The following is a 225,813-nucleotide window of genomic DNA, read 5'->3' on the forward strand; positions in this document are numbered from 1 at the left end:
TCTTCGACGTCCCCGGCCTCGGCCGCACCACCCTCCAGGCCGCCCTCGCCCAGGACCTGCCCGTCCTCCAGGCCGGCACGCTCGCCCTGGTGCTGCTCGCCGCCGCCGCCACCGGCGCCGCCCGGCTCGCCGCGCGCCTGCTGACCGGCCCCGCCCTGCGCGACGGGGCGCTGCCCACGCTGCACCGGCCCGCGCCGCCCGCCCGGAGCGCGACGCCGCTGGTCCCGGCGGCCCTCCTGATCACGGTGGTCGCGCTCGGCCTGCCCCGCGACCCGCTCGCCGTGCACACCGGCGAACGGCTGCGCGCGCCCTCCGCCACCCACCCCTTCGGCACCGACGCCCTCGGCCGCGACCTGCTCGCCCGGGTCGGCCACGGCGCCCTCGACACCCTGCTGCTGGCGCTCTCCATCAGCGCCGCCGCCCTCGTCGCCGGCGTCCTCCTCGGCCTCCTGCCCCGCCTGTCCGGGCCGCTGGCCGACACCGTCAACGCCGTCCCGCCCGTGCTGCTCGCCCTCCTCGTCACCGCCGTCGCCGGCAGCGGCGCCGCCACCCCCGCGCTCGCCGTGGCCGCCGTCGCCTGGGCCCCGCTCGCCGCGCACACCTCCTCCCTGCTGGCCCAGGAGCGCGCCACCCTGCACGTCCTGGCCGCCCGCGGCATGGGCGCGAGCCGCCCGCACCTGATGCGCCGCGAGATCCTGCCCGCGATCCTGCCGCCCGTCACCCGCCACGCCCTGCTGCGCCTGCCCGGCGTCGCCCTCTCCCTCGCCTCCCTCGGCTTCCTCGGCCTCGGCGCCCAGCCGCCGTCCCCCGAGTGGGGCCTGCTGCTCGCCGAGAACCAGCCCTACGCCGAACGCGCCCCCTGGGCCGTCCTCGCCCCCGCCGCCGTCCTCGCCCTCCTCGGCGCGCTCGCCGTCACCGCGGCCGGAGGGGTGCGCCGGCCGCGCCGGCGGCCGGCCGGGCCCGCCGCCCTCCCCGTCCCGGACCGGACGGGGACCGCCGGGGAACTGGCGGGAGCGCGGTGACCGCGGCCTCCACCGGCCTGCCCCCGGCGTCCGGGCGCGGCCGTCTCTCCCCGCTGCTGCGGCTGCTCGTCCTCACCCAGCTCGCCTTCAACGTCGGCTTCTTCGCCGTGCTGCCCTTCCTGTCCGAGCACCTCGGCCGGACGGTCGGCATGGCGGGCTGGCTGGTCGGGTTCGTGCTCGGGCTGCGCACCTTCAGCCAGCAGGGGCTGTTCGTGGTGGGCGGGGCCCTGGCCGACCGGTACGGCATCCGGCCCGTGGTGCTCGCCGGGTGCGTGCTGCGGATCGCCGGGTTCGTCTGGCTCGGATACGCCGAGCGGACCTGGGCGGTCGTCGGATCCGTCCTGCTCATCGGGTTCGCCGCCGCGCTGTTCTCGCCCGCCGTCGAGTCCGAGGTGGCCCGGCAGGCGGTCGTCTGGGAGGAGGCCGGCGGCGGCTCCCGCACCCGGGTGCTGGCGCTGTTCACGGTGGCCGGGCAGGCCGGGGCGTTCGTCGGGCCGCTGCTGGGGGCGCTGCTGCTGGCCGTGGACTTCCGCACGGTGTGCCTGGCCGGCGCCGGGATCTTCGTGCTCGTCCTCGCCGGGCACGCCCGGCTGCTGCCGCAGCACATCCCCGGGCGGACCCGCACGAAGGTCGGGGGCGGGGCGCGGCTGGTGCTGCGCAACCGCCGCTTCCTGGCGCTGTGCTGCGCGTACGGCGCCTATCTGCTCGCCTACAACCAGCTCTATCTCGCCCTGCCCGCCGAGGTGGAGCGCGCCACCGGCTCCCAGGCGCCGCTGGCGTGGCTGTTCGCGCTCTCCTCCCTGCTGGTGGTGACCGCGCAGCTGCCCGTCACCCGCTGGGCGGGCGAACGGCTGACGCTGCGCCGTTCCATGGCGGCCGGACTGGTGCTGATCGCGGCCGGTTTCGCGGTCGTGGCGGCGGCGCGGCCCGCCGGGTGGACGGGCACGGCGGGGCTGCTGCCCGCCGCCGCGTTCGTCGTCCTGCTCACCGCCGGGCAGATGCTCGTCGCGCCCGTCGCCCGCGCCTGGGTGCCCGACCTCGCCGAGGAGGGCCGGCTCGGGCTGTACACGGGGGCGCTGTCGTCGGTCTCCGGGATCGTCGTGCTGCTCGGCAGCGCGGCGGCCGGCACGCTGCTCGACAGCGGTCTGCCGGCCGCCGTGCCCTGGCTCGTCCTGGCCGCCGTACCGCTCGGGGCGGTGGTGCTGCTGCCGCGGCGGGGCTGAGGCGGGATGCTCCTGCGGATGTCAGTCCCGGACGGCCTCGTGCACCAGCCGTTTGAGGTCCCGGTAGACCGTGTGCGACGACCTCGGCCGCACCTGCGTCATGAACTGCACGGTCAGATCACGGCCGGGGTCGACCCAGAAGGTGGTCGTCGCGACCCCGCTCCAGCCGTACGTGCCGAGCCCGGACGGGGCCTGCGTGCGGGCGGGATCGATCACCACGGACACGCCGAGGCCGAAGCCGACGCCGTCGTTGCCGGGCTGGTCGTGGGCGGGGCGGCTGCCGAAGGCGCGCAGATCGGCGCCGCCGGGCAGGTGGTTGCGGGTCATCAGGTCCACCGTCCCGGCGGCGAGCAGCCGGACGCCGTCGAGTTCGCCGCGCCGCCGCAGCATCTCCATGAACCGGTGCCAGTCGTACGCGGAGGCCACCATGCCGCCGCTGCCGGACAGCAACCGCGGCCGGCCCCGCAGCGGCAGGCCCGGCACCGGCTCGATGCCGCCGCCGTCGGTCTCGCCGTACAGCTCGGCGAGCCGTCCGGCCTGCTCGTCCGTGACCTGGAAACCGGCGTCCGGCATACCGAGCGGGCGGAAGATCCGCTCGGCGCAGAACACGTCGAGCGGCTGCCCCGACACCACCTCCACCAGCCGTCCCAGGACGTTGCTGGCCACCGAGTAGTTCCACTGCGTGCCCGGCTCGAACTGCAGCGGCAGGCTCGCGTACAGGTCGACCGTCTCGGCCAGGTCCGCGCCGGGACGCACCGACGACTCCAGCCCGGCCGCGCGGTAGAGGGCGTCGACGGGATGGGTGTGGTAGAAGCCGAAGGTCAGACCGGCCGTGTGGGTCATCAGGTGCCGTACGAGGACCGGACCGGAGGCCGGGCGGGTGGTGACGTCGGCGCCGGAGCCGCCGGCGTACACCCGGGGCCCGGCGAAGGAGGGGATGTACCGGTCGACCGGATCGTCCAGGGACAACCGCCCCTCCTCCACCAGCATCAGCGCGGCGACCGACGTCACCGGTTTGGTCATCGAGTAGATCCGCCACAGGGTGCCGGCCTCGACGGGCAGGGCGGCGGCCACGTCCCGGTGCCCGTGGACGGTGAGGTGGGCGACGCGCCCGCCGCGGGCGACGGCCACGAGGAACCCGGGCAGGCGCCCCTCGCCGACCTGGCGGGCGAAGTGCCCGTCGAGACGTTCCAGCGCTTTCCGGTCCAGCCCCACCTCGTCCGGTTCGGCCTCTTGCCGCAGCAGTGCCATCGCTCTCCTCACGTCACGTTCGTCGAGGTGCGGTCCGGCATACCCGCCACGGACGCCCTCAGACCTCATCGTGGCCGGGAGAGCACCGGGGAACACGCGCACGGCCGCGATCTTCACGAGGACCGGCCATCCCGGTGAACGGCCCGCCCCGCGGGAATGGGCGACCTCGTCCGGCCCGTTGACGCAGGCATGACTCAGGACGCCACGCAGGACGCACTGCTGCGGCTGCTCTCCGGGAGCCACGGCGGGGTGCTCGTCACGCTCAAGCGCGACGGCCGCCCCCAGCTGTCGAACGTCACCCACGCCTACTACCCCGACGAGCGGGTCGTCCGCGTCTCGGTCACCGACGACCGCGCCAAGACCCGCAACCTGCGCCGGGACCCCCGCGCCTCGTACCACGTGACCACCCCCGACCGGTGGTCCTACGCGGTCGCCGAGGGCACGGCCGACCTCTCGCCGGTCGCCGCGGACCCGCGGGACGCCACGGTCGAGGAGCTGATCCGCCTCTACCGCGACGTCCAGGGCGAGCACCCCGACTGGGACGACTACCGGGCCGCGATGGTCCGCGACCGCCGCCTCGTCCTGCGGCTGCGGGTGGAGCGGGTCTACGGGGTCGCCCGGGGGTAGGGCCCTTCCGGCGGCTCCCCGCAGAGGAGGGAGCGGCGTCCGGAGGTCCGCCGGAGGACCGGGCGCGGGACGGACGGCCGGTCGTACGTCCGGGCCCGGCGGCCGGCTCGGCGTGCGGGGCCCGGACGCTGCGTGCGGTCAGGCCGTCACCCTCTCCGGCCGGGCCGTCTTCGGCCGGTCCCGCTCGCCGAGCCGTTCGGTCGGCACCTCGTGGGTCTCCCGGGCCGAGAGGGCCGCGATCACCGGCGGCACGCACAGGGCCGCCGTGAACAGGGCCACCGCGAACCAGTCGTCGCCACCCGGACCGGCGATCCGCGCGGCCAGGCTGACCGCGAACCCGGCCACGGCGAAGCCGATCTGCGTACCGATCGCCACCCCGGACAGCCGGACCCGCGTGCTGAACATCTCCCCGTAGAAGGCGGGCCACACACCATTGGCGGCGCTGTAGACGACGCCGAAGGCCACGATGCCCAGGAGCAGCGTCAGCGGGTAGGAGCCCGTCGAGATCGCCCACAGGTACAGGAACATGGTCACCGCGCTGCCGACGGCGCCCACCAGGAAGACCGGGCGGCGGCCGATGCGGTCGGACAGCATCGCCCACAGCGGGATCGCGGCGAGCGCGGCCAGGTTGGCGAGGGCGCCCACCCACAGCATGGACGAGCGGGACATGCCGACGGAATCGCCGGTGGCGTACGCCAGCGCCCAGACGGTGAAGATGGTGCTGACCGAGGCGACGAACGAGCCCGCGATCACCCGCAGGACGTCCGCCCAGTGCTCGCGCACCAGGATGACCAGCGGCAGTTTCACCACGCCGTCGCCGGCGGCCTGCCGGGCGAAGGCCGGTGTCTCGTCCAGCTTGCGGCGGATGACGTAGCCGACGACGGCGACCGCGACGCTCAGCCAGAACGGGACCCGCCAGCCCCAGGAGAGCAGGTGTTCCTCGGGGAGCGCGGCGATCGGGAGGAAGACCAGGGTGGCCAGGAGCTGGCCGCCCTGGGTGCCGCTGAGGGTGAAGCTGGTGAAGAAGCCGCGCCGGTGCGGTGGCGCGTGTTCCAGCGTCATGGAGTTGGCGCTGGCCTGCTCGCCCGCGGCCGAGATGCCCTGCAGGACCCGGCACAGCACCAGCAGGACCGGGGCGAGGGTGCCGACCTGTCCGCGGGTGGGCAGACAGCCGATGAGGAAGGTCGACAGGCCCATCAGGATCAGGGTGAACACCATGATCTTCTTGCGGCCGAGGCGGTCGCCGACGTGGCCGAGGACGAACGCGCCGAGCGGGCGGGCGGCGTACGCGACGCCGAACGTGGCCAGCGACAGCAGGGTCGCGGTGGCCGGGTCCGACTCGTCGAAGAAGACCTCCGGGAAGATCAGCGCGGCGGCGCTGCCGTAGATGAAGAAGTCGTAGTACTCCAGGGCGCTGCCGATCCAGGCGGCGGTGGCGGCCTTCCTCGGCTGGCCGGGTGGGGCGGTGCTGCGGGGTGCGGCGGGGACGGACACGGCGGCTCCTTCGGGGGAGGCTCCGGCGTAGGCGGAGTGAGCGCAGGGGAGAGGTGCCGATCGGCTAATTAACCCACTGGATAGTTAGTCGCGGTTGGGTAGGGATGTTGCGCCGACGTGTCACGGGTGTCAAGAGGTGGTGACGCGCGGGGGCCGCCGCGTTCAGTCCGCCGCGCGCTCCGCCGTCAGGTAGGCGATCACCATGTCGCCGAGCATGGTGCGGTAGTGCTCGCGCCGGTCGGGATCGACCAGGTCGCGGCCGAACAGCGCCCCGAAGGTGTGCCGGTTGGAGACCCGGAAGAAGCAGAAGGAACTGATCATCGCGTGCAGGTCGACCGCGTCGACGTCGGCCGTGAACAGCCCCGACTCCCGGCCCGCCGCCAGGATCCGGCGGATCACGTCCAGCGCCGGCGAGCCGATCCTGCCGAGTTTCTCGGAGGCGGCGATGTGCTCGGCGCCGTGGATGTTCTCGATGCCGACCAGTCGGATGAAGTCCGGGTGCTGCTCGTGGTGGTCGAAGGTCAGCTCCGCCAGCCGCCGGATGGCGGCCACCGGGTCCAGGTGCTCGACGTCGAGCCGCTGTTCGGCCTCGCGGATCACGCTGTACGCCCGCTCCAGCACGGCCGTGAACAGCTGCTCCTTGCCGCCGAAGTAGTAGTAGATCATCCGCTTCGTGGTGCGGGTGCGGGCGGCGATCTCGTCGACGCGGGCCCCGTCGTAGCCGGCCCGGGCGAACTCCTGCGTGGCGACGTCGAGGATCTCGGCCTGGGTGCGGGCGGCGTCACGGATGCGTCCGTGGGATCGTGCCGGTTCGTCGACGCTGGTCATCGGGTTCCTTCGGCCGCGGCGGGTGCTGCCGGTCGATTGTAGAAGGTCGGGTCTTCCCCCGGGCGGCGCCTTGCTGCTATGACTAACGTACTGGTTCGTACATTAAGGGGGTTCCCGGTGGCCCAGGACGCCAAGGACTCGTATCTCGTCGGGCTGATCGGCTCCGGCATCGGCCCGTCGCTCAGCCCGGCCCTGCACGAGCGGGAGGCCGACCGCCAGGGCCTGCGCTACCTCTACCGGCTCATCGACATCGACACGCTCGGCGTCCCGCCCGAGGCGGTGGGCGACCTGGTGCGCGCCGCCCGCGACCTCGGCTTCGACGGGCTCAACATCACCCACCCCTGCAAGCAGCTCGTCCTCGCCCACCTGGACGAGATCGCCCCGCGGGCCGAGGCGCTGGGCGCGGTCAACACCGTCGTCTTCGACGGCGGCCGGGCCGTCGGCCACAACACCGACGCCACCGGTTTCGCCGCCTCCTTCGCCCGCGGGCTGCCCGACGTACCGCTGGAGCGGGTGGTGCAGCTCGGCGCCGGCGGCGCGGGCGCGGCCGTCGCCCACGCCACGCTCACGCTCGGCGCGGAACGGGTCACCGTCGTCGACGCGCTGCCCGGCCGGGCCGCCGCCCTCGCCACCTCGCTCGAGCGGCACTTCGGGCCGGGCCGTGCGGCCTGCGCCGCCCCCGACCGGCTCGCGGAGCTGATCGCGCGGGCCGACGGCATCGTCCACGCCACCCCCACCGGCATGGCCGCCCACCCCGGCCTGCCGCTGCCCGCCGAGCTCCTCCACCCGGGACTGTGGGTCGCCGAGGTCGTCTACCGGCCGCTGGAGACGGAACTGGTGCGCACCGCCCGCGCGCTGGGCTGCGCCGTGCTCGACGGCGGCGGCATGGCCGCCTACCAGGCCGCGGACGCGTTCCGGCTGTTCACCGGGCGGGAGCCCGACAGCGCGCGGATGCTCGCCGACCTCACGGAGCTGGCCGGGGCCGGCACCGCGCCGCGAGGGGCCGTCACCGGGCCGCGGCAGGCCGCCGCCACGGCACCGGAGTAGACCGCCCCGGCCCGCACCACAACCGCCCCGGCCCGAAGCAGAGAGGTACCCGGATGCGTACGTCCATCGCCACCGTCTCCCTGAGCGGATCCCTCACCGAGAAGCTGAACGCCGCGGCCCGGGCCGGGTTCGACGGCGTGGAGATCTTCGAGAACGACCTGCTGGCCAGCCCCCTCGCCCCGGAGGAGATCCGCGCCCGCTGCGCCGACCTCGGCCTGACCATCGACCTGTACCAGCCGATGCGGGACGTCGAGGCCGCCCCGGCCGAGGAGTTCGCCCGCACCCTGCGCCGGGCCCGGCACAAGTTCGCGCTGATGCGCCGGCTCGGCGCGGACACCGTGCTGGTCTGCTCCAGCGTCTCCCCGCTCGCCGTGGACGACGACGCGCTCGCGGCCGAGCAACTCGCCCGGCTCGCCGACCTCGCCCAGGAGTCCGGCATCCGCGTCGCCTACGAGGCGCTCGCCTGGGGACGGCACGTCAATACCTACGACCACGCCTGGCGCATCGTCGAGGCCGCCGGCCACCCGGCGCTCGGCACCTGCCTGGACAGCTTCCACATCCTCTCCCGCAGCGGTGACCCCGAGGACCTCGAAGGCATCGGGGACATCCCCGGCGAGAAGATCTTCTTCCTCCAGCTCGCCGACGCGCCCCGCCTGGCCATGGACGTCCTGCAGTGGAGCCGCCACCACCGCTGCTTCCCCGGACAGGGCGGCTTCGACGTGGCCGGGCTGGTCCGGCGCGTCCTGCGCACCGGCTACAGCGGCCCGCTCTCCCTGGAGGTCTTCAACGACGTCTTCCGGCAGTCCGAGGCCGGCCCCACCGCCGTCGACGCCCAGCGCTCGCTGCGGATGCTCCAGGAACAGGTCGGCACCGCGGCGCCGCCCCCGGCCGTCGTCCCCACCGGCGTCGCCTTCGCCGAGCTGGTCACCCCCGACGCCCAGCCGGTCACCGCCCTGCTCGGCGCCCTCGGCTTCACCCGGGCCGCACGGCACCGCGGCAAACCCGTCGACCTGTGGCAGCGCGGCGAGGCCCGCGTCCTGGTCAACACCGGGCCCGCCGAGCGCCGCGGGGGCACCCGGCTCGCCGCCGTCGGCCTGGAGACCCCCGACCCCGCCGGTTCCGCCCGCCGCGCCGAGGCCCTGCTCGCCCCCGTACTGCCGCGCCGCCGCGCCCCCGAGGACGCCCCGCTGGAGGCGGTCGCGGCGCCCGACGGCACGGAGCTGTTCTTCTGCGCCGAGCGGGGCGACGCCCGCCACCCCGACTGGCGCGCGGACTTCGCGGACACCGCCCCCGCCGCGGCCGACGGCTGCCGCATCGACCACCTCGCCCTCACCCAGCCCTGGCACCACTTCGACGAGGCGGTCCTCTTCCACCACGGCGTCCTGGGGCTGAGCCCGCAGCAGAGCGTGGACGTCCCCGACCCCTACGGCCTGCTGCGCAGCCGCGCCGTCACCGACGACGCCGGCGCCGTCCGCATCGTGCTGACGGTCGGCGCCGCCCCCACCGACGACACCGCGCACGCCCAGCACATCGCGCTCGCCACCGACGACGTGGTCGCCGCGGCCCGCCGCTTCCGCGAGGCCGGCGGGACCCTGCTGCCCATCCCGGCCAACTACTACGACGACCTCGCCGCCCGGTACGAGTTCGCCGAGGGGGAGCTGGAGACCTACCGGGACCTCGGCATCCTCTACGACCGGGACGCGCACGGCGTCTTCCGCCACTGCTACACGCAGACCGTGGGCCGGGTGTTCTTCGAACTCCTCCAGCGCGACGGCGGCTACCGCGGCTACGGCGCCCCCAACGCCTCCGTCCGCCTCGCCGCCCAGCACGCCGCCCGGGTCCTCACGGGCGGTTGACGGTGCGGGTGACGCCCGCGACGACCGTCGTGGCGAGGATCCAGCCGGTGACGATCAGCAGATAGGCCAGCCACTGGTGGGCTCCCCGCGGCGCGAACGCCGTCTCCTGGCCGAAGGAGATGACCGGCAGCAGCAGGTCGAGGGTGTAGAACACCGGGTTGAACCCGGGTGCCTCGGACGGCTTCAGCGGCGCCGGGTGCTCCAGGCCGAAGGCGGCCGAACCGAGCGCGAGCAGCGACAGCAGCCACACCAGGGCCCGCAGCGGACGGAAGCCGTAGCCGACGGTCACGTCCTGCAGGTGCCCCCACGCGCGCCCGTACCAGGGCAGGGTGGTGCGGTGCCGGCGCTGCTTGGCGAGCTGCACGCGCCGGGCTGCCTCGTCGTCGCCGACCCGGCGGTAGGCGGCGGTGAGCTGCTCGTAGGCGTAGGGGACGTAGCCGTCGCCGTCGCGTTCCAGCATGGGCAGGCGGCGTTCGGCGGGGTGGTGCGGGACGAGCGCCGTGTAGGAGAGGTCGTTCAGGTACACCTCGTCGGGCACCATCTCCGGGTCCAGGCTCAGGCTGTCGATCCGGGCGCGCCGCAGCCGGAGCGCGCCCTCGACCCGCTCGCCGTCGAACAGCCACAGCTCCCCGATCACCGAGCTGGTGGCCCGCAGCGCGACACCGCCGGGCCGGGACAGGGACGCGTGCGCGAGGTCGAGGATGCCGGGTATGCGGGCGCCGCGCAGGTCGAGCAGGCCCCGGGCACGCAGGCACCTGGCGGTCACGCTCGTCCCGACGCCCAGGTTCTGCGCGTCCAGGGCCGTGCTCTCGCCCGCGTCCAGGACGGCGTCCCGGAGGTTGACCTGCCCCGCCACGGAGGTCCCGGTGAGCCGGACCGCACCGTGCGCGCGCAGCCCCGGCGCCCACAGGTCGGCGCCGAGGACCGCCTGGTTGAGCTGGAGGACCGGCCCCTCGGTGTCCGGGGACGCGCGGACCTCCGCGCCCTCCAGGTACAGGCTCCCCGCGATCTCCGCCCCGGACAGCCGCACCGTCCCGCGGAACCGGGCCCGGGTCATCCGCAGCACGCCGTCCACGCGCACCGCGTGGGCGACGAGCCCCGGCAGGGCGGACTCGCTGAGGTTCAGTTCCCGCAACCGGCAGCCGTAGAGGCGGGGCACCTCCTCGAAGTGGCAGTTCTTCAGCCGCACCGGCTGGTCGACCGTGGCGTACTGGAGGTGGAGGCCGCCGGTGATCCGGGCGCCGGAGAGGTCCAGGGAGGGGATCTCGCCGTTCTCCCGGGGCGCGGTGAGGAGGAGTGCGCGCAGCACGGCCGCCCGTACGGTGCGCTCCGGCCCCCAGCCGCCGCCCTCGCCGGCGTCCTCCTCGGGCGAGGTGCGGAAGTCCACGAACTCCCCGCGCGGAAAGGCCCGCCACACCCGTGCCTCGGCCGGGGTCAGATCGGTGCTCTCCATCAGGCGGGACTCTGACGTGCCGGCCGGGGGCTGTCAACCCGCCCCCGGCCGGCGCCCGTTCAGGGCCGGGTGTTCCACTCCGCGATCACCGGGCGACCGTGTTCCGTCGACAGCCGGCTCAGTGTCCCCGTCGCCAGCTGGAACAGCCGTCCCTCGGCGGGCGGCAGGCCCAGCCGGCGGGCGGTGAGCACCCGCAGGAGGTGGGAGTGGGCCACCAGGGCCACGTCGCCCTCGGCGAGGGCGGGCTCCACGCGGGCCAGCACGCGGTCGGCCCGCGCCCCGACCTGCTCGGGTGACTCGCCGTGCCCTTCGGCACCGGGCGGTACACCGTCCGTCCACAGGTCCCACCCGGGCCGGGTGCGGTGGATGTCCGCGGTGGTGATGCCCTCGTAGGCGCCGTAGTCCCACTCGTGCAGGTCCGCCTCGGGCACGGCCCCGGCCAGACCCGCCAGTTCGGCGGTGCGCCGGGCGCGGCCGAGCGGGCTGGTGAGCACCAGCGCGAACGGCCGGCCCGACAGGAGCGGGGCCAGGGATTTGGCCTGTTCCTCGCCGTGGGGGGTGAGGGGCAGGTCGGTGAGGCCGGTGTGCCGGCCCGACCGGCTCCACTCCGTCTCACCGTGCCGGACCAGCAGCAGATCCCCCATCGGGCGCCTACTTCTTGGCCGACTCGACGGCGTGGCCGCCGAACTGGTTGCGCAGGGCGGCGATCATCTTCATCTGCGGCGAGTCCTCCTGGCGGGAGGCGAACCGCGCGAACAGCGACGCGGTGATCGCCGGCAGCGGCACCGCGTTGTCGATGGCGGCCTCCACCGTCCAGCGTCCCTCGCCGGAGTCCTGCGCGTAGCCGCGCAGCCCCTCCAGGTGCTCGTCGTCGTCCAGGGCGTTGACGGCCAGGTCCAGCAGCCAGGAGCGGATGACCGTGCCCTCCTGCCAGGAGCGGAAGACCTCGCGGACGTTCTCCACGGAGTCGACCTTCTCCAGCAGCTCCCAGCCCTCGGCGTAGGCCTGCATCATCGCGTACTCGATGCCGTTGTGGACCATCTTCGCGAAGTGGCCCGCGCCGACCCGGCCCGCGTGCACCGAGCCGAAGTCGCCCTCGGGCTTGAGCGCGTCGAAGATCGGCTGCACCTTGGCGACGTTCTCGGCGTCACCGCCGTACATCAGCGCGTAGCCGTTCTCCAGGCCCCACACGCCGCCGGAGACGCCGCAGTCGACGAAGCCGATGCCCTTGGCGGCCAGCTCGGCGGCGTGCTTCTCGTCGTCGGTCCAGCGGGAGTTGCCGCCGTCCACGACGACGTCGCCGGGCTCCAGCAGCTCGGCGAGCCGGTCGATGGTGGTCTGGGTGGGCTCGCCGGCCGGGACCATCACCCAGACCACGCGCGGGCCCTTGAGGCTGCCCACCAGCTCTTCCAGGCTGTGGACATCCGCGACGTCCGGGTTGCGGTCGTATCCGATGACGGTGTGGCCCGCGCGGCGGATCCGCTCGCGCATGTTGCCGCCCATCTTGCCGAGACCGATGAGACCGAGCTGCATGGTTACTTCACTTCCTTGAGATCGCGGTAGGCCGCGACGAGGGCGGCGGTGGACGGGTCGAGGCCGGGTACGTCGGTGCCTTCGGTGAGGGCGGGTTCGACCCGCTTGGCGAGGACCTTGCCGAGTTCGACGCCCCACTGGTCGAAGGAGTCGATGTTCCAGATCGCGCCCTGGACGAACACCTTGTGCTCGTAGAGGGCGACGAGCTGGCCCAGGACCGAGGGGGTCAGTTCCGCGGCCAGGATCGTCGTGGTCGGATGGTCGCCCTTGAACGTGCGGTGCGCCACCTGCTCCTCGGGCACGCCCTCCGCACGCACCTCCTGGGCGCTCTTGCCGAAGGCGAGCGCCTGGGTCTGGGCGAAGAAGTTGGCCATCAGCAGGTCGTGCTGGGCGGCGAGCTCCCGGCTCAGCCCGGCCACCGGCCGGGCGAAGCCGATGAAGTCGGCCGGGATCAGCTTGGTGCCCTGGTGGATGAGCTGGTAGTAGGCGTGCTGCCCGTTGGTGCCGGGCGTGCCCCACACCACCGGGCCGGTCTGCCACTGCACGGGGCGGCCGTCGCGGTCGACCGACTTGCCGTTGGACTCCATGTCCAGCTGCTGCAGGTAGGCGGTGAACTTGGACAGGTAGTGCGAGTACGGCAGCACCGCGTGCGACTGGGCGCCGAAGAAGTTGCCGTACCAGATCCCCAGCAGGCCCAGGATCAGCGGGGCGTTGGCCTCGGCCGGGGCGGTGCGGAAGTGCTCGTCGACGATGCGGAAGCCGTCGAGCATCTCGCGGAAGCGGTCCGGGCCGATGGCGATCATCAGCGACAGGCCGATCGCCGAGTCGTAGGAGTACCGGCCGCCGACCCAGTCCCAGAACTCGAACATGTTGGCCGTGTCGATGCCGAACCCGGCGACCTTCTGCGCGTTCGTCGACAGCGCCACGAAGTGCTTGGCCACCGCCTTGTCGTCACCGTCCAGCCCGGCCAGCAGCCAGGCGCGCGCCGAGGTGGCGTTGGTGATCGTCTCGATGGTGGTGAAGGTCTTGGAGGCGATGACGAACAGCGTCTCCGCCGGGTCCAGGTCCCGCAGCGCCTCGTGCAGGTCGGCCCCGTCCACGTTGGACACGAAGCGGACCGTCAAGGAGCGGTCGGTGTAGGCGCGCAGCGCCTCGTAGGCCATCGCCGGGCCCAGGTCGGAGCCGCCGATGCCGATGTTGACGACGTTGCGGATGCGCTTGCCGGTGTGACCGGTCCACTCGCCCGAGCGGACCCGCTCGGCGAAGTCGGCCATCTTGTCCAGCACGGCGTGGACGGCGGGGACGACGTTCTCGCCGTCGACCTCGATCACCGCCTCCCGCGGCGCGCGCAGCGCGGTGTGCAGCACCGCCCGCCGCTCGGTCGTGTTGATCTTCTCGCCGCGGAACATCGCGTCCCGCAGCCCGAACACGCCCGTGGCGGCGGCCAGCTCCTGGAGCAGGGCGAGGGTCTCGTCGGTGACCAGGTGCTTGGAGTAGTCGATCCGCAGGTCACCGACGCGCACCACGTACCGCTCCGCGCGGGAGGGATCCGCGGCGAACAGCTCCCGCAGGTTCGGGTGGAGCATCGCCTCGGCCCTGTGGTCCTCCAGGGCGGTCCACTCCGGTCGCCGGGTGAGCTTGGGGGCATCAGACATGTGCGGGGATCTCCTTGGCGGCCTCGCCGTTCAGGGCGATGGCGTACATCTCGTCCGCGTCGAGGCGCCTGAGCTCCTCGGCGATGAGTTCGGAGGTGGGGCGGACCTTCAGGGCGAGGGTGCGCGGGGGCTGGCCCGGCAGGGACAGGGTGGCCAGCGGGCCCTCGGGCCGGTCGATGGCGATCTCGCCGCTCGCGGTGCCCAGGCGCACGCCCGTGACGACCGGGCCGGCGGTGTCCACCCGGTCGACCGGCACTCGCAGCCGGGCCTCCAGCCAGCGGGCCAGCAGCTCCGCGCTGGGGTTCTCCGGCTCGCTCTCCACGACCGCGGAGGTGACCTCCAGCCGGGCCTGGTCCAGGGCGGCGGCCAGCATCGAGCGCCACGGGGTCAGCCGGGTCCAGGCCAGGTCGGTGTCACCGGGCGCGTACGAGCGGACGCGGTCCTCCAGCGCCTGGAGCGGGCGCTCGACGGCGTACATGTCGGTGATCCGGCGCTGGGCCAGCGCGCCCAGCGGGTCCTTGGCGGGGTTCTCCGGCGCGTCCACCGGCCACCACACCACCACCGGGGCGTCCGGCAGCAGCAGCGGCAGCACCACCGAGTCGGCGTGGTCGGACACCTCGCCGTACATGCGCAGCACCACCGTCTCGCCGGTGCCCGCCTCGGAGCCCACCCGCACCTCGGCGTCCAGGTGGGAGCGGGTGCGGTCGCGGGAGGTGCGGGCGTGCCGCTTGATGACGACCAGGGTGCGCGAGGGGTGCTCGTGCGAGGCCTCCTGGGCCGCCTTCATCGAGTCGTAGGCGTTCTCCTCGTCCGTGACGATCACCATCGTCAGGACCATGCCCACGGCCGGGGTGCCGATGGCGCGGCGACCCTGCACCAGCGCCTTGTTGATCTTGCTTGCCGTGGTGTCGGTCAGGTCGATCCTCATGGCCTGCGCCAGCTCCGTCCGTCTCGTGCGAGCATCTCGTCGGCTTCCTCGGGTCCCCAGCTGCCCGAGGCGTACTGCGCGGGCCTGCCGTGCGTGGCCCAGTACTCCTCGACCGGGTCGAGGATCCTCCAGGACTCTTCCACCTCCTGGTGACGGGGGAACAGGTTGGCGTCGCCGAGGAGGACGTCCAGGATGAGCCGCTCGTACGCCTCCGGGCTGGACTCGGTGAACGACTCGCCGTAGGCGAAGTCCATCGACACGTCCCGGATCTCCATGGAGGTGCCCGGCACCTTCGAGCCGAACCGGACCGTCATGCCCTCGTCGGGCTGGACCCGGATGACGATGGCGTTGGAGCCCAGCTCCTCGGTCGCCGTCGTGTCGAAGGGGGAGTGCGGGGCGCGCTGGAAGACCACCGCGATCTCCGTCACCCGCCGGCCCAGCCGCTTGCCGGTGCGCAGGTAGAAGGGGACCCCCGCCCAGCGGCGGTTGTCGATGCCCAGCTTGATCGCGGCGTAGGTGTCGGTGGTGGAGGCCGGGTCGATGCCGTCCTCCTCCAGGTAGCCGCGCACCGGGGCACCGCCCTGCCAGCCGCGCGCGTACTGCCCGCGCACGGTGTGCTTGCCGAGGTCCTCGGGCAGCCGCACCGCCCGCAGCACCTTCAGCTTCTCGGTGAGCAGCGACTCGGCGTCGAAGGAGGCGGGCTCCTCCATCGCGGTCAGCGCCAGGAGCTGGAGCAGGTGGTTCTGGATGACGTCGCGGGCGGCGCCGATGCCGTCGTAGTAGCCGGCCCGGCCGCCGATGCCGATGTCCTCGGCCATCGTGATCTGCACGTGGTCGACGTACGAGCGGTTCCAGACCGGCTCGTACATCTGGTTGGCGAAGCGCAGCGCCAGGATGTTCTGGACGGTCTCCTTGCCCAGGTAGTGGTCGATGCGGAAGACCTGGTCGGGCTCGAACACCTCGTGCACGATCGCGTTCAGCTCGCGGGCACTGGTGAGGTCGTGCCCGAACGGCTTCTCGATCACCGCGCGCCGCCAGGCGCCCTCCGGCGCGTCGGCCAGCCCGTGCTTCTTCAGCTGCTGGACGACCTTGGGGAAGAACTTCGGCGGCACGGAGAGGTAGAAGGCGTAGTTGCCGCTGGTGCCGCGGGAGGCGTCCAGCTCCTGCACGGCGTCCTTGAGCTGCTTGAACGCGGTGTCGTCGTCGAAGTCGCCGGGGATGAACCGCATGCCCTCGGAGAGCTGCTGCCACACCTCCTCGCGGAACGGCGTGCGCGCGTGCTCCTTGACGGCCTCGTGGACGACCTGGGCGAAGTCCTGGTCCTCCCAGTCCCGGCGGGCGAAGCCCACCAGGGAGAAGCCCGGCGGCAGCAGACCCCGGTTGGCGAGGTCGTACACGGCCGGCATCAGCTTCTTGCGGGACAGGTCGCCGGTGACCCCGAAGATGACCAGCCCGGACGGGCCCGCGATGCGGGGCAGCCGGCGGTCGCGGGGGTCGCGCAGCGGGTTGTCCCACACGTCGGCCGGGACGGGGACGACGGGCTGTTCCTCCGCCGCCGGGGCGGCCTCGGGCGCCGTCCTGCCCGCTTCCTGGGCCGCGTCGCCCTGCCCGGTGCCGCCGGTGGTCTTCCTGCCCCGCTTGGCGGGCTTGGCCTTCCCGGCTTCGGCCGTCCCGGTCACCGCGGCCTCACCGGCCGCCGCTTGTGCAAGCTCCTCGCTCATTCCCCGTCCACTCCCTTGCTGTTCAGGGACTTCGCCACGGCGTCGAGCAGGTCCTGCCAGGCCACCTCGAACTTGGCGACGCCCTCGTCCTCCAGCTGCCGCACCACCTCGTCGTACGAGATGCCGAGCCGCTCGACCGCGTCGAGGTCGGCGCGGGCCCGGGCGTAGCCGCCGGTGACCGTGTCGCCCCGGACGTCACCGTGGTCGGCGGTGGCGTTCAAGGTGGCCTCCGGCATCGTGTTCACGGTGCCGGGGGCGACCAGCTCCTCCACGTACAGAGTGTCCCGGTAGGCGGGGTCCTTCACACCGGTGGAGGCCCACAGGGGGCGCTGCTTGTTGGCGCCCACGCCGGCCAGGGCGGTGAAACGGCCGCCCGTGAAGACCTCCTCGTAGGCCTCGTAGGCCAGCCGCGCGTTGGCCAGGGCCGCCTTCCCCTTCAGGGCGAGGGCCTCGTCGGTGCCCAGCAGCGTCAGCCGCTTGTCGATCTCGCTGTCGACGCGGGAGACGAAGAAGGAGGCCACGGAGTGGACGGCGGACAGGTCGTGCCCGGCCGCCCGCGCCTTCTCCAGGCCGGCGAGGTAGGCGTCCATGACCTCGCGGTAGCGCTTCAGGGAGAAGATCAGCGTCACGTTCACGCTGATGCCGGCACCGATGACCTCGGTGATGGCCGGCAGGCCCGCCTCGGTCGCCGGAATCTTGATCATCACGTTGGGGCGGTCGACCAGCCAGGCCAGCTGCTTGGCCTCGGCGACCGTGCCCCTGGTGTCGTGCGCCAGGCGCGGGTCGACCTCGATGGAGACCCGGCCGTCCCGGCCGCCGCTCGCCTCGAACACCGGCTTGAGCACGTCGGCGGCGGCGCGGACGTCGGCGGTGGTCATCATGCGCACCGCCTCGTCGACGGTGACGCCGCGCACCGCCAGGTCGGCGAGCTGCTCCTCGTAGCCCTCACCGGAGCCGATCGCGGCCTGGAAGATGGAGGGGTTGGTGGTGACGCCGACGACGTTCCTCGTCCCGATCAGTTCGGCCAGGTTGCCGGACTCGATCCGCTTGCGGGACAGGTCGTCCAGCCAGATGGACACGCCCTCGTCGGACAGGCGCTTGAGTGCTCCCGCGGACGCGGATGCTTCGGACACAGTGATCATCTTCTTTCTGGCGGTCGGATCAGTCGCGGGCGGCGGCGAGGGATTCGCGCGCCGCGGCGGCGACGTTCTCGGCGGTGAAGCCGTATTCGGTGAACAGGGTCTTGGCGTCGGCGGAGGCGCCGAAGTGTTCCAGGGAGACGATGCGCCCGGCGTCGCCCACGAAGCGGTGCCACGTCAGGCCGATGCCGGCCTCGACGGCGACCCGCGCCCGCACGGACGGCGGCAGGACGCTCTCGCGGTACTCGCGCGGCTGCTCCTCGAACCACTCCACGGACGGCATCGACACCACCCGGGTGGCGAACCCCTCCGCCTCCAGCCGCTCGCGCGCGGCCACGGCGAGCTGCACCTCGGAGCCGGTGGCGATCAGGACGACGTCCGGGGCGCCGGTGGAGGCGTCCGCCAGGACGTACCCGCCCCTGGCCGCGTCCGGGTTCGGCTCGTAGGTCGGCACGCCCTGCCGGGTCAGCGCCAGGCCGTGCGGGGCCGGGCGGGTGGAGTGCCGGCGGAGGATCTCCGCCCAGGCGACGGCGGTCTCGTTGGCGTCGGCCGGGCGGACGACGTTCAGGCCCGGGATGGCGCGCAGCGAGGCCAGGTGTTCGACCGGCTGGTGGGTCGGGCCGTCCTCGCCCAGGCCGATGGAGTCGTGCGTCCACACGTACGTCACCGGCAGCTGCATCAGGGCCGACATGCGCACGGCGTTGCGCATGTAGTCGGAAAAGACCAGGAAGGTGCCGCCGTAGACGCGGGTGTTGCCGTGCAGGGCGATGCCGTTCATCTCCGCGGCCATGGAGAACTCGCGGATGCCGAAGTGGACGGTGCGGCCGTAGGGGTCGGCCTCCGGCAGCGGGTTGCCCTCCGGGAGGAAGGAGGACGTCTTGTCGATGGTGGTGTTGTTCGAGCCGGCCAGGTCGGCGGAGCCGCCCCACAGTTCGGGCAGGACCGGGCCGAGCGCCTGGAGCACCTTGCCGGACGCGGCGCGGGTGGCGACGGACTTGCCGGGCTCGAACACCGGCAGGGCGTCCTCCCAGCCCTCCGGGAGCCGGCCGGCGACCACCCGGTCGAACAGTTCGGCACGCTCCGGCCGGGCGCTGCGCCACGCGGCGATCCGCTTGTCCCAGGCGGCGTGCGCCTCGGCGCCCCGGTCCAGGGCCTTGCGGGTGTGGGCGAGCACCTCGTCGGCGACCTCGAAGGTCTTCTCCGGGTCGAAGCCGAGGACGCGCTTGGTGGCCGCGACCTCGTCCTCGCCCAGCGCCGAGCCGTGCGCGGCCTCGGTGTTCTGCGCGTTCGGGGCGGGCCAGGCGATGATCGTGCGCATCGCGATGATCGAGGGGCGCTCGGTCTCGGCCTGCGCCGCCTTCAGTGCCGCGTACAGCGCGTGGACGTCGATGTCGCCGTTCTCGGCGGGCTCGATGCGCTGGGTGTGCCAGCCGTAGGCCTCGTACCGCTTCAGCACGTCCTCCGAGAACGCGGTGGCGGTGTCGCCCTCGATGGAGATGTGGTTGTCGTCGTAGAGGAAGACGAGGTTGCCGAGCTTCTGGTGGCCGGCCAGGGAGGACGCCTCGGCGGAGACGCCCTCCTGGAGGTCGCCGTCGGAGACGATCGCCCAGACGGTGTGGTCGAAGGGGGACTCGCCCGCGGGCGCGTCCGGGTCGAACAGGCCGCGCTCGTAGCGGGCGGCCATCGCCATGCCGACGGCGTTGGCGACGCCCTGGCCCAGCGGGCCGGTGGTGGTCTCCACGCCCGCGGTGTGCCCGTACTCGGGGTGACCCGGCGTCTTCGAACCGTGGGTGCGGAACGCCTTCAGGTCGTCCAGCTCCAGCTCGTAGCCGGCCAGGTAGAGCTGGGTGTACAGCGTCAGCGAGGTGTGGCCGGGCGACAGGACGAAGCGGTCACGGCCCGTCCACTCCGGATCGGCGGGGTCGTGCCGCATCACCTTCTGAAAGATCGTGTAGGCGGCCGGGGCCAGGCTCATCGCCGTGCCCGGGTGGCCGTTGCCGACCTTCTGCACGGCGTCGGCCGCGAGAATGCGGGCCGTGTCGACGGCACGCCGGTCGAGTTCGGTCCATTCGAAGCTGTCCGGTGTCTGCGTGCTCATCTTCAAGAAGTCCTCGATCGCAGCGGGATACCTGGTCTGACGTGTTCAAACTTAAAAGTCAGACTTTTTGAGGGGAAGGTCGTGGTGTGTCAGCCTGTGGTGAAAGTGGGACACCCCCGGGCGCCGCGGCGCCCGTCGAAGCGGCATGAGAAGGACATGACGGACGAAAACATCGCAGGTGGCGAGGGTGACGACGACGGGACAGGCGACGGGATCAGAACCTTCCCCTTCCCGGTCGACCGGAGCGTCCTCGGCGTCGGCATGCAGATCGGCCCGATGGGCACCGGCCGCACCTGGCACTCCGAGGCGCCGCTGCACCGGGTGCACCGCATCGACTTCCACGTCGTCATGCTCTTCACCGGCGGCCCGGTCCGGCACATGATCGACTTCGCCGAGTACGAGGCCGCCACCGGCGATGTGCTGTGGATCCGTCCGGGCCAGGTTCACCGCTTCTCACCGGACAGGGAGTACCGCGGAACCGTCCTGACCATGCAGCCGGGCTTCCTGCCCCGCGCCACGGTGGAGGCGGCCGGCCTCTACCGCTACGACCAGCCGCCCCTGCTCCACCCCGGTCCGGCGCAGCGCGCGGCCCTCACCGCCGCCCTCGAACAGCTCCGCCGCGAGTACGAGGACACCACCACGCTGCCGCTCAGCCTGCACACGGCGGTGCTGCGGCACTCCCTGTCCGCGTTCCTGCTGCGCCTGGCCCATCTGGCGGCCAGTTCCGCCGAGGCGGTGCGGCGCCGGCAGGCCGACACCACCTTCACCCTCTTCCGGGACGCGGTCGAGAAGGGCTTCGCCACCAACCACAGCGTCAGCGCCTACGCCGACGCGCTCGGCTACTCCCGCCGCACCCTCGTCCGCGCGGTCCGCGCCGCCACCGGCGAGACGCCCAAGGGATTCATCGACAAGCGCGTGATCCTGGAGGCCAAGCGGCTGCTGGCCCACACCGACATGCCGATCGGCCGCATCGGCGCGGCGGTCGGCTTCCCCGACGCGGCGAACTTCTCCAAGTTCTTCCACCAGCACACCGACCAGTCCCCGGCGGCGTTCCGCGCGGAGCTGCGGGACTGAACCGGCGCACGCGAAGGGGCCCCGCGCGCGTGGGGCCCCCTCGTCCCGGGTGCGGCGGTCAGCGCCCGAACTGGAACCAGTTCACATTCACGAAGTCCGCGGGCTGGCCGCTGGTGAACGTCAGATACACGTCGTGCGTGCCGGTCACCGGGGCGATGTTCGCCGGGATCGTCCGCCACGACTGCCAGCCCCCGGTGTTGCCCACCGCGAAGCTCCCGATCGGCGCGCTGGTCCGGCTGTCGAGCCGCACCTCCACCAGCCCGCTCACCCCGGGGGCCGCGCCGCCGGCCACCCGCGCGGAGAACTGCCGGGCCGGGGTCGAGCCGAAGTTCACGCCCTTGTACTGCGCCCAGTCGCCGTTCGCCAGCGCGCCGAGGTTCTGCCCGCCGCCCGTGTCGGAGGTGCTCTCCGTGATGACCCCGGACTGGGCGTCGTAGGACTCGGCCTGGATGGCGGTGTAGGCGTCCCGGTCGGCGGGGGGCGTGGTACCGCTCCCGCCGGCCGACAGCACCTGGACGTAGTCGACGACCATCGCGTGGCCGGGCTGGGTGCCGGCGTCCGGGCCGCCGCCGAAGGCGTTGGGGAAGCCGCCTCCCATCGCCACGTTCAGGATCAGGTAGTAGCCGTGGTTCGTGGCGTTGGCCCAGGTCGTGGCGTCGACCTGGTCGGCGCGCACGGTGTGGAAGCGGGTGCCGTCGACGTAGAAGCGGATCTCCTCCACTCCGGTGGAGCGGTCCCACTCCAGCCGGTAGGTGTGGAAGCCCGCCTGGCAGGTGGTGCCGGGACACGCGGTGGAGCCGCCGATGCCGCTGGTCTCGTTGCAGGGGCCGCCCGGCGAGGTGCCGCAGTGCATGGTGGCCCAGACCGTGTTCAGGCCGTTGGTGTTCTCCATGATGTCCAGCTCGCCGACGGCGGGCCAGTTCCAGTAGTTGCCCCGGTAGGGGGCGCCGAGCATCCAGAACGCCGGCCAGTAGCCCTTGGCGGCGGCCCCGGTGACGTTCGGGACCTGGATGCGGGCCTCGACGCGCAGCTTGCCGCCGGTCGGGGGCTGGAAGTCGGTGCGGTTGGTCTCGATGCGGCCCGAGGTCCAGTTGCCGGCGGCGTCCCGGCGCGGGGTGATGCGCAGGTTGCCGCTGCCGTCGAGGGAGACGTTGTCCCGGCTGGACGTCATCGTCTCGATCTCGCCGGTGCCCCAGTTGGCCGGGCCGCCCGGGTAGGAGGTGCCGGTCGCGTACCGCCACTTGGCGGTGTCGACGCCCGAGCCGGCGGGGCCGTCGAAGTCGTCGGCGAAGACCTGGGTCCAGCCGGACGGGGGCGGGGGAGCGGAGGCGGTCGCGGACGGGGCGGCGACGGCGGTGGCCGCCGCGGCGAGACCGAGGGTGCCGACGACGGCGACGAGCGCCCGCCGCAGGGGCCGCCGTCTGCCGCGGGGGGTGCCGGAGGGTTCTCTCATAGGGGGTGCCTCTCGGTGCGAGTGGGGCGCGCGCATGCCCCCGGACACCGTCCGCAGGGCACTGGGAGCGCTCTCAGGGTGCGGCCAATGTGCTCTCCGGCTCCTGCGTCGTCAAGAGGTGAAACCAGGAAAGTCCGTCGGCGGCAAGGGAGTTCACACCGTGAAGGCCCCTGGCGGCCCCTACAGGGCGCTGCCCGCCTTCCACTCCTTCCAGGAGAGGTTCCAGCCGTTGAGCCCGTTGGCCGGGTCCACCGTCTTCTCGCCCGAGTTCTCCACGATCACCACGTCGCCCAGGAGCGACCCGGTGTAGAACTCGTGACCGGCCGCGGCGTCGTCGTCCCCGCCCTTGGCGTCGCGCAGGCCGATGCAGCCGTGCGTGGTGTTGGCCTTGCCGAAAACCGAGGCGGAGGACCAGTAGTTGCCGTGGATGAAGGTGCCGGACGTGGTCAGGCGCTGGGCGTGCGGCACGTCCGGGATGTCGTACTCGTGGCCGAGCCCGACCGTCGAGGACTCCATGCGGGTCTCCTTCAGTCGCTCGCTGATCACCATGATCCCGGACCAGGTGGTGTGCTCGGCGTCGCCGCCGGTGACCGGGTAGGCGGCGATCTTCCTGCCGTCGCGGACGACGGTCATCCGGTCCCTCTTCAGGTCGACGGTGCTGATCTGCGCGCGGCCGATGCCGAAGACGACGCTGTGGGAGCGGCCGCCGTAGAGGTCGTCGCCGGCCCGGACGCCGGCCAGGTCCAGGGAGACCACGACCGTCGTGCCGGGGGCCCAGTAGGTCCTCGGGCGGAAGTCGAGCCGCTTGTCGCCGAACCAGTGGCCGACCACCTCGACGCCGGGGTCGCAGGTGACCGCGATCGCCCGCTCGACGGCCGCCTTGCGGGTCACGGCGTGCGAGAAGGCGACCGACACCGGCATCCCGACGCCGTAGGTGCCGCCGTCCTCGGGGGTGACGGTCGCCACGAGGGTCTTCGGCCCGGTGCCCTCGGCGGCCCGCGCCGTGCCGGTGCCCAGCCCCGCCAGGGCGACGGCGGCCGGTACGGCGCCGAGCGCCCCCAGCACCCCGCGCCGGGACCACCGCCCCGGCTGGGCGTGCTGCTGGTCGGTTGTGCGGGGGGTGCTCACAGCGCGGGCCTTTCCGGTGCGGGACGGAGAACGTGCAGTCTGCACCATATATCTGGGTGCATCCTGTGAAGTAGGGTTCGTCCCACGGGACGACTGTGAGAAATACGGCAGAAGCGGACTCGGTGCCTCACCGGAGCGCCGGCCCGGGCAGTCTCCGTGCGGCCTCCTCCCGTCCGCCGAACCGGCCGTCCGCCCGGTGCGGCGCCTTCGGGGCCCACCAGGCGTGGCGGCCCGGCGGCGCCGTGCCCGCCGGGGACCCGCGCCGCCGCCGGAGCCTTCGGCCTCACCGCCGTACGGTCCCGCCCGCCCCCTCGGGCCGCCACCCCAGTGCCCGGGACATCCCGCGGGCCGCGAGCCGTACCGCCGGGGCCAGGACCGGCACCCGCGCCGCGTCGTGCGGGACGACGACCGACACCGCGGCGGTCACCGCCCCGTCCGGGCCGCGCACCGCGGCGGCGACCGACAGCGCGTCCTCGGTGACCTGGCGGTCGCTCACCGCCACGCCGGTGCGCCGCACCTCCGCCAGCACCCGGCGCAACCGCGCCGGATCGGTGATCGTGTACGGCGTGAACGCGGCCAGCGGCCCGGCGCAGTACGCCTCCTGGGACCCGGGCTCCGCGTGCGCCAGCAGCGCGAGCCCGACCCCGGTGGCGTGCAGCGGCCAGCGCGCCCCGACGCGGATGTGGACACCGACCGCCGACCGCCCCGACAGCCACTCGGTGTAGACGACCTCGTCGCCGTCCCGCACCGCGAGCTGCACGTTCTCGTGGGTGGCCTCGTACAGGTCCTCCAGGTACGGCAGTGCGGCCTGCCGCAGCGCAAGGCCGCGCGGGGCGAGCGCGGCGACCTCCCACAGCCGCAGCCCGACGTGGTAGAGCCCGGCGTCGTCCCGCTCCAGGGCGCCCCACGCCGTCAGGGCGCCCACCAGCCGGTGGGCGGTGGTCAGGCTGAGCCCGGCCCGCCGGCTGATGTCCGTCAGGCACAGCGCCGGATGCGCGTGGTCGAACGCGGCGAGCACGGACAGCAGCCGGTCGGTCGCGGTGGGGGCGGTCATGGCGGGCGTCCTTCGGCGGGCGTCTTCCGGGCGGGCGGGGTCGTGCGGGTGCGGCGCGGAGGGCGTGGCGCCGGTATTCAGCCCAGTCCCGCCTCCGCGATCCGCAGCAGCAGCGCGTGCAGCGTCTCGCGTTCGGCCGGATCGAGCGGCTCCACCAGGTCGTTGGTCACGCGCAGTCCCGCCTCGTCGGTGTCGCGCAGGAAGGCGCGGCCCTCGCCGGTCAGGACGACGATCCGGCTGCGGCGGTCGTCGGGGGAGGGGCGCCGCTCGGCGAAGCCGAGCTTCTCCAGGTCGTCGACGAGTCCGACGATCGCGCTGGGGTCGTAGCCGAGCCGGGCGCTCAGCTCCCGTTGCGGCGCGCCCTCGGCCGTGGCGAGGAAGCGCAGCAGCGCGTAGTGGCGCAGGCGCAGGCCCGATTCCTGGAGGAAGGCGTTGAAGAGCTGTCCCGAGCGCAGGCCCAGGCGGTACAGGAGGTAGCCCGTGTCCGCGTGCAGTCCGCGCATCCACGGTTCCTGCGCGTCGATGGGGGCGGGGTTCGCGGTGTGCTGCTGGCGGGCGATGACGGGCTCCCTGGGCGAGGCCCCCGGTGGGGCGGCTGCTGCGTACCGGGGCAGTCTCCCGCATCCGTCGATCGGCAACAACTATTGACGACAACAATCATTGCTCTTAGCTTCGATCTCGGCTTCGTTCCCGTGGCCACCTCCGTCTCCTCACGGGAAGGGACACCTTTCGTGCCCAGCATCGATCTCACCGGGAAGAGCGCCGTCGTCACCGGCAGCGGCCGGGGCCTCGGCCTCGCCTACGCCCGCGCGCTCGCCGCCCACGGCGCGTCCGTCGTCGTCAACGACGTCGACGAGGCCGCGGCCGAGGCGGCCGTGAAGTCCATCACCGAGGCGGGTGGCAACGCCGTCGCCGAGGTCGTCGCGGTCGGTACGAGCGAGGCGGCGGACCGGCTGGTCGGCCGCGCGGTCGCCGAGTTCGGCCGCCTGGACGTCCTGGTCACCAACGCGGGCATCCTGCGCGACAGGGTCCTGTGGAAGATGACCGACGACGACTTCGACGCCGTCGTCACCACCCACCTCAGGGGCACCTTCACCTGCGCCCGCGCCGCCGCCGTCCGCATGCGCGAGCAGGGCGGGGGCGGCACCCTGGTCCTGGTCGGCTCCCCGGCCGGGCAGCGCGGCAACTTCGGGCAGACCAACTACGCCGCCGCCAAGGCCGGCATCGCCGCCATGGCCCGCACCTGGTCCATGGAGCTGGCCCGCGCCGGCATCACCGTCAACGCCGTCGTCCCCGTCGCGGCGACCGCGATGACCGGGAGCGTCCCCGCCTTCGCCCCGTACGTCGAGGCGCTGCGGCACGGCGAGCCGCTCCCGGACGCCCTGCGCAAGGGCGAGGGCTTCGGCACCCCCGAGGACTGCGCGGCCCTCGTCCCCTTCCTCGCCTCCGACGCCGCCCGGGACGTCACCGGCCAGTGCATCGGCATCGGCGGCGACAAGGTGGCCCTGTGGTCCCACCCGGAGGAGATCAAGGCCGCCTACGCCGACGGCGGCTGGACCGCGGAGGCCCTCGCCGACGTCTGGCCCGCCACGCTGGGCGCCGCACCGCAGACCGTCGGCATCCCGGCGCCGAAGCTCCCGGAGGCGTGATGGACCCCGAACGGCTCGTCGCCATCGACGTGCACACCCACGCGGAGGTCTCCTCCCGGGGCCACTCCTCCCTGGACGAGGACCTGCACGCCGCCTCCTCCGCCTACTTCAAGGTCGAGGGCGAACGGAAGCCGACGATCGAGGAGACCGCCGCGTACTACCGCGAGCGGAGGATGGCCGCCGTCATCTTCACCGTGGACGCCGAGTCCGCCACCGGCACCGCGCCCGTCCCCAACGAGGAGGTCGCCGAGGCCGCCGCCGCCAACGCCGACGTGCTCATCCCGTTCGCCTCCGTCGACCCCTTCCGGGGCAGGGCGGGCGTGAAGCGGGCCCGCCGCCTGGTGGAGGAGTACGGGGTGAAGGGCTTCAAGTTCCACCCCAGCATCCAGGGCTTCTTCCCCAACGACCGCTCCGTGGCGTACGGCCTGTACGAGGTCATCGAGGAGACCGGCGCCATCGCCCTGTTCCACACCGGGCAGACCGGGATCGGCGCCGGGGTGCCCGGCGGGGGCGGCATCCGCCTGAAGTACTCCAACCCGCTGCACGTGGACGACGTGGCCGCCGACTTCCCCCACCTGAAGATCATCCTCGCCCACCCGTCCTTCCCCTGGCAGGACGAGGCCCTCGCCGTGGCCACGCACAAGCCGGGCGTGCACATCGACCTGTCCGGCTGGTCCCCCAAGTACTTCCCGCCGCAGCTGGTGCAGTACGCCAACACGCTGCTGAAGGACAAGGTCCTCTTCGGCTCCGACTTCCCCGTCCTCACCCCCGACCGCTGGCTGGCCGACTTCGCGAAGCTGCCGGTCAAGGACGAGGTCCGGCCGAAGATCCTCAAGGAGAACGCCGCCCGCCTGCTCGGGCTGACGAAACCGTAAGGGGCGCCCCATGCGCAACGAGGGACTGGGGTCGTGGCCCGCACGCCGGGCCCGCAAGACCCCGCACCGCACCGCCCTGATCCACGGCGACACCACCCTCACCTACGCCGCACTGCACACGCGCACCACCCGCCTCGCCCACGCCCTGCGCGACCGCGGCATCCGCCGCGGCGACCGCGTCGCCTACCTAGGCCCCAACCACCCCTCCTACCTGGAGACCCTGTTCGCTGCGGGCATGCTCGGCGCGGTCTTCGTCCCGCTCAACACCCGCCTCGCCGGCCCCGAGATCGCCTACCAGCTCGCCGACTCCGGCGCCAAGGCGCTGGTGTACGGCCCCGCGCACGCCGGACTCGTCGCCGGGCTGCCGGGCGGCACGGACGTGCGCACACGCGTCGAAGTCGGCGCCGAGTACGAGGAGGCGATCGCCGGGGCCGCCGCCGACCCCGTCGACGAACCGGTCGCCGCCGACGACGTCTGCGTCATCATGTACACCTCCGGGACGACCGGCCGCCCCAAGGGCGCGATGCTCACCCACGCCAACCTGACCTGGAACGCCGTCAACGTCCTCGTCGACACCGACCTGATCGCCGACGAACGCGCCCTGGTGTCCGCCCCGCTGTTCCACACGGCCGGACTGAACATGCTCACCCTGCCGGTGCTGCTGAAGGGCGGTGCCTGCGTGCTGGTGGAGGCGTTCGACCCGGCCGGCACCCTCGACCTGATCGAACGGCACCGGATCACCTTCATGTTCGGGGTGCCGACCATGTTCGATCAGGTGGCCCGCCAGCCCCGCTTCCCGGACGCGGACCTGTCCTCCCTGCGCATCCTCACCTGCGGCGGCTCACCGGTACCGACCCCGCTGATCGCCGCCTACCAGGAACGCGGCCTGACCTTCCTCCAGGGGTACGGCATGACCGAGGCCGCGCCCGGCACCCTCTTCCTCGACGCCGAACACGCCCTCGCCAAGGCCGGGTCGGCGGGTGTGCCGCACTTCTTCAGCGACGTACGGGTGGTGCGGCCGGACCTGACACCGGTCGGCGTCGGCGAGACGGGCGAGGTCGTGGTGCGCGGCCCGCACGTCATGCCCGGTTACTGGGGACTGCCCGAGGAGACCGCGGCCTCCTTCACGGACGGCTGGTTCCGCAGCGGGGACGCCGCCCGGGTCGACGAGGACGGGTACGTCCACATCGTCGACCGCATCAAGGACATGATCATCTCGGGCGGGGAGAACGTCTACCCCGCCGAGATCGAGGACCTCCTCCTCGCCCACCCCGACATCGCCGAGTGCGCGGTCATCGGCGTGCCCGACACCACGTGGGGCGAGGTGCCGCGCGCGGTCGTCGTCCCGCGCCGGGGAGCCCGGCCGGACCCCGGCCGGATCCTCGCCTCGCTCGCCGGGCGCCTCGCCAAGTACAAGATCCCCAAATCGGTGGTGATCGCGGACGAACTGCCGCGCACCGCCTCCGGAAAGCTCCTCAAGGCGCAGGTGCGCCGACGCTACGGCGGCCAACTCTCACCCTAAAGAAGAGGTTTAAACATGAGCATCACCGTCCACGGCCTCGACGCACTGAAGAAGCTGGCCGGCGGCGACCTGGGCACCAGCGAATGGATCGAGGTCACCCAGGAACGCATCGACACCTTCGCCGACGCCACGGGCGACCACCAGTGGATCCACGTCGACCCCGAACGGGCCGCCGCCGGTCCCTTCGGCGCCCCCATCGCCCACGGCTACCTCACCCTCTCCCTCTTCATCCCCCTGTTCACCGAGCTGCTGGACGTCCAGGGCGTCACCACCAAGGTCAACTACGGCCTGGACAAGGTGCGTTTCCCCGCACCCGTGAAGGCGGGCTCCCGGATCCGGCTGGCCGGACGGCTCACGCGGGCCGAGGACGTGCCCGGCGGGGTGCAGATCACCGTCGACGGCACCATCGAGATCGAGGGCGGCGCCAAACCGGCGGCCGTGCTGCGGAGCCTGTCACGGTTCTACGCCTGAACCCTGACAGGATCGTCCTGCCCGCCGTTTCCGCGGGCGGGACGATCCGGTGGTGACCAGCGCGCCGGCGGTCCGGGCGGCGAAGCCCGGCCGCGGCGGGAAAGGTGCAGGCGTGAGGCTGACGATTCTGGGCGGCGGCGGATTCCGGGTGCCGCTCGTGTACGGGGCGCTCCTGGCGGACCGCGGCGAGGGCCGGGTGACGCACGTCGTGCTGCACGACCTGGACGCGGCCCGGCTGGCGGCGGTGACCCGGGTGCTGGCCGAACAGGCCGCCGGGGTGCCGGACGCGCCGGCGGTGACCGCCACCACCGACCTCGACGAGGCGCTGCGCGGCGCCGACTTCGTCTTCTCCGCGATCCGCGTCGGCGGCCTCCGGGGCCGTGCGCACGACGAGCGGGTGGCCCTCGCCGAGGGCGTGCTGGGCCAGGAGACGGTGGGCGCGGGCGGCATCGCCTACGGCCTGCGGACCGTACCGGTGGCGGTGGACATCGCCCGGCGGGTGGCCCGCCTCGCACCCGACGCCTGGGTCATCAACTTCACCAACCCGGCCGGACTGGTCACCGAGGCCATGTCCCGCCACCTCGGCGACCGCGTCATCGGCATCTGCGATTCGCCGGTCGGTCTCGGCCGCCGCATCGCCCGCGTGCTCGGGGTGGACCCGGACGAGGCGTGGATCGACTACGTGGGACTCAACCACCTCGGCTGGGTGCGCGGCCTGCGCGTCGCCGGCCGCGACGAACTGCCGCGCCTGCTCGCCGACCCCGCCCTGCTCGGCTCCTTCGAGGAGGGCCGGCTGTTCGGCGCCGAGTGGCTCCGGGAACTGGGCGCGATCCCCAACGAATACCTGCACTACTACTACTTCAACCGGGAGGCCGTGGACGCCTGCCGGCGGGCCGGGCGGACCCGCGGCGCCTTCCTGCGCGACCAGCAGGCCGACTTCTACGAGAGGGTGCGCGACCCGGCCGTCTCCGCCCTGGAGCTGTGGCAGCGCGTCCGCGCCGAACGCGAGGCCACCTACATGTCCGAGAACCGCGAGACGGCGGGCGCGGGCGAGCGCGAGGCCGAGGACCTCTCCGGCGGCTACGAGAACGTGGCGCTGGCACTGATGCGGGCCATCGCCCGCAACGAACGCGCCACCCTCATCCTCAACGTCCGCAACCGCGGCACCCTGCCCGTCCTCGACGCGGATGCGGTCGTCGAGGTCCCGTGCCTGGTCGGCGCGGACGGCGCGCACCCGGTGGCCGCCGGCCCGCTGCCGGACCACGCCACCGGGCTGGTCTGCGCGGTCAAGGCGGTCGAGCGCGAGGTGCTGGCCGCCGCCGAGACCGGCTCCCGGGCGACGGCCGTCAAGGCCTTCGCGCTGCACCCGCTCGTCGACTCCGTGGCGGTCGCCCGGCGCCTCGTCGACGGCTACACCGCCGTGCACCCCGGCCTGGCGTACCTGACGTGACGGCCGCGGACGGGCCGCCGGACACGCCGGGCAGGCCCGCCGCGGGCTCAGGCGGGAGCGCCCGCGGCATCCGCGGCGGGCGCGGCGGCCGGCCCGGCCACCGGTGTCGCCGGCACCGCGGGCGTGGCCGGGGCGGAGTCCGTCCGCTGCCGCGGCAGCGACACCGGCAGCAGCGGACGCGGCCCGGACACCACCGTGTAGTCCTGGCCCAGGAACGGCGGCACGATCTCACCCGGGTCCTCGCCCAGCGCCAGCTGCACCGCGGCCCACGGCGCGTTGACGCCGCACAGCGACAGCTGGTGCAGCCCGCCGGCCGGGCGCGTGTTGACGTCCATCAGGACGGGCCGGTCGCCGAACATCCGGAACTGGATGTTGGACAGGTGGTGCAGGCCGAAGCCCTCCGCGAGCCGCCGCGCCGGCTCCAGCCACCGCTCGTGCAGCGTGAAGCCCCGGCGCCGCCCGTTCTTGGTGCGGCCCACCGCCAGGCGGACCCGGTTGTCACGGCCGGTGAGGCAGTCCACCGACACCTCCGGCTGCTCCAGCCGGGGCATCACCAGCCAGTCGACCGGTTCCCGGGCCGCCCGCACCGCCTCGACGGCCAGGTCCAGCGGCACGTACGGGCCGGGGAACCCGGTGAGGTGCGTCATCGAGAAGGGGGAGCGGGTGATCACGCGGAACCCCACACCGCCCGCGCCGGACGCCGGTTTGAAGCACGCCTTGTATCCGGCCGCCTCCAACTCCTCGACAGCGGCGAGGAGTTCCTCGGCGTCACGCACCCGCCACCACGGCGGCACGGGGATGCCGATCGCCCGGGCCGCCTCGTACGCGACCACCTTGTCCTGGAACACGGCCACCGCCTCCGGCGGCGGCGCGAGCAGCGCGGTGCCGGCCGCCTCGAACTCGGCGCGGTGGGCGACGATCGCCGCCTGGTGCAGCCGGGGCACGAACACGTCGATGCGGCGCCGCGCGCACTGCGCCAGGGCGTACTCGACGTACGCGGCCGGGGACAGGCCCTCCGGTTCCAGCTCGGCGGTGTCGGCGGCGGCCAGGACGGGGGAGTCGGGGTCGCCGTGCGTGGCGTGGATCTCGACGGCCCGGTCGCTGGGATTTCTCCGCAGCTGATCCATGAAGAACACGTTCTCCGCGTACGTGCGGTTGAGCCAGACGCGTACGCGAGAGACCATGCAGGCCGCCTTTCACGGTATGCGGGCAGGGCGGAGCAGGCCGTGCCCGGCCGGGGTGAATGGAAGGGGACACCGAACCGCCCTGCGGAGAGGGATGTTCGAGGCGGTGGTGTCGGGGCGATCATACGGTGTCGGAAGTCGCCACGCGCAACGCGCGGGGCACGGGCGGCATCCGGCGGACGCCCCGGCGCCGCCGGGGCGGACACCCTTGTCCGCGGGTCCCCGGATGTGATCTCGTGGTCCTGAACGCGCGAGCGGAAAAAAGGGGGACGGCGGTGACGTCGACGGCCGATGGCGCCGGACACCTGTGGGCCATCAGCGACCTGCACATCGGCTACCCGGAGAACCGGGCACTGGTCGAGGAGATGCGTCCCGTCTCGGACGAGGACTGGCTGCTGGTGGCCGGAGACGTGGCGGAGACCGTCGCCGACGTCCGCTGGGCCCTGCACACCCTCGCGCGGCGTTTCCACCGGGTCGTGTGGGTCCCCGGCAACCACGAACTGTGGACCCATCCGAGCGATCCCGTCACCCTGCGCGGCGCCGCCCGCTACCGCCACCTCGTCGACATGTGCCGCGAACTCGGCGTGACGACACCGGAGGACCCCTACCCGGTGTGGGACGGCCCCGGCGGCCCCGCCGTCGTCGCCCCCCTGTTCCTGCTGTACGACTACTCGTTCCTGCCGGCCGGCTGCGCCACCAAGGAAGAGGGCCTGGCCTACGCGCACGGCACCGGGGTCGTGTGCACCGACGAGTACCTGCTGCACCCCGATCCCCACCCGAGCCGCGAGGCCTGGTGCCGGGAACGGGTCGCCGTGACCGAACGCCGCCTCGCCGGGCTCCCCGGCGACCTGCCGGCGATCCTCGTCAACCACTACCCGCTGGACCGGCACCCCACCGACGTCCTGCGGTACCCCGAGTTCGCGATGTGGTGCGGAACCCGGCTGACCGCGGACTGGCACCGCAGGTTCCGCGTCGACACCATGGTCTACGGCCACCTCCACATCCCGCGGACCACCTGGCACGAGGGCGTCCGCTTCGAGGAGGTGTCGGTGGGTTACCCCCGCGAGTGGCGCACGCGGCGACAGCCGCCGGGACGGCTACGCCGCATCCGGCCGAGGGAGGACGAAACCCGGTGATCGAGGAACTGCTGCCCGACACGGTGGTGGCCGTGGAGATCCACGGCCACGACGACCCCGACCCCGCCTCGCTGTTCCCGCAGGAGGCGGAGGTGGTGGCCCGGGCCGTGGACAAACGCCGCCGGGAGTTCACCGCCGTACGGGTCTGCGCCCGCCGGGCCATGGACAAGCTCGGCGTGCCACCGCAGCCCGTCCTGCCCGGCGAACGCGGGGCGCCGCGCTGGCCGTCGGGCCTGACCGGCAGCATGACCCACTGCGAGGGCTACTGCGCCGCCGCCCTGGTCCGCACCGCGGACCTGGCCTCCCTCGGCATCGACGCCGAGCCCGACGAACCGCTGCCGGAGGGCGTCCTGGACGCCGTGTCGCTGCCCGCGGAGGCACGGCGGCTGCGGCGCCTGGCCGCGGACGGCCCCGGTGTCCACTGGGACCGGCTGCTGTTCAGCGCGAAGGAGTCCGTCTACAAGGCGTGGTTCCCGCTCACCGGGCGGTGGCTGGACTTCTCGGAGGCCGACATCGAGATCGAGGCCGATCCCCGCGACGGGCGGTGCGGGACCTTCCGCGCCGCGCTCCTCGTCCCCGGGCCGCGGGTGGGCGGCCGGCACCTGACGCACTTCGAGGGACGCTGGGCCGCCCGGCAGGGGCTGGTGGCCACGGCGGTGACGGTGCCGCAAGCCTGAGGACGAGGGCGCGCGGGCCGGATGCCCCGCCCCCGTCCCGCCCCCTCTCCGGTACGGCGGTGGCGGGCGCCGACCCCGCACCAGCCGGCGAACGCCTCCTCGTCGCCCCGCCGGGCCCGGGCGCGCGCGGCGTCCGGCAGGCCGGCCATGGGCGCCTCACCCGGGCCCGTCGTGCGCGGCGCTACTGCCCCAGGTATCCCAGCGACGTCTCGATCCGCCCGGCCAGCCGGTCCCGCTGCACCGGCCCGCGCAGCGACGAACCCGCCAGCCAGGCACGGCACTTGCTGGCCAGCAGCAGTCCGAAGCGCTCGGCCTCCTTCTCGTCGGCGAGCTCGAACCGGGAGCGTGCGGCCACCGCGCGCACGGTCGCCCGGAGATCGGCGTCGTCGCGCAGCAGCCGGGCGGCGACGGTGCTGCCCTCGACGTGGTGACCGCAGTGCCCGGCCTTCATGTGCCACAGCTCGTGGCCGAGGATCACCAACTGGTGGTCGGGGGTGGTGCGTTCCTCGATCACGACGAGGTCCTGGTCGGTCATGTCGAGCCACAGCCCGCTGGCGGTCCCGACCGGGAAGGCGGCCGTACGGAAGTGGACGGGACGGCCGCGGCGCCTGCTCATCGCGTCGCAGAGCGCGGCGTACAGTTCGTCGGGCCGTGCGGGGGCGGGCAGCGTCAGCTCCCCGACCAGCTCGCCGCACAGACGGCGCATCTCCCTGCCGGTGCCCACGTTCCTCCCCAGGGTCACGACTCGGGTCGCTTGACGTTCTCCAGGAGCATGTCCAGCCACTCGGCGACCTTGTCGCGGTGCTGGTCGGTGGGCAGCTGCGCGGCCCGCCACGCGATGCCGCGGACGCCGTGGTCCTGCAGCAGCCGCTGCAGCGGGTCGTCGGCCGCCGAGGCCGCCGCCCGCTCCCGGTCGGCGAGCTTCTGCAGGAGGTCCTGCTCGGTGTGCTGCAGAGCGCTCGCCAGTGCTTCGGGGTCCTCCGCCGTGAGGAAGCCGGCGTGCACGTGGAAGAAGCGCTGGAGGGCGTCGCAGTGCTCCATGGTGGGCCGCCGGTCGCCGTTGATGAGGGCACCCGCCTGCTGCCGCGACATCCCGGCGCCGTCGGCGATCTCCTGCTGCGTGTACCTGCGCCCGTTCGGCTTCAGCCGGGTGCGGCGCAGCAGGTCCAGGCGTTGCAGGAACCGGGCCTGCACATCGGGTTCCCCCGCCGGCCGGCCGCTCAGCAGGGCCTTCACCACCGGCTCGGGCACCCCCGAGGCGACGGACAGGCGGCCGACGTCGAAGACCTCGGCGTGCGGGATGCCGAGCCGGTCGGCGAGCGCGGCGACGCGGGCGACGACGGCCGGCAGCGCGGCCGTCGGCGTACCGCCCGGACCCCCGAAGCCACCGGTCACCGAAGCATCTCCCACGTCTCTCACAGGATTCCCACAAGCGCTTCTCATAAGCGGATGCCGTGAACTTCCCGGAGAGTAGCCCGTGGGCCGAACCCGCATCCAGGTCTCGCCACAACTGTGGCCAATTCCAGCCGTCGACCGGCGTGCAATGCCACGATAGTTGACACGCCTTGTGCCAGGACAGCAGGATCGGGGCGCCGTGAGAAGGGCCGCGCAGGCAAGAGGGGTGACCTCCCGATGGCATTTCAGGCAGGAGGGCGGCGGCCGGCACCGCGGCCCGTTACCGACACCTCCGGAACCCGGGCGTATCTGCGGGACTACGCCGCGCTCCTGGAGGCCGTCCCCTTTCCCTCCTTCGTCGTCGACCACCGCTGGGACGTGGCCCTGGCCAACGACGCCTTCCGGGCGCTCTTCGGCGCCGTCGCCCCCCACCCCACGGCCATGCCGGGCGACAACTTCCTCAGATTCGTCCTGTTCCACCCGGAGGCCCCCGCGGTCCTCGGCGAGCACGAGCCGCGCTGGTGCCTGCCGATGATGGCGCACTTCGCGTCCGCCCTCGAACGGCACGGCCACGACCCCGCGCTCCAGGCCGTCCGCCGCGACATCGCCCAGGACCCGATCATGGAGGCCGCCTACCGGCAGGGCCTGCCCCACTGGATCCGCGCGGTCGGGGAGGCCGCCGTCGAGCACGACGGCGCCGTACGGCCGGTGCTGCACCCCGATCCGCGCTGGGGCGCGACCGACTGCCGGGTCGTCGTCGAAACGCCGCGGTCCCTGGCGGAACTCGGGTACACGCGCATCACGTTCGTCCTGCGCGAGGCGCGCCGCGCACCCGCCCGCGAGCGCCGGACGCGGCGTGGCGCCCCCCATCTGAGGGTGGTCCCCACGACCGGGTGAGAGCGGCCGGGCGCGGACCGCGCTCCGCCCGCGCCGCACCGGCGCCGCCGACGTGCCCGAGCGCCGGCCCGCGGATCACAGGTCCAGCACGAGCCGCTTCCCCCGGCACCGGGAGACGCAGATGAGCATGGTCTCCCCGGACGCCCGCTCGGCCTCCGTGAGGACCGAGTCCCGGTGGTCCGGAGTGCCCTCCAGGACGTCGGTCTCACAGGTGCCGCAGGTGCCCTCGGCGCAGGAGTACAGCACCTCCACCCCGGCGGCGCGGACCGCGTCGAGGACGGACACGCCCGGCGGGACGGTGACGGTCCCGCCGCTTCGCGCCAGTTCGACCTCGAACTCCGTGTCCCCTGCCGCCTCCCGCGCCTTCGGCCGGAAGCGCTCCAGGCGCAGCACGCCCGGCGGGCACCGCTCCTCGACCGCGTCCAGCAGCGGACCGGGCCCGCAGCAGTAGACGAGCGCGCCGTCCGGGAGACCGTCCAGCACGGGGGCCAGGTCCAGCAGCCCCGTCTCGTCCTGCGGCGCGAGGACCACCCGGTCCCCGTACCGGGCCAGTTCCCGCGTGAACGCCATGGAGGCGCGGGTCCGGCCCCCGTACAGCAGCGTCCACTCGGCGCCCGCCGCCTCGGCCGCGGCCAGCATCGGCAGGATCGGGGTGATGCCGATGCCGCCCGCGACGAAGCGGTAGTGCGGGGCGGGCTCCAGGGGGAAGTGGTTGCGCGGGCCGCGCACCCGCACCGCGGCGCCCGGCCCCAGCCGGTCGTGCACGTACGCCGAACCGCCCCGCCCCTCCGGCTCGCGCAGCACGGCGATCCGCCAGGCGTGCCGGTCGGCGGGGTCGCCGCACAGCGAGTACTGCCGCTCCAGGCCGGGACCGAGGACCACGTCGATGTGGGCGCCCGGTTCCCAGGCGGGCAGTTCCCCGCCCCGTGGACGGCGCAGGGTGAGCGCGAGCACGCCGTCGGCGGCCGGCTCGCTCCGCTCGACGACGAGTTCGGAGTCGTACGGGGTCATGAACCGCTTCCTCGGGGCCGATCTGCTTCGGGCTGCTGTCCTTCGGGCCGGTGTCCCCGTGGATGCGCGAGCATCCACTCCCACATCGCGACCGGGTCCTCGGCGGTGTGCCCGGCGCCGCAGTGGCACGTGCCGTGCAGGACGTCGGTGCCGGGGACCCAGTCGATGCGGTAGACCTCTCCGGTGGCGGGGGAGGTCACCGCGCGTCCTCCGCGCCCTTCCCGGTCCCGGCGCCCTCCTCGACCAGCCGGGCGAGGATGCGGCGGGCCGCCAGGCCGCCGGTGTCGATGTTGATGCTCAGCTCCTGGTAGCCGGTGCGCTCGGTGCCGAGCGTGCGCTGCAGCAGGTTGAGCGCGTCGACGTCCTGCATGACGACGGTGTGGTTGTTCCTCCGCAGGAACTCGGTGACCTCGGCGTCGTCGATCGCCCAGTCCCGGGAGACCGCCCAGAAGTCGTACACCTTGCCGTCGCAGGACGGGGTGATCGCGTACGTGATCTCGGTGTGGAAGCCGTCCGGATCGCTGCCGTCCGCCCCGGGCAGCACCCCGACCGGGGCGACCCTGCTGTGCAGCAGGTACAGGCAGGGGGCGTGGTACTCGATGTCCTGCCGGCGTGAGATCCGGCCCTCGATGCCGGTCGACCTCGCGTAGAACGGCGGGCACTCGGCGTCGTCCATGTGCCGGCTCACCCGTACGATCCCGGCGCCCTCGTCGACCTCCGTGCTGATCGGCGTCTCGGCGACCTCGGGCGTGCCGATGTACCCGCCGTGCAGGTACGTCTCGTGGGACAGGTCCAGGAGGTTGTCGACGAGGAGGCCGTAGTCGCAGTCGATGGGTTCCATGCCGCGCACGGTGACCCAGCCGGGCGCGTCCAGGTGCCGGGCGCGCGGGACGGACCGCGGGTCGGCGAGCGAGGGGTCGCCGATCCACACCCACACCAGGGAGTCCTGCTCGACGACCGGGTAGGAGGCGACGCGCGCGGTGCGCGGGACGCGCTTCTGTCCCGGCACGTACACGCAGGTGCCGGTCGTGTCGTAGGTGAACCCGTGGTAACCGCAGACGACGCGGTCCCCGTCGAGCCGGGTCGGCGCCTCGGACAGCGGGTACCGGCGGTGCACGCACCGGTCGTGCAGGACGACCGGTGCGCCCTCCCCGGTGCGGTAGAGGACGAGCGGCTCCCCGAGGATCGTCCGGCCGAGCAGCTCGCGGCCCACCTCGTGGGTGTAGGCGGCGACGTACCACTGGTTCCTGGCGAAAGCGGTCGTGTGCGGCATGGCGTTCCCGTCCCTGAGAAGCGGGGCTCCGTCGCCCCGCGTGCCGTGGTTGCCCATAGATTCGTGACGCCCGCCACACCCCGGCAAGGCCGCTTCCGTCAGGCGGAAGGCCGCCGGTGACCGGTCCTCAGCGGGCGAGTTCCCGGTGCGCCGTCTCCGGCAGCCTCAGGTACACCACCGACGACAGCAGGCACAGCACCGCCACGTACCAGGGGAACAGCCCGGAGTGGCCCAGGTCCTTGAACAGCGTTCCCACGTACGGGGCCGTGCCGCCGAAGAGGGCCACCGTCAGGGAGTAGGGGAAGCCGATGCCGGCCGCGCGCACCCGGGGCGGGAACACCTCGGCGTTGACGGCGGCGCTGATGGAGGTGAAGCCGGTCAGCAGCACCATGCCCGCGCAACTCACCAGCAGCAGCACCGCGAAGGAGTCGCGCAGGAGGTGCAGCAGCGGCACGCACAGCAGGGCGAAGCCCACGCCGAAGAAGAGCAGCAGCGGGCGGCGGCCGAAGCGGTCGGAGAGCAGGCCGCCCAGCGGCTGGAGCAGGGCGAAGAAGGCGAGCGAGAGGGTGCCGGCCAGCAGCGCGTCCGACTTCTCGACGCCCGCGTTGAGTTCGGCGTACGTCGGCAGGTACGACGTCCAGGTGTAGTAGGCGAGGGTACCGCCGGCCGTGATCCCGGCGATCAGCAGCGACTCGCGCGGATGACGGCGCAGCGCCTCGAACAGGCCCGGGCGCGGCCCCTGCCGCTGCTCGGCGCTGCGGGTCTCCTGCGCGCCCCGCCGGATCCAGAAGCCGACCAGGCTGAGCACCGCGCCGAGGACGAACGGGACCCGCCACCCCCAGCCGTTCATCGACCGCTCGGAGACCGTGCCCACCAGCAGCGCGGCGATCCCGGAGGCGGCCAGCTGCCCGGCGGTCGTCGACACGTACTGGAAGCTGGAGAACAGCCCGCGGCGACCCGGTCCCGCCGACTCCACCAGGAAGGTCGTCGAGGCGGCGAACTCACCGCCCACGGAGAGCCCTTGGAGGAGCCGGGCGAGGACCAGGACCACGGGGGCCAGGATTCCGGCCGCCGCGTAGGTCGGGGTCAGGCCCACCAGCAGGCTGCTGCCGCCCATCAGCAGGATGGTCACCGTCAGCGCGGCCCGCCGCCCGTGCCGGTCGGCGATCGCGCCCATCAGCAGCCCGCCCACCGGCCGCATGAAGAAGCCCACCGCGAACACCGCGAACGTCGACAGCAGCGGTACGAGCGAGTTGTCCGCGCCCTTGGGGAAGACCTGGGCGGCGATGTAGGTGGCGAGGAAGGTGTAGGCGTACCAGTCGTACCACTCCACGGCGTTGCCGACGGAGGCGGCGAGGAGCTGGCGCACGGGCCGTCGGGTCGGAGCGGGATGACCGGGCGTGGTGTACATGCGTGTCATGATCGCGACCATCCCCGCCGGGCGGCCCCCGAACACCTCGCGTACCGACGACTTTCACGCCCCCGCCACCGCTGCCTTCCCTGCCGTTCGGCGTCCCTGAAACACTCCTTCCGCGCGCATTCCGTCACCACCCGGCCGGCAGAACCACGTCACAGGGGAGAGGGTCCTCGTCCATGCCCGAAGTCAACCGGCGCCGATTCCTCCAGCTCGCGGGCGCCACCGCGGCGTTCGGCGCGCTCTCCGCCAGCATCCAGCGGGCCGCCGCGCTCCCGGCCAACCACCGCACCGGGTCGATCGAGGACGTCGAGCACATCGTCGTCCTGATGCAGGAGAACCGTTCCTTCGACCACTACTTCGGCAAGCTGAGAGGCGTCCGCGGCTTCGGCGACCCGCGCCCGGTGACCCTGCCGAGCGGCAAGTCCGTGTGGCACCAGACGAAGGACGGCGAGGAGGTCCTGCCCTTCCACCCGGACGCCGACGACCTCGGCATGCAGTTCCTGGAGGGCCTGCCGCACGGCTGGACCGACGGCCAGGCCGCCTACGACGGCGGCCGCTACGACAAGTGGCTGCCCGCCAAGGGCACCACCACCATGGCCTACCTCACCCGCGAGGACATCCCCTTCCACTACGCCCTCGCCGACGCCTTCACCGTCTGCGACGCCTACCACTGCTCGTTCATCGGCTCCACCGACCCCAACCGCTACTACATGTGGACGGGCCACACCGGCAACGACGGCACGGGCGGCGGCCCGGTCCTCGGCAACGAGGAGCTGGGCTACGGCTGGACGACCTACCCCGAGCGCCTGGAGCGGGCGGGCGTCTCCTGGAAGGTCTACCAGGACGTCGGCGACGGCCTGGACGCGGCCGGCTCCTGGGGCTGGATCGACGACGCCTACCGCGGCAACTACGGCGACAACTCGCTGCTGTACTTCGACAGCTACCGCGACGCCCGGCCCGGCGACCCGCTGTACGACAAGGCCCGCACGGGCACGGACGCCAAGGCGGGCGAGGGCTACTTCGACCGGCTCCGGGCGGACGTGAAGGCGGACCGGCTGCCGCAGATATCGTGGATCGCCGCCCCCGAGGCGTTCTCCGAGCACTCCAACTGGCCGTCCAACTACGGAGCCTGGTACATCGCCCAGGTCCTGGACGCGCTCACCTCCAACCCGGACGTGTGGGCGAGGACGGCCCTGTTCATCACCTACGACGAGAACGACGGCTTCTTCGACCACGTGGTGCCGCCGCTGCCGCCGGAGTCCGCCGCGCGGGGAAGGTCCACCGTCGACGTCTCCCTCGACCTCTACCCGGGCGACGCCAAGCGCCCGGCCGGCCCCTACGGGCTCGGCCCGCGCGTACCGATGCTGGTCGTCTCGCCGTGGAGCAAGGGCGGCTACGTCTGCTCCGAGACCTTCGACCACACCTCGATCATCCGGTTCATGGAACGCCGCTTCGGCGTGCGCGAGCCGCAGATCTCGCCGTGGCGGCGGGCCGTCTGCGGCGACCTGACCTCCGCCTTCGACTTCTCCCGCAAGGACAGCCGCCCGGCGGACCTGCCGGACACCGACGGCTACGAGCCGCCGGACCGCGAGCGCCACCCCGACTACCGGCCCACCCCGCCGGCCGACCCCGGCATGCCGAAGCAGGAGCGGGGCCTGCGCCCGGCCCGCCCGCTGAAGTATGCCCCCTACGTGGACGGCGCGGCGGACCCGGCGACCGGGAAGTACACGCTCACCTTCGCCTCCGGCGCCCGGGCCGGTGCCGCCTTCCTCGTCACCTCCGGCAACCGCGCCGACGGCCCCTGGACGTACACCACCGAGGCCGGCAAGACGATCTCCGACACCTGGAACCCGGCCTACTCGAAGGGCGTCCACGACCTGACCGTGCACGGCCCCAACGGCTTCCTGCGCGCCTTCAGGGGAACCGGGAAGGCCACCGGACCGGAGGTCACCGCCCGGCACACCGGCGACGACGTGGAACTGACCTTCACCCACGCCGGCACCGGCACGGTCCGGCTGAGACTGACCGACGCCTACGGCGGCCGCGCCACGACCGTCACCGTGCGCCCCGGCGCCACCCTGAAGCGCCGGATCGACCTCGCGGCGAGCCGGCGCTGGTACGACCTGACCGTCACGTCGGAGGCGGACCCGGCCTTCCTGCGCCGCTTCGCCGGGCACGTGGAGAACGGGCGGCCGGGGGTGAGCGACCCGGCCATCGTCACCGAGTAGCGGTCACAGGGGCGTGAGGTGCCCCGGCTCCCGCCGCGGGGGCCGGGGCGCCGGCGCCGGTTCGGCCGATGGGACGGGGCCGGGCTCCGGGGCGGGCACGGCGGCCACCGGCCGGCCGTCCCGGTGCGGGGCGCCGGTCCGCCGCCCGGCGCCGGCCCGGTCCCGGTCCGGGCCGGCGGCGGTGGCCCGGGTGAGGAGGAGCACGCCCCGGGCGGCCAGCGCCGCTCCGGCCAGAGCCAGCAGCACGCCGACGGGGCCGCCCCGGAGCCGTTCGCCGAGCAGGGAGAGGCCGATCACCGCGGCGGCGACGGGATTGGCCAGGGTCACCACCGCCAGCGGTGCCCCCAGACCGCCCCGGTACGCCGTCTGCGACAGCAGCAGCCCCCCGGTCGCGAAGGCCGCGACGAGCAGCGCCACGCCGCTCACCTGCACGCTGAGCAGCGGGCCCGAACGGTCGGTGGCGGCGACCGTCACCGTCTGGGCGAGCGCCGACGCGACCCCGGAGGCCGCTCCGGACGCGGTCGCGTGCCGCAGTCCCGGCCGGGACCCCGGCCACGACAGCACGCCGACCAGCGCGGCGGTCGCGCCCGCCACCACCAGCGCCTCGGAGACGCCGAGCACATCACCGGGCGCGGGGCCGGACGCGGTGACCAGCAACGCGCCCAGCCCCAGCAGGGTCAGGCCGGTGCCACGCCACTCCACCGCGCTCACCTTCCGCCCCGCGAGCCGCGCCCCCATGGGCACCGCGGCCACCAGGGTGAGCGCGCCGAGCGGCTGGACCACGGTCAGCGGGCCGTACCTCAGCGCCACGACGTGCAGCAGCGCGGCCGACGCGTTCAGCGCCACCGACCACCACCACGCGCCGTCGGCCAGCAACCGCAGCGTGCCCGCCCCCGCCGACCGGGACGCCAGCCGCTCCTGCGCGACGGCCGCGGCGGCGTAGGCGACGGCGGAGACGAGGGAGAGGACGACGGCGAGCAGCGCGGCGCTCATCGGGAAGCCCCGAGCAGCTTGCGCCCGGCCGTACCCGCCCGCCCGGTGGAGGGCGAGGCCGGCAGGGGCGCGCGGGTGGCGGCCGGCAGGGGGTCCCCGGCGGTGGCCGGTGCGGACTCCTGGACGGCGGCCGGCGCGGGTTCGGGGGCGGTGACCGGCGCCTTCCGCCCTCGTCCCGCCGCGGCCGGCCGCGGCGTGCGCCGGGGGCGCTCCGTGACGGCCGCCTTCCGGTGAGGCGGACGGATCACCGCGAGCGCGAGGCCGAGCAGGGCCGCCGCCACGATCGCGTCGAGCCAGTAGTGGTTCGCCGTCCCCACGATCACCAGCAGGGTGAGCAGCGGATGCAGCAGCCACAGCGGGCGCAGCCGCGACCGGGTGGCGGCCATCAGCCCGATCGCCAGCATCAGCGCCCAGCCGAAGTGCAGCGACGGCATGGCCGCGAACTGGTTCGACAGGTGGTCGCTTCGCGGCGGGCCGTAGACCGAGGGCCCGTAGACCCGTGCGGTGTCGATCAGGCCAGTCGCGGCCAGCATCCGCGGCGGGGCGAGCGGGAACGTCAGATGCAGCACCAGCGCGGCGGCGGTCACCGCGGCCAGCACCCGGCGGACCCGGACGTAGTGCGCCGGCCGCCGCAGGTAGAGCCAGACCAGGAAGGCCGCGGTGGCCGGGAAGTGGACGGTGGCGTAGTAGGTGTTCGCCACGTGCACGAGGGCGTCGCCGTGCAGCAGCAGGGACTGCACCGTGCCCTCGCCGGGCAGGCGCAGGGCGCGTTCCAGGTCCCACACGCGACGGGCGTTGCGGAACGCCTCGCCGGTGCGGCCGGCCGCCAGTTGCCGGCCGCACTTGTAGACAAGGAACAGTCCTGCGACGAGCAGGAGCTCGCGGACGAGCGGTGGCCGCGCTGACGCGTCGGGCTCCGCTTCTGCAGGCTCGGTGCGGGCGTTCATCCCCCGGCCCTTTCGCTGACGGTGGTGCGTGCGGTGGTGCGGTGGTGCGGCGGAGCCGGTGACTCGCCGGGTCTGCCGGGCTCATGGGTGGTGAGCCGGCCGGTACGGGAGGGTGACGGTTCTCATCGATACGTTTCCGTACCGATACGCCAGTGTACCGATACGTCCGAGTACCGGTACACTGGCGTATCGATGGCCGTGCGGCACACTGGACGACAAGGTGGAGCACGGGCCCTTGGCCACCGGATCCGAGCGAGGAGTGCAGCCGATGACGTCGCAGGCCGCGGACCGACCGGACACGGTCGTCGCCTCGCGCCGCTCCAAGATCACGCCCGAGCGTGAGCAGGAGTTCTTCGACGCGGTCCTCGAACAGATCCGGGAGTGCGGGTACGACGCCGTCACCATGGAGGGCGTCGCCGCCAGCACCCGGTGCAGCAAGTCCACGCTCTACCGGCAGTGGAAGACCAAGCCGCAGTTCGTGGCGGCGGCCCTGCGCTCCCACCGCCGGGTGCGCTTCGCCGGCATCGACACCGGCTCGCTCGCCGAGGACCTGCGCCAGGCGGCCCGGGCCGCGGGCGAGTGGTCGGGCAAGGACACCCGGCTGCTCCAGGCCCTCGGGCACGCCGTCATGCAGGACCCGGAACTCCAGCAGGCCCTGCGGGAGGCGCTCGTCGAGCCCGAGATCGCCGCGCTCCGGGAGATCCTGGACCGCGGGGTGGCGCGGGGCGAGGTCCCGGCCGGCCATCCGGCGCTGGAGTACGTGCCCGCGCAGATGTTCGGCGTCCTGCGGGTACGGCCCGTCGTGGAGGGCGAGTACGCCGACGCGGACTACCTCGTCCGTTTCGTGGAGGCCGCCGTGCTGCCGGCACTCGGCCTCACCTGAGGACCCGGGCCGCCGTCCATGGGATGACTGGACGGTGACCTGGCCGCGCCGACCCGTGGGGACGGGGGCGGCGCGCACCCCGGCCGGGTGGGACGCCTCTTGAGCGGAGGGGCGCCCCGCCCGGCCGTTCCGTCACCGGGCCGGGCGGGGGAGGAGGCGGTCAGACGTCCTGCCCGCTGCCGCCGCCGGACGCCTTCTCGATGCCCTTGGTGATCTCGTCGATCACGCCCTGCCCCTCGCCGACGTCGACGCCGAAGCGGACGACGACGATCTGCTCGGGGTTCTTCGGCGCGGGGAAGGCGAGCGACTCGACAAAGCCGTCGGAACCCTTGCTCGTGACCGCCTTCCAGCGCACCAGGTAACCCTTCTGCCCGGCCACGGTCACCGCCTCGGAGGCCAGCACCTCGTGCGAGGTGATCGAGCCGTAGCCCTTGCCGTAGGACTCCTCCGCGTTCGCCGCGATGTCCGCCTTGGCGACCTCCTCGGCGGTGCCGCCCTTGGTGCCCAGCAGCATCGCGGGCGCCGAGTACGCGCCGCCCTTGGTGCAGGACTGGGAGGTGTCGCCGGGACACGGGTAGGAGTCGTCCGAGGTCACCTGCGCGCCGACCTGCATCTCCTGGCCGTACCAGCCGTCCGGGACCGGCAGGCTGATCCCGCTGAGCGCGTCGGTCACCGTCCCGCTGTCGACCCTCGGCGGATCGGACGGGTCCGGGGACGGCGACGCACCGCCGTCCCCGTCCCCGAAGGGGCCGCCCGGGCGGTCCCGGTCCTGCTGCCGGGATCCCGCGCTGGTGTCGCTGCGGCCGTCCCCGTCGGCGAGGGCGTACACGCCGACGCCGACGCTCGCGAGGACGGCCGCGGCCAGACCCGCGGCGATGCCGGTGCGCAGCCCCCGCCGCCGGCCGGCCGGCGGCTGCGCCGGATACGCCGGGTAGCCGGGGAACGCGGGCTGTCCGGGGAACGGAGGTTGTCCGGGGAACGGAGGCAGTCCGGGGGGAGCCGCCGCTTCCGGGTGCGCCGGGGGCGGCGCCCCGTCGGCCGGCGGCCGGGTCGGCTGTCCGGTGTGCGCCGACGGCTCGGGCCGCGCCGCGGTCGCCGCAGGGGCTCCGGGCTGCGCCTCGTCGGCCGGCGGCCGGGCCGATTGCCCGCCGTTTCCCGGCTGCCCGGGCCCGGCCGCGGCCGGGGGCGCCGGCTGCCCGGGCCGCGTTCCCGTTCCGTCCGCCGCCGCCGGCGGCGGGCTGCCGGCGGCGGGCGCCGCGGGGCGGATCCGGTCCGTCCACACCTTGCCGTCCCACCAGCGCTCGGTCGCGGGACCGTCACTTGTCTGCCCGGGGTCGGGGTACCACCCGGGAGGAGTCACCTGCGTCATGGGCCCACCGTATGAGGCGTCGGTGAAAGCGCGATGAGAGGGCCGGTCCCGAGGTGGTCCGGCCGGGCGCGTCCACCGGACGCCCGGGCTACCCCAGCACCAGCCGCACCGGCCGCTCCCGTGCCGGCGGCGGCAGCCGGAGCCCGTCCCGGCCCGGGGTCACCGACCCCAGCACGCTCGGGTGCCGTGCCCCGGTGCTCGCCGGCTCGGTGCCCGGCAGGCCGTGTGCCGTCAAGAACCCCAGGACCGCGAAGGCGTACGCCTCCTTCGCCTGCGCCGGCAGCCCCAGTTCGTCGGAGGTGCGCAGCACCGTCCCCGGCAGCGACCGCCCGAGCAGGTCCATCAGTACGGGATTGCGGGTGCCGCCGCCCGAGGCGATCACCTCCGTGGCGCCGACCGCCCGCACGGCGTCGGCGATCGTGCGGGCGGTGAGCAGGGTCAGCGTGGCGACGACGTCCTCGGCGGGCAGCGCCTGCGATCCGGCCAGCGCCTCCCGCAGACGACCGGCGTGGAACAGCTCCTTGCCCGTCGTCTTGGGCGGGGGCAGCGCGTAGTACGGCTCCGCGAGCAGCCGCTCCAGCAGCGGCCCGTGCACCCGGCCCCGGGCGGCCAGCGCCCCGTCCACGTCGTACGCCGCCCGCCCGCCGGCGTACTCCCGCACGGCCGCGTCGATCAGCGCGCAGCCCGGCCCGGTGTCGAAGGCGGTCCCGTCCGGCGCGGTGAGGTTGGCGATCCCGCCGATGTTCAGCGCGACAGGCGTGCCCGGCCGGCCGCGCAGCCACAACAGGTCGACCAGGCTGACCAAGGGGGCGCCCTGCCCGCCGGCGGCGACGTCGCGCGGCCGGAAGTCAGCGACCACGGGCAGCCCGGTCGCCTCGGCAATCCAGGCCGGCTGCCCGAGCTGGAGGGTGCCGTGCACCCGTCCCCGCTCCACCCAGTGGTAGACGGTCTGCCCGTGCGAGGCGACCAGCTCGGCCCGGCCGGAGCACAGTTCGCGGTCGGCGCGGACGGCCGCCGCGGCGAACGCCCGCCCGATCCGGGTGTCGAGCCGGCACACGTCGGCGAGCGTCACACCGGCCGGCGGCAGCGCGGCGGCCAGCGCCTCGCGCACCTCGTCGTCGTAGCGCTCGCTCACCGTCCCGAGCGGCTCCAGCACCAGGCAGTCCCCGGCCAGGCGCAGATCGGCCGCCGCCGCGTCGATGGCGTCGTACGACGTACCGGACATCAGCCCGATCACCCTCATCGATCCCGTCACCCCTTCACCCTCGTCGCTCCCGTCGCCCCTTCACCCTCGTCGCCCTCGTCGCCCCTTCACCCTCGTCGCCCTCGTCGCCCTCGTCGGGTTCACTTCTCCCTCTTGCCGGCGGCCCGCGCCCGGCGCCCCGCCCGCCCCGGTGCGGCGGCCAGGGCGAGCGCGCTCACCGCGCAGGCCGCCGCCGCGTAGTACGCGGGAACGTCCACGTTCCCGGTGCGCTCCACCGTCTCGGTGATGACGAGCCCCGCGCACCCGGAGAACACCGCGTTGGACAGCGCGTAGGAGAGCCCCAGCCCGGTGTAGCGCACCCGCGTCGGGAACATCTCCGACAGCAGCGCGGGCCCGGGCCCGGCCATCAGCCCCACCACGGCCCCGGCGGCGAACACCGCCGCCCCCTTCGCGGCGTTCGAGGCACCCGGATCCTGGAGGACGTCCAGCAGCGGAAGGGCCGACACCACCACGAGCAGCGCCCCCGTCAGCATCACCGGCCGCCGGCCGGCCCGGTCGCTGAGCAGCCCCGCGGGGACGATCGTCACCGCGAACCCCAGGTTGGCCAGGACGGTGGCGAGCAGCGCCTGCCGGAAGCTCGCGTCCAGGCTGCTCTGCAAGTACGACGGCAGGACGACCAGGAAGGTGTACCCGGCCGCCGCCCATCCCATGATCCGCCCCGCGCCCAGCGCGATCGCCCCCGCCACCTCCCGCGCGGGCGGCGTCACCCGCTCCCGCTCCTCGCGGAAGGCCGGCGTCTCGTCCAGCCGCAGCCGCAGCCACAGCGCCCCCAGCCCCAGCGGCAGCGCCAGCAGGAACGGCAGCCGCCAGCCCCACTCGCCCAGCTGCCGCTCGGTCAGCACGGTCGCCGGCAAGGCCGCCGCACCCGCCCCGCCGAGCAGCCCGAGCGCCACCGTGAACGACTGCCACGACCCGTACAGCCCGCGCCTGCCCGGCGGGGCGAACTCCGTCATCACCGACACCGCGCCCCCGAACTCCCCGCCCGCCGACAGCCCTTGCAGGATGCGCAGGAAGGTCAGCAGCCACGGCGCGAGGGCACCGGCCTGCGCGTACGTCGGCAGCGCGCCGATCAGCGCCGTCGCGGCCGTCATCAGCGAGATCACCAGGACCAGCACCGGCCGGCGCCCCACCCGGTCGCCCAGCCGGCCGAACAGCGCCGCGCCGACGGGACGGAAGAAGAACGCCAGCGCGAACGAGGCGTACGTCTTCACCAGGGCCTCGGCCCCGCCGCCGCCCTCGGGGGTGAAGAACCGCTCCGCGATGACGGTCGCGAAGTAGCCGTAGACGCCGAACTCGTACCACTCGATGAGATTGCCCACCGAGCCCGCGACCAGTGCCCGCCGGCCCCGCGCCCCGCCCCGGTCGAGCCGGTCCCGCGGGCCCGGCCGGACCCGCCCCGCCTTCCGGTCGCCCTTCTCCGCCAACTTCCGTCCCTCTCCCCGGTTTTGACCGGCCGTGAAATGCGGCGCGGCCGGTGAGGGGCCCCGCGCGGCGCCCGCCTTTATCCGATGTCACCCGTCCCGGCAACTCCTGCCCGGACCGCTCTCCACTCAGTCCGCGGGGCGGTTACGCTCAAGGCCTGTACGTCGTTCGGGCGACTTGGGGAGGTAGCGGGATGACGGAGGTACGGCCCACGGCCGCCACCTCGGCTTCCCTGTGGGAGCGCGACCACGAGATCGCCGTCCTCACGCAGGCGGTCGACGTCCTGTGCGCGGACCGCTCCTCGCCCGGCACCGTTCTGGTGCTGCGGGGCGAGGCGGGACTCGGCAAGACCGCCCTGCTGGCCGAGGTCCGGCGCATCGCCGAACGCGCCGGCTGCACGGTGTGGTCGGCCCGCGGCGGCGAGACCCTCCGGTCCGTCCCCTTCAACGTGGTCCGGCAACTGCTCCAGCCCGCCCTGGTGACGATGTCCCCGGAGGAGGCGCGGGAGTGCCTCGGCGACCGGTACGACATCGTCGGCCCGGCCCTCGGCATAGCGGCCCCCGGTGAGCGGCGGGCCGACCCGCAGGGCGTCTGCGACGGCCTCGCCAGCGCCGTGCGCCGGCTCGCCCGGCGGGAGTATCCGCTGGTGCTGCTCCTCGACGACGTCCACTGGGCCGACCAGGAGACCCTGCGCTGGCTCGCCGCGTTCGCCGAGCGGCTGGACGACCTGCCCGTCCTGGTCGTGATCGCCTGCCTGCCCGGCGAGGCCGGCGGCGGGAGCGCCCGTCTCCTGGAGGCGGTCGCCGCCGCGGCCCGCCCCCTGGCCACGCTCAGCGCCCTCAGCCCGGAGGCGACCGCCGGGCTCACCCGCGCCACGCTGGGCGCGCACGCCGACGCCCCCTTCTGCCGCGAGGTGTGGGCCGTCACCGGCGGCAACCCGTACGACACCGTCGAACTCCTCGCCAAGGTGCGGGACAGCGAACTGGAACCGGTCGAGGCCCAGGCCGGCGAATTACGCGCCCTGAACCGCGCCGCCCGCGGCGGCGGCCTCGTCTCCCGCCTGGAGGACCTCGGCATCGACGCCACCCGGTTCGCCTGGGCGGCGGCCATCCTCGGCACCGGCATCACCGTCGACATGGTCGCCCGGCTCGCCACCATGGACCGCGACGACGCCGTCCGCTGCGCCGAACTGCTCCGGGACGCCCGCATCCTCACCGAGCCCGAGCCCGCCACCGGACCGGCCGTCCTCGGCGAGCTGGAGTTCGTGCACCCGCTGATCGCCGGCGCCGTCTACCACTCCATCCCGGACGCGCTGCGCCGCGCCATGCACGGCATCGCCGCCCAGCTCGTCACCGACCTGGGCCTCGGCGCCGCGGCCGCCTCCCGCCATCTGATCCAGGTCCACCCCGAGGACGACCAGGAGATCGTCGAGCAGCTGCGCGAGGCGGCCCGCGAACACCTCGCCGTCGGCGCCCCCGACGCGGCCCGCCGCTGCCTGGAACGCGCCCTGGACGAACCGCCGTCGCCCGACATCCACGCGCGCGTGCTCTACGAGCTGGGCTGTGCCACGCTGCTCACCGCGCCCGCCACCACCATCGCCCACCTGCGCAGCGCCCTGGCCATGCCGGGCCTGGACGAGCCGGCACGCGTCGACGCCGTCTTCCGCCTCTCCCAGGCCCTGACCCACAACAACCAGCTCGACGAGGCCCTCCGCACGGTCGGGACGGAGGCCGCCCGGCTCCCCGAAGGGCCCGCCAGGCTGCGGTTGCGGGCCGTCCGGTACATGTGGGAGGGAATCCACGCCGGGGAGACGGCCTCACCGGACCGTTCCGCGCGCCTCGCCGCCCTCGCCGCCACCTGCACCGGCCGCGACAACGCCGAGCGGGCCCTGCTCATCCTGCGCGGCTTCGACGCGATGACCCACGGCGAGAACGCGGAGGAGGTCGTCGAGTTCTGCGACCGCGCCCTCGTCAACGGCCGCCTCGCCCCCGGCCTCGGCTGGACCGACACCGAGTGGGGCCTGGAGCTGCTGATGATGCTGGCCAGCTCCTACGCCTACACCGACCGCCTCGACCGCGCCGAAGCCCTCTTCACCGACGCCCTGCGCGCCTACCGGTCCGCCGGCTGGAGCGGCGGCCACCTCGCCCTCGCCCATGCCTACCTGGGACTCGGCCACCGCCGGCGAGGCCGCCTGCCGGAGGCGGAGGCCGACCTGCGCGAGTCGCTGCGACTGGCCGAACGGGTGGGCAGGGGCCTGCCCCTGTACTGGTCCGCCACCTGCAACCTGATCGACACGCTGCTCGCCCGCGGCCGTGTCGACGAGGCCTGGTCGATCGCCGAGCGGTACGGCTTCGCCCCGCCGTACCCCTCCACCATCGTGCTGCCCGACCCGCGCTCGGTGCGCGGCCGGCTGCTGCTGGCGGTGGGCCGCACCGAGGAGGGCATCGGCGAACTGGAGGCAGCGGAGAAGGCGGCGGTCACCCGCGGCCACCACAATCCGGTGGTGGCCCCGTGGGCGGTCGACCTGGCCCGGGCCGTCGCCGCCGAGGACCCCGCCCGCGCCGCCCGGCTGGCCTCCGACGCCCGCCGCCGGGCCGAGCGCTTCGGCACGGACACCGCCATCGGCGAGGCCCTGCGCTGCGCCGCCGCCCTGGAGACCGGGCAGCGCGCGGTCCGGCTCGCCGCCCAGGCGGTCGCCCACCTGGAGGCCTCGCCCTGCCAGTACGAGCACGCCGCGGCCCGCGTCGAGTACGGCATCGCCGCCCGCTCGACGGCCGACCTGGAACGGGGCCTGGCCCTGGCCCGGTCCTGCGGCGCGGACGGCCTGGTGGCACGGGCCGAGGAAGCCCTCACCGCGGTGGGCGCCCCGCTGTGACCCGTCGCCCGGGACGGCGGCACGCCCACGCGGCGCATCGTCCGGGGTGGAGCCGCACCCACGCGACGCCGCCCGGGGTGACGCCCGTCCACGCGGCTCGCCACCCGGACGCGGCTCGCCGCTCACGGCGGGGGCGCGCCCACCCGGTGCCCCGTCCGGAACGGTCGGCGGGTCATCCCGCGCCGCCTTGCTCCTCCTCCTCCGCCGCCAGCACACGCTGGGCCGTGGCGAACGCCGAGTTCGCCGCCGGGACACCGCAGTACACGGCGGTCTGGAGCAGCACCGCGCCGATCTCCTCGGGCGTCAGCCCGTTGCGCCGGGCCGCCCGCACGTGCATGGCCAGCTCCTCGTAGTGGCCGTGCGCCACCAGCGCCGTCAGCGTGATCATGCTGCGTTCGCGGCGGGAGAGCGTGTCGTCGGTCCAGATCTCGCCCCAGGCGTAGCGCGAGATGAAGTCCTGGAACCGGGCGGTGAACGGGGTCTGACGGGCCTGGGCCCGGTCCACGTGGGCGTCGCCCAGCACCGCGCGCCGCACCGCCATGCCCCGCTTCGCCTGCCCGGCACCCTCACCGAAGTGGCCGCGCAGCGCGGTCAGCACGGCCTCCGGCCGCTCCGCGGGCGCCAGGTGCGAGGCGCCGGGGATCTCCACCAGGGTGGCGCCCGGCACCGCGTCGGCGATCTCCCGCAGGTGCGCCGGGGGCGTGGCCGGGTCCTCGCGGCCGGCGATCAGCAGTGTCGGCACGGAGATCTCGCCGAGCCGGTCGCGCAGGTCGAACGCGGCCAGCGCGTCACAGCAGGCGGCGTACGCCTCCGGGTCGGCGTCCCGGTGGTCCCGGACCAGCTCCGGCACGGTGAAGCCGGGCGTGAACCAGCGGTCGTCCGCGCTCTCGGCGAGCCGGGCCAGCCCCTCGCGCCGCACCAGCGCGGCCCGCTCCCGCCACGGCTTCGCCCCGTTGAAGTGCGCCGACGAGCAGATGACCGCCAGCGACGACACCCGCTGGGGGTGGTGCAGGGCCAGGTGGAGCCCGACCGCGCCGCCCAGCGACACCCCGGCGTAGGCGAACCGCTCCACGCCGAGCGCGTCGGCGAGCGCGAGCACCAGAGCGGCGAGGTCGCCGACGGTGGCGCCGGCGGTGACGAGGTCCGCCGCGGATCCGCCGTGGCCCGGCAGGTCCCAGCGGATCACCCGGTGCCCGATGGACAGTTCGGGCGCCACGGGGTCCCACAGGGCGCAGGAGGTGCCGAGCGAGGGTCCGAGCAGCAGCGGGGGAGCGGAAGCGGGGCCTTCGACGCGGTGGTTGAGGAGGGTGTCGTTCAACGTCGCTCCAGAGCGCGGTCGGTGAGAACTGCGGCACAGCCGGTGTACCGGGACGGGTCGGTGAGCCCGTCGAGGTCGAGGCCGGCGTCCCTCAGCTCCGGTTCCTCGGCGAGCAGGTCGCCCAGGGCGCGGCCCTCGGCGAAGGCCCGCCGGGCGAGTTCGGTCAGCAGGGCTTTGGCGCGGGCCCGCCCCAGCACGGGGGCCAGTTCGGCGGAGAGCCGCTCGGACACGACCAGTCCGTGGGTGAGGTCGAGGTGGGCGCGCATGACGTCGGGCCGCACCCGCAGCCCCTCGGCCAGTTCGGCGGCGTCCCGGGCGGCGCCGCCGGTCAGCCGCAGCAGGTCCCGCAGGGGCTCCCACTCGGCGTGCCAGGCGCCGGCCGGCCGCTCGTCCTCGGCGGCCAGCGAGCCGTACAGCGTGGCGGCGAGCTGCGGTGCGCGCCGGGCCGCCGACGCGATCAGCGTGGACCGCACGGGGTTGGCCTTGTGCGGCATCGCCGACGAACCGCCGCCGCTGCCCTCGGCCACCTCGCCGACCTCGGTGCGGGACAGCACCAGCACATCCGTGGCGATCTTGCCGAGTGCCCCGGCGGTGAAGGCCAGGCACCCGGCGAGGTCGGCGACGGGCGTGCGCAGGGTGTGCCACGGCAAGGACGGGGCGGCGAGGCCCAGTTCGCGGGCGTACGCCGCCGGCAGCGCGGCCGGGTCCGGGGCACCGTACGCCCCGAAGGCCGCCAGCGTGCCCGCAGCCCCGCCGAGCTGGGCGGGCAGGCCGCCGCGCACGGCGGCGACCCGGTCGCGGGCGTCGAGCACGAGCGAGCGCCATCCGGCGGCCTTCAGCCCGAACGTCGTCGGTACGGCGTGCTGGGTGAGCGTCCGCCCCGGCATCGCGGTGTCGCGGTGCCCGGCCGCCAGCCGGCCCAGCGCCCGCTCGGTACGGCCCAGGTCGGCCAGGACGAGGTCCAAGGCGCGCGCGGCGACCAGCATCGCCGCCGTGTCCAGGATGTCCTGGCTGGTCGCGCCCCGGTGGACGTACGGTCCGTACTCCTCGCCGACCGCCTTCGTCAGGTCCGCGACGAGCGGGATCACCGGGTTGCCGCCGCCGCGGGCCCGCTCGGCGAGCGAGGCGACGTCGAAGCGGGCCGGGTCGGCCGCCTCGCCCACCGCCGCCGCCGCCTCGGCCGGGGCGAGGCCGAGCGCGGCCTGGGCGCGGGTGAGGGCCGCCTCCGCCTCCAGCAGCGCCCGCAGGTACGCGGTGTCGCCGGTGGCGTCGGCGGCCGGGGAGCCCGCCCACCCGGGGGCGAGCAGGCTTCCCTCCGATGCCTCTGCTGTCACTGGAACTCCAGGAAGACCGTCTCGCCCTCGCCCTGGAGGCGGACGTCGAAACGGTACGTGCCGTTGCCCTCGTCGGTGGCGATCAGCGTGCCGCGCCGCCCGTCCTCCACCCGCGACAGCAGCGGGTCGGCGGCGAGCGCCGCGTCGTCGCCGGGCAGGTAGATCCGGGTGAACAGGTGCACCAGCAGACCGCGCGCGAAGACGCACAGGCTCAGGTACGGGGCGTTCGCGCCGCGTGCCCCCGGGCGCAGCGTCCGCGCGTACCAGTGGCCGTCGGCGTCGGTCTGGATGCGCCCGAACCCGGTGAACTCCACGCCGTTGCGCCCCAGGAAGCCGCCCGTGGCCGGGTCCCGGCGCATCGAGCCGTCCGCCGTGGGCAGGTTGCCGTCCGGGTCCGGTCCCCACACCTCCAGCAGCGCGTCCGGCAGGGGCTTGCCCTCACCGTCGTACACGTACCCGTGCACGGTGATCGTCCCGGGGTGGCCGAGGGGCGCGATCTCCTCGCCGCCGCGGAAGGGCAGCGCGTACCCGTAGAACGGGCCGACCGTGTGCGACGGCGTGGGCAGCACGTTCTCGGGGCTGCTCGTGTCGATCTTCGTCATGGCGGGTCAGCGTCCTTCTTCCATCCAGGTGGCCCGTGGGCCGTCGAGCACGATGTCCCAGTGGTAGCCGAGGGAGAACTCCGGCACCGACAGGCTGTGGTCGTACGTGGCCACCAGCCGCTGCCGGGCGGCGTCGTCCGTCACCGACTGCAGGATCGGGTCGTACGGGAACAGCGGGTCGTTCGGGAAGTACATCTGCGTCACCAGCCGCTGGGTGAACGCCGAGCCGAAGACCGAGAAGTGGATGTGGGCCGGGCGCCAGGCGTTGACGTGGTTGCGCCACGGGTAGGGGCCGGGCTGGATGGTGGTGAACCGGTAGAAGCCGTCGTCGTCGGTGAGGGTGCGGCCCACGCCGGTGAAGTTCGGGTCCAGCGGGGCGTCGTGCTGCTCGCGCTGGTGGGCGTAGCGGCCCGCCGAGTTGGCCTGCCAGATCTCCACGAGCTGGCCGCGCACGGGCTTTCCGTCGCGGTCCAGCAACCGGCCGGAGACGGTGATGCGCTCGCCGATCGGCTCGCCGGGGTGCTGCCGGGTGAGGTCGTTGTCGATCTCGGTGATGTCCCGCTCCCCGAAGGCGGGGGAGGACAGCTCCACCAGCTCCGGGTCCTTGGTGACGTCGATGGCGACGGGCGGCTGCTTGGGGTGGCGCAGCACCGAGGAGCGGTAGGGGGCGTAGTCGCGGCGCGGGTGGTGCTCGACGGGGGCGCCGTCGGCGACCCGCTTCTCGTACGCGGCGTGCTCGGCCGCGATCTCCGCGTCGATGTCCTGCTGGGTGAGTGTCATGGGGATTCCTGTGCGCTTCCTGGCGTTCGGGGACCTGGTGCCGTGACGGGCGGCCTCCGCCCGTCACGGCACTAGCGTTCGAGGACGAGGGCGAGGCCCTGGCCGACGCCGATGCAGAGGGTGGCGACGCCGGTGCCGGATCCCTTGCGGGCGAGCTGGTGGGCGAGGGTGCCGGCCAGCCGGGCACCGGAGGCGCCCAGCGGGTGGCCGAGGGCGATGGCGCCGCCCTGGGGGTTGAGGATCGCGGGGTCGAACTCCGGCCACTCGGCGACGCAGCCGAGCACCTGGGCGGCGAAGGCCTCGTTCAGCTCCAGTACGTCCAGGTCGGCGAAGGTCCGGCCCGCCTTGGCCAGCGCCCGGTTGACCGCCTCGACGGGGGCGAGGCCGAAGTAGTGCGGGTCGGTCGCGGACACGCCGGTCGCCGAGACGCGGGCGAGCGGTTCGCGGCCGGTGGCCCTCAGGCCTTCCTCGTCGGCCAGGAGCAGGGCGGCGGCGCCGTCGTTGAGCGGGGAGGCGTTGCCCGCCGTCACCGTGCCCCCGTCCTTGCGGAAGGACGGCTTCAGCTTGGCCATCGCCTCCAGGGAGGCGTCCGCGCGGACGCTCTCGTCGGCGCTGAGGAGGAGGGGCTCGCCCTTGCGCCGCGGGACGGTCACCGGGGCGAGCTCGGCGTCGAACAGGCCCTCGGCCCGGGCGCGCGCGGCCTTGTGGTGGCTGGCGAGGGCGAATTCGTCCTGCTGCTCACGGGTGATCTTGTGCTTGTCCGCGATGAGCTCGGCGGACTCGCCCAGCGGGATGGTCCACTGCGGTTCCATCCTCGGGTTGACCATGCGCCAGCCCAGGGTGGTGGAGTACAGCTCGGTGTGCCCGGCCGGGAACGGCCTGTCGCTCTTGGGCAGCACGTAGGGGGCGCGGGTCATCGACTCCACCCCGCCCGCGACGGCGAGGGAGGCGTCCCCGACGGCGATGGCGCGGGCCGCCTGGATCACCGCCTCCAGGCCGGAGGCGCACAGCCGGTTGACGGTGACGCCCGGCACGGAGGTGGGAAGCCCCGCGAGGAGGGCGGCCATGCGGCCGACGTTGCGGTTCTCCTCGCCGGCGCCGTTGGCGTTGCCGAAGTACACGTCCTCGATCCGGGCCGGGTCCAGGCCGGGGGTGCGGGCGAGCAGTTCGCGGATCGCGTGCGCGGCCAGGTCGTCGGGGCGCACGCCCGCGAGGGCGCCGTTGTACTTGCCGATCGGGGTGCGGACCGCGTCGACGAGGTAGACGTCCTTCATGACCGGACCTCCTGGGGGATGCGGACTTCGGCGCCGGTCCTGGCGATGATCTCCTCGGCGGTCACGCCCGGGGCGGTCTCGGCGAGGACGAGTCCGCCGTCGGTGACGTCCAGGACGCCGAGGTCGGTGATGATCCGGTCCACGCACGCCTTGCCGGTGAGCGGCAGCGAGCACTCGGCGACGATCTTCGGTGAACCGTCCTTGGCGGTGTGGGTCATCACGACGATGACCGTGCGGGCGCCGTGGACGAGGTCCATCGCGCCGCCGATGCCGGTGACCATCTTCCCCGGCACGGCCCAGTTGGCCAGGTCGCCGCGGGCGGAGACCTGCATGGCGCCCAGCACCGCGACGTCGATGTGGCCGCCGCGGATCATCCCGAAGGAGAGCGCCGAGTCGAAGAAGGAGGCCCCGGGCAGGACCGTGACGGTCTCCTTGCCCGCGTTGATCAGGTCCGGGTCGACCTGCTCCTCGGTGGGGTAGGGGCCGGTGCCCAGGATGCCGTTCTCCGACTCCAGGGTGACCTCCACGCCTGCCGGGAGGTGGTTGGGGATCAGCGTCGGCAGGCCGATGCCGAGGTTGACGTACTGGCCGTCGCGCAGCTCCCGGGCCGCGCGTGCGGCCATCTCCTCGCGTGTCCAGGCCATCAGGAACTCACCGTCCGCTTCTCGATCAGCTTGTGCGCCGCCTGCTCCGGGGTCAGCGCCACCACCCGCTGCACGAAGATCCCCGGCAGGTGCACCGCGTCCGGGTCGATCCCGCCGGGTTCGATCAGCTCCTCCACCTCGGCGATCGTGACCTTGCCGGCCATCGCGGCCAGCGGGTTGAAGTTCCGGGCGGACTTGTTGAAGACGAGGTTGCCGTGCCGGTCGCCCTTCGCCGCCCGCACCAGCGCGAAGTCGGTGCGGATGCCCCGCTCCAGCACGTACTCGGTGCCGTCGAACTCCCGCACCTCCTTCGGCGGCGAGGCCAGCGCCACGCCGCCCTCGCCGTCGTAGCGCCAGGGCAGCCCGCCCTCGGCGACCTGCGTGCCCACCCCGGCCGGGGTGTAGAAGGCGGGGATGCCGGCGCCGCCGGCCCGCAGCCGCTCCGCCAGCGTGCCCTGCGGGATCAGCTCCACCTCCAGCTCCCCGGCCAGGTACTGCCGGGCGAACTCCTTGTTCGCGCCGATGTAGGAACCGGTCACCCGCGCGATCCGGCCCGCGGCCAGCAGCACCGCCAGCCCCGACTCCATCGCCCCGCAGTTGTTCGACACCACCGACAGGCCGCCCACCCCGCGCTCGTACAGCGCCTGGATCAGCACGTTCGGCACACCGCTCAGCCCGAAACCGCCCACCGCCAGCGACGCGCCGTCCGGTACATCGGCCACCGCCTCCCCGGCCGTGGCCACCACCTTGTCCATCCGAGAAGCCCCATCTCTCCGCCAGCGCCCCGAGGGAGGGAGAATCCCAGATAGTCAGGGCACTGAGTATTTCAGCGAGGTTGCCCACACGCTGCCATCGGAGAGCCGTACCGTCAAGAGCTGGATAAATGCGATCGCCATGCCCGGTTGTGCGCGCAGACAGCTTCCCTTCCAAGAGGTATCGTCAGTGCACCAACGAACGCGATCACGGGAGCGCACATGGCCGCGGTGGACCTCACCAGCCACCCCGGGCACCTGGCCCGGCGGCTCCAGCAGGCGCACTACCTGCTGTGGAACACGATGGTCTCCGAGGAGATCACCTCGCCGCAGTTCGCGGTCCTCAACGCGCTCGTCGCCGAACCCGGCCTCGACCAGCGCACGGTGGGGGAGCGGGTGGGGCTCGACCGCTCCACGATCGCCGAGGTGATCAGCCGGCTCGGCCGCCGCGGACTGCTCGACAAGGTCCGCGACCCGCAGGACGGCCGCCGCTTCCTGCTGCGCCTGACGGACGAGGGGCAGCGCACCCACCGCAAGCTGACCGTGCGCACGGCCCGGATGAACCAGGTCTTCCTCGCCCCGCTCTCCGCGAAGGAGCAGGAGCTCTTCTTCGACCTGATCCGCCGGGTCGCGGACGCGGCGGAGGGCCTGCGCAATCCGGGGGAGCCGGTGACGGCGCGGCGCTGACGCGGACGGCCCGGGCACCGGCCAGGGGTGCCGCCACCGGTCACGAGGCCCGCGCGAACACCACCCACACCTGGCCCCGGGCGAAGTTCACCGGCGTGCCGTCCGCCGTCGTGAACCGGGTGCCCTCCCCGGCCGACCCGCGCTTCCAGCGCACCTCGTGCGCCCTGCCGTCCCGCAGCACCCGGGCCCGCCCGGCGCCCACCGTCTCCACGTACGGCGTGGTGTTCCCGAGGAAGTCGCGGTAGGCGGAGTCGCGCTGTCTCACGTACTGCACGACCACGGTCCCGGGCGCCAGTCGCCCGCCGCCGGCCGTGACGGCGGGCGCTCCGTCCATCGCGACCAGCCAGCCCGCACGCCGCGCGGACCAGGTGAAGGTGAAGCGGGCCGCCGGGTAGCGCACCGTGTGCGAGGCCTCGGCCGTACCGCCGGCCGGCGCCGCGCCGTAGCGGAACCCGGTCGTCAGGGCGTTGGCGCCGGGTGCCGAGGGCATCAGTCCGCCGGGGCGCAGGTAGAGGTCGTGCGGGGCGGACCGCTCGGGACTGCGGAGGTAGGCGCCGGGGGCCTCCCCGGGGGGCTTCGCCAGCAGCGGCGCCCGGTCGATCAGCGGCAGCAGCTTGCTCTGCGCGCCCGAGAAGGCGAGCGTCGGCCGGTCGAACTGGCGCAGCAGCTCCAGGTCGGACTCGCGGGCGCTGCGCACCGGCCCGACGGCCTTCGGTAGCTGTGTCGCGTACACCGCCATCAGCCGGCTCAGCCCACCCTCGACCGGTTCCGCGTAGACGACGTCGGCGGCCTCCAGGCCCGTCTGCGGCCGGGCCGCGGGCGCGTTGTCGATCTTCACGGCGAGTACGGAGGCGGTCCCGCCCGGGGGCGTCGGCGACGTGCGGCGGGACCGGTCCTCGTCCGGACCGGGCCCCGCCGTGCAGCCGGCCGCCAGGGACAGCGCCATCGCCGCCGCCAGCGCCAGTACCGGACCCCGCCGGTTGCGCGCCGTTCGTCGCATCCCCACCACCCGCCCGCCGTCCTGTGCCATCGATTGTGCGCTTATCGGTGCGTTCCTGGCCATACCAGACTGTTCGTGATCACGCATACCGCTTCCGCTGATCGGCCCCATCGGACGGCCGGTGGTTCGGCCGGGTGGCCCCCGGGTACTCGGCGGCCACCCCAGGAGCGACGCGCACGGCGACGGAGGGAGCGCGAGGCGATGAAGGCAGTGACCTGGCAGGGCAAGCGGGACGTACGGGTCGAGGACGTGCCCGACCCGAAGATCCAGGAACCGACCGATGCGATCATCCGGGTCACATCCACCGGACTGTGCGGTTCCGACCTGCACCTGTACGAGGTGCTCACCCCGTTCATGACTCCGGGCGACATCCTCGGCCACGAGCCCATGGGCATCGTCGAGGAGGTCGGTGCCGAGGTGCCGAACCTCAAGCCGGGCGACCGGGTCGTCGTCCCGTTCCAGATCGCGTGCGGCCACTGCTTCATGTGCGGCACCGGGCTGCCGACCCAGTGCGAGACCACCCAGGTCACCGCCGAGAACATGGGCGCCCCCCTGTTCGGCTACACCCGCCTGTACGGCGCGGTGCCGGGCGGGCAGGCCGAGTACCTGCGCGTCCCGCAGGCGCAGTACGGCCCGATCAAGGTGCCGGACGGGCCGCCCGACGACCGGTTCGTGTACCTCTCCGACGTCCTGCCCACCGCCTGGCAGGCCGTCGCCTACGCCGATGTCCCGCGGGGCGGCAGCGTCGCCGTGCTCGGACTCGGCCCCATCGGCGACATGGCCTGCCGGGTCGCCCAGATCACGGGCGCCGGACGGGTGTTCGGCGTGGACCTGGTCACCGAACGACTGCGCCGGGCGCGCGAGCGGGGCGTGGAGACGTACGACCTCAGGGCCTTCGACAACGAGAAGGAACTGGTCGCCGCGATCCGCGACGAGACCGACGGGCGCGGCCCCGACGCCGTGATCGACGCCGTCGGCACCGAGGCCCACGGCAGCGCCGCCGCCAAACTGGCCCAGCAGGCGTCCGCGATGCTGCCCCGCTCCATCGGCGCCCCGCTCGCGGAACGCTTCAGCGTCGACCGGCTCGCCGCCCTCTACACCGCCATCGACCTCGTACGGCGCGGCGGCACCATCTCGCTGTCCGGCGTCTACGGCGGCATGGCCGACCCGATGCCGATGCTCACCCTGTTCGACAAGCAGATCCAGCTGCGCATGGGGCAGGCCAACGTCCGCCGCTGGAGCGACGACATCCTTCCCTACCTCACCGACGAGGACCCCCTGGGCGTGGACGACTTCGCCACCCACCGGGTGCCGCTCAGCGAGGCGCCGCACGCGTACCAGATGTTCCAGAAGAAGCGGAACGGCGCGGTCAAGGTGCTGCTGAAGCCTTGAGGCCCTGACGTGCGAAGCTCCGGCGCGGCCGGAGCCCCGGCCGCCGCTCCACCGGAAAACGGAGGACAGCCCCCGCGCCGGGACGGGGGCGGGCGCCCACCGGGACCTCCGCCCCGCGCCCCTGTCCACGCGCCTCACCGCACTCGGCGGCGCGCACGCGGGCAGGGGCGAACGCGCCCGCTCCCCGGCCGCCTGCCGGAGCCGGCCGCCGGGGACGAACCCGGCCACGGGCCCGCCGACCGCCCGTACCCGCCCGAGTGTCCGAGGACGCCGGGCGAATCCGGGCGGGTACGGCCGAGCCGGGCGGGGAGGCCGGGCGCGGCGGCCTACAGCTCCCTGATCCGGATGTCCCGGTACGACACCACGTCCGTCGTGCCGTGGACCTGCAGCCCGATGTAACCGGAGGCGAAGCGCCGCCCGTCCGTGCCCGGGTCGTCCGAGCGCGGCGGGGAGAACTCCTGGCCGCCGATGTTGTCGAACTCGTTGATCAGCACGCCGTTGCGGTAGACGGAGTAGTGCTGGCCGACCACGCGGATCTCGTAGTCGTTCCAGGTGCCCTTCTCCGTCACCCCGGCCCCGGCGAGCCCCACCCGGTCGAAGCCGTAGACGGAGCCCGTCTTGTACATGTCGCCACCGGGGCTGTCGAACACCTGCACTTCGTGCCCGTACTTGATGGCGGCCCACTCCGGCCGGGGCTCCTCCGGGTGGCCGTGGACCCACGGGAAGCGCACGAACACGCCGGAGTTGGCGTTGCCGGTGCCCGGGGCGTCGTCGCGCCACTGGAGCCGGAGCGAGAAGTCGCCGTACTTGCGTTCGGGGAACCACAGCATGCCCAGGCCGGGCTCGGTGGTGCCGGAGGTGAGCGACCCGTCCGGGTTCAGGGCGAACGAACCGCCGCCCACCTGCTCCCACCTGGCGAGGGACTCCGCGGTGCCGTCGAAGATCTTGCGGTAGCCCTCGGTCCGGCCCGGCTTGCCGATCCCGGACTGGCGGGCGGCCCGCTGGATGCGGTTGTACTCGCGCTGGTCGACCACCCCTTCCTTCAGTAGCGCGTCCAGGACGGTCTCGACGTGCTTGAGGAACAGCGCCTGGGACGTCCACTCCTTCTCGTCCTCGATCAGTTCGCCGATCCGGCACCGGTTGTTCGTCACCCGGTTCGGCACGCCCGAGTCGACCGTGCCGACGATCACCGTCAGCCGCTCGTCGTACTCCGGGCAGTTCGGCGCCGGCACCCCGCCGCCCGCCACCACCGTGAAGCTCACGGTCCGCGGCGCGGAGGTGTTGCCCGCCTTGTCGCTCGCCCGGTACACCACCGTGTGGGCGCCCGCCCGGTCGACGACCACGGGCGCGGTGTACGCCAGGTAGGGGCCGCCGTCGAGCGAGTACTCGATCCTCTCGACGCCGGACCCGCCCTCGTCCGTCGCGCTGACGGTCACCTTGGCAGTGCCGACGTACGCTCCGTCGGAGTTCCTGGTGCCCTCGACGGTCGCGCCCGTCACCGGCGGCGTCGTGTCCTGCGGGGGAGTGGCCACGACGGTGAAGGCGACGCTCTTCTCCGCCGCCGCGTTGCCCGCCTTGTCGGTGGCGCGGTAGCGCACGGTGTGGCTGCCCGCCTGGTGCACCATCACGGGCGTGGTGTACGGCTGCCAGGCGCCGTCGGCGCCGAGCGCGTACTCGACGGTGTTGACGCCGGACCCGGTGTCGGAGGCGGTGACGGTGACCGTCGCCATGCCGACGTACGCCCCGTCCGCGTTCCGTTCGCCGCTCACCGTCGCCGACGTCTCCGGTGCGGTGGTGTCGTCCGTCGGCGGCGCGACGACGGTGAAGGCGACGCTCTTCTCGGCCGCCGCGTTGCCCGCCTTGTCGAAGGCGCGGTAGCGGACCGTGTGGTCACCGACCTGGTCGACGACGACCGGCGTGGTGTACGGCTGCCAGGCGCCGTCGGCGCCGAGCGCGTACTCGATCCTCTCGACGCCGGACCCGCCCGTATCGGTGGCGGAGATCGCGACGCTCGCCGAACCGACGTACGCCCCCTCGGAGTTGCGCGTGCCGGTGACGACCGCGGACGTCTCGGGCGCGGTCGTGTCCTCGCCGCCGCCCCCGGTCACCTCCAGGACGCCCTTCATCTCCCCGTGGCCGGGGATCGTGCAGTGGTAGAGGTAGCGGCCGGGGGAGAGGGTGACCTGGGCGGTGTGGCGGCCGCCCTGGTCGTCGAAGGGGCTGGCCAGGATGTTGAGCTGGACGTCGCTGTTGTACTCGGGGTCGTTGGTCACGAACGTCAGCGTGTGGGGCATGCCGGTGGTGTTGCCGGTCGCCTCGCTGTTCTCGAAGACGATCGTCGCCGGTCCCGCCACCGCCGTCCGGGGCGCCGACGTGTACCGGGTGATGTCGTCGCCGGCGGTCCAGGTGAGGACCTGTTCGGCGGCGGCCGCGGCGGCTCCCGCGGTTCTCGGCTGCCCGGCCGCGGACGTCGTCTGCAGGCCGAGCATCATGAGCAGGCCCGCCAGCAGGGCGGCCCACATCCTCCGGTGCCGTGTCACTGCGTCCTCCTCGCCAGCCGGTCGGCGGACGGGGTCGGCCCGCCGCCCGTGTACGTGATCCGCCACAGGGCCGACTTGGAGTCCGAGGTGAAGAAGCCGCGCCCGTAGTCGAGGACGTACAGCGCGCCGTCCGGACCGAACTTCCAGTCCATGAGGTTCTTGATGCCGTCGTTGCCGACCGGCACGATCCTCTTCAGCGACTCCGCGTGCACCGGCACCCCGCCGTCACCCTGCGTCCCGGGGTCCATCACCACCGCGTTGCGCGGCTGGTCGGCGTCGTAGAAGTCGCCGACGAACCACTTGCCGTCCCAGTACGCCGGCCACTTGACCGCGCTGTCGCCGGCGGCGTCGAACCGGTAGACCGGGCCGTTCATCGCGGCCTGGCCGCCGCCCTTGAGCCACGGCAGCCGGTAGGTGGCCTCCCCCTTCTCGTACGACGGGACGCCGTTCGCGTCGCGCGGGAAGTCGGGTCCGCCGCCGTCCGGCGCGTACCAGATGTTGTTCCCGGTCACCGGCGGCAGCTCGACCAGGCCGTCGTTGTTCGGCGACTCGTTCCTCGGGTGGTCGCAGTCGTACCAGCCCAGCGGCTGTGACGGATCGGGCAGGTTGCGGTCCCGGTAGGGCTGCTTGTTGCCCATGCAGTACGGCCAGCCCCGGTTGCTCGCCGCGGTGATGACGGCGAACTGGTCGTACTTGGCCGGACCCCAGACCGGCGACGGGCTGCTCGCGTCCGGACCGACCCAGCCCGCGTAGAGGATGTCGGTCGACTTGTCGACGAAGATGCGCGCCGGGTTGCGCACGCCCATCACGTAGATCTCGCCGCGCGTCTTGCCGCCGCCCTCGTCGGTCTCCTTGCCGGTGAAGAGGTTGCCCTCGGGGATCGTGTACGTCCCGTCCGGCTCCGGGTGGATGCGCAGGATCTTGCCGTTGAGGTTGTTGGTGTTGCCGGCGGTGCGGCGGGCGTCCGCGAAGGACACGCCCTTGAAGTTCGGCTGCGGGTTGTTTCCCGAGTAACCGTCGCTGAAGCCGCTGGAGTTGTTGTCACCGGTGGCGATGTACAGGTTGCCCTTGGAGTCCCAGGCCATCCCGCCGCCGGCGTGGCAGCAGCTGTGGATCTGCACCGGCCACTTCAGCAGCACCTTCTCGCTGCCCAGGTCCAGTCTGCCCGTGGCCTCGTCGAAGGTGAAGCGGGAGACGCGCCGCTCGGCCATGTGCGTGTCGCGGTTGATCCGGGAGTGGGGTGTGTAGTGCAGGTACACCCACCCGTTCTCCTCGAACCGCGGGTCCAGTTCGATGCCGAGCAGCCCCTCCTCGACCTTGACCAGCTCGTCGCCGCCGCCCTTGTTGCCGAAGACCGTCAGCTCGCCCGCGAGCGAGACCTTCTTCGTCCTCGGGTCGTAGACGTGGATCTGGCCCTTGCCCTTGCCGACGTCGGGGTCGTTCCAGTCGGTGACGACGGGCCGGGAGGCGTCCGCGCCGCCCCGGCCGATGTAGAACACCCGGCCGTCGGGGGCGGTGACCAGGCCGTGCGGCTCGCCGATCTGGTCGTTCTGCCCGGGCTGGTTGGGCTGGGTGAGCCGCTCCGCCTTGTAGTTGCCGCTGATGGTGGCCTTGCAGTCGGCCTGCACCAGGCGGGTGGTCCACAGCAGCGCCCCGCGCAGGTGCTCGCGGAAGTCGGTCTCGTCGTACGACGACACCGTGCCGCCCATGCCCGTGTAGAAGGAACGCCCGCCGTCGTAGTCCCGGCACCAGCTGACCGGATGGTCCCAGCCGTTGGCGCTCGTACCGGGCCGGTACGTCGACTCGCGCACCCGTGCCACGGTGTGCACCTCGCCCGAGGGGTTCTTCACCCAGTTCAGCCACTTGTCCGGCCGTTTCCACTGCACCGGCAGGTCCTTGGTGGCGGGGTGCAGCCGGTCGCCGACCTCGACGGTGGCCCGCTGGACCTCCGCCGGGCTGGAGGCGGCCGGGCGGGCGCCGACGAGCCCGGTGAACCAGTCGGAGTACGGCTCGGCGCGCGCCGCGTCGTGGATGCCGACGAAACCGCCGCCGGCCTCCATGTACGCCTCCAGGCCGGCCTCCTGGTCCGGGTCGAGCACATCGCCGCCGCCGGTCGGGAACACGATCGCGTTGTACCGGCTGAGCCTGCGGTCGTCGGTGAAGACGGAGGCGTCGTCCGTGGCCTCCACCCGGAAGCGCTGCCCCGCCGGGCCGGACAGGCCGATCCGCTCGATCGCCTCGATGCCGGCGTTGACGAGCGGTGACTCGTCGCCGGGCGCGGCCGACCCGTGGAAGATCAGGACGCGGACGTTCGCGCCCCCCGGCGGCGAGGTGATCGACATCGTTGTCAGGGCCGGATCGGGAGCCGGTCGCGCACTGGCGGCGGGACCCGACAGCAGCCCGGCGGCCACCGCGCCGGCGGCCAGGGAGGCCGCCCAGACCCGTCTCCTCCCGCCTCCGGCGTTCCCGGTGCCACCGGTCCTCACGGGGCCTTCGGCGTGTGTGGTGCTTCGTGCGCTCAATCCTCGTAGGTGCAGGGGCTCGTGACGCGGTGTGAAGCGCATGCGGTCACCCACTCCTCCCTCGGTCGCGGCAGCGGCAACAGCAACAGCGCCAAGGAAGCTAGACCTCTTTGCATGGTTCGCCAATAGGTATGACCGTGGTGCCACAAACTTTGTCCTGAGTGTGGATAAACGGGTCTGCGCTCGCTACCGTCTCACAGGCTCATCACAGCTACGTCCCGGCACGTTCCGTACCAGCGTGGGGAGTTCGGCATGGACAGACGCGGCTTCAACCGGCGGGTGCTGCTGGGCGGCGCGGCCGTCGCCACATCGTTGTCGCTGGCCCCGGGGCCGGCCGGCCCCGCGGGCGCCGCGACCGGTGGCACGGTGCGGACCGCCCCGGCCGGGGGCGAGGTCAGGCACCTGAAGCTGTACGCCGAGAAGCTGCCCGACGGGCAGATGGGCTACGGCCTGGAGAAGGGCGGGGCGACGGTCCCCGGCCCGCTGATCGAGCTCAACGAGGGCGACACCGTCCACATCGAGCTGGAGAACACGATGGACGTGCCGGTGAGCCTGCACGTCCACGGCCTGGACTACGAGGTCTCCAGCGACGGGACGAGGCTGAACAAGAGCGACGTCGAGCCGGGCGGCACCCGCACCTACACCTGGCGCACCCACGCGCCCGGCCGCCGCAAGGACGGCACCTGGCGGGCGGGCAGCGCGGGCTACTGGCACTACCACGACCACGTGGTGGGCACCGAACACGGCACCGGCGGCATCCGCAAGGGCCTGTTCGGCGCGGTGATCGTCCGCCGCAAGGGCGACGTCCTGCCGGACCGCACGCACACCGTCGTCTTCAACGACATGCTCATCAACAACCGACCCGCGCACTCGGGCCCGGACTTCGAGGCCACCGTGGGCGACCGGGTCGAGTTCGTGGTGATCACGCACGGCGAGTACTACCACACCTTCCACCTGCACGGTCACCGCTGGGCCGACAACCGCACGGGCCTGCTCACCGGGCCGGAGGACCCCAGTCAGGTCATCGACAACAAGATCACCGGGCCGGCGGACTCCTTCGGCTTCCAGGTGATCGCGGGCGAGGGGGTGGGCGCCGGGGCGTGGATGTACCACTGCCATGTGCAGAGCCACTCGGACATGGGCATGGTGGGGCTGTTCCTGGTGAGGAAGACGGACGGGACGATCCCGGGGTACGACCCGCACGAGGGCCACGAGTGACAGCGGCCCCCGCAGGCCGAGCAGGCGGGCGGGCTGCGGCGCGCACCGGCGGATCACGGGCGGGCGGCCGCCCTCCGGGCCGGCGCGGGGCTGCCCGCGGCCCGGCAGTCCCGCGGGTGCCGGGCGGGCCCGGCACGTCGCCGCCGTCGGTCCGGACGGCATGCGGGGCGGTGCGTCACGCCCGCGTGAGGCGGTGCGGCCGTGCGCGGCCTATGCCCCCTGCGGCGCGGTTCTGATCACCGCGAACCGGGCGCCGTACGGGTCGGCGAGCCGGGCGACGCGTCCGACGCCCTCGACGTCCGTGGCCGGCGCGCGCACCGTACCGCCCAGCTCCTCGGCCCCGGTGACCGCGGCGTCCGCGTCGGGCACCTCGAAGTACGGCAACCAGCCCGGCTCCGCCCCGGCCGGACCGCCGGACGTCGGGACGAGCCCGCCGAACATGCCGTCCTCCGCCTGGCCGGCCGGGTTGACACAGGTGTACGTGCCGCCCGGGAAGGGGACGGCCGAGGTCTCCAGGCCGAGCACGGCCCGGTAGTACGCGGCGGCGGCGGGGACGTCCGGTGTGTACAGCTCGACCCAGCACAGCGATCCGGGCTCCCCGGCCAGGTCCAGGCCCGCCCGCCGGCCGGGCTGCCAGATGCCGAACGGCACGCCGGCCCGGTCGGCGAGGATCGCCATGCTCCCCTTCCCCATGACGTCCATCGGCCGCATGAGCACACCGCCGTGCGCCTGTTCGGAGGCCGTGGCGGTGGCCTCCGCGTCCGGGCTCCGGAAGTAGACCGTCCAGGACGGCGGACCCTGCTCCGGCGTGATCTCCATGCCGCCGGCCACCGTCCTGCCGTCCAGCTGGAAGAAGCCGTAGCCGCCGGCCTCCGGCTCGGCGAACCGGAAGCGCCAGCCGAAGAGGGCACCGTAGAAGGAGGCGGCACCGTCGATGTCGGGGGTGCCGACGTCGATCCAGTTCGGGGAGCCGTCGACGAAACGGGTGGTGAGCATCATCGCCCTCCTCGGAGGAGTCCCGTTGCCTGCTCCGCCGAGTCTTGCACCGCCCACTGGCGGCCGCCGCCGGGCGAGTCGCCGGCCCGCCCGCGGGGCCGGGGCCGGGCACGGCCCGGCGTGCCGCCGCGTGTCCTCGCGCGCCGCCGTGCCCCCCGGCGCCGCGCGGGGGACCATCGGGGGGGCCGAAGGCCCTGGAGCGCCCCGTTGACCCCGCGTTGATCGAACGTTTTTCACCGCCGGGCACGATCCTGTCCATGCATGTGGAAACGATCATGTCGCCGTCCGACTTCGACTGGCAGGAGGAGGCGCTGTGCGCGCAGACCGGGGGAGACTTCTTCTTCCCCGAGCCGGGCAGTTCCGTCCGGGAGGCGAAACGGATCTGCGCGCTGTGCCCGATCCGGCCGGCCTGTCTGGACTACGCACTGGCCAACGACGAGCGTTTCGGCGTCTGGGGCGGCCTTTCCGAGAGGGAACGGCTGATGCTGCGGCGGGCGGGAGGCTGACACCGCCTCCCGCCCGTGGCGGCCGGAGCACCGCCGGTGCGGCGCGGGCGCCGTCAGCCGCCCGCGCGGGCCGCCATCCGGGCCTTGCGCGCCGCCAGCTTCTCGTCGAACTTGGCGGCTTCCGCGTCCAGTCCGCCCAAGAAGAGCCCCAGCTCCTCCTGGGCCTTGAGGCCCTCCGGGCCGAGGCCGTCGATCTCCATGACCTTCAGGTGGCGCAGCACCGGCTGGAGCACGTCGTCGTGGTGGATGCGCAGGTTGTAGACCTCGCCGATCGCCATCTGCGCGGCGGCCCGCTCGAAACCGGGGATGCCGTGGCCGGGCATGCGGAAGTTGACGACCACGTCGCGCACCGCCTGCATCGTCAGGTCGGGCGCCAGCTCGAACGCCGCCTTGAGCAGGTTCCGGTAGAACACCATGTGCAGGTTCTCGTCGGTCGCGATGCGGGCCAGCATGCGGTCGCAGACCGGGTCGCCGGACTGGTGACCGGTGTTGCGGTGCGAGATGCGGGTGGCCAGCTCCTGGAAGGCGACGTAGGCGACCGAGTGCAGCATCGAGTGCCGGTTGTCCGACTCGAAGCCCTCGCTCATGTGGGCCATGCGGAACTGCTCCAGCTTGTCCGGGTCCACGGCGCGCGAGGTGAGCAGGTAGTCCCGCATTACGATGCCGTGCCGGCCCTCCTCAGCCGTCCAGCGGTGCACCCAGGTGCCCCAGGCGCCGTCGCGGCCGAACAGGGAGGCGATCTCGTGGTGGTAGCTGGGGAGGTTGTCCTCCGTCAGGAGGTTGACGACCAGGGCGATCCGGCCGACCTCGGTGACCTTGGACTGCTCCTTGTCCCAGGCCTCGCCGTCCTCGAAGAAGCCGGGGAAGTTACGGCCGTCGCTCCACGGGACGTACTCGTGCGGCATCCAGTCCTTGGCGACCTTCAGGTGCCGGTTCAGCTCCTTCTCGACCACTTCCTCCAGTGCGTACAACAGCCGGGCATCGGTCCAGACGGCGGGGCTGCCGAGGTGCGGGGAAGTGATCGTCACGGGTACTCCAGGGGGACGTGCGGCAAGACGGAAAGCGGCCGGCGAGCGGTGCCGGAATCTACGGAATCGTAGGCTACGAAAGCGTAGGCTACGAGTCCGTAGGTTACGAGTCCGTAGGTTAAAAGTGCTGTAAAGACGCCTGATCAGCCTGGTCGGCAGGGGGCCGCCCTCGTCGGGCGACTGCCCGCCCGCCTGCTCCCGGAGGGGCGGAAGGCCCCGGAACCCGCAGGTCCCGCGGCCGCGCCGGTGGCGTTCCCACCCGTCAGGAGTACAGCTCCCGCAGCCGAACCGAGAGGCACGTCACACAGCCCTCCAGTTTCTCGAACTCACCGATGTCGACCACGACCGGCCGGTGGCCGAGGTCGGCGAGCAGTTCCGCCGTGCGCGGCGCGCTCGCCGCCATGAGCAGCTTGTTCCCGCCCAGCGGCACCACATGCGCCCCGGACTCCTCCGGCACCGGCAGGAAACGGCCGAACAGCGACGGGGTGTCCATCTTCGGGATGTGCCCGATCACCGTCCCGTCGGGCAGCGCCGTCACCGCCGACTTCAGGTGCAGCACCTTGCTCACCGGCACGGCGACGACCCGCGCGCCCAGCGGCTCGAACGCGGCCCGTACCTGCTGCACCCCGGCCGCGTTGGTGCGCCCGCCGCGGCCGACGTAGATCGTGTCGCCGACCTTCAGCACGTCACCGCCGTCCAGCGTGCCGGGCTCCCAGATCCAGTTCACCGAGCAGCCGAGGCTCGCCACCGTCTCCTCGACGGCGATCGTCTCGGCGCGGCGGGACTGGGCGCCGGGCCGCGTGATCAGGGCGACGTTCTTGTACATGACCACGGTGTCCTCCACGAACACCGAGTCGGGGCAGTCGTCGGCCGGATCGACCTCGATGGTCTCCCAGCCGTGGGTGCGCAGCGCCTCGACGTACGCCTCCCACTGCTTCACCGCGCGGTCGAAATCGACCTCCGTACGTGTGACGTGCGTGACGAGGCCTTCGGCCAGGCGGGGGCTCGGGCGGCGGATGAGGGCCTTCTTGCTGGGCACGGGGGTCTCCGTATCGGATGGGTATTTCCGGTCGTGGCCGAAACCGGTCGGGGCATCGGCGCACATCATGCAGGCCCCATTGTCGGAGAGGACGGCGCGGGGCGATGCGCACGGGGTCCCGCCCACCGCCTCACCGCGAGACCTCCACGTCCTCCCCGGCCACCTCCCCGTTCCCCTACGCCGCCTCCCGCGCCACCGCACGGACGCGTCCGCCGACGCGCCACCGCCCTGCCTCGGCCAGGCGGCCGCGGTACACCGCGGCTCGACGTCCGCGATCCTGCGCCGCACCGGCTCCGGGTGGGCGCGATACGCCGCGACACGCACCGCCGTTTCGCCGGGGGCGTGCTCCACCGGCTCGGCTCCCCGGACGCCGCCCCCGCGGCCGGCACCGGCGTGGACGTCTCCGGCGGCCGGCTGACCGCCTGACGCGCGGGCGGCACCGGGCTCGTCTCACCGGACGCCCACGACCCGCCGCAGATGCTCGGCCGTGAACGATCCCCCGGCGGCCAGCAGGTCGCGCGGGGTCCCCTCGAACACGACCCGCCCGCCGTCCCGGCCGCCGTCCGGGCCGAGGTCGACGACCCAGTCGGCGTGGGCCACCACGTCCAGGTCGTGCTCGACGACCACGACCGTGTTGCCCGCGTCGACCAGCCGGTCCAGCAGCGCCAGCAGGCCGTCCACGTCCGACATGTGCAGCCCGGTCGTCGGCTCGTCCAGGACGTACACCGCGCCGGTGCGGTGCAGCCGGGTCGCCAGCTTGATCCGCTGCCGCTCGCCGCCGGAGAGCGTCGACAGGGGCTGGCCGAGGGTCAGATAGGTGAGACCGACGTCGCGCAGGGCGCGCAGCCGCCGCCGTACGCCGGAATCGTCGAAGAAGTCCAGGGCCTGCTCGGCGGTCATCTCCAGGACGTCCGCGACGGAACGGCCGCCGACCGTCAGCCGCAGCACGTCCTCCCGGAACCGCCTCCCCTCGCACGCGTGGCACGTCGTCGTCACCGGGTCCATGAAGGCGAGGTCCGTGTGGATCACCCCGCGGCCCTCGCAGGTGGCGCAGGCGCCCGCCGAGTTGAAGCTGAACAGGCCCGCGTCGGCGCCCGTCTCCCGGGCGAAGATCCGCCGTACGGTGTCCATCACCCCCAGGTAGGTCGCGGGCGTCGACCGCGCGGAGACGCCGATGGACGACTGGTCGACGACGACGGCCTCCGGATGCGCTTCGGCCAGCTCCGCGACCAGCGTGCTCTTCCCGGACCCGGCGACCCCGGTCACCGCGGTGAGCACTCCGGCCGGGAAGCGCACGGTGACGTCCCGCAGGTTGTGCCGGCCGGCGCCCTTGACCCACAGTTCGCCGCTCGCCGCGCGGGTGCGCTCCTTCAGCCGCGTACGGCGTCCCAGGCACCGCCCGGTCAGCGTCCCGGACCGGGCCAGCTCGCGCGGGCTCCCCTCGAACACCACGCGCCCGCCCTCGGCGCCCGCGCGGGGCCCCATGTCGACGACGTGGTCGGCGAGCGCGATGACGTCCGGGTCGTGCTCCACGACCAGCACGGTGTTGCCCTTGTCGCGCAGCCGCAGCAGCAGATCGCCGAGCCGGCCGACGTCGCGCGGGTGCAGTCCGACGCTCGGCTCGTCGAAGATGTACGTCATCCCGGTCAGGCTGGAGCCCAGGTGCCGCACGGTCTTCAGCCGCTGCCCCTCGCCGCCGGAGAGGGTGGCGGTCTCCCGGTCGAGGCTGAGGTAGCCGAGGCCGATCGCCTCGATGCGCTCCAGAGCGGCCACGGCGGCGTCCGCGATCGGCCGGGCCACCGGGTCGTCGATCTCCCGCAGGACCCCGATCAGGTCGCTCACCTGCATCCGCGTGCAGTCCGCGATGGACAGTCCGTTGATCCGGGTGGCGAGCGCGGCGGCGTTCAGCCGTGCCCCGCGGCACTGTGGGCAGGTGTCCTCCACCAGGAAGCGGGCGACCAGGTCGCGGGTCTTCTGGCTGAGCGCGGACAGGTCCCGCTTTAGGTACAGGCGTTCGAACCGGTCGGCCAGTCCCTCGTAGTCGTGGGCCCAGGAGCCGCCCGAGCCCTCGATGGTGACCGTCGTGCCGCGCCCGCGCAGCAGGAACTCCCGCTCGGCGTCGGTGAACTCGCCGACCGGCTTGTGCACGTCCAGGTCGGTGGTGTTGGTGTACGTCTGCCCCTGCCAGGTGCCCGCCGCGAACGGCGGGAAGAGGATCGCCCCGCCCGCCAGCGACTTCGCGGGGTCGAGGATGCGGTCCCAGGCGGGCTGCACGGTCCGCCCGAGGCCGTCGCAGCGCGGGCACATGCCCGACGGGTCGTTGAACGAGTACGCCGTCGCGGGACCGGCGCCGGGCGTGCCGTGCCGGGAGAACAGCACCCGCAGCACCGAGTGGACGTCGGTCATGGTGCCGACGGTGGACCGCGAGTGACCCCCGATCGGCTTCTGGTCGACGACGATCGCGGGCGACAGGTCACGCACCGCCTCCGCCTGCGGCCGCTCGTACTTGGGCAGCCGGTTGCGCACGAACCAGCTGAACGTCTCGTTCAGCTGGCGCTGCGACTCGACCGCGATCGTGTCGAACACCACCGACGACTTCCCCGATCCCGAAACGCCGGTGAACACGGTCAGCCGGCCCTTCGGGATGCGCAGGGTGACGTCCTTGAGGTTGTTCTCCCGGGCTCCGACGATGCTGATGAACTCGCTCATGCCCCAGAAGCTAGGCGGGATACCCGACAGCTTCCGGCGTGGTTTCCGTGAGTTCCCCGTCCAGCACCAGCCACCGCGTGATGCCGATGGACGCCAGGAACGGCAGGTCGTGGCTGGCCACGATCAGCGCCCCCTCGTACGACTCCAGGGCCGTCACGAGCTGGCGTACGCTCGCCATGTCCAGGTTGTTCGTCGGCTCGTCCAGCATCAGCAGCTGCGGCGCCGGCTCCGCCAGCATCAGCGCGGCCAGCGTCGCCCGGAAGCGTTCGCCGCCGGACAGGGTGTCCGCCTTCTGGTCGGCCCGCGCGCCCCGGAACAGGAAGCGCGCCAGCCGCGCCCGGATCCGGTTGTCGGTGGCGCCCGGCGCGAACCGGGCCACGTTCTCGGCGACGGTCAGCCCGCCGTCGAGGACGTCGAGGCGCTGCGGCAGGAACCGCAGCGGGACGTGCGCCGTCGCCTCGCCCGACACCGGTGCCAGCTCGCCCGCGACGGTCCGCAGCAGCGTCGTCTTGCCCGCGCCGTTGCGGCCGATCAGCGCGATCCGCTCCGGCCCCCGCACATCGAGACCGCCCGTCACGCGCGCGCCGTACGCCAGTTCCAGCTCGCGCAGGGTGAGCACGCCGCGGCCCGGCGGAACGGCGGTGTACGGCAGGTCGACGCGGATCTCGGCGTCGTCCCGGACGGCCTCCACCGCCTCGTCGAGCCGTTCCCGGGCCTCGGCGAGCTTCTCCTCGTGCATGATGCGGTGCTTGCCGGCCGACACCTGGGCCTGCCGCTTGCGCTCGCCCATGACGACCTTCGGCTCGCGTTTGCTGTCCCACATCTTCTGCCCGTACCGCTTGCGGCGGGCCAGCTTGACCTGGGCGTCGGCCAGCTCCCGTTTCTGCTTGCGCAGGTCGGACTCGGCGACCCGCACCATGCGTTCGGCCGCCTCCTGTTCGACGGCGAGTGCCTCCTCGTACGCCGAGTAGTTGCCGCCGTACCAGGAGATCTCCCCGGAGCGCAGATCGGCGATCTGGTCGACGCGTTCGAGGAGTTCACGGTCGTGACTGACCACGACCATCACGCCCGGCCAGGACTCGACGGCCGCGTACAGCCGCCGCCGCGCGTACAGGTCGAGGTTGTTCGTCGGCTCGTCCAGCAGCAGTACGTCCGGGCGGCGCAGCAGCAGCGCGGCCAGCCGCAGCAGCACCGACTCGCCGCCGGACACCTCGCCCGTGGTGCGGTCCAGGGCGATGTGGCCGAGGCCGAGTTCGCCGAGGGTGGCCAGGGCGCGCTCCTCGACGTCCCAGTCGTCGCCGACCGTCTCGAAGTGCTCCTCGGACGCGTCGCCGGCCTCGATGGCGTGCAGGGCGGCCCGCCGCTCGGCGATGCCCAGCACCCGGTCGACCCGCAGGGTGGTGTCCAGCGTGACGTTCTGCGGGAGGTAGCCGACCTCGCCCGCGATCCGCACGGTGCCGTCGGTCGGGGTCAGCACTCCGGCGATCAGCTTCAGCAGGGTGGATTTCCCGGATCCGTTGACGCCGACGAGCCCGGTGCGGCCGGGGCCGAAGGAGGCGTCGAGGCCGTCGAAGACGGCGGTGCCGTCGGGCCAGGTGAAGGAGAGGGACGTACAGCTGACGGACAAAGGCATACGGGCCTCCGCGGTTGCGTGATGCGGTCGGGGCGAACGCGTGGGAGACACCGGGAGGCGGCGACCGTCGCGGGGGAACCGCGGGGAGGGGGCGGCGAGGGCTCCGGGCGCCCCCGGGAATCCGGGGGGCCGGGCAGCCTTGGGCGGAGGAGGAGCCCTGCTCGTCGGGGACGGCTCGAACACCGAGGTCGCACGCGGCGCGCACACCTCACAGGGGTGTGGCGCGGTGTCTCAGGACCTCAGAGGAGCAACGTCCTTCTCCTATCGACGGCAACAGGACCGCTGAACACCGTAGGAAGGGCCGGAACGGCTGTCAACGCCTTTTCGCCGCCGTCCGCCCGCGCCGCGGGGTCAGCGGCCGCCCCGCATCAGCTCCGCCAGATCGTGGTCCAGGTCGAGCTGGAGGTGCTCCAGGCCCACGGGCACCAGCTCGTCCGTGGCGGCGAGGAAGCGGCGCAGCTCCCCGGAGCGGACGTGCACCACGGCGGTGCCCTCGGGGGCGTGGAACTCCAGGACCGTGCGGTCGTACCCGTACGGCCGCACCCGCACGTCACCGTCTCCCTCGGGCTGCTCCATCCCCGCGGCGAGGAGTTCGCGGGAGAAGGTCCAGCAGACGTCCACGCCCTCCAGGGTGGCCGGGGCCGGGAAGGTCATGCGGACGGCGAAGGGATCGCGCCGGTCGTAGTGCAGCGTGGCGGAAATGCTCGGCATCCGCGGCGCGACGGCGACGAGACGGGCCTCTACGGACTGCTCGATGACGGTGGACAACGCCTGCTCCCTCGTGACGGCTGGACGGACTGACGGGCGGATCGTGCCGGGTACGGGAAAAGACGACGGAATGAGCCGCTCCGTGCACACGTCGACCGAGTGACCTCTGTCACCGTCACCATGCACCGGAGTGACGCGGTTCTCTCCGCGCGCCGTACGCCCGGCGGCACGCCGGGTCATATGTCGCGTTCATCCGTGACGTGGGAACCCGTTCGCCGAGCGGGAGGGGGGCGAACGGACGTGCCGTGCGATCCGCGGGCGCCGGGGCCCGTACGCTCGACCGCACCATGACGACCGACCCCAGCATCACGACCGTGAGCGTTCCCGCGGACTGGCCCGTGACGGAGGAGCAGGCCCGCGCCGTCCAGGAGGAGCTGCGCGGGAGGGTGGTGCTCGACGAGCCGGGACCGCCGCCCGGGACCGGCCACGTCACCGGGGTGGACGTGGCCTACGACGACGAGCGGGACCTGGTCGCCGCCGCGGCCGTCGTCCTGGACGCCGCGACCCTCGCCGTCGTCGCCGAGGCCACCGCCGTCGGACGCGTCCCCTTCCCCTACGTCCCCGGCCTGCTCGCCTTCCGCGAGATCCCGGCCGTCCTCGCCGCCCTGGACGCCCTGCCCTGCCCTGCCGGACTCGTCGTCTGCGACGGCTACGGTCTCGCCCACCCGCGCCGCTTCGGCCTCGCCAGCCACCTCGGCGTGCTCACCGGACTGCCCACGATCGGCGTGGCCAAGAACCCGTTCACCTTCGCGTACGCCGAACCGGACGCACCGCGCGGCAGCACCTCCCCGCTGCTCGCGGGCACCGAGGAGGTCGGCCGCGCCCTGCGCACGCGGGACGCCGTCAAGCCGGTCTTCGTCTCCGTCGGCCACCGCGTCGGCCTGGGCAACGCCTGCGCGCACGCGCTCGCGCTGACCCCCGCCCACCGCCTGCCGGAGACCACGCGCCGGGCGGACGCCCTGTGCCGCGCGGCGCTGCGCGCGGCCTCCCGGCCGGCCTGACCGCCACGTCCGCCGGGCCGGGGGGCGCCCGGCCCGCTCGGGAGGTTCCCCGATCCGCCGGCCGCCCACCTCCCGCTGCGCCGAGCCGTGGACGGCAGGCCCGGCCGACGGCAGGCGGAAGGGAGCGGGGCAGTCCCGGATCCGGGGAGGACGGGCCGCCGGTCAGCGGACCGCGGCCAGCCGGAAGCCGATCCCCGCCGCCCGCAGCCGTCCGATCAGCGCGTCCCCCATCGCCACGGCCGGGGTGACCTGCCCCGCTGTCGCAGGCAGGTCGTCGAAGGCCAGGGACAGGGCGGCCTCGGCGAACATCTTCGCCGTCTCGTCGTACCCGGGGTCGCCGCCCGTGACCTCCGTGAACACGCGCCGCCCGCCGCCCTCGCCGACGAAGCGGACCGTGAACCGGCTCCGCGCCCGGCGCCGCGGCCCGGGCCCGTCGCCGGGCCGGACCAGGCCGGAGAGCCGGCGCCGCGCGGCCGGCAGCTGGGCCGCCGCCACCAGGGCGCCGAGGGCCGCGACCCCGGCCGCCGCGACCGGCAGGCGACGTACGGCCGCGTAGTGGCGGTAGCGGAAGTCGGGGCCGTAGCGGGCCAGCGCCCGCGCGGAACGCCGTACGACCTGCGGGTCGACGGTCGGCAGCGGCAGCGCCCACGCGCCGACCTCCCCGGCGAACCGCGGTGTCCCCGTCGGCGTCGTCACCCGGCGCCCCACCAGCCGCGGTTCGTGCCGCCGGCGGTCCCGCGCGGCGGCCCGCACCTGCCGCAGGCGCGCGAACTGCCCCAGCGCGGAGGCGAACGTGCCGCCCGAGAAGGAGGCGTGCGCGGTCACGAACCCGTCCACGGTCAGCGGCACGCCCTCGGGCAGTTGCCGGACCGTGAAGTACACGCCCAGATCGTGCGGGACCGAGTCGAAACCGCACGCGTGCACCAGCCGCGCGCCGGTCTCCCGCGCGCGTGCGTCATGGCGGACGTACACCAGGTCGAGGAATTCGGGCTCACCCGCGAGATCGAGGCAATCCGTGCCGCTGTCGGCGCAGGCGGCGACGAGCTCCTCCCCGTACGCCACATAGGGACCCACCGTCGTGGCCACCACGCGTGCGCGGCGGGCGAGTTCCCGCAACGAGGCCGGGTCCGAGGCGTCCGCCCGCAGGAGGCCTGGCTCCGCGCCGCCCGGCCACCGGGCGGACAGCCGCTCCCGCAGCCGCCGGAGCCCGTCCTCATTGCGTCCGGCGACCGCCCAGCGCAGCCCCTGGGGCGCGTGGGCGGCGAGGTACTCCGCGGTGAGTCCACCGACGAAGCCGGTCGCCCCGAAGAGCACGATGTCGTACGGGCGGTCCGTCCTGTCCATCCCGCTCATGACACTCCCTGGTCTCCCTGCCACCACCGGACCGCACCACGCGCCGTTGTCGGTGGCCGAGGCTAGCGTGGGGAGTGCCGGGTTTCGACGGCGGACCGGAGGATCACGGCTAAGCGCTTGCTTTCCCAGGCCCTTGTGCCGGTGGGAACACGTTCCTAGCATCGCTGGTGCTCCATCATGTGTGTCACAGAGCTGGGGGCTCGATGACAGAGGCGAAGACGCCGGGGGACGGCCCGCTCGCGGGCGTGCGCGTGGTCGAGCTGGCCGGCATCGGCCCCGGCCCCTTCGCCGCCATGCTCCTCGCCGACCTGGGCGCCGACGTGGTCCGTGTCGACCGCCCCGGCGGCCCCGGCCTGGTGATCGACCCCGCCCGCGACGTCACCCAGCGCAACAAACGCTCGGTGATCGTCGACCTGAAGTCCCCGGACGGCCCCGCCCGCGTCCTCGACCTGGCCGCCCGCGCCGACATCCTCGTCGAGAGCTTCCGGCCCGGCGTCGCCGAGCGCCTCGGCGTCGGCCCCGAGCCGTGCCACGCCCGCAACCCCCGCCTGGTCTACGGCCGCATGACCGGCTGGGGCCAGCAGGGCCCGCTCGCCCCCCGCGCGGGGCACGACATCGCGTACATCGCGCTCACCGGCGCCCTCGGCATGATCGGCGAGCCGGACCGGCCGCCCGCCGTCCCCGCCAACCTCCTCGGCGACTACGCGGGCGGTTCCCTCTACCTCGTCGTCGGCGTCCTCGCCGCCCTGCACCACGCGCGTGCGACCGGCACCGGACAGGTCGTCGACGCGGCCATCGTCGACGGCACCGCCCACCTCACCGCGATGATCCACGGCATGCTCGCCGCCGGCGGCTGGCAGGACCGGCGCGGCGTCAACCTCCTGGACGGCGGCTGCCCGTTCTACGGCACCTACGAGACGGCCGACGGCCGGCACATGGCGGTCGGCGCGCTGGAGCAGCGGTTCTACGACGAGTTCACGCACCTCCTCGGCATCCCGGACCAGGCACCGGCCCGCGACGACCCGGCCCGCTGGGGCGAACTGCGCGAGGCGATCGCCGCCCGCTTCAAGACCCGCACCCGGGACGAGTGGACGGCCGTCTTCGAAGACTCCGACGCGTGCGTGGCCCCCGTCCTGTCACTGCGCGAGGCCCCGCACCACCCCCACCTCGCCGCCCGCTCCACCTTCACCGGCCACGACGGCCTCACCCAGCCCGCCCCCGCCCCCCGCTTCTCCGCGACCCCCACCGCCGTCCGCACCGGGCCGGCCCTGCCGGACGCCGACACCGAGGCCGTCGCCCGCGACTGGGACGTGCCCCGGCTCCTGACCGCCCGGCTGCCGAACCCGTGAGCGCCGAGCCGCCCGACCCCCCTCAGCGAAAGGCCCCCCAGTGACCACCGAAGCGTACGTCTACGACGCGATCCGCACCCCGCGCGGGCGCGGCAAGGCCAGCGGCGCCCTGCACGGCACCAAGCCCGTCGACCTGGTCGTCGGCCTCATCCACGAGATCCGCGCCCGGTTCCCGGGCCTGGACCCGGCCGCCGTCGACGACGTCGTGCTCGGCGTCGTCGGCCCGGTCGGCGACCAGGGCTCCGACATCGCCCGCATCGCCGCGATCGCCGCCGGACTGCCGGACACGGTGGCCGGAGTACAGGAGAACCGCTTCTGCGCCTCGGGCCTGGAGGCCGTCAACCTGGCCGCCGCCAAGGTGCGTTCCGGCTGGGAGGACCTCGTCCTCGCGGGCGGGGTGGAGTCCATGTCCCGGGTGCCGATGGCCTCCGACGGCGGCGCCTGGTTCAACGACCCGATGACCAACCTCGCCACCAACTTCGTGCCGCAGGGCATCGGCGCCGACCTGATCGCCACCATCGAGGGCTTCTCCCGCCGCGACGTCGACGAGTACGCGGCGCTGTCCCAGGAACGGGCGGCCACCGCCTGGAAGGAGGGCCGCTTCGAGCGGTCCGTCGTGCCGGTGCGGGACCGCAACGGCCTGGTCGTCCTCGACCGCGACGAGCACATGCGCCCCGGCACCACCGCCGACTCCCTCGCGGGGCTCAAGCCGTCCTTCGCCGACATCGGCGAACTGGGCGGCTTCGACGCCGTCGCCCTCCAGAAGTACCACTGGGTCGAGAGGATCGACCACGTCCACCACGCGGGCAACTCCTCCGGCATCGTCGACGGCGCCGCCCTGGTCGCCATCGGTTCGAAGGAGACCGGCGACCGGTACGGGCTCACCCCCCGCGCGCGGATCGTCTCCGCCGCCGTCTCCGGCTCCGAGCCCACCATCATGCTCACCGGCCCCGCCCCCGCCACCCGCAAGGCGCTCGCCAAGGCCGGGCTGACCGTCGACGACATCGACCTGGTCGAGATCAACGAGGCGTTCGCGGCGGTCGTCCTGCGCTTCGTGCGGGACATGGGCCTGTCCCTGGACAAGGTCAACGTCAACGGCGGCGCGATCGCCCTCGGCCACCCCCTCGGTGCCACCGGCGCGATGATCCTCGGCACGCTCGTGGACGAACTGGAACGCCAGGACAAGCGGTACGGCCTGGCCACCCTGTGTGTCGGCGGCGGCATGGGCATCGCCACCGTCGTCGAACGCCTCTGACCCCCTCCCGACGGATCACCTGGAGCACACCCCCATGAGCACCGAGTCCACCACCATCCGCTGGGAGCAGGACGACACCGGCGTCGTCACCCTCGTCCTCGACGACCCGGACCAGTCCGCCAACACCATGAACCGGGCGTTCAGGGAGTCCCTCGCCGCGGTCGCCGACCGCCTGGAGGCCGAGAGGGACGCCGTCCGGGGCGTGATCGTCACCTCCGCCAAGAAGACCTTCTTCGCCGGCGGCGACCTGCGCGATCTGATCCGGGCCACCCCCGACACCGCGCAGGAGCTGTTCGACGGCGGCATGGCGGTCAAGCGGAACCTGCGCCGCATCGAGACCCTGGGCAAGCCGGTCGTCGCCGCCATCAACGGCGCCGCGCTCGGCGGCGGCTACGAGATCGCCCTGGCCTGCCACCACCGGGTCGCCCTCGACGCGCCCGGTTCGAGGATCGGCTGTCCCGAGGTCACCCTCGGCCTGCTCCCCGGAGGCGGCGGCGTCGTCCGCGCCGTCCGCCTGCTCGGCATCACCGACGCCCTGCTGAAGGTCCTCCTCCGGGGCACCCGGTACACCCCGCGCCGCGCCCGGGAGAACGGCCTGGTCGACGAGGTGGCCGACAGTCCCGAGGAGCTGCTGGCCAAGGCCCGCGCCTTCATCGACGCGCACCCCGAGTCCGCCCAGCCCTGGGACCGCCCCGGCTACCGCATCCCCGGCGGCACGCCGAGCGACCCGACGTTCGCGGCCGGCCTGCCCGCCTTCCCGGCCAACCTGCGCAAGCAGACGAACGGCGCCCCGTACCCGGCCCCGCGCAACATCCTCGCCGCCGCCGTCGAGGGCGCCCAGGTCGACTTCGAGACCGCACAGGTCATCGAGGCCCGCTACTTCGTCGAGCTGGCCACCGGGCAGATCTCGAAGAACATGATCCAGGCGTTCTTCTTCGACCTCCAGGCCGTCAACTCCGGCGCCGGCCGCCCGCGCGCCGTCGAGCCCCGCCAAGTCCGCAGGGCCGCCGTCCTGGGTGCCGGGATGATGGGCGCGGGCATCGCCTACGCGTGCGCCCGCGCGGGCATCGACGTCGTCCTGAAGGACGTCTCCCTGGAGGCCGCGGTCAAGGGCAAGGGCCACTCCGAGGAGCTGTGCGACAAGGCCGTCGCCAAGGGCCGCACCACCCGGGAGGAGGCCGACGCGCTGCTCGCCCGCATCACGCCCACCGCCGAGGTGCAGGACCTCGCGGGCTGTGACGCGGTCATCGAGGCCGTCTTCGAGGACACCGCCCTGAAGCACAAGGTGTTCCAGGAGGTCCAGAACGTCGTCGCCCCCGACGCCCTGCTGTGCTCCAACACCTCCACCCTGCCCATCACCACGCTCGCCGAGGGCGTGGAGCGCCAGGCCGACTTCATCGGGCTGCACTTCTTCTCGCCCGTCGACAGGATGCCGCTCGTCGAGATCGTCAAGGGCGAGCGGACGGGGGAGGAGGCACTGGCCCGCGCCTTCGACCTCGTGCGGCAGATCGACAAGACGCCGATCGTCGTCAACGACTCGCGCGGCTTCTTCACCTCCCGTGTCATCGGCCGCTTCCTCGACGAGGGCGTGGCGATGGTCGGCGAGGGCGTCGAGCCCGCGTCGGTGGAGCAGGCCGCCGCCCAGGCGGGCTACCCGGCCAAGGTGCTGTCCCTGATGGACGAGCTCACGCTCACCCTGCCCCGCAGGATCCGGGCCGAGACGAGGCGGGCCGTGGAGGAGGCGGGCGGCACCTGGACCCCGCACCCCGCCGAGGCCGTCGTCGACCGCATGGTGGACGAGTTCGGCCGCACCGGCCGCAGCGGCGGCGCCGGCTTCTACGACTACGGGGACGACGGCCGGCGCACCGGCCTGTGGCCGGGTCTGCGGGAGCACTTCACCGAGCCGGGGTACGAGATCCCGTTCCGGGACATGCAGGAGCGCATGCTGTTCTCCGAGGCCCTGGACACCGTCCGGCTGCTGGAGGAGGGCGTGCTGACCTCCGTCGCCGACGCCAACGTCGGCTCGGTCCTCGGCATCGGCTTCCCCGGCTGGACCGGGGGAGTGCTCCAGTACATCAACGGCTACGAAGGGGGCCTTCCCGGCTTCGTCGCCCGCGCGCGGGAGCTGGCCGAGCGCTACGGCGAGCGGTTCACGCCGCCCGCGCTGCTGGTGGAGAAGGCGGAGAAGGGGGAGGTCTTCACGGACGGCCGCTGAGGCCGCCGGGCCTCCCAGGACCCCGGGGCTTCCGGGCCCCTGTGGCTCCTGAGCCCCCGGAGACCCGGGACCCCGGAGCCCCTCCGCGCCGCCTCGACCCCGGTGTCACCGCCGAGCCGCTCCCGCAGCTCCTCCCGCGGTGCCCGCGGGGCCGCCGTCCCCACGGTGTCCGGTGCCCGGGAGGCGACGACCGCGCCGTGCGGGGCCGGGTCCCGGGCGGTCAGGCCCGGCGGCAGCCCCCGCAGACGGCGTCCGATCGCGGCGACCGTCATGCCCCGGCGCCGGAACTCCTCGATCAGCGCCAGCCCGGCCGGGTGCTCCCGCCCCACCGCACCGCCCGGCGCGCGGACCGGGCCCCGGAGGCGGCAGCGGGCCCTCGGTTCCGTGGACGCGGACCGTGCGCACCGTGGCACCGCCCGCGCGGCGAACTCGTCGATCGGGAGGGCCGGCGCCACGGTGCCGGTCGTCATGCGCAGCGATGCCGCTGTCTCACCCGTACCGCGAGACCTCGCACGTCACCTGTGTGACCGGGCCGTGAAGGCAGGGCGTCCGCAAAGGAGATGTGCGATGGATCATGTGAGAAGTAACGCTCTGTGATGTGAGTCACCGCATGTGACCGCGACGGTGTGGGAAAGTGCTGCCTCGGTCTGTGCCCCGTTCAAGGGTGGTACGGACCAGGACACGTACGGACGTCCCGGGCGTATCCCGCCCGGGCGCACCAGAGAGTGGTACCACCCGTGAGCAAGGACGCCGTTGACACGGCACAGGTTGCCGACCATCCCCAGGCAGCCCAGACGCCCGCGGACGCGGGCGACGCCGGTTACAGCAAGGACCTCAAGGCCCGCCACGTCAACATGATCGCCATCGGCGGCGCCATCGGCACCGGCCTCTTCCTGGGGGCCGGCGGCCGCCTGCACAACGCCGGCCCGGCGCTCGCGCTGGCCTACCTCGTCTGCGGCGTCTTCGCGTTCTTCGTCGTGCGAGCGCTCGGTGAACTGGTCCTGTACCGGCCCTCCTCCGGGTCCTTCGTGTCGTACGCGCGCGAGTTCCTCGGCGAGAAGGGCGCCTACGTCGCCGGCTGGATGTACTTCCTGAACTGGTCGACGACCGGTATCGCCGACATCACCGCGATCGCGCTGTACACGCATTACTGGAGCATGTTCACGAGCATCCCGCAGTGGGTGCTCGCCCTGATCGCGCTCGCCGTGGTCCTCGCCGTGAACCTGATCTCGGTGAAGATCTTCGGCGAGATGGAGTTCTGGTTCGCGATCATCAAGGTCGCCACCCTGGTCGGCTTCATGCTGATCGGTGTCTTCCTGCTGGCCACCCAGCACGAGGTGGGCGGCGAGAAGCCCGGCCTGCACATGATCACGGACCACGGCGGCGTCTTCCCGCACGGCCTGATGCCCGTCGTCCTCGTCATGCAGGGCGTGATCTTCGCCTACGCCGCGCTGGAGCTGGTCGGCGTCGCCGCCGGCGAGACCGCCGAGCCGGAGAAGGTCGTCCCGCGCGCGGTGAACTCGATCATGTGGCGGGTCGGCCTGTTCTACGTCGGCTCGGTCGTCCTGCTGGCCCTGCTGCTGCCCGGCTCGGTCTACTCGGCCGACGAGAGCCCGTTCGTCACCGTCCTGTCCAGGATCGGCGTCCCGGCCGCCGGCGACGTGATGAACCTGGTCGTCCTCACCGCCGCCATGTCCTCGCTGAACTCCGGCCTGTACTCCACCGGCCGCATCCTGCGCTCCATGGCGATGGCGGGTTCCGCGCCCAGGTTCACCCGCGTGATGAGCCGCAGCCAGGTCCCCTACGGCGGCATCCTGCTGACCTGCGGCATCTGCGTGCTCGGCGTCGGCCTGAACTACCTGATGCCGAGCAAGGCCTTCGAGATCGTGCTGAACGTCGCCTCCCTGGGCATCATCAGCACCTGGGTGATCATCATGATCTGCCACGTGATCTTCGTCCGCCGCGCCAAGGCCGGCCTGGTGGACCGCCCGCACTTCCGGCTGTGGGGCAGCCCGGTCACGGAGATCGCCACGATCGCGTTCCTGCTGGCCTGCCTCGGCATGATGTGGAACGACCCGGAGGTCGGCCGCAGGACCCTCCTGCTCATCCCGGTGATCGTGGTCATGCTGATCGCTGGCTGGTACGGAGTCCGCCGCCGCGTCGGCCGGAACGCCGGCGCGGACCTCGCCGAGCCGGGGAAGTAGCAGCCGAAGGAACGGCAGACCAGGACCGAGCCCGGGGCCCGGGCGACCGGCTTCGCCGCGTCGCCCGGGCCTCGTCGCACCCTCCGCTCAGTGCTCGTGCGCCCGCTGGTGCTCCCGCCCGTGCTCGTGCACGCCGTTCGTCGCGGTGATCTTCTTCCACGACCTCGGTTGCGCCGGCGCGTTCGGGGCGGTGGCGACGGAGGCCGCGCGCGCGGCGGGCGCGGCCGGCTTCGACGGCTGGAACAACCAGGTGTCGAAGAGCGCGGCCAGCGGCTTGCCGGACACCTCTTCGGCGTACCGGCGGAAGTCGGCGACCGTCGCGTTGCCGTGGGCGTACGCCGCCGGCCAGCCCTTGAGGATCGCGAAGAACGCCTCGTCGCCGATCTCGTTGCGCAGCGCCTGCAGGGCCAGGGCTCCCCGGTCGTAGACGGCGATATCGAACTGGTGTTCAGGGCCTGGGTCCCCGGGCTTCACCGTCCAGAACGGGTCGTCGGCCGGGTGCGAGGCGTAGACGTAGTCGGCGAGCTCCTGCGCCGTGCCCTCGCCCTCGTGCTCGGACCACAGCCACTGCGCGTAACGCGCGAAGCCCTCGTTGATCCAGATGTCCTTCCAGCCGGCCACGGACACCAGATCGCCGTACCACTGGTGGGCCAGCTCGTGCACCACGAGGGAGGTGTTGGAGCCGTTCGCGAACTGCCGGGGGCTGTAGAACGGCCGGGTCTGCGTCTCCAGCGCGTACCCGGTGTCCGTGTTGGGCACGTAGCCGCCCAGCGCGTTGTAGGGATACGGCCCGAAGTAGCCGCTCAGCCAGTCGGCGATCTCCCCGGTCCGCTCGATGCTGGCCCGGGCCGCGCCGGCGTGCGGGCCGAGGTCCTTGCTGTAGGCGTTGACGACCGGGATGCCGCCGTCGGTGGTGGAGGTGGTGAGGTCGAACCGGCCGAGGGCCAGCGTCGCGAGATAGGTGGCCTGCGGCTTGTCGGACCGCCAGTTCCACCGGGTCCAGCCCGACCGGGACGTGGTCGACTGGAGCGTGCCGTTGGAGATGGCCTGGGTGCCGTCCGGCACCTGCACCGACACGTCGTAGGTGGCCTTGTCGAGCGGGTGGTCGTTGGCGGGGAACCACCACCAGGCGGCCTCGGGCTCGTTGGCCGCGACGCCGCCGTCCGGGGTGCGGTGCCAGCTGGTGAAGCCGTAGGCCTGCTTCGTCGACGGCACGCCGCTGTAGCGCACCACCACGGTGACGGCCGTGCCCTTGCGCAGCGGGCTCTTCGGGGTGATCACGAGCTCGTGCTCGCCGCTGGACGCGAACGACGCCTTGGTGCCGTTCACCCGCACCTCGCTCACGTCGAGCAGGAAGTCCAGGTTGAACCGCGACAGGTCCTGGGTGGCCTCGGCCAGGATGGTCGCCGTGCCCTCCAGCCGGTCCGTGGCCGGCTGGTACTTCAGCCGCAGGTCGTAGTGGGAGACGTCGTATCCGCCGTTGCCGTAGGCCGGGTAGTAGGGATCGCCGATGCCCGGTGCGCCGGGGGAGAAGCTCGCGGCCGATGCCGGGATCGCCAGCAGCAGGGTGGACGCGGCCAGCGCTCCCGGCGCGATGATTCTGCGGTGCACGAATACTCCAAGTCGTAGGGGCAGGACATCTGTTCGGAGCCTATTGAGTCCTCGCCGCCTCCGGTGTGTCCATGGCCGCCGCTGTCACACGATCGCCATTCGGCCGTCGTGAACCGCCCGCCCCACCGGCCGGTGTCCACCCCGTCCACCGCCCGGAGGCCCTCTTCTGTCCGGCAGTTGACCGATGTACCGTCCGCGCATGCCGACACGCATGCGCCGCGCGAACCGCAGACCGCTCGCGACGGCGGCCACCGCCGCCCTCCTGGCCGCGCTCGTCACGCCCGCCGCGGCACAGCCCGCCGCCCCGCGCAGGAGCGAACCCGTCTACTCGTACGACGACGCCGTCCGCGAGGCCGTATGGGTGGACACCGGGCTCGACGGGGACGGCGACGGGAGGACCGACCGCGTCGCCGTCGACATCGTGCGCCCGCGCGAACCCGCCCGGCAGGGCCGCGAGGTCCCCGTCATCATGGACGCCAGCCCGTACTACTCCTGCTGCGGACGCGGCAACGAGAGCCAGAGGAAGACCTACGACGCGGACGGCGACATCGTGGGGATGCCGCTGTTCTACGACAACTACTTCGTGCCCCGCGGCTACGCCTTCGTCGGCGTCGATCTGGCCGGAACCAACCGCTCCGACGGCTGCGTCGACGTCGGCGGAGACTCCGACGTCCAGTCCGCCAAGGCCGTCGTGGACTGGCTCAACGGACGCGCCGAGGCCTACACCACCCGCACCGGCACCCGGCGCGCCCGGGCCGACTGGACCAACGGCCGCACCGGCATGATCGGCAAGAGCTGGGACGGCACCATCGCCAACGGCGTCGCCGCCACCGGTGTCGAGGGCCTGGAGACGATCGTCCCGATCGCCGCCATCTCCTCCTGGTACGACTACTACTTCGCCCAGGGCGCCCCGCTGTACGACTCCGGCCCCGACCGGCTGTCGGACCACGTCAACAGCCCCGGGGCCCGCGCCGCGTGCGACGCCGTGCAGCGCGAGCTCGTCGGCGGGGCCCCGCGCACCGGCGACTGGACGCCGCTGTGGACCGAGCGCGACTACATAAGGGCCGCGGGCAAGGTGAGGGCGAGCGTCTTCCTCGTCCACGGCACGCAGGACCTCAACGTCCGCATGCAGCACGTCGGTCCGTGGTGGGACGCGCTCGCGAGGAACGGCGTCGAGCGCAAGATATGGCTCTCCGGGACCGGGCACGTCGACCCCTTCGACTTCCGCCGCGCCGAGTGGGTCGACACCCTGCACCGCTGGTTCGACCACGAACTGCTCGGCTACGACAACGGCATCGACCGCGAACCCGTGGCCGACATCGAACGCGGGCCCGGCCAGTGGGTCACCTCGGCGGCCTGGCCGCCCCGCGCCACCCGCGCCACCACCCTGCGCCCCGGCCGGGGCACCCGGCCGGGCGTGGGCACCCTCGGCCTGCGCAAGGGCCGCGGCACCGAGACCTTCACCGACGACCGGCGGCTGGGCGAGACCGACTGGGCGGCCCGGATCGACACCCCGACACCGGACAAGGCCGGGTTCACCACCGTCCCGCTCACCCGCGACCTGCGCCTGTCCGGCTCCTCCACGGTCACCGTGACCGCGACGCCCACCACGCCGACGGCCCACCTGTCCGCCGTCCTCGTCGACCTCGGCCCCGCCACCATCCGCGACTACACCGACGCGGGCGAGGGCATCACCACGCTCGCCGACCGCACCTGCTGGGGCGCGAGCACACCGGGCGACAGCTCCTGCTACAAGGAGACGGCCGCCAAGACGGCCGACGTCGACTACACGATCGTCAGCCGCGGCTGGGCCGACCTCGGCCACGACACCGGCACCGGCGAGGGCGCCCCCCTCACCCCGGGCAAGCCGCACACCGTCACCCTGGACCTCGCCGCCACCGACCACGTCGTCCCGGCCGGGCACCGCCTCGCGCTGATCGTGGCGGGCACCGACCGGGGCCTGATCGACCCCCCGGCCGACACGCCGGCCCTCACCCTCGACCTCGCCCGCACCTCGGCCCGCGTACCGTTCACCGGCGGCCCCGCCGCCTTCGCCCGCGCCACCGCCGGCTCCGCCTCCCACGCCCCGGGGGCCACGCCCCTCGACGGTGTGAGCGCGCCGTCCACCGTCCACCACGTCCCGGAGGGAGGCCAGTGAACCGCTTCCGCGCCCTGACCCTCACCACCGCGGCCCTCGCCGCGTTCCTCGTCACCGCGCCGACCGAGGCCGCCGACGCCGTCTCGTCCGCCCCGCCGCGCACCGGCTTCGAACAGTCGAACGGCGCCCGCTGGACCACGCAGCCCGAGGAGCAGCGGCTCCTGGCCGCCGCCGACCGGGCGAGCCGGCGGGTCCTGGTCGACCGCATCGGCACCACGAAGCAGGGCCGCCCGCTCCAGCTCGTCACCCTCGGCCGGGCGGCCGCCCCGCACAAGGTGCTCCTGGTGTGCAGCCAGCACGGCGACGAACCCGCCGGCCGCGAGGCCTGCCTGTCCACCGTCCGCGACCTGGCGTACGCGACCGACCGGCGGACCCGGCGCTTCCTGGACCGCACGACCGTGCTCGTCGTCCCCACCGCCAATCCCGACGGCCGGGCCGCCGACACCCGCGGCAACAGCGACGGCGTCGACGTCAACCGCGACCACCTCGCCCTGAAAACCGCGGAGGCCCGCGCCCTGGCCGCCGTCGTCCGCGACCGGCGCCCCGACGTGATCTACGACCTGCACGAGTACGGCGCCACGCCCCCGTACTACGACAAGGACCTGTTCGACCTGTGGCCGCGCAACCTCAACACCCGGGACGCCGTCCACGACGAGGCGCGGACCCTCTCCCAGGCGTACGTCCGCCCCGCCGCCCGGAACGCCGGCCACTCGATCGGCACCTACGGCATCTGGACCGACCCGGCCACCGGCGACCCGATCCGGCAGACCGCCGGTGACGGCCAGGAACGCATCCTGCGCAACGCCTCCGGCGTCAAGCACGCCGTCGGCCTGCTCATCGAGAGCCGCGTCGACGCGCTCACCGAGGAGGAGAGGCGGGACGGGGCGCTGAACAATCGCCGCCGCGTGCAATCGCAACTCGCCTCTCTGCAAGGCCTGTTCGCCTACGCCGACGAGCGGCGCGGACACATCGGGGCGGCCACGGACACCGCCCGGCTCGCCGGCCTGAAGGACGCCGGACCGGTGTACCTCGGCGGCGCCGACAACGACCCGCCCGAGTCGTCGGACGTGCTCTCGGACCCGCCCTGCGCCTACCGGCTCGACGCCGCCCAGTACGCGGAGTTCGGCGACGAACTCGCCCTGCACGGCGTGCACGCGCGCCGCCACGGCGACGGCGCCCTCGTCCCCCTGCGCCAGTCGCTGCGCGCCCTCGTACCGCTGTTGCTCGACGAGCGGGCCGATCACCACCTGACGGCGGGCGAGCCCGTGACCCGCTGCTGAGGGAACGACACCGACGGCGCGGGGATAAAAATGTCTTCAGAAGGGAACAATTTCGGCCATATACCGGCCGAAAGGATGCTGCCCGTGACGCATGACGAGGGAAGCGACAAGCAACACCACGCGGGAGGCTCGCTGCCGGGTTCGGAAGCGGGCCTCCCCGGTCGGGAACGGCCCCGGACCGACCGGGTCGTCTTCGGGGTGACCGCCGCCCTCACGCTCGCCTTCGTGGTCTGGGGCGCTGCCGCCACCGACTCGCTCACGGACGTCTCCGGCAGCATGCTCGGCGGACTGATGCACAACGGCGGCTGGGCGTTCGTGCTGGCCGCCTCGGGCTTCGTCGTCTTCGCCCTCTGGCTCGCCGTCAGCCGCTACGGCCGGATCCACCTGGGCGCGGAAGGCGAGAAACCCGAGTTCCGCACCGTGTCGTGGGTCGCGATGATGTTCAGCGCGGGCATGGGCATCGGTCTGATGTTCTACGGCGTGAGCGAACCGCTCGCCCACTACACCACCGCCCCGCCGGGCACCGACCCGGCCGGCTCCGGCGACCGCGTGGAGACGGCCATGGCCACCACCCTCTTCCACTGGACGCTCCACCCGTGGGGCATCTACGCCGTGGTCGGCCTCGGCATCGCCTACAGCACCTTCCGCAGGCGCCGCCGCCAGACCATCAGCGCGGTCTTCACCCCGCTCATCGGCGAGAGGAACGCGAGCGGCGTCGGCGGCCGGATCATCGACATGCTCGCCATCGTCGCCACCGTCTTCGGCTCCGCGGCCTCCCTCGGGCTCGGCGCGCTCCAGATCGGCTCCGGAATGGAGGAGCTGGGCTGGATGGGCAAGGTGAGCACCGGGCTGCTCGTCGCCGTCATCGCGGTACTGACCGCGGCGTTCGTCGCCTCCGCCGTCTCCGGTGTCGAACGCGGCATCCAGTGGCTGTCGAACACCAACATGGTGCTGGCGCTGGCCCTCGCCCTGTTCGTGTTCGTGGCCGGCCCCACCGTCATCGTCCTCGACCTGCTCCCCACCTCGGTCTTCGCCTACCTCGGCGACCTGTCCCAGCTCGCCGGCCGCACCGAGGCCGGTGGCGCGGGCGTCGCCGACTGGCTGAGCAACTGGACGGTCTTCTACTGGGCCTGGTGGATCTCCTGGACGCCGTTCGTCGGCATGTTCATCGCCCGCATCAGCCGGGGCCGCACGATCCGGCAGTTCATCGGCGGCGTCATCCTCGTCCCCAGCACGGTCAGCCTGATCTGGTTCGCGGTCTTCGGCGGCTCGGCGATGAGGATGCGGGAAGAGGGGCGGCTGGGCGAGGAGACCACCCCCGAAGGGCAGCTCTTCGCCGTGCTCCGGGAGTTCCCCGTCACGACCGTCACCAGCCTGCTGGTGATGGTCCTCGTCGGCATCTTCTTCGTCTCGGGCGCCGACGCCGCCTCGATCGTGATGGGCACCCTCTCCCAGCGCGGCGCCCTCGAACCGAGCCGTCCGGTGGTGGTGTTCTGGGGCGTGGTCACCGGCGCGGTGGCCGCCATCATGCTCCTGGTCGGCAGCGGCCAGGGCGACGCGCTGACCGGCCTGCAGAACCTCACGATCCTCGCGGCGGCCCCGTTCGTCGTCGTGATGGTCCTCATGTGCGTCGCCCTCCTGCGCGACCTGCGCCGCGACCCCCTCATCGTGCGGGGCGAGATGGCCTCCGAGGCCGTGGAACTGGCGGTCGTCGAGGGCCACAAGCGCTACGACGGCGACTTCGAGATCCGCGTCGGCCCGGGCCCCGGCACGGACGTGGAGGGAGACCCGATCGGCAAACCCTGACCGTCCCCGCCCGTGCCGGGGCCCGGACCCGCGCGGGAGCGGACACCGTCCGTTCCCCCACGTTCCCGCCCTCCGCCGTCAACCGCGCCCACCGCCACGGCGGACGAGCCGCCGTGGCGACGAGCGGCGGCCGCGCCCGCGGTCCGGGCCCGCCGTCCCCCGGCGGTCACCGCACGCGGCCCGGGCGGCCGGTCCGCCGCCCGCGCACGGGCCCGTCCAGCCCGGTCCCGCCCGGCACCCCTTCGGTCACGCGTACGCCGGTCCCCTCCGGCCGCGCCGCCCCTTCCCCGTACGCGTCCGGCGGACCGGCGCCCACGCCCTGGGCGGGCGGCCGGTCCGATCCGATGCGGCCGCCGCGGCGCGCCCGCGACCACCGAGGCGGTGCGTCCGGCGGGCGCCCGCGTCCGCACCCGCACCGGCCGGCCCCGCCCGGCGGGGACGAGGGACACGGCCGACCACGGCGGCCCCCTCGCCCCGCCCGGTCCCCCCACCGGGACGTTGGCGGAATATGTCATGCCGTGCTCAGGTCCGTCCGGTTCCGGGAATACTCACCGCATGGCTGCCGAGTACGCGACCTTCGGCCTGGCACCGGCGATGCGCGCCGGCGGCGTCCTCGCCGACGGTGCCTACCAGGTCCACCGCGACTTCCTGGACTTCATCGTCGACGGGCGCCCGCTGCTGTTCCGGCTCGCCGACCTGGACGCCGTCTCCCCGCTCGCCTCCGACGTCCCGCCCGCCCTCTTCGCCGCCCAGGTCCGCGGTCTGCTCCTGGAGACCGAGGCGCCGCTGCCCGGCGGCCGGCACATCCTCTACGGCTGCCCCGAATGCGCGGACCTGGCCTGCGGGGTCGTCACCGCCGTCATCGAGCGGGAGGGCCGGAGCGGCGAGGGCGGCGAGGGCGGCGAAGTCTTCGTATGGCGGGACTTCGCCTGGCAGACCGACGTGAACGTCGACCTGGAGCGCGACGGCTATCACGGCATCGGCCCGTTCCGCTTCTCCGGAGCCGCCTACCGCGCCGCGCTCGCCTCCCTGCTCGACGGCACCGCCGTGGCCCCCCGCCGCCGGGTCCTGCTGATCGGTTCCCGCGTCGCCCTGCTCGCCAAGCTCGCCGCCGCGCTGCGCGCCATCGGCGTCGGCGCCGACATCACCCGCGACGCCGACGACGTCCCCGCCGGCGAACTGCGCGGCTACGACGCCGTCGCCTTCGGCCGCACCGTCCCCGAGGAGCGGCGCGCCGCCGTCCGCGCCGCCTTCGCCCGCGCCGGGGCCGAGGTGGCCTGCGTCGACGGACTCGCCCCGATCGTCCCGCTGCTCGTCGCCCAGATAGAGCACGCCCTGGACCGCGGCCCGGCGGAGCGGCGCCGCCTGACCGCGCTGGCCGTGGACGGCGGCGAGGCGGACGTCGAGGTGACCTCCCCGTGCCGGGTCAGCCTCACCGCGTACCGCCTCGACCGCCTGAACCGAACCCGCGCCCACGAGGTCTTCGACGACGTCCTCGAACCCGGCCGCCACCGCATCCCGCTGGACGCCAAGGCGGTGAAGGGCGAGTCGTACGTCGTGGCACGGGCCTCGGGAAGCGTGCTGACCGCCACCGCGGCCACCCGCTGAAACCGGGCCGGGGCGACGGGGCGGCGGCCGTTAGGATCGGCGGTCTGATGACTGCCACCCTCGTCGCCAAGAACCTCGCCGCCGGCCACGGCGACCGCTCCCTGTTCACCGGACTCGACCTCGTCGTCGCGCCCGGCGACGTGATCGGACTGGTCGGCGCCAACGGCGCGGGCAAGTCCACGCTGCTGCGGATCCTGGCCGGCCTGACCGCGCCCGAGCAGGGCGAGGTACGGCTGTCCCCGCCGACCGCGACCGTCGGCCACCTGCCGCAGGAGCCGGAACGGCGGCCGGGCGAGACCGTCCGGGCCTTCCTGGCCCGCCGCACCGGGGTCACCGGTGCCCAGCGGGCGATGGATGAGGCCACCCAGGCGCTGGTCGACGGCGCCCCCGGTGCCGACGACGCCTACGCCACCAGCCTGGAGCGCTGGCTCGCGCTCGGCGGCGCCGACCTCGACGAGCGCGCGGAGGAGGTCGCGGACGCGCTCGGCCTGGCGGTCGGCCTGGAACAGCCGATGACCTCCCTGTCCGGCGGCCAGGCGGCCCGCGCGGGCCTCGCCTCCCTCCTGCTCTCCCGCTACGACCTCTTCCTCCTCGACGAGCCCACCAACGACCTCGACCTGGACGGCCTGGAACGCCTGGAACGCTTCGTGACCGGCCTGCGCGCCGGGACGGTCGTCGTCAGCCACGACCGCGAATTCCTCGCCCGCACCGTCACCAAGGTCCTCGAACTCGACCTGGCGCAACGGCGGACCAACCTCTACGGCGGTGGCTACGAGGGCTACCTGGAGGAGCGGGAGACGGCCCGGCGGCACGCCCGCGAGGACTACGAGGAGTACGCGGACAGGAAGGCGGCGCTGGAGGAGCGGGCCCGGACGCAGCGCGCCTGGATGGACAAGGGCGTGAGGAACGCCCGGCGCAAGGCGGGCGACAACGACAAGATCGGACGCAAGTTCCGCAGCGAGGCCAGCGAGAAGCAGGCCGCCAAGGCCCGCCAGACCCAGCGGCTGATCGAACGCCTGGAGACGGTCGAGGAGCCGCGCAAGGAGTGGGAACTGCGCATGGAGATCGCGGCGGCCCCGCGCTCGGGCGCGGTCGTCGCCAGCCTCCGGGACGCCGAGGTGCGGCGCGGCGGCTTCGTGCTCGGCCCGGTCACCCTGCAGATCGACTGGGCGGACCGGGTGGCGGTCACCGGTGCCAACGGCGCGGGCAAGTCCACGCTGCTCGGCGCCCTCCTGGGCCGCGTCCCGCTGGACGCCGGACACGCCTCGCTCGGCTCGGGCGTCCTGGTCGGCGAGGTCGACCAGGCCCGCCGGCTCTTCCACGGGCCGGAGTCGCTGCTGGACGCCTTCCGCGCCGCGGTGCCGGACACCGAACCGGTCGAGGTGCGCACCCTGCTGGCCAAGTTCGGCCTCAAGACGGACCACATCCTGCGCCCGGCGGCGGGCCTGTCCCCGGGCGAACGCACCCGCGCCGCCCTCGCCCTGCTCCAGGGCCGGGGCGTCAACCTCCTGGTCCTGGACGAGCCGACCAACCACCTCGACCTCCCGGCGATCGAGCAGCTGGAGTCGGCCCTGGACGCCTACGGGGGCACCCTGCTGCTGGTCACCCACGACCGGCGGATGCTGGACGCGGTGCGGGTGACCCGCCGCCTGGAGGTGGCGGACGGCAAGGTGGCGGAGCGTTAGGCGGCCCGGCCCGCCTGACGCTCCGCCACCCGGGCGGCGCCGCTCCCGCTACGCCAGGCCGGCCCGCCGCAGCGCCTCGGCCATCGCACCGCCGCCGGGCGGCGCCGCCCGGTCCTGCCGCGGCTTGCCCCCGGACCGTCCCTGCCCCTGCTGCCGGCGCTGCTGCGGGGGCCGCCCGCCGCGCTCACGCTGCTGCCCCTGCTGCCCCTTCGCCACCGCCTCGTCGTCCAGCCGCAGCGTCAGCGAGATCCGCTTGCGCGGGATGTCGACGTCGAGGACCTTCACCTTGACGATGTCCCCGGGCTTCACCACGTCCCGCGGGTCCTTCACGAACGTCCTGGACATCGCCGACACGTGGACCAGCCCGTCCTGGTGCACCCCGACGTCCACGAACGCCCCGAACGCCGCCACGTTGGTCACGACCCCCTCCAGGACCATCCCGGCGGACAGGTCGGAGATCTTCTCCACGCCCTCCTTGAAGACGGCCGTCCGGAACGCGGGCCGCGGGTCGCGCCCCGGCTTCTCCAGCTCCCTGAGGATGTCGGTGACGGTCGGCAGACCGAACTTCTCGTCCACGAAGTCCTGCGGACGCAGCGACCGCAGCACCCCGGTGTTGCCGATGAGGGAGGCGACCTCCTGCCCGGTGGTCTTCACCATCCTCCGCACCACCGGATACGCCTCGGGGTGCACGCTGGAGGCGTCCAGCGGGTCGTCGCCGCCGCGGATGCGCAGGAAGCCCGCGCACTGCTCGAACGCCTTCGGGCCCAGCCGCGGCACCTTCTTCAGCTCGGACCGCGACCGGAACGGCCCGTTGGCGTCCCGGTGCGCCACGATGTTCTCCGCCAGAGCGGAGGTGATGCCGGAGACCCGGGCCAGCAGCGGCGCGGAGGCCGTGTTGACGTCCACACCCACGCCGTTCACGCAGTCCTCGACCACCGCGTCCAGCGACCGCGACAGCTTCACCTCGGACAGGTCGTGCTGGTACTGGCCGACCCCGATCGACTTCGGGTCGATCTTCACCAGCTCCGCCAGCGGGTCCTGCAGCCGGCGGGCGATCGACACCGCGCCGCGCAGCGAAACGTCCAGTTCCGGCAGCTCCTGCGAGGCGAAGGCCGAGGCCGAGTACACGGAGGCGCCCGCCTCGGAGACCATCACCTTGGTGAGCTTCAACTCCGGGTGCTTCGCGATCAGTTCACCGGCGAGCTTGTCGGTCTCCCGGGAGGCCGTGCCGTTGCCGATGGCGACCAGCTCGACCGCGTGTTCCTTCGCCAGCCGCGCCAGCCTCGCGATCGCCTCGTCCCACCTGTTGGCCGGGACATGCGGGTGGACGACGTCCGTCGCCACCACCTTGCCGGTCGCGTCGACCACGGCGACCTTCACACCCGTACGGAAGCCGGGGTCGAGGCCGATCGTGGCGCGGGTGCCGGCCGGCGCGGCGAGCAGCAGGTCGCGCAGGTTGGCCGCGAACACGTTCACCGCCTCGTCCTCGGCGGCGGTGCGCAGCCGCAGCCGGATGTCGATGCCGAGGTGGACCAGGATGCGGGTGCGCCAGGCCCAGCGGACGGTGTCGGCCAGCCACGTGTCGGCGGGGCGTCCGCGGTCGGCGATGCCGAACCGGCCCGCGATGATCCCCTCGTACGAGGACCGGCCCGCCGGGGCACCGTCCGGCTCCTCCGGCTCCAGGACGAGGTCGAGCACCTCCTCCTTCTCGCCGCGCAGCAGGGCGAGGACCCGGTGCGAGGGCAACTCGGTGAACGGCTCGGCGAAGTCGAAGTAGTCGGCGAACTTGGCGCCCGCCTCCTCCTTGCCCTCCCGCACCCTGGCCACCAGCCGCCCGCGCGTCCACATCCGCTCGCGCAGCTCGCCGATGAGGTCGGCGTCCTCGGAGAACTTCTCGGTCAGGATCGCCCGCGCCCCGTCGAGGGCGGCCTGCGGATCGGCCACGCCCCTGCCCGCGTCGACGAACGCGGACGCCGCGGCGAGCGGCTCGACGGAGGGGTCGGCGAGCAGCCCCTCGGCCAGCGGCTCCAGCCCCGCCTCCCGCGCGGTCTGCGCCTTCGTGCGCCGCTTGGGCTTGTACGGCAGGTAGACGTCCTCCAGGCGCGCCTTGGTCTCCGCGCCCCGGATGCGGGCTTCCAGCTCCTCGGTGAGCTTGCCCTGCTCGCGCACCGACTCCAGGATCGCCGTCCGCCGCTCCTCCAGCTCCCGCAGGTAGCGCAGCCGCTCCTCGATCGCGCGCAGCTGCGCGTCGTCGAGCGTCTCGGTCGCTTCCTTGCGGTAGCGGGCGATGAAGGGCACCGTCGAGCCGCCGTCGAGCAGCTCGACCGCGGCCTTCACCTGCCGCTCCCGTACGCCGAGCTCCTCGGCGATCCTGCCTTCGATGGATCCGCTGGACCCGGGTGTGGTCACGATCCCGTACCGCCTTCTCACTGAGGTTGCGCGGCAATTGTGGCAGGCGGCGCCGACAGGCGGGGATCAGGGCGGCGCGCGGCGGGTCCGGTCCGAGAGGGACCGGACCCGGCGGGTCCGGTCCGGACGGAGGTCAGGCCCGGCGGCTGCGGGTGGTGGACGACGCCCCGCCGAAGAGGCGGGCCAGGGCCCGGAAGGGCAGTGTCACGACGGTGGCGACGGCGCCGCCGATCTGGCGCAGCACGTCTGCGATGGCACGGAACACGGAGTACCTCCCCTTCGTCTGCCGGCCGCTTCGGCCGGGAGGAAGCGGGTACCTCGTCACCGGCCGTGCATGCACCCCGTGCGTCCTGTGTGCTGTCTCAGCCCTTGCCGCGCAGGTCCGCGGGGAAGGCGCCGGCGCCGACCGCGGCGCGCGCGAACCCCGCCGCGATCTCGGTCAGGCGTGCGACACCCTCCGCGCCCAGGCGTGCGTAGGGGGCGGCGTCCAGCCGGTCCGTCTCCCGCTCGATCTCCTCGCGCAGCGCGACGCCCCGCCCGGTCAGCTCGCCGGCGCCGTCGAGCAGGCCGCGGTCCCGCAGCCGGGCGACCGCCGCGTCCCAGTCCTCCCGGGTCCAGCCACGGGTGGCGAACACCCACTTCGGTGCCAGGCCCTTGCCGGTCGCGGTGTGGGTCACCACCGCCTCCAGGCCGTCCAGCCCCGCGGCCGTCAGCACGGCGAGGTGCCCGTCGCCCCGGTGCTCGCGCAGCAGGGTCGCGGCGTGCCACAGCGCGAGGTGCGGCTCCTCGGGGACGGGGAGGTCGGCGTGGGCGGAGTACAGCGGCCTGGCGCTGCGCGCACACCCCTCGGCGGCCCGCAGCGCCAGTCGCGCCGCCTGCGCCATCTCCTCGCAGACCAGGGCCTCTTCTCCCAGCAGGCGGCGCAGCGTGGCGTCGACGGCGCGCAGGCGCGCGGCCAGGACCTGCTCCGGAGCGGCGCTCCGCCACACCGCGGGCACGTGCCGGGCCACGAGCTCGTGCTTGTAGTTGTAGAACGCCGCCGTGACGGCACCGGCCCCGACCGGGCCCAGCGCCGCCGCGCGCACCGCGAAGTTGGCGGCCCGGGGATCGGTGATCCCGAGCGCACCCAGCTCCCGGGACAGGTCCGGTGAGAAGTACAGCGTCGAGTGCAGGGTGTTGAGCGCGTTGTGGCAGCGGCGGCCGGCGTGCGGCTCCAGGACGGCAGTCGTCATGCCGGCCACGCTACCAACCGCTTGGTATGCCCCTCCAGGGGTGAGGTGGTCATGACAACGCCATGCGGGGGAGGCAGGCCGCTCGTCGTGGCCGCCCTCCCGCCCCCGCCGAGGCATCGGCGGCACGACGCAGCACACCGTCCTCGTCGTCCTCCTCGGGGGCGTACGGAGCCTCGACGTGAGCGGCCCCGCGGAGGTCCTCACCGACGCGGAGGCGCACTCCCCGGGAGCGTGCCGGACCGGCACCGCCCCCCCGACGGCGCTTCGGCGCGCGGCCCCAGCGGACCGGCCTCTGTACCCGGCGGGCCGCTCGACGCGTCACCGCGCCCGCACACCCCGCTCGTCCCCGGCGGCCAGGGCTCCCGCCGCCGGGGGCGAGCCGGGTGCGCACGCGCGAACCGGGCGCTCCCCGCCCGATATCCGTGTGCACCGGCACGAGCCCGCTCGCCGAGGCCGGCCTCCCGACGGGCCGGCGCGCGGCCTCCCGCCGACCGGTCCCGGACCGGCTGAAGCGCCACGGCGCCGACCCCCGAGGGGGGAAGGCCGGCATCGAAGGCCAGTACGTCCCCGCCGGCATCGGCATGGGTCTCACCCCGCTCGGCCGGATCACCGGCGACGACCACGCGCGGATGGTCCGGTTCGCCGCGGAGCACGCCCCGCAGCCGCCCTGCGAGGCGGGACGCCGCTCGAGGCGCCCGAGCGCGTCGCCGCCCGGCTCCGGTCGCAGCCGCTTCATCCCGGCCCGGGCACACTCCAGGTGAAGCGCGGCCGCCTGCGCTGAAGGAACGCGGCGACGCCCTCCGCGGTGTCGCCGCTCGCGCGTGCCTGCGCGGCCCAGTACGCGTCGCGGTCCGTGCGGCCGTCCGCGAACTCCTTCGCCGCGGCCTGCGTCAACTGCGAGCGGGACACCAGGACCCGGGTGAACTCCGCGACCCGCCTGCCGAGTTCCCCCTCGGGCACCACCTCGTCGACCAGCCCCGTCCGCAACGCCCGCCGCGCGTCGATCAACTCGGCCGAGAACAACAGGTACTTGGCGGTGGCCGGCCCCACCAGCGCCACCAGCCGCCGGGTGGCCGACGCCGGATAGACGACCCCCAGCCTGGCCGGCGTCACCCCGAACAGCGCGCCCTCCTCCGCGAACCGCAGATCGCAGGCGGCCGCCAGTTGCGTCCCGCCGCCCACGCAGTGCCCGCGCACCGCGGCCAGCGTCGGCTTGGGGAACGCGGCCAGCGCCTCCTCGGCGGCCACCGCCAGCCCTTGGGCCTCCTGCGCACACTCCTGGAGGGCCGCGATGTCCGCCCCGGCGCAGAACGTCCCGCCCTCGCCGGTCAGCACCAGCGCCCGCACCGCCGGATCCGCCGCCAGCGCGTCGAGGAGCGGCGGCAGCGCCCGCCACATCGCGGCCGTCATGGCGTTGCGTTTGGCCGGGTGGCGGACGACGACGGTGGCGACCGAGCCGGTGATGCGGTGCAGCAGCCGGGGTTCCATGCGCGGATGTTATCCACCGGGCCGCGCCCCCCGGCCGAAAACCCGGGGCGGATGTTTACGACCCGGCGGGTGGAGGGGACCCGACGGGAAACCGTTTCGGGGTGACAGGCTGGAGGAGGGCGCCGATGGCCGCGTCGACCAAGCCCCGCGGCGGCGCGGCGGGGCTGAACCGGGACTTCGGCCGGCTCGCCGCCCTCGGCGTGATCCTGCTGATCGCGGGACTCGTCGGGCTCGTCTACACCGCCGCCGCCACGCTGACCTCGATGTTCCTCTTCGGCTGGCTGCTGCTGACCGGTGGCGTCGTGGGTCTGCTGCACGCCGTCCAGTCCCGGGGCACCAGCTTCCTCTGGCTGGGCGTCGTCGTCGCGGCCCTCAACATCGCCGCCGGTGTGGTGCTCGTCCTCAAGCCGGACGAGGCCGCCGTCGCACTGACCATGTTCGCCGCCCTGCTCTTCCTCACCGCCGGCCTCTTCCGGCTGGTGGGCAGCGTGGTGGTGCGCGGCCCCCAGTCCGGCTGGACGCTCCTGGTCGGCGCCTTCGACCTGCTGCTGGGGGTCCTCGTGCTGATCTCCTGGCCGAGCGGCAGCCAGTACGTCGTCGGCGCCTTCTTCTCCCTCGCCCTGCTCTTCGACGGCCTCGGGCTGATCGCCACCGGGTTCGGCGGCCGCCGCGTCGTCGGCATGGTCTCCGACCGGCTCACCGCGGACGGCCCCGACGGCCGCGGAGGCGAGGGCGGAGGCGAGGACGGTGCGCGGGGAGGGGACGCCGGTCCGGCCGTACCACCCGACTAGTTCGCCGAGGCGACGCAACCGGGACAGGAACGATCCTGCAACAGCCCCCGTCATACGCAGGCGGTCGGAAGCGTTCGATACCCGCCGACTTGCGCGCAGCTCCGGAAAGGGAAGCGGCTCGCTGCCGACACTCGGGGTGTGGTGACAATCGAGCGCAAGGGTGGCGACCGGATCATGGACGACCACGGGCGCGGGCCCGGCCCACGCCCCGACGGCCCGGCGGCACCCCGCGACGGGGCGGGCCCCGGCCCCGCGGACCCGCTGCCGTACGAAGGCGTGTGGCGGTTCACCGCCCCCACCGTCGACGCCTCGGTCCCGCAGGCCCGGCACGCCGTACGGGACCTGCTGCGGCGCCAGGGCGTACCGGTCCCGGACGACCTGGTCCACGGCCTGCTGGTGATCGTCTCGGAGCTGGTCACGAACGCCGTCCGGCACGCGGCGCTGCTGTCGCCGACGTTCGCCGTGGAGGTCGCCGCCGGCCCCGAGTGGGTCCGGGTGTCCGTGGAGGACGACCACCCCTACCGCCCCACCGCCCTGGAGGCCGACCACGGCCGGACCGGCGGACGGGGCCTGCTCCTGGTGCGGGAGATCGCCCGGGAGGCGGGCGGGGTCTGCGACGTCGCCCACACGGCGGGCGGAGGCAAGGTGATCTGGGTCGCGCTGCCGCTCACGCCCCGCCGGCTGCCGTAGGGCGGCTCACCAGCCGGCGGAGGGGCCCGTCAGCTCCCGGATCGCGGGCCGGGCCGCGTCCAGCACGGTCATGAACCACGCCGAGAAGGTGTCCCTCGCGTGCCGCTCGGCCAGCTCGGCCGCGGTCACGTAGGCCGTCGCCGCCACCTCCTCCGCGGCGGGCGCGAGCGGGGCCCGCACCAGACCGACGAAGAGGTGGTTGTACTCCTGCTCCACCAGCCCCGAGGCCGGGTCCGGGTGGTTGTAGCGCACCGTGCCCGCCTCGGCGAGCAGAGCGGGGGAGACGCCGAGCTCCTCGTACGTCCGCCGGGCCGCCGCCGCGAAGGGGGACTCGCCGGGGTAGGGGTGGCCGCAGCAGGTGTTGGACCACACGCCGGGGGAGTGGTACTTGCCGAGCGCCCGCTGCTGCAGCAGCAGCCGGCCCCGCTCGTCGAAGAGGAACACGGAGAACGCGCGGTGCAGCCGTCCCGGCGGCTGGTGCGCGGTGAGCTTCTCCGCGGTGCCGATCGTGACGCCCTTCTCGTCGACCAGTTCCAGCAAAATCGCGTCCGCGGTGCCGTTCGACGCGTCGTGCGCCGCGTCGGCAGGTGTGATCGGCATACCCATCCTTCGCATCGGTCCTCATGCCCCAGTCTGCCGTACGGATCCGGCGCTCCCGGCGCTTGCGAGGCGCCCGCATGTCCCGAGCGCGGAGGCAGGGGGACCCGCGGACACCACCGGCCGGCGCCGTGGGGCCCGACAGGTGATCGTGCCCGGCGCCGCGGGGAGGGAATCATCCGGGGCCGGTGCGCGCGAGGACGCCGCGGGCCCGGGGCCTGTCGTACCCGATCGCCGCAGGGGCGGGGCCCGGCACGCCCTTCCCCGAGCTCTTCGAGCGGGGAGCCCCGGCCGCGTCGTCGTGGTTCGCCCGCCCCCACGCCCGGCAGCGCTCCCAGGCCCGTCGCGCCGGTTCCCTCCCCCCGCCCCGGGACCGCGCGCACCGGACTCCGCCCACACCGGGCGCCGACGAGGCGCCGCCGGCCGCCCGCGGCACCAGGCCCCGCGAGCCCGGCATGATCCGAACGAGAGACCCTAGTGGCACAGGCGCGCCTCGTGCTCCGCGTGTCCGCCGGGCTCCAGCTGGAAGGTGCAGTGCTCCACGTCGAAGTGGTCGCCCAGGCAGCCCTGGAGCTCGTGGAGCATCTTCTCGTACCCGATCGCGGTGAGCACCTCGGAGCTGACCACCACGTGCGCGGAGAGCACCGGCATGCCCGAGGTGATCGTCCAGGCGTGCAGGTCGTGCACGTCCTCCACGCCGTCGAGCGCCAGTATGTGCGCCCTCACCTCCGCCATGTCGACGCCCCGGGGAGCCGCCTCCAGCAGCACGTCCAGGGTCTCGCGCAGCAGCCGCCAGGTGCGCGGGACGATCATCAGGCCGATGACCAGCGAGGCGATCGGGTCGGCGGCCTGCCAGCCGGTGGCCAGGACCACCAGGGCGGAGACGATGACCGCGACCGAGCCCAGGGCGTCCGCCGCCACCTCCAGGAACGCCCCGCGCACGTTCAGGCTCTCCCGCTGCCCCCGCATCAGCAGCATCAGCGACACCGTGTTCGCCACCAGGCCCACCGCGCCGAAGACGGCGGTCAGCCCGCCCTCGGTGCCGGCCGGGGTGACGAACCGCTCGACCGCCTCGAACAGGACGTAACCGCCGACCCCGAGCAGCAGCAGGCAGTTGGCCAGCGCGGCGAGGATCTCCGCACGGGCGTACCCGAAGGTGCGCCGCTCGCTCGGCGGGCGGGCCGCGAAGTGGATCGCGAGCAGCGCCATGCCGAGCCCCAGGGCGTCCGTCGCCATGTGCGCCGCGTCGGCGACGAGGGCGAGCGAGTTCGCGAGCACCCCGCCGACGACCTCGACGACCATGACGGCGAGCGTGATCGACAGCGCCATGCGCAGCCTGCCGCGGTAGGCGGCGGTCGCCGTACCACCGGCGGGTGCGCCGTGCGCGTGCCCGTGATCGTGCCCAGCCCCCATGAAAACCGCCTCTCCGTGGTCCGTCCGGACCACAGTGAACTACGGGTGGGGGGTATCCGGCAACGCGGCACTGAACACCGTTGTCATTGGCTCTGACCTGCGTAAACGTTGTGCAGGTCAGAGGAGTGGACGAGCCGGTGAACCCGTCGCGCGCCCCGCCGCCGCGGCCGCCCTCCGGCCCTTCGGCGCACCCGTGCCGACCGGGCCGCCCGGGTCCGCGCGCCGCCTTGTCCGTGTGCCGCGCGGCGCGGCCCGAGGCCCGATTGTGTGCGTGATACCACTGTTACGTCGCTGTTGTCCGTTCTGGTAGGGCGGTTTGTGGGCCGGGCCCCGAATCCCCGATGATGACGGCGGCAAAGGTGTGCGCACGCCGTGTTGACCGGCCGAGAAACAGGCGGTGAACGCGGCGTTCTGGTCATCCGATAACCTCTGCCGACATGCCGCCCGGGAGCCGCAGGCCCGGGCATCCCCACCATGCACATGCCCGACGCGCCCAGGTGTCGGCACCCAGGGAGTGAGTTTCGGTTGTCGACCGCCATCCTCACCGGTCCGCCGGTCCCCGGTTCGTCGATCGAGGGCGATCTGCGGTCGCTCGGCTTCGACGTGCGCACCGCCGCCGACGCCGCCGAGGCCGAGACCCTGCTGGCCGCGGTGGCCTGCGGGGAACGGGTCGCGCTGGTCGACGCCCGCTTCGTGGGGCACCTGCACGCCCTGCGCCTCGGCCTGACCGACCCCCGCTTCCCGCTCGCCGCCATCCCCGGCGCCGTGACCGCCCAACCGGCCGGCCGCCTGGACCTGACCCGCGCGCTCGCCCGCGAGAACACCGCCGACGGCGGGGCCCCTCCCGGACCGCCGGCCACGTCCGAGCAGGGCGGCACCCGCACGGCCGTCGACAGCCTCGCCGACCGCGTCGTGGCCGCCCTCGCCGCCGACGGCACCGACGTGCACCGGCCCGAGCTCGGCACCCTCGTCGCCGTCGTCCCCGACGGCCCGCAGGCCCGCGACGAGGCACGGCGGGCCGTCGCCGCCGTCGACGAGGAGACCGTCCGCCTGAAGTCGGCCGTGAAGGCCCGCGACGGGTTCTTCACCACCTTCTTCATCAGCCCCTACTCCCGCTACCTCGCCCGCTGGTGCGCCCGCCGCGGCCTGACCCCCAACCAGGTGACGACCGCCTCCCTGCTCACCGCGCTGATCGCGGCGGGCTGCGCGGCCACCGGCACCCGCGGCGGATTCGTCGCCGCGGGCCTGCTGCTGCTCCTCTCCTTCGTGCTGGACTGCACCGACGGCCAGCTCGCCCGCTACTCCCTGCAGTACTCCACCCTCGGCGCCTGGCTCGACGCCACCTTCGACCGCGCCAAGGAGTACGCGTACTACGCCGGCCTCGCCCTCGGGGCCGCCCGCGGCGGCGACGACGTGTGGGCCCTCGCCCTGGGCGCGATGGTCCTGCAGACCTGCCGGCACGTCGTGGACTTCTCCTTCAACGAGGCCAACCACGACGCCGCCGCCAACACCAGCCCCACCGCCGCCCTGTCGGACAGGCTCGACAGCGTCGGCTGGACGGTCTGGGCGCGCCGGATGATCGTCCTGCCGATCGGCGAACGCTGGGCCGTGATCGCCGTCCTGACGGCGGCCACCACCCCCCGCGTCACCTTCTACGCGCTGCTCGCCGGCTGTGCCTTCGCCGCGACGTACACCACGGCGGGCCGCGTCCTGCGCTCGCTGACCCGCAAGGCCCGGCGGACGGACCGGGCGGCCGGGGCGCTGGCCGACCTCGCCGACTCCGGGCCGCTCGCCCGGGGCCTCGCGGCGGCCCTCAAGAACCCCGCGCGCCGCCTGCCCGCCCTCGTGCCCCCCGTCGCCGCCCTGCTCGGCGGCCTCGCGGTCACCGCCGCCGCGGCCCTCACCGGCTTCGGCAGCCCCTGGCCCGCCGTCGCCGCCGTCGGCTACGTCCTGACCTCCGGCCTCGCCGTCGCCCGCCCGCTCAAGGGCTCCCTCGACTGGCTCGTCCCCCCGTTCCTGCGCGCCGCCGAGTACGGCACCGTCCTGCTGCTCGCGGCGAAAGCGGAGGCGGACACGGCGGTGGACGGGGTGCTTCCGGCGGCGTTCGGGCTGGTCGCGGCGGTCGCCTACCATCACTACGACACGGTCTACCGCATCCGCGGCAACGCGGGTGCGCCCCCGCACTGGCTGGTGCGGGCGATCGGGGGCCACGAGGGCCGCACGCTGCTGGTCGCCGTACTGGCCGTCCTGCTCACCGCCTCGCAGTTCAAGGTCGCGCTCACGGTGCTCGCCGTGGCCGCCGCCCTCGTGGTGCTCGTCGAGAGCATCCGCTTCTGGGTGACCGCCCACAAGGGTGGCGCACCCGCCGTACACGACGAAGGAGAACCCGCATGATCGGCCTCGTGCTGGCGGCCGGTGCCGGACGGCGCCTGCGGCCCTACACCGACACCCTGCCCAAGGCGCTGGTTCCGGTGGGGCCCGAGGGCGCGCCGGACGGCCTGACCGTGCTGGACCTGACGCTGGGCAACTTCGCGGAGGTCGGGCTGTCCGAGGTCGCGGTCGTCGTCGGTTACCGCAAGGAGGCGGTGTACGCGCGCAAGGAGCAGCTGGAGGCGAAGTACGGCCTGAAGCTCACCCTGATCGACAACGACAGGGCCGAGGAGTGGAACAACGCCTACTCCCTGTGGTGCGGGCGGGAGGCGCTGAGGGACGGGGTGATCCTGGCCAACGGCGACACCGTGCACCCGGTCTCGGTGGAGAAGACGCTGCTGGCGGCCCGCGGGCAGGGCAAGAAGATCATCCTCGCGCTGGACACGGTCAAGCGGCTGGCCGAGGAGGAGATGAAGGTCGTCGTGGACCCGGACAAGGGGGTGCGGCGGATCACCAAGCTGATGGACCCGGCGGAGGCGACCGGTGAGTACATCGGTGTGACGCTGATCGAGGGCGAGGCGGCGGCGGAGCTGGCCGACGCGCTGCGGACGACCTTCGAGCGGGACCCGCAGCTGTACTACGAGGACGGTTACCAGGAGCTGGTGGACCGCGGTTTCCGCGTCGACGTGGCGCCGATCGGCGACGTGCCGTGGGTCGAGATCGACAACCACGACGACCTCGCCAAGGGCCGGGAGATCGCGTGCCAGTACTGACCCGGCTCATCCCCTCGCCGGTCGTCGTCGACATCCGCGCGGGTGCGCTGAACGACCTGGCGAGCATCCTCGCCGACGAACGCGTGTCGCACTCGGGGCGGCTGGCCATGGCGGTCAGCGGCGGCTCGGGCGCCCGGCTGCGCGAGCGGATCGCCCCGTCCCTGCCCGGTGCCACCTGGTACGAGGTGGGCGGCGGCACCCTGGACGACGCCGTCCGGCTGGCCGACGCGATGAAGTCCGGCCGCTACGACGCGGTCGTCGGACTCGGCGGCGGCAAGATCATCGACTGCGCCAAGTTCGCCGCCGCGCGCGTCGGCCTCCCCCTGGTGGCGGTGCCCACCAACCTCGCCCACGACGGCCTGTGCTCCCCGGTCGCCACCCTGGACAACGACGCGGGCCGCGGTTCGTACGGCGTGCCGAACCCGATCGCGGTCGTCATCGACCTGGACGTGATCCGCGAGGCCCCGGCGCGCTTCGTGCGCTCGGGCATCGGCGACGCCGTCTCCAACATCTCCGCGGTCATGGACTGGGAGCTGTCCCACCGCGTCAACGGCGAGAAGGTCGACGGCCTGGCCGCGGCCATGGCCCGCCAGGCCGGCGAGGCCGTGCTGCGGCACCCGGACGGCATCGGGGACAACGGCTTCCTGCAGGTGCTGGCCGAGGCGCTGGTCCTCACCGGCATCGCGATGTCCATCTCGGGCGACTCACGGCCGTCCTCCGGTGCCTGCCACGAGATCAGCCACGCCTTCGACCTGCTGTTCCCCAAGCGCGCGGCCAGCCACGGCGAACAGGTGGGGATCGGCGCGGCCTTCGCGATGTACCTGCGCGGCGCGCACGAGGAATCGGCGTACACGGCCGAGGTGCTGCGCCGGCACGGGCTGCCGGTGTTCCCCGAGGAGATCGGCTTCACCCGGGACGAGTTCGTCCGGGTCGTGGAGTTCGCCCCGGAGACCCGGCCCGGCCGCTACACGATCCTCGAACACCTCGACCTCAAAACCGAACAGATCAAGGACATCTACGCCGACTATGTCAAGGCCATCGGTAGCTGAACTCCGCCCGGTCGTCCACCCCGCGGGGGTCAAGGACCGGCGCAGCGGTGAGCACTGGGCGGGACGCCTCTACATGCGCGAGGTGTCGCTGCGGGTCGACCGCTACCTGGTGAACACCAGGGTCACGCCGAACCAGCTCACGTACCTGATGACCGTCTGTGGCGTCCTCGCGGCCCCGGCCCTGCTGGTGCCGGGGATCACGGGCGCCGTGCTCGGCGTGGTGGCGGTCCAGCTGTACCTGCTGCTGGACTGCGTGGACGGCGAGATCGCGCGCTGGAGGAAGCAGTACTCGCTCGGCGGCGTCTACCTCGACCGGGTCGGCGCCTACCTGACCGACGCCGCCGTCCTGGTCGGGCTCGGACTGCGCGCCGCCGACCTGTGGGGGACCGGGCGGATCGACTGGCTGTGGGCCTTCCTCGGCACCCTGGCCGCCCTCGGCGCCGTCCTGATCAAGGCCGAGACCGACCTCGTCGGCGTCGCCCGCCACCAGAACGGGCTGCCCCCGGTCAAGGAGGCCGCGTCCGAGCCGCGCTCCTCCGGCATGGCCCTGGCCCGCCGGGCCGCCGCCGCGCTCAAGTTCCACCGGCTGATCCTCGGCATCGAGGCGTCCCTGCTGATCCTGGTCCTCGCCATCGCGGACCAGGTCCGGGGCGACCTGTTCTTCACCCGGCTGGGCACCGCCGTCCTCGCCGGGATCGCGCTGCTGCAGACCCTGCTGCACCTGGTGTCCGTCCTCGCCTCCAGCAGGCTGCGGTGAGCGGTATGAAGGTCGGCGCCGTCGTCATCACCATGGGCAACCGCCCCGCCGAGCTGCGCGCGCTGCTCGACTCGGTCGCGGCGCAGGACGGCGACCCGGTGGAGGTCGTCGTCGTCGGCAACGGCTCGCCCGTGCCCGACGTCCCCGAGGGCGTCCGCACCGTCGAGCTGCCGGAGAACCTCGGCATCCCCGGCGGCCGCAACGTCGGCATCGAGGCCTTCGGCCCCGGCGGCCGGGACGTCGACATCCTGCTGTTCCTCGACGACGACGGGCTGCTGGCCCGCACCGACACCGCCGAGCTGTGCCGCCGGGCCTTCGCCGAGGACCCCGGGCTCGGCATCATCAGCTTCCGCATCGCCGACCCGGACACCGGCCTCACCCAGCGGCGCCACGTGCCCCGGCTGCGCGCCTCCGACCCGATGCGCTCCTCCCGCGTGACCACCTTCCTCGGCGGCGCCAACGCCGTACGGACCCGGGTCTTCGCGGAGGTCGGCGGCCTGCCGGACGAATTCTTCTACGCCCACGAGGAGACCGACCTGGCCTGGCGGGCCCTCGACGCGGGCTGGATGATCGACTACCGGTCCGACATGGTGCTGTACCACCCGACGACCGCCCCCTCCCGGCACGCGGTCTACCACCGCATGGTCGCCCGCAACCGCGTCTGGCTGGCCCGCCGCAACCTGCCCCTCCCGCTGATCCCGGTGTACCTCGGCGTCTGGATGCTGCTCACCCTGCTGCGCCGCCCTTCCCTGCCGGCCCTCAAGGCCTGGTTCGGCGGCTTCCGGGAGGGCTGGACCACCCCCTGCGGGCCGCGCCGTCCCATGAAGTGGCGTACGGTGTGGCGGCTGACCCGACTGGGCCGGCCCCCTGTCATCTGACAAGCTCGTATCCGAGCAACCGGGCCGGTCCCGGACGCAGGTTCATGCCAGGCCCGCACAGGCTGCGCATCCTGAAGACGAAAGTTTCCACAGTGAGTGAGACAACGCACGACGGCACGGTCGCGGTGACCGCCACGCCGGCGTCGCCCGACGAGGGCCTCACGGCGGCGCAGCTCGCCGCCCGGTACGGGCTGACCGTGAGCGGCGCCCGGCCGCCCCTTGGCGCGTACGTCCGCCAGCTCTGGGGACGGCGGCACTTCATCATCGCCTTCTCCCAGGCCAAGCTGACCGCCCAGTACAGCCAGGCCAGGCTGGGCCAGCTGTGGCAGGTGGCCACACCGCTGCTGAACGCCGCGGTGTACTTCTCCATCTTCGGCCTGATCCTCGAGGCCAACCGGGGCATGTCCAGTGAGGTGTACATCCCCTTCCTGGTCACGGGCGTCTTCCTGTTCACCTTCACGCAGAGCTCGGTGATGGCGGGCGTACGCGCGATCTCCGGCAACCTGGGGCTGGTGCGCGCGCTGCACTTCCCGCGGGCCGCGCTGCCGATCTCCTTCGCGCTCCAGCAGCTCCAGCAGCTGCTGTTCTCGATGATCGTGCTGTTCGCCGTGGTGATCGGGCTCGGCAGCTACCCGGACCTGTCGTGGCTGCTGATCGTGCCGGTGCTGGTGCTCCAGTTCCTCTTCAACACCGGTCTGGCGCTGGCCATGGCCCGGGCGGGCGCCAAGACGCCGGACCTGGCGCAGCTGATGCCGTTCATCATGCGCACGTGGATGTACGCGTCCGGCGTGATGTTCTCCATCCCGGTCTTCCTGGCCGGCCACCCGGGCTGGATCGCCACCGTCCTGCAGTGGAACCCGGCCGCGGTCTACATGGACCTGATGCGCTTCGCCCTCATCGACGGCTACGGTTCCGAGAACCTCCCCGACCACGTCTGGGCGGTCGCGTGCGGCTGGGCCGTGCTGTTCGCCGTCGGCGGTTTCGTGTACTTCTGGAAGGCGGAGGAGAGGTACGGCCGTGGCTGATCCGAACACCGGGGAGCGTGTCCCCACCGTCATCGCGGACGACCTGCACATCGTCTACCGCGTCAACGGCGCCCGGACCGGCAAGGGCAGCGCGACCGCCGCCCTCAGCCGCATCCTCAAGCGCGGCGAGGAGAGGGGCGTGCGCAAGGTGCACGCCGTGCGCGGCGTCTCCTTCGTCGCCTACCGCGGCGAGGCCATCGGCCTGATCGGCTCCAACGGGTCCGGCAAGTCGACCCTGCTGCGGGCCATCGCCGGCCTGCTGCCCGCCGAGAAGGGCAAGGTCTACACCGACGGCCAGCCCTCCCTGCTCGGCGTCAACGCGGCCCTGATGAACGACCTGACCGGTGAGCGCAACATCATCCTGGGCGGCCTGGCGATGGGCATGTCCCGCGAGGAGATCAAGGAGCGCTACCAGGAGATCGTCGACTTCTCCGGCATCAACGAGAAGGGTGACTTCATCACCCTGCCGATGCGGACGTACTCCTCCGGCATGGCGGCCCGCCTGCGCTTCTCCATCGCCGCCGCCAAGGACCATGACGTCCTCATGATCGACGAGGCGCTGGCCACCGGCGACCGCTCCTTCCAGAAGCGTTCCGAGGAGCGCATCAGGGAGCTGCGCAAGGAGGCCGGCACGGTGTTTCTGGTCAGCCACAACAACAAGTCGATCCGCGACACCTGCAACCGCGTCCTGTGGCTGGAGCGCGGCGAGCTGCGGATGGACGGCCCGACCGAAGAGGTGCTCAAGGAGTACGAGAAGTTCACGGGCAAGTAGCCGCCCGGCCGCCCATGGGCGGCCGGGCGTTCCCGGGGCCCCGCCGGAACCGCTTCGGCGGGGCCCGCTTCCGCAAAGGAAACGTCAACTCCCGCTTTTCTTGGGAATCTTGAAGCCGATCGATGTGTTGTCGTGATGCGCGGGACCCCCGGCACGGCCCGGTGAGTCGTACAACGTAAGCTGTACCGGTCCCGAAACGCGGCAAGTGGGCCGATAACGCCCGGCGTCCTCGGCCGGGGCAACCGCGTGGGCGGCCGGGCGGCGTGTCCGAAATAGTGTGTATTGGGTCGGCAGTGTAGAACGGGAGATGTGACGGCAATGGCTACGGAAACTCCCCGGCTCCGCGGAGCGCGTGCCGTCCCCGCCCCGGGCAGCCGGCGGTGACGGCCACCGGCACGGCGCGCGCCGCCGACCCGGTGCGCGGCACACTCGACAAGGCCGCGGGCGAGAACTTCCCCGTGGCCCCCTTCTTCCTGCCCCGGGCCTGGCGCGAGGACCTCATGGCCGTGTACGGCTTCGCCCGTCTCGTCGACGACATCGGCGACGGCGATCTGGCCCCCGGCGGTGCCGACGCCCGCCTCCTCGGCGTCGCGGGGGAGGCGGCCGAGGACCGGCTCGCCCTGCTCGACGCCCTCGAGGCCGACCTGCGCCGTGTTTTTGACGCCACCCCGTTCCACCCCCTCCTGCGCCGTCTCCAGCCGACGGTCCGCCGCCGCTCGCTGACGCCCGGGCCCTTCCTCGGCCTGATCGCCGCGAACCGCCAGGACCAGCTGGTCAAGCGGTACGAGACGTACGACGACCTCCTCGCCTACTGCGAACTGTCCGCCAACCCGGTCGGCCGCCTGGTCCTCGCCGTCACCGGCACCTCGACGCCCGAACGGATCCGCCGCTCCGACGCGATCTGCACCGCGCTGCAGATCGTCGAGCACCTCCAGGACGTCGCCGAGGACCTCGCCCGCGACCGCGTCTACCTGCCCGCCGAGGACATGAAGCGCTTCCACGTCCGGGAGGCGGACCTCGCCCTGCCCACCGCCGGCGCGTCGGTGCGCGCGCTGGTCGCGTACGAGGCGCAACGCGCCCGCGACCTGCTGCATGACGGCGCCCCCCTGGTGGGTAGCGTCCAGGGCAGGCTGAGACTGCTGCTCGCAGGATTCGTGGCGGGGGGGAGGGCGGCCCTCCGGGCGATCGCCGCCGCCGACTACGACGTACTCCCCGGCCCGCCCAGACCCGGCAAGGTCCGATTGCTGCGCGAGGTGGGCCCGACCCTGCGAGGAGAGGGGTGATCCGGACCGTGGAGTCGCCACCGCACGTGTCCGCGCCGGTACTCGCCGCCTACCGCTACTGCGAGGCCGTCACCGGGCAGCAGGCCCGCAACTTCGCCTACGGCATCAGGCTGCTGCCCACGCCCAAGCGCCGCGCGATGTCGGCGCTGTACGCGTTCTCGCGCCGCGTCGACGACATCGGCGACGGCGCCCTCGGGGACGACGTGAAGGCCGCCCGGCTGGAGGAGACCCGCGCGCTGCTCACCCGGATCCGGGAGGGCGCCGTCGCCGAGGACGACACCGACCCGGTCGCGGTCGCCCTGGCCCACGCCGCCGGGCGGTTCCCTATCCCGCTGGAGGGCCTGGACGAGCTGATCGACGGCGTCCTGATGGACGTCCGCGGCGAGACCTACGAGACCTGGGACGACCTGAAGGTCTACTGCCGCTGCGTGGCCGGCGCCATCGGGCGGCTCTCCCTCGGTGTGTTCGGCACCGAACCGGGGGCGCACGGCGCCGAGCGCGCGCCCGAGTACGCCGACACGCTCGGACTCGCGCTCCAGCTCACCAACATCCTGCGGGACGTCCGCGAGGACGCCGAGGGCGGGCGCACGTACCTGCCCGCCGACGACCTCGCCAAGTTCGGGTGCGCGGACGGCTTCGCCGGGCCGACACCACCGGAGGGCTCCGACTTCGCGGGCCTGGTCCACTTCGAGGTGCGACGGGCCCGCGCCCTCTTCGCCGAGGGCTACCGGCTGCTCCCGCTGCTCGACCGCCGCAGCGGGGCCTGCGTCGCCGCCATGGCCGGCATCTACCGCCGGCTGCTGGACCGCATCGAACGCGACCCGCACGCCGTACTGCGGGGCCGTGTCTCGCTCCCGGGCCACGAGAAGGCGTACGTCGCCGTGCGCGGCCTGTCCGGCCTGGACACCCGGCACGTGACCCGGCGGCCCGTCAGGAGGCGCGCCTGATGGGCACACCCGTGCAGGAGGAGGCCGGCGAGGGGAGACGGCGGGCAACCCACCGGTGGCGCGTGGCGTCCTGGACTGAGACGGTCGGTCGTGCACCGTCCGAGCGGCGCGACCGCCGCACAGGGGAGACCGCACGATGAGCCATCACGACGACACGGTTCCCGCTGGACCGCCGGCGGATCCGGCAACCCGCTCCGCACGGCACGCCGTCGTGGTCGGCGGCGGCCTCGCCGGCATCACCGCGGCGCTCACCCTCGCCGACGCCGGGGTGCGCGTCACCCTGCTCGAAGGCCGCCCGCGGCTGGGCGGGCTCGCCTTCTCCTTCCGGCGCGGCGGCCTGACCGTCGACAACGGCCAGCACGTGTACCTGCGCTGCTGCACCGCCTACCGCTGGTTCCTCGACCGCGTCGGGGGCGCGGCGCTGGCACCGCTGCAGGACCGCCTCGACGTGCCCGTCGTCGACCTGGACCGGCCCGAGGGACGGCGGCTGGGCAGACTGCGGCGCGACGCGCTGCCCGTACCCCTGCACCTGGGGCGCAGCCTCGCCACGTACCCGCACCTGTCGCTCGCCGACCGCGCCAGGGCGGGCCGCGCCGCGCTCGCGCTCCAAGGGCTCGACCCCGCCGATCCGGCCCTGGACGCACAGGACTTCGGCAGCTGGCTGACCGCGCACGGCCAGTCGGCGCGCGCCGTCGAGGCCCTGTGGGACCTGATCGGGGTCGCCACCCTCAACGCGGCCGCGGGCGACACCTCCCTGGGGCTCGCCGCGATGGTGTTCAAGACCGGCCTGCTGTCCGACCCGGGCGCGGCCGACATCGGCTGGGCCCGCGTCCCGCTGGGCGAACTGCACGACCGGCTGGCCCGCGAGGCGCTCCTCCGCGCCGGCGTCCGCACCGGGACCCGTACCCGCGTCACCGCCGTCTCCCCCGACGGCGACGGCGGCTGGGCCGTCCGGGTGCCCGGCGAGACGCTCCGGGCGGACACCGTCGTGCTCGCCGTACCGCAGCGCGAGGCGCACGGCCTGCTGCCCGCCGGCGCCCTGGACGACCCCGGGAAACTGCTGGAAATCGGCACCGCGCCGATCCTCAACCTCCACGTCGTCTACGACCGCAAGGTTCTCGGCGTGCCGTTCCTCACGGCGCTCGGCACCCCCCTGCAGTGGGTGTTCGACCGGACCGAGGCGTCCGGGCTGACCGAGGGCCAGTACCTGGCCGTCTCGCAGTCGGCCGCGCAGGAGGAGATCGACGCCCCCGTGGCCGTGCTGCGCGAGCGGTACCTGCCCGAACTGGAGCGGCTGCTGCCGCGTGCGCGGGGCGCCGCGGTGAAGGACTTCTTCGTGACCAGGGAGCGCACCGCGACCTTCGCTCCCACCCCCGGCGTCGGACGCCTCAGGCCCGGCGCCCGCACCAAGGCACCCGGCCTCTACCTGGCCGGGGCGTGGACCGCCACCGGGTGGCCCGCGACCATGGAGAGTGCGGTCCGCAGCGGCGTCGGCGCGGCGGGCGCCGCGCTCGGCGCCCTGGGCCGGTCCCGCGATCGCCTCCCCGGCTTCTTCGAGGAGGCGGCATGAAGACCGATCCGCGCGCCACCGACCGCCGCACCCGCGGTACCGCAAGCAGAGGAGAAACTGTGCCCACTGTGCCCCCGGCCCCGACGGCTGACGCGGTGGACGTGACCGCGCTCCTGGAGCGCGGCCGGACCTTGGCCACACCGGTACTGCGGGCGGCCGTCGACCGCTTGGCGCCTCCCACGGACACCGTCGCCGCCTACCACTTCGGCTGGATCGACGCCGAGGGCAACCCGGCGGACGGCGACGGAGGCAAGGCCGTCCGCCCCGCCCTCGCGGTGCTCTCCGCCGAGGTGACCGGCGCCGCACCCGAGACGGGCGTCCCCGGTGCCGTCGCCGTGGAACTGGTGCACAACTTTTCGCTGCTGCACGACGACCTGATGGACGGTGACGAGCAGCGCCGCCACCGCGACACCGTGTGGAAGGTGCACGGTCCCGCCCAGGCCATCCTGGTCGGCGACGCCCTGTTCGCCCTGGCCAACGAGATCCTGCTGGAGCTCGGGACGGTGGAGGCGGGCCGGGCCGCCCGCCGCCTGGCCACCGCCAGCCGCGCCCTGATCGACGGCCAGGCGCAGGACATCGCCTACGAGCACCGCGACCGCGTCAGCGTCGAGGAGTGCCTGGAGATGGAGGGCAACAAGACCGGCGCCCTGCTGGCCTGCGCCAGCTCCATCGGCGCGGTCCTCGGCGGCGCCGACGACACCGCCGCCGACGCGCTGGAGACGTACGGTTACCACCTCGGCCTGGCCTTCCAGGCCGTCGACGACCTCCTCGGCATCTGGGGCGACCCGGAGGCCACCGGCAAGCAGACCTGGAGCGACCTGCGCCAGCGCAAGAAGTCCCTGCCGGTCGTCGCCGCGCTCGCGGCGGGCGGCCCCGCCTCCGAGCGGCTCGGCGAGATCCTCGCCGCCGACGCCAAGAGCAGCGACTTCGAGAACTTCTCCGAGGAGGAGTTCGCGGCCCGAGCCGCCCTCGTGGAGGAGGCCGGCGGCCGCGAGTGGACCGCCGAGGAGGCACGCCGCCAGCACACCATCGCCATCGAAGCGCTCGACGCCGTCGACATGCCCGACGCCGTGCGGGCCCGTTTCACGGCGCTCGCCGACTTCGTCGTCGTACGAAAGAGATGATCATTATCGGCCGAATACGCCTCGCGTAGTCGCCGGCCGGTGACGTGATCGGACGTCACCGGCCGACGGCGGACCCACAGCAGACGCATCAGCACACTGCACGAAGGGGAAGCCATGACAGCGACGACCGACGGAAGCACCGGGGCCACCCTGTCGCCCCGCGCTGCCGCGGCCAGCGAAACCGACAGCACCGTCCCCGCGGCGGCCGGGGTACGGGAAGCCGCCGCCCGCGCCATGCGGCGCGCCACCGACTTCCTGCTCGCCCGGCAGGACGCCCAGGGCTGGTGGAAGGGCGACCTCGAGACGAACGTCACGATGGACGCCGAGGACCTGATGCTCCGCCGGTTCCTCGGCATCCTCGACGAGGACACCGCCCGCGCCGCCGCCCTCTTCATCCGCGGCGAGCAGCGCGAGGACGGCACCTGGGCCACCTTCTACAAGGGCCCCGGCGACCTGTCCACCACCATCGAGGCGTACGTCGCCCTCCGCCTGGCCGGAGACGCGCCCGACGCCCCCCACATGGCGAGGGCCGCCGCCTGGGTCCGCGGGCAGGGGGGCATCGCCGCCTCCCGCGTCTTCACCCGGATCTGGCTCGCCCTGTTCGGCTGGTGGAAGTGGGAGGACCTGCCCGAGCTCCCGCCGGAGATCGTCTACCTCCCGACGTGGATGCCGCTCAACATCTACGACTTCGGCTGCTGGGCCAGGCAGACGATCGTACCGCTCACCATCGTCTCGGCGAAGCGGCCGGTGCGCCCGGCGCCGTTCCCGCTCGACGAGCTGCACACCGACCCGGCGCACCCGAGTCCGCCCAGGCCCCTGGCCCCCGCCGCCAGTTGGGACGGCACCTTCCAGCGGATCGACAAGGCGCTGCACGTCCTGCGCAAAGTGGCCCCGCGCCGGCTGCGCAAGGCCGCCATGAACACCGCCGCCCGCTGGATCATCGAACGGCAGGAGAACGACGGCTGCTGGGGCGGCATCCAGCCCCCGGCCGTGTACTCGGTCATCGCGCTGTACCTGCTCGGCTACGACCTCCAGCACCCGGTGATGCGGGCCGGTCTGGAGTCGCTGGACCGTTTCGCGGTCTGGCGCGAGGACGGAGCCCGGATGATCGAGGCGTGCCAGTCCCCGGTGTGGGACACCTGCCTGGCGACCATCGCCCTGGCCGACGCCGGCCTGCCCGCCGACCATCCCCAACTGGTGAAGGCCGCGGACTGGATGCTCGGCGAGCAGATCGTGCGCCCCGGCGACTGGTCGGTGCGCAGGCCCGGACTCCCGCCCGGGGGCTGGGCGTTCGAGTTCCACAACGACAACTACCCCGACACCGACGACACCGCCGAAGTCGTCCTCGCCCTGCGCCGCGTCGAGCACCACGATCCGGAGCGGGTGGAGAAGGCCATCGAGCGCGGGGTGCGCTGGAACCTCGGGATGCAGTCGAGGAACGGCGCCTGGGGCGCCTTCGACGCCGACAACACCAGCCCCTTCCCCAACCGGCTGCCCTTCTGCGACTTCGGCGAGGTCATCGACCCGCCGTCCGCCGACGTCACCGCGCACGTCGTGGAGATGCTCGCCCTCGAGGGCCTGGCCCACGACCCGCGCACCCGGCGCGGCGTCGAGTGGCTGCTGGCCGAGCAGGAGCCGGACGGCTCGTGGTTCGGGCGCTGGGGCGTCAACTACGTCTACGGCACCGGGTCGGTCGTCCCCGCCCTGGTCGCGGCCGGCATCCCCGGCTCGCACCCGGCGATCCGCCGGGCGGTGGCCTGGCTGGAGTCGGTCCAGAACGACGACGGCGGCTGGGGCGAGGACCTGCGGTCCTACCGGGACGTCAGGGAGTGGAGCGGCCGGGGCGCCTCCACCGCCTCCCAGACGGCCTGGGCGCTGATGGCCCTGCTCGCGGCGGGGGAGCGGGACTCCAGGTCCGTCGAACGCGGCGTCGAGTGGCTCGCCGCCACCCAGCGGGAGGACGGCTCCTGGGACGAGCCGTACTTCACCGGAACCGGCTTCCCCTGGGACTTCTCCATCAACTACCACCTCTACCGGCAGGTGTTCCCCCTCACCGCGCTCGGCCGGTACGTGAACGGAGAACCCGCCGTCCTGAGGAAGTCCGCAGCGAGCCAGCCCCTCGCCGAGGCGAAGGGAAGCTGATGAGCGCCCGGCCCGCCCCGGCACCGCTGCTGGTCGCCTGCGCGCTCGGCATCGAGCACCTCGCCCTGCGCGCCGGTGACCACGGCGGCGCCGGCGGGCCCGTCACCGTCCTGCGCACGGGCATGGGGCCGGTGGCGGCCGAGCGCTCCGTCACCCGGGTCCTGGCCGACCCGGCGCTCGCCGGCGCCGCCGTGCTGGCTACGGGTTTCTGCGCGGGCCTGGCCCCCGGAATGCACCCCGGGGACTTGGTCGTCGCCGAGGAGACCCGCGACCCGCGCGGCAGCGTGCCGTGCGACGGGACCGACCTGCTCGTCAAGGAGCTCGGGCGCGTCCTGGCCGGGCGCACCGTCCACACCGGGCCGCTCGCCGGATCCGACCACGTGGTCCGCGGCCCGGAGCGGTCCGCTCTGCGCGCCACCGGTGCGATCGCCGCCGACATGGAGTCGGCGGCCACGCTCCTGAGCGCCGTGCGGGCGGGGGAGCGCCCGGTTGCGGCCGTCCGGGTGGTCGTGGACGCTCCCGAACACGAACTGGTCAGAATCGGCACGGTGCGCGGTGGAATATCGGCCTTCCGTGTCCTTCGTTCCGTACTGCCTGTTTTCCTCGAATGGCACCGCAACGTGTTGCTCCCCAGGAGGTGAGCCAGATGGCCATGCCGCTGCGCCAGTCCATCAAGGTCGCTACATACTTGGCCGAACAGAAGCTCCGCCGGCGGGACAAGTTTCCGCTCATCGTCGAGTTGGAACCGCTCTTCGCGTGCAACCTGAAGTGCGAGGGCTGCGGCAAGATCCAGCACCCGGCCGGGGTGCTCAAACAGCGCATGCCCGTCGCCCAGGCCGTGGGAGCGGTCCTGGAATCCGGTGCGCCGATGGTGTCCATCGCCGGCGGCGAGCCTTTGATGCACCCCCAGATCGACGAGATCGTGCGGCAGTTGACGGCCAAGCGGAAGTACGTCTTCCTGTGCACCAACGCGATGCTGCTGCGCAAGAAGATGGACAAGTTCGAGCCCTCCCCCTACTTCGCCTTCGCGGTGCACATCGACGGACTGCGCGAGCGGCACGACGAGTCCGTCGCCAAGGAGGGCGTGTTCGACGAGGCCGTGGCGGCGATCAAGGAGGCCAAGCGGCGCGGTTTCCGGGTCACCACCAACTCGACCTTCTTCAACACCGACACCCCGCAGACCGTCGTCGAGGTGCTGAACTACCTCAACGACGACCTCCGGGTCGACGAGATGATGATCTCGCCCGCCTACGCCTACGAGAAGGCGCCCGACCAGGAGCACTTCCTCGGCGTGGAGCAGACCCGTGAACTGTTCAGGAAGGCCTTCGCGGGCGGCAACCGGCGTCGCTGGCGGCTCAACCACTCGCCGCTGTTCCTCGACTTCCTGGAGGGCAAGGTCGACTTCCCCTGCACCGCGTGGGCGATCCCGAACTACTCCCTCTTCGGCTGGCAGCGCCCCTGCTACCTGATGAGCGACGGGTACGTGCCGACCTACCGGGAGCTGATCGAGAAGACGGACTGGGACAAGTACGGCCGCGGCAAGGACCCGCGCTGCGCCAACTGCATGGCGCACTGCGGCTACGAGCCCACCGCCGTGCTGGCCACCATGGGTTCCCTGAAGGAGTCCCTGCGCGCCATGCGCGAGACCGTCTCCGGGAACCGGGGCTGACGCCGTGACGGCCGTTCCTCTGGGTGCCCCGGGGGTACCGCCCCGGCCGGTCGCCGAGCGCCGGAGGAGCCGGCGGATCCAGGTCGGATCCGTGGCGGTGGGCGGGGACGCGCCCGTCTCGGTGCAGTCCATGACGACGACCCGCACCTCCGACATCGGCGCCACGCTCCAGCAGATCGCGGAGCTGACCGCCTCGGGCTGCCAGATCGTCCGGGTCGCCTGCCCCACGCAGGACGACGCCGACGCGCTGGCGGTCATCGCGAGGAAGTCACAGATCCCGGTCATCGCGGACATCCACTTCCAGCCCAAGTACGTCTTCGCCGCCATCGAGGCGGGATGCGCGGCGGTGCGGGTGAACCCGGGCAACATCAAGAAGTTCGACGACCAGGTCAAGGAGATCGCCAAGGCGGCCAGGGACCACGGCACCCCCATCCGCATCGGCGTGAACGCGGGCTCCCTGGACAAGCGGCTGCTGCAGAAGTACGGCAAGGCCACCCCCGAGGCGCTGGTGGAGTCCGCGCTGTGGGAGGCCTCCCTCTTCGAGGAGCACGACTTCCGCGACATCAAGATCTCCGTCAAGCACAACGACCCGGTCGTGATGATCGAGGCCTACCGCCAGCTCGCCGCCCAGTGCGACTACCCCCTGCACCTGGGGGTGACCGAGGCCGGTCCGGCCTTCCAGGGCACCATCAAGTCGGCCGTCGCCTTCGGCGCGCTGCTCTCCCAGGGCATCGGCGACACCATCCGCGTCTCGCTGTCGGCCCCGCCGGTGGAGGAGGTCAAGGTCGGCCTGCAGATCCTGCAGTCCCTGGGCCTGCGCCGGCGCGGCCTGGAGATCGTCTCCTGCCCCTCCTGCGGCCGCGCCCAGGTCGACGTCTACAAGCTGGCCGAGGAGGTCACCGCCGGTCTGACGGGGATGGAGGTGCCGCTGCGGGTGGCGGTGATGGGCTGTGTCGTCAACGGGCCGGGCGAGGCCCGCGAGGCCGACCTCGGCGTCGCCTCCGGCAACGGCAAGGGGCAGATCTTCGTCAAGGGCGAGGTCGTCAGGACCGTCCCCGAGTCCAAGATCGTGGAAACCCTGATCGAAGAGGCCATGAAGATCGCCGAGCAGATGGAGAAGGACGGCGTCGGGCCGGGGGATCCGGCCGTCACCGTGAGCTGACCGGCACGGACCGAAGGGGGCCGAGCGTGACGATTCTGCGGAGCATCCGGGGACCACACGACCTGAAGGCGCTGTCCGAGGCGGAACTCGGTGAACTGTCCGGCGAGATACGCGAGTTCCTGGTGCAGGCGGTCGCCAGGACCGGCGGCCACCTGGGACCCAACCTGGGGGTGGTGGAACTCACCGTCGCCTTGCACCGGGTCTTCGACTCACCGGACGACCGCATCCTGTGGGACACCGGTCACCAGAGTTACGTCCACAAACTCCTGACCGGGCGCCAGGACTTCTCCAAACTACGCGGCAAGGGCGGCCTGTCCGGCTATCCGTCACGGGAGGAGTCCGAGCACGACGTCATCGAGAACAGCCACGCCTCGACCGCCCTCGGCTGGGCCGACGGCCTCGCCAAGGCACGCCGGGTGCGGGGGGAGAGCGGCCATGTCGTCGCCGTCGTCGGCGACGGCGCGCTCACCGGCGGCATGGCCTGGGAGGCGCTGAACAACATCGCCGCGGCCCGGGACCGGCCGCTGATCATCGTCGTCAACGACAACGAGCGCTCCTACGCGCCGACCATAGGAGGCCTCGCCAACCACCTGGCCACCCTGCGCACCACCGACGGCTACGAGAAGGTGCTGGCCTGGGGCAAGGACGTGCTCCGGCGCACCCCCGTCGTCGGCACCCCCGTCTACGAGGCCCTGCACGGCGCGAAGAAGGGGTTCAAGGACGCCTTCGCGCCGCAGGGCCTGTTCGAGGACCTGGGGCTGAAGTACGTCGGTCCGGTCGACGGCCACGACATCGGCGCCGTCGAGTCGGCGCTGCGGCGCGCGAAGCGCTTCCACGGGCCGGTGCTGGTCCACTGCCTGACCGAGAAGGGCCACGGCTACGGACCCGCCCTCGCCCACGAGGAGGACCGCTTCCACACCGTCGGCGCGATGGATCCGCGCACCTGCGAGCCGCGCACCCCCTGCGGCGGGCCGTCGTGGACCTCGGTGTTCGGCGAGGAGATGGTGCGGATCGGCGAGGAGCGCGAGGACGTGGTGGCGATCACGGCGGCCATGCTGCACCCGGTGGGCCTGGGCGCCTTCGCCGAGCGGTTCCCCGACCGGGTCTGGGACGTCGGCATCGCCGAGCAGCACGCGGCCGTCTCCGCCGCCGGACTGGCCACCGGCGGCCTGCACCCCGTCGTCGCCCTCTACGCGACCTTTCTCAACCGCGCCTTCGACCAGCTCCTGATGGACGTGGCGCTGCACCGCTGCGGCGTGACCTTCGTGCTGGACCGGGCCGGCGTCACCGGCGCCGACGGCCCCTCGCACAACGGCGTGTGGGACCTGTCGATCCTCCAGGTCGTCCCCGGGCTGCGCATCGCCGCGCCCCGCGACGCCGGCCAGCTGCGCGCCCAGCTGCGCGAGGCCGTCGCCGTCGGCGACGCCCCCACCCTGCTGCGCTTCCCGAAGGGGTCCGCCGGGCCGGAGATCCCGGCGGTGGACCGGATCGGCGGACTGGACGTCCTGCACGCGGCGGACCGGCCGGAGGTACTGCTCGTGGCCGTCGGCGTGATGGCGCCGGTCTGCCTGCGCGCCGCCGACCTGCTGGAGGCCCGCGGCATCGGGTGCACCGTCGTCGACCCGCGCTGGGTCAAGCCCGTCGACCCGGCGCTGCCGCCCCTGGCCGCCCGGCACCGGCTGGTCGCGGTCGTGGAGGACAACAGCCGCGCGGCCGGCGTGGGATCGGCGGTGGCGCTGGCGCTGGGCGACGCCGACGTCGACGTACCGGTACGGCGGTTCGGCACCCCGGAGCAGTTCCCCGCGCACGCCAAGCGCGCCGAGGTGCTCGCCGACATCGGTCTCACCCCCGTCGAGGTGGCCGGACGGATCAGCGCGAGCCTGGCCGCCGGCGAACGGCGGGCACAGGACCGGCGGACCGTCCCGCCCGTTCAAGGAGAGAACTGAATGACCACGGAGTTCGACCTCGGCACGCTCCTGGCCGAGCGCGGAGCCGAACGCTACGAGCTGCACACGAGGTACCTGAACCACCAGCTCCCGCGCATGCTGCACACCATCGGCTTCGACAAGGTCTACGAGCGTGCGCAGGGCGCGTACTTCTGGGACGCGGACGGCAACGACTACCTGGACATGCTGGCCGGGTTCGGGGTGATGGGCCTGGGCCGCCACCATCCCGTCGTCCGCAAGGCGCTGCACGACGTCCTTGACGCCTCCCTCGCCGACCTCACCCGCTTCGACTGCCAGCCGCTGCCCGGACTGCTGGCCGAGAAGCTGCTGTCGTACAGCCCGCACCTGGACCGCGTGTTCTTCGGCAACAGCGGTACGGAGGCCGTCGAGGGCGCGCTGAAGTTCGCCCGGTACGCGACCGGGAAGCCGAGGGTGCTGTACTGCGAGCACGCCTTCCACGGCCTGACCACCGGCTCCCTGTCCGTCAACGGCGAGTCCGGCTTCCGTGACGGCTTCGCCCCGCTGCTGCCCGACACGGCCGTCCCGCTCGGTGACCTCGACGCGCTGGAGAGGGAGCTGAGGAGGGGCGACGTCGCCGCCCTGATCGTCGAGCCGGTCCAGGGCAAGGGCGTGTACGAGGCCCCGCCCGGCTACCTGCGCGCCGCGCAGGAGCTGCTGCACCGGCACAAGGCACTGCTCATCGCCGACGAGGTGCAGACGGGCCTGGGCCGCACCGGCCGCTTCTACGCCTACCAGCACGAGGACGGCGTCGAACCGGACCTGGTGTGCGTGGCCAAGGCGCTGTCCGGCGGTTATGTGCCGGTGGGAGCCACGCTCGGCAAGGACTGGATCTTCAAGAAGGTCTACTCGTCGATGGACCGGGTGCTGGTCCACTCGGCGAGCTTCGGGTCCAACGCGCAGGCCATGGCGGCCGGACTCGCCGTGCTGTCCGTCATGGACGACGAGCGGATCGTCGCCAACGCAGCCGCCACCGGGGAGCTGCTCAGGTCCCGGCTGGCCGCCCTCGTCGACAAGTACGAGCTGCTCGCCGATGTCCGCGGCCGGGGCCTGATGATCGGCATCGAGTTCGGCCGGCCCCGGTCGCTGAAGCTGCGCAGCCGCTGGACCATGCTGCAGGCCGCCCGCAAGGGCCTGTTCGCACAGATGGTGGTCGTCCCGCTGCTGCAACGGCACCGGATCCTCACCCAGGTCTCCGGCGACCACCTGGAGGTGATCAAACTGATCCCGCCGCTGATCATCGGTGAGCGGGAGGCGGACCGGTTCGTCGAGGCCTTCACCGAGGTCATGGACGACGCCCACGAGGGCGGCGGTCTACTGTGGGACTTCGGGAGGACATTGGTCAAGCAGGCGGTGGCGGGCCGCTGAGCCAGGGCGGCCCCGGGACCTCCGGGTCCGCAGGACCCCCGGCGGGGTTTGCCTGAGGGGCAAGAAAATTGCCTTACGGGCAAGATTTCGGCTCAATGGAGGCATGAGCCCTTCCGCGTCCGGGCCGGCCGGTCCCGCCGAGCCGGTGGCCGTCGTCGCGCCGCAGCTGCGAGCCCTGCGGCGGCGCGCCGGCCTCACCCTGGAGGCCGCGGCCCGCGCCGCCGGGCTGTCGCCCGCGCACCTGTCCCGTCTGGAGACCGGGCAGCGCCAGCCCTCCCTGCCGATGCTGCTCGCCCTCGCCCGGATCTACGCCACGACCGTCTCCGAGCTGCTCGGCGAGACGGTCGCGGACCGGGACGCCGTCGTCCGCGCCGCCGCCATGGAGCCGACGGTCGCGGGCGGCTGGACGTACTGGCAGGCCGGGGCGTCCGGCCGGGGCATGCAGGCCCTGCGCGTCCACGTGCCCCACGGCTCCCAGGGCGACATCGTGCGCGTGCACCCCGGTGAGGAGTGGCTGTACGTCCTCGGCGGGCGGCTGCGGCTGCGCCTCGGGGACGCCACGCACCGGCTCGGACCCGGCGACAGCGCCCATTTCGACTCGCTCACCCCGCACCGGATCGCCGCCCAGGACGCCGACGGGGTCGAGCTGCTGTTCGTCCACACCCTGCTGCAGAGCCCCACGGCCGCCCTGTGCCTGGGCCCGAACCCCGGAGAGACGTCATGAAGGACATGGAAGAGAAGTTCCCGCGCGGCCTGTGGGTACGGCTCATCGTCTACATCGCCGTCGGGCACGTCTTCGCGGCCTTCATCTACCTGCTGTTCGAGGTCGGCGCCAAGTAGCGGCCGTCGTCGGCCTCAGTCGAGCAGGCGCTCGCGCAGCCGCTCCCGGGTCCGCGGGGCGAGCTCCAGTCCCCGCGCCAGGTAGGTGTCCACATCGCCCCACGTCTCCTCGATCGTGTCGAAGGCGGCCGCCAGGTACTCGGCGCGCGCGTCGAACAGCGGGCTGAGCAGATCCATGACCTCGGGGGAGTAGGCCGAGGCCGACGTGCCGCTGCGGCGCACCTTGTAGCGGCGGTGCTTGGCGTTCGACTTCAGGTAGTCCTCCACGATCGCCTCGCGCTCGACGCCGAGGGCGAGCAGTGTCACCGCCACCGACAGGCCCGCGCGGTCCTTGCCGGCCGCGCAGTGCATGAGGGCGGGGACGCTGTCCTCGGCGAGCGCGTGCAGCACCCGGGAGTGCTCCGCCGTGCGCTCCTTGATGATCGTGCGGTACGAGTCGACCATCCGCCGCGCGCCCTTGCCGTCCGCGAGGATCTCGCGCAGCTGGTCGAGGTCGCCGTCGCGGACCATCTTCCAGAACTCGGCGCCGTCGGCCGGGTCGGACAGCGGCAGGTTCACGTTGCGCACGCCGGGCAGTGTGACGTCCGGGCCCTCCAGCCGCTGGTCGGCCGCGTTGCGGAAGTCGAAGATCGTGTGCAGGCCCAGGGAGGAGAGGAAGGCGGCGTCGTCCTCGGTGGCGTGCGCGAGGTGACCGCTGCGGAAGAGCACTCCGTACCGCACCCGGCGCCCGTCCACCGTCGGCAGTCCGCCCACATCGCGGAAGTTGCGCACTCCGGCCAGCTCGGGTTCGGTCGACGGGACCTGCTGCGTCACGAGGGCTCCTCCCACTCCGTCCCACCGGCGCTGCGCGCGGCGGACACCCTTCTGACGATACGGCATCCCTTGTCCGGGGCAATGAGTTGTTCACGGGCATGACAGGGGCGTCCGCACACCCCTGCCGCCGGGGCGCACCACCCCAGGCGACGGCAGAAACTCGGGATCTTATATCCGTATCAAGAGTTTTGATCTGGATGCCCGAATTGGCGCTTTCCTTCCAACTCGCTCTGGAGTAAGAGGACCTGAGGCGCCTGCCCGTGAGGAGCGTCATATCCGTGACCGTGCGTCGCCCGTCATGCTCACGTAATTCACGCGCTCTTCAAGGTTTTTGCCCAACGCGGCCGTCTCGGAATAGACGCAGAGTGACAGCACTTTCCTTTAAAGGATCAAGTGGAACACCCGCCCCGGCAACCTCTCGCTTGTCCCTGTGCGTCCTGGTCGCTTACGTTCACCATCGATCCGGGCGGACGCCGAATCCTGCCGCCGTCCGGAGCCGCACCCACCCACCACCCGTACACGGCAGGAGCGGGGGACCCACAGGTACAACCGCCTGTTCCGGTCTCCGGAAAGGCTTGGGGTAAAGCCGCACTCCCGTGCGGCCGGGCATCTCCAGCCCGCACCCGACAGCTCACCTCGTAGGCGCCGGAGAGGAATTCGTCATGCCCGCGAAGGGTAAGCATCGCCGGCCCAAGGCCCAGCTTTTCGCCCGTACCATCGCCTTCGCCGGAACCGGTGGCGCGGCGCTCGCCCTCCCGCTCATGGGGGCCGCAGGCGCTCACGCCGCTCCCGCGCAGCCGGTCTCCGAAAAGGCCGTCCAGTCCCTTCCGGCGGCTCAGGGCAGCGCCGCCGAAAAGAGCGCCGGGAAGAACGCGGACAGCCGGACGTACACCGTGAAGAGCGGCGACTACCTGTCGAAGATCGCCGACGAGCAGAACGTCAGCGGCGGCTGGAAGAAGCTCTACGCCGACAACCGCGAGGCCGTCGGTGCCGACCCGTCGCTCATCCACCCCGGTCTGAAGCTCGTCATCGGCGGCAAGGCCGAGGCGAGCGCCGCCACCTCGTCCTCCTCGGCCGACTCCTCCGCGAAGCCGGCCGCGCCGTCGAAGCAGGCCGTGCCGTCGAAGTCGGCCGCGCCGTCGCAGGAGCCGTCGTCGGACGCCCCCGCGAAGCAGTCCTCCTCCGGGGACGCGACCGCCCAGTCCGCCGGCACCGCCGACGCTTCCGGCGGTTTCGTGTCCCCCGTGCCGGGCGGCACCCTCGGTACGCCGTACCACCAGTCGGGCAGCATGTGGTCCAGCGGTTACCACACCGGTACGGACTTCGTCGTCCCGACCGGCACCTCCCTGAAGGCCGTGGGCGCGGGCACCGTCGTCTCCGCCGGCTGGGGCGGCGCGTACGGCAACCAGGTCGTCATCAAGCTGGCCGACGGCCACTACGCCCAGTACGCCCACCTGTCCTCGATCTCCGTCTCCGCCGGCCAGAGCGTCACCGCCGGCCAGCAGATCGGCCTGTCGGGCGCGACCGGCAACGTGACCGGCCCGCACCTGCACTTCGAGATCCGCACCACGCCGGACTACGGCTCCGACATAGACCCGATCGCCTACCTGCGCTCGCACGGCGTCTCCGTCTGACCCCCGCGTCCCTCGCGCACACCGAAGGCCGGACCCCGAACCCCGGGGCCGGCCTTCGGCGTTGTCCGGCGTCCGCCGGCGCCGCCGCCGCGTTCCGGGACGGGCGAACGCCTCGGACGTGGCTTATCTCACCGTCCGTCAACCCCTTCCTACGGTCGCGTAGGTCACATTCCAAGGTGAATGATGGGCGGATGTGGCAGACGATTCGAAGAGTGACAGCAGATCAGTGATCGGGTCGTACGTGGCGGTGGGGGACAGCTTCACCGAGGGCGTCGGCGACCCCGGGCCCGACGGGAGATTCGTCGGCTGGGCCGACCGGTTCGCCGTCCTGCTCGCCGACCGCCGGCCCGAAGGCGACTTCAGCTACACGAACCTCGCCGTGCGCGGCAAACTGCTCGACCAGATCGTGGCGGACCAGGTGCCCCGGGCCGTCGAGCTGGCCCCGGACCTGGTCTCGTTCTGCGCGGGCGGCAACGACATCATCCGCCCCGGCACCGACCCGGACGAGGTGGCCGAGCGGTTCGAGCGGGCGGTCGCCGAGCTGAGCGCCGCGGCCGGCACCGTGATGGTGACGACCGGCTTCGACACCCGCGGGGTGCCCGTGCTCAAACACCTGCGCGGCAAGATCGCCACCTACAACGGGCACGTGCGGGCCATCGCCGACCGGTACGGCTGCCCGGTGCTCGACCTGTGGTCGCTCCGCAGCGTGCAGGACCGCCGGGCCTGGGACGCCGACCGGCTGCACCTGTCGCCCGAGGGGCACACGCGCGTGGCGCTGCGCGCCGGCCAGGTGCTCGGCCTCCCGGTGCCCGCGGACCCGGAACAGCCCTGGCCGCCGCTGCCGCCGCGCGGCACCTTCGAGGTCCGGCGGGACGACGTCCAGTGGGCCCGCGAGTACCTGGTGCCGTGGATCGGGCGCCGGCTGCGCGGCCAGTCGTCGGGCGACCACGTGACGCCCAAGGGGACCCTCTCACCGGAGGACATCCGGATGCGGATCGCGGCGGTGGCGTGAGGGAGCGGGCGGACCTGGCCCCGTGCCGGGTGGTGCCCGCTCCGCCCCTGACCGCTCCGCCCGCTCAGCCGGTGCCGGACCGCCGGGCCCCCTCCTCGGGGCGTCCGGCGGCCGCCCGCGGCAGGTCGCGCAGATCGCAGGAGTCCTTGAACCCCTGACTCGTCAGACCGAATGCCGCGTTGATGCGCGAGCGCAGGTTCTCCACGGCGGCCACGGCCGTCAGCTCGACGAAGGCCGGCTCGCCCAGCCGCGCACGCAGCCGTTCCGCCAGCTCGTCCGTCACGACGGGCGGGGTCGCCGTCATCGCCTCGGCGTACTCCATGACGTCCCGTTCCAGCGGCGTGTAGGCGTCGCTGTCCCGCCACAGCGGCACGTCGCGCAGTTTGCGCGGGTCCACGCCGCGCTCGGTGTTCTCCCAGAAGCCGAAGTCCACGCACCAGGAGCAGCCGATCGACGTCGCGGACGCCATCACGGCGAGTGCCTTCAGGCCGGCGTCGAGCCTGTCCCACTTCGCCACGGACTGTTCGAACCGCAGGTCGCCCCAGAGCACGCGCGGGTTGTGGGCGAGCGCCCTGCCGGGATCGAGGACCTTGCCGTACGTGCGCCTGGAGTACCACTCCACGACGCGCAGGAGCAGCGTCCGGGGTGGGGTGAGGGATACACGGGCCATGGGCCACCTCCTGTTGTGCGGGGCTCCGAACCGAGCCGGGCGCGCCGTGCGGGCGCCCCACCGGTACGACGGGAGGAGGGGCGCGGATGTGACATGCGGTGCGCCGGCCGCGGGGAGGAGGCGGCTGCCGGGACCGGGCCCGTTGCGGGAGGGCGGCGGCCGGCGCGGAGGCCTGGACCCGTTGCCGGAGGGACCGGCCATGATGAGGGCCTGACCCGCTCCGGCCGGAGGCGCCGTGGTCGCCGAGGCCGGCCTCTTGGCCGCTCGGACCCCGCCACCGGTCCGTCCCTCCCCGCCGCACGGCTGCCGTGAGGATCACTGCGGCTGCGGGGGAGGACCATCAGCTCGTTCACGTACGGGGTACGGCCGTCCGCCGGTCACACGCGGTGACAATTTCTGATCGGGTCAGACCGTTTCCCGACCTTGTGGAACGAGTGCTTCACCGGCTTATCGGCCTGTCGTACGAAGTGTCATACCGGAGCGGGGCGCTTTTTGGGGGACTTCGCCAACTGCCCACCACACGTGACGCACGGACGACTACTGTCGGTGTCCGTCGGGCGACACGGCTGGATCCCCGGTCCCTCGCCCGACGCCGCGATGGAGCATGCCCGCGTGGCGCATCACACGCGAGCACCCGATCCCGACGGACCAGTTGCAAGGACACCGATGTCTCACCTCCGCGCCCCCGCCGCGCGCGCAGACCGCCGCGAAGGCGGGCGGCACGGCCGGCCGGCCGCCCGCACCGCTCCCGCGCTGCCCGGGACCCGGCTGCGGTCCCGGCTGCTGCGTCTGGCCGTGTTGCCGCCCGTCGCGGTCGCCCTCGGTGCCGGCGCGGCCGTGCTGTTCACCGTCCGGTCCACCGGGATCCGGCCCGGGCCCACTCTGTGGACCGTCCTCACCGCAGCCGTCTGCGTCACCCTGGCGGCCGTCGTCGCCGCCGCCGTCGCCGCGGGCCGCGCCGTCCGGTCCGTGCGCGACCGCGTCGACGCCCTGCGCCGCGGCGCCGCGCTCCGGGAGAGCGAACTGCGTGCCCTCGTCGAGGCGCTGCGGCGCGGCGAGGACCCGCCCCCGCGCCGGCAGCCCGGCGACCCCCGCGACGGCGCCGACGACTTCGACCTGCTCGCCGCCGACCTGGCCCGCGCCCACGACGGGGCCGTCACCGCCGTCCTCCAGGCCGCGCGGCTCTCCAGCCGCACGGGCAGCGAGCAGAAGCTGGAGGTCTTCGTCAGCCTCGCCCGGCGCCTGCAGTCGCTGGTGCACCGGGAGATCTCCATCCTCGACGAGCTGGAGAACGAGATGGAGGACCCCGACCTGCTCAAGGGGCTCTTCCACGTCGACCACCTGGCCACCCGCATCCGCCGCCACGCCGAGAACCTCGCCGTGCTCGGCGGGGCCGTCCCCCGGCGCCAGTGGAGCAACCCGGTCGGCACGACGGAGGTGCTGCGCTCGGCCATCGCCGAGGTCGAGCAGTACTCGCGGGTCAAACTGGTGCCGCCGATCGACGGCACCCTGCGCGGCCACGCCGTCGCCGACGTCATCCACCTGCTCGCCGAACTCGTCGAGAACGCCACCGTGTTCTCCGCCCCGCACACCCAGGTGCTGCTGCGCGCGGGCCGCGTCACCTCCGGGCTCGCCGTCGAGGTCGAGGACCGCGGCCTCGGCATGCCCGCCGAGGAGCGGGAGCGGATGAACGCCCTGCTCGCCGACCCCGACCAGGTCGACGTCGCCAGGCTGCTGGCGGACGGCCGCATCGGACTGTACGTCGTCTCCCAGCTGGCCCGGCGGCACGGCGTCACGGTCCGTCTGCAGACCAACATCTACGGCGGGACGCAGGCCGTCGTCGTCCCGCAGGACCTGCTGGGGGCCGAACCCGACGCCTCCGCGGCACCGGCGCGGGCCCAGGACCCCGCCGACGGCCGGCAGACGGCCCCGGCGGCGAGGGAACCGCAGCCGCAGCCCGGGCAGCAGCCGCCGGTCCGGCGACCGGAACCCGTCCCGCCCGTCCCCGCCGCGCCCCCCTTCGTGCCGGGAGCCCGGCACGAGGACGGCACCCGGTCCCCGGCACCGGCGGCGCACGGCGGCGGCCCCCCTGCGCTGCCCGTGCGCGGGGCCCACCCGGACCGGCCCAATCCGGCCGGCACCGCGGCCGGCCTCCGGCCCGACCACCGCCGAGCCCTCGCCGAGAACGCGGCGGCACCCCTCGTACCGCGCCACGCCGCCGCGCGCGGCACCGGCGACAAGCCCCGGCTGCCCCGCCGCCGCGCCCAGGAGCACCTCGCCCCGCAACTGCGCGGCGGTCCCGCGCCCCGCCGGGACACCGGCCACCTCGCCGGCCACGATCCCGGCCTGATGGCCGCCTTCCGGCGCGGAGTCGGCCTCGCCGAGGCCCAGCAGCGCCTGGAGACGGAACACCGGGAGCCGCCGGCCCCGCCCGACGCGCGGCACGCGCCCGCGCTCCGGGCCACCGGGACAAGGCCCGAGCCCGCCCCCGCGCCTCCCAAGACCCCGGAAGGGCACGGCACGCCCGTGTCCCGAACCGGCCCCGCCGTCCGGCACGACGGGAGCGCACCGGCCGGATGACCAGGACGACCACCCCGGTTCCCACCCCCGCCCCCAGCGCTCCCGCTGACCTTCGTACCCCAAGGAGTCGATCCCCCATGGCGAGCGATGCGCCCACCGGCCATGTATCCGATCTCGACTGGCTGATGAGCGGCCTCGTGCAGCGCGTACCGCACACCACCAGCGCGGTGCTGCTGTCGTGCGACGGACTGGTGAAGTCCGTCCACGGCCTCGACCCGGACAGCGCCGACCACATGGCGGCCCTGGCCTGCGGCCTGTACTCCCTCGGCCGCAGCGCCGGCGTCCGGTTCGGCGACGGCGGCGACGTACGGCAGGTCGTCGTCGAGCTCGACTCGACGCTGCTGTTCGTCACCACGGCCGGCTCCGGCACCTGCCTCGCCGTGCTCGCCGGACGCGAGGCCGACGCGGCCGTGCTCGGCTACGAGATGGCGATGCTCGTCAAGAGCGTCCGCCCCTACCTGGCGACCGCGCCCCGGCAGCACACCGCCGGCTCCCCGGCGTCCCCGGCGATGAGGTCTTGAACGTGACGGCGGCCGGCGACGGGCCCTGGCTCGACGACGCGGCCGGGCGGCTCGTGCGCCCCTTCACGGTCAGCGACGGCCGCACCCGGCCCACCGTCGCCCTCGATCTGATGTCGCAGCTGATGGCCACCGGAGCCACCCCTTTCGGTTACCTCGGCCCGGAGCACGCGCAGGCGCTCGACCTGTGCCGCGCGCCCGTCCCGGTCGCCGAGATCGCCGCCCGTCTGAGGCTGCCGGTGGCGGTCACCAAGGTGCTGCTGTCGGACCTCGTCGACTGCGGGGCGCTGACCACCAAGCCCCCCGCGTTCCACCACAACCCCACGGACCGGGCCCTTCTGGAGGCAGTGCTCGATGGACTACGACGACAGCTCTGACCACGGCGACGGCACCGACCCGTTCCCCACCGCGCTGAAGATCCTCGTGGCGGGCGGATTCGGCGTGGGCAAGACCACCTTCGTCGGCGCGGTCAGCGAGATCGCTCCGCTCAGCACGGAGGAACTGCTCACCACGGCCGGCGCCGCGACCGACGACCTCGACGGCGTCGAGAACAAACTCGAGACGACCGTCGCGATGGACTTCGGCCGCATCACCCTCGATCCGGACCACGTGCTGTACCTGTTCGGCACGCCCGGCCAGGAGCGGTTCTGGTTCATGTGGGACGAACTGTGCGAGGGCGCGCTCGGCGCGGTCGTCCTGGCCGACACCCGGCGCCTGGAGGACTGCTTCCCGGCCATCGACTTCTTCGAGCGGCGCGGTCTCGCCTTCATCGTCGCCGTCAACGAGTTCGACGGCGCCCACCGCTACGACCCCGAGGAGGTCCGTACCGCCCTCGACCTGCCGAACGAGGTGCCCCTCGTGCGCTGCGACGCCCGCATCTCCAGCTCCGGCGTGCAGACCCTGCTGACCCTCGTGCGCCACCTCCTCGCCCACACGCCGGCGGCTCCGCCGACGGGGGCCGGCACGTCCCCGCGATCCCCGCTCCCGCATCCACCGTCACGGAGCCGCCCATGACGTACACCCCCGGCACGTGCGTCCCCCGCACGGGCGCCGTCCGTCCCGGAACCCGCCGATGAGCTGCGACCCACCGCGCCCACCCGGCCGTCTGCTGCTCACGCCCGAGGACCGGGAGGCCCCCGCCCGGGTGCGGCGGCTGCGCCGGCTGGGCCTGGGCCGGCGCCCGGAGCCGGGGCTCGACGCCTTCGCGGGCCGGCTCGCCGAGCTCGCCGATGCGCCCTACGCCATGGTCAACTTCCTCGTCGGGGACGGGCAGTTCTTCGCCGGCCTGCACGTCCCGGACCCCGCGCCCGCCGCCGACGGCGACGGCCCCCGCCCGGTGTCCGGCCGTGCGCACCCCCGCGAGCACGGCTTCTGCCCCCACGTGGCCGCCCGGCGCAAGGCGCTGGTCCTGGAGGACGTCCGCGACTACCCGAGGTTCGCGGGCAATCCGGTCGTCGACGAGTTCGGCATCCGCTCCTACCTCGGCGCCCCGCTCATCGACAGCACGGGGACGGTCCTGGGCACGGTCGGCGCCGCCGACGTACGGCCCAGGCCCTGGGGGAAGGCGGGGCTGGAGACCATCAAGGCGACGGCGGCGGAACTCGTGGCACGACTGGAGCGGCGCGCGGACGACGGGCTGCCGCTGTGACCGCTCCGTTCGGCGTGGGGGCCCGGCCGGGCAGGGCGTGAAGAAGAGCTGCGGCCGCGCTTAAGAAAACCTCGATGGACCGGCGCCGCACGATGGGGCAGATTGCTGTGCGATTCCACTGCTCTCCCGGACGCGGGCTCCTTCGGCATGCCCGGCGCCGGGATCTCAACCGTCAGGAGCCATAGCGTTGAAGGCGCTGGTCAAGGAGAAGGCGGAGCCCGGGCTCTGGCTCGCGGACGTCCCGGAGCCCGCCGTCGGGCCCGGTGACGTCCTCATCAAGGTGCTGCGCACCGGCATCTGCGGCACCGACCTGCACATCCGGGCCTGGGACGGCTGGGCGCAGCAGACCGTCCGCACCCCGCTCGTCGTCGGCCACGAGTTCGTCGGCGAGGTCGTCGGGACCGGGCGGGACGTGACCGACGTCGCCGTCGGCGACCGGGTCAGCGGCGAGGGCCACCTGGTGTGCGGAAAGTGCCGCAACTGCCTGGCCGGACGCCGCCACCTGTGCCGGGCCACGGTCGGCCTCGGCGTCGGCCGGGACGGGGCGTTCGCCGAGTACGTCGCCCTGCCCGCGTCCAACGTGTGGGTGCACCGCGTCCCCGTCGACCTCGACGTCGCCGCGATCTTCGACCCGTTCGGCAACGCCGTCCACACCGCCCTGTCCTTCCCGCTGGTCGGCGAGGACGTGCTGATCACCGGCGCCGGACCGATCGGCCTGATGGCCGCCGCCGTCGCCCGCCACGCCGGGGCGCGCAACGTCGTCGTCACCGACGTCAGCGAGGAACGGCTGGAACTGGCCCGCAAGATCGGCGCGAGCCTGGCGCTGAACGTGGCGGAGCACACGATCGCCGACGGGCAGCGCGAACTGGGCCTGCGCGAGGGCTTCGACGTCGGCCTGGAGATGTCCGGCCGCCCCGAGGCGCTGCGCGACATGATCGCCAACATGACGCACGGCGGCCGGATCGCGATGCTCGGCCTGCCGTCGGAGGAGTTCCCCGTCGACTGGGCCCGGATCGTCACCTCGATGATCACTCTCAAGGGCATCTACGGCCGGGAGATGTTCGAGACCTGGTACGCGATGTCGGTGCTGCTGGAGGGCGGCCTCGACCTCGGCCCCGTCATCACCGGGCGGTACGCCTGCCACGACTTCGAGGCCGCGTTCGCCGACGCGGCGAGCGGCAAGGGCGGCAAGGTCATCCTCGACTGGACCGCGTGAGCCACCTGTCCTTCCCTGCGTTCCTAGGAGCTTCTCCATGTTCGACTCCGTGCGCGACGACCTGCGCGCCACCCTCGACGAGATCCGCGCCGCCGGCCTGCACAAGCCCGAGCGCGTCATCGGCACCCCCCAGTCCGCGACCGTCAGCGTCACCGCGGGCGGCCGTCCCGGCGAGGTCCTCAACTTCTGCGCCAACAACTACCTCGGCCTCGCCGACCACCCCGAGGTGATCGCCGCCGCCCACGAGGCACTGGACCGCTGGGGCTACGGCATGGCGTCCGTCCGCTTCATCTGCGGCACCCAGGAGGTCCACAAGGAGCTGGAGGCCAGGCTGTCGGCGTTCCTGGGCCAGGAGGACACGATCCTCTACTCCTCCTGCTTCGACGCCAACGGCGGCGTCTTCGAGACACTGCTCGGCCCCGAGGACGCGGTCGTCTCCGACGCCCTCAACCACGCCTCGATCATCGACGGCATCCGCCTGTCCAAGGCCCGCCGCTTCCGCTACGCCAACCGTGACATGGCCGATCTCGAACGGCAGTTGAAGGACGCCTCCGACGCGCGGCGCCGCCTGATCGTCACCGACGGCGTGTTCTCCATGGACGGCTACGTGGCGCCCCTGCGGGAGATCTGCGACCTCGCCGACCGCTACGACGCCATGGTCATGGTCGACGACTCGCACGCCGTCGGCTTCGTCGGCCCCGGCGGGCGCGGCACCCCCGAACTGCACGGCGTCATGGACCGCGTCGACATCGTCACCGGCACCCTCGGCAAGGCCCTCGGCGGCGCCTCCGGCGGTTACGTCGCCGCCCGCGCCGAGATCGTCGCCCTGCTGCGCCAGCGCTCCCGGCCGTACCTGTTCTCCAACACCCTCGCCCCGGTGATCGCCGCCGCGTCCCTGAAGGTGCTCGACCTGCTGGAGTCGGCGGACGACCTGCGGGTCCGGCTCGCCGGGAACACCGCCCTGTTCCGCCGCCGGATGACCGAGGAGGGCTTCGACATCCTCCCCGGCGACCACCCCATCGCGCCGGTCATGATCGGCGACGCGGCACGGGCGGGCCGGATGGCGGAGCTGCTGCTGGAGCGCGGCGTGTACGTGATCGGCTTCTCCTACCCGGTCGTCCCGCAGGGCCGGGCCCGTATCCGCGTGCAGCTGTCGGCCGCGCACTCCACCGAGGACGTCGACCGCGCGGTGGACGCCTTCGTGGCGGCCAGGGCGGAACTCGGCGCCTGAGCAGGAGGCGTCCGGCGGGACGGGCGACCTGAGAGAATCGATCCCATGATCGAGGCGCGGCGGCTGCACATCCTCCGTGCGGTGGCCGACCACCGCACGGTGACGGCGGCCGCCGCCGCGCTGTACCTCACCCCGTCGGCGGTCTCCCAGCAGCTGACGGCGCTGGAGCAGGAGACCGGGCACCGCCTGGTCGAGCGCAGCGCCAAGGGCGTACGGCTGACCCCGGCCGGCGAGATCCTGCTGGGGCACACCAACGCCGTCCTCGCCCAGCTGGAACGCGCCGAGGCCGAGCTGGCCGCCTACGGCTCGGGCCAGGCGGGCACGGTCACCGTCGCCGCCTTCGCCACCGGCATCGCCCTGGTCGTCGCCCCCGCCGCGACCCGGCTCGCCCGGTCGGCGCCCGGCATCCGCCTGCGCGTCCAGGACGCCGAGGGCGACGCCAGCCTGCCGATGGTGCTGGACCGGCAGGTCGACGTGGCCGTCGCCGTCGAGTACCGCGGGGCCCCGCCCGCCGACGACCCGCGGCTGGCCCACGTCCCGCTCTACGCCGAGCCGTTCGACGCGGTCGTACCGGTCGGCCACCGCCTGGCCGACGCGGCCGAGGTGCCGCTCGCGGAGCTGGCCAAGGACGCCTGGATCGGCCCCTATCCGGGCAATCCCTGCCACGACGTGGTGGTCCTCGCCTGCGAGCACGCCGGTTTCCAGCCGCGCCTGGAGCACTCCTCCGACGACTTCCGCGCGGTCGTCGCCCTCGCCTCGGCGGGCGTGGGCGTGGCCCTCGTCCCGCGCTCCGCGCTGCGCGGTATGGACCTGACGGGCGTGGTCGTCCGCCCGGTCGACGGGGCGGCCCCCACCCGCCGGGTCTTCGCGGCCGTACGCCGGGGCGCCGAAGGGCACCCGCTGATCCGTCCGGTGCTGGACGCGCTGGCGAAGGCGGCACGGACGTGAGCGTTCCGTAACGTCCACGTCTCATGTCCGGGATAACGTCCCACATATGAGAGACGTTGTGGAGGCGCCGGATCCCGTCGACGTCCGGCTCGGTGCCCGGCTGGCCGCGCTGCGGGCCGAACGAGGCTGGTCGCTGGAGGAGCTTGCGGAGCGCAGCGGGGTGAGCCGGTCGACCCTGTCCCGGGCCGAACGCGCGCAGACCAGCCCGACCGCCTCGCTGCTGAACCGGCTGTGCGCCGTCTACGGGCGGACCATGTCCCGGCTGCTCAGCGAGGTCGAGGCGCAGCCGTCGCCGCTGGTGCGGGCCGCCGACCAGCCGGTGTGGGAGGACCGGGCCTCCGGTTTCGTCCGCCGGTCGGTGTCCCCGCCGCACGCCGGGCTGCGCGGCGAACTCGTCGAGGGGCGGCTCGCCGCGGGCGCCGACCTCGCCTACGACCGGCCTCCCGTCCCCGGCCTGGAGCAGCACATCTGGGTCCTGGACGGCACGCTGGAGGTGACAGCGGAGGACACCGCGCACCGGTTGCGCGCGGGCGACTGCCTGCGGATGCGGGTCTGGGGGCCGACACGGTTCCGGTGCCCGGAAGGGAGCGCGGACACGCGGTACGCGCTGGCGGTGGTGCTGCCGTGAAGACGGTCCGCCTGGACGCGACCCGGCTGCTCGCCGAGGCGCAGGAGCTGGCCGCCCTGCTGGTCGACACCGTGGACGGCGGCGCCTCGGTCGGCTTCCTCGCCCCCCTGGACACCGCCGACGCCGTCGCCTGGTGGAGGGAGCGCGCCCGCATGGTGGCCGCGGGACGGCTCGCCGTGTGGGTGGCCTACGACGGGCACCGGCCGGCCGGCACCGTCGGCCTCGCCCTGCCCGACAAGCCCAACAGCCGGCACCGCGCCGAAGTGGTGAAGCTGATGGTGCGCCGCGACGTCCGCGGACGGGGCCTGGGCCGCGGCCTGCTGGCCACCGCCGAGGCTGCGGCCCGGGCCCGCGGCATCACCCTCCTGCACCTGGACACCGAGACCGGCAGCCCCGCCGAGCGCCTCTACCGCTCCGCCGGGTGGACCCGCGCCGGGGTGATCCCCGACTACGCCGCCGACCCGCACGGCGTGCTGCGGCCGACGACGCTGTACTACAAGCACATCGAGGCCACCCGCGCCGGTTGAATGTCGGTGGCGGCGGCTACGGTGCCTGCCATGCCGGATGCCGAAGACGTACGCCGTATCGCCCTGTCCCTGCCGGACACCGCGGAGAAGACCGCCTGGAACATGCCCACGTTCCGGGTCGCCGGGAAGATGTTCGCCACGCTGCCCGAGGACGAGACCTCCATGGCCGTGCGCTGCCCCAAGGAGGAGCGCGACGAACTGGTCCTCGCCGAACCGGGGAAGTTCTGGATCGCCGGCCACGAGGCCCAGTTCGCCTGGATCCGGGTCCGTCTGGCCGCCTTGGAGGACGAGGACGAACTGCGGGACGTCCTCGCCGACTCCTGGCGCCAGGCGGCCCCGCCCCGGCTGATCGACGCCCACCCCCGGCTGGGCCTGCCGGCCGGCGGCTGAAAACCCCTCGGGGATCGCCGGTGCCCCGTGGCAGGATCCGGGGACACGAGCGGCCGGCCGGGGCCGGAAGGGGCCCCGGCCGGCCGGGGACCTGCGGGGCCGCGGCGAGGGGGGAGGAGCCACGCGAGGATGACCGGGACGTCGTCGCAACCCGCGCACGGCGGGCCGGGACAGGGGTCCGTGCCGGACCGCGATGCCCGCCCCGGCGCCGGGGCGGGGGGCCCGGCGGCAGCCGCGGGGGAGCGGGGCGCGGCGCGGCGGCCGGTCTGGTCGCGGGACTTCGCGCTGTTCTTCGCGGCGCGGGCGGTCGCCCGGCTCGGTGACACCATGCTGCCCGTCGCGCTCGCCGCCGGTCTGCTCCAGCACGGGTACGGAGCGGGCGCGGTCGGCCTCGCCATGGCCGCTACGGCCGCGGCCTTCGCCGGGCTCGTCGTCTTCGGCGGCGTCATCGCCGACCGCTTCGGCACCCGCAAGCTGATGATCGGCGCCGACCTGGTGCGGCTGGGCACCCAGGCCCTGGCCGCCGCCCTCTTCCTCTCCGGCCGTGTCGTGCTCTGGGAGATCTGCGCGATCGGTCTCGTCAACGGCGCCGCGGGCGCCGTGTTCCAGCCCGGCGTCGCCGGCACGGTGCCCCGGCTCGCCTCCGACGTCCAGGGCGCCAACGGCGCCGTACGCATCGCCGAGTCCGCCGCCCAGCTCGCGGGCCCCGCTCTGGCCGGAGTGCTCGTCGGCCTCACCGCACCCGGCGGCGTCCTCGCCGCCCACGCGGCCACGTACGCGGTGAGCGCGCTGTGCCTGCTGCTGCTCCGGCTGCCGCCGCTCGCGCCGGCCGGCCGGGCCACCGGGCACGGGGGGCGGGCCGGCGGCGCGGTGAAGGCCTTCCGGGCCGATCTGGTCGAAGGCTGGCGGGAGTTCAGGGCGCGGACGTGGCTGTGGGGTGTCATCGCCGTCTGGTGCCTCTACATGATCGCCGCATGGGGGCCGACCGTCCCGCTGGTCGCGGCGGAGGTGGTGCAGGAGCACGGTGCGCGCGCCTACGGCCTGGTCAACTCCGCCCTGGGCGCCGGCACCGTCGTCGGCGGACTCGCCGCCCTGCGGCTGCGCCCCCGCCGCATGCTCCGGGCCGGCGCGATCGCCCTGTTCGGCTTCGCCGCCTTCCCGGCCGCCGTCGGCGCCGGCCTCGGCGTGCCGGCCATGGCGGCCGGGGCCGCCGTCGCCGGCGCCGGGACGTCCTTCTGGAGCGTGATGTGGGCGACCAGTGTCCAGACGCAGGTCCCGGTCGACGTCCTCAACCGCATCCACGGCTACGACGTGGCGGGTTCCCTGGCGATGATGCCCGTCGGCCAGGCCCTCGCCGGCCCGGCCGCCTCCGTGCTGGGCGCCGACCGGGTGCTGCTCGTCGCCGGGGCGATGAGCCTCGTGGTCTGCGCCGCCCTGCTCGCGGTGCCCGCGATCCGCGGCCTGGTCCGCGCCGACGCGGCCGGACCGGCGGCCACCGCGGCGGTGCCGGGGAGGGACTGACCGGCCCCACGGCCCGCCCCGGCCCCTCACCGCCGGGCCGTGAGGAAACCGCCGATCCGCTCCCGCAGCGACCGCGCGTCCAGCCCGTGGGCGGCGACGTGCTCCTCGACGCGCCCGTAGCGCCGCAGTTCGCGGCGTCCGACGCCCAGCCCCAGCACCCGGTGCGGCACGTCGGACAGCGCGTCGTTCGCCTCCCGCGTCGACGTGCCCGCCAGATACGGCTCGACCAGGACGACGTCCGTCCCCGCCGCCTCCGTGGCCCGGCGCAGCGCGGCGCCGTCGAAGGGGCGGACGGTCGTCGCGTACAGGACGGTCGCGTCCAGGCCCGCCGTGGCGTCGAGCACGGCGTCGAGCACCGGCCCGACGGCGACCACCACGCCGGAGCGCCCCTCGCGGACGGTGCGGAACCCGCCCCCACCCACCGCGCGGCCCTCGGCGTTCGCCTGCGCGGACAGCCGCACGTACACCTTGTCGTCCCCGGCGGCGACCGCGTGCCGCAGCAGCGTCTCCGCCTCGTCGGGGTGGCCCGGCACGTGCACGGTCCAGCCGTCCAGGGTGTCGAGCAGGGCCACGTCACCGGGGGCCATGTGGGTGTAGCCGCCGGCGGGCCAGTCGAAGGACGCGGCGGCGCTCACCAGCACCGCACCCGCGCCCTGGTGCCCGAGGTCCAGCTTGACCTGTTCGAAGGGCCGCTCGACGAGGAAACTGGCGAAGGTGTGCACGACGGGCCGCATCCCGGTCAGCGCCAGCCCGGCGGCCGCCCCGACGAGCAACTGCTCGCGGATGCCGACGTTGACGATCCGGTGGGGATGCCGGCGCATGGCCTCGGCGAAGCCGGCCGTGCCGATCTCGGCGAGGACCAGGGCCACACGCGGGTCCTCGTCCAGCAGCCGGGAGACGACGGGGGCGAATCGGTCACGCATGGTGTCCATGACGGAGGGCCTTTCCGGAGGGGTACGGCGGGAGGGGGACGGTCGGCGGGAAGGGTGAGGCATGGGGGTGCGGGGCGGGGATCAGGCGGGTTTCGGCTCCACCCGGGCCACGACCACGTGCGGGCGCCCCGGGTGCGGGGCGGTGAAGGCGGCGTACAGCGCCTCGTGGTCGCGTCCGTCGGCGGTGACCGCGGACCAGCCCGCCGCCTCGAAGCGGGCCGCGATGCCGCCGGGCAGGGCGTGAGTGGCGGAGGAGTTGTCCACGACGACGGTGTGCAGCCGCTCCAGCCCGGCCGGCCCGGCGAAGGCGATCGCCTCGTGGTTGCTGCCCTCGTCCAGTTCGGCGTCCCCGATCAGCGTCCACACCCGCGGCGCGTGGCGCCCCTGCGCGCGCAGCCCCAGCGCGGTGCCGACGGCGATCGGCAGGCCGTGCCCCAGCGAGCCGCTGCCGATCTCCACGCCCGGCACGAGCGTGCGGTCGGGGTGGTGGCCGAGCGGGGAGTCGTAGGAGCCGAAGCCGGGCAGCCAGTCCACGGGCACGAACCCCTTGGCCGTCAGCACGGCGTAGTACGCCATCGGTCCGTGCCCCTTCGACAGCAGGAACCGGTCCCGGTCCGGATCGTCCCGGTGCCGGGGGCTCACCCGCAGCACCCGGTCGTACAGGACCCACAGCACGTCCAGCGTGGACGTCGCCGCCGGCCCGTGCTTCTCGTCGCCGGTCATCAGGGACATCAGTTCGGGCAGGTCGGCGTACCCGTACGTACGCCCGTGTTCCTCGGTGATCGTCATGCCGACGATCGTGCAACCTCAACCAAACTTCAGGTCAAGCGTGCTCCGGGACGAAAAGCGGTGCGCGATCACCGGCACGAGTGCGGTATGGTTTTCCTGCACGTTCGGCCGGGGGAAACCCCAGGTCAGGCGGGCAACGGGACGTGGCGCAGCTTGGTAGCGCACTTGACTGGGGGTCAAGGGGTCGCAGGTTCAAATCCTGTCGTCCCGACTCGTGCGAGTCGTGGGTCAGGGCCGGTTCCGGAGACATCCGGAACCGGCCCTGACCCTTTCGGCGACCGGTGGGGCCGGTGTCCCCGGCCGGCGGGATGCGCCGGGTCCCGCGGCGCGGCACCTTCCGCGAGCCGCGGGCACCGCCGAACCCGCCTGTTCCACGAGGGCGGGTCCCGCCACCCCTCGCCCGGCCAGGTGATCCCCTCGTCGCCCGCCGCGACCCGGGGACCGTGACGGCGGGAGGGGCCGGCGATGCCGGGACCGGGACCATCGCCGTCGCGCCCGCGCGGGGCGGACCGCGGCTCAGATCACGCAGCCCACATGCGCCAGCGCCTGCTTCAGCAGCACCCCGTGGCCGCCCGGCATCTCGCTCTGCACCGCCGGGGACAGGGCCTCCTGCGGGCTGAACCAGACCAGGTCGAGCGCGTCCTGCCGGGGACGGCAGTCGCCGGCCACCGGGACGACGTAGGCGAGGGACACCGCGTGCTGCCGGGGGTCGTGGAACGGCGTGACGCCCTGGGTCGGGAAGTACTCCGCGACCGTGAAGGGCTGCAGTGAGGACGGCACCCGGGGAAGGGCCACCGGGCCCAGGTCCTTCTCCAGGTGGCGCAGGAGGGCGTCGCGGACCCGCTCGTGGTGCAGCACCCGGCCGGAGACCAGCGTGCGGCTGACCGTCCCGTCCGGCCCGATGCGCAGCAGCAGGCCGACGCTGGTGACCTCACCGCTGTCGTCGACGCGCACCGGGACGGCCTCGACGTACAGGATCGGCATGCGGGCGCGTGCGGCTTCGAGTTCGTCGGTCGTCAGCCAGCCGGGCGTGGTCTCGGTCATGTCAGACATCGCTTGATCATACTTTCAGTGTGTCCCGCTCCCTGAGTGGCACTCCCGGGCAACTGTGACCCGCCCCACGCGGATCAGCCGTCGTCCGGTGCGCCGCCGTCCGGTGCGCCGCCGTCGGGTGCGCCGCCGGGCAGCCGGTGGACGCGCGGGGCGTCGTCGCCTCCCGCCCGCCCCGCGATGCGCGGCGCGGTGGTCCGCTCGACGCCACCGGGACACCCACCGGGCACGGGCCCGGCAAGGGTGGTCGTACGTCCTCCCGCGTCCGCCCCGGAGGCGGTGTACGGCATCACGGCTTCACGGCCACCGCGCCCAACTGCGGGACCGGCGCGGGGGAGCCGGACCCGGCGCGCCACTGCGAGCAGGGGACCAGCCCGGGCTCCACCGGCTCCAGGCCCTCGAGGAACGCGGCGATGTCCGCGCGGCTGCGGGCGGTGACCGGGGGAGTGGCGTTCTCGTTCCAGAACTCCATGGCCGGTATCTGGCCCGCGCCGCCGAACTCCGCGTCGAGGGTGGGATGGGTCAGCGCCAGGCAGCTGCCGGACGGTACGGCGGCCATGACCCGGCGCACGATGTCACGGGCCTTGCCGGTGTCCAGGACGAAGTTGAGGATGCCGAGCATCATCACCGCGACGGGGCGGCCGAAGTCGAGCGTCCGCGCCGCGCGTTCGAGGAGGGCGTCCGGCTCGTGCACGTCGGCGTCGACGTAGTCCGTGACGCCCTCCCGCGTACCGGCGAGCAGGGCGTGGGCGTGCGCCAGCACGATCGGGTCGTTGTCGACGTACACGGTCCGCGCCCCGGGTGCGACGCGCTGGGCGATCTCGTGCGTGTTGTCCGCCGTGGGCAGGCCGGTGCCGATGTCGAGGAACTGGCGCATGCCCCGCTCGGCGGTGAGGAAGCGGACCGACCGGCCCAGGAACAGGCGGTCCGCGCGGGCGACCTCCCGGATCACCGGGAACATACCGGCGACGTGCTCGCCGACCCGCCGGTCGACCTCGTAGTGGTGCTCGCCGCCGATCCAGTAGTTCCACACGCGCGCGTTGTGCGCCACGCCGGTGTCCGGCCCCGCGGCCTCGCCGGCCGGGGAGTGGCTCCCGCTCACGTCGTCTCAGCTCCTTCGCCCGGATGCCGCGCCGCCGCCCATTGTGCCGTGCGGCGATCAGGGTGTCCCGGGAATCGGGGAGGTGGGACACCCGGGACCCGGCACGATCGTCCGGCGCGGCCGGGGCGGTCCCGCGCCGCCTCCCCGCCCACCGCGGCACGCACCGGCGCGACGGCCGGGACGGCGGGTTCGGTGTCCCCGGCCGGTTTCAGGAGCCGGGTCCCGGGGCGGGGGCGAGACGTCCCGCGCCCCACGGGGCTCTGCGGTGGATGCGGGCGGCGGGCGGGCGGGCCGGTAGGGCGGCTGCGGGTTTGCTTCGGCTGGGGGGCGGCCTCCTCGGGCAGCTGTGCCCGCTCGGAGGCGTCGCGGCCGGGCGGCGGGCCGGGGGCTCCGCCGGGGCCGTGTCCACCACGCGGTGGAAGTTCTCCCAGGGCGTGCCGGGTCCGGGGCGTCGGCCACGGGCCGCCCCCTCGGTCCGGCGTACGCGCGGGCCGGGAGCGACGCCGGGCGTCAGTCCTCCTTGGGCCAGTTCTCGGCGTCGAACATCCAGCGCTGCTTCTCCAGTTCGGCGGTGATGCCGATGAGGAGGTCCTGGGTGACCGGGTCGGGCTTCTCGGTGGCCTCGATGCGCTCGCGCAGGCGTCCGATCGCGGCCTCCAGGGCCTCGACCATCAGCTGGACGACATCGCTGTCGCGCACCCAGCCTTCCTTGGGGCCGGGCAGGGTGAACGCCGACGCGACGGTCTCCGGCCGGCCGTCGGCCGGCAGGCCGAGCGCCACCGAGCGCTCCGCGACCGTGTCGGCGAACGACCGGGTCGCCGACACCACTTCGTCGAGCTGCAGGTGGATCGAGCGGAACCGCGGCCCCACGACGTTCCAGTGCACCTGCTTCGCGATCAGGGAGAGCCCGAGAAGGTCCACGAGCGTGCCTTGGAGCGCCTCGCCGACGGGCTGGCGGGCCGACTCGGGGATCGTGCTCTTCACGACAGTCATACGGTGGTGCTCCTTGCGGCGTCGTCTCTCACGGTGTCTTCAGTGGTACGGAGCAGCGCGACGCGTTCCTCCTCGCAGGTGCCTCCCCACACGCCGGACGTCCGGCCGCTGCCGAGGGCGAACTCCAGGCACTCGGCGGTCACCGGGCAGCGGGCACAGATCCGTTTGGCGGCGTCGGTGTCCCGCGGCGACGCTCCGGCCGTGCTCACGGGGAAGAACAGCTCGGGGTCCTCGTCCGCACAGGCGGCGTGGCGCAACCACTCCATGTCGGCGCGGGTGCCCCGGGTGCCTGCGGGTAAACACCGTGGTCGCCGGGTGCGCGGGCCTTCGCCGGGGGCCCGCCGGCGGGTTCCGGCGGTGGTCCCGCCGACGGGTTTCGTCAGCGGGCGAGGACGTCGTCAAGGAAGCTCGTGAGGTCCGCGAACACCTCGGCCCTGTTCGTCTCGTGGAACACCTCGTGCCGGGCGCCCGGGTAGATCCGTGCGGTCAGGTGCCCGTCGGCGAGCCGCTCGACGCCCGGCCGGCTGCCGGGCAGCGGCACCAGCCGGTCGTCGTCGCCGTGCAGCCACAACAGCGGGAGCGGGCCGACGCCGCCGCCCTTCGACACGGCTTCCAGCGTCCGTATGAAGGACTCCAGCGTCGGCCGCTTCATCGGGCCGTGCCACACCAGCGGATCGGCCGCGTACGCCGCGCCGACCGCCGGGTCCCGGGAGAGCGCGGCCGGGCTGATCGGGGTGTCGGGGATCTCGTCCAGGGCGAGCAACCGCCGGGGCAGTTCCCAGTCGCCGATGACCGGGCCGGACAGCACCAGCGCGGTCAGGCGCTCCGGGTGGCGCTGGGCGCAACGGGCGGCGATCAGGCCGCCCATGGAGTGGCCGATCAGCACCAGGGGCAGGCCCGGGTGGGCGGCGCGGGCCAGGTCCGCGACGGCGTGCACGTCGGTGACGACGTCCTCGAAGTCCTCGATCAGCACCCGCTCGCCCGCCGACCTGCCGTGCCCGGTGTGATCGGGGCCGAACACGGCGGCCCCGTGCCCGGTGAGGACACCGGCCACCTCCTCGTAGCGGCCGATGTGCTCGCCGTAGCCGTGGACCAGCAGCGCCACGTAGCGCGGATCGGGACGGGGCCACTCGCGGGCGGTGATCCGCCCCCGGGCTCCGGTCAGGACGTGCTCGCGGGCCTCGGCCATGGACTCCTCCAACTGCGCCGGTGAAGGTTTCCGGGGGATCTTCCCAGAGGGCCGCCCGGCGGTCTATAGTCCAAAACTAGCAGTGCTAATTAAGTTGATCGAGCCGAGTGAGGCTCTTGCGAGGTCCGCACGGCGGCGGCGCGCCGCCCGGCGGCCGAGCGCCCACGGTCAGGAGTCCCCGTGCGTCCCGTCCACTTCGCGGCCGCCCGCCGCACCCCGATCGGCAAACTGCGCGGCGCCCTGTCGGGCGTACGGCCCGACGACCTCGCCGCCACCGTGATCCGCGGCCTGGTCGCCGACGTGCCCGCGCTCGACCCCGCCCGCATCGACGACGTCTACTGGGGCGCCGCCAACCAGGCGGGCGAGGACAACCGCAACGTCGCCCGCATGGCCGCCCTCCTCGCCGGCCTGCCCGAGTCCGTGCCCGGTGCCACGGTGAACCGGCTGTGTGCCTCCGGCCTGGAGGCCGTCACCACCGCCGCCCGCGCCATCGCCGCCGGCGAGGCCGACATCGTGCTCGCGGGCGGTTCGGAGTCGATGAGCCGCGCCCCCTTCGTCCTGCCCCGCCCCGACGAGGCCCTGCCCCACCGCGTCGAGACCGCCGACACCCGGCTCGGCTGGCGCCTGGTCAACCCGGCGATGAAGGAGCTGCACGGCCTGCTGTCCATGGGGGAGACCGCCGAGGAGGTCGCCGCCCGGTACGGCATCTCCCGCGAACGCCAGGACGCGTTCGCGCTGCGCAGCCACCGTCTGGCCGCCGACGCCCGCAGGAACGGCCACTTCGACGACGAACTCCTGCCCGTGAAGCGGCCGGACGGCGCGGTCGTCGACCGCGACGAGTGCGTCCGCGAGGACACCTCCGCGCAGAAGCTGGCCCGGCTCGCGCCGGTCTTCCGCGAGGGCGGCACGGTCACGGCGGGCAACGCCTCCCCGATGAACGACGGCGCCGCCGGCCTCCTCCTGGTCGGCGAGGACGTCCTGGAGGAGCTGGGCCTCGACTCCCTGGGCCGCTACGTCGCCGGCGCCTCGGCCGGCGTCCACCCGGACGTCATGGGCATCGGCCCGGTGCCCGCCACCCGCAAGGCCCTGGCACGGGCGGGCTGGAGCGTCGGCGACGTCGAGGAGGCCGAGTTCAACGAGGCGTTCGCCGCCCAGGCCCTGGCCTGCGTGGACGAACTCGGCATCGACCCCGGCCTGGTCAACCCCAGCGGCGGCGCCATCGCGCTGGGCCACCCGCTCGGCTGCTCCGGCGCCCGCATCCTCACCACCCTGCTCCACCGCATGCGCCGCACGGGAGCGGCCCGCGGGCTGGCCACGATGTGCGTCGGCGTCGGGCAGGGCAGCGCGGTGCTCGTCGAAAGGCACTAGCCCGCCTCGCAGCCCACCGCGCCACACCTCCCGGCGCACCCCTTCGGCGCACACCCCGCGCAGCACCCCTCCCCTGCAGAGCCGCAGCAAGGAACGGAGCAACACCCATGGCAACCCTTTCCGTCGCCGCCGTCCTCGCCGAGAACGCCCGGCGCCGTCCCGCCAAGGAGGCGCTCGTCGAGGGTGACCTGCGCCTGACCTTCGCCGAGGTGTGGCAGCGGGCCCTGGCCCGGGCCGGGGCCCTGATCGGCCTGGGCGTGCGGCCGGGGGACCGCGTCGCGCTGATGGCGCCGAACACCGTCGAGTTCCCGCAGGCGTACTACGCGATCGCCGCGGCGGGCGGGGTCGTCGTACCGGTCCACCTGCTGCTGTCGCGGGCCGAGGTCGAGCACGTCCTGACGGACAGCGGCGCCACACTGCTGCTGTGCCACCCGGCGCAGGCGGAGACGGGCGCGGCCGCCGCCCGCGCGGCGGGGATACGGACCGTCCTGCTCGGGGACGAGTTCGGCAAGCTCGCGGCGGACGCCGAGCCACCGGCGTCGTACGTCACCCGCGACGCCGACGACCCGGCCGTCGTCTTCTACACCAGCGGCACCACCGGCGTGCCCAAGGGCGCCGTGCTCAGCCACTTCAACCTGGTGATGAACGCGACCGTCAACGCCTTCGACGCCAACGACATCCGGCCCGACGACATCGCCCTGGGCGCCCTGCCGCTGTTCCACGCCTTCGGCCAGACCGTCTCCCTGAACTCCACCTGGCGGGCGGGCGCCACGCTGGTGCTGCTGCCGCGCTTCGACGCGGCGCGCGCGATCGAGCTGATGGTGAGGGAGAAGGTCAACACCTTCCACGGGGTGCCCACCATGTTCGTCGCGCTGGCCGCCGCGGCGGCCGGGGCGGACGCGCTGCCCGACCTGCGCGTGTGCGTCTCCGGCGGCGCCTCGCTCCCGGTGGCCGTGCTGGAACGGTTCGAGGCCGCGTTCGGGGCGAGGATCTACGAGGGGTACGGATTGTCGGAGACCTCCCCGGCGGCGGCCGTCAACCAGCCGGTCTTCGGCACGAAACCGGGCACCATCGGCCACCCGCTGTGGGGCGTCGACGTGGAGATCGCCCGCGCCGACGCCGAGGACCGCGTCGAACTGCTGCCGCCCGGCGAGCTGGGCGAGGTCGTCGTCCGGGGCCACAACGTCTTCTCCGGCTACCTGGGCCGCCCCGAGGCCACCGCCGAGGCGCTCGTCGACGGCTGGTTCCGCACCGGCGACCTCGGCACCAAGGACGACGAGGGCTTCCTGCGGATCGTCGACCGCAAGAAGGACGTCATCATCCGCGGCGGCTACAACATCTACCCGCGCGAGGTCGAGGAGGTGCTGATGCGCCACCCCGGCGTCGCGCAGGTCGCCGTCATCGGCCTGCCCGACGACCTGCACGGCGAGGAGGTGTGCGCCGTCGTCGTCCCCGCCCCGGACGCCGCCCCCGGGGCCGCCGAGATCACCGAGTGGTCCCGGCGGCACCTCGGCAGGCACAAGTACCCGCGCCGGGTGGAGTTCACCGACGCGCTGCCGCTCGGCCCGAGCATGAAGGTGCTGAAGCGGGAGCTGCGGGCGCGGTACGGGGCCCGGTAGCCGCCACCGGACGGGACGGGCCCCGGCCGCCACCTGCCGGGACACCGCCGGCCGCCGGCCGGTGAGACGGTCCCCGCCGGCACCGCCGCCGGGCATACCATCGGTCTCCGCATGGACACGATGACACTCTGGCACCTCACCGGCTGGGAGTTCGCGGCGCTCGCCTTCGCGGCTCTGCTCGTCGGCTTCTCCAAGACCGCCGTGAGCGGGGCCAACACGGTCAGCCTCGCGATCTTCGCCGCGGTGCTGCCGGCCCGCGCCTCCACCGGCGTCCTGCTGCCGGTGCTGATCGCCGGCGACCTCCTGGCCGTCCTCACCTACCGGCGGCACGCCCACTGGCCGACGCTGTGGCGGCTGTTCCCGGCGGTCGCGGCGGGCGTCGCCGCCGGCACGGTGTTCCTGGTGTGGGCGGACGACGCGCTGGTCCGCACCTCGATCGGGGCGATCCTGCTGCTGATGGCGGCGGTGACGGTGTGGCGCCGGCGGGCGGCCGACGCACGGCGGGAACCGGAGGCGGTCACCACCCGGGCGGGCCGGATCAAGGCCCGCTCGTACGGCGTCCTCGGCGGCTTCACCACCATGGTCGCCAACGCGGGCGGTCCGGTGATGTCGATGTACCTGCTGTCCGCGGGCTTCCGCAAGCTCGGTTTCCTCGGCACGTCGGCCTTCTTCTTCCTGATCGTCAACGTCTCCAAGCTGCCCTTCAGCGCCGGCCTCGGGCTGATCGACCGGCATTCGCTGCTCCTCGACGCCGCGCTCGTGGTGTTCGTCGTGCCCGGTGCGCTGCTGGGCAAGTGGGCCGTGAACCGGATCGACCAGCGCCTCTTCGAGCGCCTCGTCATCGCCGCGACGGTCGCCGGCGGCCTGCAACTGCTCCTGCGCTGATCCCGTCCGGGGCCCGCCCCACCCGGCGTCCGCCCCCGGTCCGGCCCGCCCGTACGCTCGACGCCATGTCCCCCCACGTACTAATCCTCGGCGGCACCACCGAGGCCCGTCGCCTGGCCGCCGACCTGGCGGCCCGCCCCGGTGTCCGCGTCACCACCTCCCTCGCGGGACGCGTGACCCGTCCGGGTCCCCTCGCCGGAGAGGTACGCGTCGGCGGGTTCGGCGGAGCGGACGGCCTGGCCACCTGGCTGCGCGAGCAGCGCGTGGACGCCCTCGTCGACGCCACCCACCCCTTCGCCGCGTCGATCACGGCGAACGCGGCCCGGGCCGCGGCGGCGACCGGCGTCCCCGCCGTCGTCCTGCGCCGCCCCGGCTGGCGGCCCGGGCCCGGCGACCGCTGGCACCCGGTCCCGTCCCTGGCCGCCGCCGCGCAGGCCCTGCCCGCCCTCGGCCGCCGGGTGCTGCTGACCACGGGCCGCCTGGGCCTGGCCGCCTTCGCCCACCTGGCGGACCTGTACTTCGTCGTACGGTCGGTGGAGCCCCCCGAGCCGCCGATGCCGCCGCAGGTCCACGTGCTGTCCGCGCGCGGGCCGTTCACGGTGGCCGACGAGTCGGCGCTGCTGCGCGGCCACCGCATCGACGTCCTGGTGACCAAGGACAGCGGGGGAGGGGCCACGGCCGCCAAACTCACCGCCGCGCGCGAGCTCGGCCTGCCGGTCGTGATCGTCCGCCGCCCGCCGCTGCCGGAGGGCGTGACGGCCGTACCCGACGTGGCGGGGGTCCTGGAGCGGCTCGGCCTGGACGGGCCGTGACCAAGGCACGCGCGGGCCCGACGGCTCGCCGCCCCCACGCACGGCCCGGCGGGCCGCACCCGCCGGCGGGCGGCTGCTTCCCCACGGCGCCGGTCACGCGGCCGCGCACGCGGGGCGGCCCGCCCGGGCGCGGGGCGCCCCGGTGCCGCTACTCCTCCCGGCCCCGGCGACGCAGCAGATAGGTGTCCATGATCCACCCCTTGCGCTCGCGGGCCTCGGCCCGCAGCCGCTCGATGCGGGGCGCGGCCTCGGCGATCGGACCCGACACGAGGATCTCGTCCGGGGTGCCTATGTAGGCGCCCCAGTAGATGTCGATGTCCTCGCCGGCGTACTGCCGGAAGGCCTGATGGGCGTCGAGCATCACCACGACGTCGTCCACCCCCTCGGGGAAGCCCTGCGCGAGCCGCCGGCCGGTGGTGATCTGCACGGGCCGGGCCACCCGGTTGAGCCCCGTCCGGTGCCGGGCGACGAGTGCCGAGACGCTGCTGATGCCGGGCACCACGTCGTACTCGAACGCCACCGCGCCCCGCTCCAGCACCTCCTGGAGGATCCCGAGCGTGCTGTCGTACAGCGCGGGGTCCCCCCACACCAGGAAGGCGCCGGTGCCGTCCTCGCCCAGCTCCTCGGCGATCAGCCGCTCGTAGATGTCGGCGCGGGCGCTGCGCCAGTCCCCGACGGCGGGGGAGTACGCCGCACCGCCCGCCGTCCGGTCCCGCTCCGGGTCACGCGCCTCGACGACGCGGTACGTCCCCTCCGGCACGTGCGCGCGGAGCATGTCCCGCCGGAGCCGTACGAGGTCCGCCTTCGCCTCGCCCTTGTCCAGGACGAAGAACACGTCCGTGCTCCGCAACGCCCTGACCGCCTGGAGGGTCAGCTGGTCGGGGTCGCCCGCGCCGATACCGATGACATGAATCTTCCGCACGCCCCGAGTCTGCCGTACGCCACCGACAGCGCGTGCACCGAGTCCGGCGCGGGCACCGGACGGCCGCGGTCAGGGCCGCAGCCGCGGCGCCCGCGCCCTCGCGTTCACGGCCCCGCCGCGCTCCACCTCGTCCGCGAGCTCCCGCGCCCAGGCCGCCACACCCGCGAGATCCACTCCGTAGGGCCGCTGCCTCCCGGCAGCGGGCGACGACGCCCACTCCGTCACGGCCCCGGCGCCGCGCCGCAGCAGCCGGGCCCCGCCCGTGGCGTTCCCGCGGGCGGCGTGCGTGAGCCCCACGGCGAGCTGGGCCAGCCCTCGCCACAGCTCGCGCTCCTCCTCGGGCCCCGACTTCCAGGCGTCCTCGAACACCTCGTGCGCGTGGAACGGCCTGCCCGCGTCCAGCAGCCGCTGCGCCTCGGCGACGGTGTCCTGGGGGGTGCGCACGACACCCTCGGGCTGACGGGGCACGCCGCTCGCCCCGTACGGCAGGGGCCGCCCGAGCCCGTCCCGCGGCCGGGCGTTGCGCGCCCGCCCCTCGCTGTCACGGTCCCGCGCGCCCCTCGGCCGGTCCGGCGATGTGCTGCCCATACGGCGATTGTCCCGCGCGGGTGCCCCCGCCGGTCCGACCCGGGTCCCCTTTCGGTCCGGCGGGGGAGGTGGGGTAAAGTTCTGTTCGCGCGATCACGCGGATCACCGTGTGGCAGCGCATCGGGACGTGGCGCAGCTTGGTAGCGCACTTGACTGGGGGTCAAGGGGTCGCAGGTTCAAATCCTGTCGTCCCGACTGGAGACAGTCGCAGGTCAGGGCCGGTTTCGGAGGTATCCGAAACCGGCCCTGACCTTTTTCGGGGCGGCCGGTGGGGTCCACTCCTCCCGGCCGGTGCCGACGGGTGGCGAGGACCGGGCCCGGCGCCGTACGTCCGGGCCGGGGCCGCGCCGCCGCGGTGCGGTGCGGGCGGTCCGCGGCCGGCCCGCCGCCGTCAGCCGGCCGCCAGGACCTCCACGCCGAGCGCCTCGAGCCGCTCGACGACCGCGCCCCGGGGGTCGGCGTCGGTGATCAGTCCGCTGACCTCGTGCCAGGGCAGGACGCGGAACCGCGACGCCGTGCCGATCTTCTCGGAGGAGGCGAGGACGTAGGTGTCCGCGGCCCGTGCGGACAAGGCGCGCTTCATCGCCGCCTCCTCGGCGTCGCCGGTGGTCAGCCCCGCCTCGGGGTGCACGCCGGTGACGCCGAGCAGGCAGAGGTCGGCGGAGACGTTCTGCGCCGCCTCGACCGCGGCGGCACCGCAGGCGACCGCCGAGTGCTTGAAGACGCGGCCCCCGAGCAGGAACAGCTCCGCCCGCGGATGGTCGAGCAGCGCCGCGGCGATCGTCGGGCTGTGGGTGATCACGGTGCAGGCGAGATCCCGCGGGAGGGCGCGGGCGACGGCCAGGGCGGTGGTCCCGCCGTCGAGGATCAGCGCACCGCCCGGCCGCACCAGCCCCGCGGCCACCGAAGCGACCTTCCGCTTGCCGTCCGGGGCCACGGTCTGCCGTGCGGCGTAGTCGGCCACCGCCGGGGAAACGGGCAGCGCACCGCCGTAGACCCGCTGGCACAGTCCCTCGGCGGCGAGGTCGCGCAGGTCGCGCCGCACGCTGTCCTCGGAAATCCCCAGTTCGGCGGCGACCTCCTTGGCGACGACCTTGCCCTCGCGGGCGAGCAGGCCGAGCAGGTGGTCGCGTCGTTCGGCAGCCAGCATGCACGATCTCCCCTGTTGTTGCACGTTTTTGCGTGTAGTGTAGCGCTCCATGGCCGACGAACCTCTGCCCGCCCCCGTCGCCGGGCCCTGCCGCTCCGGCGCGGGCGGCGACCCGCGGCCCACGGCCGCCGGCCCCGCCCGGCTCGAAGCCGCCACCCGGCCGGCCCCCGCCGCCGGCCGCCCTTCCCGCCGCACCCCGCAGGAGACCGCATGACCCCCCGCCCCGGCATCGACATCCCCGACCACCGCGGCCGCACCGGCCTCGACCGGGCCGGACGCGACCTGCGCCGCAACCCCGGCGTCGTGGTCCGGGACGTCGAGCTCACCTCCCAGGGCTGGCACGTCCTGCGGCGCACCACCTTCGACTACCGCCGCCGCGACGGACGCTGGGAGACCCAGCAGCGCGAGACCTACGACCGCGGCAACGGCGCCGTCGTCCTGCCCTACGACACCGGACGCGGCCTTGTCCTGCTCACCCGCCAGTTCCGCTACCCGGCCTACGTCAACGACCACCCCGACGGCATGCTCGTCGAAGCGGCCGCGGGACTGCTCGACGCGGACGACCCGCACACCGCCATCCGGCGCGAGGCCGCCGAGGAACTCGGCGTCACCCTCGGCCCGCTCACCCGCGTCTTCGACGCCTACATGAGCCCCGGCTCCGTCACCGAACGCCTCCACTTCTTCGCCGCCCCCTACACCCCGGCCGACCGGACCGGGACCGGCGGCGGACTCGAGGAGGACGGCGAGGACATCGAGGTCCTCGAACTCCCCTTCGCCGAGGCCCTCGCCATGACCCGCGACGGGCGCATCGCCGACGGCAAGACCATCATGCTCCTGCAGTGGGCCGCCCTCGAGGGGCCCTTCGCCCCGCGGCGGTGACCCGCCGCCGGTCCGGCACCCGCCCGCCCCGACGGCCGGCCCGGTCGAGGATCGGCGGGAGGGCCGGAAGGGCCGCTTCAGCGCCCGGGCCGCCACACGCTTCCCCGTGGCGCTTCCGACGGCGTCCGCCGTCCTCGTGCGGGTGCCGGACCACGCGCGCGCGTCGACGACGTCGCGGACGCGGTCCGCGGAGTCCTCGTGGTGCCGGATGGCGCCGGCGCTCGCCGAGGGGACGCCGAGGCCGGTGCGGGAGGTGCCGAAGAGTTCCTCCAGGGTTCGCATCAGGGCCCCCGCCCGCGTGGCGTGGCCGCTCGGGTGGTCCGGGTGGGCGGATGCGGCGAGCAGGGGCTCCCGGGACGGGCCGTCCGGCTCAGGGCGCGTCGACCACCGGTGGTTCCCCGCGCGGCAGTGTCAGCGCGCGGCGCAGCGCGGCGGCCTCCTCCTCGCCGATGCGGTCGGCGAGGACGCCCTCGATGACGGCGAGGGTCGCCTGGGCGCGGCGGTGCGCCCGGGCGCCCTCCGCCGTGATGCGGATCAGGCGGCTGCGCGCCGAGGCGGGGTCCGGGACCTGCTCCAGCAGGCCCAGGGCGAGCAGGCCGTGCACGGCCTGGTGCGCCGTCTGCCGGGTGACGCCGAGGCGGCGCGCGAGCTCGGCGACCGTGGTGCCCTCCGGGTCCAGGAAGGCGAACACCTGGCCCTGGGCGCTGGTCAGCGGCTGCTCGCCGGCCGCCCGCATGCTCGTCACGAGCGCGTCGTCGAACCAGCGCTTGGCGCCGGCCAGCAGCAGGGGCATGTTCGGTGCGGGGTCGGTCATGGCTCCTCGGATTCCTCGGTCACGAGCATACGGGTGGGCTTCCGCCGGTTCGCCGTCCTTCGCTCCGGAGCGTTCCTGTCGGCCGAGGGGTTGCCTTCCACTGATCGTCAGGTAGCCTGACGCACATCAAAAGTCAGGTTACCTGACATCGCTCTGTCGGAGGTTCCCCATGACCATCGAGTTCGCCCGGCGCTCCCACTCCCACATCCCCGCCGAACCGGGCAAGCCGTACTTCATCGAGAAGGGCCTGGGCGACCGCGCCCACCTCTTCACCGACCTGGTCACGATCTACGCGGGCGGCCCGCAGACGGAGAACACCTTCAACTTCTTCACCGTCGAGGGCCCCAAGGGCGACACCATCCCGGCCCACTCCCACCCGGACACCTACGAGGTCTTCTTCATCACGCAGGGCGCCGTCCGGCTGTTCGTGGAGGACCTGGAGGGCGAGCAGCAGGAGAGGCTGCTCACCGCCGGCGACTTCGGGTTCGTGCCGAAGAACTGCCCGCACGCCTACCGCATCGAGCGCCACCACAGCCAGGTCGTCGGCGTCGCCGCCGGCCCCGGCGGCACCTTCGAGCGGTTCTTCGAGACCCTCGGCACGCCCACCGAGGAACTCGGCCTGCCGCAGAAGCCGTACGTGCCCGACCCGCAGAAGTTCGCCACCGTGCCGCAGCAGTACGACGTCACCTTCCTGCCCGACCACCAGTGGCGCACGGGGAGCTGACCCGGTGCCGTCAGCGGGGACCCCGCCCGCCGGGGTCCCGCCGGCGCGCCGCACCCGGCCGCGCGGCCGGCGCGCCGCCCCGCCGCCGGCGCGGACCACGCCCCCCGAGGAAGGAAACCCCATGACCGTGCCCGAGACGCCCGGCTTCGTCGACGTCCACGCCCACTTCGTCACCGACTCCTACGTCCGGCAGGCCCGGGCCGCCGGCCACGAGCTGCCCGACGGCGTGCCCGCCTGGCCCGGCTGGTCCGCGAAGGCGCACCTGGAGCTGATGGACCGCAACGGCATCGGCACCTCGTTCCTGTCCGTCTCCTCGCCCGGCGTGCACTTCGGCGACGACGCCGCGGCCCGGCGCCTGGCCCGCGAGGTGAACGAGGACGCCGCCCGCGTCGCCGCCGACCACCCCGGCCGCTTCGGCTTCTTCGCCTCCCTCCCGCTGCCCGACGTCGACGGCGCCCTGACGGAGATCGCGTACGCCTTCGACGAACTCGGCGCGGACGGCGTGGTGCTGGAGACCAACACCCACGGCGTGTACCTGGGCGACGAGCGCCTGGAACCGGTCTTCGCCGAACTCGGCCGCCGCCGCGCCGTCGTCTTCCTGCACCCCACCTCACCCGTCTGCTGGGAGCGGTCCGCCCTGGGACGGCCGCGCCCGATGGTCGAGTTCGTCTTCGACACCGCCCGCACCGTCACCGACCTGCTGATGGCGGGCACCCTCGAACGCCATCCGGGCCTGGAGGTGATCGTCCCGCACTGCGGCGGCGCCCTGCCCGTGCTCGCCGACCGCATCAACGGCTTCATGAAGCTCTTCCTGGCGCGGGAGGGTGCCGACGCCCCCGACGCGGTGGAGCAACTGCGCCGTCTCCACTACGACATGGCCGGTCCCGCCTTCCCCCGCCAGGTGCCCGCGCTGCTCGGCCTCGTCGACCCCGACCGGCTGCTGTACGGCAGCGACTACTGCTGGACCCCGGCGCACGGCGTCGACGCCCACATCGCCTCCGTCACCGCCGCCCCCGTGCCAGTGGAGGGCGCCACCTGGCAGTCCCTGACGACGGCCAACGCCCGCCGCCTGCTGTCCCGCCGCCTCGCCCCCTGACCGCCGCCGCCCCGCCGGCCGACCCTTCGAGGAGCTCCCCGTGCCCCCGCGCCCCGACCTCGCCGCGTTCCTCGCCCCGCCCGACCCCGCGCTCCTGCCGCTGCCGCCCGCCGCGCGTCCCGCCGACGGCGTACGGCTGCTGCGGGGCATCCCGTACGCCGTCCGCGACGGCAGCCGCCCCGTGGAACTCGACCTGTGGCTCCCCGAGGAACCGGCCGGCGGCCCGCTGCCCGTGGTCGTCTTCGTCCACGGCGGCGCCTGGCGCACCGGCCTGCGCGACGACGCGGGCCCGCGCCTGCGCGCCTGGCGGCCGCACCCCTTCGCCCGGCTGGCCGCGGCCGGGTTCGCCGTCGTCTGCCCCGACTACCGGCTCAGCGCCGAAGCCGTCTTCCCGGCCCAGCTGGACGACCTCACCGAGGTACTGTCCTGGCTGCGCGCCCGCTCCGCCGAACTCGGCCTGGACGCCGACCGCGTGGCCGTGTGGGGCGAGTCCGCGGGCGGGCACCTCGCCGCCCTGCTCGCCCTCACCGCCGGCCCGGCCGTCCGCGGCTGCGTCGTCTGGTACGGCGCCACCGACCTCACCGCCGCGCCGCCGCACACCCCCGAGGCGATGCTCCTGGGCGCCCCCGCCGCCGACGTCCCCGAGCGCGCCCGCGCCGCGAGCCCCGTCGCCCGGGCGGCCGCCGGCGCGCCGCCCTTCCTGATCCTGCACGGAGCCGAGGACACGGTCATCCCCGTCGCCCAGGGGGAGGCCCTGGCCGCGGCGCTGCGGGCGGTGGGCGCGGAGGCGGACTTCCGGTCCGTCCCCGGAGCCGACCACCTGTGGATCGGGGCCGCGGAGGAGGACGTGGCGCGGTGCTTCACCGCGACCCTGGACTTCGCGCGCGCCGTGGTGTCGCGCCGCGTGACGCCGGACACCGCGCGGTAGCGGACGGCGGCGCGCCGGGCGAGGGGAGCGGGGACACCGGGACCCTCGAACGGCGCCTCCACCGGGCTCCGGAGGGGCCGTTCGCCGGACCCCGGCCTCCGGGGCGTCCGAAGCCGGCGGCGCCGCCCCGCCCCGGTCCTCACAGGTGGCGGCGGCGGGCGGCGGCCTGTTCGTCGTACCGCGCGCGGGCCGCCGCGGCGGCCCGGCGGCCGGACACCTCCGCCACCGGCACGTCCCACCACGCCTGGGGCGGGGGAGCGGGCGGAGCCGGGTCGGTCTCCACGTACACGCAGACCGGGCGGCCGGCGGCGCGGGCCGCGGCCAGCGCCCCGCGCAGCTCGCCCACGGTCTTGGCGCGCAGCACCTCCATGCCGAGGCTGGCGGCGTTGGCGGCCAGGTCGACGGGGAGCGGGGCGCCGGTGAAGGTGCCGTCGGCGGCGCGGTGGTGGTAGGCGGTGCCGAAGCGTTCGGCGCCCACCGCCTCCGACAGACCGCCGATGGAGGCGTAGCCGTGGTTCTGGACCAGGACCATCTTCACCGGCAGGTTCTCCTGCACCGCGGTGACGATCTCCGTCGGCATCATCAGGTACGTGCCGTCGCCGACCAGCGCCCACACGGGCGTGCCGGGGGCGGCCTGCTGCACACCGAGCGCGGCCGGGATCTCGTAGCCCATGCAGGAGTAGCCGTACTCCAGGTGGTACTGGCGCGGGGACCGGGTCCGCCACAGCCTGTGCAGGTCGCCGGGGAGCGAACCGGCCGCGTTGATCACCACGTCCTCGTCGCCCACCACCGCGTCCAGCGCACCGAGCACCTGCGTCTGCGTCGGTACGGCACTGTCGTCGTCGGCGCGCAGGGCCGTCTCGACGACCCGCTCCCAGCGCTCCTTCCCGGCCCGGTACTCCGCCTCGTACGCCGGATCCACCCGGTGTCCGGCGAGCGCCTCCGCCAGGGCCGCGAGCCCGGTGCGCGCGTCGCAGACCAGGGTGCGCGCGGCGAGCTTGTGGGCGTCGAAGGCGGTGATGTTGAGGTTGAGGAAGCGTACGTCCGGGTGTCGGAAGAGGGTGCCGGAGGCGGTGGTGAAGTCGGTGAAGCGGGTGCCGACGCCGATCACCAGGTCGGCGGTGCGGGCCAGGTCGTCGGCGACGGCGGTGCCGGTGTGGCCGACGCCGCCGAGGTCGGCGGGATGGTCGTGGCGCAGGGAGCCCTTGCCGGCCTGGGTGGAGGCGACCGGGATGCCGGTGGCGTCGGCCAGCGCCCTCAGCGCGGTCTCGGCCCGGCTGTGGTGGACGCCGCCGCCCGCGACGATCAGGGGGCGCCGCGCGGCCCGGATCGTCCGGACGGCCCCGGCCAGCTCCACCGGATCGGGCGCCGGCCGCCGCACCGGCCAGACGCGCTCGGTGAAGAACTGCGCCGGCCAGTCGTACGCCTCCGCCTGCACGTCCTGGGGGAGGGCGAGGGTGACGGCGCCGGTCTCGGCGGGGTCGGCGAGCACGCGCATGGCGTTCAGCGCGGAGGGGATCAGGGCCTCGGGGCGGGCGATCCGGTCGAAGAAGCGGGAGACCGGGCGCAGGGTGTCGTTGACGGACACGTCGGCCGCGAGGGGGTGTTCGAGCTGCTGGAGCAGCGGATCACAGGGGCGGGCGGCGAAGGAGTCGCCGGGCAGGAGCAGGACCGGCAGGCGGTTGACGGTGGCGAGGGCGGCGCCGGTGACGAGGTTGGTGGCGCCCGGGCCGATCGACGTCGTCACGGCCTGCGCGGACAGGCGGTCCAGGTGGCGGGCGTAGCCGACGGCCGCGTGCACCATGGCCTGCTCGTTGCGGCCCTGGTGGTACGGCAGGGCCTCGCCGTGCTCGACGAGCGCCTGGCCGATGCCGGCCACGTTGCCGTGGCCGAAGACGCCCCAGACGCCGGCGATCAGGCGGCGCCGTACCCCGTCCCGCTCGGTGTACTGGGCGGACAGGAACCGCACCAGGGCCTGGGCGGTGGTCAGGCGGAGGGTGGGAGCGCTCATGCGGGCCTCTCGGGTGCGGTGTAGAGGGGCAGGCGGGGATCGACCGGCCGGCCGGGCCAGGTGGCGCGGATCCAGGCGTGGTCGGGATGGTCGCGGATCAGCCAGGCGCGGTCGGGGCCCGGACCCGCCATGACGTTGAGGTAGTACATGTGGTGGCCGGGCACCGCCGTCGACGGCCCGTGCCAGCCGTCGGGGACCAGCACGACGTCCCCGTCGCGCACCTCGGCCAGGACGTCCGTGCCGCGGCCCCGCCCGGACGGGGACACCCGCTGGTAGCCGAGGCCGGGGATGCCGTCGTGGGCGGCGAACTCGAAGTAGTAGATCTCCTCCAGGACGGACTCCTCGCCGGGGCGGTGCTCGTCGTGCTTGTGCGGCGGGAACGACGACCAGTTGCCGCCCGGGGTGATCACCTCCACCGCGATCAGCCTGTCGCAGGCGAAGACGTCCGCCGCGGCGAAGTTGTTGACCTGGCGGGAGCAGGTTCCGGTGCCGCGCAGCTCCACGGGGACGGACGAGGCCGGGACGTGGCGGGCGGGCAGGCGGCGGGTGCAGCGGGCGCCGGCGAGCGCGAACCGCCCGCCGTCCGGGCAGTGGAGGGTCGCGCGGGCGTCGCGCGGGACGTACGCGAAGTCGCTGACGGCCTCGAACACGCCCGCGCGACCGGTGAGGGGGAAGGTGTCGCTGCCGAAGTCGTCGTCGGCGGTGACCGTGCAGCCGCCGCCCAGCGGCAGGACGATCCACTCGCTGTCGCCGGTCTCGAAGGAGTGCGTACCGCCGGGCGGCAGGCGCAGGACGCGCAGGCGGGAGTAACCCCAGCCGGCCGTCTCGGGGGTGACGTCCACGGCGTACGGGCCGGCGGCGGCCCGGCCGGCGGGAAGGTGGTACGGACTGGTGGTCATCGGTGCCTCCTGGTCACGGGCGGGCCAAACCGCCCGCCGCGGGGCCGGTCACAGCAGGCCGACGGCCGTGTCGACCGCCTCTTCCACGGTGCCCCGGGCCGGGTGGAGCAGCGACCGGCCGGCGACGAGCCCCCCGTACGGCGGGCAGCCGCAGCGCCTTGCGCCAGCGCTCGTAGGCGGCCTCCTGCCCGTCACCCGCGCCGCCCGCGCCGCCGCCGTCGCCGAGCAGCGGGCGCCGCGCCCGGCGCCGGGCCGCCTCGGCGATCGCCTCCGGATGCCGGGCCCTGACCGCCGTCGGGCCGGGGATGCCGATGCTCACGACGGGCTCCGTTCGACGCCGGTCCGGAAGGGGTGGGGATCGCCCCCGACGCACGCTCCCAGGTGTAGGACCGGGGAACCGGAGCTGTCAATGCTTTGTTCTGACATGCGGACCTCCCGGTGCGGCATGTCAGAACAAAGCCTTGACAGGAGGCGTTCCCGGGACTTGTATCCCGTCCCAGCGCACCGCGGCTCCCGGCCCCTTCTCCCTCCGCGCAGTGAGGTGCAGGAAAGATGGACCGCTCCCCTCCCGCCCGCTCCCGCCGCCTCCCCGGCCGCCCGCTCCGGCGGCATCGCGGACGCCCCGTCGGCCCGCCGCCCGCGCCCCCGCCGTCCCGCCGGAAGGAACGCCCTGACATGCCCGCAGCCCTGGACCGCATCCGCGTCGGCTCCGCCCCCGACTCCTGGGGCGTCTGGTTCCCCGACGACCCCCGGCAGGTGCCCTGGCAGCGCTTCCTCGACGAGGTCGCCGAAGCCGGGTACTCCTGGATCGAACTCGGCCCGTACGGCTACCTCCCCACCGACCCGGCCCGGCTCACCGACGAGGTGGCCCGGCGCGGTCTGCGCGTGTCGGCGGGCACCGTCTTCACCGGCCTGCACCGCGGCCCGGCCGTCTGGGACGCCACCTGGGAGCACGTCGCCCGGGTCGCCGCGCTCACCCGGGCGACGGGCGCGCGGCACCTCGTCGTCATCCCGTCCTTCTGGCGCGACGACAGGACCGCCGAGATCCTGGAGCCGCCGGAGCTGACGCGCGAGCAGTGGACCCACCTCGCCCGGGGAATGGAGCGGCTCGGCCGCCGCGTCAGGGAGACCTACGGCCTGGACATCGTCGTCCACCCGCACGCCGACACCCACCTCGACACCGAGGAGCACGTCACGCGCTTCCTCGACGCCACCGACCCCGCTCTGGTCGGCCTCTGCCTGGACACCGGCCACTACGCCTACTGCGGCGGCGACAGCGTCGAGCTGATCGAGACCTACGGTGAACGCGTCGGCTACCTGCACCTCAAACAGGTCGACCCGGAGGTCCTCGCCGAGGTACGGGCGAACGGCATCCCCTTCGGACCGGCCGTGCAGCGCGGGGTGATGTGCGAACCGCCCCTCGGGGTGCCCGACCTGGCCCCGGTCCTGGCCGCCGCCCAGAAACTGGGCGTGGACCTCTTCGCCATCGTCGAACAGGACATGTACCCCTGCGAGCCGGAGCGGCCGCTGCCCATCGCGGTGCGCACCCGCCGGTACCTGCGCTCCTGCGGCGCCTGACGGGCCGGGCGGGCGGTCCGGGCCCGCACGCACCCGCCGCGCCCCGGTGAGGGCACCACGCCTACGGCTGCTCCACGACGGCCCACGTGCCGTGCTCCGCCGACCGCGCCATCGCGTCCAGTACGGCCGCGCTGCGCACGGCGTCCCGCAGGGTCGCCCCGCAGGGGGTGTCCTCCGCGACGGAGCGCAGGAAGCGGTACGCCTCGACCACCTTCAGGTCGTCGTAGCCCATGGCGTTGCCGGCCCCCGGCTGGAAGGCGGCGAACTCGCCGTCCCCCGGACCGGCGAACACCGTGCCGACCGGCTGGTCCTGGTAGTCCGTCCCCTGGCTGACGCCCAGTTCGTTCATGCGGCGGAAGTCCCAGAACACCGCCCCCTCGGTGCCGTGCACCTCGAAGCCGTAGTTGTTCTGTTCACCGACCGAGACCCGGCAGGCCTCCAGCACACCGCGCGCGCCGCAGGCGAAGCGGAGCAGGCAGCCGACGTAGTCCTCGTTCTCGACCGGGCCGGGCACGCCGCCCGCGGCCCGGGCGTGGCCGGCGGTGGCCGCGGCCGGACGCGGCCGCTCGGGCACGAAGATTGCCGTGTCGGCCATCACGGCCGTGATGTCGCCGAGCAGGAACCGGGCCAGGTCGGCGCCGTGCGAGGCCAGATCGCCGAGCACTCCGCTGCCGCCGCGCTCCCGCAGGTAACGCCACGTCAGGGCGGACTCCGGGTGGGCGGCGTAGTCGCTGAACAGGCGGATGCGCGCATGTGTCGCGGTGCCGATCCCCCCGGAGGCGATCAGGTCGCGGGCCCTCTCCACCGCGGGCGCGTTGCGGTAGTTGAAGCCGACGGCGCCCTGGACGCCGGCCCGCGCGACCGCGTCCGCCACCGCGCGGGCGTCCCCGATGCCCAGGCCCACCGGTTTCTCGATCCACAGGTGCTTGCCGGCCTCGGCCATCGCCACGCCGATCTCGCGGTGCAGGAAGTTCGGCGCGGTGACGCTGACCGCCCGTACCCGCGGATCGGCGGCCACCTCGCGCCAGTCGCGGGTCGCCGACGCGAACCCGAACCGCGCGGCGGCCTCTTCGGCCCGCCCCGGCACCTCCTCGGCCACGGTCACCAGTTCCGGGCGCAGGGGCAGGAGCGGGTAGTGGTGGCGGACCCGGGCGTAGGCCCGGGTGTGGACCCGGCCCATCCAGCCGAACCCGACGACGGCGACACCGAACGCGTCCACCATGGGAGCCCACCTCCGGACCGGTCCACTGGCTGTCCGGTCCACCCTGGGCGTGGTTCGCCGCCACGTCAACGGCCACGGTCCGCCGCCGCCCCGGGGCCGCCCGGCGCGGACCGGTCACCGGGCGTCGGCCGGTGCCCCGGCCACCCGCGTCGTACGGCCCCCCACGAGGGCCGGGCAGCGGCGCGCCGACCGGTCGCGCCCGGCCGGGCCGCGGACGCCGGGCGGCCGGGGCGGCGGAACGCGCCGTCAGGCCCCGTCCCGGGTCGCCCGCCACTCCGGCGCGAGCACCGACCAGACCTCCATGTCGTAGCGCTTCCCGCGGTGCGGGAAGCGCTCCCGCAGGACGCCGTCCCTGCGCATGCCGAGCCGCCGGGCCACGGCGATGCTCGCCTCGTTCTCCGCCGCGACCAGCCACTCCACGCGGTGCACGCCCCGTTCCCCGACGGCCCAGTCGACGAGGAGGCGTGCCGCCCGGGTCACCAGTCCCCGGCCCACCGCCGACGGCTCCAGCCAGCAGCCCGCCTCGGCCGTGCCCTGCGCGAGGTCCATCGTCCGCAGGAGGACCCCGCCGACCAGTTCGCCGTCCGCCCAGATGCCGTGGATCCGCCCGGTGTCGGCCGCCGCCTTCTCCGCGTACGACCGCAGGAACGCGCGGCTCGACTCCAGGTCGGTGACGGCGTCCGCCAGGCCGGTGTACCGCCCGATGAAGTCCCGTCCCCGGTCGATGTGGGCGAGGAACTCCCCGGCCCGCCACGGTTCGAGCGGACGCAGTTCCGCGCCGTCGTCACCCAGGGATATGGCGTACATGCCGATGACCCTCCATGTCGTCGAACCGCTGCGGAACGCGGGGGAATCCTCTCACGGCGACCGGCCGGGCCCACCGGGGGCGAGGGGCCGTGCCGAACCCGGCGGGGCGGCGGGGCACTCCACCGCGCGCCGGGGGAGGGTTCTCCGGACGCGATTCGGTAGACAGAATCGTCGACAATCCTGCCTGGCTGGATTTACGTTCGACAGGCACTCACTCAGGGAGGGCGCGCATGCCGGAGCAAGCCCGTCCGGGCACCGGGGAGCAGGCCAAGCAGCATGCGCTCGCGCAACTGCGGCAGGCGATCCTGCGCGGCGGGATGGCACCGGCCCAGAGGCTGGTGGAGAACGAGCTCGCCGAGCAGTTCGGTGTGACACGGGCCGGCATCCGGGCCGCGCTGATCGATCTGGAGGCGCAGGGACTGGTCGAGCGGATCCGCAACCGCGGCTCACGGGTGCGGGGGGTGACCGTGGAGGAAGCGGTCGCCATCACCGAGTGCCGCATGGTCCTCGAAAGGCTGTGCGCGGCCAAGGCGGCCGTCGCGGCCGGCGACGAGCAGCTGGACGAACTGACCGAAATCGGCGTGGCGATGAGCAAGGCGGTGGCCGACGGCGAGCCGTTGACCTACTCCGACCTCAACCACGAACTGCACACCCGCATCCAGGAGTTCTCCGGTCAGCGGACGGCCGTGGACCTGCTGGAACGGCTCAACGCCCAGCTCGTGCGCCACCGCTTCCAGCCGGCGCTGCGCCCGGGACGCCCCCAGCGATCCCTGAACGAGCACCTGGCCATGATCGAGGCGATCCGGGCCAGGGACCCGCAGGCGGCCGAAGCGGCCGTCCGCGCCCACCTCACCCGCGTGATCGTGGCGCTGCGCGACTGAGCCGGCGTGCCGTGTGCCGGCGGTCGGGAGGAGGTGGGCGCGAACCTGTCCGTCAAGGAGATGTGAGCATGACGTACGGCAACGCGCCTGCCGCGGCCCCGCGGCCCACCCTCGTGGTCACCGCGCACGCGGGCGACTTCGTGTGGCGGGCGGGTGGAGCCGTCGCCCTGGCCGCCGCGCGCGGGAGAAGGCCACCATCGCGTGCCTGACCTTCGGCGAGCGCGGCGAGTCCGCCAAGGCCTGGCGCGAGGGCAGGAAGCCGGGGGAGATCAAGGCGATCCGCCGGGAGCAGGCCGAGAAGGCCGCCGCCACGCTCGGTGCCGAGGTCCGCTTCTTCGACGCCGGCGACTACCCGCTGATCCCCACCGCCGAGCCGGCCGACCGGCTCGTCGCCGTCCACCGCGAGACCCGGCCCGACGTGGTGCTCACGCACCCGGTGGAGGACCCGTACAACGGCGACCACCCCGCCGCCAGCCGCATGGCCCTGGAAGCCCGCGTCCTGGCCCAGGCCATCGGCTACCCCGGCCCCGGGGAGGTCATCGGCGCCCCGCCCGTCTTCTGCTTCGAGCCGCACCAGCCCCGTGACCGGGCCCGCGCGGGTGCGCTGCGTGCTCATGTGCGGCGGCACCTCCAAGGCGCCTACTTCCTGGCCGGGGACCTGCCCTCCGACCCCGCCGCCCGCGACGACCTGCTGCTGCGGATCATGGGCAGCCCCGGCCCGCGCCAGATCGACGGCTGGGCGGGTCCCACCCGCTGACCGGCAAGGTGGCCGCGGTCTCCGCCTCGGCCGACCCCGACCACCTCTTCCTGCAAGTCGGCCTCGATCGCCCTGAGGTGACCAACCGCCAGGACTGCGGCAACCTCCTCGCCGGCGTCGGGCCCTTCGCCGTCGAACGCGGCCTGGTCACCGCCGGGGACGGCGAGACGTCCGTACGCATCCGCATGCGCAACACCGGGGAACTCGCGATCGCGACATCCCCCCGCGGACGCGTCGACTGCACCGGCACCGCCGAGATATCGGGCGTGCCGGGCACGGCCGCCGCGGTCGCCGTCGAGTTCCCGCCCGGCGAAGGCCCCCTGCTGCCGACCGGGAAGGCCCGCGACCGACATGCTCGCCAACGCCGAGTTCCAGGAACACCTCCTGGGCGCCCGGCCGACCGAGCGGATCCGGCTGGGCGGCGGGAGGATCGCCGCCCGCCGGCTGACCTTCACCGACAAGTCGTACGACGTCGTCTGCACCGAGGACCGGACCGGTTCCTCGGGCCGCCTGCACCACATCGCCTTCGCGGCCGACACCCGCGAGGACATCCTGCGCGCCGCCGACCTCGCCATCGACACCGGCGTGTTCATCGGGACCGGCCCGCACGAGCACGCCATCCGGCAGACGTTCTTCCCGTACGTCTACGAGCCGGACGGCAACCGCGTCGAGCCGTGCGACCCGCTCACGCGGCTGGTGTTCGCCCCCGACTGGCCGCTAATCACCTGGACCGGGGCCGAGCGGGCCAAGGGCCAGGCGTGGGGCCTGAAGGCGATCGAGTCCTTCCACACCCACGGCACACCGCCCCTGGCCCCCGGTAGTGGGCGGCGCACGCCCGTGCGCCGCCCGCCCCTTCGCTGTACGCGCGCCCGCCGGCACGGGGATCCCTTGCCGGCCCTACGGATCCGCACGAATCCACGGATCCCGACGGCATCCCCGGTGACTTCCTCGATGGATCCCCTGATTGTCGATGAGATCGTTGACAAAAGCGTTGACCGACCTGGAGCGGGTCCTTGGCGTCCAGCGCATCACCGACCGAGGCGACTGGGGCCTCACCGCGCTCGCGCTCGCCGGGGTGTCCTCGACGGTCCTCATCGGCATCGTCACGCTGCGCGAAGCGGCCGGCCGCCGGCACGGTGGAGCAGAAGCTGATCGGAACCGCCCACTGAGCGACCGGGACGAGGACCCCCGGGTGCCCGAGGGCATGGACGCCCCCGGGCGCCCGGGAGCACTGCCGTGTCCGGTCGGGAACGCGGAGCGCAGGCGCGCGGGCGACGGACCGGGCGGGCCGCGGACCGCAGCCGGGGGCGAGGCGGAAAGGGCGCGGCGCGGCCTGCGCCTTCAGCGCCCCCGGCGGGACAGCCAGGCGGCCGCCAGGGCGCCGGAGATGTTGTGCCAGACGGAGAACACCGCGGCCGGCAGCGCCGCCAGCGGACTGAAGTGGGCGGTGGCCAACGAGGCCGCGAGCCCGGAGTTCTGCATGCCGACCTCGAACGCCATGGCCCGGCTCGCCGGTTCGCCGAGCCGGGCGACGCGCCCCGCGCCGTACCCCAGCGCCAGGCCGAGGCCGTTGTGCAGCACGACGGCGACGAACACCAGCGCGGCGGCCGACTTGATGGCGTCGGCGCTGCCCGCCACCACCACGGCCACGATCACGGCGATCGTCAGCGCGGACAGCCACGGCAGCACCGGCAGCGCCCGCCGCACCCACCGGCCCGCGACGAGCCGGACGACGAGGCCCGCCAGTACCGGCAGCAGCACCGTCTTGAGGATGTCGGTGACCATCGATCCGGCGTCGACCGGGAGGTACTCACCGGCCAGCAGCAGCGTCAGCGGCGGGGTCACCAGCGGGGCGAGAAGGGTGGAGACGGTGGCGACGGAGACGGACAGGGCGACATCACCGCGCGCCAGGTACGTCACCACGTTGGAGGCGGTGCCGCTGGGGGCGCAGCCGACGAGGATCACGCCGGCGGCCAGCTGCGGCGGGAGCTGGAGCAGATGGGCGACGGCCCAGCCCAGGCCCGGCATGATGACGTAGTGCGCGACCAGCCCGAGGGCCACCGCCCAGGGCCGCTGGACGACCCCGCGGAAGTCCTGCGGGGTCATGGTGACGCCCATGCAGAACATCACGACACCCAGCAGGTACGGCACCGCCTCGCTCCCGCCGGAGAAGGTCCCGGGGAGCAGCAGTCCCAGGGCGCCGGCCACGAGGACGAGGACCGGGAAGAGGGTGACGGCACGCCGCGCGGAACGGTCGCCGGAGGCGTCATGGCCATGGTGTTCGAGTTGTTCGGTTCGCACCGTGCGAGGTAACGCCTGGTCAAGTGGGTGACGCAAGACCGTCTCGCGATGCGATCACCGGACGGGCCGCGCTCGGCGGGGGTGGCGCCGCCGCGGCCCGCACCGTCGGTGCGGGGACCGGCGCCGTCCCGGCCGGTCCTCCGCATGAGGTAGGCTTGACCTGCGTTGATCACGTGGTCCGCCACGTGGGACGCATCGGGACGTGGCGCAGCTTGGTAGCGCACTTGACTGGGGGTCAAGGGGTCGCAGGTTCAAATCCTGTCGTCCCGACTGGAGACAGTCGCGGGTCGAGGGCCGGTTCCGGAGCCATCCGGAGTCGGCCCTCGATCATTCCCGGGGACCGGTGTCCCCGGCCGGCGCCAGCCGGTGACGACGATCGGACCCGGCGGCCGGCGCGGCGCGCGGAGCACGCCGGGGCGGGTGCCGGGACCAGGGCCGGCGGACAGGACGAGCCGGGCGGCGAGGGGGGATCTCCTCGACGAGGGAACCTTGCGGCCCGCTTGCCCTCGGTGACCTCGTCGGCCGGCCCCGCCGGGCGCGGGTGTGGTCCGGCGCCGCGCGGCCCGGATCCCCCTGGCCGGTGTCCACGTCGCCGACGCGGCAGCACGAGAAGCCGCTCCGTCGCTCCCCCCCCCTCACGCCCGCCGGAATCGACGGAACGACAGCTTCCCGGGCCCAGCCGTGAGGCCGGCCCCTCAGCGCCGGTGCCAGACCAGCGTGTAGCGCCAGAACAGTCGTCGGCGCAACCGCGCACCGGGCAGTACCCGGTGGGCGTCGCGAACGATGTCTGCGAAGGCCATGGTCGCCGGTCGGGTCGGGGCGGTCATCGAAACCGGCCGAGGCGCCCTGCGGCCCTTGTTCTTGATCCAGGCCATGGCGACGTTCGCCGGAACGGCCACGGCGTCGATCAGGTGATCGCTCAGGGACCGTGGGCGGTAGACGCCGATGACGACCAGGGTTCCGCCGGGCGCCAGGTGCCGGCGGAAGCGGGTGAGGGCGTCGCCGAACGGCATGTGGTGGATGGTGGCGACACAGGTGATGACGTCGTAGGGACCGGGCGGCACCTCCCTCAGCGCGTCCCCGACGGTGAAGGTCACCGGGGCGGCGGGGTCCGTGAGCTCCCGCGCGCGATCGACGATCGAGGGCTCGACGTCGATGCCGTGCACTGCTCCGGCCCGCGAGGCCAGGAGTCTGGCGAGGTCACCGCTGCCCGAACCGACGTCCAGGGCCCTGTCGAAACGTCTGGGGAGCCGGCGCAGGATCCACCGGTGGTAGTGGGCGTTGTGGTCCCAGGGACGGGCGGCGTGGAACTGCTCGAGTGCCCGCACGACGCGGGGCGGCGATGTCGTCATGGTGTGAGTCCACCAGCCGCTCGGCCGCCTGCGAAACCACAGCCGGGCGCACGCGAACCGGCCGGGGCACCCGGCCCGGAACGACCGCCGGCCGCTCGGCCGGACTGCTCGGCCGAGCGGCCGTCCGGACCGCTCGCCGTCACACGGCGGCGATCACGTGTTGCGACGATCCCCGGAATCCGCCCCGGGCGCCCCCGCCGACGGGGAGGACGACGCCGCGGATCCGGCCGCCGCGGGCGGCCGCGGCCCGCGCTCCGTCCTCGCGGACCCGTGCCCGCGGCGACTCCGCGGTGATCCCGAGGTGCGCGGCCACCGCCGCACACGTCCGCTTCCCGGCCGCGTCAGCCCTCGGCCCCCAACCGGGCCACGATGTCCTGACGCAGCCGCACCTTGTCCGTCTTGCCGACCGCGGTCAGGGGGAGTGCCGGAACCTCGACGAGCCGCTCGGGCAGTTTGAACCGGGCCAGACCGCTGTTCTCCAGATGCCCGCGCAGCTCCCGCAGGGACGGCGCCCCCTCGTCACCGCCCACGACGTACAGGCAGACGGCCTCACCCAGTACCCGGTGGGGCATCGCGACGGCTGCGGCAGCCCGCACACCCGGGTGCGCCAGTGCCAGCGCCTCCAGTTCGTCCGCCGGGATCTTCTCCCCCCCGCGGTTGATCACGTCCTTGACGCGCCCGGCGACCACGAGGTTCCCGGACTCGTGGCGGCGGACGAGGTCGCCGGTGCGGTAGAAGCCGTCGGAGGTGAAGGACGAGGCCGCCGCGCCCGCGTGGTACTCCGTGATGACACCCGGTCCCCTGACCAGGAGTTCGCCGGTCTCACCGTCGGCGACGGGCCGGCCCTCGCCGTCCACCACCAGGGTCTCGTCCCCGGGCGAGGAGGGGCGTCCCTGCGTGGTGAACGCCACCTCGGGCGGATCGTCGAGCCGGGTGAAGTGCACCCGGCCCTCACTCATGCCGTACACCTGCTGGATCCGGCAGTCGAAGGCGTCGGCCAGCCGGACGGCCGTGGACTCGTCCAAGCGCGCCCCGCCGACCTGCAGGACTTGCAGGCTCGACAGGTCGGCACCGCTGGAGGCGGCGCGAGCCGCGAGCCACTGCCGGGCGAGCGCGGGGGTGAGCGCGCAGTGCGTGACGCGTTCCCGCTCGATCAGCTCCATGGCGGCGGTCGTGTCGTCCGGACCGGCGAGCACGACCTTTCCGCCGCCGGCGAGCGTGCCGAGCACCCCCGGGGCGGAGAGGGCGAAGGCGTGCGTCACCGGCAGGACGGCGAGGAACACGGATCCGGGTGTCAGCCCCGAGGCCGCCGCCGCGCAGCGGATCACGTGACCCAGCGCCTCATGGGTTCGGGCGATGGGTTTGGGAGCGCCCGTGGTTCCGCTCGACAGCAGGAAGAGGGCGGTGTCCGGGGGATGCCGGTCCGGACGGGCGGGAACCGGGGCGCCGGCCTCGAGGAGACGGTCGATGTCCACGTGGCCGGTGGCCCGCTCACCGGCTCCCGAGACGAGCAGGGTGCGTACCGACGGGTGCCGCTCGCGGAGCCGCTCGGCGAGCCGCAGGTGGTCGAAGCGCTGATGCCGGGCCGGTACGGCCAGCGCGGTCGGCGCCAACGCGGTGATCACCGGATCGAGTTCGTGCTCGCGCAGGGCCGGCAGGGCGAGGGCCGGGCGCGCGCCGAACCTGATCAACGCGAGCGTGAGGACGACGAGGCGGGCCTGGTTCGGCAGTTGCACGAGCACGGTGTCGCCGGGTCGGATGCCGGTGTGCGCCAGCCGGGCGGCGCAGCCGGACACCGCCGCGTCGAGCTCGGCCCTGGTGAAGGTGTGCTCGGCGTCGACCACTGCCGGGCGGTGGCCCGCGTGCGCGCGTGTGCTCAGCACCATGTCGTCCAGGAGTTCCGGGCGCCACCAGCCACGGGCCCGGTACTCCCCGCGAACCCCCTCGCCGGGCCGGCGGTCGCCGACGATGTCGCCGAGCCGCCGCACGGTGAAGTCGTGCTCCGCCCAGAGGTCGACGCGGATGCCGAAGCGCTCGGCCAGATCCAGCTGGATCTGCGTGAGGTCGACGGAGTCCAGGCCGAGATGCGCACGCACCTGCGCGTCCTCGCGTAGCAGTTCTTCCTCGATCCCCAAGTCACGGAGGATCTTTCGTACTTCCTCGATGCCCGTCAACCGGGTCTCCTTGCCTGAGGGCCGTGGCGAGACAGGGGCCGATGTGACCGGCATGCCCAGTGCGTCCCCTCATGAGACCGGCGCACGGGAGCAGGGGGAAGCGCGTGCCGGACGAGGGGCTCACGAAGCCGGCGGTCCCACTCCCGTGCGCTCTGCACGGTCCGTTCCGGCCGTGCGACGCTGTGCCCTCACACCGGTTTCGCCTCCCTGGAGTGTGATGGACCCAGTGAACAGCGGGACGCTCGCGGTACCGGGCGCGACCATCTACTTCGAAGTGCGCGGTGAGGGGCCCCTCCTGCTGCTCATCGGGGGAGGCAACTCCGACGCGGCGGTGTACAAACGCTTGGCCGCAGTCCTGGCCGGGAGCCACCGCGTCGTCACCTGTGATCCACGCGGGAACTCGCGCAGTGTGCTCGACGGCCCGCCGGTGGACCAGAGGGTCGAGGAGCACGCCGACGACGCCTACCGCCTGATCGAACACCTCGCCGGTCCGGACGAGCCCGTGTACGTCTTCGGAAGCTGCTCGGGCGGGCTCACCGCCCTGGAGCTCACCATCCGCCACCCGGGCAGGGTCCGGCTGGCCGTCGTCCACGAGCCACCTGTTCTGAGCGTCCTTCCGGACGCCGAGCGGCACTTGGCACTTCTCGACGACGTCTGCGAGACGTACCTCCGTGAAGGAACGGCACCGGCCCTCACCAAGCTGCAGGCCCTCCACGGCGGCCGGCCCGCGCCGGCCCTCCCCGAAGCGCACGACAACACCGACTTCTTCCTGACCCACTTCGTCCGGCCCTTCACGCGCTTCGTACCCGACCTCGACGCGCTGGAGGAAGTGGCCGGCAAAGTGGTGTGGGCCGGCGGCCATGCCTCGCGCGAGGACCTCGTGCACCGCCCGACGCCTGTCCTCGCCGGCCGGTTCGGCCGCGACGTGGAGCTGTTCCCCGGCGGACACGTCGGCTATGCGAGGTATCCCGCCGACTTCGCCGAACGGCTCGTCGAGGTGCTCACCTCCGCGGCCGGTACGTCCGGCGGTACGCGGGGAACCACCGGTGGAGGGCAGTGACGTGCGGATCGTGATGGGGGCGCAGAACTGCGGCTTCGGTCCGGTCTCCGAACTCGCCGCGGTCTCCCGGCCGCTCCACGAGCACGAGCGGGTGTTCGTCGGGGACGGTGTCGCCGCTGTCTTCGCCCGGCGCAACCCCGACGCCTTCGACACCGTTCACGACATCGGCGAGCTGTCGGGGAACGCCAGGTCGGCGATGCTCGACGACCTGCTGCGGGGCAGCGATCACGTGGTCTCCGTCATGGACGCCGAGTTGGTGTTCCGGTCCGTCGTGGCGCGGCGACCGGTGACCATGGTGGACAGCCTGTTCGGTTTCTGGAAGCTCACACGGGCGCCCGCCGCGATCCTCGACTTGTGCACGACCATGCCGCGTTCCCACTTCGCGGCCGTCGACCGGCACCTGTCGGGACTCTCACCGCACGAGCGGATTGTCGCGGCTCACCTGCTCGCTACGCACAGCGTCGTTCAGAACTTCCCCGGTGTCACCGAGCGCGCAGCCGGGCTCGCCGCCCTGGGCGAGGGGTTCGAGATGCACCTCACCGGTTCGATCATCGACGTCGAAGGCCTGCACGACGTCGCGCGCACCGGTGAGCCCGAATACGACCTGCTGATCAACATCGGTGGGTTCAAGAACTTCCTCCTGGACTTCGACGTCAACAACGACTACCTGCTCCTGCTGCACCAGTGGCTTCCGGACCTGTTGCGCGACTGGCCCCGGTTCCGTCGCGTCCTCGTCTGCGGCGGCCCGTTCGGTGAGAACCGGGAACGGACCGTCCGGGCCGCGGGCGGCCGGGCCGACTGCCGCCTCCTGCGCCAGCGTGAATTGCTCCACGCGGCGGCGAGCACCGCGCACTACCTGATGGCCCCCGGGCTCACGGCACTCCACGAATCGCTCGCCCTGGGGCGGCTGCCCCTGGCGATCCACGAGCAGCATTACGCCCACGTCTTCACCATGCGCGCGCTGGACGGCACGCTGTTCGGCCACACCGGGGGCCGGTTCGCGGATGTGGTTCCGTGTCACCCGCTGCCGGAGGACGACTTCGCCGGGACCGCCGCCCTGGTCGAGCTGGCCGGCCGCGTCCGGCAGGACCGCGGGCTCTACGCGAGGTACCGGCGGACGTTCAACGAACGCATCGAGCAGTACCTCTCGCTCACCCCATCGCAACGCCGGCACGGCGTCGAGGAACTCGGGAAACTGCTGAACGGCGCCCCGATCCATTCGGTGATGACCGAGCTCCTGGACACGCCGCACGCTGCGTAGGACGTCATCCCACCCGGGGCCCGCAGCCGGGAACAGGAGGCGTGCGACGACTCCGCCGGAACCGATGGCCGACCACGTCAGCGGCGAACTCGCGCTCACGCACCCGCGGCGTGACGGGTGCCGGCTGCGGAATCCGGCACCGACGACGGGCTGCGGATGGACCCCACCGGGTGAGGCGGCCGGACCCGGGCGGACGGCCCCACGACGGGTGGCACGGCGGTTCGCGCCCTGCGGACGCGCGGACGCGCGGTCACCGTGCCGGGCGGCAGCTGTTGAGGCTGCGCCGCGTGTGACGCCTGCGACGTTCCGGGTACTGGTGGCGGCATGGCTGACGTGGTGCAGGCGGGACTGTGGGGATTGGTGGCGGGCTCCGCGCTGCTGCTCGGCGCCGGCCTCGGGTACGGGCTGCGCGTGCCCCAGAAGGTGATCGCCACGGTCATGGCCTTCGGCGCCGGTGTGCTGCTGTCCGCGGTCTCCTTCGAGCTGGTGGGTGAGGCGTACGACCAGGCCGGACTCGCCCCGGCGGCGATCGGCGCGCTCGCCGGCGCGCTCGTCTACACCCTGGGCAACCTCTGGCTGGCCCGGCGCGGCGCCCGGCACCGCAAGCGCTCCGGACACCGGCCGGCGCAGTCGCAGCCCTCGGAGAACCAGCGGGGCGGATCGGGACTGGCGCTCGCCCTCGGGGCACTGCTGGACGGCGTCCCCGAGTCCGCGGTCATCGGGGTCAGCCTGCTGGACGGCGGCGCGGTCAGCCTGGTGACCGTAGCGGCGGTCTTCCTCAGCAACGTGCCCGAGGGCCTGTCCAGCTCTGCCGGAATGAAGCGGGCCGGGCGCGGCAAGGCGTACGTCTTCGGCGTCTGGAGCGCGATCGCGGCGGCCGGCACCGTCTCCGCCGTGCTCGGCTACACGGTGGTGGGAGCCTTTCCCCCGGCTGTGATCGCGGCGGTCACGGCCGTGGCCGCCGGAGCCATCCTGGCCATGATCGCCGACACGATGATCCCCGAGGCGTTCGACGACGCCCACCTCGCCATCGGACTGGTCACTGTGAGCGGTTTCCTGGTCTCCTTCGCCCTCTCCCACGCCTGACCCGGCGGCCGCGCCACCGGGACGGCCCGGCCGGACGGAGAGCGGGACGGCGGGTCCGGGGCGGGCACCGTGCTTTTCGAAGTGGCACCGGGGAGGTGGAGCACAGCGTGGCGCGGGCCGTCTGCCCCGTCCCGCCGACGGGCGGGCGCACCCCCCCCCGCAGGGCCCCGGCGTTCACCGGACCGCGGCGGCCCGGCGCGCGGATCCCGAGCGGCACGCCGGGGGCCGCCACGCGAGGACACCGTGATGCCGCCGCGTTGCCGCGCTCAGGGGAGGACCGAACTGCCCCGGGTGGCCGAGCGGGGCGCTCGGCCAGGGTAGAAATGACTCATGCCGGAGCACGAGACCCCTGCGGGGACCATGGACGACGTGGACGCGGTGACCCGTGAGGTGCTGACCGCGTCCCGGTTGCTGGTGGCGGTCTCCGCCCGCTCCCTCGCCGCGGTGGAGGAGCGGGTGACGCTCCCGCAGTTCCGCATGCTGGTGGTGCTGTCCACACGCGGCGCCACCAAGCTCGTCACCCTCGCCGAGCAGCTGCAGGTGGCACCGTCCACCGCGATGCGGATGGTCGACCGGCTGATCGCGGCCGGGCTCGCCGAACGGCACGTCAACCCCGCCGACCGCCGTGAGACGCTGCTGCGCCTCACCGACGAGGGGCGACGGACGGTCGGGGACGTGACCGCCCGCCGCCGCACGGAGATCGCCGCGATCGTGGAACGGCTCACGCCGGCGCAACGGCTGGCCCTGGTCGAGGCACTGGCCGCCTTCAACGAGGCCGGGGCGGAGCCGCTCGCGTCGGAGACGGACGGGGCGGAGCCGTACCCGTTGGGCTGGACGGTGGACGTCCCGGCCACCCGGAACGGCTGACGCCGGACAGGACCGCGCCCGGGGACCGGCGCGGTCGCCCGCCACCTGCCTCGCGCGGGGGCGGGGAAGCACGGTGGGCGCGGTTCGCCGCCGGGCCCGGCAACCACCGTCCGCGGGCGTGTGTTCGTACGGGTCGCAGGCGTCCGGAGAGGCGGCGCGGCCGGTGGGAACGGCGGAGGCGGGGAGAGGCGTGGACGCGGTGACGCGCCGGCGGAACGCGAGCGGGCCCGGACCGGCTCCCTCACCGGCCGCGGTGGCCGGTGCCGTCAGTTCCCGGGACGTGCCCGCGGGTTCGCGAACCGCAGCCGGGGGCGGGGTCCGGCCCACGGCCTCTGCCACCCCCATGTATTGCGCTACGCAATAATTGCTGGTGGCAGTCCTGCGAGGAGGAGAACCGTGAGGGAGGCTGAACGGGTGACGGGCGTACCCGGAAGGCGACGTGGCCCGGCGGGGCCGGGCCTCGGACCGTGGGACTGTCCCAGCCCGCCGGGCGGCGAGAACGGGAGGGCGGCTCCGGTCGTCGTGCACCAGCGGCTCGAAGGCGGCCGCCGCCAGGTCTCGGTCGGCGGCGAAATGGTGGGCACGGCCCGGAACGTGGCCGAGGTCCTGGCCGTGATGAGGCGGATCGGCGTCCACCTCGAACACGAGGAGGTGCGGACCACGCCCCTCATCGAGTGGCGGGGCGGAGGGGCCGACGCCTGGCAGTAGCCGCCCGCCCCTGCCGTGTCCGCGGCCGGCTGCGAGCGGCGCGGGGCCGGATTTCCCGAGGACTGCCCCGCGCCTTCGGCGGGGTGTGGGCCACCGCTCCTTCGCATGACGCAAAATGCTCCGTTCCGCGTGGGGCGATCACGCAGGCATCCGCGGCGGTCCCCGTTCATCGCCGTCCCTGCCACAGCCGCCGCCGCGCGGAGGCGGGGTCGTGGACCTCCTCGGCCGCGGCTTCGCCGATGCGCAGGACCGTCCGGTCCGGTGCGTACGGCCGCCACGCCCGCGCACCGTGCGGCGGGGCGGGCCTTCCCCGGCGGGCGAAGGAGATCCAGGCGGCCCTCATCTGCTCGGACAGAGCCCGCGCGCCGGGCTGCGGGTCCTCCGGCGAGGCGTCCAGGGTGCCGAAGACGAACGGCAGTTCCGCCATGTGGCAGGCGCCCAGCGCACCGCCGGCGGCCCCGGAGGCGCGGGCGAACTCGTAGACGTAGGTGTCGGCGCCGTGCCGTGCGCGGTTCTCGGCGACACGGAGTGCGGGGATCCGGTAGCCGTGGTCGGTCATGACGTCGCTGAAGACGTCCCCGGGGCCGGCGCCGGCGCCCGCCGCGGCGGCGTAGACCGCGTGCGCCTCCTCCGGGGGAAGCCCGAGCCCGCTGAGAAGACCCCTGAGGGCGGTGTCGTCGATACGGCGTGTGATGCCCATGGGCACGGCGAAGAGCCTGAACTCGTCGCTCGTCGTGCCGGTCATGAGGTCGGTTCCCGCACCGGCGCCCGCCGCGATGGCGTCGACGGGGCGGGCGGGCAGCGTCGTACCGTCGACGACGGGCAGGACGGTCGTGCCGCCCCCCGCCGACTCGCCCCACAGGAAGGGCTGCGGCGAGCGGGCGATCTCCCGGCCGAGTTCCGCGTCGGCGGCGACGAGCACCTCCGGGGGCACCGCGGCCAGGGCCTCCCGCGTGCACGGCACCCCGGCGAGAGCGGCCATGCGCTCGGTGATCCGGCGGCCGACGGCGGGCGTGTGGACGTGGTGCCCGGCGCCGCTCTGGGTGATGGCCCGGCGGAAGAGCCCGCGGGCGGCGGGCATCGTCATGAGGGCGGTGACGGAGATCGCGCCGGCCGACTGCCCGAACACGGTGACGTTGCCCGGGTCACCGCCGAACGCGGCGATGTCGTCCCGCACCCACCGCAGGGCCGCGATCTGGTCCAGCAGCCCGAGGTTGGCCGTGCCGTCGGGCAGCAGGAGGAAGCCCTCCGCCCCGAGCCGGTAGTTGAGCGTGACGCAGACGACCCCGTCCGCGGCGAGCCGGGAGCCGTCGTACAGGGCCAGGGAACCCGCCCCGTTGCGGAAGGCGCCCCCGTGGAGGAAGACCATGACCGGCAGCCTCTCGCCGGTCCGGCCGGGAGCCGGCGTCCAGACGTTGAGGTTGAGGCAGTCCTCGCCCTGCGGGCCGGCCGCCTCCAGCAGGCCCGCCATGGCCGGGCCGTACCCGGGCTGCGGAGCGGTCGCGCCGGGGGCCGTGGCATCGCGCGTCCCGGACCAGGGGACCGGCGGCTGCGGCGGCCGCATCCGCAACGTCCCGAACGGCGGCGCCGCGTACGGGACGCCCAGGAACGCGACGACGCCGTCGCCTTCCCGCCCCCGGAGCGATCCGTGGGAGGTCGACACGGTGACGTCGTTCATGATGCTGCCTTCCACCACATGGGACGGGAAACGGGGGCCTGCCGGGCGCCGGGTGTTCCGGCGGCAGTACGTGATCTTGAGACTATGAGACAGCGCGCCCGCGGCCAACCGAGTTACCCGGAATCGGGCAGGAGGGAGGCGAGTACGAAGGCAGGCGCACCCGGCCGGCCCGGTCGCCGGCCCACTCCGGGGCGGTGCCTTCCGGGGCCTCGACCCGCCGGCCCCCGGACCAGGCGGCGACCATCGTGCACCGCGGCGAAGCGGGCGGTGTCGCAGCAGGACAGGACGATGCGGTGCGGGCCGCGATCCCCCGGTACGCGGTCGGGCCGCTGAGCAGCGCCGGGTCGGCCGGGGGTCGGGCGGGCGGCGTGGACGGCACGGTCGTCCGCCAGCGCTCGCTCCACACCAGCAGCCGCAGCGGCCTCCGGGGGCCAGGCTCGCCCGCTGCGCCAGCTTCGAGGGCGGGCCGGTCCCGCACCGGGGGCAGGGCCCGGTCGGTCGGCGTGGTGGTCCGAGCCGCCGTTCCCCAACCTCCGCGCCCGGGCCGCCTGTCGCGCGGGAGCGCTCCAGCCGGTGGTGGGGCCGAGGCGGTGCCGACCGGTCCGAGGCGGTGCCGGTCAGTCCGAGACGGCGTCGACGAGCGCCGCGAGGGCCTCGGCCAGGCGGGTGAGGCCGGGCCCGGCGGGGCCGCCCGGCTCGGTCATGTACGTGTCCCGGCGGATCTCCACCATCAGCGCGCCGACCTCGGCCCGCTTCCCGTAGAACTCCAGCGGCACGTACGTCCCGGCGAACGGGCTGTCGAGTCCGGTCCCCCCGCACGCGGCGAACGCCTCCCGAGCCGCGGCGAGCAGCCCCGGCGAGGTGTGGAAGGCGTCGGTGCCCAGGCAGACCGGCGGGCGCGGGCCCTCGCCGTGCAGCTCGTAGGGCAGCCGCTCGGTGGGGTAGGAGTGCACGTCGACGATCACGGCCCGTCCCGTGGCGGCGAGCCGGTCCGCCACCGCCTCGGTCATCGCCCGCGCGTACGGGTGGAAGTACCGCTCGATCAGTGGCTCGGGATCGGTGTCCGCGGGTCGCAGGAGGCCGCGGTGCGTGGTCCGGGTGTAGACGGCGCCCATCCCGACGGCCGTCATCTCCTCCCGCTCGTCCGGGAACCGTTCGGGGTCGACGACCAGCCGCGACAACCGGTTCACGAACCGCCACGGCGCGGTGCCGGCCAGCCCGGCCGCCGCCTCGGCGATCTCGGCCGTGTGCGCGTCGGTGATGTGGTCCAGCTCGCGCTCCAGGGCATCGTCGTCGAGGACGATGCCGGCGCGGACGTCCGGCGGTATCTCCCGTGCGGAGTGCGGGACATGGAGGATCACGGGGGAGCCTGCGGCGCCGGGCAGCAGCTCGAAGGAGGGTGGCATGTCGGGCATGGGCTTCTCCGGGGCGTTGTCGGTGGGGTGCGGCGGGACCGGATGTGCGGGAGCGGGGTACCGGGGCGACGAGCACAGGGCGCACCATGCCGGTCACCGGTCAGCGGGCGGCCGCACGTCCGCTCAGGAGGGGCAGGTACGGGTACCGCCCCGGCCACCCCGTGGACCGGGGCGGTACCGCTGCGGCTGTGCGAGTGCGCCGAGGCGGAGGAACCCGCCGGCGCGGCGGCGCCGCACGCGCCGGCACACGTGGCAGGGAGGAGGCGTTCGGCGAGGCCGGCAGCGGGATCGGGACGGTGGTCCGGGAGCCGACGGCCGAGGACTTCCGGTTCATCGCCCGGGCCTGCGGTTTCCCCGGCGCCGACGTGGAGGAGCTGAGCGCCCCCGGGAGCGGCGGGAGACGGCCGCCCCGCCCTCCGGCGGGACGGAGGACGGGGCGGCCGGTGCGGCCGGTGCGGCCGGTGAGCGTCAGCCCAGCGAGGCCAGCGCCTCGTTCCAGGTGGCCGACGGGCGCATGACCTCGGCGGCCTTGGCCGGGTCGGGCTGGTAGTAGCCGCCGATGTCCACCGGCTTGCCCTGGACGGCGATCAGCTCGTCGACGATCTTCTGCTCGTTGGCGGCCAGCTTCTCGGCGAGCGGGGCGAAGGCCTTGGCCAGGTCCGCGTCGTCGGTCTGCCGGGCCAGCTCCTGCGCCCAGTACAGGGACAGGTAGAAGTGGCTGCCGCGGTTGTCGATGCCGCCGACGCGGCGGGTCGGGGACTTGTCCTCGTCGAGGAAGGTCGCCGTGGCGCGGTCGAGGGTGTCGGCGAGGACCTTGGCGCGGGCGTTGCCCGTGGCCTCGGCGTACTGCTCCAGGGACGGCACCAGGGCGAAGAACTCACCGAGGGAGTCCCAGCGCAGGTAGTTCTCCTTGACCAGCTGCTGCACGTGCTTGGGCGCGGAACCGCCGGCGCCGGTCTCGAACAGGCCGCCGCCCGCCATCAGGGGGACCACCGACAGCATCTTGGCGCTGGTGCCCAGCTCCAGGATGGGGAAGAGGTCGGTGAGGTAGTCGCGCAGCACGTTGCCGGTGACGGAGATGGTGTTCTCGCCGCGGCGGATGCGCTCGACCGACAGCTTGGTCGCCTCGACCGGGGACAGGATCCTGATGTCCAGGCCCTCGGTGTCGTGCTCCGGCAGGTACTGCTCGACCTTCTTGATCAGGTTGGCGTCGTGGGCGCGGGTGGCGTCCAGCCAGAACACCGCCGGGTCGCCGGTGGCGCGGGCGCGGGTGACGGCCAGCTTCACCCAGTCCCTGATCGGGGCGTCCTTGGTCTGGCAGGCGCGGAAGATGTCACCGGCCGAGACGGACTGCTCGATGACGGCGGTGCCGTTCTGGTCGACCAGGCGGACGGTGCCCGTGGCCGGGATCTCGAAGGTCTTGTCGTGGCTGCCGTACTCCTCGGCCTTCTGCGCCATGAGGCCGACGTTCGGGACCGAGCCCATGGTGGCCGGGTCGTAGGCGCCGTTGGCGCGGCAGTCGTCGATGACGGCCTGGTACACACCCGCGTAGGAGGAGTCCGGGATGACGGCGAGGGCGTCGTGCTCCTGGCCGTCCGGGCCCCACATGTGGCCGGAGGTGCGGATCATGGCCGGCATGGAGGCGTCGATGATGACGTCCGAGGGCACGTGCAGGTTGGTGATGCCCTTGTCGGAGTCGACCATCGCCAGCTCCGGGCCCTCGGCGAGCTCGGCGTCGAAGGAGGCCTTGATCTCGGCGCCCTCGGGCAGGGACTCCAGGCCCTTGTAGATCCCGCCGAGGCCGTCGTTCGGGGTGAGGCCGGCCGCGGCGAGCGTCTCACCGTACTTCGCGAACGTCTTCGGGAAGAAGGCGCGCACCACGTGGCCGAAGATGATCGGGTCGGAGACCTTCATCATCGTGGCCTTCAGGTGCACGGAGAACAGCACGCCCTCCTGCTTGGCGCGGGCGACCTGCGCGGCGAGGAACTCGCGCAGCGCGGCCACGCGCATCACGGAGGCGTCGACGACCTCGCCCTTCCGGACCGGCACGGACTCGCGCAGCACGGTGGTGGTGCCGTCGTCGCCGACCAGCTCGATGCGCAGCGTGCCGTCCTCGGCGATGATCACGGACTTCTCGGTGGAGCGGAAGTCGTTCTCGCCCATGGTCGCCACGTTGGTCTTGGACTCGGCGGTCCAGGCACCCATGCGGTGCGGGTGGGTCTTGGCGTAGTTCTTCACCGAGGCCGGGGCACGGCGGTCGGAGTTGCCCTCGCGCAGGACCGGGTTGACCGCGGAGCCCTTGACCTTGTCGTAGCGGGCGCGGATCTCGCGCTCCTCGTCGGTCTTGGGGTCGTCCGGGTAGTCCGGCAGCGCGTAGCCCTGGCCCTGCAGCTCGGCGATGGCGGCCTTGAGCTGCGGGATCGACGCCGAGATGTTCGGCAGCTTGATGATGTTGGCGGCGGGCGTCTTGGCGAGCTCGCCGAGCTCGGCCAGGGCGTCCGGGATGCGCTGGTCCTCGGTGAGGTACTCCGGGAACACGGCGATGATGCGGCCGGCCAGGGAGATGTCGCGGGTCTCCACCGCGACGCCCGCCTGCGAGGCGTACGCCTGGACCACCGGCAGGAAGGAATACGTCGCCAGGGCCGGGGCCTCGTCAGTGTGCGTATAGATGATGGTCGAGTCAGTCACCGGGTGCTCCGCTCCACGTCTGCAACATTGCTCGACATCAAGATATCTCGTGATCGACGTCGTCTCGACAGGGGTCCGCGGGGAGATTCGCGGCGGCCGCGCCCGGACCGTCGCCCGAACGCCCGCCGGGGCCGTCACCGGTGCGCTGCCGGGGGATCACCACCGCGCCCTGCTGCAGCGCCACCGTGCGGGCGGGTGCCGGGATGCGGATGCCCTCCTCGCGGTAGCGCCGGTGCAGGCGCTTGATGAACTCGTGCTTGATCCGGTACTGGTCGCTGAACTCGCCCACGCCGAGGATCACCGTGAACCCGATGCGGGAGTCGCCGAAGGTGTGGAAGCGGATCGCCGGTTCGTGCTCCGGGACGGCGCCGGTGATCTCGGTCATCACCTCGGAGACGACCTCGGCCGTCACCCGCTCCACCTGCTCCAGGTCGCTGTCGTAGGCGACCCCCACCTGGACGGTGATGGTCAGCTGCTGCTCGGGACGCATGAAGTTGGTCATGTTCGTCTTCGCCAGCTGCCCGTTCGGGATCACGACCAGGTTGTTGGACAGGTCGCGGACGGTGGTCTGCCGCCAGTTGATGTCCTCGACGTAGCCCTCCTCGCCGCTGCTGAGCCGGATGTAGTCACCGGGCTGCACGGTCTTCGAGGCCAGGATGTGGACGCCCGCGAAGAGGTTGGCGAGCGTGTCCTGCAGGGCCAGGGCGACGGCCAGGCCTCCCACGCCCAGAGCGGTGAGCAGCGGGGCGACGGAGATGCCGAGGGTCTGCAGCACGATCAGGAAGCCGATCGCCAGCACCACGACCCGGGTGATGTTGACGAAGATCGTCGCCGAGGCCGCGACCCCGGAACGGGACTGCGTCACCGTGCGGACCAGACCGGCGATCACCCGTGCCGCCGACAGGGTCGCCACGAAGACCAGCAGCACGGTCAGCGCCTGGTGGACGTTGTGCTGCGCCGTCCGCGTCAGCGGCAGCGCCGCCGCGGAACCCGCCGCGCCGCCCACGACCGCCGCCCACGGCACCACCGAGCGCAGCGCGTCCACGATGACGTCGTCGCCGCTCCAGCGGGTGCGTCCGGCGTGCCTGCCCAGCCAGCGCAGCAGCATCCGCAGCGCGAACGCCCCCAGCAGACCCGCGGCCAGCACGATGCCGGCCAGGACCAGGTCGTCCACGGTGAGGTCGCGCGTCACCGGTCACCTCCCGGGGCCATGAGGGGGACAGCTGTGGCGAAAGCGCTCGCCGACGGCCGGGTGTGAAGTGTCGTCACGTCGTCACCTGCTCGATTCCGGGGTGTGCGATCGCGCCGGTCCGTAAGGGGTTCGCGAGGGGGCCCGCAGAGGAGTTCGACCGGCGCGACCGCTCATCCTGCCGCATGCGGGGTAACGATCCGTACCAGGCCCGGCGGGGGGTGGGAGCCGGGTGGAGAGGAGGGGACCGGACGACCGGTGGGCGCCTCCAGGCCGGTCCGGCGGCTTCCGGCGGTGCCGTCAGATCACCTTCAGCCGCACCAGCACCCCCAGCGTCAGTGCCCCCGGCAGCAGCGGCAGCCACACCGTGATGATCCGGTACGCGAGCACCACCGCCGTCGCCACCGCCGCCGGGCCGCCCACCGCGACCAGGGCCGGCACCAGCGCCGCCTCGACGGAGCCGAGGCCGCCCGGCGTGGGCACCAGGGCCACCGCGACCGTCGCGGCCAGGTACGCCAGCGCCGTGTGCGCGGCCGGCACCGGCAGGCCCAGCGCCCGCCCGACCAGGACCAGGCCGGCCGCCTGGAGCGCGGGGAAGGCGAGCGCCCCGCCCCACAGCGCCAGCGCCCGCGCCGGACGCGTGTGGACCGCGCGCGCCTCGCCGAGCGCCGTCCGCAGGAAGGAGAGCGCGGCCGTGCGCAGCCGCCGTACGAGGGCCAGGGCGGCCGCCGCGGCGAGCAGCAGCGCTCCGGCGGCCGGGGCGAGGGGGCCGAGCGACCCTTCGGGCAGCAGGACGCCGAGCCGCAGGGCGCCCGGGAACGCGGCCAGCAGCGCGACCAGCAGGACCAGTCGGCCGGCGCCCTCGGCCAGCAGGTACAGCGCGAGAGCGGCCGAGGAGCGGGCGAGCGGCAGTCCGCACACCGTCATGAACCGCAGGTTCACCGCGCTCGCGCCGAGGCCCGTCGGCAGCAGGTGGTTGGCGGCGCCCGCCGCGAACTGCGCGGCGAGCAGCCGTCGCCGGGGCAGCCGTTCGACGACGGCGCCCTGGCGGGTGCAGGCGGCGGCGACCCAGGTCAGGCAGGTGGTCCCGGCCGCGGCCGCCAGCCAGGGCCACTCGGCGGTGCCGAGCCGGCGCACGCCCTCGGCGAGCACAGACCGGTGCCGCACCGCGACCACGGCGACGAGCACCGGCGGCAGGAGACAGAGGACGAGGCGGACCGGGACGCGACGGGGCGGGCGTGTCCGGGCGAGGCCGGGAAGCCGGGCTGCTGTCACGTCCCGGCAGTGTGCCCGCGCCGCGTCAACGACGGGTGGCGCGGGCGGGGACGGCGGCTTACGGCCGGACGGCCGGCGCTCCCCGGCCTTCTCGTTCCCCCGGCCCCTCGACCCTTAACCTCAATGAAACTTGAGGTTCTAGGTTGGCCGCCATGAGCATGGAGACCACAGCCTGGACCCAGCTGCACAGCGTCGTGAACGCCAAGCGGGAACGCCGTCCCCTCGCCCGCGCGACGCTGCGCCGCATCGGCGCCTTCGCCCGCCCGCACCGCCGCCGCATCACCGTGTTCGTCCTGCTGGGGGTGGCGACCGCGCTGCTCGCCGTCGCCACCCCCGTCCTGGCCGGGCAGGTCGTCGACGCGATCGTGAGGGGCGGTGACGAGGGCACCGTCGTCCGCCTGGCCCTCCTGATCGCCCTCATCGCGATCGTGGAGGCGGCGCTCGGCATCCTCGCCCGCCGCCTGTCGGCCATGCTCGGGGAGGGGCTCATCCTCGATCTGCGCACCGCCGTCTTCGACCACGTGCAGCGCATGCCGGTCGCCTTCTTCACCCGCACCCGTACCGGCGCGCTCGTCTCCCGGCTCAACAACGACGTCATCGGCGCCCAGCGGGCCTTCAGCAACACCCTGTCCGGCGTGGTCAGCAACCTGGTCACGCTGGTGCTCACCCTCGCCGTCATGCTCACCCTGTCCTGGCAGGTCACCCTGCTCGCGCTGGTGCTGCTCCCGGTGTTCGTGATCCCGGCCCGGCGGATGGGCGGCCGCATGGCCCGCATGCAGCGGGAGGCCGCCACGCTCAACGCCGCCATGGGGACGCGCATGACCGAGCGTTTCTCCGCGCCCGGCGCCACGCTGGTCAAGCTCTTCGGGCGGCCGGAGGAGGAGTCGGCCCAGTTCGCGGTGCGGGCCCGCCGGGTCGCCGACATCGGCGTGCGCACGGCGACCGCCCAGGCCACGTTCATCACCGCCCTGACCCTGGTCTCCGCCCTCGCGCTCGCGCTCGTCTACGGCCTCGGCGGCTGGTTCGCCCTGCGCGGCACCCTGGAGCCGGGCGCCGTCGTGTCGCTGGCACTGCTCCTGACCCGCATGTACGCGCCGCTCACGGCTCTCGCAGGGGCGCGCGTAGAGGTGATGAGCGCCCTCGTCAGCTTCGAGCGCGTCTTCGAGGTGCTGGACCTCGAGCCGCTGATCGCGGACAAGCCCGACGCCCGGGAGGTCCCCGACGGGCCGCTCGCGGTCGAGTTCGAGGACGTCCGCTTCGCCTACCCGTCCGCCGACAAGGTCTCCCTGGCCTCCCTGGAGGAGGTCGCCTCCCTGGACACCCGCGGCGGGGCCGAGGTCCTGCGCGGCATCTCCTTCCGCGCCGAACCCGGCCGGACGATCGCCCTCGTCGGCTCCTCCGGCGCCGGCAAGTCGACCATCGCCCAACTGCTGCCGCGCCTGTACGACGTCGACGCGGGCGCCGTCCGCGTCGGCGGCGTCGACGTCCGCGACCTGAGCGCCCGCTCCCTGCGCCGGACCGTCGGCATGGTCACCCAGGACGGCCACCTCTTCCACGACACCGTCCGCGCCAACCTCCTGCTCGCCCGGCCCGACGCCACCGACGCCGACCTGTGGGACGCCCTGCGCCGCGCCCGCCTCGACGACCTCGTACGGTCGCTGCCCGACGGCCCGGACACGGTGGTCGGCGAGCGCGGCTACCGCCTGTCCGGCGGCGAACGCCAGCGCATGACCATCGCCCGGCTGCTGCTGGCCCGCCAGCGGGTCGTCATCCTCGACGAGGCCACCGCCCACCTCGACAACACCTCGGAGGCCGCCGTTCAGGAGGCCCTCGCCGAGGCCTTGGAGGGCAGGACGGCCGTCGTCATCGCGCACCGCCTGTCCACGGTCCGCGCCGCCGACCAGATCCTGGTCGTCGAGGCCGGACGCGTCGTCGAACGCGGTACGCACGAGGAACTCCTGGCGGCGGGCGGCCGGTACGCCGACCTGTACCGCACCCAGTTCGAACGGCAGCCGTCCGGGACGGCCCCCGCGATGGCGGAGCCGGCGGCCTAGGGTCTTTCGTTTGGATCGGGTCGGATCAGGGAGCGGGGCCTGGTGCCGTGCATCGCAGGGCAGAGGAGGGCGCCATGGCGGAGCCATGGCAACCGACGACAACGCGGCGAGGCACGGCACCAGACCCCGCGAGCCCGGCATGATCCGAACGAGAGGCCCTGGAGGATCCCGCGGACCCGGTGGGCGGCCGCGGGGCCGACCGTGCTCGGCGGTCGTGCCCCGCCCCGCACGCTCGCCCCGGGCCGGTGCGCGCACCGCCTGACTCCGCGCCGCCCGGATCTCCTCCCGCGGCGTTGTCAGTGGCCGCCGCTATGTTCGGCGGTGTTGCGCCAAGTGGCGCCGACTCCCGCACGCCGCGAAGGAGATGGTGCGTTGTCATGCCCTGAGAACCGACGGGCCCAGGAGGACTGGGCGCAGTCGAGCACAGCGCGGGTGATACGGCCGGCCAGGCCGCGCAAGCTGGCCAAGGTGCCGTTCGTCGAACCGGCCGAAGGACGCCTGCAGGGCGTCGTCTCCAGCGGTTCCGACATCGAGCGGGTCTACGTCTCGTCCGTCGACGCCGGCACCTACGCCTTCGCGTGCAGCACCAACAACAACCGCCCCTGCGGCGGCGCCCGCGGTGGATTTTGCAACCCCATCCGGGCCCTGGTCACCGAGGCGGTCCTGCAGTACGGAGCCGCACGCGCGCCCGCTACCTGAAGGTCGACACCGCGGACGGACAGCAGGACGCCCCGTCCCTCACCCAGGCCATGGCCGTCCGCCCGGCCACCGCGGGCGGACGGCACGGCGGCCGCCGCCGTCTTCAGCCGGTTCCTGCGCCACCTGGCCTACCTCGAACTCGCCCCGGTGACCGTGCCGTTGCCCGAGATGCAGTGGTTCCCCCCGACCAGGGCGGTCGCCTGATGCGCGCCGACCTGCTCACCGAACCCGTCGCCGGACTCGACGAGGCCCTCGCCGCCACCGACGCCGTGACGGTGCTGCGCGAGCGAGCGGGAAGGCTGCTGCGCGCATGACGGGGACCACGGGAAGGCAGGAGACGGCCGAGCACACGGCCGACGACATGGCCGAGGCCGTGACCGGAGTCCCCACCGGGCCGGACCCGTACGACAACCGCCGGCAGGTCCTGTACCGGCGGCTGCCGGCCCGTCTGTTCGATCCCGAGGAACAGGCGGCGCCGGAGTCGGCGAGTCTGGCCGTCGTCGAGGACATCGGTCTGCCGCCCGCGCTGCTGGACCCGCAGGCCTCCGTCGACTCGGTCGTGCAGCGCCACCCGGAGCTGGCCGCCGAGCTCGACGGGCTGATGGTTCCCGCACCCGACGAGGACGGCCGCGACCGCGCGGCCGAGGTACGGCGCGCGGCCCTGGTGTCGAAGGTGCTGCTCAATGTCTTCGGCCCGCTCCCCGACACGGTCACCGCCGGGCAGCTGAGCCGCTGGCAGTCCGACGCGGGCTGGCTGGAGAGGGCCCTCGGCTGCACGCCCGGTGCGCTGCGGGGCGGCCGGCCCGCGGGAGCGGCCGCGGGGACAGGAGGGGCCGGGCCGTCCAAAGCCGCCGGATCGCCCGGACGGGGCGCCGGTCCGACCGGCACCGGTGACCGCGGCACCACGCCCGACCTGAGCACGCTGGTCCCGGCCGTCGGCCCCGACCCGGGCGCCATCGAGGCCGCTCCCGTCAGCAGGATGCGGCTGCGCGAGGTCCTCGCCGATCCCCACCTCGCCGCGCGGCTGACGCCGAGCATGTCCCTGGTCGAACAGTTGCTGCGCGACAAGAACAACCTGTCCGGCGTCGCCCTGGCCAACGCCAAGGCCCTGATCCGCCGCTTCGTCGACGAGGTCGCCCAGGTGCTGCGCACCCAGGTGGAGAAGAGCACGGCCGGAGCGCTGGACCGGTCCGTGCCGCCCAAGCGGGTCTTCCGCGACCTCGACCTGGACCGCACCATCTGGAAGAACCTCACCAACTGGGACCCGGAGGGGGAACGGCCCCACGTCGACCGGCTCCACCACCGCCACACCGCCCGCAGGACCACGCCCCAGCGGCTGATCGTCGTCGTCGACCAGTCCGGCTCGATGGTCGACTCCATGGTGAACTGCACCATCCTGGCGTCGATCTTCGCCGGGCTGCCGAAGGTGGACGTCCACCTCGTCGCGTACGACACCCGGGCCCTGGACCTGACGCCATGGGTGCACGACCCCTTCGAGGCGCTGCTGCGCACCAGCCTGGGCGGCGGCACCGACGGCACGGTCGCCACGGCACTGGCCCGGCCGAGGATCGCCGAGCCCCGCAACACCGTCGTGGTGTGGATCTCCGACTTCCACGAGTGGCAGACCGAGCCGTTGTTCGAGTCGATGGCGGACCTGCATCGCTCCGGCGTCAAGTTCATCCCCGTCGGCTCGGTCACCAGCGCCGGCCGCGGCAGCGTCAACCCCTGGTTCCGGGAGCGCTTCAAGGACCTCGGCACCCCGGTGATCTCCGGTCACATCCGCAAGCTCGTCCACGAGCTCAAGACGTTCCTCGCCTGAACCGTCCGGGACGCCCAAGACACCCAAGACGCCCGAGCCGTCCGGACGCCCGAGCCGTCCGGACGCCCGAGCTCCCGAGGCGCTCGACTCACCCAAGACCTTCGAGAAAGGCCCCCTTCCCATGTCCGACCTGCTGCGCGCCCCCGCCGAGATCAAGTACGCCGAGGAGCTGGACCGGCTGGAGTCCGTCGACGACGGCCCCAAGCCGTTCTCCTGGCGGCTGTCGCCGAAGATGGTCCGCCTGTTCATCCTGGGCTCCGAGCGGGCCGACGGCCTGGACCGGGAGATCTCGCAGAAGTGGTTCGGCGACCGCAGTTTCGTGGAGCGCTCGATCGTCACGCTCGCCTCCGACCGCGGTCTGCTGCTCATCGGTGACCCGGGCACGGGCAAGAGCTGGCTGGCCGAACTGCTCGCCGCCGCCATCTGCCGCAACTCCACCCTCGTCGTGCAGGGCACGGCCGGCACGACCGAGGACCACGTCAAGTACTCCTGGAACGTGTCCATGGTGATCGCCAAGGGCCAGTCGCGGGAGTCGATGATCCCCTCCCCGATCATGACCGCGACGGAGACCGGCGCCATCGGCCGCTTCGAGGAACTCACCCGCTCCACCAGCGACGTCCGGGACGCGCTCATCTCGATCCTGTCGGAGAAGTACGTCTCCGTCCCCGAACTCGACAGCAGCGACAACATCGTCTTCGCCAAACCCGGCTTCTCGGTCATCGCCACGGCCAACAGCCGCGACCGCGGCGTCAACGACCTGTCCTCGGCCCTCAAGCGCCGCTTCAACTTCGTCCGCATCCCGGTCGTGAGCAACAAGAGGAGCGAGGCGGAGATCGTCCGCTTCCGCACCGAGGAGCTGCTGCGCCGACACCGGATAGAGCTCGACGTGCCGCCCACGCTGCTGGACGTGCTGCTGCGGAGCTTCGCCGACCTGCGCGCCTCGGCCGCCTCCGCCGGGAGCGACGACGAGAAGCCGGAGTCCGCGCTGTCCGCCGCCGAGCAGATCGGCGTGCTGGAGGACGCGATCCTGCACGGCAACTTCTTCGGCGAGCGCGCGCTGACCGCCCGCACCCTCGCCTCCTCGCTGGTCGGCTCGCTGGCCCGCCGCGCACCGGAGGACCTCGCCATCCTCAACAAGTACCTGCACGGCGTGGTCGAACCGCGCAGCAAGGACGTGGGCGGGCCCTGGCCGGAGTTCCTCGAGGGCGACCGCGACGCGATCGCCACGCTGTCGTGACCGCCGTGCGGGAAGGCGCGCGGGAAGAGGTACGGGAGGAGACACGGAAAGACGTGCAGGAGGAGACGTTCACCGCGCTGCGCACGCAGCTCCAGGAAGCCGCCGAGGCGTTCGCCGGCGGGCCCGACGCGCTCCGGGGCATCCTCCTCGGCCTCGTCGAACTCGGCTACGAGGGCGTCAGCATCGAGCAGGTCCTGGAGCAGCGCCTGCGCCGCACGGCCCACGACCCCCGGGCGGGGGCGGCGACCGTCCTGGCGGCCGTCGAGGACGCGACGCTGTACCTGCGCAGCCGTCGTCTCGCCGACGAACTGGGCACCCGGGCCCTGGAAGTCCTGGCGGGCGAACGCAGCGTCGACGGCGCGCCGGAGGTCCTGCGCCGGATCAGCCGGCTGCTGGCGTACTACCGCACCGGCGAACCCCGTCTGCCCGCGTGGATCGAGTCCTTCGCCAAGACGGGATACGCCCACTACTGCACCCTGCTGCCGACGGCGTTCAGCGACGAGGACGCCACCGTGCGCCAGGCCGCGGCGATGCTGGGCTTCCTGTTCGGCATGGAGGGGCCGGCCCTCTCACTGGGCTGCGACCGGAACCAGCTGGAGCTGGCGGTCGCCCAGTCGCACCCGACGGACCCGGCGAAGACGGCGCTGCTGTGGGCGGCACAGGTCCAGCTCGGCCGCCTGTCCCGGACCGGACTGCGCCAAAAGTGCGACGACCTGCCGGCCAACCCGCTCGTCGTGCCCTCCTGCCCCGCTACCTCAGCGGCTTCGTGCACGCGTTGGAACCGGTGCCGGGCCTGTCGGACGTCGTGGTGGAAGCCGTGTCGAACGCCTTCGCCCGGCTGCCGGACCAGGTCCTGCTGCCCTGGCTGCCGACGCTGATCACCACCTTGCGGTCCGGCGCCGCGGACCTGGCGCCGCTCCTCGTCCGCGAGGCCGGCCGGATCTTCCCCGGCAGGCTCGCCGCGCTCGACGCGTGGGTGCCGCCGTGGCGGGACCGGCAGCCCGCGGACGCCGTCCCGCCGGCGCCTCGCTCCGCCGCCCGCGGTGCCGCGCTCCTGGCCGCGCGTCCCGCGGCGTGCGACGCGCTGGCCGGAGTGCTGGGCTGCGAGGGGACATGGGAGCCGGTGGACACCGGCCCGCAGGGCGTGGCCCTGCTCGGCCGCCCCCGGGCACGGCGACGGCACTGGGAGCGCTGCCGCTCACGCTCTGACCGGGCGGCGCGGGGCAGGTACCGGCCGGCCGGCGGGGGCCTGCGCTCCCGCTCGCGCGTCACCGGACGGGCGGGAACCGGCGCACAGGGCCGCGCCGGACGCGGCCGCGGGTGGGGCATCGGATCCGGGTCGCGGGGCGCGCAGCCCGGACGGCGCGAGAGGACCTGGGCGACACATAAGAGTGTACGTTCGTACGCTCGGCCTATAGGCTCACGCCTCATGACTGTTGACGTACTCCGCCGGCCGGCGGCGGCCGAGCGGCGGGCCCGTGTGGCCGTCGCCGTGCTGTTCTTCACGAACGGGGCCCTGTTCGCCAATCTCCTGCCGAGGTATCCGCAGATCAAGGCGGACCTCGGCATCGGGAACACCGCCTACGGACTGGCCGTCGCGGCGTTCCCGACGGGCGCCATCGTGGCCGGCCTGGCGGCAGGGGTCCTCATCCGCCGGCTGGGCTCGGCCCGCGTGGCGGTGGCCTGCACGCTGCTCACGGGCGCCGCGATCCTCGCCGCGGGCCTGGCGGACTCGGTCGTGATGTTCGCGGCGGCGCTGTTCCTGGCCGGGGCGATGGACGCGATCACCGATGTCGCGCAGAACGCCCACGGCCTGCGGGTGCAGCGCCGCTACGGGCGCTCCATCCTCAACTCCCTCCACGCCATCTGGTCCATCGGCGCCGTCACCGGGGGCGCCATGGCCGCCGGAGCGATCGCGCTCGGCCTCTCCCGGGGCCAGCACCTGCTGGCCTCGGCGGTAATCTTCTCGATCGCCGCCTGCGCGGCCCTGCGGTTCTGCCTGCCCGGGCCCGACGACGAGCCGGTCACGGGGGAAGGCGAGCCGGCCACGGAGGAAACGGGCGCCGAGGACCGGGAACCGCGGCGGGAGGGACGCCCGGCGGCTCCCCGGCGCACCGGGTACCTGCTGGCCGCCTTCGTCCTCATCGCCACCGCCGGCACGCTCGTCGAGGACGCCGGCAACTCCTGGGCCGCGCTCTACCTCTCCGGCACGCTGCACGCCTCGGCGACGCTGGCGGCCTCCGGCTACATCGCCCTCGTGGGCGCCCAGTTCGTCGGCCGCCTCCTCGGCGACCGGCTCGTCGACCGGTTCGGCCAGCGCGCGGTGGCCCGCGCCGGCGGCCTCGTCGTCGCCGCCGGCATGGGCCTGGCGCTGGCCGTGCCCACCGTTCCCGGGACGATCCTCGGCTTCGCCGCGGCCGGACTGGGGGTGGCGACGCTGGTTCCCGCGGCGATGCACGAGGCCGACGAACTGCCCGGCCTCAAGCCCGGTTCCGGACTGACCATCGTCTCCTGGCTGATGCGCCTCGGCTTCCTGCTCCCCCCACCGCTCGTCGGACTCGTCGCCGACGCGACCACCCTCCGGCTGGGCCTGCTGGTGGTCCCCCTGGCCGGCGCCCTCGTGATCCTGCTCGCCGGAGTGCTCCGGGGCCGCCGACGGTGAACCCCGCCCGGCGAACCCCGGCGCCGCGGGCCGCACACACCCGGGAGCGTACGGTCGTACGCTCCCGGGTGTGTACCCTCGTCCGCATGCCGACGGACCCCTTCGCGCAGGATCCCCGCACGAACCTGGAACGCATGCAGGCGGGCGACCTCTACATCGCCGACGACCCCGAGATCGCCCGCCGGCACCAGCGGGCGGTACGGCTGGCCGCCCGCTTCCAGGCCGCCTACCTCGAGGACGCGGACACCGCTCAGCCGATCCTCGCGCAGCTGCTCGGCTCCGTGGGCGAGGGGGTCCACGTACGGCCGCCCCTCCACGTCGACTACGGCAGCAACATCTCCATCGGGGCACGCACCTTCGTCAACCACAACCTGACCGCCCTGGACGTCGCGTCGATCACCATCGGCGAGGACTGCCAGATCGGGCCGAACGTCCAACTGCTCACCCCGACCCATCCGCTGGAGCCGCAGCCCCGGCGCGACAAGCTGGAAGCCGCCCGCCCGATCACCATCGGGGACAACGTGTGGCTCGGCGGAGGCGCCATCGTCCTGCCCGGCGTCACCATCGGGGACAACTCCGTCATCGGCGCCGGCGCCGTCGTCACCAAGGACGTCCCCGCGAACGTCGTCGCCGTCGGCAACCCGGCCCGCCCGGTCCGCGACCTCTGACCCTCCGCCATGGCCACCGGACACACCGACCCCCAGCGCCGCGAACGCATCATCGCCGCCACCCTCGACCTCATCGCCGAGGAGGGCGTCGCGGGCGTCTCCCACCGGAAGATCGCCACACGCGCCGGTGTCCCCCTGGGGTCGATGACCTACCACTTCAGCGGCATCGACGACCTGCTCCGGGAGGCGTTCGGCCGCTTCACCGACCACATCGTCGCCGTCTTCGACGCGTACCTGTCGGCACCGGCCGGCCGCGAGGAGGCCCGTGCGGCCGTGGCCGACCTCGTCCACGCCCTGTCCGAGGGAAGCGGGCGCGACCTCGTGCTCACCCAGGAGCTGTACACCCTCGCCGCCCGCCGGCCCGCCTACCGGGAACTCACCCAGACCTGGATGCGCCGCAGCCGGATCCACCTGGAGAAGCACTTCGACCCGGACACCGCCCGCCAGCTCGACGCCCTCATCGAGGGCCTGACCCTCCACCGGGCCCTGGCCACCGAACCCCACGGCCGCGACCTCACCCTCGAGGCGATCACCCGCATCACCGCACCCCGCCGGCACGGACCGGGCGACGGGCCCTGACCGCCCGTGCGGCGCAGACCTGGCCTGCGCCGCACGGGCACGGAGGCGACCCGGCCCGCCCCGGCCGTCATCGCCGTACGGCCCACCGCCGACGGCGGATCCGCCGTCGACGCCCCGTCCGGACGGTCCGCCGGGCGGAAGCGGGGCCGCTGTCAGGCGTAGGTCTCGAACTCGGCAACCCGGGGCGTGCCGGCCGAACCGGTGATCTCGAAAGTGATCTTGCGCAGCGAGGTCCGGGGGAAGGTGATGACCCCCGCCCCGCTGCCGGAGGCCAGGACGGCGCCGGTGTCGGCGTCGAGGACCCGCCAGGACGTGACGGCGCCGGCCGAGCCCGAAGCCTCCCGGATGTTGATCTTGGACACGGTGGTGGCGGACCCCCACTTGATGGAGATCGATCCGGTGGAGCCCGCCGGCGACCAGTAGGTGCTCATGTCGCCGTCGCGCACGTTGCCGTAGCTCGTTCCGTCGGCCTTGCCGGAACCGTCGGAACCGGCTCCGATGCTGAGGTTGGTCCCGCCGGGCCCGGTCGGCTCCGGGGCCGGCGTGGAGCCGGTCGGGGTGGGCGTGGGCGTCTGGGTCGGTGTCGGCGCCGGACTCGGCGTCTGCGGGGAGCAGTTGCCGTCCGACACCTGCAGACCCTTGCCGGCGCCCGCCGTCCGGCTCACGACGTCCGGCACGCAACCGGCATCGTCGAGGCGGTACGGGTACGGGACGGTGACCGTGGTGTTGGACTTCGGGTCGGGGCCGGCCGGGTTGTTCTCGCCGCCGGGGGCGGACCAGGTCACGTTGTCGAAGACGTTGCCGCCGACCTGCCAGTAGCCGGCCGCGTCGGTGTAGAACGTGCCCAGGACGTCCTTGGAGTCCTCGAAGTAGTTGTTGTCCACCTTGGCGCGGGCGCCGGCCCGGGAGTTGATGCCGGACTCGTTGAGGCGCACGTAGTGGTTGTTGTAGATGTGGGCGACGCCGCCGCGCAGCAGGGGAGTGCGGGAGTCGATGTTCTCGTACTTGTTGTGGTGGAACGTGACGTAGCCGTTCGAGAGGTCGCTCTCGCTGGAACCGATGAGGCCGCCCCGGCCGGAGTTGCGCAGGATGCTGTAGGACAGGGTCACGTACTGGGTGTTGTCCTTCATGTCGAAGAGGCCGTCGAAGCCCTCCGACTCCCCGCCCGACGCCTCCAGGGTGACGTGATCGACCCAGACGTTGCGGACGTTGCTCTCCATGCCGATGGCGTCGCCGCCGTTGGACGTGGGGGAGCCCGACTTCTTGACGTTCCGCACGGTCACGTTCTGGATGATGATGTTGCGGGACTCCCGGATGTGGATGCCCAGCTGGTCGAAGACGGCACCGCTGCCGACCCCGACGATCGTGACGTTGCTGATCTGCTTGAGCTCGATCACGCCGGCGGCGGTGCTGCAGCTCCCGCCGGACACCTTGGCGGTGTTGGCGTGGTTGATGGTCCCCTCGACCTCGATGGTGATCGGGGTGCTGCTGCTGGCCCGGCCGCACAGGGCCGCGTGGATCGCGGTCCCCGTGGTGGCCCGTACCGTCTGCCCGCCCGCGCCGCCGGTGGTCCCGCCGTTCTGGGTCGCGTAGCCGGTGGCGCCACCGGTCGCCGCCGATGCCTCGGGTGTCGACACGAACGCGCCGGTCACGGCCGCGAGTGCCAGAGTGGCCAGCGCCGCGTGGAGTCGCAATGCGATGGATCGTCCCATCCTCGCCTGCCCCTTCGTCGTCGGATGCCGGTCGGATGCCGGCATCACCGTTGCCCCTCCTGTCGCCTCCGCGGCCGCCGAGGTTGCCGCCCTCGCGCACGGCGGGTCACGGGCCGGCCCGGGAAGGGGCCCTTCGCCCGGACACGGACCGGGACGGCGGCTGCACCGCGGTCGCCGCCGGCACCGTCAGGACCCGCCAGGGCTGCCGGGCGGGCGGCGCGGGCCGGCCGACGCGCACGCCTGCGCCGGGCACGGTTCGCCCGGCCGTCGCCGGACGAGCCCGCCGGGTCGGTCAGGGCCTGCGGCCGCGGAAGGTGCGGCGCAGGTCGCTCACCCAGGCGTCGGGGTTCTCCCAGGGGATGAAGTGGCCGCCGCGGTCGTGGGCGTTGACGTTGACGTGGTTGAACCAGTCGGCCTGCGGACCGGCCTTGAACGCCCGGATGCGCTCGTCGGCGGTGCGGATGCCGGGCGGGTTCTCGTACGTGACGAAGGTGAGGCCGACCGGGGCCTGCACGACCGGGGTGCGGTCGTGGGCGGGGACCCAGGGGTAGCGGTTGGCGTTGGCGTAGTAACGCATCGACGTGGCGATGGAGTTGTTCACCCAGTAGATCGTGGCGTGGGTGAGCAGGTCGTCCTTGGTGAAGACGGATTCGAGATCGCCGCCGTTGTCGCTCCAGGCGTTCCAGCGCTCCAGCAGCCAGGCGAGCAGTCCGGCGGGCGAGTCGCTCAGCCCGTGAGCCAGGGTGGCGCCGTCGAGCATGTGCACGGCGAGGTGGGACGCCCAGCGGTGGTCCAGCTCGACGATACGGGCACGGACGTCGGCGGGCTGGTCGTCGGTGAGGGGCTGATTCCGCGCGAAGTCCCAGGCGCGGGGGCCGGTGAAGAAGTCGAGCGGCAGTCCGGAGCCGATGTGGATGCCGTACAGCTCGTCGGCGTACTTGTGGCCGAGCTGGCTGGAGACGATCCCGCCGATGTCGCAGCCCCCGGCGGCGTACTTCTCGTATCCCAGGGTCTCGGTCATCAGGATGTGCCACAGGTCGGCGACCTTCCAGAAGTTGACGTCCGGGAAGCCGGTGAGCGGACCGGGGAAACCGAAGCCGGGCAGGGACGGCACGATGACGTCGAACGCGTCGGCGGGGTCACCGCCGAACGCGGCCGGATCGGCGAGCGGGCCGATCACCTTCGACCAGTGCCAGAACGTCCACGGCCAGCCGTGGGTGAGGATCAACGGAATCGGGCGGGGGCCGCGGCCGGGCTTGCGCATGAAGTGCACCGGGACACCGGCGACGTTCACCCGGTAGTGCTCGTGGACGTTGATGGCGGCCTCGGCCCCGCGCCAGTCGTAGCCGTCCCGCCAGTGGGCCACCAGCTCGCGGAGGTAGCTGCCCGGGACGCCGTAGGACCAGTCCTCGTTCCCCTCGTCCAGCGGCGGACGGGTCAGCGCGAGACGGGCGCGCAGGTCGTCGAGGACCTCGTCGGGCACGTGGATCGAGACGGGCTCGAGGGGGAAGACGTGCGGGACGGTCATGCCGTGATTCCTTGTCGGGAGGGGAGGCCGTGTCGCCGGCTCCTGGGGCGGGTGGGCAGTGAGCCGGATCCTCTCAAGGAACGCGGGCGGCGACGCGGCGAGTGCCTGCCGATGGTGCGGATCGAGCCGGCCGGTGCGCTCCCTCCGCCGCGACTCGGCCGTCGTGGCACCGGCGGGCGGGACCGCCGGGACCGTTTCCCTGCGTGGTGGGAGGAGTCGTCGCGCCGGCCCCCTCGAGCGGTCATGCGGGGTCTGCGATGGCGGGGGAGCCGGGAGGGGGGATGGCGCCCGCGGGGGCGTACTGGGCGGCTTGCGCGTCGAACATCGCTGCGTAGCGCCCCCCGGCGGCCATGAGTTCGTCGTGGCTGCCGTGCTCGAGGAGCCGTCCGTGGTGCAGGACGTAGATGCGGTCGGCGTGGCGGACGCCGGACATGCGGTGGGTGACCAGGACGACGGCCCGGTTCGGGGCGGCGAGCCGGCGGATGCGGTCGAAGGCGGCGATCTCGGCTTGCGGATCGAGGGCGGAGGTGGGCTCGTCCACGATGAGCACGCCGTCGGCGTCCGAGGTGGAGCTGCGCCAGTGGGTCCGGGCCAGGCCGATCTTCTGCCACTCGCCACCGGACAGTTCACTCGCGCCGCGGAACATCCGGGCCAGCAGGCTGCGCAGGCCGTCGGGGAGTTTCGCGATGACCGGCCCGGCATCCGCGTAGTCGACGGACGGCTGCAGGTCCTCCGGTTCGGCTGCCCGGGCGGGCCGGCCGATCCGGATGTTCGACTCCGCGGTCATGGGCCAGCGTTGGAAGTCCTGGGTGAGCAGCGCGACGCGGTCGAAGACCTCGGAGCGGTCCAGGGAGGCGATGTCGCGATCACCCCACCGCACGGTCCCGCTCTGCGGCGGCAACAGGCCCGACAACACCTTCATCAGGGTGCTCTTGCCGGAGCCGTTCTCGCCGACCACGGCGGTGACCGAGCCCATGGGCAGCGTGAGGGAGACCTCGTCCAGGGCGGGGGCTTCCCGGTCCGGGTAGCGGTAGCTCACTTTTTCCAGAACGACCTGCCTCACCCGCGCCGGAACGGGATCGCCCCCGCTGGGGATGGTGCGCCGTGCCGCCTCGTCCAGGAACCGGGAGTGGTCGCGGACGTAGAGGGACTCCTCGTGCAACTGGTTCACGTTCATCACCAGCGCGCCCAGGCTCGCCGAACCGGACCGGACGGCGATGACGGCGGTCCCGGCCACGGCCAGACCCATGTGCCCGCCGGTGATCAGCGCGTACATGGCCGCGTACGTCGCCGCGAGGGCGAGGCCGGACAGCGCGGCGGCCACCCACTCGGTGACGGCCTTGCCGGTGGCCAGCCGCTCCTGCTCGGCCTCGGCGCTCTCGGCCATCCGCTCGTAGCGGCTGAGCAGGAACGGCCCGACGGCGTGGACGCGCACCTCCTGCGCGGCGGTGCGCTCGGTCAGCAGGTTGCCGATGAGGCGGCCGGCCCGCACGTGCTCGACCCAGCTCATCACCGACACGTACCGTTCCTGCGCCACCCGCATCGCGCCCCAGCCGCGCGGCGCCGCGATCAGCAGCAGCATCGGCAGCAGCACGGGGTGGAGGATGGTGAGCACGCCGGCCGTGGAGACCAGGGAGATGATCCCGTTCAGCGCGGCCACACAGGCGCCGATCATGCGGCGGGCGGATCCGGGGCCGTACTGGGCGACGTCGATCAGCCGCCGGAAGTCCGGGTCCTCGATGGCCTCCAGCTCCACGGAGGCGGCGGCGGCCAGGTACTGGGTCGTGGCGATCCGCTCCACCAGCGGCTCCAGCCGGCCCGCCCGCGCGGTGGACCAGCCAGCCAGACCCGAGTTGACCACGGCGGCCGCGGCGGCGGCGAGCAGTCCGGGCAGGACCGCGTGCAGCCGCTGCCCGGGGGTGCCCGAGCCGAGCAGCGCGTGCATGACGGCATTGACCGCGAACAGCCCGACGGCCGCGGCGAGACCCTGCCCGACCTCGCTGACGGCGACCGCGAGCAGGGCGCGCCGGTCCGCCTGCCACGCCATCCGCAAGGTCGCCCCGACCAGCCTCGGCATGGAACGCAGGGCCGACACCATCGTCAGGTCGAGCCGGGAACCCTCGTGTTCCGACCAGCCCAGGTCATAGCGCAGGGGACCGCCGAAGAGCTCCTTCTCGGCGTCGGAGACCTCCGGCTCGACCATCCGCACACGACCGAAGAACCTCCTCACCGGGCGCCTCCCGGCCCGGACCGGCCCAGCGCCCGGGGAGCCGGCGTGGGCAGCCGCCGCGCCAGGGAGACCGCGATCACCCGCACGACGGCCCCGTCACGGTACGCGTACTCCCCGCTTCGTGCCCTGCCACGGGGAGTCGCGGGTACTGGTGTCCTGGCCGAAGTCAACGTGGTCCCCCTCGACGGTCGTGTGGCTGCTCCCGCGGCTCAACGAGCCGGCCGCAATGCCGAACACATGTGTTTCGGCCGTGCCGGCGGCCCCGGCCACGGCACGCAGGACGATACGATCGACCGCCGCACGCCCACCGGCAGCCCGAGGCCGCAGGTCACGACGGTTCGCCGGTCACCGTCAGCCCTCGCCAGGGCCCGGGGCCCCCGCCGTTGCCGGTGCCGGATTCCCACGGCCCGGCACGGCCCGCCCCCACGGTCCCCCTCGCGCGCGGTGACGGGCCGGGTTCGATCAGGCCGCCGGGGAAGGGGCCAGCAGGTCCGCGGGGACGCCGCCCTTGTCGGGGGCGTAGAAGTTCTTGATCTCGGCTTCCCAGGCGGCCACCGCGATCCGGTCGGCGTCGTCGGGCCCGAGGGCCTCGAAGAGGGCCTGGATGTTCGGCAGGTCGAAGCCGACCCCCCTCAGCATGCCGGTGAACACCGGCCGGGTGACGGTGCCGCTGCCGTCCAGGTCACCGAGGCGTGCGAAGCCGGCCGCGAACTCGTCGACCGCCCCGCTGAAGCGCTCCGGCGACAGGACGCACGCCTGGAACTCGTCGTAGGTGATCCGGCCGTCGTGATCGGTGTCGAGTTCGCCGACCAGCGTGTTCCAGTAGCGCGTGAAGCCGGCCCGCGCGGCCTGCTTCCGGGCTTCGTCGGCTTCGGGCACGGCCGCGAGGACCCGGCTGCTCATCAGATCGAAGTCGTCCGATTCCAGGACCCCGTTGCCGTCGGCGTCGAACAGGGTGAAGACGAGTTTCACACGGTTGACCGCTTCGCTGCGCATGGGCTCATACCTTTCGTCAGGCCGGAGGACGGGACGGCCGTGCGTACCGGTGTGCCGCCGACAGGTGCGGCGAACACCGTGCGGGGCGGGGGAGGACGTGTCTGCGGAGGACCGGCCGCATGGCCGTCGTGCTGCCACTATGCGGGCTGCGGAATCCGGTGTCCCGGGAGAGCCGGCCTGTCATCAGAAAGAGCGAAGATGGCGCCGATCCGGCATGGAGCGGCCCCTTCGCCGCCCGGCCGGTGCCGCGTCCCACGCCTCCCCGACGGCGGCCGCGGCCTGGTCCACGTCGTCGGCCGGGCCGCTGGGGGCCACCTGCACGTGTGTGCGGCCCAGCCATCTCCGCACTCCGCGGACCGCCCACTTCGCAGATCGGACGGGAGCCGGTTGGAACCGGCGCGCACGGCGCACAGGGGGGAGCGGCGGCACCCCGTTCGGGCTCCGCGCGCCCTACCGGTGGCCACGGGGCGCCCCCAATGATGAGAAGACCGCCAGAGATCCGAGCGACTCCGCACCCCTGCCTCGTGGCCGGGCGGACATGCGGGGAAGGAGCCCACATTGCTGCTTCTCATCTCCCCGGACAGCGTCGAGGAGGCCCTGGACTGCGCGAAGGCGGCGGAGCATCTCGACATCGTGGACGTCAAGAAGCCCGACGAGGGCTCGCTCGGCGCGAACTTCCCGTGGGTCATCAGGGAGATCCGCGACGCGGTCCCGGCGGACAAGCCGGTGTCCGCCACCGTGGGGGACGTGCCGTACAAACCCGGCACAGTGGCCCAGGCGGCACTCGGCGCGGCCGTCTCCGGAGCCACCTACATCAAGGTCGGCCTCTACGGCTGCACCACACCCGACCAGGCCGTCGAAGTCATGCGAGGGGCCGTGAGGGCGGTGAAGGAACACCGGCCGGACGCATGCGTCGTCGCCTCGGGCTACGCCGACGCCCACCGGATCGGCTGTGTCAACCCGCTCGCACTGCCCGACATCGCCCTGCGCTCCGGCTCCGACGCGGCCATGCTCGACACCGCGGTCAAGGACGGGACACGGCTGTTCGACCACGTTCCGCCCGAGGCCTGCGCGGAGTTCGTGCGGCGGGCCCACGAAGCCGGTCTGCTCACCGCCCTCGCGGGCAGCGTGAAGGTGGGGGACCTCGCTGCGCTGAACAGCATCGGCACGGACATCGTGGGTGTGCGCGGGGCGGTGTGCGAAGGCGGCGACCGCAACACCGGAAGGATCCGACCGCGGTTGATCGCCGCCTTCCGGGCGGAGATGGACCGGCACGCCCGGGAACACGCGGCTGTCGATACCGCCGCGAGCTGACCGCCGGCATGGCCACGCATCAGCCCCGGCCCGCGTCCGCGGTCCCCGGTGAGCGCTTCACCGTCCTCGATCCAGCAACCGGCGAGACCTTCGCCGGAGCTGCCGAGGGGGCCAACGGCACCGGTTTCGGGCTGAGTGGCTCGGGGCGGGGGACCGGCCTCGGCCGGGCCGAGGAGGCGACCGGCCGGCTGGGGCACGGAACGGCATGGACCGACCCGCACGCCGAACCGTCCCCCGCTCGGCCTTTCACGGGCCCCAAGGGGAGTGGCGCTGCTGTCGTGGGCGGTTCACGGGGACGCCAGGGCAACCCCGGACCGTTCGTCGTGCACCGTCCGCAGGAGGCATGACGATGAGGTTCAACGCGGCGGTACTGCGTTCGCACAAGAGCCGGTTCACGGTCGAGGAGGTGCTCCTGAACGAGGGCCCGGACGAGGGCGAGGTCCTGGTCGAGATCGCGGGCTGCGGAATGTGCCGGACCGATCTCGCGGTCCGGAACTCGGGGGGCCGCTCGCCGCTGCCGGCGGTGCTCGGCCACGAAGGTGCCGGGGTCGTGGTGGAGACGGGCGGCCCGCACACCGGCTTGCGCAACGACGACCACGTCGTACTGAGCTTCGACTCCTGCGGCCACTGCCGGAACTGCATGGCCGCCGCCCCCGCCTACTGCGACTCCTTCGCCTCGCTCAACCTCTTCGGAGGGCGCGAGGGGAACACCGCGCGGTTCACCGACGTGGCCGGGGGCGAACTGGCCCCCCGGTGGTTCGGCCAGTCCTCGTTCGCCGAGTACGCGGTGGTCCCGGCCCGCAACGCCGTACGAGTCGATCCCTCGCTTCCCGTCGAACTGCTCGGACCGCTCGGCTGCGGATTCCTCACCGGCGCCGGAGCGGTCCTCAACTCCTTCGCCGCCCGGCCCGGCGACGCCCTCGCGGTCTTCGGGGCGGGAGCGGTGGGCCTGGCCGCGGTGATGGCGGCCACCGCCTGCGGGGCGACGACCGTGGCCGTCGACCGGCACCCCGGACGGCTGGCCCTCGCCGAACGATTCGGCGCGACCCCGCTGCACGCCGCCTCACCCGACCTGCCCGGCCGCATCCGGCGACTGACCGACGGCGGCGCTCGTTACGCGCTGGACACCACGGCCTCCGCCCGACTGATCAACGACGCGCTCCGGGCTCTGCGCCCGACCGGCCACCTCGGGCTGGTGGCACGGCTCCACACCACGCTGCCGCTCGAACCGGGGACGCTGGACCAGGGCAGGAGGATCTCCCACATCTGCGAGGGTGACGCGGTACCGGGCCTGCTGGTTCCGAGGCTGACCGGGCTGTGGCAGGCCGGGCGGTTCCCGTTCGACGAACTGATCCGCACCTATCCGCTCGCCGACATCAACGAGGCCGAACGCGACTGCGAAGCGGGCCGCGTGGTCAAACCCGTCCTGATTCCGGGGAGGAGGAGCCTGTGAGCGAGACGCTCAACGCCCCTTGCCCGCGGACCGCCCCTCGTCCGGTCGGCCGCCGTCTGACGGGACGCCCCCGGACACCACCCCGCCGTGGCCGGCCGCGCGGTGCCCCCACACCGGGCCGGCCCGACCGAGGGACCGGACGGCCGCGGGTCCGTACGCCGTTCCGTACGCCATCGGATGCTCCTCGGGAACACGGAGCCCCGAGCGGTGTCGTCGCGCGTCCCCCCCCGATCCGTCGGCCGCCCCGCTGCTCGTGGTCCCGATTCGCCAACGGAGGAAACGTGGTCGGCACAACGCATCACCGCACCGGCGTGGAAGGCGTGGAAGGAGGTGTGGGGGTGACCGCTCTCATGGTCGCCGCGGCGCGGGCCATCGAGACCCACCGCCCCGACGCCCTGGCACGGGACGTCTACGCGGAGCACTTCGTGCGCGCCGCACCGGCGTCCGCCGGCTGGCCGGTCCGCGTGCAGCAGGTCCCGGACGGGGACGCGAACCCCCTGTGGGGACGGTTCGCGCGTTACTTCGGTCTGCGGACGAGGGTCTTCGACGACTTCCTCCTCCGGTCGGTCCACAGGACAAACGCCCGCCAGGTGGTGCTGCTCGGGGCGGGGTTGGACACGCGGGCCTTCCGGCTCGACTGGCCCCCCGGGTGCGTGATCCTCGAGATCGACAGGGAAGCGGTGCTGGCGTTCAAACACGAGGTGCTCGACGGACTGCCGGCCATCCCGAGGGCGGTGCGCGTACCCGTCCCGGTCGATCTCCGCGACGACTGGGCCGGAGCACTCGCCGACGCCGGCTTCGACACGGCCGCACCGAGCGTCTGGCTGGCCGAGGGGCTGCTGTTCTACCTGCCGGCCGTCGCCGAGACGTACCTCATCGACACGGTGGACCGGTTGAGCACGGCGGGGAGTGCTCTGGCGTTCGAGGTCAAGCTCGACAAGGACCTGCTGGAACACCGCGACAGCCCGCTCTACACCGCGACGGCGCGGCAGATCGGCATCGACCTCCTCGACCTGTTCGACAGGGGACCGCGGCCCGACTCCGCAGGCGACCTGGCGGACAGGGGCTGGTCCACATCGGTCCACACCCCCTTCGACTTCACCCGCCGGCACGGACGCGGCCCGCTGCCCGAGCGGAACGACGCCCTGGGGGGCAACCGGTGGGTGTTCGCGAGCAGATCCCGACCGTAACGATGCGGCCGGGCGCCCGGCCGGCGCACGTCGTCGGCGGTGAGGCCACGGCTCGAAGGCGATCCGCACCCGGCCGCGGCAGCACACCATCCCTGAACGCGCGGACCGGATCGCCGGCCGACTCCGGCGCGGCCGTCCCGGCGGCCGCCCGCCCCCGTTCGGCAGGCAACTCCACAAGCCCCGGAACGTCGTCGAACGATGCTCCGACAGGCCGAAGCAGTGACGCGGCACCGCAACGCGATACGACAAGACGGCGGAGTGCCATCAGGCAGCGGTCACCCTGCCTCACTCCTCACGTGGTCCGATCTCCGGTGGTCGCTCCCTAGCCGACCAGGCGGCGGCGCCAGTCCGGAGGGGTGACGGTGATGGCCCGGCGGGGGTCGTGGTCCCACTCGGCGTGGAGGCCGACCGCTTCGAGTGCGGCCACGACCTCGTGGCCGATGGCCGCGGTGGTCCCGGACGGGCCGTCGAACCCGCCCCACGGGAACGGCCCCGCACGGGCCCCGGCGGCCGCAATCTCAGAGTCCTCTGATCCGGGCCCGCTAGCGTCCGCCCCATGGTGCGCGACTACCTCATCATCGGGGCCGGACCGGCCGGACTCCAACTCGCCGCTCTGCTGGAACGCGAGGGACGCGACTACGTCGTCCTGGAGCGGGGGAGCGGGCCCGGAACGTTCTTCACCCGCTTCCCCCGGCATCGGCAGCTCATATCGATCAACAAGGTCAACACCGGTTACACCGACCCGGAACTCGACCTCCGCATGGACTGGAACTCGCTGCTCGCCGACGATCCCGAGCTGCGGTTCACCCGGTACAGCGAGCGCTACTTCCCGGCCGCCGACGACCTGGTGCGCTATCTGAGCGACTTCGCCCGGCGCAGCGGTGTCCGCGTCGAGTACGGCGTCCGGGCCACCCTCGTCTCCCGCGACGGCGACGGCTTCCTGGTGCGCGACGACACCGACCGGACCTGGCGGGCCCGGCGCCTCGTCGTCGCCACCGGCGTCTCCCTCCCCAACGTCCCGGACATCCCCGGCATCGAAAGCGCCGAGCGCTACGACGACTTCGACACCGACCCGGCCTCCTTCACCAACCAGCGGGTGCTCGTCCTCGGCAAGGGGAACTCCGCGTTCGAGACCGCGGACGCCCTGATGGAGAAGGCCGCCGTCATCCACGTCGCCGGACCGCACTCGCTGAGGATGGCCTGGAAGACCCACTTCGTGGGCCATCTGCGCGCGGTGAACAACAACTTCCTCGACAGCTACCAGCTCAAATCGCAGAACGCCGTCCTGGACGGCACCGTCGAGCGGATCGACCGGCGGGCCGACGGCGGCTACCGGGTGGAGTTCCGGTACGCCCGGACCACCGAACGGCTCCGCGAGCTCCACTACGACCGCATCGTGGTCTGCACCGGATTCCGCTTCGACGCCTCGCCGTTCGACGCAAGTTGCCGGCCGGCCCTCGCCGTCGACGACCGGTTCCCCGCCCAGACCTCCGCCTACGAGTCGGTGAACGTCCCCGGCCTGTACTTCGCCGGCACGCTCACGCAGCAGCGCGACTTCAAACGGTCCACGAACGGCTTCATCCACGGCTTCCGCTACGGCACGCGCGCCCTGCACCGCATCCTCGGCGCCCGCCACCACGCGACGCCCTGGCCGGCCCGCACCCTGCCCGCCGCGCCGGAGGCCGTCGCCGGCGCCCTCGTGGAGCGCGCCAACCGCTCCTCCGGCCTGTGGCAGCAGTTCGGCTTCCTGGGCGACGTGGTCACCGTCCACGGCGACCGGGCCCTGTACCAGGAGGAGGTCCCGCTCGACTACGTCACCGACGGCGGACTCGGCCCCGCCGCCCACCGGTTCGTCATCGACCTGGAGTACGGGGCCGACCACGACCACGTCGATCCGTTCGACGCCACCGTGCCCCGCGTCCGCGAGAACGACCCCGAACACGCCGCGGACTCCACCTACCTCCACCCCGTGGTGCGCCACTACCGCGACGGCGACCTCGCCGGCACCCACCACCTGGCGGAGAACCTGGAGAACGACTGGGACGTCCCGGCCGTCCACCGGCAGCCGCTGGCCGCGTTCGTGAAGTCCTGCCTTGGCTGAGCAGTTCCCCGGCGCCGTCCTCGACCTCCTCGACGCGGCGGGCGACCGCCCCGTCTTCGAGCACGGCGACCGGGTCGTCACCGGATCCCGACTCCTCGCCCTGGTCAGGCGGGCGACGAACGGCCTGCGCGCCCGGGGCGTCCGCCCCGGCGACGGCGTCGCCCTGCTGCTCGGCGTGAGCCCCGAGGCGTTCGCCGCCGTCCTCGCCGCCCACGCCGTGGGCGCCCGCGTCGTCGGCGTGCGACCCGGACTCACGGCACGCCAGCGGCACCATCTGCTCGCCGGCACCGCCTTCCGCGTCACCGACCGCCCGGACGGCACGGCCGGCGGCCCGCACGGCACCGTCCTCGCCCTGGACGACCTGCTCGCCGCCGAGGACGACGGCGGCCGCCCGCGGATCTCGGCCCGCCCGCAGGACGTCGCCCGGCTCCTCCACACCAGCGGCAGCACCGGCGTCCCCAAGGCGTGCGCCCAGACCTACGCCGCGATGACCGCGGCCTGGGCGGCACACCCCGACCGCTGGCCCCCCGCCATCCGCGAACTCGCCCCGCGCCTGGAGCGGTTCCTCGTCTTCGGCACCCTGGCCAGCCAGGTCATGATGGAGTACGGGCTGCTCGCGCTGGCCGCCGGCGGCACCCTCGTCACCGCGGACGCCCCGGCCTTCCCCGACAGCCTGGTGCGCCACCGGGCCACCGGCAGTGTCATCACCGTGGCCCGCCTGACGAAGCTCGTCGCGAGCGTCCGGGACCGGCCCGTGGACCTCGGCGCACTGCGCGCCCTGATGGTCTCCGGCTCCCCCATCGGCGCCGGTCGGCTGCGTGAGGCCGCCGACGTGCTCGGGCCGGTCGTCTTCCACGGATACGGCCAGACGGAGACCGGCATGATCTCCATGGCCACCCCGTACGACGAACCGGGCTCGCTGGGCGTCCCCCCGGTCGAATTGGAGGTGCGGGACGCCGGGGGGCGGCCCCTGCCGCCCGGCACGGACGGCGAACTCTTCGTGCGCACCCCCTCCCAGGGATGCGGTTACTGGGGCGAACCGGCCCTGAGCGCCGAGGTGTTCACCGACGGCTGGGTCCGCACCCGCGACATCGGCCACCTCGACCGCGAGGGCCGGCTCTGGCTGACCGGACGCGCCCGCGACGTGATCATCGTCAACGCCCAGGTGTACTACGCCGGCCCCGTCGAGCGGGTGCTCGCCACCCACCCGGCGGTGGCGGAGGCGTACGTCGTCGCCGTCCCCGACGACGGCACCGGCGAGGCCGTCCACGCCTTCGTGGTGCCCGCACCGGGCCGGGTCCCCCGACTCGGGGAACTGCGCGCCCTGGTGGCGGCCGAGCTGGGCGAGGTCACCGCCCCGGCCCGGCTCACCCTGCTCGACGAGGTGCCGCTCACCCCCGCCGGGAAGCCCGACAAACGGGCCCTGGCGGCCAGGGGGTAGCGGCACCCCCGGACCGGTCCACCGGGCTCCACCGGCGCGCGGCCCGCGCGCCGGTGGAGCCCGGCCCCGTCTCAGCGGCCCAGCGGGTCCGGGGAGGCCACCGCCGCCGGGCGGGACGGGCCGCTCCGCGCCCGCTCCCGCCGGTCGATCCACGTCAGCAGCGGCGTCGCCATCACGGTGGTGACGACGGCGACCACCACCAGCGCGCTGAACAGCGCCTGCGTCACGATGCCCGCCGCCAGGCCCAGGTTGAGCGCGATGAGCTGCATCAGCCCCCGCGCGTTCATCAGCGCCCCCACCCGCAGCGCCACCGCCCCCGGCTCCCCGGCCAGCCGTGCCGCGAGCCAGCACGCGCCGAACTTCCCCGCCACCGCCACCAGGACGCACCCCAGGGTGAGCAGCAGCACCGGCCCGGAGGCCAGCAGCGCGAAGTCCGTGTTCAGCCCCGAGTAGGTGAAGAACAGCGGCAGGAACACCGCGCCCACCGGCTTCAGCGCCTCCACCGCGTGGTCGAGCCGCTCCGACCGCGGGAAGACCAGCCCGAGGCTGAACGCGCCGAACACCGCGTACAGCCCGATCTCGTCGGTGTACCAGGCCACCAGGAACAACGCGCCGACCAGCACCGGCAGCAGGCTCTCGGGCGCCGCCCGCTCCGCGAGCCGCACGGCGCGGCCGCGCAGGCGCGCCACCACCGCCAGCACCACGGCGAGCCCGAGGGCGCCGGCGACGGCCAGCGACACCAGCCCCGCGCTGCCCCCGGAGATGCTGAAGACACCCGCGAGCAGCACCCACGCGACCGCGTCGTCCACGGCGCCCGCACCGAGCGCCAGCGACCCGAACCGGGTCCCGGTCAGGCCCCGCTCGGAGATGATCCGCGCGAGCATCGGGAACGCCGTCACCGCCAGCGCCACTCCGACGAACAGCGCCGACACCGTCAGAGGCACCCCCGGCGCCAGGGTGCCGGTCCACTCACCGACGCTGGCGATCAGCGCCGCCCCGAGCGCCACCGGCACCAGCACCCCCGCCGCGGAGACCAGCCCGGCCGACCGGGCGACACCGCGCAGCCGGTCCACCCGGAAGTCCCAGCCGACGTGGAACATGAACGCCACGAGGCCGATCTGCCCCACCACGTACAGGACCGGCCGCAGCTCCGCGGGGAACAGGCCCGCCTCGACGTCCGGGAGGAGGGCGCCGAGCACCGAGGGCCCCAGCACCACACCCGCGAGCATCTCCCCGACCACGGGCGGCTGCCCCACCCGTCGCAGCAGCGCCCCGACGAGCCGGCAGACGGCCAGGATCACCACGACGGCGAGGAAGAACGCGGGGGCGAGTTCCGAGGGCGTCACGCGCTGTCTCCCGTGGGGTGGACGACCGGGCACCGGCCGGGCGGGAACTGCTCGAAGTACCGTGCGGCCGGCCGCTGCCGGCGGGCGTGCAGCACCATCACCGTGCCGAGCACGAGCTGCCGCACACCCCGGGTGACGTCCTCCACGCCGTCGCGCGCCCGCAGGAAGCCCCGCAGCGGCGCCAGGCGCGCCCCGGGCTCCAGCCCGTGCGGGATCAGCAGGCACGGCGCGCGGTGCGGGATGGACCGGGTGTGCGAGACCGGCGAGTCCAGACGGAAGCGGCGCAGCACCTCCCGCACGGCGGCCCGCAGCACCAGCGGCGACAACCGCCACGCCGGGCACGGGCGGTTGGCCGCCACGCCGAACGGGATGTGGTGGGCGTCCCTGGCGGACAGCGACGCCCAGCGGTCCGGGTCGAAGACGTCCGGCCGCTCGTAACCCGTGGCGTGGTAGTCCGGGTAGCTGAAGCACACCACCGAGCCGGCCGGCAGCGTGGTGCGGTCGTCGAGCGGGATCTCGCCGGTGGTGATGCGGTGCGCGATGCCGAACAGCGGATACAGCCGCATCGTCTCGTCGAGCACGTGCGTCAGGTACCGGTCGTCACCCGGGTCGTCCGCGAGCCGCCGCTGCACCCGCGGGTGGCGGGCCAGGGCCAGCAGCAGGTGCGCGGTCGCCTCCGAGAGCTGTACGACGGCCGTGTTGAAGAACGTGCCCTGGAGGTAGAAGACCTGCTCCTGCGGCGACAGCGAGGCCGGCAGCCGGTGCGGCACGTCACCGGCCGCCAGCCGCTCGCGCAGGTACGCCGTCAGCCGCGCCCTGCGCCGCGGATGGCGCAGCCCCGTGCACTTCAGGGCGTTGATCACGTCCCGCGCGTGCGCGGTGATCAGTTTCCGGGCGTGCGGCGGGCACGGCTCGCGGAACACCAGCCCGTAGCAGAACTCCGCCCAAGCGGGCATCACCAGGTCGCGCAGCCGCACCAGGCTGATCCGGTCCGCGGGCAGCGCGTCCAGGACGCCGGCGACCGCGCGGCCGGCCGCCGCCGCCAGGTCCGCCGAGCCGCCGGCGAGGATGCGCCGGGTCGCGGCGGCCACGTCCTCGTAGCGCGGGCCGGGTTCCAGATGCTCTTGGTGCACCTCGGGCCCCGGCGACAGCCAGTACCAGAACAGGTCGGACAGCCCCGCCCCGGCACTGCGGCCGTTCGCGGCCGGATGAGCGTACACCCGTTCGAACACCTCCGGGCCGTACGCCGCGTTGGGCAGCGTCACCGCCCGGTCGCCGTTCACCTTCTCGAAGAGGCGCACCCGCAGCGCCACCACACCGCGCGGCAGCCACCACGTGTCCGGTTTCCGCCCGCCGCTCACCACGTCCCGCCCCTTCGGACCACCATGTCCCGCGTCAGGTCGGCGTTGCGGCCGCCTCCGCACAGCGCCAGCGTGTGGTCGTAGTCGTCGCGCAGCTCCGCGAGGACCCGCCGCACCCCCGCCTCGCCGTCGGCGGCCAGCCCCCACAGCACCGGACGGCCCACCCCGACCGCCGCCGCGCCCAGCGCGAGCGCGACGGCCACGTCCCCGCCCCGGCGCACCCCGCCGTCGAGCAGCACCGGCACCCGGCCCCCGACCGCCTCGGCGACGGCCGGCAGGCAGTCCACGGCGGCCGGCACGGTGTCGCACTGGCGTCCGCCGTGGTTGGAGACGACGATCCCGGCCGCCCCGTGCGCGACGGCCAGCAGCGCGTCCGCCGGATGCAGGACCCCCTTGACCAGCACGGGCAGCGCCGTCGCGGCCGACAGCGCGTCGAAGTCCCGCCAGGACAGGGCCGGGGACATGGGAATGTCGGTGAGCCCGCCCGGCGGGGCGCCGGGCAGGTCCCGCATGTTCTCGGCGGCGTAGCCGGGCGGCAGGTCGGTGAACCCGTTGCGCAGGTCCCGGGGGCGCCGGCCGAACACCGGCGCGTCGACGGTGACCACCAGCGCCGTGCAGCCCGCCCCCTCCGCCCGCCGCACCAGCGCCTCGGTGACCTCGCGGCGCGGGTGCATCGAGAGCTGGAACCACACGGCCGCGCCGGCCGCCGCCCGACGGGCCGCCGCGACCACCTCGCCGACCGCGACGGTCGCGGCCGTGCCCGTCACCAGGACGGCGCCCTCCGCCGCCGCGGCCCGGGCCGTGGCCCGCTCGCCGTCCGGGTGCATCAGTCGGTGGAAGGCGGTCGGCGCGACCAGCACCGGACCCGCCCGGCGGGCGCCCGGCAGGTCGACGGACGTGTCCCGCCGCTCGTTGCCGCGCAGCACCCGCGGCAACAGCGCGTACCGGTCGAACGCGCGCTCGTTGTCGGCCAGGACGCGTTCCTCGCCCGCGCCGCCCGCCGCGTAGTCGTAGTGCGCCGGGTCCAGGGTCCGGCGGGCCTGCTCGTGCAGCGCGTGCAGCGTCATGGCGCCACCGGCGCGGCCGGGCCGCACCGGGCGGCGAGGAACGCGCGCAGCGGGGCCCGGTGCACGTCCTCGCTGTCCCACTCGTTCTCCAGGTTCTCCGTCAGGTGGTGCTCGGCGGCGTACTCCCCGTCGCGGTACCAGCGCAGCACCGGATGCAGATAGCGGCCGTCGAGCCCGGTCGCGTCCCGCTGCGAGGGGCGGCCCGCCGACACGTCGAACGGGTCCACCCGGTCGTGGTCGGCCCCGTACTCCAGGGTGATCACCGCGTGGGCGGCCTCCTCCCCGAAGTCCCCGGCGCGCACCGCCCCCGGCACGTGTCCCACCGGGACCTCCTCGGCGTAGCGCATCGTGCCGTCCGGGGCGAGCAGCAGCAGGTCGCCGAGGACACCGAACTGCTGCCACAGCGCGGAGGACCGGTTGACCCGCTCGATGATCCGGTCGACGGCCGCCTCGGTGTCCCCGCCCAGCTCCGTCACCGGCCAGGGCTCGCCGTGGTGGCGCCGGCGCAGCTCCCGGTGCAGGGCGCGGACCGAGTAGCGGAAGCCGTGCACGAAACCGGTGGTGGACTTCTTGAAGTCGCGGCCCTGCGTCAGCGTCCCGGCGAAGTACAGCTCCGGCACGTTCACCGACTCGCCGACGGCCGTCACGGCGGGGAACCGGCCGTCGACCACCGTCTCGGGCGTGCAGCCGCCGTCGAAGACCGACGCGTCGAACCGGAACCCGGTCGCGACGATCACCCGGTCGTAGCGCAGGTCCTTCACCACCTCGTCGGCCCGTTCGAAGGCCACCGGCACGCGGAAGCCGTCCCCGTCCCGCCGGATCTCCAGCACCCGCCCGTCCAGCAGGGCGTTCTGGGACTTGAGCTGGTAGCTGTCCAGGAAGTTGTTGTTCACCGCCCGCAGATGGCCCACGTAGTGCGTCTGCCAGGCCATGCGCAGCGAACCGGAGCCGACCAGGTGGATGACGGCCGCGGTCTCCATCAGGCTGTCGGCCGTCTCGAAGGCGGAGTTGCCCCGTCCGATCACCAGCACCCGCTGGTCGGTGAAGGACTCCGGGTCGGGGTCGAACGTGTCGTAGCGTTCGGCCAGTTCGATGCCGGGGATCGGCGGCAGGTTCGGCAGCGGCACCCCGGTGGCCACCACCACGCGCCGCGCCCGCCAGGTCCCCCCGGCGGCGTCGGTCACGGTGAACCCGCCGGCGTCGCGGGAGACCCGCTCCACGGCGGTGCCGTACCGCACCCGGACGCCGGTGCGGTCCGCGAAGTCCGTCAGATAGCGGACCATGTCGTCGGCCGCCGGGAAGTAGCGCCGGCTGTACCGGGTGAACAGCAGCTCGGGATCGTCGCTCAGCAGGGAGTTCCAGTCCATCCGCAGCCGCAGCTCCGGATCCTCGTATCCGGTGTGCACCTTGTTGATCGAGATGAGTGTGCGGTGCCGGGGGAACCGTGTGAAGAACGCGCCCGGACCGCTGCCGCGCTCCAGAACCACGTAATCCGCACCGTCGCGCTCCAGGAAGGCGGCGAGCTGAAGTCCCGCGGGCCCCGCTCCGATGATCAGGTAGTCGTGCGCCATGGCCCGGAAGCTATCCAGCGGATCTCAGAGCGCTCTGAGATTCCCCGCCTACCGTTCGGGACGTGCTGACCACCACGGACACCGTCCCGCTCACCGGACCCCTCGATCCCGCCGCCCTGCGCCGCGCGGCCGGGCCGCTGACCGTCACCGTGGACGACGCGGCCCGTGCCCGGCTGGACCGCGGGCGCCGCCTCTTCCGCGCCCTGCGCGACGGCGACGGCACCGCCGGGGGACGGCCGATCTACGGCGCCACCACCGGTTTCGGCGCCCTCGCCGGCTTCGCCGGACGGGCCGACGAGGCCGACCAGTGCGACAACACCCTCGCCCACCTCGGCGCCGGCCAGGGCCCCGACCTGCCGCACGGCATCGTCCGCGCCGCCCTGCTGGTGCGCGCCCGGTCCCTCGCCCAGGGCCTGTCCGGGGTCTCCGCCGAGGTCGTCGAACGGCTGGCGGAGATGTTCGCCACGACGTTCTCGCCCGCCGTGCCGCGCCACGGATCCGTCGGCGCCAGCGGCGACCTCATCCCGCTCGCCTACGCCGCCCAGGCGCTCCGCGGCCGGGGGCACGCCTACGCGGACGGCCACCGCATGCCCGCCGCCGAGGCGCTCGCCGCCACCGGACTGCGCCCTCTCGCCCTGGACGGCCGCGACGCCCTCGCGCTCGTCAACGGCACCTCCGTCACCACCGCGGCCCTGGCCCTGGCCCACGACGCCGTCCGCGCCGCCCACCGCGCGCTCACCGCCCTGACCTGCCTGCTGGCCGACCTGCTCGGCTGCGACCCCGGCTTCCTCGACGCAGGCCTGCTGCGCGCCTACGGCCACCCCGGCGTCGCCGACACGGGCGCCCGCATGCGGCGCCACCTGGCCGGCACCGTGCCGTCCGGCGGCCGCCCGCTGCAGGAGCCGTACAGCATCCGCTGCTCCCCGCAGCTGCTCGGCGCCGCCGAGGACGCGCTGCGCTACGTCGACGCGGTGGTCGCCGCGGACCTGGCCGGGGTCAGCGACAACCCGCTGTTCCTCCCCGGCGCGGAGGACGCCGCGGACCCGGACGCGGACCCGGGGGAGGGAAGGGCGGTGCACGGCGGGAACTTCTTCGGGCAGCCCGCGGCGTTCGCCGCCGACCTGCTCGCCTCCGTCACCGCACAGCTCGGCAACCTCGCCGAACGCCAGCTCGACCTGCTGGTGGACCCGGCCCGCAACGGCGGCCTCCCGCCCATGCTCGCCACCGAACCCGGCGCCCAGCACGGCCTGCAGGGCGTGCAACTGGCGACCACCGCCTTCGTCGCGGAGATCCGCCGCTGCGCGACCCCCGCCGCCATGCAGAGCCTGCCGACCAACCTCCACAACCAGGACGTCGTCCCGTTCGGCACCCAGGCCGCCCTGCGCGCCCACGACATGGCCGAACTGCTCGGCCTGCTGTGCGGCTCCCTCGCCCTCGGCCTGCGCCAGGCCGTCCACGTCGGCGCCAGGCGGCCCACCGCGCCCCGGTGCGCCGCCCTCCTCGACGCCCTCGGTGCCGCGATCGCCCCGGTCGACCCGGACCGGCCGCTGGACGCGGACGTCCGGACGGCGGCACGGGTGCTCGTCACCCACGCCATGCCCTGACCGCGCGGTCCGCGACCGCCGGGGGCGACGGCGCGCTCTGCGGCAGCCGGAGGGTGAACCGCGCGCCGCGCCCCGGCCGGCCCGCCGCCACGACCGTGCCCCCGTGGCTCGTGACGACCTCCCGCAGCAGGGCCAGCCCCAGCCCGTACCGGCCGCCGCCACCCCGGTGGAACCGGCGGAACAGCCGCTCGGCCTCACCGGTGTCGAAACCGGTCCCGGTGTCCGTGACCACCAGCACCACCGTCGTGCCCGATCGGGACAGCGCCACCTCGATCCGGCCGCCCGGCGGGGTGTGGGCGATGGCGTTGGCCAGCAGCTCTCCGACCGCCCGGCGCAGGGCGGACGCGACCCCGTCGACCCACAGCGGGTGCGACGGCCCGTCCACGCGGACGGTCAGCCCGCGCTCCCGGACGCGTTCCGCCTCGTCGGCGACAGCCGAACGGGCCAGCGCCACCAGATCCACCCGGCGCCGCGTCGCCCGCCACGTCTGCCCGGCCGTGAGGGTCGCCGACGACAGCAGGTCGTCCAGCACCTCGCCGAGCCGCCCGAGGGAGGTGACCAGCAGCGCCAGGCCCTCCCGGTGCGCCGCCGGCAGCCCTTCCGCCGCCCGGCGCGCCAGCACCTGCGCCCGCGTGTGCACACGGGTGATCGGTGTGCGCAGCTCGTGGCTGGCGTCCGCGACGAACCGCCGCTGCCGGGCCAGTGCCTCGGCCAGCGGCGCCACCGCCCGACGCCCGAGGACCGTGCCGGTGACGGCCGCGGCGGCCAGCCCCACCGCCTCGGCCACGCCCAGCGCGAACCACAGGTGGCTGCGGTCGGCGAGCTGGAAACGCAGGTCGAACACGGCCTGCACCACGTCGCCGTCGCCCCTGACCTGCGTCCGCACCAGATAGGCGGTGTCCGCACGCCGCACCGTGCGCTCGACCGGCGCGCGGGTCAGCCGCACCCGGTCCAGGTCGGCGCGCAACGGGAACCCGGTCGGCGCGTTCGGCAGCGTTGCCGCACCCGGGCCGTACAGCCACATGCACCCGGGAGGTCGTGACAGGTCGCCGTACGCGGCGCCGTAGCGCACCTCACGGCGCACCTGGTCGTCCTGTGCGTGCGTCATCACGGTGTACGCGACCCCGCCGACGACGGTGATCAGCAGGGTGATGAGGGCGCCGGTGGTCCAGATGATCCGCCGCCGGGCCCGGCGCACCGCCACGTCCCCGGCCCGCCCCGGCTCCCTCACAACGCCCCCAGCCGGTAACCGACTCCGCGGACCGTGCGTACCGCCCCGCGGCCGAGCTTGCGGCGCAGGTAGTACACGTAGGTGTCGACGATGGACGGCGCGTGCGCCTCCTCGAAGACGATCCGGCGCAGCTCCGCCCGGGAGTACACCGCGTCGGGGCGGGTGGCCAGCGCCCACAGCAGCGCGAACTCCCGCGCGGCCAGGGCGATCCGCCCGCCGTCCGCCAGCACCACCTCCCGGCGTCCGACGTGCAGATGGCCGGCGCCGATCCGCAACACGTCGGTCGCGTCCAGTGAGCGTCTGCACAACGCCCTTAAACGGGCGGTGAGTTCGTCCAGGTCGAAGGGTTTGACCAGATAGTCGTCGGCGCCGGCGTCCAGACCGTCCACCCGGTCGGGCACGCCGCCCATCCCGGTCAGCAGCAGCACCGGCGAACGCACCGGACGGGACCGCAGCCGGCGCAGCAGGTCGAGACCGTCCAGCACCGGCAGCCGCCGGTCGATGACGAGCACGTCGTACGTGCGGGTGAGGCCGAGGTGCAGGCCCCGCTGCCCGTCGGTCGCGACGTCCACCGCGTACCCCTCGTCCCGCAGCACCTCGGTGAGCAGCTCCACCAGCTCCCGGTCGTCCTCGACCAGCAGCAACCGCCAGGGATCCCGCGTGTGCTCCCGAGTCACCGTGCCCTCCCTCGCCGCAGCCTCGCGCCTGTCAACGCCTGTGTGACGCAAGTGAGTTCCAGAGTCCGGTCGTCGGGGGGAAGGACGCCGCCGCACCGGCCGCCGACCGGCGGGATCACGCCACCGCACACCTGTTCGCAAACTCCCGCAAGGCGGACTCACCTGGGGAGACGATCGACCCGGCCCCTGGACGCGCACCCGCTCGGCCGGCAGTCCCCGGACACCGGGCATGACGGAAAAGGCCGGGCACGACGGAGAGGGCTGAACTCGTCGGCGTCCGTCTTCCGTGCCGCCATCGGTGCGGCCGCCGCGGCGGGCCGTGACCGGTGAGCCGGTCCGCGGGAGGCGCCGAACGGGGGCGTACCGCCGTCGGCCGGGCGGACGGCGCGGGATCCCTCGGCAGGACCACCGCCAGGGGCACCGTCGTCCCTCACGTTCCCTGTGTCCGAATGTCCCGTCGGTCATGCCGGCACCCGACCGGCATCAGTCCCGCTCATTCCGGTTCGGTTGCCCGAACAGACGCCTGGCCGGCGATGCCGTGGCGTCCTCGTTCACACGGAAGCACAGGCAGGCGGGCCGCTTCCCGGGGTGAACCGCTGTTCCTCGCGGCCTTCGAGTCGGACGCGCGCCGGTGTGCAGCGAGGAACGCCTTGACCTGCTCCCCGGCCTCGATCTCACTCGTCACGTCGGTCGTCGACTGCTGTTTCCGGCTCGGGGGTCACACCGCTCACCGTACGGACCCGCCCCTGGCGGCGAGTCCCGCGAGGACTGCGGCCGTGACCGCTTCCGCCACCGGAACGCGGGCGACGGTCCGGCCGCCGGCTGCAACACCCGCGTCGAGGTCCTCCTGCCGAAGCGGCCGAGCCGCTGTTTCGAAAGCTCCGCCGGGGGCCGTGGGTGACCGGTTCATCGCCTGCTGCGGCGTCACAGGCAGGTGACGCCGGTCAGGTCCTCGGCCGCAGCCCAAAGCCGCCTGCCGACGACCGGATCGGCTGCCTCCCGGCCGAGCCGGGCCTCGGCGACCCGGCCCCGGGTCTCCCAGAGCCCGGACGGCCCGAAGAACTGGCCGCCCTCCACACCGGGCTCGGTCGCGGCGTGCAGCTGAGGCAGCGCTCCCTGCTCCACCGGCTGGGTGACCAGCAGACCCAACCGCGCGGCCATCCGCCCGAGCCGGCCCCGGTGCTCCCACGCACGCGGTGTCAGGTTGGTACGGGTGAGACCGGGATGGGCCAGCACACTGACGACCGGCGATCCGGCGGCGCGCAGGCGTCGCTCCAGCTCGATGCCGAAGACCGTGGTGGCGAGCTTGGACCGGCCGTAGGCGGAAGCGGCCCGGTAGCCGCGTTCGAACATCAGGTCGTCGAAGTCGAGGTGCGCGTTCCTGTGGGTGATCGAGCTGAGACTGACCACGCGGGCCCGCCGCGCCGCGGCCAGGTTGTCCAGCAGCAGGCCGGTCAGCGCGAAGTGGCCCAGCATGTTGGTGGCGAGGTGCAGCTCGAAGCCGTCGGCGGAGGTGCGGCGCGGGCCGAGCAGGACCAGGCCGGCGTTGTTGACCAGCAGGTGGATCACCGGGTGGTCGGCGGCCAGCTTCGCGGCGAACGCGCGCACCGAATCGAGGGAGGCCAGGTCCAGCTCGCGCACCTCGGTGTCGCCGCCGATCCGATGGGCGGCCTCCCGTCCGGCGGCGGTGTCGCGGACGGCGAGCACGACACGGGCGCCGTGGCGGGCCAGCTCGGCGGCGGTGACCAGGCCGAGGCCCGAGTTCGCGCCGGTCACGACGGCGGTCCGGCCGTGCTGGTCGGGGATGCGGTCGGCGGTCCATCCGGTCATCTGCTGCTCCTGGAGGTGTCGGTGGAGTGGACTGTCGACGCTAGGGGCAACGCGAGCCGGTTCGGTCGCTCCCGCCTTCCTGGGTCTGCGGGACCTACCCTGGGCGCCCGGCCGGGCGGCACACTTGCGGCATGACCCATCCGTACGCCCGTGAACTGGGAGACTTCCTGCGTGCCCGGCGCAGCCGGCTGCGCCCCCGCGACGTCGGCCTGGAGCCGGGTGGCCGGCGCAAGGTCGCCGGGCTGCGGCGCGAGGAACTGGCCCTGCTGGCCGGGCTGAGCACCGATTACTACCAGCGGATGGAGCAGGGCCGGGAGGTACGGCCGTCCGACGACGTCCTGGACGCGCTCGCCGGGGCGCTCGGCCTCGACGACGAGGAGCGCCGGCACCTGTTCACCCTGGCCCGCGCCGCCCGCCGGCCCGTGCCGGTCCGTGTGGACCGCGCTCCCGAGAGGGTTCCGGACAGTACGCGCCGGCTGCTGCGGGTGATGGGCACCCCGGCGGTCGTGCTCGGCCGCCACCTGGACCTGCTCGCCTGGAACCCGATGGCGGAGGCGCTGCTCGGCAGCCCGGACGCCCACCCGCCCCACCGGCTCAACATGCTCCTGCTGCTGTTCGACGACACGCTGACCGGTGAGCGGAGCTGCCCGGACTGGGAGCGGCAGGCTCTGGACTACGTCGGCATGATGCGCGCCGCCGTCGCCACCGACCCCACCCACCCGCGCGCCACCGCGGTCGTCGGCGAACTGAGCATCCGCAGCGCGGAGTTCCGGCGGCTGTGGGCCCGGCACGACGTACGGGCGTCGGTCAGCGGGACCAAGACCTTCCGGGTCCCCGGAATCGGCGACATCGTCCTGGACTGGGACACCTACCCACTGCCCGGCGGACCCGGGCCCTTCATGCTGGTCTACACCGCCGAACCGGGCAGCGTCGACGCGGACCGGCTGCAGCTCCTGGCGTCGTTGCACGCGACCCGCTCGACGCTCGCCGACGAGCACCTCCCCCAGGAGGACTCCCTCCGGATACGGTGATGGCCACGCGATCGCGGTTCCGGACGAGGCGTGCCTGAGCGTTACCGGTGCCCCGGGCTCGGCCCCCCTGCCCGGGGCCTTCCGGACGATGCGGCAGGCGGTGAGGTCCACTCCCGGCGGCAGCGGCCCGGCCGTGCCCTCCTGGTGCGCCGACACCCCCGGACCCGGCCGGCGGAAGGGCCGGGGAACGCGGGAAGCCGCGACAGCCCGGGCACCGGCGCCGGGTTCGCCCGCAGCGAGGAGCGCCCGCAGGAGCCGGCCGCCCGATCACGCGTACGCACCACCGCCCCCAGGACCACGTCACGAAGGCGGCCCAGCGGCCCCAGCCGGGAACGACCCCGAACCGCCGGTCGGCTCACCGCCGAGGGGAGGGGACGACGACACGGACCCGGTCCGCGTGCGAGCCGCCCCGCACAACCCGCCGTCGCCCGTCACCGAGCAGAAGGCCCACATGCCCAATGAGAGGTCTTCAACCTGAAGTTGCGGGTCACAAGGCTGGCGTGGGCCGTGGACGGGCTGCTCGTGCCGGTCAGGGACGTGATCGGCGGTGCAGCCGGCCCCGGTCCGTCAGGTGCCTGAGCTTGTCGCGCGGCCGGCGTGCTGCGCATGCTGGAGGCCATTCGAATGGTGAATGGAGTGAACACGTCCAGGTCGACCCGATCCGGTGGGATCCGGTTCTACCAGGCTTCGTCCTCGGAGATGTCCGGCAAGGTCGCGGAGACTCCACAGAGTGAGTCGACTCAGTTCCACCCCGTAGCCCGTACGGGGTGGCCAAGGCCTATGGCCACTTCATCACGCGTAACCACCGTGAGTCGTTCGACATGTACGGTGTCTCCGGAATCCTGTCAATCACGAGTCCCCGCGCCGCGGTGCCGAGTTCGTGACCAGGAAGATCTCACTGGCCATCGCGCAGATCAAGCTGGGACTGCAGGACAAACTGGCGCTGGGCAACCTCGATGCGGTGCGTGACTGGGGCTTCGCCGGTGACTACGTCAAGGCGATGCACCTGATGCTCCAGCAGGACGAGCCGGGGACTACGTGATCGGGACCGGTGTGATGCACGCGGTCCGCGACGCGGCACGGATCGCCTTCGACGCCGTGGGCCTCAACTGGGAGGACCACGTCGTGGTCGACCCGTCGCTGGTCCGCCCGGCCGAAGTGGAGACGCTGTGCGCCGACTCCAGCATGGCCCGGGCCGCGCTGGACTGGGCACCCACGGTGAAGTTCGAGGAACTGATGCAGATGATGGTCGAGTCGGACCTGCAGCAGGCATCGCGGACGCGCGACTACGGCGAGCCGCTGGCGGCCGCCGACAGCTGGTGACACCGTGACCGAGACGCTGTCCGGCCCCGGCCTCCGCACGCGGATGGAGAAGTGGTGGCCGACGGAGCGGGTCACCGAGGGCGGGCCCGCCGGATGATCGACAGGGTACTGCCGCAGCACTGCATGCGCATGCAGTCCGGACACGGCACGATGGGCACCCGCGAGTACGCTGGGCCCGGCTTGGCGTCCGGGCCGACGACGTCCCCGGCGGACACCCGGACGGCGCCGGCGTCCTGGCCGTCCGACCGGGCCGCCGAGGTCGTCGCGCTGTGCGGCCGGCTTCCGCTCGCCGTCCGTATCGCTCGCCCGTATCGCCGCCCGTCCCCACTGGACACCGGCGCGGCTCGCGTCGCGCCTGAGGGACGAGCGACGCCGGCTGACCGAACCGCCCCGCCGGTCCTCCGCGTTCCACGCCCCCGAGGCCTCCGTCCCGTATGGATGCCCGGGGGCGCGACCGTGTCCGCCGCGAGGCACGGCATGGGACCTCGGCGCACGAACACGCGCCCCGGCCGCCGGTGTTCACCAAGTGGCCCACCGCCTCGGGGTGAGCCGGCGCCAGGCGGAATCCGACGAGGGCGCCGCAGTCGTGTCCCACCACGGTGAAGCGACGGTGTTCCGGCCTGTTCCACCGGGAAGTGTTCCGGCACCTGGTCCGCGAGTGTTTCGGAGCCGCGGCGGCGCCCGGGTGAGCGGGAACGCACCGAGGCCGATCCGCGTCGCCGGCGGCTTCCCCCGCTCCGGCATCCATGTTCCAGTGCGGTCGGGCCGCACCCTCGCTTTCCGGTCCGGGAACCGTTCCGACTCCCGGTTCACGGCAGATTCCCCGCTCGCCACCCGCCCCTGTGATCAACTCCGTTTGTTTCATTGACATTTCACTCGGCAGTCGTACTGTTGGGAGCGCTCCCATTACAGCCTTGCAACTGGAAGGAGTTCCCCCCACATGCGCACCCAGAGTTCGTTAACCGGGCGTTCGCGGCCGTCCCTCCGCCGGCCTCTCCAGGCGCTCGTCATGCTGTTCGCCGTGGTCGTCGGCGCACTGACCTGGTCGGCCCCCGCCCAGGCCCACGGCACCGTCGTCGGCCCCGCCACCCGCGCGTACCAGTGCTGGAAGACGTGGGGCAGCAACCACACGAACCCGGCCATGCAGACCCAGGACCCCATGTGCTGGCAGGCCTTCCAGGCCAACCCCGACACCATGTGGAACTGGATGAGCGCGCTCCGCGACGGCCTCGGAGGCCAGTTCCAGGCGCGGACCCCCGACGGGACGCTCTGCAGCAACAACATCTCGAGGAACGCCAGCCTCAACAAGCCCGGGCCGTGGAAGACCACCACCGTCGGCAACAACTTCTCGGTCCACCTGTACGACCAGGCGTCCCACGGTGCCGACTACTTCAAGGTCTACGTGAGCAAGCAGGGCTTCGACCCCAAGACCCAGACCCTGGGCTGGGGCAACCTCGACTTCATCACGCAGACCGGCCGCTTCGCCCCGGCGCAGGACATCACGTTCCCCGTTCAGACCTCCGGCTACACCGGACACCACATCCTGTTCGTGATCTGGCAGGCCTCGCACCTCGACCAGGCCTACATGTGGTGCAGCGACGTGAACTTCGGCTGAGCCGGGAAGCGCCGCGCACGGCACCGGCCTTTGCCGGGCGCCGGTAACCCGCCGCCTGGCCGGCCGGGCTCCGTCAGGGCAGGGGACCCATCTGGGCACCCTGCCCTGACGGACTTCCAGGGGGTGGTGCGGCATCCCGGGTGAGGGTTCGCCGGCTGACCGAGCAAGGAGGGGCAGACGCTGCAGCGTGTCGTTCGGCGGGGGAGCGCCGGTTCGGCGCGGTTCCATCGACCGTCCACCGCCGGTTCCTGATCCGGTCCAGGGCGGGCGTACGGGGCAGGCTGCACGAAGCAGTGCCGCACCGTCTGGACACGTCCGCCTCGAACCGCGGCGGACAGGTCTTCGTGACCACGAGACGTCCGTTCCCGGATCCCCAGGATCCAGTGTCCCGCGTGCCCGACATCCGGAGTCGAGGCCCCATCGAGGGCTGCGGCAACACACCGGTCGTAGACCGCATCTCGGTTCGGCGCCACAAAGAGCCGAACCAGTTGCACCACCGGACGCAGCCAGGGCTTGCTCCGCAAAGACCACGGCATTGTCCCCGGAGTCAACCGGTCGACGCAACACCGGGGTCCTGAGTCGATAGCAGGTGTTTGTTGAGGGCTTCGGCCGGTGTCTTCCAGCCGAGGGTTTTGCGGGGTCCGGTGTTAGGGGCGTGAGCGACGGCCTGAAGCTCACCGGGATCCCATCGGGACAGGTCGGTTCCCTTGGGGAAGTACTGCCGCAGCAGGCCGTTGGTGTTCTCGTCCGTGCCCCGATGCCAGGGACTGCGCGGGTCGGCGAGGTAGACCTGCAGCCCTGTGCCGATGCGGAGCCGGGCGTGGTGGGCCAGCTCCTTGCCGCGGTCCCAGGTCAGCGAGCGGCGCAACTGCTCGGGCGGCGTGGTGATCGTGGTGGCGATCGCGTCCCCGACGGCTTCGGCGCCCAGGCCGGCCGGCGCCGGTCCGTTCTTCGTCCGGGGCCCGACGCCGAAGCCTTTCATCCGGG

At 73.7% G+C, this 225,813-nt stretch carries 188 protein-coding genes, 3 tRNA genes, 11 pseudogenes and 1 riboswitch (2 of these 203 only partly in view); of the genes and pseudogenes, 109 read left to right on the forward strand and 93 right to left on the reverse strand.

The features are described 5' to 3' along the window. Positions 1 to 1,022, forward strand: the 3' portion of a protein-coding gene (locus ACSU6Z_RS25480; protein WP_437049053.1) for an ABC transporter permease subunit. Its footprint begins 772 nt before the window's first position; only the last 1,022 of its 1,794 coding nucleotides appear in the window; its start codon lies off the left edge, out of view; the stop codon is at positions 1,020 to 1,022. Further along, positions 1,019 to 2,245: an MDR family MFS transporter gene (locus ACSU6Z_RS25485; RefSeq protein ID WP_437049055.1), complete on the forward strand. Its 1,227-nt coding sequence runs from the start codon at positions 1,019 to 1,021 to the stop codon at positions 2,243 to 2,245. The genes ACSU6Z_RS25480 and ACSU6Z_RS25485 overlap by 4 nt, the downstream gene beginning before the upstream one ends. 21 nt (positions 2,246 to 2,266) lie before the next feature. Here the strand turns inward: ACSU6Z_RS25485 and ACSU6Z_RS25490 are convergent, their stop codons facing one another. Further along, positions 2,267 to 3,496, reverse strand: a complete 1,230-nt coding sequence (locus tag ACSU6Z_RS25490) for a serine hydrolase domain-containing protein (protein ID WP_437049056.1) — start codon at positions 3,494 to 3,496, stop codon at positions 2,267 to 2,269. Between the two features lie 189 nt (positions 3,497 to 3,685). Here ACSU6Z_RS25490 and ACSU6Z_RS25495 point away from each other — a divergent pair, with 189 nt between their 5' ends. Further along, the gene (locus ACSU6Z_RS25495) at positions 3,686 to 4,123 is read left to right on the forward strand and encodes a PPOX class F420-dependent oxidoreductase (protein ID WP_437049058.1); all 438 of its coding nucleotides are present in this window, start codon (positions 3,686 to 3,688) and stop codon (positions 4,121 to 4,123) included. A gap of 138 nt (positions 4,124 to 4,261) precedes the next feature. Here ACSU6Z_RS25495 and ACSU6Z_RS25500 read toward each other — a convergent pair whose 3' ends face one another. Both ACSU6Z_RS25500 and ACSU6Z_RS25505 read right to left on the reverse strand, forming a co-directional pair. Continuing rightward, positions 4,262 to 5,617: an MFS transporter gene (locus ACSU6Z_RS25500; RefSeq protein WP_437049060.1), complete on the reverse strand. Its 1,356-nt coding sequence runs from the start codon at positions 5,615 to 5,617 to the stop codon at positions 4,262 to 4,264. A 162-nt stretch (positions 5,618 to 5,779) separates the two neighbouring features. Further along, entirely contained in the window at positions 5,780 to 6,445 is a 666-nt protein-coding gene (locus tag ACSU6Z_RS25505; RefSeq protein WP_437049062.1) for a TetR/AcrR family transcriptional regulator, read from the reverse strand. Positions 6,446 to 6,523: 78 nt separating this feature from the next. On the opposite strand from ACSU6Z_RS25505, the gene ACSU6Z_RS25510 reads away from it, so the two are divergent. Next, on the forward strand, positions 6,524 to 7,492 hold the full coding sequence (locus ACSU6Z_RS25510) for a shikimate dehydrogenase (protein WP_437049064.1): 969 nt from the start codon (positions 6,524 to 6,526) through the stop codon (positions 7,490 to 7,492). Positions 7,493 to 7,545: 53 nt separating this feature from the next. Beyond that, entirely contained in the window at positions 7,546 to 9,348 is a 1,803-nt protein-coding gene (locus tag ACSU6Z_RS25515; RefSeq protein ID WP_437049066.1) for a bifunctional sugar phosphate isomerase/epimerase/4-hydroxyphenylpyruvate dioxygenase family protein, read from the forward strand. On the opposite strand, the gene ACSU6Z_RS25520 is transcribed toward ACSU6Z_RS25515, so the two are convergent. From ACSU6Z_RS25520 to tkt, 8 genes are read right to left on the reverse strand one after another with little or no spacing between them, the layout of a single operon-like run. After that, positions 9,335 to 10,801, reverse strand: a complete 1,467-nt coding sequence (locus ACSU6Z_RS25520) for a membrane-associated oxidoreductase (RefSeq protein WP_437049067.1) — start codon at positions 10,799 to 10,801, stop codon at positions 9,335 to 9,337. The two genes, ACSU6Z_RS25515 and ACSU6Z_RS25520, sit on opposite strands and share 14 nt — an antisense overlap. A gap of 59 nt (positions 10,802 to 10,860) precedes the next feature. Then, positions 10,861 to 11,445 carry a histidine phosphatase family protein gene (locus tag ACSU6Z_RS25525; protein ID WP_437049069.1) on the reverse strand — a complete coding sequence of 195 codons (585 nt, stop codon included), beginning with the start codon at positions 11,443 to 11,445 and terminating at the stop codon, positions 10,861 to 10,863. A gap of 7 nt (positions 11,446 to 11,452) precedes the next feature. Continuing rightward, positions 11,453 to 12,334 (reverse strand): phosphogluconate dehydrogenase (NAD(+)-dependent, decarboxylating), encoded by an 882-nt coding sequence (gene gnd, locus ACSU6Z_RS25530; RefSeq protein WP_437049071.1) that lies wholly within the window; start codon positions 12,332 to 12,334, stop codon positions 11,453 to 11,455. 2 nt (positions 12,335 to 12,336) lie between these two features. Then, positions 12,337 to 13,989 (reverse strand): glucose-6-phosphate isomerase, encoded by a 1,653-nt coding sequence (gene pgi, locus ACSU6Z_RS25535; protein ID WP_437049072.1) that lies wholly within the window; start codon positions 13,987 to 13,989, stop codon positions 12,337 to 12,339. Then, on the reverse strand, positions 13,982 to 14,917 hold the full coding sequence (opcA, locus tag ACSU6Z_RS25540; RefSeq protein WP_437049074.1) for a glucose-6-phosphate dehydrogenase assembly protein OpcA: 936 nt from the start codon (positions 14,915 to 14,917) through the stop codon (positions 13,982 to 13,984). The genes pgi and opcA overlap by 8 nt, the downstream gene beginning before the upstream one ends. Further along, on the reverse strand, positions 14,914 to 16,638 hold the full coding sequence (zwf, locus tag ACSU6Z_RS25545; RefSeq protein ID WP_437049075.1) for a glucose-6-phosphate dehydrogenase: 1,725 nt from the start codon (positions 16,636 to 16,638) through the stop codon (positions 14,914 to 14,916). The genes opcA and zwf overlap by 4 nt, the downstream gene beginning before the upstream one ends. Continuing rightward, positions 16,635 to 17,780, reverse strand: a complete 1,146-nt coding sequence (gene tal / locus ACSU6Z_RS25550) for a transaldolase (protein ID WP_437049077.1) — start codon at positions 17,778 to 17,780, stop codon at positions 16,635 to 16,637. Before tal ends, zwf begins: the two co-directional genes overlap by 4 nt. 19 nt (positions 17,781 to 17,799) lie before the next feature. Further along, positions 17,800 to 19,875: a transketolase gene (tkt, locus tag ACSU6Z_RS25555; protein ID WP_437049079.1), complete on the reverse strand. Its 2,076-nt coding sequence runs from the start codon at positions 19,873 to 19,875 to the stop codon at positions 17,800 to 17,802. A gap of 156 nt (positions 19,876 to 20,031) precedes the next feature. On the opposite strand from tkt, the gene ACSU6Z_RS25560 reads away from it, so the two are divergent. After that, on the forward strand, positions 20,032 to 20,949 hold the full coding sequence (locus tag ACSU6Z_RS25560) for a helix-turn-helix domain-containing protein (protein ID WP_437049081.1): 918 nt from the start codon (positions 20,032 to 20,034) through the stop codon (positions 20,947 to 20,949). 58 nt (positions 20,950 to 21,007) lie between these two features. Here ACSU6Z_RS25560 and ACSU6Z_RS25565 read toward each other — a convergent pair whose 3' ends face one another. The 4 genes from ACSU6Z_RS25565 to ACSU6Z_RS25580 all read right to left on the reverse strand — a co-directional run bounded on the left by ACSU6Z_RS25565 (position 21,008) and on the right by ACSU6Z_RS25580 (position 25,087). Next, complete coding sequence (locus tag ACSU6Z_RS25565; protein ID WP_437049082.1) at positions 21,008 to 22,402, reverse strand: glycoside hydrolase family 16 protein; 1,395 nt, start codon at positions 22,400 to 22,402, stop codon at positions 21,008 to 21,010. A gap of 180 nt (positions 22,403 to 22,582) precedes the next feature. After that, positions 22,583 to 23,530, reverse strand: coding sequence for a L,D-transpeptidase (locus ACSU6Z_RS25570; protein WP_437049084.1), 948 nt, complete (start codon positions 23,528 to 23,530; stop codon positions 22,583 to 22,585). Between the two features lie 283 nt (positions 23,531 to 23,813). Next, positions 23,814 to 24,584: an IclR family transcriptional regulator gene (locus ACSU6Z_RS25575; RefSeq protein ID WP_437049086.1), complete on the reverse strand. Its 771-nt coding sequence runs from the start codon at positions 24,582 to 24,584 to the stop codon at positions 23,814 to 23,816. Between the two features lie 77 nt (positions 24,585 to 24,661). Further along, positions 24,662 to 25,087: a MarR family winged helix-turn-helix transcriptional regulator gene (locus ACSU6Z_RS25580; protein WP_437049088.1), complete on the reverse strand. Its 426-nt coding sequence runs from the start codon at positions 25,085 to 25,087 to the stop codon at positions 24,662 to 24,664. Positions 25,088 to 25,315: 228 nt separating this feature from the next. On the opposite strand from ACSU6Z_RS25580, the gene ACSU6Z_RS25585 reads away from it, so the two are divergent. From ACSU6Z_RS25585 to ACSU6Z_RS25605, 5 genes are all read left to right on the forward strand, one after another. Beyond that, positions 25,316 to 26,233, forward strand: a complete 918-nt coding sequence (locus tag ACSU6Z_RS25585) for an SDR family NAD(P)-dependent oxidoreductase (protein ID WP_437049090.1) — start codon at positions 25,316 to 25,318, stop codon at positions 26,231 to 26,233. After that, positions 26,233 to 27,108, forward strand: a complete 876-nt coding sequence (locus ACSU6Z_RS25590; RefSeq protein WP_437049092.1) for an amidohydrolase family protein — start codon at positions 26,233 to 26,235, stop codon at positions 27,106 to 27,108. Before ACSU6Z_RS25585 ends, ACSU6Z_RS25590 begins: the two co-directional genes overlap by 1 nt. Before the next feature lie 10 nt (positions 27,109 to 27,118). Beyond that, positions 27,119 to 28,630, forward strand: a complete 1,512-nt coding sequence (locus tag ACSU6Z_RS25595) for an acyl-CoA synthetase (RefSeq protein WP_437049094.1) — start codon at positions 27,119 to 27,121, stop codon at positions 28,628 to 28,630. Positions 28,631 to 28,645: 15 nt separating this feature from the next. After that, entirely contained in the window at positions 28,646 to 29,101 is a 456-nt protein-coding gene (locus ACSU6Z_RS25600; protein ID WP_437049096.1) for a MaoC family dehydratase, read from the forward strand. A gap of 112 nt (positions 29,102 to 29,213) precedes the next feature. Continuing rightward, the gene (locus tag ACSU6Z_RS25605) at positions 29,214 to 30,551 is read left to right on the forward strand and encodes a 6-phospho-beta-glucosidase (protein WP_437049098.1); all 1,338 of its coding nucleotides are present in this window, start codon (positions 29,214 to 29,216) and stop codon (positions 30,549 to 30,551) included. Between the two features lie 47 nt (positions 30,552 to 30,598). Here ACSU6Z_RS25605 and ACSU6Z_RS25610 read toward each other — a convergent pair whose 3' ends face one another. Then, entirely contained in the window at positions 30,599 to 31,735 is a 1,137-nt protein-coding gene (locus ACSU6Z_RS25610) for an ATP-grasp domain-containing protein (RefSeq protein ID WP_437049100.1), read from the reverse strand. Positions 31,736 to 32,010: 275 nt separating this feature from the next. Between ACSU6Z_RS25610 and ACSU6Z_RS25615 the strand changes: the two genes are divergently transcribed. Beyond that, positions 32,011 to 32,871: a metallophosphoesterase family protein gene (locus ACSU6Z_RS25615; RefSeq protein WP_437049102.1), complete on the forward strand. Its 861-nt coding sequence runs from the start codon at positions 32,011 to 32,013 to the stop codon at positions 32,869 to 32,871. Further along, on the forward strand, positions 32,868 to 33,548 hold the full coding sequence (locus ACSU6Z_RS25620) for a 4'-phosphopantetheinyl transferase family protein (RefSeq protein WP_437049104.1): 681 nt from the start codon (positions 32,868 to 32,870) through the stop codon (positions 33,546 to 33,548). The genes ACSU6Z_RS25615 and ACSU6Z_RS25620 overlap by 4 nt, the downstream gene beginning before the upstream one ends. Before the next feature lie 181 nt (positions 33,549 to 33,729). On the opposite strand, the gene ACSU6Z_RS25625 is transcribed toward ACSU6Z_RS25620, so the two are convergent. Next, entirely contained in the window at positions 33,730 to 34,254 is a 525-nt protein-coding gene (locus ACSU6Z_RS25625; RefSeq protein WP_437050483.1) for a toxin-antitoxin system, toxin component, read from the reverse strand. A gap of 32 nt (positions 34,255 to 34,286) precedes the next feature. Then, complete coding sequence (locus ACSU6Z_RS25630; RefSeq protein WP_437049106.1) at positions 34,287 to 34,943, reverse strand: helix-turn-helix domain-containing protein; 657 nt, start codon at positions 34,941 to 34,943, stop codon at positions 34,287 to 34,289. Between the two features lie 237 nt (positions 34,944 to 35,180). Here ACSU6Z_RS25630 and ACSU6Z_RS25635 point away from each other — a divergent pair, with 237 nt between their 5' ends. Then, positions 35,181 to 35,840 (forward strand): MmyB family transcriptional regulator, encoded by a 660-nt coding sequence (locus ACSU6Z_RS25635; protein WP_437049108.1) that lies wholly within the window; start codon positions 35,181 to 35,183, stop codon positions 35,838 to 35,840. Positions 35,841 to 35,915: 75 nt separating this feature from the next. On the opposite strand, the gene ACSU6Z_RS25640 is transcribed toward ACSU6Z_RS25635, so the two are convergent. The 4 genes from ACSU6Z_RS25640 to ACSU6Z_RS25655 form a co-directional block, all read right to left on the reverse strand. Further along, complete coding sequence (locus ACSU6Z_RS25640) at positions 35,916 to 36,851, reverse strand: PDR/VanB family oxidoreductase (RefSeq protein WP_437049110.1); 936 nt, start codon at positions 36,849 to 36,851, stop codon at positions 35,916 to 35,918. Further along, positions 36,848 to 37,051, reverse strand: a complete 204-nt coding sequence (locus ACSU6Z_RS25645; protein ID WP_437049112.1) for a hypothetical protein — start codon at positions 37,049 to 37,051, stop codon at positions 36,848 to 36,850. Before ACSU6Z_RS25645 ends, ACSU6Z_RS25640 begins: the two co-directional genes overlap by 4 nt. After that, positions 37,048 to 38,124, reverse strand: a complete 1,077-nt coding sequence (locus tag ACSU6Z_RS25650) for a Rieske 2Fe-2S domain-containing protein (RefSeq protein WP_437049114.1) — start codon at positions 38,122 to 38,124, stop codon at positions 37,048 to 37,050. The genes ACSU6Z_RS25645 and ACSU6Z_RS25650 overlap by 4 nt, the downstream gene beginning before the upstream one ends. A 127-nt stretch (positions 38,125 to 38,251) precedes the next feature. Continuing rightward, the gene (locus ACSU6Z_RS25655) at positions 38,252 to 39,556 is read right to left on the reverse strand and encodes an MFS transporter (protein ID WP_437049116.1); all 1,305 of its coding nucleotides are present in this window, start codon (positions 39,554 to 39,556) and stop codon (positions 38,252 to 38,254) included. Positions 39,557 to 39,717: 161 nt separating this feature from the next. On the opposite strand from ACSU6Z_RS25655, the gene ACSU6Z_RS25660 reads away from it, so the two are divergent. Next, positions 39,718 to 41,769 (forward strand): phosphocholine-specific phospholipase C, encoded by a 2,052-nt coding sequence (locus ACSU6Z_RS25660; protein ID WP_437049118.1) that lies wholly within the window; start codon positions 39,718 to 39,720, stop codon positions 41,767 to 41,769. Positions 41,770 to 41,772: 3 nt separating this feature from the next. Here the strand turns inward: ACSU6Z_RS25660 and ACSU6Z_RS25665 are convergent, their stop codons facing one another. Together ACSU6Z_RS25665 and ACSU6Z_RS25670 are read right to left on the reverse strand one after the other, a co-directional pair. Beyond that, positions 41,773 to 42,762: a hypothetical protein gene (locus ACSU6Z_RS25665; RefSeq protein WP_437049120.1), complete on the reverse strand. Its 990-nt coding sequence runs from the start codon at positions 42,760 to 42,762 to the stop codon at positions 41,773 to 41,775. Next, positions 42,759 to 43,709 (reverse strand): phosphatase PAP2 family protein, encoded by a 951-nt coding sequence (locus tag ACSU6Z_RS25670; RefSeq protein ID WP_437049122.1) that lies wholly within the window; start codon positions 43,707 to 43,709, stop codon positions 42,759 to 42,761. Before ACSU6Z_RS25670 ends, ACSU6Z_RS25665 begins: the two co-directional genes overlap by 4 nt. Positions 43,710 to 43,977: 268 nt before the next feature. Here ACSU6Z_RS25670 and ACSU6Z_RS25675 point away from each other — a divergent pair, with 268 nt between their 5' ends. Beyond that, complete coding sequence (locus ACSU6Z_RS25675; RefSeq protein ID WP_437049124.1) at positions 43,978 to 44,592, forward strand: TetR/AcrR family transcriptional regulator; 615 nt, start codon at positions 43,978 to 43,980, stop codon at positions 44,590 to 44,592. Positions 44,593 to 44,752: 160 nt separating this feature from the next. Here ACSU6Z_RS25675 and ACSU6Z_RS25680 read toward each other — a convergent pair whose 3' ends face one another. The 3 genes from ACSU6Z_RS25680 to ACSU6Z_RS25690 all read right to left on the reverse strand — a co-directional run bounded on the left by ACSU6Z_RS25680 (position 44,753) and on the right by ACSU6Z_RS25690 (position 48,559). Further along, entirely contained in the window at positions 44,753 to 45,961 is a 1,209-nt protein-coding gene (locus ACSU6Z_RS25680; RefSeq protein ID WP_437049125.1) for a DUF2510 domain-containing protein, read from the reverse strand. An 88-nt stretch (positions 45,962 to 46,049) separates the two neighbouring features. Beyond that, entirely contained in the window at positions 46,050 to 47,204 is a 1,155-nt protein-coding gene (locus ACSU6Z_RS25685) for an anhydro-N-acetylmuramic acid kinase (RefSeq protein WP_437049127.1), read from the reverse strand. A gap of 101 nt (positions 47,205 to 47,305) precedes the next feature. Further along, positions 47,306 to 48,559 (reverse strand): MFS transporter, encoded by a 1,254-nt coding sequence (locus ACSU6Z_RS25690; RefSeq protein WP_437050485.1) that lies wholly within the window; start codon positions 48,557 to 48,559, stop codon positions 47,306 to 47,308. 281 nt (positions 48,560 to 48,840) lie between these two features. Here ACSU6Z_RS25690 and ACSU6Z_RS25695 point away from each other — a divergent pair, with 281 nt between their 5' ends. Beyond that, positions 48,841 to 51,522 (forward strand): ATP-binding protein, encoded by a 2,682-nt coding sequence (locus tag ACSU6Z_RS25695; protein ID WP_437049128.1) that lies wholly within the window; start codon positions 48,841 to 48,843, stop codon positions 51,520 to 51,522. Positions 51,523 to 51,694: 172 nt separating this feature from the next. On the opposite strand, the gene pcaDC is transcribed toward ACSU6Z_RS25695, so the two are convergent. The 7 genes from pcaDC to ACSU6Z_RS25730 form a co-directional block, all read right to left on the reverse strand. Beyond that, positions 51,695 to 52,840 carry a bifunctional 3-oxoadipate enol-lactonase/4-carboxymuconolactone decarboxylase PcaDC gene (pcaDC, locus tag ACSU6Z_RS25700; protein WP_437049130.1) on the reverse strand — a complete coding sequence of 382 codons (1,146 nt, stop codon included), beginning with the start codon at positions 52,838 to 52,840 and terminating at the stop codon, positions 51,695 to 51,697. Next, positions 52,837 to 54,174, reverse strand: coding sequence for a 3-carboxy-cis,cis-muconate cycloisomerase (pcaB, locus tag ACSU6Z_RS25705; RefSeq protein WP_437049131.1), 1,338 nt, complete (start codon positions 54,172 to 54,174; stop codon positions 52,837 to 52,839). The genes pcaDC and pcaB overlap by 4 nt, the downstream gene beginning before the upstream one ends. After that, positions 54,171 to 54,776, reverse strand: a complete 606-nt coding sequence (pcaG, locus tag ACSU6Z_RS25710; RefSeq protein WP_437049132.1) for a protocatechuate 3,4-dioxygenase subunit alpha — start codon at positions 54,774 to 54,776, stop codon at positions 54,171 to 54,173. The genes pcaB and pcaG overlap by 4 nt, the downstream gene beginning before the upstream one ends. 6 nt (positions 54,777 to 54,782) lie before the next feature. Continuing rightward, positions 54,783 to 55,556, reverse strand: a complete 774-nt coding sequence (pcaH, locus tag ACSU6Z_RS25715) for a protocatechuate 3,4-dioxygenase subunit beta (RefSeq protein WP_437049134.1) — start codon at positions 55,554 to 55,556, stop codon at positions 54,783 to 54,785. A gap of 71 nt (positions 55,557 to 55,627) precedes the next feature. Continuing rightward, on the reverse strand, positions 55,628 to 56,830 hold the full coding sequence (locus ACSU6Z_RS25720) for a thiolase family protein (RefSeq protein WP_437049136.1): 1,203 nt from the start codon (positions 56,828 to 56,830) through the stop codon (positions 55,628 to 55,630). Continuing rightward, positions 56,827 to 57,474, reverse strand: a complete 648-nt coding sequence (locus ACSU6Z_RS25725; protein WP_437049138.1) for a CoA transferase subunit B — start codon at positions 57,472 to 57,474, stop codon at positions 56,827 to 56,829. The genes ACSU6Z_RS25720 and ACSU6Z_RS25725 overlap by 4 nt, the downstream gene beginning before the upstream one ends. Further along, positions 57,474 to 58,229 carry a CoA transferase subunit A gene (locus ACSU6Z_RS25730; RefSeq protein ID WP_437049140.1) on the reverse strand — a complete coding sequence of 252 codons (756 nt, stop codon included), beginning with the start codon at positions 58,227 to 58,229 and terminating at the stop codon, positions 57,474 to 57,476. The genes ACSU6Z_RS25725 and ACSU6Z_RS25730 overlap by 1 nt, the downstream gene beginning before the upstream one ends. A gap of 219 nt (positions 58,230 to 58,448) precedes the next feature. Between ACSU6Z_RS25730 and ACSU6Z_RS25735 the strand changes: the two genes are divergently transcribed. Then, positions 58,449 to 58,913 carry a MarR family winged helix-turn-helix transcriptional regulator gene (locus tag ACSU6Z_RS25735; protein WP_437049142.1) on the forward strand — a complete coding sequence of 155 codons (465 nt, stop codon included), beginning with the start codon at positions 58,449 to 58,451 and terminating at the stop codon, positions 58,911 to 58,913. Between the two features lie 40 nt (positions 58,914 to 58,953). Here the strand turns inward: ACSU6Z_RS25735 and ACSU6Z_RS25740 are convergent, their stop codons facing one another. Continuing rightward, on the reverse strand, positions 58,954 to 59,913 hold the full coding sequence (locus ACSU6Z_RS25740; protein ID WP_437049143.1) for a DUF3048 domain-containing protein: 960 nt from the start codon (positions 59,911 to 59,913) through the stop codon (positions 58,954 to 58,956). 201 nt (positions 59,914 to 60,114) lie between these two features. Between ACSU6Z_RS25740 and ACSU6Z_RS25745 the strand changes: the two genes are divergently transcribed. After that, positions 60,115 to 61,305: a zinc-dependent alcohol dehydrogenase gene (locus ACSU6Z_RS25745; RefSeq protein ID WP_437049145.1), complete on the forward strand. Its 1,191-nt coding sequence runs from the start codon at positions 60,115 to 60,117 to the stop codon at positions 61,303 to 61,305. Between the two features lie 326 nt (positions 61,306 to 61,631). On the opposite strand, the gene ACSU6Z_RS25750 is transcribed toward ACSU6Z_RS25745, so the two are convergent. Continuing rightward, positions 61,632 to 63,827, reverse strand: a complete 2,196-nt coding sequence (locus tag ACSU6Z_RS25750) for an OmpL47-type beta-barrel domain-containing protein (protein ID WP_437050486.1) — start codon at positions 63,825 to 63,827, stop codon at positions 61,632 to 61,634. Between the two features lie 14 nt (positions 63,828 to 63,841). Next, positions 63,842 to 66,409: a ThuA domain-containing protein gene (locus ACSU6Z_RS25755; protein WP_437049147.1), complete on the reverse strand. Its 2,568-nt coding sequence runs from the start codon at positions 66,407 to 66,409 to the stop codon at positions 63,842 to 63,844. Between the two features lie 210 nt (positions 66,410 to 66,619). Between ACSU6Z_RS25755 and ACSU6Z_RS25760 the strand changes: the two genes are divergently transcribed. After that, positions 66,620 to 67,585: a multicopper oxidase domain-containing protein gene (locus ACSU6Z_RS25760; RefSeq protein WP_437049149.1), complete on the forward strand. Its 966-nt coding sequence runs from the start codon at positions 66,620 to 66,622 to the stop codon at positions 67,583 to 67,585. A gap of 210 nt (positions 67,586 to 67,795) precedes the next feature. Here ACSU6Z_RS25760 and ACSU6Z_RS25765 read toward each other — a convergent pair whose 3' ends face one another. After that, on the reverse strand, positions 67,796 to 68,581 hold the full coding sequence (locus ACSU6Z_RS25765) for a VOC family protein (RefSeq protein ID WP_437049151.1): 786 nt from the start codon (positions 68,579 to 68,581) through the stop codon (positions 67,796 to 67,798). A 257-nt stretch (positions 68,582 to 68,838) separates the two neighbouring features. Here ACSU6Z_RS25765 and ACSU6Z_RS25770 point away from each other — a divergent pair, with 257 nt between their 5' ends. Next, a complete protein-coding gene (locus tag ACSU6Z_RS25770; protein ID WP_437049152.1) occupies positions 68,839 to 69,087 on the forward strand; it encodes a WhiB family transcriptional regulator in 249 nt (82 codons plus the stop codon). Positions 69,088 to 69,140: 53 nt separating this feature from the next. Here the strand turns inward: ACSU6Z_RS25770 and ACSU6Z_RS25775 are convergent, their stop codons facing one another. Together ACSU6Z_RS25775 and ddaH are read right to left on the reverse strand one after the other, a co-directional pair. Then, positions 69,141 to 70,115, reverse strand: a complete 975-nt coding sequence (locus ACSU6Z_RS25775; RefSeq protein WP_437049153.1) for an acyl-ACP desaturase — start codon at positions 70,113 to 70,115, stop codon at positions 69,141 to 69,143. A gap of 262 nt (positions 70,116 to 70,377) precedes the next feature. Then, a complete protein-coding gene (ddaH, locus tag ACSU6Z_RS25780; RefSeq protein WP_437049155.1) occupies positions 70,378 to 71,154 on the reverse strand; it encodes a dimethylargininase in 777 nt (258 codons plus the stop codon). Between the two features lie 297 nt (positions 71,155 to 71,451). Between ddaH and ACSU6Z_RS25785 the strand changes: the two genes are divergently transcribed. Then, on the forward strand, positions 71,452 to 71,580 hold the full coding sequence (locus tag ACSU6Z_RS25785) for a hypothetical protein (protein ID WP_437049156.1): 129 nt from the start codon (positions 71,452 to 71,454) through the stop codon (positions 71,578 to 71,580). A gap of 24 nt (positions 71,581 to 71,604) precedes the next feature. Here the strand turns inward: ACSU6Z_RS25785 and ACSU6Z_RS25790 are convergent, their stop codons facing one another. The 3 genes from ACSU6Z_RS25790 to ACSU6Z_RS25800 form a co-directional block, all read right to left on the reverse strand. After that, positions 71,605 to 73,863, reverse strand: a complete 2,259-nt coding sequence (locus ACSU6Z_RS25790) for an ATP-binding cassette domain-containing protein (protein WP_437049158.1) — start codon at positions 73,861 to 73,863, stop codon at positions 71,605 to 71,607. Positions 73,864 to 73,873: 10 nt separating this feature from the next. Then, the gene (locus ACSU6Z_RS25795) at positions 73,874 to 75,496 is read right to left on the reverse strand and encodes an ABC-F family ATP-binding cassette domain-containing protein (RefSeq protein ID WP_437049160.1); all 1,623 of its coding nucleotides are present in this window, start codon (positions 75,494 to 75,496) and stop codon (positions 73,874 to 73,876) included. A gap of 351 nt (positions 75,497 to 75,847) precedes the next feature. Next, complete coding sequence (locus ACSU6Z_RS25800) at positions 75,848 to 76,264, reverse strand: SsgA family sporulation/cell division regulator (RefSeq protein WP_437049161.1); 417 nt, start codon at positions 76,262 to 76,264, stop codon at positions 75,848 to 75,850. 305 nt (positions 76,265 to 76,569) lie between these two features. On the opposite strand from ACSU6Z_RS25800, the gene ACSU6Z_RS25805 reads away from it, so the two are divergent. Beyond that, entirely contained in the window at positions 76,570 to 77,265 is a 696-nt protein-coding gene (locus ACSU6Z_RS25805; RefSeq protein ID WP_437050488.1) for an endonuclease V, read from the forward strand. Between the two features lie 162 nt (positions 77,266 to 77,427). Here the strand turns inward: ACSU6Z_RS25805 and ACSU6Z_RS25810 are convergent, their stop codons facing one another. Next, entirely contained in the window at positions 77,428 to 78,618 is a 1,191-nt protein-coding gene (locus ACSU6Z_RS25810) for a saccharopine dehydrogenase family protein (RefSeq protein ID WP_437049163.1), read from the reverse strand. 203 nt (positions 78,619 to 78,821) lie between these two features. Here ACSU6Z_RS25810 and ACSU6Z_RS25815 point away from each other — a divergent pair, with 203 nt between their 5' ends. The 3 genes from ACSU6Z_RS25815 to ACSU6Z_RS25825 are packed head-to-tail and all read left to right on the forward strand — an operon-like array spanning position 78,822 to position 83,437. Next, a complete protein-coding gene (locus ACSU6Z_RS25815) occupies positions 78,822 to 79,967 on the forward strand; it encodes a CaiB/BaiF CoA transferase family protein (RefSeq protein WP_437049165.1) in 1,146 nt (381 codons plus the stop codon). Between the two features lie 40 nt (positions 79,968 to 80,007). After that, a complete protein-coding gene (locus ACSU6Z_RS25820) occupies positions 80,008 to 81,222 on the forward strand; it encodes an acetyl-CoA C-acetyltransferase (RefSeq protein ID WP_437049166.1) in 1,215 nt (404 codons plus the stop codon). 34 nt (positions 81,223 to 81,256) lie between these two features. Beyond that, on the forward strand, positions 81,257 to 83,437 hold the full coding sequence (locus ACSU6Z_RS25825) for a 3-hydroxyacyl-CoA dehydrogenase NAD-binding domain-containing protein (RefSeq protein WP_437049168.1): 2,181 nt from the start codon (positions 81,257 to 81,259) through the stop codon (positions 83,435 to 83,437). On the opposite strand, the gene ACSU6Z_RS25830 is transcribed toward ACSU6Z_RS25825, so the two are convergent. Continuing rightward, positions 83,359 to 83,907 carry a hypothetical protein gene (locus tag ACSU6Z_RS25830; RefSeq protein ID WP_437049170.1) on the reverse strand — a complete coding sequence of 183 codons (549 nt, stop codon included), beginning with the start codon at positions 83,905 to 83,907 and terminating at the stop codon, positions 83,359 to 83,361. The genes ACSU6Z_RS25825 and ACSU6Z_RS25830 overlap by 79 nt on opposite strands. Positions 83,908 to 84,174: 267 nt before the next feature. Here ACSU6Z_RS25830 and ACSU6Z_RS25835 point away from each other — a divergent pair, with 267 nt between their 5' ends. After that, the gene (locus tag ACSU6Z_RS25835) at positions 84,175 to 85,641 is read left to right on the forward strand and encodes an amino acid permease (protein WP_437049172.1); all 1,467 of its coding nucleotides are present in this window, start codon (positions 84,175 to 84,177) and stop codon (positions 85,639 to 85,641) included. Between the two features lie 87 nt (positions 85,642 to 85,728). Here the strand turns inward: ACSU6Z_RS25835 and ACSU6Z_RS25840 are convergent, their stop codons facing one another. Further along, a complete protein-coding gene (locus ACSU6Z_RS25840) occupies positions 85,729 to 87,252 on the reverse strand; it encodes a M1 family metallopeptidase (RefSeq protein WP_437049173.1) in 1,524 nt (507 codons plus the stop codon). A 199-nt stretch (positions 87,253 to 87,451) separates the two neighbouring features. Between ACSU6Z_RS25840 and ACSU6Z_RS25845 the strand changes: the two genes are divergently transcribed. The 5 genes from ACSU6Z_RS25845 to ACSU6Z_RS25865 all read left to right on the forward strand — a co-directional run bounded on the left by ACSU6Z_RS25845 (position 87,452) and on the right by ACSU6Z_RS25865 (position 95,789). Then, positions 87,452 to 89,410 (forward strand): Xaa-Pro dipeptidyl-peptidase, encoded by a 1,959-nt coding sequence (locus ACSU6Z_RS25845; RefSeq protein ID WP_437049174.1) that lies wholly within the window; start codon positions 87,452 to 87,454, stop codon positions 89,408 to 89,410. Then, positions 89,407 to 90,690, forward strand: coding sequence for a M14 family metallopeptidase (locus ACSU6Z_RS25850; RefSeq protein WP_437049176.1), 1,284 nt, complete (start codon positions 89,407 to 89,409; stop codon positions 90,688 to 90,690). Before ACSU6Z_RS25845 ends, ACSU6Z_RS25850 begins: the two co-directional genes overlap by 4 nt. Before the next feature lie 84 nt (positions 90,691 to 90,774). After that, a complete protein-coding gene (locus ACSU6Z_RS25855; RefSeq protein WP_437049178.1) occupies positions 90,775 to 92,496 on the forward strand; it encodes a BCCT family transporter in 1,722 nt (573 codons plus the stop codon). Between the two features lie 555 nt (positions 92,497 to 93,051). Continuing rightward, entirely contained in the window at positions 93,052 to 94,104 is a 1,053-nt protein-coding gene (locus ACSU6Z_RS25860) for an oxidoreductase (protein WP_437049180.1), read from the forward strand. A gap of 47 nt (positions 94,105 to 94,151) precedes the next feature. Continuing rightward, the gene (locus ACSU6Z_RS25865; RefSeq protein ID WP_437049182.1) at positions 94,152 to 95,789 is read left to right on the forward strand and encodes an ABC-F family ATP-binding cassette domain-containing protein; all 1,638 of its coding nucleotides are present in this window, start codon (positions 94,152 to 94,154) and stop codon (positions 95,787 to 95,789) included. 48 nt (positions 95,790 to 95,837) lie between these two features. On the opposite strand, the gene ACSU6Z_RS25870 is transcribed toward ACSU6Z_RS25865, so the two are convergent. The 4 genes from ACSU6Z_RS25870 to ACSU6Z_RS25885 all read right to left on the reverse strand — a co-directional run bounded on the left by ACSU6Z_RS25870 (position 95,838) and on the right by ACSU6Z_RS25885 (position 100,918). Next, positions 95,838 to 98,198: a Tex family protein gene (locus ACSU6Z_RS25870; protein WP_437049184.1), complete on the reverse strand. Its 2,361-nt coding sequence runs from the start codon at positions 98,196 to 98,198 to the stop codon at positions 95,838 to 95,840. A 133-nt stretch (positions 98,199 to 98,331) separates the two neighbouring features. Then, on the reverse strand, positions 98,332 to 98,463 hold the full coding sequence (locus tag ACSU6Z_RS25875) for an LPFR motif small protein (protein ID WP_358782009.1): 132 nt from the start codon (positions 98,461 to 98,463) through the stop codon (positions 98,332 to 98,334). 97 nt (positions 98,464 to 98,560) lie between these two features. Then, positions 98,561 to 99,430: an SCO6745 family protein gene (locus ACSU6Z_RS25880; protein ID WP_437049185.1), complete on the reverse strand. Its 870-nt coding sequence runs from the start codon at positions 99,428 to 99,430 to the stop codon at positions 98,561 to 98,563. Between the two features lie 732 nt (positions 99,431 to 100,162). Beyond that, on the reverse strand, positions 100,163 to 100,918 hold the full coding sequence (locus ACSU6Z_RS25885) for an enoyl-CoA hydratase/isomerase family protein (protein ID WP_437049187.1): 756 nt from the start codon (positions 100,916 to 100,918) through the stop codon (positions 100,163 to 100,165). Between the two features lie 125 nt (positions 100,919 to 101,043). Here ACSU6Z_RS25885 and ACSU6Z_RS25890 point away from each other — a divergent pair, with 125 nt between their 5' ends. Beyond that, complete coding sequence (locus ACSU6Z_RS25890) at positions 101,044 to 101,709, forward strand: HdeD family acid-resistance protein (protein WP_437049189.1); 666 nt, start codon at positions 101,044 to 101,046, stop codon at positions 101,707 to 101,709. A 174-nt stretch (positions 101,710 to 101,883) separates the two neighbouring features. Beyond that, positions 101,884 to 102,399, forward strand: coding sequence for an ATP-binding protein (locus tag ACSU6Z_RS25895; protein ID WP_437050490.1), 516 nt, complete (start codon positions 101,884 to 101,886; stop codon positions 102,397 to 102,399). A 6-nt stretch (positions 102,400 to 102,405) separates the two neighbouring features. Here ACSU6Z_RS25895 and idi read toward each other — a convergent pair whose 3' ends face one another. Then, positions 102,406 to 102,999, reverse strand: coding sequence for an isopentenyl-diphosphate Delta-isomerase (idi, locus tag ACSU6Z_RS25900; RefSeq protein ID WP_437049191.1), 594 nt, complete (start codon positions 102,997 to 102,999; stop codon positions 102,406 to 102,408). Between the two features lie 471 nt (positions 103,000 to 103,470). Further along, positions 103,471 to 104,409, reverse strand: a complete 939-nt coding sequence (locus tag ACSU6Z_RS25905) for a cation diffusion facilitator family transporter (RefSeq protein ID WP_437049193.1) — start codon at positions 104,407 to 104,409, stop codon at positions 103,471 to 103,473. Positions 104,410 to 104,934: 525 nt separating this feature from the next. Here ACSU6Z_RS25905 and ACSU6Z_RS25910 point away from each other — a divergent pair. From ACSU6Z_RS25910 to ACSU6Z_RS26005, 20 genes are all read left to right on the forward strand, one after another. Further along, entirely contained in the window at positions 104,935 to 106,803 is a 1,869-nt protein-coding gene (locus ACSU6Z_RS25910; RefSeq protein WP_437049195.1) for a DUF5941 domain-containing protein, read from the forward strand. Then, complete coding sequence (locus ACSU6Z_RS25915; RefSeq protein ID WP_437049197.1) at positions 106,800 to 107,552, forward strand: sugar phosphate nucleotidyltransferase; 753 nt, start codon at positions 106,800 to 106,802, stop codon at positions 107,550 to 107,552. Before ACSU6Z_RS25910 ends, ACSU6Z_RS25915 begins: the two co-directional genes overlap by 4 nt. Then, positions 107,540 to 108,601, forward strand: coding sequence for an iron-containing alcohol dehydrogenase family protein (locus tag ACSU6Z_RS25920; protein WP_437049199.1), 1,062 nt, complete (start codon positions 107,540 to 107,542; stop codon positions 108,599 to 108,601). Before ACSU6Z_RS25915 ends, ACSU6Z_RS25920 begins: the two co-directional genes overlap by 13 nt. After that, entirely contained in the window at positions 108,579 to 109,358 is a 780-nt protein-coding gene (locus ACSU6Z_RS25925; RefSeq protein WP_437049200.1) for a CDP-alcohol phosphatidyltransferase family protein, read from the forward strand. Before ACSU6Z_RS25920 ends, ACSU6Z_RS25925 begins: the two co-directional genes overlap by 23 nt. Positions 109,359 to 109,363: 5 nt before the next feature. Beyond that, positions 109,364 to 110,236, forward strand: coding sequence for a glycosyltransferase family 2 protein (locus ACSU6Z_RS25930; protein WP_437050492.1), 873 nt, complete (start codon positions 109,364 to 109,366; stop codon positions 110,234 to 110,236). Positions 110,237 to 110,328: 92 nt separating this feature from the next. After that, positions 110,329 to 111,261 carry an ABC transporter permease gene (locus tag ACSU6Z_RS25935; protein WP_437049202.1) on the forward strand — a complete coding sequence of 311 codons (933 nt, stop codon included), beginning with the start codon at positions 110,329 to 110,331 and terminating at the stop codon, positions 111,259 to 111,261. Continuing rightward, a complete protein-coding gene (locus ACSU6Z_RS25940; RefSeq protein WP_437049204.1) occupies positions 111,254 to 112,033 on the forward strand; it encodes an ABC transporter ATP-binding protein in 780 nt (259 codons plus the stop codon). The genes ACSU6Z_RS25935 and ACSU6Z_RS25940 overlap by 8 nt, the downstream gene beginning before the upstream one ends. A gap of 380 nt (positions 112,034 to 112,413) precedes the next feature. Then, the gene (hpnC, locus tag ACSU6Z_RS25945; protein ID WP_437049206.1) at positions 112,414 to 113,316 is read left to right on the forward strand and encodes a squalene synthase HpnC; all 903 of its coding nucleotides are present in this window, start codon (positions 112,414 to 112,416) and stop codon (positions 113,314 to 113,316) included. Further along, positions 113,313 to 114,263, forward strand: coding sequence for a presqualene diphosphate synthase HpnD (hpnD, locus tag ACSU6Z_RS25950; protein ID WP_437049207.1), 951 nt, complete (start codon positions 113,313 to 113,315; stop codon positions 114,261 to 114,263). The genes hpnC and hpnD overlap by 4 nt, the downstream gene beginning before the upstream one ends. Next, positions 114,263 to 114,403 carry a DUF6380 family protein gene (locus ACSU6Z_RS25955; protein WP_437049209.1) on the forward strand — a complete coding sequence of 47 codons (141 nt, stop codon included), beginning with the start codon at positions 114,263 to 114,265 and terminating at the stop codon, positions 114,401 to 114,403. The genes hpnD and ACSU6Z_RS25955 overlap by 1 nt, the downstream gene beginning before the upstream one ends. Continuing rightward, a complete protein-coding gene (gene hpnE / locus ACSU6Z_RS25960; RefSeq protein WP_437049211.1) occupies positions 114,400 to 115,833 on the forward strand; it encodes a hydroxysqualene dehydroxylase HpnE in 1,434 nt (477 codons plus the stop codon). Before ACSU6Z_RS25955 ends, hpnE begins: the two co-directional genes overlap by 4 nt. A 68-nt stretch (positions 115,834 to 115,901) precedes the next feature. Further along, positions 115,902 to 116,957 (forward strand): polyprenyl synthetase family protein, encoded by a 1,056-nt coding sequence (locus ACSU6Z_RS25965; RefSeq protein WP_437050493.1) that lies wholly within the window; start codon positions 115,902 to 115,904, stop codon positions 116,955 to 116,957. Positions 116,958 to 117,071: 114 nt separating this feature from the next. Next, positions 117,072 to 119,099, forward strand: a complete 2,028-nt coding sequence (shc, locus tag ACSU6Z_RS25970; protein WP_437049213.1) for a squalene--hopene cyclase — start codon at positions 117,072 to 117,074, stop codon at positions 119,097 to 119,099. Beyond that, positions 119,099 to 119,740: a phosphorylase family protein gene (locus ACSU6Z_RS25975; protein WP_437049215.1), complete on the forward strand. Its 642-nt coding sequence runs from the start codon at positions 119,099 to 119,101 to the stop codon at positions 119,738 to 119,740. Before shc ends, ACSU6Z_RS25975 begins: the two co-directional genes overlap by 1 nt. A gap of 5 nt (positions 119,741 to 119,745) precedes the next feature. Continuing rightward, positions 119,746 to 120,768, forward strand: a complete 1,023-nt coding sequence (gene hpnH, locus ACSU6Z_RS25980) for an adenosyl-hopene transferase HpnH (RefSeq protein WP_437049217.1) — start codon at positions 119,746 to 119,748, stop codon at positions 120,766 to 120,768. 4 nt (positions 120,769 to 120,772) lie between these two features. Beyond that, positions 120,773 to 121,930 carry a flavodoxin-dependent (E)-4-hydroxy-3-methylbut-2-enyl-diphosphate synthase gene (ispG, locus tag ACSU6Z_RS25985; RefSeq protein ID WP_437049219.1) on the forward strand — a complete coding sequence of 386 codons (1,158 nt, stop codon included), beginning with the start codon at positions 120,773 to 120,775 and terminating at the stop codon, positions 121,928 to 121,930. A 26-nt stretch (positions 121,931 to 121,956) separates the two neighbouring features. Further along, positions 121,957 to 123,876, forward strand: a complete 1,920-nt coding sequence (dxs, locus tag ACSU6Z_RS25990) for a 1-deoxy-D-xylulose-5-phosphate synthase (RefSeq protein ID WP_437049220.1) — start codon at positions 121,957 to 121,959, stop codon at positions 123,874 to 123,876. Next, positions 123,877 to 125,262, forward strand: coding sequence for an aspartate aminotransferase family protein (locus ACSU6Z_RS25995; RefSeq protein ID WP_437049221.1), 1,386 nt, complete (start codon positions 123,877 to 123,879; stop codon positions 125,260 to 125,262). 103 nt (positions 125,263 to 125,365) lie between these two features. Further along, entirely contained in the window at positions 125,366 to 125,986 is a 621-nt protein-coding gene (locus ACSU6Z_RS26000) for a helix-turn-helix domain-containing protein (protein WP_437049223.1), read from the forward strand. Next, entirely contained in the window at positions 125,983 to 126,102 is a 120-nt protein-coding gene (locus tag ACSU6Z_RS26005) for a DUF6126 family protein (RefSeq protein ID WP_437049225.1), read from the forward strand. Before ACSU6Z_RS26000 ends, ACSU6Z_RS26005 begins: the two co-directional genes overlap by 4 nt. Positions 126,103 to 126,117: 15 nt before the next feature. Here the strand turns inward: ACSU6Z_RS26005 and ACSU6Z_RS26010 are convergent, their stop codons facing one another. Next, complete coding sequence (locus ACSU6Z_RS26010) at positions 126,118 to 126,915, reverse strand: tyrosine-protein phosphatase (protein WP_437049226.1); 798 nt, start codon at positions 126,913 to 126,915, stop codon at positions 126,118 to 126,120. Between the two features lie 500 nt (positions 126,916 to 127,415). Further along, a riboswitch (cyclic di-AMP (ydaO/yuaA leader) is annotated at positions 127,416 to 127,573 on the forward strand. Between the two features lie 4 nt (positions 127,574 to 127,577). On the opposite strand from ACSU6Z_RS26010, the gene ACSU6Z_RS26015 reads away from it, so the two are divergent. Together ACSU6Z_RS26015 and ACSU6Z_RS26020 are read left to right on the forward strand one after the other, a co-directional pair. Further along, positions 127,578 to 128,549, forward strand: coding sequence for a M23 family metallopeptidase (locus tag ACSU6Z_RS26015; RefSeq protein WP_437049228.1), 972 nt, complete (start codon positions 127,578 to 127,580; stop codon positions 128,547 to 128,549). Between the two features lie 226 nt (positions 128,550 to 128,775). Continuing rightward, on the forward strand, positions 128,776 to 129,561 hold the full coding sequence (locus tag ACSU6Z_RS26020) for an SGNH/GDSL hydrolase family protein (protein ID WP_437050494.1): 786 nt from the start codon (positions 128,776 to 128,778) through the stop codon (positions 129,559 to 129,561). A 64-nt stretch (positions 129,562 to 129,625) separates the two neighbouring features. Here ACSU6Z_RS26020 and ACSU6Z_RS26025 read toward each other — a convergent pair whose 3' ends face one another. Then, positions 129,626 to 130,231, reverse strand: coding sequence for a carboxymuconolactone decarboxylase family protein (locus ACSU6Z_RS26025; protein ID WP_437049229.1), 606 nt, complete (start codon positions 130,229 to 130,231; stop codon positions 129,626 to 129,628). 666 nt (positions 130,232 to 130,897) lie between these two features. On the opposite strand from ACSU6Z_RS26025, the gene ACSU6Z_RS26030 reads away from it, so the two are divergent. The 12 genes from ACSU6Z_RS26030 (at position 130,898) to ACSU6Z_RS26085 (ending at position 141,438) form a co-directional block, all read left to right on the forward strand. Continuing rightward, a complete protein-coding gene (locus ACSU6Z_RS26030; protein WP_437049231.1) occupies positions 130,898 to 132,811 on the forward strand; it encodes an ATP-binding protein in 1,914 nt (637 codons plus the stop codon). Between the two features lie 77 nt (positions 132,812 to 132,888). Continuing rightward, positions 132,889 to 133,332: a roadblock/LC7 domain-containing protein gene (locus tag ACSU6Z_RS26035; protein WP_437049232.1), complete on the forward strand. Its 444-nt coding sequence runs from the start codon at positions 132,889 to 132,891 to the stop codon at positions 133,330 to 133,332. A 2-nt stretch (positions 133,333 to 133,334) separates the two neighbouring features. Further along, on the forward strand, positions 133,335 to 133,706 hold the full coding sequence (locus tag ACSU6Z_RS26040; RefSeq protein WP_437049234.1) for a DUF742 domain-containing protein: 372 nt from the start codon (positions 133,335 to 133,337) through the stop codon (positions 133,704 to 133,706). Beyond that, positions 133,684 to 134,343 carry a GTP-binding protein gene (locus ACSU6Z_RS26045; RefSeq protein ID WP_437049236.1) on the forward strand — a complete coding sequence of 220 codons (660 nt, stop codon included), beginning with the start codon at positions 133,684 to 133,686 and terminating at the stop codon, positions 134,341 to 134,343. The genes ACSU6Z_RS26040 and ACSU6Z_RS26045 overlap by 23 nt, the downstream gene beginning before the upstream one ends. A 58-nt stretch (positions 134,344 to 134,401) precedes the next feature. Next, positions 134,402 to 134,977: a GAF domain-containing protein gene (locus ACSU6Z_RS26050; protein WP_437049237.1), complete on the forward strand. Its 576-nt coding sequence runs from the start codon at positions 134,402 to 134,404 to the stop codon at positions 134,975 to 134,977. A 187-nt stretch (positions 134,978 to 135,164) separates the two neighbouring features. Beyond that, positions 135,165 to 136,193 (forward strand): L-threonine 3-dehydrogenase, encoded by a 1,029-nt coding sequence (gene tdh / locus ACSU6Z_RS26055; protein ID WP_437049239.1) that lies wholly within the window; start codon positions 135,165 to 135,167, stop codon positions 136,191 to 136,193. 37 nt (positions 136,194 to 136,230) lie between these two features. After that, positions 136,231 to 137,424: a glycine C-acetyltransferase gene (locus ACSU6Z_RS26060; RefSeq protein ID WP_437049241.1), complete on the forward strand. Its 1,194-nt coding sequence runs from the start codon at positions 136,231 to 136,233 to the stop codon at positions 137,422 to 137,424. A 45-nt stretch (positions 137,425 to 137,469) separates the two neighbouring features. Continuing rightward, positions 137,470 to 138,372 carry a LysR family transcriptional regulator gene (locus ACSU6Z_RS26065; protein ID WP_437049243.1) on the forward strand — a complete coding sequence of 301 codons (903 nt, stop codon included), beginning with the start codon at positions 137,470 to 137,472 and terminating at the stop codon, positions 138,370 to 138,372. Between the two features lie 46 nt (positions 138,373 to 138,418). Beyond that, entirely contained in the window at positions 138,419 to 139,000 is a 582-nt protein-coding gene (locus tag ACSU6Z_RS26070; protein WP_437049244.1) for a helix-turn-helix domain-containing protein, read from the forward strand. Further along, the gene (locus tag ACSU6Z_RS26075; RefSeq protein ID WP_437049246.1) at positions 138,997 to 139,527 is read left to right on the forward strand and encodes a GNAT family N-acetyltransferase; all 531 of its coding nucleotides are present in this window, start codon (positions 138,997 to 138,999) and stop codon (positions 139,525 to 139,527) included. The genes ACSU6Z_RS26070 and ACSU6Z_RS26075 overlap by 4 nt, the downstream gene beginning before the upstream one ends. Positions 139,528 to 139,557: 30 nt before the next feature. Next, positions 139,558 to 139,917: an MmcQ/YjbR family DNA-binding protein gene (locus ACSU6Z_RS26080; RefSeq protein WP_437049248.1), complete on the forward strand. Its 360-nt coding sequence runs from the start codon at positions 139,558 to 139,560 to the stop codon at positions 139,915 to 139,917. Between the two features lie 129 nt (positions 139,918 to 140,046). After that, positions 140,047 to 141,438 (forward strand): MFS transporter, encoded by a 1,392-nt coding sequence (locus ACSU6Z_RS26085; protein ID WP_437049250.1) that lies wholly within the window; start codon positions 140,047 to 140,049, stop codon positions 141,436 to 141,438. Between the two features lie 26 nt (positions 141,439 to 141,464). Here ACSU6Z_RS26085 and ACSU6Z_RS26090 read toward each other — a convergent pair whose 3' ends face one another. Continuing rightward, entirely contained in the window at positions 141,465 to 142,370 is a 906-nt protein-coding gene (locus tag ACSU6Z_RS26090; RefSeq protein WP_437049251.1) for a transketolase family protein, read from the reverse strand. Between the two features lie 81 nt (positions 142,371 to 142,451). Continuing rightward, entirely contained in the window at positions 142,452 to 143,159 is a 708-nt protein-coding gene (locus tag ACSU6Z_RS26095; RefSeq protein WP_437049252.1) for a transketolase, read from the reverse strand. 137 nt (positions 143,160 to 143,296) lie between these two features. Between ACSU6Z_RS26095 and ACSU6Z_RS26100 the strand changes: the two genes are divergently transcribed. Beyond that, positions 143,297 to 143,370, forward strand: a tRNA-Pro gene (locus ACSU6Z_RS26100). 305 nt (positions 143,371 to 143,675) lie between these two features. Here the strand turns inward: ACSU6Z_RS26100 and ACSU6Z_RS26105 are convergent. From ACSU6Z_RS26105 to ACSU6Z_RS26130, 6 genes are all read right to left on the reverse strand, one after another. Continuing rightward, positions 143,676 to 144,203 carry an NUDIX hydrolase family protein gene (locus ACSU6Z_RS26105; protein WP_437022901.1) on the reverse strand — a complete coding sequence of 176 codons (528 nt, stop codon included), beginning with the start codon at positions 144,201 to 144,203 and terminating at the stop codon, positions 143,676 to 143,678. 83 nt (positions 144,204 to 144,286) lie between these two features. After that, positions 144,287 to 144,439: a hypothetical protein gene (locus ACSU6Z_RS26110; protein WP_437049254.1), complete on the reverse strand. Its 153-nt coding sequence runs from the start codon at positions 144,437 to 144,439 to the stop codon at positions 144,287 to 144,289. A 59-nt stretch (positions 144,440 to 144,498) separates the two neighbouring features. Next, positions 144,499 to 145,311 (reverse strand): SAM-dependent methyltransferase, encoded by an 813-nt coding sequence (locus tag ACSU6Z_RS26115; protein ID WP_437049255.1) that lies wholly within the window; start codon positions 145,309 to 145,311, stop codon positions 144,499 to 144,501. 510 nt (positions 145,312 to 145,821) lie between these two features. Then, positions 145,822 to 146,304, reverse strand: a complete 483-nt coding sequence (locus ACSU6Z_RS26120) for a Dps family protein (protein WP_437049257.1) — start codon at positions 146,302 to 146,304, stop codon at positions 145,822 to 145,824. Further along, complete coding sequence (locus ACSU6Z_RS26125; protein WP_437049258.1) at positions 146,301 to 146,570, reverse strand: WhiB family transcriptional regulator; 270 nt, start codon at positions 146,568 to 146,570, stop codon at positions 146,301 to 146,303. Before ACSU6Z_RS26125 ends, ACSU6Z_RS26120 begins: the two co-directional genes overlap by 4 nt. A 113-nt stretch (positions 146,571 to 146,683) precedes the next feature. Further along, positions 146,684 to 147,493, reverse strand: a complete 810-nt coding sequence (locus tag ACSU6Z_RS26130) for a lysophospholipase (protein ID WP_437049260.1) — start codon at positions 147,491 to 147,493, stop codon at positions 146,684 to 146,686. Positions 147,494 to 147,673: 180 nt separating this feature from the next. Between ACSU6Z_RS26130 and ACSU6Z_RS26135 the strand changes: the two genes are divergently transcribed. The 4 genes from ACSU6Z_RS26135 to ACSU6Z_RS26150 all read left to right on the forward strand — a co-directional run bounded on the left by ACSU6Z_RS26135 (position 147,674) and on the right by ACSU6Z_RS26150 (position 152,177). Then, entirely contained in the window at positions 147,674 to 148,861 is a 1,188-nt protein-coding gene (locus tag ACSU6Z_RS26135) for a thiolase family protein (protein WP_437049262.1), read from the forward strand. A gap of 107 nt (positions 148,862 to 148,968) precedes the next feature. Next, positions 148,969 to 150,480 (forward strand): long-chain-fatty-acid--CoA ligase, encoded by a 1,512-nt coding sequence (locus ACSU6Z_RS26140; protein WP_437049263.1) that lies wholly within the window; start codon positions 148,969 to 148,971, stop codon positions 150,478 to 150,480. 111 nt (positions 150,481 to 150,591) lie between these two features. Further along, a complete protein-coding gene (locus ACSU6Z_RS26145; RefSeq protein ID WP_437049265.1) occupies positions 150,592 to 151,365 on the forward strand; it encodes a sulfite exporter TauE/SafE family protein in 774 nt (257 codons plus the stop codon). A gap of 65 nt (positions 151,366 to 151,430) precedes the next feature. After that, positions 151,431 to 152,177, forward strand: a complete 747-nt coding sequence (locus tag ACSU6Z_RS26150; RefSeq protein WP_437049266.1) for a cobalt-precorrin-6A reductase — start codon at positions 151,431 to 151,433, stop codon at positions 152,175 to 152,177. Positions 152,178 to 152,325: 148 nt separating this feature from the next. Here the strand turns inward: ACSU6Z_RS26150 and cobF are convergent, their stop codons facing one another. Continuing rightward, positions 152,326 to 153,099: a precorrin-6A synthase (deacetylating) gene (gene cobF, locus ACSU6Z_RS26155; protein WP_437049268.1), complete on the reverse strand. Its 774-nt coding sequence runs from the start codon at positions 153,097 to 153,099 to the stop codon at positions 152,326 to 152,328. 69 nt (positions 153,100 to 153,168) lie between these two features. Then, entirely contained in the window at positions 153,169 to 153,687 is a 519-nt protein-coding gene (locus ACSU6Z_RS26160; RefSeq protein ID WP_437049269.1) for a DUF309 domain-containing protein, read from the reverse strand. 121 nt (positions 153,688 to 153,808) lie between these two features. On the opposite strand from ACSU6Z_RS26160, the gene ACSU6Z_RS26165 reads away from it, so the two are divergent. After that, positions 153,809 to 153,882, forward strand: a tRNA-Pro gene (locus tag ACSU6Z_RS26165). A gap of 196 nt (positions 153,883 to 154,078) precedes the next feature. Here ACSU6Z_RS26165 and ACSU6Z_RS26170 read toward each other — a convergent pair. Continuing rightward, a complete protein-coding gene (locus ACSU6Z_RS26170) occupies positions 154,079 to 154,837 on the reverse strand; it encodes a DeoR/GlpR family DNA-binding transcription regulator (protein WP_437049271.1) in 759 nt (252 codons plus the stop codon). A gap of 49 nt (positions 154,838 to 154,886) precedes the next feature. Between ACSU6Z_RS26170 and ACSU6Z_RS26175 the strand changes: the two genes are divergently transcribed. Both ACSU6Z_RS26175 and ACSU6Z_RS26180 read left to right on the forward strand, forming a co-directional pair. Continuing rightward, complete coding sequence (locus ACSU6Z_RS26175) at positions 154,887 to 155,051, forward strand: hypothetical protein (protein WP_437049273.1); 165 nt, start codon at positions 154,887 to 154,889, stop codon at positions 155,049 to 155,051. After that, the gene (locus tag ACSU6Z_RS26180; protein ID WP_437049274.1) at positions 155,048 to 155,716 is read left to right on the forward strand and encodes an NUDIX domain-containing protein; all 669 of its coding nucleotides are present in this window, start codon (positions 155,048 to 155,050) and stop codon (positions 155,714 to 155,716) included. The genes ACSU6Z_RS26175 and ACSU6Z_RS26180 overlap by 4 nt, the downstream gene beginning before the upstream one ends. Positions 155,717 to 156,086: 370 nt before the next feature. On the opposite strand, the gene ACSU6Z_RS26185 is transcribed toward ACSU6Z_RS26180, so the two are convergent. Continuing rightward, positions 156,087 to 156,530 (reverse strand): MarR family winged helix-turn-helix transcriptional regulator, encoded by a 444-nt coding sequence (locus ACSU6Z_RS26185; RefSeq protein WP_437049276.1) that lies wholly within the window; start codon positions 156,528 to 156,530, stop codon positions 156,087 to 156,089. Between the two features lie 169 nt (positions 156,531 to 156,699). Here ACSU6Z_RS26185 and ACSU6Z_RS26190 point away from each other — a divergent pair, with 169 nt between their 5' ends. From ACSU6Z_RS26190 to ACSU6Z_RS26200, 3 genes are all read left to right on the forward strand, one after another. Next, a complete protein-coding gene (locus tag ACSU6Z_RS26190) occupies positions 156,700 to 157,254 on the forward strand; it encodes a quercetin 2,3-dioxygenase (RefSeq protein WP_437049278.1) in 555 nt (184 codons plus the stop codon). Between the two features lie 121 nt (positions 157,255 to 157,375). Continuing rightward, on the forward strand, positions 157,376 to 158,350 hold the full coding sequence (locus ACSU6Z_RS26195) for an amidohydrolase family protein (protein ID WP_437049280.1): 975 nt from the start codon (positions 157,376 to 157,378) through the stop codon (positions 158,348 to 158,350). Positions 158,351 to 158,390: 40 nt separating this feature from the next. Then, positions 158,391 to 159,278, forward strand: coding sequence for an alpha/beta fold hydrolase (locus ACSU6Z_RS26200; protein ID WP_437049282.1), 888 nt, complete (start codon positions 158,391 to 158,393; stop codon positions 159,276 to 159,278). Between the two features lie 139 nt (positions 159,279 to 159,417). Here the strand turns inward: ACSU6Z_RS26200 and iolD are convergent, their stop codons facing one another. The 3 genes and pseudogenes from iolD to ACSU6Z_RS26215 all read right to left on the reverse strand — a co-directional run. Then, the gene (iolD, locus tag ACSU6Z_RS26205; RefSeq protein WP_437049284.1) at positions 159,418 to 161,289 is read right to left on the reverse strand and encodes a 3D-(3,5/4)-trihydroxycyclohexane-1,2-dione acylhydrolase (decyclizing); all 1,872 of its coding nucleotides are present in this window, start codon (positions 161,287 to 161,289) and stop codon (positions 159,418 to 159,420) included. Further along, positions 161,286 to 162,188: a 5-deoxy-glucuronate isomerase gene (iolB, locus tag ACSU6Z_RS26210; RefSeq protein ID WP_437049285.1), complete on the reverse strand. Its 903-nt coding sequence runs from the start codon at positions 162,186 to 162,188 to the stop codon at positions 161,286 to 161,288. Before iolB ends, iolD begins: the two co-directional genes overlap by 4 nt. A gap of 48 nt (positions 162,189 to 162,236) precedes the next feature. Then, positions 162,237 to 162,393, reverse strand: a pseudogene (locus ACSU6Z_RS26215) (Cgl0159 family (beta/alpha)8-fold protein); the annotation flags it as partial. Between the two features lie 470 nt (positions 162,394 to 162,863). On the opposite strand from ACSU6Z_RS26215, the gene ACSU6Z_RS26220 reads away from it, so the two are divergent. Continuing rightward, positions 162,864 to 163,766 (forward strand): sugar phosphate isomerase/epimerase family protein, encoded by a 903-nt coding sequence (locus tag ACSU6Z_RS26220; protein WP_437049287.1) that lies wholly within the window; start codon positions 162,864 to 162,866, stop codon positions 163,764 to 163,766. 61 nt (positions 163,767 to 163,827) lie between these two features. Here ACSU6Z_RS26220 and ACSU6Z_RS26225 read toward each other — a convergent pair whose 3' ends face one another. Next, positions 163,828 to 164,988 carry a Gfo/Idh/MocA family protein gene (locus ACSU6Z_RS26225; protein ID WP_437049289.1) on the reverse strand — a complete coding sequence of 387 codons (1,161 nt, stop codon included), beginning with the start codon at positions 164,986 to 164,988 and terminating at the stop codon, positions 163,828 to 163,830. A 246-nt stretch (positions 164,989 to 165,234) separates the two neighbouring features. Beyond that, the gene (locus ACSU6Z_RS26230; RefSeq protein WP_437049291.1) at positions 165,235 to 165,795 is read right to left on the reverse strand and encodes a GNAT family N-acetyltransferase; all 561 of its coding nucleotides are present in this window, start codon (positions 165,793 to 165,795) and stop codon (positions 165,235 to 165,237) included. A 230-nt stretch (positions 165,796 to 166,025) separates the two neighbouring features. On the opposite strand from ACSU6Z_RS26230, the gene ACSU6Z_RS26235 reads away from it, so the two are divergent. The 4 genes and pseudogenes from ACSU6Z_RS26235 to ACSU6Z_RS26250 all read left to right on the forward strand — a co-directional run. Beyond that, a complete protein-coding gene (locus ACSU6Z_RS26235) occupies positions 166,026 to 166,676 on the forward strand; it encodes a GntR family transcriptional regulator (RefSeq protein ID WP_437049292.1) in 651 nt (216 codons plus the stop codon). A gap of 68 nt (positions 166,677 to 166,744) precedes the next feature. Continuing rightward, a pseudogene (locus tag ACSU6Z_RS26240) lies at positions 166,745 to 167,256 on the forward strand (PIG-L family deacetylase); the annotation flags it as partial. 1 nt (position 167,257) lies between these two features. Then, a pseudogene (locus ACSU6Z_RS26245) lies at positions 167,258 to 167,780 on the forward strand (PrpF domain-containing protein); the annotation flags it as partial. After that, positions 167,776 to 168,243: pseudogene (locus ACSU6Z_RS26250) on the forward strand (VOC family protein); the annotation flags it as partial. The pseudogenes ACSU6Z_RS26245 and ACSU6Z_RS26250, both read left to right, overlap by 5 nt. A gap of 531 nt (positions 168,244 to 168,774) precedes the next feature. Here the strand turns inward: ACSU6Z_RS26250 and ACSU6Z_RS26255 are convergent. Then, positions 168,775 to 169,734, reverse strand: coding sequence for a bile acid:sodium symporter family protein (locus ACSU6Z_RS26255; protein WP_437049294.1), 960 nt, complete (start codon positions 169,732 to 169,734; stop codon positions 168,775 to 168,777). A gap of 196 nt (positions 169,735 to 169,930) precedes the next feature. On the opposite strand from ACSU6Z_RS26255, the gene ACSU6Z_RS26260 reads away from it, so the two are divergent. Next, positions 169,931 to 170,004: transfer RNA gene (locus ACSU6Z_RS26260), tRNA-Pro, on the forward strand. A 425-nt stretch (positions 170,005 to 170,429) separates the two neighbouring features. On the opposite strand, the gene ACSU6Z_RS26265 is transcribed toward ACSU6Z_RS26260, so the two are convergent. Then, on the reverse strand, positions 170,430 to 171,086 hold the full coding sequence (locus ACSU6Z_RS26265; RefSeq protein WP_437049295.1) for a class I SAM-dependent methyltransferase: 657 nt from the start codon (positions 171,084 to 171,086) through the stop codon (positions 170,430 to 170,432). Between the two features lie 341 nt (positions 171,087 to 171,427). After that, positions 171,428 to 173,221 carry an AMP-binding protein gene (locus ACSU6Z_RS26270; protein ID WP_437049297.1) on the reverse strand — a complete coding sequence of 598 codons (1,794 nt, stop codon included), beginning with the start codon at positions 173,219 to 173,221 and terminating at the stop codon, positions 171,428 to 171,430. Between the two features lie 256 nt (positions 173,222 to 173,477). Between ACSU6Z_RS26270 and ACSU6Z_RS26275 the strand changes: the two genes are divergently transcribed. From ACSU6Z_RS26275 to ACSU6Z_RS26295, 5 genes are all read left to right on the forward strand, one after another. Further along, complete coding sequence (locus ACSU6Z_RS26275; protein WP_437049298.1) at positions 173,478 to 174,320, forward strand: alpha/beta fold hydrolase; 843 nt, start codon at positions 173,478 to 173,480, stop codon at positions 174,318 to 174,320. Beyond that, on the forward strand, positions 174,307 to 175,581 hold the full coding sequence (locus ACSU6Z_RS26280) for a hypothetical protein (protein WP_437049300.1): 1,275 nt from the start codon (positions 174,307 to 174,309) through the stop codon (positions 175,579 to 175,581). Before ACSU6Z_RS26275 ends, ACSU6Z_RS26280 begins: the two co-directional genes overlap by 14 nt. Positions 175,582 to 175,905: 324 nt before the next feature. Beyond that, positions 175,906 to 176,667, forward strand: coding sequence for a ZIP family metal transporter (locus tag ACSU6Z_RS26285; RefSeq protein ID WP_437049301.1), 762 nt, complete (start codon positions 175,906 to 175,908; stop codon positions 176,665 to 176,667). A 330-nt stretch (positions 176,668 to 176,997) separates the two neighbouring features. After that, entirely contained in the window at positions 176,998 to 177,534 is a 537-nt protein-coding gene (locus tag ACSU6Z_RS26290; protein WP_437049303.1) for a MarR family winged helix-turn-helix transcriptional regulator, read from the forward strand. Positions 177,535 to 178,056: 522 nt separating this feature from the next. Further along, positions 178,057 to 178,242, forward strand: a complete 186-nt coding sequence (locus tag ACSU6Z_RS26295; RefSeq protein ID WP_437049304.1) for a hypothetical protein — start codon at positions 178,057 to 178,059, stop codon at positions 178,240 to 178,242. Between the two features lie 166 nt (positions 178,243 to 178,408). Here ACSU6Z_RS26295 and ACSU6Z_RS26300 read toward each other — a convergent pair whose 3' ends face one another. The 3 genes and pseudogenes from ACSU6Z_RS26300 to ACSU6Z_RS26310 all read right to left on the reverse strand — a co-directional run bounded on the left by ACSU6Z_RS26300 (position 178,409) and on the right by ACSU6Z_RS26310 (position 181,335). Then, positions 178,409 to 179,920, reverse strand: a complete 1,512-nt coding sequence (locus ACSU6Z_RS26300) for a carboxylesterase/lipase family protein (RefSeq protein WP_437049306.1) — start codon at positions 179,918 to 179,920, stop codon at positions 178,409 to 178,411. A gap of 250 nt (positions 179,921 to 180,170) precedes the next feature. Further along, positions 180,171 to 180,373: pseudogene (locus tag ACSU6Z_RS26305) on the reverse strand (CHAT domain-containing protein); the annotation flags it as partial. A 164-nt stretch (positions 180,374 to 180,537) separates the two neighbouring features. After that, positions 180,538 to 181,335 (reverse strand): N-formylglutamate amidohydrolase, encoded by a 798-nt coding sequence (locus tag ACSU6Z_RS26310; protein ID WP_437049308.1) that lies wholly within the window; start codon positions 181,333 to 181,335, stop codon positions 180,538 to 180,540. Positions 181,336 to 181,421: 86 nt separating this feature from the next. Here ACSU6Z_RS26310 and ACSU6Z_RS26315 point away from each other — a divergent pair, with 86 nt between their 5' ends. Then, on the forward strand, positions 181,422 to 181,853 hold the full coding sequence (locus ACSU6Z_RS26315; RefSeq protein WP_437049310.1) for a DUF5713 family protein: 432 nt from the start codon (positions 181,422 to 181,424) through the stop codon (positions 181,851 to 181,853). Here the strand turns inward: ACSU6Z_RS26315 and ACSU6Z_RS26320 are convergent. The 3 genes from ACSU6Z_RS26320 to ACSU6Z_RS26330 form a co-directional block, all read right to left on the reverse strand. Then, entirely contained in the window at positions 181,804 to 184,023 is a 2,220-nt protein-coding gene (locus ACSU6Z_RS26320; RefSeq protein ID WP_437049312.1) for an NADP-dependent isocitrate dehydrogenase, read from the reverse strand. The two genes, ACSU6Z_RS26315 and ACSU6Z_RS26320, sit on opposite strands and share 50 nt — an antisense overlap. 37 nt (positions 184,024 to 184,060) lie before the next feature. Next, entirely contained in the window at positions 184,061 to 185,215 is a 1,155-nt protein-coding gene (locus ACSU6Z_RS26325) for a mechanosensitive ion channel family protein (protein WP_437049314.1), read from the reverse strand. Between the two features lie 297 nt (positions 185,216 to 185,512). Then, the gene (locus ACSU6Z_RS26330) at positions 185,513 to 186,487 is read right to left on the reverse strand and encodes a lysylphosphatidylglycerol synthase transmembrane domain-containing protein (protein WP_437049316.1); all 975 of its coding nucleotides are present in this window, start codon (positions 186,485 to 186,487) and stop codon (positions 185,513 to 185,515) included. A 158-nt stretch (positions 186,488 to 186,645) separates the two neighbouring features. Here ACSU6Z_RS26330 and ACSU6Z_RS26335 point away from each other — a divergent pair, with 158 nt between their 5' ends. From ACSU6Z_RS26335 to ACSU6Z_RS26370, 8 genes and pseudogenes are all read left to right on the forward strand, one after another. Further along, positions 186,646 to 188,541 (forward strand): ABC transporter ATP-binding protein, encoded by a 1,896-nt coding sequence (locus ACSU6Z_RS26335; protein WP_437050496.1) that lies wholly within the window; start codon positions 186,646 to 186,648, stop codon positions 188,539 to 188,541. A gap of 372 nt (positions 188,542 to 188,913) precedes the next feature. Next, positions 188,914 to 189,444, forward strand: a pseudogene (locus tag ACSU6Z_RS26340) (hypothetical protein). A gap of 157 nt (positions 189,445 to 189,601) precedes the next feature. After that, the gene (locus ACSU6Z_RS26345; protein ID WP_437050497.1) at positions 189,602 to 191,059 is read left to right on the forward strand and encodes a VWA domain-containing protein; all 1,458 of its coding nucleotides are present in this window, start codon (positions 189,602 to 189,604) and stop codon (positions 191,057 to 191,059) included. 121 nt (positions 191,060 to 191,180) lie between these two features. After that, a complete protein-coding gene (locus ACSU6Z_RS26350) occupies positions 191,181 to 192,296 on the forward strand; it encodes an ATP-binding protein (RefSeq protein ID WP_437049317.1) in 1,116 nt (371 codons plus the stop codon). A 152-nt stretch (positions 192,297 to 192,448) separates the two neighbouring features. Continuing rightward, positions 192,449 to 193,505 (forward strand): annotated as a pseudogene (locus ACSU6Z_RS26355) (hypothetical protein); the annotation flags it as partial. A 220-nt stretch (positions 193,506 to 193,725) separates the two neighbouring features. Beyond that, a complete protein-coding gene (locus ACSU6Z_RS26360; RefSeq protein WP_437049319.1) occupies positions 193,726 to 194,958 on the forward strand; it encodes an MFS transporter in 1,233 nt (410 codons plus the stop codon). Positions 194,959 to 195,044: 86 nt separating this feature from the next. After that, positions 195,045 to 195,626 carry a sugar O-acetyltransferase gene (locus ACSU6Z_RS26365; protein WP_437049321.1) on the forward strand — a complete coding sequence of 194 codons (582 nt, stop codon included), beginning with the start codon at positions 195,045 to 195,047 and terminating at the stop codon, positions 195,624 to 195,626. A 9-nt stretch (positions 195,627 to 195,635) separates the two neighbouring features. After that, complete coding sequence (locus tag ACSU6Z_RS26370; protein ID WP_437049322.1) at positions 195,636 to 196,205, forward strand: TetR/AcrR family transcriptional regulator; 570 nt, start codon at positions 195,636 to 195,638, stop codon at positions 196,203 to 196,205. A gap of 152 nt (positions 196,206 to 196,357) precedes the next feature. Here ACSU6Z_RS26370 and ACSU6Z_RS26375 read toward each other — a convergent pair whose 3' ends face one another. From ACSU6Z_RS26375 to ACSU6Z_RS26390, 4 genes are all read right to left on the reverse strand, one after another. Then, positions 196,358 to 197,917, reverse strand: coding sequence for a pectate lyase family protein (locus tag ACSU6Z_RS26375; RefSeq protein WP_437049323.1), 1,560 nt, complete (start codon positions 197,915 to 197,917; stop codon positions 196,358 to 196,360). 292 nt (positions 197,918 to 198,209) lie between these two features. Beyond that, positions 198,210 to 199,445 carry an epoxide hydrolase family protein gene (locus tag ACSU6Z_RS26380; protein ID WP_437049325.1) on the reverse strand — a complete coding sequence of 412 codons (1,236 nt, stop codon included), beginning with the start codon at positions 199,443 to 199,445 and terminating at the stop codon, positions 198,210 to 198,212. Positions 199,446 to 199,686: 241 nt separating this feature from the next. Continuing rightward, entirely contained in the window at positions 199,687 to 201,648 is a 1,962-nt protein-coding gene (locus ACSU6Z_RS26385) for an ATP-binding cassette domain-containing protein (protein WP_437050499.1), read from the reverse strand. Between the two features lie 489 nt (positions 201,649 to 202,137). Further along, positions 202,138 to 202,671, reverse strand: a complete 534-nt coding sequence (locus tag ACSU6Z_RS26390; protein ID WP_437049327.1) for an EF-hand domain-containing protein — start codon at positions 202,669 to 202,671, stop codon at positions 202,138 to 202,140. Between the two features lie 558 nt (positions 202,672 to 203,229). Between ACSU6Z_RS26390 and ACSU6Z_RS26395 the strand changes: the two genes are divergently transcribed. The 3 genes from ACSU6Z_RS26395 to ACSU6Z_RS26405 all read left to right on the forward strand — a co-directional run bounded on the left by ACSU6Z_RS26395 (position 203,230) and on the right by ACSU6Z_RS26405 (position 206,628). Further along, positions 203,230 to 203,985, forward strand: coding sequence for a (5-formylfuran-3-yl)methyl phosphate synthase (locus tag ACSU6Z_RS26395; RefSeq protein WP_437049329.1), 756 nt, complete (start codon positions 203,230 to 203,232; stop codon positions 203,983 to 203,985). Positions 203,986 to 204,334: 349 nt separating this feature from the next. Beyond that, positions 204,335 to 205,438 (forward strand): NAD(P)-dependent alcohol dehydrogenase, encoded by a 1,104-nt coding sequence (locus ACSU6Z_RS26400; protein ID WP_437050500.1) that lies wholly within the window; start codon positions 204,335 to 204,337, stop codon positions 205,436 to 205,438. Positions 205,439 to 205,719: 281 nt separating this feature from the next. Further along, entirely contained in the window at positions 205,720 to 206,628 is a 909-nt protein-coding gene (locus tag ACSU6Z_RS26405; RefSeq protein WP_437049330.1) for a class I SAM-dependent methyltransferase, read from the forward strand. A 322-nt stretch (positions 206,629 to 206,950) separates the two neighbouring features. On the opposite strand, the pseudogene ACSU6Z_RS26410 reads toward ACSU6Z_RS26405, so the two are convergent. Beyond that, a pseudogene (locus ACSU6Z_RS26410) lies at positions 206,951 to 207,109 on the reverse strand (DUF6891 domain-containing protein); the annotation flags it as partial. A gap of 75 nt (positions 207,110 to 207,184) precedes the next feature. Here ACSU6Z_RS26410 and ACSU6Z_RS26415 point away from each other — a divergent pair. Both ACSU6Z_RS26415 and ACSU6Z_RS26420 read left to right on the forward strand, forming a co-directional pair. After that, positions 207,185 to 208,729, forward strand: a complete 1,545-nt coding sequence (locus tag ACSU6Z_RS26415) for an NAD(P)-binding domain-containing protein (RefSeq protein WP_437049332.1) — start codon at positions 207,185 to 207,187, stop codon at positions 208,727 to 208,729. Next, complete coding sequence (locus ACSU6Z_RS26420; RefSeq protein WP_437049333.1) at positions 208,722 to 210,170, forward strand: class I adenylate-forming enzyme family protein; 1,449 nt, start codon at positions 208,722 to 208,724, stop codon at positions 210,168 to 210,170. Before ACSU6Z_RS26415 ends, ACSU6Z_RS26420 begins: the two co-directional genes overlap by 8 nt. A 71-nt stretch (positions 210,171 to 210,241) precedes the next feature. Here ACSU6Z_RS26420 and ACSU6Z_RS26425 read toward each other — a convergent pair whose 3' ends face one another. From ACSU6Z_RS26425 to ACSU6Z_RS26440, 4 genes are read right to left on the reverse strand one after another with little or no spacing between them, the layout of a single operon-like run. Beyond that, complete coding sequence (locus ACSU6Z_RS26425; protein WP_437049334.1) at positions 210,242 to 211,516, reverse strand: cation:proton antiporter; 1,275 nt, start codon at positions 211,514 to 211,516, stop codon at positions 210,242 to 210,244. Beyond that, the gene (locus ACSU6Z_RS26430; RefSeq protein WP_437049336.1) at positions 211,513 to 212,877 is read right to left on the reverse strand and encodes a cytochrome P450; all 1,365 of its coding nucleotides are present in this window, start codon (positions 212,875 to 212,877) and stop codon (positions 211,513 to 211,515) included. Before ACSU6Z_RS26430 ends, ACSU6Z_RS26425 begins: the two co-directional genes overlap by 4 nt. Next, a complete protein-coding gene (locus ACSU6Z_RS26435; protein ID WP_437049337.1) occupies positions 212,874 to 213,944 on the reverse strand; it encodes an alpha-hydroxy acid oxidase in 1,071 nt (356 codons plus the stop codon). The genes ACSU6Z_RS26430 and ACSU6Z_RS26435 overlap by 4 nt, the downstream gene beginning before the upstream one ends. Beyond that, a complete protein-coding gene (locus tag ACSU6Z_RS26440) occupies positions 213,941 to 215,515 on the reverse strand; it encodes an NAD(P)-binding domain-containing protein (RefSeq protein ID WP_437049339.1) in 1,575 nt (524 codons plus the stop codon). The genes ACSU6Z_RS26435 and ACSU6Z_RS26440 overlap by 4 nt, the downstream gene beginning before the upstream one ends. A gap of 62 nt (positions 215,516 to 215,577) precedes the next feature. Between ACSU6Z_RS26440 and ACSU6Z_RS26445 the strand changes: the two genes are divergently transcribed. Continuing rightward, complete coding sequence (locus ACSU6Z_RS26445) at positions 215,578 to 217,119, forward strand: aromatic amino acid ammonia-lyase (protein WP_437049341.1); 1,542 nt, start codon at positions 215,578 to 215,580, stop codon at positions 217,117 to 217,119. Here the strand turns inward: ACSU6Z_RS26445 and ACSU6Z_RS26450 are convergent. The 3 genes from ACSU6Z_RS26450 to ACSU6Z_RS26460 all read right to left on the reverse strand — a co-directional run bounded on the left by ACSU6Z_RS26450 (position 217,100) and on the right by ACSU6Z_RS26460 (position 220,857). Then, positions 217,100 to 218,350: a sensor histidine kinase gene (locus tag ACSU6Z_RS26450; protein ID WP_437049343.1), complete on the reverse strand. Its 1,251-nt coding sequence runs from the start codon at positions 218,348 to 218,350 to the stop codon at positions 217,100 to 217,102. The genes ACSU6Z_RS26445 and ACSU6Z_RS26450 overlap by 20 nt on opposite strands. Continuing rightward, a complete protein-coding gene (locus tag ACSU6Z_RS26455) occupies positions 218,347 to 219,027 on the reverse strand; it encodes a response regulator transcription factor (RefSeq protein WP_437049345.1) in 681 nt (226 codons plus the stop codon). The genes ACSU6Z_RS26450 and ACSU6Z_RS26455 overlap by 4 nt, the downstream gene beginning before the upstream one ends. Positions 219,028 to 219,951: 924 nt before the next feature. After that, positions 219,952 to 220,857: an oxidoreductase gene (locus ACSU6Z_RS26460; RefSeq protein WP_437049346.1), complete on the reverse strand. Its 906-nt coding sequence runs from the start codon at positions 220,855 to 220,857 to the stop codon at positions 219,952 to 219,954. 131 nt (positions 220,858 to 220,988) lie between these two features. On the opposite strand from ACSU6Z_RS26460, the gene ACSU6Z_RS26465 reads away from it, so the two are divergent. The 4 genes and pseudogenes from ACSU6Z_RS26465 to ACSU6Z_RS26480 all read left to right on the forward strand — a co-directional run. Continuing rightward, the gene (locus tag ACSU6Z_RS26465) at positions 220,989 to 221,888 is read left to right on the forward strand and encodes a helix-turn-helix transcriptional regulator (protein WP_437049348.1); all 900 of its coding nucleotides are present in this window, start codon (positions 220,989 to 220,991) and stop codon (positions 221,886 to 221,888) included. A gap of 594 nt (positions 221,889 to 222,482) precedes the next feature. Beyond that, positions 222,483 to 223,211 (forward strand): annotated as a pseudogene (locus ACSU6Z_RS26470) (GDP-mannose 4,6-dehydratase); the annotation flags it as partial. Between the two features lie 1,009 nt (positions 223,212 to 224,220). After that, on the forward strand, positions 224,221 to 224,826 hold the full coding sequence (locus ACSU6Z_RS26475) for a lytic polysaccharide monooxygenase auxiliary activity family 9 protein (protein WP_437049350.1): 606 nt from the start codon (positions 224,221 to 224,223) through the stop codon (positions 224,824 to 224,826). Between the two features lie 212 nt (positions 224,827 to 225,038). Continuing rightward, positions 225,039 to 225,137, forward strand: a pseudogene (locus ACSU6Z_RS26480) (IS5/IS1182 family transposase); the annotation flags it as partial. Positions 225,138 to 225,373: 236 nt separating this feature from the next. On the opposite strand, the pseudogene ACSU6Z_RS26485 reads toward ACSU6Z_RS26480, so the two are convergent. Next, positions 225,374 to 225,813, reverse strand: a pseudogene (locus ACSU6Z_RS26485) (IS30 family transposase); it runs 910 nt beyond the window's last position.

Origin of the sequence: Streptomyces sp. enrichment culture, assembly GCF_964273145.1 — a bacterium.
GTDB lineage: Bacteria > Actinomycetota > Actinomycetes > Streptomycetales > Streptomycetaceae > Streptomyces.

What these genes read in the sequence shown, in the direction of transcription:
- ACSU6Z_RS26090 (WP_437049251.1), bottom strand. Translation starts at nt 142,370, where the DNA reads ATGGACACCATGCGTGACCGATTCGCCCCCGTCGTCTCCCGGCTGCTG.
- iolB (WP_437049285.1), bottom strand. Translation starts at nt 162,188, where the DNA reads ATGACCACCAGTCCGTACCACCTTCCCGCCGGCCGGGCCGCCGCCGGC.
- ACSU6Z_RS26415 (WP_437049332.1), top strand. Translation starts at nt 207,185, where the DNA reads ATGGTGCGCGACTACCTCATCATCGGGGCCGGACCGGCCGGACTCCAA.
- ACSU6Z_RS26050 (WP_437049237.1), top strand. Translation starts at nt 134,402, where the DNA reads ATGAGCTGCGACCCACCGCGCCCACCCGGCCGTCTGCTGCTCACGCCC.
- ACSU6Z_RS25655 (WP_437049116.1), bottom strand. Translation starts at nt 39,556, where the DNA reads ATGGTCGCGATCATGACACGCATGTACACCACGCCCGGTCATCCCGCT.
- ACSU6Z_RS25565 (WP_437049082.1), bottom strand. Translation starts at nt 22,402, where the DNA reads ATGAGAGAACCCTCCGGCACCCCCCGCGGCAGACGGCGGCCCCTGCGG.
- ACSU6Z_RS26105 (WP_437022901.1), bottom strand. Translation starts at nt 144,203, where the DNA reads ATGACCGAGACCACGCCCGGCTGGCTGACGACCGACGAACTCGAAGCC.
- ACSU6Z_RS25770 (WP_437049152.1), top strand. Translation starts at nt 68,839, where the DNA reads ATGCATGTGGAAACGATCATGTCGCCGTCCGACTTCGACTGGCAGGAG.
- ACSU6Z_RS26160 (WP_437049269.1), bottom strand. Translation starts at nt 153,687, where the DNA reads ATGGGCAGCACATCGCCGGACCGGCCGAGGGGCGCGCGGGACCGTGAC.
- ACSU6Z_RS26015 (WP_437049228.1), top strand. Translation starts at nt 127,578, where the DNA reads ATGCCCGCGAAGGGTAAGCATCGCCGGCCCAAGGCCCAGCTTTTCGCC.
- ACSU6Z_RS25635 (WP_437049108.1), top strand. Translation starts at nt 35,181, where the DNA reads ATGGCATTTCAGGCAGGAGGGCGGCGGCCGGCACCGCGGCCCGTTACC.
- ACSU6Z_RS25720 (WP_437049136.1), bottom strand. Translation starts at nt 56,830, where the DNA reads ATGAAGGACGTCTACCTCGTCGACGCGGTCCGCACCCCGATCGGCAAG.
- ACSU6Z_RS25930 (WP_437050492.1), top strand. Translation starts at nt 109,364, where the DNA reads ATGAAGGTCGGCGCCGTCGTCATCACCATGGGCAACCGCCCCGCCGAG.
- ACSU6Z_RS25745 (WP_437049145.1), top strand. Translation starts at nt 60,115, where the DNA reads ATGAAGGCAGTGACCTGGCAGGGCAAGCGGGACGTACGGGTCGAGGAC.
- ACSU6Z_RS26195 (WP_437049280.1), top strand. Translation starts at nt 157,376, where the DNA reads ATGACCGTGCCCGAGACGCCCGGCTTCGTCGACGTCCACGCCCACTTC.
- ACSU6Z_RS26095 (WP_437049252.1), bottom strand. Translation starts at nt 143,159, where the DNA reads ATGACGATCACCGAGGAACACGGGCGTACGTACGGGTACGCCGACCTG.
- ACSU6Z_RS25580 (WP_437049088.1), bottom strand. Translation starts at nt 25,087, where the DNA reads ATGCGCGGACTGCACGCGGACACGGGCTACCTCCTGTACCGCCTGGGC.
- ACSU6Z_RS25725 (WP_437049138.1), bottom strand. Translation starts at nt 57,474, where the DNA reads ATGGCCTGGACACGCGAGGAGATGGCCGCACGCGCGGCCCGGGAGCTG.
- hpnH (WP_437049217.1), top strand. Translation starts at nt 119,746, where the DNA reads ATGGCCATGCCGCTGCGCCAGTCCATCAAGGTCGCTACATACTTGGCC.
- ACSU6Z_RS26060 (WP_437049241.1), top strand. Translation starts at nt 136,231, where the DNA reads ATGTTCGACTCCGTGCGCGACGACCTGCGCGCCACCCTCGACGAGATC.
- ACSU6Z_RS26385 (WP_437050499.1), bottom strand. Translation starts at nt 201,648, where the DNA reads ATGGTCGAGCCGGAGGTCTCCGACGCCGAGAAGGAGCTCTTCGGCGGT.
- ACSU6Z_RS25610 (WP_437049100.1), bottom strand. Translation starts at nt 31,735, where the DNA reads ATGGTCTCTCGCGTACGCGTCTGGCTCAACCGCACGTACGCGGAGAAC.
- ACSU6Z_RS26275 (WP_437049298.1), top strand. Translation starts at nt 173,478, where the DNA reads ATGGACCCAGTGAACAGCGGGACGCTCGCGGTACCGGGCGCGACCATC.
- ACSU6Z_RS26475 (WP_437049350.1), top strand. Translation starts at nt 224,221, where the DNA reads ATGCTGTTCGCCGTGGTCGTCGGCGCACTGACCTGGTCGGCCCCCGCC.
- pcaH (WP_437049134.1), bottom strand. Translation starts at nt 55,556, where the DNA reads ATGACACTCACCCAGCAGGACATCGACGCGGAGATCGCGGCCGAGCAC.
- ACSU6Z_RS25790 (WP_437049158.1), bottom strand. Translation starts at nt 73,863, where the DNA reads ATGAGCGAGTTCATCAGCATCGTCGGAGCCCGGGAGAACAACCTCAAG.
- ACSU6Z_RS26080 (WP_437049248.1), top strand. Translation starts at nt 139,558, where the DNA reads ATGCCGGATGCCGAAGACGTACGCCGTATCGCCCTGTCCCTGCCGGAC.
- ACSU6Z_RS26150 (WP_437049266.1), top strand. Translation starts at nt 151,431, where the DNA reads ATGTCCCCCCACGTACTAATCCTCGGCGGCACCACCGAGGCCCGTCGC.
- ACSU6Z_RS25845 (WP_437049174.1), top strand. Translation starts at nt 87,452, where the DNA reads ATGCCGACACGCATGCGCCGCGCGAACCGCAGACCGCTCGCGACGGCG.
- ACSU6Z_RS25525 (WP_437049069.1), bottom strand. Translation starts at nt 11,445, where the DNA reads ATGGGGGATCTGCTGCTGGTCCGGCACGGTGAGACGGAGTGGAGCCGG.
- ACSU6Z_RS26230 (WP_437049291.1), bottom strand. Translation starts at nt 165,795, where the DNA reads ATGTACGCCATATCCCTGGGTGACGACGGCGCGGAACTGCGTCCGCTC.
- ACSU6Z_RS26435 (WP_437049337.1), bottom strand. Translation starts at nt 213,944, where the DNA reads ATGACGCTGCACGCGCTGCACGAGCAGGCCCGCCGGACCCTGGACCCG.
- ACSU6Z_RS26045 (WP_437049236.1), top strand. Translation starts at nt 133,684, where the DNA reads ATGGACTACGACGACAGCTCTGACCACGGCGACGGCACCGACCCGTTC.
- ACSU6Z_RS25675 (WP_437049124.1), top strand. Translation starts at nt 43,978, where the DNA reads ATGACGTCGCAGGCCGCGGACCGACCGGACACGGTCGTCGCCTCGCGC.
- ACSU6Z_RS25975 (WP_437049215.1), top strand. Translation starts at nt 119,099, where the DNA reads ATGAGCGCCCGGCCCGCCCCGGCACCGCTGCTGGTCGCCTGCGCGCTC.
- ACSU6Z_RS25955 (WP_437049209.1), top strand. Translation starts at nt 114,263, where the DNA reads ATGGGCACACCCGTGCAGGAGGAGGCCGGCGAGGGGAGACGGCGGGCA.
- ACSU6Z_RS26220 (WP_437049287.1), top strand. Translation starts at nt 162,864, where the DNA reads ATGCCCGCAGCCCTGGACCGCATCCGCGTCGGCTCCGCCCCCGACTCC.
- ACSU6Z_RS25885 (WP_437049187.1), bottom strand. Translation starts at nt 100,918, where the DNA reads ATGGAACCCCGGCTGCTGCACCGCATCACCGGCTCGGTCGCCACCGTC.
- ACSU6Z_RS26170 (WP_437049271.1), bottom strand. Translation starts at nt 154,837, where the DNA reads ATGCTGGCTGCCGAACGACGCGACCACCTGCTCGGCCTGCTCGCCCGC.
- ACSU6Z_RS26000 (WP_437049223.1), top strand. Translation starts at nt 125,366, where the DNA reads ATGAGCCCTTCCGCGTCCGGGCCGGCCGGTCCCGCCGAGCCGGTGGCC.
- ACSU6Z_RS25760 (WP_437049149.1), top strand. Translation starts at nt 66,620, where the DNA reads ATGGACAGACGCGGCTTCAACCGGCGGGTGCTGCTGGGCGGCGCGGCC.
- ACSU6Z_RS25825 (WP_437049168.1), top strand. Translation starts at nt 81,257, where the DNA reads ATGAGCACCGAGTCCACCACCATCCGCTGGGAGCAGGACGACACCGGC.
- ACSU6Z_RS26065 (WP_437049243.1), top strand. Translation starts at nt 137,470, where the DNA reads ATGATCGAGGCGCGGCGGCTGCACATCCTCCGTGCGGTGGCCGACCAC.
- ACSU6Z_RS25925 (WP_437049200.1), top strand. Translation starts at nt 108,579, where the DNA reads ATGTCAAGGCCATCGGTAGCTGAACTCCGCCCGGTCGTCCACCCCGCG.
- ACSU6Z_RS25905 (WP_437049193.1), bottom strand. Translation starts at nt 104,409, where the DNA reads ATGGGGGCTGGGCACGATCACGGGCACGCGCACGGCGCACCCGCCGGT.
- ACSU6Z_RS25865 (WP_437049182.1), top strand. Translation starts at nt 94,152, where the DNA reads ATGACTGCCACCCTCGTCGCCAAGAACCTCGCCGCCGGCCACGGCGAC.
- ACSU6Z_RS26140 (WP_437049263.1), top strand. Translation starts at nt 148,969, where the DNA reads ATGGCAACCCTTTCCGTCGCCGCCGTCCTCGCCGAGAACGCCCGGCGC.
- ACSU6Z_RS26235 (WP_437049292.1), top strand. Translation starts at nt 166,026, where the DNA reads ATGCCGGAGCAAGCCCGTCCGGGCACCGGGGAGCAGGCCAAGCAGCAT.
- ACSU6Z_RS26440 (WP_437049339.1), bottom strand. Translation starts at nt 215,515, where the DNA reads ATGGCGCACGACTACCTGATCATCGGAGCGGGGCCCGCGGGACTTCAG.
- ACSU6Z_RS25660 (WP_437049118.1), top strand. Translation starts at nt 39,718, where the DNA reads ATGCCCGAAGTCAACCGGCGCCGATTCCTCCAGCTCGCGGGCGCCACC.
- ACSU6Z_RS25490 (WP_437049056.1), bottom strand. Translation starts at nt 3,496, where the DNA reads ATGGCACTGCTGCGGCAAGAGGCCGAACCGGACGAGGTGGGGCTGGAC.
- ACSU6Z_RS25625 (WP_437050483.1), bottom strand. Translation starts at nt 34,254, where the DNA reads ATGCGCCGTCTGTGCGGCGAGCTGGTCGGGGAGCTGACGCTGCCCGCC.
- zwf (WP_437049075.1), bottom strand. Translation starts at nt 16,638, where the DNA reads ATGAGCGAGGAGCTTGCACAAGCGGCGGCCGGTGAGGCCGCGGTGACC.
- ACSU6Z_RS26365 (WP_437049321.1), top strand. Translation starts at nt 195,045, where the DNA reads ATGCCGACGGACCCCTTCGCGCAGGATCCCCGCACGAACCTGGAACGC.
- ACSU6Z_RS26315 (WP_437049310.1), top strand. Translation starts at nt 181,422, where the DNA reads ATGCCGGTCACCGGTCAGCGGGCGGCCGCACGTCCGCTCAGGAGGGGC.
- ACSU6Z_RS26400 (WP_437050500.1), top strand. Translation starts at nt 204,335, where the DNA reads ATGAGGTTCAACGCGGCGGTACTGCGTTCGCACAAGAGCCGGTTCACG.
- ACSU6Z_RS25665 (WP_437049120.1), bottom strand. Translation starts at nt 42,762, where the DNA reads ATGAGCGCCGCGCTGCTCGCCGTCGTCCTCTCCCTCGTCTCCGCCGTC.
- ACSU6Z_RS25880 (WP_437049185.1), bottom strand. Translation starts at nt 99,430, where the DNA reads ATGACGACTGCCGTCCTGGAGCCGCACGCCGGCCGCCGCTGCCACAAC.
- opcA (WP_437049074.1), bottom strand. Translation starts at nt 14,917, where the DNA reads ATGAGGATCGACCTGACCGACACCACGGCAAGCAAGATCAACAAGGCG.
- ACSU6Z_RS25685 (WP_437049127.1), bottom strand. Translation starts at nt 47,204, where the DNA reads ATGAGGGTGATCGGGCTGATGTCCGGTACGTCGTACGACGCCATCGAC.
- ACSU6Z_RS25600 (WP_437049096.1), top strand. Translation starts at nt 28,646, where the DNA reads ATGAGCATCACCGTCCACGGCCTCGACGCACTGAAGAAGCTGGCCGGC.
- ACSU6Z_RS25890 (WP_437049189.1), top strand. Translation starts at nt 101,044, where the DNA reads ATGGCCGCGTCGACCAAGCCCCGCGGCGGCGCGGCGGGGCTGAACCGG.
- ACSU6Z_RS26145 (WP_437049265.1), top strand. Translation starts at nt 150,592, where the DNA reads ATGGACACGATGACACTCTGGCACCTCACCGGCTGGGAGTTCGCGGCG.
- ACSU6Z_RS25680 (WP_437049125.1), bottom strand. Translation starts at nt 45,961, where the DNA reads ATGACGCAGGTGACTCCTCCCGGGTGGTACCCCGACCCCGGGCAGACA.
- ACSU6Z_RS25795 (WP_437049160.1), bottom strand. Translation starts at nt 75,496, where the DNA reads ATGCCTTTGTCCGTCAGCTGTACGTCCCTCTCCTTCACCTGGCCCGAC.
- ACSU6Z_RS26265 (WP_437049295.1), bottom strand. Translation starts at nt 171,086, where the DNA reads ATGACGACATCGCCGCCCCGCGTCGTGCGGGCACTCGAGCAGTTCCAC.
- ACSU6Z_RS26285 (WP_437049301.1), top strand. Translation starts at nt 175,906, where the DNA reads ATGGCTGACGTGGTGCAGGCGGGACTGTGGGGATTGGTGGCGGGCTCC.
- ACSU6Z_RS26310 (WP_437049308.1), bottom strand. Translation starts at nt 181,335, where the DNA reads ATGCCCGACATGCCACCCTCCTTCGAGCTGCTGCCCGGCGCCGCAGGC.
- ACSU6Z_RS25560 (WP_437049081.1), top strand. Translation starts at nt 20,032, where the DNA reads ATGACGGACGAAAACATCGCAGGTGGCGAGGGTGACGACGACGGGACA.
- iolD (WP_437049284.1), bottom strand. Translation starts at nt 161,289, where the DNA reads ATGAGCGCTCCCACCCTCCGCCTGACCACCGCCCAGGCCCTGGTGCGG.
- tal (WP_437049077.1), bottom strand. Translation starts at nt 17,780, where the DNA reads ATGATCACTGTGTCCGAAGCATCCGCGTCCGCGGGAGCACTCAAGCGC.
- pcaG (WP_437049132.1), bottom strand. Translation starts at nt 54,776, where the DNA reads ATGACGAAGATCGACACGAGCAGCCCCGAGAACGTGCTGCCCACGCCG.
- ACSU6Z_RS25755 (WP_437049147.1), bottom strand. Translation starts at nt 66,409, where the DNA reads ATGCGCTTCACACCGCGTCACGAGCCCCTGCACCTACGAGGATTGAGC.
- ACSU6Z_RS25695 (WP_437049128.1), top strand. Translation starts at nt 48,841, where the DNA reads ATGACGGAGGTACGGCCCACGGCCGCCACCTCGGCTTCCCTGTGGGAG.
- ACSU6Z_RS26030 (WP_437049231.1), top strand. Translation starts at nt 130,898, where the DNA reads ATGTCTCACCTCCGCGCCCCCGCCGCGCGCGCAGACCGCCGCGAAGGC.
- ACSU6Z_RS25640 (WP_437049110.1), bottom strand. Translation starts at nt 36,851, where the DNA reads ATGACCCCGTACGACTCCGAACTCGTCGTCGAGCGGAGCGAGCCGGCC.
- ACSU6Z_RS25505 (WP_437049062.1), bottom strand. Translation starts at nt 6,445, where the DNA reads ATGACCAGCGTCGACGAACCGGCACGATCCCACGGACGCATCCGTGAC.
- ACSU6Z_RS25995 (WP_437049221.1), top strand. Translation starts at nt 123,877, where the DNA reads ATGACCACGGAGTTCGACCTCGGCACGCTCCTGGCCGAGCGCGGAGCC.
- ACSU6Z_RS26300 (WP_437049306.1), bottom strand. Translation starts at nt 179,920, where the DNA reads ATGAACGACGTCACCGTGTCGACCTCCCACGGATCGCTCCGGGGGCGG.
- ACSU6Z_RS26225 (WP_437049289.1), bottom strand. Translation starts at nt 164,988, where the DNA reads ATGGTGGACGCGTTCGGTGTCGCCGTCGTCGGGTTCGGCTGGATGGGC.
- ACSU6Z_RS26290 (WP_437049303.1), top strand. Translation starts at nt 176,998, where the DNA reads ATGCCGGAGCACGAGACCCCTGCGGGGACCATGGACGACGTGGACGCG.
- ACSU6Z_RS25510 (WP_437049064.1), top strand. Translation starts at nt 6,524, where the DNA reads ATGACTAACGTACTGGTTCGTACATTAAGGGGGTTCCCGGTGGCCCAG.
- ACSU6Z_RS26390 (WP_437049327.1), bottom strand. Translation starts at nt 202,671, where the DNA reads ATGCGCAGCGAAGCGGTCAACCGTGTGAAACTCGTCTTCACCCTGTTC.
- ACSU6Z_RS26465 (WP_437049348.1), top strand. Translation starts at nt 220,989, where the DNA reads ATGACCCATCCGTACGCCCGTGAACTGGGAGACTTCCTGCGTGCCCGG.
- ACSU6Z_RS26025 (WP_437049229.1), bottom strand. Translation starts at nt 130,231, where the DNA reads ATGGCCCGTGTATCCCTCACCCCACCCCGGACGCTGCTCCTGCGCGTC.
- ACSU6Z_RS26070 (WP_437049244.1), top strand. Translation starts at nt 138,419, where the DNA reads ATGAGAGACGTTGTGGAGGCGCCGGATCCCGTCGACGTCCGGCTCGGT.
- ACSU6Z_RS26190 (WP_437049278.1), top strand. Translation starts at nt 156,700, where the DNA reads ATGACCATCGAGTTCGCCCGGCGCTCCCACTCCCACATCCCCGCCGAA.
- ACSU6Z_RS25730 (WP_437049140.1), bottom strand. Translation starts at nt 58,229, where the DNA reads ATGGACAAGGTGGTGGCCACGGCCGGGGAGGCGGTGGCCGATGTACCG.
- hpnE (WP_437049211.1), top strand. Translation starts at nt 114,400, where the DNA reads ATGAGCCATCACGACGACACGGTTCCCGCTGGACCGCCGGCGGATCCG.
- ACSU6Z_RS26360 (WP_437049319.1), top strand. Translation starts at nt 193,726, where the DNA reads ATGACTGTTGACGTACTCCGCCGGCCGGCGGCGGCCGAGCGGCGGGCC.
- ACSU6Z_RS26370 (WP_437049322.1), top strand. Translation starts at nt 195,636, where the DNA reads ATGGCCACCGGACACACCGACCCCCAGCGCCGCGAACGCATCATCGCC.
- ACSU6Z_RS26460 (WP_437049346.1), bottom strand. Translation starts at nt 220,857, where the DNA reads ATGACCGGATGGACCGCCGACCGCATCCCCGACCAGCACGGCCGGACC.
- idi (WP_437049191.1), bottom strand. Translation starts at nt 102,999, where the DNA reads ATGCCGATCACACCTGCCGACGCGGCGCACGACGCGTCGAACGGCACC.
- ACSU6Z_RS25810 (WP_437049163.1), bottom strand. Translation starts at nt 78,618, where the DNA reads ATGAGCGGGATGGACAGGACGGACCGCCCGTACGACATCGTGCTCTTC.
- ACSU6Z_RS25575 (WP_437049086.1), bottom strand. Translation starts at nt 24,584, where the DNA reads ATGACCGCCCCCACCGCGACCGACCGGCTGCTGTCCGTGCTCGCCGCG.
- ACSU6Z_RS25860 (WP_437049180.1), top strand. Translation starts at nt 93,052, where the DNA reads ATGGCTGCCGAGTACGCGACCTTCGGCCTGGCACCGGCGATGCGCGCC.
- ACSU6Z_RS26005 (WP_437049225.1), top strand. Translation starts at nt 125,983, where the DNA reads ATGAAGGACATGGAAGAGAAGTTCCCGCGCGGCCTGTGGGTACGGCTC.
- ACSU6Z_RS25590 (WP_437049092.1), top strand. Translation starts at nt 26,233, where the DNA reads ATGGACCCCGAACGGCTCGTCGCCATCGACGTGCACACCCACGCGGAG.
- pgi (WP_437049072.1), bottom strand. Translation starts at nt 13,989, where the DNA reads ATGTCTGATGCCCCCAAGCTCACCCGGCGACCGGAGTGGACCGCCCTG.
- ACSU6Z_RS26120 (WP_437049257.1), bottom strand. Translation starts at nt 146,304, where the DNA reads ATGACTGTCGTGAAGAGCACGATCCCCGAGTCGGCCCGCCAGCCCGTC.
- shc (WP_437049213.1), top strand. Translation starts at nt 117,072, where the DNA reads ATGACAGCGACGACCGACGGAAGCACCGGGGCCACCCTGTCGCCCCGC.
- ACSU6Z_RS25915 (WP_437049197.1), top strand. Translation starts at nt 106,800, where the DNA reads ATGATCGGCCTCGTGCTGGCGGCCGGTGCCGGACGGCGCCTGCGGCCC.
- ACSU6Z_RS26335 (WP_437050496.1), top strand. Translation starts at nt 186,646, where the DNA reads ATGGAGACCACAGCCTGGACCCAGCTGCACAGCGTCGTGAACGCCAAG.
- ACSU6Z_RS25765 (WP_437049151.1), bottom strand. Translation starts at nt 68,581, where the DNA reads ATGCTCACCACCCGTTTCGTCGACGGCTCCCCGAACTGGATCGACGTC.
- ACSU6Z_RS25740 (WP_437049143.1), bottom strand. Translation starts at nt 59,913, where the DNA reads ATGCGACGAACGGCGCGCAACCGGCGGGGTCCGGTACTGGCGCTGGCG.
- ACSU6Z_RS25495 (WP_437049058.1), top strand. Translation starts at nt 3,686, where the DNA reads ATGACTCAGGACGCCACGCAGGACGCACTGCTGCGGCTGCTCTCCGGG.
- tkt (WP_437049079.1), bottom strand. Translation starts at nt 19,875, where the DNA reads ATGAGCACGCAGACACCGGACAGCTTCGAATGGACCGAACTCGACCGG.
- ACSU6Z_RS26175 (WP_437049273.1), top strand. Translation starts at nt 154,887, where the DNA reads ATGGCCGACGAACCTCTGCCCGCCCCCGTCGCCGGGCCCTGCCGCTCC.
- gnd (WP_437049071.1), bottom strand. Translation starts at nt 12,334, where the DNA reads ATGCAGCTCGGTCTCATCGGTCTCGGCAAGATGGGCGGCAACATGCGC.
- ACSU6Z_RS25650 (WP_437049114.1), bottom strand. Translation starts at nt 38,124, where the DNA reads ATGCCGCACACGACCGCTTTCGCCAGGAACCAGTGGTACGTCGCCGCC.
- ACSU6Z_RS26380 (WP_437049325.1), bottom strand. Translation starts at nt 199,445, where the DNA reads ATGACCGTCCCGCACGTCTTCCCCCTCGAGCCCGTCTCGATCCACGTG.
- ACSU6Z_RS26125 (WP_437049258.1), bottom strand. Translation starts at nt 146,570, where the DNA reads ATGGAGTGGTTGCGCCACGCCGCCTGTGCGGACGAGGACCCCGAGCTG.
- ACSU6Z_RS26180 (WP_437049274.1), top strand. Translation starts at nt 155,048, where the DNA reads ATGACCCCCCGCCCCGGCATCGACATCCCCGACCACCGCGGCCGCACC.
- ACSU6Z_RS26035 (WP_437049232.1), top strand. Translation starts at nt 132,889, where the DNA reads ATGGCGAGCGATGCGCCCACCGGCCATGTATCCGATCTCGACTGGCTG.
- ACSU6Z_RS25670 (WP_437049122.1), bottom strand. Translation starts at nt 43,709, where the DNA reads ATGAACGCCCGCACCGAGCCTGCAGAAGCGGAGCCCGACGCGTCAGCG.
- ACSU6Z_RS25595 (WP_437049094.1), top strand. Translation starts at nt 27,119, where the DNA reads ATGCGCAACGAGGGACTGGGGTCGTGGCCCGCACGCCGGGCCCGCAAG.
- ACSU6Z_RS26375 (WP_437049323.1), bottom strand. Translation starts at nt 197,917, where the DNA reads ATGGGACGATCCATCGCATTGCGACTCCACGCGGCGCTGGCCACTCTG.
- ACSU6Z_RS26185 (WP_437049276.1), bottom strand. Translation starts at nt 156,530, where the DNA reads ATGACCGACCCCGCACCGAACATGCCCCTGCTGCTGGCCGGCGCCAAG.
- ACSU6Z_RS26130 (WP_437049260.1), bottom strand. Translation starts at nt 147,493, where the DNA reads ATGGCCGAGGCCCGCGAGCACGTCCTGACCGGAGCCCGGGGGCGGATC.
- ACSU6Z_RS25895 (WP_437050490.1), top strand. Translation starts at nt 101,884, where the DNA reads ATGGACGACCACGGGCGCGGGCCCGGCCCACGCCCCGACGGCCCGGCG.
- ACSU6Z_RS26345 (WP_437050497.1), top strand. Translation starts at nt 189,602, where the DNA reads ATGGCCGAGGCCGTGACCGGAGTCCCCACCGGGCCGGACCCGTACGAC.
- ACSU6Z_RS25735 (WP_437049142.1), top strand. Translation starts at nt 58,449, where the DNA reads ATGGCCGCGGTGGACCTCACCAGCCACCCCGGGCACCTGGCCCGGCGG.
- ACSU6Z_RS25815 (WP_437049165.1), top strand. Translation starts at nt 78,822, where the DNA reads ATGACAGAGGCGAAGACGCCGGGGGACGGCCCGCTCGCGGGCGTGCGC.
- ACSU6Z_RS25750 (WP_437050486.1), bottom strand. Translation starts at nt 63,827, where the DNA reads ATGTGGGCCGCCCTGCTGGCGGGCCTGCTCATGATGCTCGGCCTGCAG.
- ACSU6Z_RS26085 (WP_437049250.1), top strand. Translation starts at nt 140,047, where the DNA reads ATGACCGGGACGTCGTCGCAACCCGCGCACGGCGGGCCGGGACAGGGG.
- ACSU6Z_RS25830 (WP_437049170.1), bottom strand. Translation starts at nt 83,907, where the DNA reads ATGACGACCGGCACCGTGGCGCCGGCCCTCCCGATCGACGAGTTCGCC.
- ACSU6Z_RS26350 (WP_437049317.1), top strand. Translation starts at nt 191,181, where the DNA reads ATGTCCGACCTGCTGCGCGCCCCCGCCGAGATCAAGTACGCCGAGGAG.
- ACSU6Z_RS25515 (WP_437049066.1), top strand. Translation starts at nt 7,546, where the DNA reads ATGCGTACGTCCATCGCCACCGTCTCCCTGAGCGGATCCCTCACCGAG.
- ACSU6Z_RS25520 (WP_437049067.1), bottom strand. Translation starts at nt 10,801, where the DNA reads ATGGAGAGCACCGATCTGACCCCGGCCGAGGCACGGGTGTGGCGGGCC.